This window comes from Paenibacillus daejeonensis DSM 15491 (genome assembly GCF_000378385.1).
In the GTDB taxonomy this organism is placed as follows: Bacteria; Bacillota; Bacilli; order Paenibacillales; family Paenibacillaceae; genus Paenibacillus_D; species Paenibacillus_D daejeonensis.
The window spans coordinates 115,343-346,028 of sequence record NZ_KB899660.1 but is presented as its reverse complement, the minus strand read 5'-3'; the positions used below and the strand labels follow the sequence as shown (position 1 = coordinate 346,028).

The following is a 230,686-nucleotide window of genomic DNA, read 5'->3' as shown; positions in this document are numbered from 1 at the left end:
AGCGGGACTGCTGGCACATGGTTGAGAGCTATACTCGTAGAGAGCCAACGTTGACACTTGCAGTGATGGAGCTGGATGCGGCTGCTCTGCTCATGGATTATGAAGGACGGGTCAAATTGTCAAAATACGATTCGGGCAGCGCGCCCCGTTATCCTGGGCGGTGCTCCTATCGGAAAAGCCCGGAGATGTTCGTCTCCCTGAGCTCCTTCGGTCAAATAGAGGGGCAAGGGAAACCCATGAAACCATCAGAGATCCGTGAGGTGCTGATCGAAGACAAGATAGAGCGGGTATCATCGTACATTAACGCATTTTACTGTGATGATATGGGGGCTATCCCGGGTGGCTGGGATGCGATCTACAGACCCATGTCTGCACTCAAGCCAGGAGCTATGGACAATTAATATCATAATGACAATTATTCCCCTATAAACCCGCAACAGGCTTGCTAACTCTGGCAGGTATGTTGCGGGTTTTCTGATTGAACCTCCCTCGTGGTGCGGGTAAAATAGATGGCAGATAGCTTGCCCGTAAGCGAGCCGCAGAGGAGGAAGATCATGATTAGTGAAGAGCTGGTAGCATGTTTGGCAAGCTGATTGAGGATTCGTTTTTTGAGTGGTAAAAGCCTTTAGTTTAGAATGAATGGCAGCGGTTTTGTATTCGTTTACATGCTTGTGGCTGTCTCCAGCCGGAAAGGAAGGGATAGCCTGTTGAGAAGAACCAAGGGCAACTTGTTACTCCAGTTTCTTTTGTCATACGCGTTGGTATTTATCCTGCCGGTTGCCAGCATCCTGCTCTATTACTACCCAAACTCGACGCAAGCGGCTAAGGAAAAAGAGATGGCTTGGAATACGCATGTGACGGAGCAATTCACCCATGCCATGGACATCTTCACGCGTTATGTCTATGATCTGCCGCACGAGCTGATGCGCAACCGGGATCTGAAGATGTATCTGGCACCGCATGATGATTATCACCGATATATTATCGCCAATGAGATGCGCAAATACAACGCAACGGACGGCTTCGTCTATAATACGCTGCTGTATCTCAAAGAAGTGGATTACATATTCTCCAAGACCGGTAACATGTACACGGTTGAGGACTTCAACCGGCGGGGGATCGGGTATTACTATGAAGCCTGGCCCCATGGAGACATGTTCGCCGAGCTCAATAAGCTCTCGGTGCCAGAGGTTCGAGGGGTAGAGGATGTTATTATTCCCGGCAATAACCGGGCCCGGCTGATGACCTTCCTGTTGCCAATGCCGCGAGGCGGTGAGCAGTCGCCTGGTGTTTTGCTCATTCAGGTGCTGGAGAGCACGATTATCCGGATGGTCAACTCGGTTTCGGATTCGTATAACGGTGCATTCTTTATTTTCGATGAGCAAGGGAGGCCTCTGGTATCAACCCATCAACCGGAATACAGTGAGACCTTGGAATTCGAGCAATTGGTGAACGGGCTGAAGGAGGAGCAGGGCGGTACGGCGATCCACCGGTTGGATGGCAAATCCTATATCGTGTCGCATAGCGCCTCGAATCTGAACGGCTGGCAATATATCAGTCTGCTGCCGCTTACCGAGTCACTGCAGAGCATTCGGACCATTCAGTGGAATTCGGTTATGATTTTCGTCCTGATCCTACTGGTCGAGGTTCTCGTTATCTATATCTCGCTCCAAAAAAATGTCCAGCCGATCAAGCGGCTTGTGAAAATGGCGACGGATGTCTTCCAGCATCGCAGTCTGCCGGCCATGCATGAGGTGGAAATGATCCGGTACACATTGGATCAGTTGTCCAGTGACAACACCCGGTTGGACGAAGAGGTGAAGCGAAGTCTGCCGATCGTTCGGGAATCCGTATTGTTTGATTTGGTCAGCGGGCATTTCACCACCTGGGAGGAATTCCAGACCCAAGGCTGCCTTCACGGAATGTCACCGCTGAGCAAGACCTGTGTGACCGCAGCTATTCTGAGCTTTGCAGGTGATCCGCCGGATCAGGAGGAGCTCGATGCTGCCATTCGGCAGGAGCAGCAGACCGTGGAATCCCAAGATACGCATCTATTCGCGAGTATTTATCCGCAGGAGTACGTCTATCTGTGTAACCATGAAGAAGGTGATCCGGTGCTCGACAGGATTGGGGAGTTACAGCAACGTCTGAATGGGGAGCTGGGTGTGGCGCCGCTGATTGGCGTCGGTCAACCGGAATCAGCAGCTTCGCCAAGCGGGGCTCATCATTCGTACCTGCAAGCGCTGCGCGCTGCGGAGCATCTGCGATTGCGCAAGACACCCGCGGTTCTGGCCTTTGCCGACATCCGGGAGCCGCAGAGCGGTTCGGTTTCGTATTCGGCGGAGCTGCTGCAATCGTTGGAGATGGCGATTATGAAGAATGAGCCGTTGATGGTGCGCTCGGTATTAGAGCGCTTGATCGATTACATGAGCGGTGAAGGCATGCCGCCTTACCGGGTGAGGAGTGTCTATGCCAATACGGTCAGCATTCTGCTCTCTGGCCTGCAGCGCTTCCGGCAGGATGATGCCAATCTGCTGCGCCTAACCGATGCGGTTCTGCAGCATACGTATACCATCAGCCAGATGGCCGATATCCTTCGGGATACGGCAGGCAAGCTATGCGACATTATTCAAGAAACACTGCCAACGCCCCGCAGTGCAGCACCGGAAGACATTTTGGACTTGCTGGAGAGCCGTGCATTTGATCCAGATTTCTCCTTGCAGTTCATGGCCGATCATTTTGGGATGTCTCTGTCAGGCTTCAGCTATCATTTCAAAAAAGCTGTGGGGCACAATTTCAAGGAGTCGGTTGACCGCATGCGGGTCAGCCGCTCACAGCAGCTGCTGCGAGAAACGGACGATACGCTTGTTGCAGTAGCGGAGCAAGTGGGGTATACCAACACCTCCAGCTTCATCCGTACCTTCAAAAAAATCGTCGGCATAACGCCGGGACAGTATCGTGATTCCCACAAATGAGTAGCGTGCAAGGAAGGCTGTCCGCCGCATTCGGTGGTTGACAGCCTTCTTGCTTTTTGGAACCTGGAATAGGCAAAATTTCAAAGGTGTCATTTTTTCAAAAGCCTTGGTATGACTGTTCTGAAAGCGTTTTACGACCTTTTTAATTAAACCGCTTTCAAAAAATGAAAGCGTTCAAAAACTGCCCGTTTACCTCAGCTGAAACGGCGGGGTACAGTAAGGTGGCCGCAAGAGCAGGACGCCTCACTGCAGCCAGATCGATAGTGCCTCACAGCTGCTCGCTTGGCACAAATCCAAATAGGTAGGGGGAAAATGAATGATGCGCAAAACATTAGGTATGACGCTCACGCTCGTCTTGGTCTCCACAACTGTCCTCGCTGCTTGCTCCAACTCGGACAATGCAGGGGAAGCAGGGGACGGCACCACACCGGTACGATTAAAAGGGATCGTCGTCAAGCATGCACTCACTAAGCCGGTTGCCGAGATGGAATGGCTGCAAGAGGTGGAAGCAGCTGCAGGCGTGAAGATCGACTGGCAGGAAATTTCTGCAGACTGGGATCAGATGAAGGGAACGATGCTCGCCAGTGGCGATGTCCCGGATTTGTTTGTTGGTGCCAATGTCATTACGGATTCGGACTTTGCCCAATTCCAGGGACTGTTCCAGGATTTGAATGAGTTCATGGAGCTGGCGCCTAATGTGCAGCGGATGTTCGAAGAAAAACCCGAAACTCTAAGTATAGCGACGCAGCGAGACGGTCAAATTTATGGTCTGCCTAAATACCAGCGATATTGGCCCGATTCGTCCACACGCCAATACATTAATCAGCAGTGGCTCGATAATCTAGGTCTGGATATGCCAACCACCTGGGATGAGCTCTATGATGTGCTCCTGGCATTCAAGAATGAGGATGCCAATGGGGACGGCAATCCGAACGATGAGATTCCAATGGACTGGCCGGGAGGGATCGGAGGGTATTTCAACCCAGCAGTGCTGCTCGGAAGCATGGGCATTACCATCTCCGCTGAAGTAAGCGGTCAAGGGTATTTTGTGGAGGACGGGGAAGTGAAGAACTTCCTGGTTGACGAGCGGTTCAAGGAAGTCATCGGTTTCCTCAACAAGCTGTATGCGGCAGGACTGATTAACCCAGAAGTGTTTACGAGTGATTATACGAAGTATCAGGCACTTGCCCGAGGTACGGGCGATACAGCAAAAGTCGGATTCACTTGGGGCTGGGTAGCCTCTGACCGCTTCGGGGAACAAGTAGCGTCCCAATACACCTCGATGCCTCCGTTGCAGGCAACACCAGGAGCAGAGGTATCCTGGAGTTATGATGCGTTTAACTTGAATTATGGCTCCAATCAAATTGTGATGTCGGCAACATCCAAAAATAAGGAAGCCGCCATGCGTTTTATTAACGAGCTGTATGATCCGGAGGTCGGCATCCAGGTACTCTTCGGCTCAATCGGACCCAATATTGAGGATCACGGCGACGGTACGTATAGCGTGTTGCCGCCGCAGGATACTCAGATGGATCCGGGCACCTGGAAGTGGACCTCCTCCTGGGCAGACAATGGTGCCTTCTATATTCCGGACGATATGGAGTTGACCTTGGGCAAGGACATGCAGGAGGTGCTGACGCAGTCTGAACCACTGGCCGATGCGCTCGCCGATGTCGATCCAATGCGAGATATTTACCCGGGCCTGTTCATCAAATATTCAACCCAGGACAATAACACGCTCAGCCTGAACAATACCAATGTGATGAACCTTGCGGATACTTCGTTTGCCAAGTGGGTGATCAACGGTGGGATTGATGGGGAGTGGGATCGGTATGTGAATGAGATGACTAAGGCAGGATTGGAGCGGAACCTGGAGATTATGCAGCAATATTATGACGAGCATTTGCAAGAGCAATAGTCATAACTACGAGGAGGGACGGCGATGCGAACCATTTTGAACAGCCTGAGACAGGATTATCAGCTATGGGTGATGATTCTGCCCGCGCTGGCAGTCATTATCATCTTCAACTACATTCCGATGTATGGCGCTCAGCTCGCCTTCCGTGATTTTGATTTCAGCAAAGGACTGACCGGCGGGGAGTGGCGGGGCTGGTTTTACTTCCAGCAGTTCATGGACAGTTATCTGTTCACAGACCTGATCCGTAATACGTTTCTAATCAGTTTGTCGACGCTGGTGGTCGGATTTCCGGCCCCCATTATCCTCGCGCTGGTCCTGAACCAGATTCAGAACCGCCGCTGGAAAAAGCTGATGCAGACAACGGTGTATGCGCCTCATTTCATCTCCGTTATTGTGCTCGTGGGCATGCTGCATGTGCTGTTGTCTCCAAGTACCGGAATCGTTGGCCATCTGATGCAATCCATCGGTCTGGGTCATATTCACTGGCTTGGTTCGACGACCACATTCATTCCGACCTATGTGCTCTCAGATATATGGCAGCATGCGGGCTGGAGCAGCATCATCTATCTGGCCGCACTCTCCGGTGTGGATCCGCAGCTGTATGATTCGGCCAAAATCGACGGTGCTAATCGTTGGCAGATGGTCCGTTTCATTGATGTGCCGACACTGGTGCCCACGATTATTATCCTGTTCATCCTGAGCATGGGGAATATTCTGAGCACCGGGTTCGAGAAAATCTTCCTGATGCAAAATTCGCTCAATCTGCCGGTCTCGGAGGTAATCTCCACGTATGTCTACAAGATTGGTATTGTCTCCAACCAGTTCAGTCTGGCCGCGGCGATTGGATTGTTTAACACGGTGATTAATTTTGCGTTTCTGATTACTATGAATCAGATTTCGAAGCGGGCATCGAATACGAGTTTGTTCTAGAGGAGTGCGTTGAAATCGTTTGATGGCCGCTATGAGGGAGAGGGGGCTTGGTGCGAAAGCCAGGCCCTCAAGAGGTAAGGAAACTACACAACCTTATTTTGCATAAAAGCAGAACAAAAAAACTCTAACGAAACTAAATCACCCTATTTGATCTAAAACCATCAAAAAAAACGCTTTGGAGGAATATAAGATTACCCAGTTTCGTTAACTGACTAAATGTATCGTTTTGTGGCATATAGCGATATCCAGTTTCGTTAGCGCGGTATCTCATGAGTGGGCAAGGCGTAAAAGAGTCGCATTACTTTACACTAGGAGGTGAGGCTATGGTCCGCTTGCGGCTGAGTGGCGGCGAGCTTGCGTTTCGCATCGCTTTGTTCATTTGCTGTTCGGTGATTTTTCTGATCATTGCCTATCCGCTGTATTTTATTATTATTGCTTCAATTAGTGATTCGACGCTTGTTTCTACAGGACAGGTGCTGTTGTTTCCGAAAGGGATCAGCTTCTTCGGCTACAGTCAGATCTTCCAGGATGAACGGATCTGGATGGGGTACCGGAACACGTTGTTCTACACCTCTGCTGGTACCCTCGTCAACCTGCTGGTTACACTGCCCGCAGCGTATGTACTGTCTCGTCAGCAGTTCAAACCAAGACGCGTGTTGATGTTTATCTTCGTCTTCACGATGTTCTTCAACGGCGGCTTGATACCCACCTATCTGATTATTCGCGACATGGGGATGATCAATACGCCTTGGGTGTTTATCATTCCGTTCAGTGTCAACGTGTTCTACCTAATTATTGCGCGTACGTTCTTTGAGAATACGCTGCCCAAGGAGCTCTACGAAGCGGCGGCGATCGATGGCTGCTCGCATTTCACCTACTTTACCAAGGTGGCGCTGCCGTTGTCCAAAGCAATGATTTCGGTGATCGGTCTCTATTACCTGGTCGGTCATTGGAACAATTTTTTCACAGCACTCATCTATATCCGCGATAACAATTTGCAGCCGCTGCAGATCATCTTGCGAGACATCTTGCTCTCGAATCAGGTGTTCTCGGATGGTGCGGGTGCGGGAGGCGCTTCGGGCGGTTATGCCCAGCGGTATGCTGACCAGATCAAGTATGGCGTAATTATCGTCTCAACGCTGCCGGTGTTGATTCTCTACCCGTTCCTGCAGAAGTATTTTGAGAAAGGGGTCATGATTGGCTCGGTTAAAGGGTAATGCACAGCAAGGCCATGTGCGGCTGCAACGTCTTGTGGGACACAATAGTATCCTCCTGGTAACTACGCCACTTTAAAGTGCGTACTTCCTAATCGGAAAGAGGGGCTCTACAATAGAGCCTGTACTCAATACCGACAAATAGGGAGCGATGAATAGATGAAACTGCAATTGGCATTGGACTTGGTGAATATTCCGGAAGCGATCAAATTGGTTAGCGAAGTTGAAGCCTATATCGACGTGGTAGAGATCGGCACGCCGGTTGTTATCAATGAGGGGCTGCACGCGGTGAAGGCAATCAAAGACCGGTTCCCTGCTCTGCAGGTATTGGCTGACCTGAAAATCATGGATGCAGGCGGATACGAAGTCATGAAGGCTTCTGAAGCTGGCGCAGACATCATTACTGTACTTGGAGTTTCGGATGATTCGACGATTTCTGGCGCAGTAGAAGAAGCGAAGAAACAAGGCAAGCAAGTGATGGTGGACATGATTAATGTGCCAAACCTGGAGAAGCGGGCACGGGAGATCGACGCGCTTGGCGTGGATTACATCTGTGTCCATGCTGGATACGATCATCAGGCGGCAGGCAAAAATTCGTTTGCCGAGCTGAAGACGATTAAAAGCGTCGTAAGCAAAGCGAAGACTGCGATTGCTGGCGGCATCAAGCTCGACACCATTGAAGAAGTTATCGCGGCTGAGCCCGATCTCGTGATTGTGGGCGGCGGAATTACCGGTGTTGAAGACAAACCGGCAGTCGCTGCGGCTATGCAGCGTCTGGTCCGCGGAGCGTAAGCTCATGTCGGCGGTTCAGAATTGGGCGGACCGGATTGCCCAGGAGCTTACGGCGCTCGCTTCGGCCATTCCGGCTAGCGAAGCGGATCGACTGGCGGAGGCGCTGCATGCAGCGCCTGCTGTCTTCGTCGCTGGAGCGGGGCGATCGGGACTGATGGGTCGAGCCTTTGCTATGCGTCTGATGCACTTGGGCGTGAAGGCGCATGTAGTCGGCGAGACGTCGACCCCTGGCATGCAAGCCGGTGATATGTTGGTGCTCGGATCGGGCTCCGGGGAGACCGCGAGTCTGGTGGCGATGACCGGCAAAGCGAAGCAATTAGGCGGTACAGTCGCGCTGGTGACGACCCAGCCGAAGTCGACGCTTGCGTCGCAAGCGGACTTGGTTATCGAGCTCGCGGCATCGCAGAAGACAGACGATGCGCCGGAGCGGTTATCGGTGCAGCCGATGGGTTCGCTTTTCGAACAGGGACTGCTGCTCTGCTATGATGCGGTAATCCTGCGGTTAATGGAACTGCGTGAGCTTGACGGCAAGACCATGTACGGCAGCCACGCCAATCTGGAGTAGTCTTTTCCCGCTCAGTAGTCATTGTCATCGATGAGCATACCTGTGGCGGAAGCGCCAGGGTTCAGGTATACTGGGGGAAAAGGGGGATGGAGCAGATGGCACAACTGCTGAAAGAACGGATCAACCTGCGGGAGATCAATTGTGAGAAAGAGCTGACGCTGGCTGTGATTGGCGGCAAGTGGAAGCTTATCATCCTGTGGCATCTGGGGCTCGAAGGGACCAAGCGGTTTAGCGAGCTGAAGAAGATGATCCCCCAGATTACCCAGAAGATGCTGACGAACCAACTGCGCGAGCTGGAAGAAGACCAACTGGTGGAGCGCAAGGTCTATGCCGAAGTACCGCCGCGTGTCGAGTATTCCCTCACGGCATACGGCCAGAGCCTGATGCCCGTGCTGCGCCTCATGTACGACTGGGGCAAGCAATATGGCGAGCAGGTCGTGTGGAAGTAACCTATATAGTAGTTGAAAAACGCTTGTCCTCCCCGATAGTCGGGGAGGACAGGCGTTTTGTTGTTTGGCCGGAGAAGTGGTGGGGGATGAGGTGGATTAGCGCAATATGATGTGAGGTGCAACTGTAAGGAAACTTGGCTTACAAACAGCTGCGACGGGGGCTGTAGGTATAGAAAGTTTACTTGGAGGTGGCTGAGCTGGGTGCGGCGGGGACTGTAAGTATGGAAAGTTTACTTGGAGTAGCTGAGACGGTTGCGGTGGGGGCTGTAAGTATAGAAAGTTTACTTGGAAATAGCTGAGATGGGTACGGCGGGGGCTGTAAGTATAGAAAGTTTACTTGGAGGTGGCTGAGATGGGTACGGCGGGGGCTGTAAGTAAAGAAACTTTCGTTGAAGGTGTGCGTGCGGCGGTTGGTGAGGCTGTAAGGCAAGAAACTTTCGTTAGAGGTGAGCGTGCGGCGGTTGGTGGAGCTGTAAGGCAAGAAACTTTCGTTGGAGGTGTGCGTGCGGCGGTTGGTGAGGCTGTAAGGCAAGAAACTTTCGTTGGAGGTGAGCATGCGGCTGTTGGTGGAGCTGTAAGGCAAGAAACTTTCGTTGGAGGTGAGCGTGCGGCGGTTGGTGGAGCTGTAAGGCAAGAAACTTTCGTTGGAAGGTGGTCGTGCGGCGGTTGGTGAGGCTGTAAGGCAAGAAACTTTCGTTGGAGGTGTGCGTGCGGCGGTTGGTGGGGCTGTAAGGCAAGAAACTTTCGTTGGAAGGTGGTCGTGCGGCAGTTGGTGGGGCTGTAAGGCAAGAAACTTTCGTTGGAGGTGAGCATGCGGCTGTTGGTGGGGCTGCAAGGCAAGAAACTTTCGTTGGAGGTGAGCGTGTGGCGGTTGGTGGGGCTGTAAGGCAAGAAACTTTCGTTGGAGGTGTACGTGTACAAAGGTTGTGTGCGTTGGTATAGGCTTGGATGACAAGAATATATAAAATTCAGATGAAAACAGCATCAAAGTGGGCAGAAATACACTCTGTAATCGTATACAGTTAACCCTAAGTATTCACTTAGGAGGGAACGATAATGACCAATCAATCGCAACATTACATAACGCCGGCCTGGGTTGCGGACCAGGGAGATGGCACGTTTCGCAACCCTGTGCTGCATGCAGATTACTCCGATCCGGATGTGATTCGGGTAGGCGAGGATTTCTATATGACCGCTTCAAGTTTCGGGCATCTGCCGGGGCTGCCGATTCTGCATTCGAAGGACCTTGTGAACTGGCGTCTGATTAACCACGCGATCCAAACCATGCCACTGGAGGGCTACGAGCGGCCTCAACATGGAAAAGGCGTATGGGCGCCTGCAATCCGGCACCATGACGGCAAGTTCTGGATCTACTATGGCGATCCGGATGTGGGCATCTTCATGACCCAGGCTGATGATCCGGCTGATGAGTGGAGCCCGCTGCATCTGGTTAAGGCTGGAAAAGGGCTGATCGATACTTGCCCATTCTGGGACGAGGATGGTCAGGCGTACCTGGTCCATGCCTATGCTCATAGCCGCAGCGGCATCAAGCACAAGCTGAATCTGTGCCGGATGACTCCAGATGGCAAGCAATTGCTCGATGAAGGCCAGATCGTGTTCGATGGGACCGAGTCGCACCCAACCATGGAAGGACCGAAGATGTATAAGCGAAATGGCTGGTATTACATTTTTGCACCGGCCGGTGGTGTGGCAACAGGCTGGCAAGTCGTTATGCGCTCTCAATCGGTGTTCGGTCCGTATGAGGATCGCATTGTTATGCATCAAGGGGAGTCAGAGGTCAACGGACCACACCAGGGCGGCTGGGTGGAGCTGGAATCAGGAGAGTCTTGGTTCATGCATTTCCAGGACAAGGATGCCTATGGCCGGATCGTTCACCTGCAGCCGGTTACATGGATTGATGATTGGCCAATTATCGGTAAAGCGAGGGGCACAAACGCGGAAATTGGAGAGCCTGTGGAGCGGTTGACCAAGCCGGACGTTGGCAAGGACTGGCCAATCGAGATACCGGAAACCACGGATGAATTTGACGCCGTCGACCTTGGCTTGCAATGGCAGTGGCAGGGCAATCTGCAGGAGGATTGGTACAGCTTGCAGGAACGGCCGGGTCATCTACGGTTATTCGCAGCGCCAGCTCTTGACGGAACGGAATTATATGATGCGCCGCAGCTGCTCATGCAGAAGTTCCCGGCACTGGCCTTTGCAGCCGAAACGAGGCTCGATTTCGCGCAACTGCGTCCTCAAGCACAAGCCGGGATGATTGTATTTGGCTTGCGTTATCTGTATCTTGCGATTCGTGGGTCAGAGGAAGGACAAGCCGGACAATTGGTTCTTGTACAAGGCACTGAGGAGCAGGAGCAGCAGCTGTGGAGTACAGTGTGTCAAGGTAATGTAGTGACGATTCGTCTAGTGGTTGAGGAAGGGGCAAAATGCTCCTTTACCTACAGCTGGGACGGCGAAAGGTTTCATTCCGTAGAAGCCCCGCTATTCCAAGCGGAGCCGGGCAAATGGGTTGGTGCAAAATGCGGGTTGTTCGCCCTGACATTGTCTGGTCAGGAGTCGGCTGGCTATGTAGATGCCGATTATTTCCGTATTGGTAAGGTACAAGCTAACGCTTAGGCGTTAGCTGAGACTTGGATCAAGCGGCGGGTGACTACTCACTTCAAGGTCACGTCCAGCCGGCTCTATAAGCTCGAAAAGAAAGGCAGCTCCCTCCACAAATTTGCGCAGATAAGCAAGCGCGGACGGTTGCTCTGATTGAAGCGACTCCGTTTCTGCTGGATTGGGTGCATGGTGACTGTAATTCTCGATCATGATCATGATGAAAAAGGTCTCCAAGAGATGGCTCGAATTCGGATTAGATCCGCGCAGTGCCTCGTAACGATCCAGCAACAGCCAGCGTTGGGTAGGATTTAGTCCCAACATAACCGAGGCAACATCATAGAGGTAGTAGCCGTATCCACATAGGCCAAAATCAATGGGGAAAGGCGCGCCGTCCCGAAACACGATATTGCCCAGATGTAAATCACCATGGATGAGGCCGTAATTCTCGCTTGTTGGCTTCATTTCGGAGAGATGCGATACTACCTTAGCAGCCGCCTCCTGGTATAACGCCCAGTCCGCATCCGATACAAACCGGTCCCTGTAGTTCGCAAGCTTGGCGAACTTACCCTTGAAGGAATCCGCGTCAAGTGAAGGTCTGGTAAAATTCTCGCCCGGGACAAATAACATGGATGCTGCGTGCAGTCGGGCAATCATCACGCCGACGGCCATTGCATGGTTGTCCATAACAGCGCCATGAACGGGCTCGCCATCCATCCATTTCATTACGGTCACAAGCAGTGGAGGCTCGTCATCGTGCTCCGCAGTAATCTCCAGTACCTCGCTTCCATCCAGACTGGCTATACCTGTAGGAACTTCAATGTCGCTGTGGTCGTTCAAGGCACGCAAAAAAGCCAACTCCGACGCGATCTCAGCCTGATTGGACTTTCCAATATGTATGCGCAGCAAATACTGGTGGTCCGGGTGGCTGGTAATTCGGTAGGTTACGGATTCCGACATCTGTATGTACGAAATGCCGGTCCATTCCAAATCATAGCGCTGCAAGGCGGTCAGACATACATGTCGGGACCGCTTGAGCAGCGCTATTCGTTGTTCTTCGTTATCAAATGCCACGAAAGATTGCACGTACATCATCCCTTTCCTGTTATTTCCTGCTATACTGAATTATAGCATAGACATGGTTCGAAATAGGAGCGGTTTTTATCAAGCAAAACGAATTGACATCTGCCTGTGATTCAAGCACAATAAGAGATGTTATGATGTAAAACTATTGGTTGTAGGGAGAATTGTACATGACAAATAAACCAGGTCGCCATTCTTTTCGGGAACGACTGGACTATATGATTGATAAATTACGGACGGATATTCTGAGTGGGGTGCTGCAGCCGGGCTCCTATTTGCCTGCCGAGAGCACGCTCGCCAAGCAATACCAGCTCAGTAATAAATCTGTGCGCAAGGGACTGGACGCGCTCGTCCAAGAATCGTTAATCGTCAAGATCGACCGCGTAGGAAGCATGGTACTGGACTCGACTCAGGAACGGATCCGCATTCATTTTGGCTGCAGCGCATCCTTGTCGCAAGATTTCCTGCTGGATGAATTAATTGCGGCTTTCCACCGTCAGCATCCAGGCATTCATGTGTTCCCGGTGACGCTCAATGATTTTAATCACGTAAACTCTGCAACAGAGATGATCAACAACGGGATGCTGGATGTAATTTCTCTGAATAGTGTGCAGTTTCAGGAACTGTCAGAGAACAAACAGACAGCGCTGCTTGATCCGTTGGAGCCGGATGCTGGGTTGTATCCAATCGCTACAGAAGCTTTTTGGGAGAACGATGAGCTATATGCGTATCCTATTTCCTTTTCTCCCGTCATCTTATGTTACAATCGTGCGCATTTCAGAGAGGCCGGCGTGCCAGAGCCGGATAGCTATTGGACCTGGGATGATCTGATCCGGGCGGCAGAGACGCTGTCGGAGCGGCTTGGCAAGCACGCGGTTTATTTCGTACCTGCATCTGAGAACCGTTACTCGGTTTTCCTCCTGCAGAGTGGACTGCACACGGTCACGGATTCGTCCGGAGCAAGCACGTTAAGTCCGGAGACAGTGAAGAGCTTAAGCATTTACAGTGGGCTGGTGAATAACCACCGGATCTTCCCCAAGTATCTGGCGGGGGATCATGAAGACGAAACGATCTCGCTCTTCGTGAATGGGCAGGTGTCCATGGTGCTGGCTACGTATTTCAATCTGAATGCCTTCAAGGACTTATCGCTCGATTATGATCTTGCGCCACTGCCGACACTGAAAGCCCGTGACCCCCAACGGATGCTGATGGTTACAATCGGGGCGGCAGTCGCCGCCAATTCGCGGCAGAAGGAAGCTGCCCGGCAATTCGTGCGTTTCCTCGCCTCGGAAGAGGCCCAGAGCCTAATCAGGGAGAAGACGGTCAGCATTCCAGCGCGCAAGCTGGTTGCAGAGACGGCGGCTACGAGCAACTTAAACAGGCCTTCACGTTATCTGATGTACAGAGAGCTGCTGCCGGCCTTCTTCTACCACAGCGAGCTCGGACTGCCCATTGCTGCATTGCGAAGCTTCCGCAAGCTGCTCAATGCCTACTGGTCCAATCTCATTGGGGAACAGGAGCTTCATGAAGAAATAACACAGTTGATTCAACAAGAACGATTAAAGTCCGGCGTGTAAGATTGCCTGGGATGAAGCGTTGACTACCGAGCCTGAACAAGGTCCGGTCGCCAACGCTTCTTTTTTATGTCAGATAACCTAACTCAATAAATGGATTTGATGACAAATTAGTTGACAAGGCCTGTTGGCAAAATTATAATAAAATACATCAGATGTACAACAGTTGGTGGAGGGTTACATCCTGATTGCTGCACTGTAAGGAGGCAGAAATGGCTCAAAAACCAAGATTATCCACCGTTTAAGGGCCGTTCGAGCAGAAAATTACGATGAAAGCGTTGACAAAAATCGTGAAATGCAGTTATCATGATGTACAACAGATGTATAACTGCATCTTTATCAAAACTGTCAACCCGATTCGCAATGGAGGTGAAGCTGCAACATCAGGTCGTAATGTACAGCAGATTCAATGTGAAAAGTGCCATGTTCGGTTCCAAAGTGTACTTAAATCTTTCATTCATATGAATGAGCCCCAGGGGGTTGACGACAAAAATGACGAAGCGTAAATGGTTGGTTCAAACGGCGGTTGTCTTGACGGCAAGTATGATGCTGGGAGCATGCAGCGGTAATAATGGTACAAATGGTGGGAACACCAATACACCTCCACCAGCAGCAGGAGAAGGCAATACATCCGAGAGTGGGGGAGAGGGAACGCGCTCGGTTGGCGGGTTAACCCTGCCGATTGCCCAAGATAAGCTGGAGCTGACGCTTTGGTCGCCGAGTGGCGGCAACTTCAGAGGCACGGACTTTAATGAAAAGCACTCCTTTCAGAAGATGGAAGAGAACACGAACATTCATATTGCGTTTCAGCATACGACAGAGGCAAGTGCGGAAGCCTTCAACCTCATGATGAGCTCGGGTCAGTTGACGGATATCATCTATTCGGACGTATGGGGAACGGAAGCGACCAAGTATGGGAATTGGGGCGCACTGCTCCCGTTAGAGGATCTGCTGGCAGAGCATGCCCCCAACTTCTCCAAAATTCTCGATGAGAACCCGGACATCCGGGGACAGATTACTTCTCCTGAAGGACATATCTATTACTTACCGAACCTGGCGCTTGCCTCGGAGGATCTGACGCAGATGTTCCCGCAGATTCGCCAGGACTGGCTGGATAAGCTGGAACTGCCGATGCCAGAAACGACAGATGACTGGTATGAGACGCTCAAGGCCTTCCGTGAGCAGGATCCCAACGGCAACGGCAGCCAGGATGAAATTCCCCTCGTTACGGTCAGTTTGGAAAATATCATGTTCCTGTTCGCTCCGGCCTTTGGTGTCGAATACGGATTTTTCGTCGACAATGGCGAAGTGAAGTACGGGCCTGCAGACCCGCGGTTCCAAGAGGTCGTATCCTACCTCCGCAAACTGTACGATGAACGGCTGCTTGACCCGAATTACCTGGTTGACAACACGTTCCAATCGCTGACGGAGAAGGTAACAACAGACAAAGCAGGAGCGTGGTTTGGCTGGTCAGGCTCTTACATGGGTAACTTCACCACATTGATGGAAGGCAAGCACGAGACCTTCAAAATCTCGCCTGTGCTGCCACCGAAAGGACCTAATGGCGACCAACGACATGCCTCCTTCCGTTGGCAGGCAGCCGCTCACGGGCTGGCAGTATCCTCGCAGACGCCAAATCCGGTGGAGGTCGTCAAATGGCTCGATTACCAATACTCGGAAGAAGGCATCCTGCTCAATAACTTCGGTGTAGAAGACATCTCATACGAACTGGTGGATGGCGAGCCGGTATATAAAGAGGAAGTCACTCATCCGAGTAACGGTCTGACGAACACACAGGAACTCTTGAATCACACCATCGGTGGTGGCAGCTGGGCTACCGTGGCTGATCCGAGATATGCTGAGCAAATTCGAATTGCCAACGGGCAGACGGAAAATCCACTTGAATTGTACAGTGATTTCCTCGACTTTGATGCCAAGATGCCACCGGTTCAATTTACGACAGAAGAATCCGATATTACCGTTCCGCTGATGGCGGATATTCAGACCTTCGTCGCTGAGACCGTCAACGCCATGATCATGGGTCGCGGGGCTGTCGAAGATTATGCATCAGTTATCACGCAGATGGAGCAAATGGGCATCAATCAGGTGCTGGAGCAATACCAAGCCGCTTACGAACGATTCAAGTCGCAATCCTAGCCGATTAAATGCATGGCTGTCGCTGAGCAGGGAATACAGGTAGCCAGTATCCCTGCTCCTGCGACAGAGCAGTGTCTATTCCGGGAAAGGAGGCCATTATGGCACTTCCATCTAAGACTGCCAGTCGCACGCGATCGGCTGGGAAATTTTCTCCTTTGTTAAGGCGTATGGTGGCCAACCGTTATTTGTATTTGATGCTGCTTCCTCCGATTTTGTTTTTTCTGATCTTTGAATACAAGCCCATGTACGGGGCCTTGATTGCCTTCAAGCAATTTAACCCGTACCTTGGGATTGAGAATAGTCCCTGGATCGGTTTCCGCAATTTCGAGAAGTTTTTTGAGAGCTATTATTTTTGGCGTCTGCTTAAAAACACCTTTCTGATGAGCTTTTACTCGCTCATTATTATTTTCCCGGCCTCTGTGGCGTTTGCGCTGCTGCTTAATGAACTCCGGGTCAAAAAATTCAAATCTGCCATCCAGACCATATCGTATCTGCCGCACTTCATCTCGCTGATTGTCATCTGCGGCATGATTATTGACTTTACCAAACCAGGTGGAATCATTAACTCCCTGCTGCTGTGGATCGGGATTGTGAACGAGCCTATTCAGTTTCTGATTCTGCCCGAATGGTTCCGGTCCATTTACGTAGGGTCCGGGTTGTGGCAGAGTCTCGGGTGGAACTCCATCATCTACCTGGCGGCACTATCCGGTATTAACCCCAGTCTCTATGAGGCGGCCGTCATCGACGGGGCGGGACGCTGGAAGCAGCTGCTCAATGTAACGCTCCCGGGCATTCTTCCCACGGTGCTGATCCTGCTGATCTTGAATGTAGGCACGCTGCTGAATGTCGGATGGGATAAGATCATTTTGCTGTACAATCCCAGCACTTATATTACCGCAGACGTCATCTCCACCTTCGTTTATCGGCGAGGAGTAATGGAGGCGGACTACAGCTTTACCGCAGCGGTCGGTTTGTTCAACTCGGTCATCAATTTCACGCTGCTTGTCATCGCTAATCGCATCAGCCGCAAGACGACCGACAGCAGTCTATGGTGATGGGGAGGAGAGAAGGCTCATGGTAGTCAAACGCAGTCTAGGCGAGAAAATATTCGACAGTCTAAATATCATTTTCCTGACGGTATGTTCGTTTCTATTTCTGTATCCCATGTGGTATGTGCTGGTGTCATCCTTCAGTGATGCCTATGCGATTGCCTCCAGCCGGGTTACGTTCTGGCCGGTGGGCTTCAACTTCAATGCATATAAGCTGGTCTTCGAAGATGCCCGCATCTGGGAGGCCTATGGCAACACCTTATTCTATGTAGGCGCTGGTACGGCAATTAATCTGGTGCTGACGACGCTCGGTGCGTACCCGCTCTCCAGGCGTAATCTGGATGGCAAAAGCTTTTTCATGGCTTTCATAGTATTCACCATGTTCTTCAGCGGCGGTCTGATTCCCGCGTATCTCAATGTCCGTGAACTCGGTCTGTTCGATACCCGCTGGGCGCTGCTGCTGCCTGGCGCAATCAGTGCCTTTAACCTCATCGTCATGCGGACCTTCTTCCAGGGTATCCCGGACAGCTTGATCGAGTCGGGCAAAATTGACGGTGCCAACGATATTAAAATTCTGCTGCGAATCGTGCTGCCGCTCTCCATGCCGGTCATCGCCGTCATGACGCTGTTCTACGCAGTCGGGCACTGGAACAGTTGGTTCGCTGCCATGATCTATCTACAGGATCGCAGCCTTTATCCGCTGCAATTGATCTTGCGCGAGATTCTGATTCAGTCTTCCGCTCAGAATATGCTCTCTGGCGCCACACAGGATGAGGTGTTCCGAATTAGTGAATCCATAAAATTCGCAACCATCATCGTCGCTACGTTGCCGATTCTGGTCATTTATCCTTTTTTGCAGCGTTACTTCGTCAAAGGCGTCATGATCGGCGCGATCAAAGAATAGCACACGGCACCGCAATCATGGGCATATAGCAAGGGCCGCAGCAGGTGGAAGGAGACATACAGATGAAGGCAATCATATCCCAGAAGGGATTAATACAGTGGGCTGAGGTGCCGCAGCCGACGCTCGAGGACGGGTTCGTGCTGGTGCAGACGGAATGCTCGGCGATCAGCCCGGGTACTGAGCTCATGATGAACGGGTTGTATCGGGAGGATCCGGTAGTGTTGGGCTACAGTGCGGCAGGTGTAATTCGCAAGATTGGCAAAGGCATGGAGGACTGGCAGGAGGGGCAGCGCGTGGCTTGTTATGGCGCGCCTTATGCTAGACATGCAGAATGGCTGCTCATGCCTCGTCACCTGCTCGTTCCCATCCCGGACCATGTCAGCAGTGTGGAAGCATCAACCGTCGGACTTGGGGCCATCGCAGTTCATGCGGTTCGTCAGGCGAACCTGCAGTTTGGTGAAACACTAATGTTAATCGGTGCTGGTATACTCGGTCAGTTAATCGCGCAGATTGCCCGCAGCGCAGGTCTCCGCGTAGTCGTCTATGATCTGCTGCCTGAACGCTGCGAGATGGCGCGTCAGCTCGGGATTCGGCATACCGCTTCGGATCCGGTGGAGGCTGGGCATAGGCTCTCTGAATTATCGGAAGGCAACGGCGCCGATGCCGTGATCATCTGCGCAAGCAGCAAGAATGGCGATCTGATCGACCAGTCCCTGCGGTGGTTGCGCGATTGTGGCAAGGTATTGCTGGTTGGGGATATCAAGCCGGAGTTCTCTCGAGACCTCATGTTCGCCAAGGAGGCCCAGGTGCTCATCTCAAGAGCAGGCGGGCCCGGACGGTATGACGAGGTTTATGAGCGCGAAGGGACGGATTATCCCTATGGTTACGTCCGTTGGACGGAAGGCCGCAATATGGGGGAATTCATTCGCTTAATTGCGGAAGGTGACCTCCGCGTAATGCCGCTGATCAGCGACGTGCTGCCCGCCGAACGCTGTGAGGAGGCCTTCCGCAAATATGCCGAGGCGCCGGCCGATCTATTGGGCACAGTGCTGCTCTATGGACAAGACGCAGAACCAGAGAAGGGTGCCCGCGAAGCCGCCGTCGGTTCGGCCGGGGGAGGAGAGTGCGATGGCCGGGATTAAGCTGGGCGAGCCACTGCGCGGACTTGCGATTTGGGCTTCAGCCTATACCGAGGGGCCGGAGGGGAGCCGCATCTACGCAGTGTCCTCCGGTTCGCCGTGTATGCTGCATATCATTGATCCGATAGCTGGCAGGAGTCTGGAAAGGCTACCGCTAGAAGGATCTGATCATTGCTGGGGCGTGGTGAGTGCGCCGAGCGGCATCTATGTCGGCGGCAGTGGCATCCTGTACCGATATACCGAGGCGCGGGGTGTAGAAAATCTGGGTGAGATCATTCCAGGCGAGTATTACACCTGGCGGCTGTGCGTCGATGCAGAGGGCATGATCTACGGCGGAATCTATCCGGGTGGCAAGGTGTTTCGTTATGACCCCGAACAGGGAGCTTATCACGACTATGGCGCCATCGTGGCAGGGGAGCAGTACGCCCGCTCGATGGTTGCGTATGAAGGCAAGCTGTATGTGGGAGCGGGGACACGTTCGCCGCATCTGGTCGAGCTGGACACACAGTCTGGGACCAAGCGGGAGATTATGCTGCCGCCAGACTGCGACGGGGACCAGCTTGTATATGATGTAGATATCGCTCGGGGTAAGCTATTTGCCCGGCTAACGCCATCCAACCGGCTGTTTATTTACGACTTGACTTCGCAGGCCTGGCAAGATGAAATGAACGGCTGCAGCGGCCTCAGTGTCTCGCAGCCCGACAGCCAGGGTCGGGTCTATTTCGTCAAGGACGAGCGGCTGCACCGATACGATCCAGACACGACTGAGTTACAGGCTACAGCACTGCCCATGCTGGAGCCAGCAGGAGACTACGGGTGGCTGAGGGGCCATCGCTTGAATCCATCAGGTATGGTGCTTGTTGGGGTGTACCGCAGCGGCAGCTACTGGGTGTATGACCCGGCGCAGAATGGTTACGAGACCTATGAATTGGAGCTGGCCGGGCAGCCGGTGATGCTTCAGTCCATGACAGAAGGCCCGGATGGGGCGATGTATATGGGCGGCTATTTTGCCGGGGGATTGGCACGCTACGATGTAGAGGCTGGTCAACTAGAGGCATGGCGAGGCATCGGCCAGATCGAGGGGATGATTGCTGGAGAAGACGTGGTGTATCTGGGGGTCTACCCCAAGGCCAACGTGTTCGCTTACGATCCCGCCGAGCCCTGGCGCCCCGGCTCCAACCCGAAGCTGTTGTTCTCCCTGCAGGGGGAGGAGCAGGACCGGCCATTTGTCATGGCCTGGAGTGGTGAACGGCTGGCGATTGGGACCGTCCCGTCCTATGGCAGGCTGGGTGGGGCAATTACGCTGTACGATCCGGCGACCGGTGATACTCAGGTGCACCGTCAGCTGCTCCGGGATCAAAGCATCGTTTCTCTGGTAAGCAGGGGTAGCCTTCTCTTTGCTGGTGGTTCGGTATGGGGCGGTCTTGGCATCGCTCCGGCCGTAGAGGAGGCAGAGCTGCTCTGTTGGGATGCTGCAGCTGGCGTTGAGGTATGGCGAACTATCCCGGTAGCGGGTGCCCGAGCGATCTCGGCACTTGCCTACGGTGCGGATGGCAAGCTGTGGGGACTGGCAGGCGGGTTGTTGTGTGAAGTGGACCCTGCGGACGGACAACCGCTACGGATTGTGGAAATTGAGAAGCGGGATTGGTCTTCGGTGCCGCACTTCTGGCGGGGCGGTGAGGAGTTAATCGCTCAAGCTGGCGAGTTGGTCGGCGTTTCGGCCGGTATTATGTTCCGTTATGAACTAGGCTCCGGCGAGCTGAGTGTTGTGGATAGAGGCACCAAGCTCCTGGCGGCCGATGCTCGAGGCGTGTTGTATACTGCCAAAGGCACGGAGTTATTTCAATACGCAAACGGTGATGAAGGCTGGTGAGCAGAAATGAAGCTTCTGTACCTCTACAAATATTGCATCCTTGGCGGGTGCACGACGCAATTGGCCAACCGGTTGAAATTCCTTCGTGGCAAGACGGAGCCCCACTTTGGCTTCATGGGGGATTATGGCGGACTTGGAGCTTTTGAAGGCTATCCGCATGCCGTAATCTTGCCTACCGTGGTTGACATTCGGGACTATATCGCCGCTGGCGCGTTTGATGCGGTTATTACGATTGATACGTATGAGCTGTATGAGGCTCTGGCGAGTTTAAACCCTGCCTACGCGGGGACCGTCATCCATGAGGTGCATACGACGTATGAAGAGCCACTACGCCACTTGCAGGCAGGGTGGGCAGACCTGCCAGCCCGTCATGTACTGACGCCTTCCTATTATATGAAGGAACTTCTGGAGGAGATGGGCATCCCTGATGTACAGCAGGTCAATAACTGTCTGGATACCTCATTATTCCGCTATGAACCATCAGCTGAACCCGTGGTAAATGTTGCGCCTGACAAGCGACTCATCCTGTGGGTCGGCAAGCTGGATGATCACAAGAACTGGCGGGGCTTCTTGCAGGTGGCCGCAAAGCTTCAAGCCGGGAGTGACGATCTCCAGTTTGTACTGGTGGGAGGCCATACGGCGTCTGATACGGTGAAGGAGAGACTACGTGTTACGCTTCGTGAGCTTGGGCTGGAGGATCTGATCTGGGTGCCGTCCCTCGCCTACGAAGAGATGTACCGTTTGTATTCCCAGACGGCCCGCAGCGGCGGGCTATACGTCAGTACAACAAGCAATGAGTCATTCGGGATGACATTATTGGAGGCCGTGGCTTGCAGGTGCCCGGTCGTCGCTCCCTCGGTAGGCGCGCTGCCGGAGCTAATGGGTGATGAGCGGGCCGCTGGTTTGTACGCAGCTGGCGATCTAGGTGCGGCAGAAGCGACGATTCTTCGTGTACTGGCGGATACTGAGCTGCGTAGCCGGATGGCAGATACCGGAGAGGCCATGGCCAGGGGGCGGTATGGCATCGAACAAGTCGGGCGTGATTATCTATCGTTGCTTGAGCGATTCGTTGCCGAATCAACGACAACCCACAAGTGTTCGTGATTGGATTATTGCCGGTTGGGCCATAAACAGTACTCTCGGTCGACGTGCACTATCTGGCCGACGATCCGTATGGCAAGCAAGATCCGTATGGCAAGGAGATTGAGGTAATGGACAACGTAAAACCGGGTGAAATTGTAATCATGAAGCGTGGCGCGTTTCCGCACTCATGAAGGAACTGGAGACGCTGCTGCACGAGACTGATGCTTAGAGAGACGACCTGCTGTTTCGGGTCGTCTCTTTGGGCTGCTTGCAGGCCAGATCGAGCAGAGGCTGCCGCGCTTGCAGGTAGTCGGGTTTGCAGGTAGTTGAGCTTGTAGGCAGTCAGGTTGCAGATAGTCGGGCTTGTGGGAATCTGAGCTGTCGGCGGGGCTGAGTTCGGCTAGCTCAACTAATTTGACTGGGCTAAGCGGCTTCAAGTCTGCGAGCCAACCGACGCTTCGGCTATTCCTGTTTTATGGCGCATATTTTCCGCTATGGCAGGCTTATTCGATGAATTACGAGCGAAGGGGAGCATATATTCCGTTATTTTAATAGTAACCGGTTAGTGGGGCTGAAATCGCAAATAACGGAACAAAAGCGACACATTCTCAGGATTATCCTGTTTTTTGGAGAAATAACGGAAAATATGCGTCGTATTGCTTATCCACTGAACCTGACAGTTTCAAAGAGAGACGAGTGCCACAAACTCCAAGTAACTGATACCCGATCAAATGAATTGGAGTTTTGAGCCAACTTTTCCAGATTAGATGTATAATAAAGGTGCGCGGGTTTATCGATATCATTTGCTTGGGGGAGGGAAGACAGCATGTTAACTCCGTTTTCCGACAAACGTCTATGGCTCGTGATCATCATTGTGAGTGTGATGCTTGTGGGCTGCAGCGGGCCGAATATTGAGAATCAGCTTTCTGCCAAACTCCTGAAAACAGAAAAGACACTACCAGAAGATATGTTTGGCTCCCTCATAGTAGAGGTGGCAACATCTGAAAAGCGTATGAATGATTTGTGGCAAAGATTTGGTCTGCGTGAGAGCATACCAGTGGTTAACTTTGCGGTGGATGATGTCTATTTTGTAGGGATGCTAGAGTCAGGAAGTTGTGAACTGAAGTATGCAGGAGTTGGAAAAGATGAGGTTAATCAGGAATTGGTTATACATGTTACAAATTCAAACCAGATGTGCACACTTGATGGGGTCCCTCGATCATATGTACTTGCGGTCGATAAAGAATCTTCTATAGCTAGTCAAAAAGCGAATCTCATTGAGTGGTATAACTCTAAGGCTGGTAAAAAAAGAGAATCGGTGCCTATCGTGCGGAATTAGGATACATAGTTAATTTACAAGTTTGTATAAAGAGTTGAATTATAGAACAGTGGGTGTATCCAATGTTTGAGGCCTATGATTTTGAACCAGGGGTTGTCACATACAATCCTTACAAGCTGAGTCCAGAAGACATGACAGATATAAAATTTCTAACGGAAGATATGCTGCAAGTTGAGTATCCGAATGGATATATAATTGATGTAGGATGGTATGGCGAGTCCTTCACGTTAAAGGGGGTGTTTCACATACTGATAATTAAAGATTTTAAATGGGAAAAACCAGTATTCAGAGAAGAATTCAGATCGGTTAGTGAACTGTACGAAGGAATGCATCTTGCGATTGAACGGGTGCAATTCTTACTTACAGCAAAAAGAATGGACTGAGAGGTGCCACATGCCACGTCAGATTACAATGGCTGATGGAAGAGTTGTTGAAGTTGAATGTCTCAGTTGCGCACTAACAAGTGGATTAATTGTTCCTGCTGGTGGTGTGATCTATGAATCTGGCAATTTTCATATTCATCAAGATGTTGCATACCCAATCACAGGTTTGGTTATTATCGCCTCTAAACGACATTTCTACTGCATGGATGAACTCACGCAAGAAGAACAATCAGAATATATTGCATTAATACATAAGGTTAGAAGTGAACAAAGAACCAGATTGGATATCGAGAAAGTCTATTATTTTTATAATGAAGATACAACTCATCATTTTCATCTGTGGATGGTTCCAAGATATGAATGGATGAATCAATTTGGATACTCTGTTGAATCCTTAAGGCCAGTATTGTTGCATGCTAGAAATCGAATGAACAACGAAGAGAACAATAGACAAGTAATAGAAGGAATAAGTAAATTAAAGAAGGGATTAAAAGGTTTTTTGAATAACTCAAAATAACCGGAGTTTTTAACATGCGGTAACACAGCTACTCTCATAATAAAAAAATAACGAAATGATCGTAATTAAATAAGCCGCCTTAACCATAACCGAATTGAAAAGAGGTTCATCATGTCCATTGGTACTTTGAAATCTGCAAGAGCCTATGCCGCTAATTATGATATTGAGACTTGGATTCATTTGTTTTTGCACGGCGAAGGGGACAATCTAGGATTATCAGAAGGATTACAATTGAGAAAAAGATATTGGTGCGGACCGGTAGAAATTAAAACCGATCTTCTCGAAAGGGTGGTTGGTCCAGAACCAGACATGGAATATGTGGAAAATGAAGACTGGTGGAACGCTAATATAGATCAAATATGTGAGCGACTAAAGAATGGTTGGGACATGCCCCCCCTGATTATTGAAAACCGTAGTGGACTGTTAAGTGTACGAGACGGGAATCATCGATTAGGTGCGTTACAAAAATTAAATCACGAGACATGCTTCGTCCTCATCTGGGACGACCATGGGGTGGAGCATATTTGGAAAGCAGTTCAAACGAGTATGAGGGCAGGAGAGACTATATAATGAACATTGGATTTAAGGAACAACTTAAAAACAGTTATGATGAGAATGCAAAACAAAGAGATAAAGCTAATTTAGATACATGGAAACAGGAGGAGTTACACCGTTTCTTATCTTATATACAGCCTGTAAAACAAATAAGAATAGTGGACCTCGGTTCAGGAACTGGCCAACAGAGTTTGTATATGAAAAAGCACGGACTGGATGTAACTTGTATTGATCTGAGTTCTGCTATGGTTCAAATATGTCTTCAAAAAGGCCTAACCGCCTATCAAATGGATTTTTATCAATTAGCATTCGAGGATGATAGTTTTGACGGAATATGGGCAATGAACACCCTATTACATGTTCCAAAAGGAGACTTTGTGAATGTATTACGAGAAATACAAAGAGTTATGAAATCAGGAAGTTTGTTTTATCTTGGAGTATACGGCGGATACAATAGCGAAGGAGTCTGGGAAGAAGATTCTTATTCACCTAAACGCTTCTTTTCATTTTACGATGAGATTTCTATGAAAGAGAAAGTCACCCAAGTGTTTGAACTTCTCGATTTTAGAACGATTCATCTTGAAGGAATGAAATTAAATTATCAAGGCATGATTCTAAAGAAAAATTGAATGTATGTTCCAAAGCAAGTGCTTACATTAGTTGATTATTAATATTACTTCTAATGAATCTGTTACTAACTGTTGGGAATGTAGCCAGCTTCATATTAGTAAGATTTTTCAAGGTTAAAACTGAATCAAGTGGTGTCTTGAATGGGATAAATCACTTTATTTCAGAAAGGGGATAGCATGAAGCGTCCTATATACTTAATTGCCCTAATCGCACTAATCTTAATTGCGGTGGTTGTATATCAGCTATATTATATTTACACGAAATCTTCCCCAACGCCTATGGCAGCTATTGGCGAGGTTAGACCAGATTTGGGACCTATCATTCACGAGGTGGAGACAGATCAGGGAAAAATCATATTCTTTGTTACGGGACCAAGCGACCAAGCTGCGATACAGGCTGAATATGTGAAGAAAACACTGTTTGGTTGGGAGTGGGGATTTGGCGGAGGGCATACCGTTCCCGATAAGATTATTGAATATAACGATTTAAGCGCATGGTCTCATCAGTATTTTCATAGTACAAGCGGCACACCTTTTGAGTCTCCGTTCCCCATGTTGTTTGGTATATTAAATGATGAGACGATTGATGGAGTACAAATAAAGAGTAAAACAACGGGTGATGTCTTTGACACGACGGTGATTACACCTGACCCGTACTCCAAAAGGCTTTGGTATCGATTATTGGATGATGAGCAGGGCGAGCAATTTACGATCACAGCTTATACAAAAGATACGATTTACAGCACGCGGGAAATTGATGAACAAATACCCTCATCGGCGGATGCGGGTACGAGTGAAAGATAAATCGGTGAGCAGGGCGGCCTTTATAAGAAAGAGCTTAACTAAACCCCAAATTGCTTTAAATGATGATCCAAATGTTTATAGATGCCAATTCCCCATTGCTCGGGGGTTAACGGTCCGAAGAAGGGATGGGGGTGGGGCGAGCACTTTTCGGGACCGTCACTTTGGAACTTTATAATCTTTTGTTTGAGTTTTTCCTTCTCGGCAACAAAATCTCTGTCATCCTTGATTTCAATGGTCGGGATGGTGGACATATTGTGCGGCAAGGGTTTCTCATTATAAAACACAGGTTTTACAAAGCCTCCGATAAGCTTACCCAACAAGCCCCGGCTTGGAAAGGCATCTCCCATGGGGATCTCCTGAAATGCTGAACAGTGAGCAAACATTTGAGCAGGCTGCATAGAACCCCATTGGGGTTTTGAATGTGGACTTAGCTTATCGATACGCTGTATGATCTCGTCCGCATGCAACCTCGTGTATATATTATTATTCATTGGGGACCTCCACGTTGTTTTTGTCAGTTAGATAGCTATTGATTTCTTCTTCTATTACTCGGCCAACTTTATTCAGAGCATCTGCTATTGTTTCTAATTGCTCCAGATTGAGCTTTGTCATGAGATGCTGGTTCCACTGCGCGTACTGAACATAGATAGCGTTTAATACTTCTGCTCCCTTAGACGTGATTGTGATTATTTTTGTGCGTCGATCTGCTGCATGGTCTTGATAGACCGCGAGGCCCTCTTTCGTTAAAGCATCTGCAATACGTTGGACGCTCTGGCGCGCCAGACCCATATCACGAGCGATATTGGCTACTGTTTGTGTGCCATGTCCTAGGCGACCAAGAACCTGCCACCTGGCGCTGCTCTGACCGATTGAACTCGTGATGATGTCACCGGACCGCATCAATAACCCATTCATATGAAAAACTTGCAGGGAAAAGTTACTTAAGGGGTCGTTTGGTTTTTGTAGAGGTTTCATATTTGCATCCTACCAGTTTGACAGCATGCTGTCAATATTTTTGGGGGGGTGGATTTTTTAGTAAACGGATAAAGGTGAGAACTCACAATGAAAGCAACTAAGATCTATTATGATGGAATGAAACTCTTTGTAACCCACAAAGATACGACTGAGGAAATGGAAGCAGTTATTATAATTAGCAACAAATATAATAGGATTGAAGCTCTTGGTGTGAGTGAAATAAACATGATCAAAGACCTTATCGTGTTTTATGGAGAATCGGATTTGGATTTCATTAATAAGGTTGAAGATGATCCAAACCAATCCATTTTCTTGAAGGAGTTAGCTTTAGAAGATTTAAAAAAAGGAACTTCTCGACTATGGAGCGAAATTCAAGGGAATTTTCGTATTTGTTATCCATTTCGTACAAATCAGTTTGATCCTATCAACAGTGCCATATTCATAAGATATCTTTGTACGAAGCAAGAATCTACAAAGATTGGAATACTTAAAGGAATCATTCAAGCGTTATTTCTTTCACATGATGTGGATTTGACTTTGTCTAATTTCAAAGCGTTAGATGAACATCAGCTTTCGGAGTTATCAAGGGAGCTTTTTGCTCATATGAAAATTAAAAGATTAACTATAAATAATAATCTGTATAGAAAGAAGTATTTTGCTCCTAAGAGAGTATTCCGCTCTAGTCAACCATAAGGAGTGTTGAAGATGCTCTAATGGGGGACGGCAGCAACCGTCCCCCTTTTTACTTACGCGCGCACAATAATCTGGTCCCGCCGTGGGCCGACGGAAATGTAGGCTACGTGGACACCGATAGCTGATTCGATAAACTCGACATACCGCTGCGCAGCTGCTGGGAGTTCGTCATAGGTTCGTGCCTCAGAGAGATCGGAGCGCCAGCCGTCGAGAAAAGAGAGGCGTGGCTTGGCTTCGTCCAGCTGTGCACCCACCGGGAACGCCTCCGTTACTGTACCATCCGCCAGCTCATAAGCTGTACATACTGGGATCTGGTCAAGATATCCCAGGACATCGAGATTGGTTAGCGCCACGCCGGTTGCGCCCTGGATGCTGCAGCCATAGCGGGTAGCCACGGCATCGAACCAGCCCACTCGGCGGGGTCTTCCGGTGACAGCGCCGAATTCTCCGGCATCCCCGCCGCGACGTCTGAGCTCATCCGCCTCTGTCCCTTCCAGCTCCATGACAAAAGGGCCTGCGCCTACACAGCTGGAATATGCTTTGGTCACAGCCAGGATGCCGGTCACAGCATAGGGTGGCAACCCGGCACCGACCGGCGCAAAGCCAGCCAGCGTAGATGACGAAGTGGAGTACGGATAGATGCCGTGATCCGGGTCGCGCAGCGCGCCCAGCTGGCTTTCCAGTAGGATGCGTTTTCCATCCGATTGGGCTTGTTGCAGGACAGCAGTCGTATCCCTCAGGTAAGGCTGCAGCCGCACTCCCCAGTCCATGAGCTGGGGAATCAAGGGTTCTACATCCAGCGGCGCATGGCCGTACAGATGCTGGAGCAGGACGTTTTTGCTCTCCAATGCCTGAGTCAAACGCGCCCGCAGTCTGTCTTCATTTGTTAAATCGCTTGTACGAATGCCGAGCTTGGCATATTTGTCGGCGTAGAACGGTGCGATACCGCGTCTTGTCGAGCCAAAGCTGCGGCTGCCCAGCCGTTCCTCCTCTAGTTGATCAAACAACTGATGATAGGGGAGCACCACCTGGACGCGGTCAGAAATGCACAGCTTGGGAGCGGGTACGCCTCGTGTCTCCAAACTGTTCAGCTCTCGAAATAACGTCTCCACATCCAAGGCAACTCCGGGTCCAATGACATTGATGACGCCTGCATGAAACACGCCTGAGGGCAGTGCCTGAAGTGCAAATTTTCCATATTCGTTGATGATCGTATGGCCGGCATTGCTGCCGCCTTGATACCTCACGACATAGTCGGATTGGGCCGAGAGCACATCAGTCATTTTTCCTTTGCCTTCGTCGCCCCAATTCGCGCCTACGATTGCTGTTACTGTCATATAAATCGCCTCCACTGCTACGAATTCTTTTCCACTACGATTATATTTTTGTTATAGTTATTAGTAAAATGATGAATAGTAATGCCGTTCATAAGGTGAGGTAATGATAACGATGCACAATTTGGAGTGGTACCGCGTATTTTACTGGGCGGCCAAGCTGGGGAGTCTGACACTGGCTGCTCGCCAACTGAACATAACCCAGCCTGCCGTTAGTCACACGTTGAAGCATCTGGAGGAGGCGCAAGGAACGAATCTGTTTGTCCGCACAACAAAAGGGGTAACTCTAACCAGCGATGGAGAGGTATTGTATCCTTTTGTAGAGCAAGCTCTGCAGTTTATTGAGTCCGGGGAACGGACGATTGCAGACCGTCAAGGTCTTCTCACGGGTGAGATTCGGATCGGGGCGAGCGACACCTTATCGAAGCACTACTTGCTGCCCTATTTGGAGCAGTTCCACCAGCAGTATCCAGGAATACGGATTCGCATGATCAACCGGACAACGCCAGAGACACTAGCGCTCTTAAAAGAAGGGGCCATCGATTTTGGCGTCGTTCATTTGCCAGCGGAGGATCCGCGGGTTCACGTGCGGAAGGCGGCCAGGCAGCAGGATATTCTGGTTGGCGGTCAAAAGTACAAAGCGCTGGCCGATCAGCCATTGTCGCTTCGCCAGATTGCGCAGTTTCCATTATTGCTGCTGGAGCAGGGCGTAAGCACCCGGGCATCACTGGATGCCTATGCTCGCTCGCAGGATATGATCTTCCACCCCGAGTTCGAGCTGGGGAGCGTGGATTTGTTGGTACGATTTGCACAGAGCGGATTTGGGCTGACGTTTGTCGTGCGGGATTATGTACGGGAGGAGTTGGCGAGCGGGGCGCTGGTCGAAATTCCGTTAGATCCCCCTGTACCCGAACGCCATATTGGCATTGCAACATTGGATTCTATGCCCCTGCCCGTAGCAGCCCGTCAATTGGTCGATATGATGGAAGGGCAGGCCGAAACCGAATAAGAAATGCATGAAGTAGATCGATGGAGAGGAGTGGGGCAAAATGAGTGATCAATGGCTACACTGGGTGCAGCGGCTGCAATCGTTGGCTCAAGCGGGTTTGGCTTACAGCAAGGATGTGTTCGATCAGGAGCGTTACGAAGAAATTCGCGCGATTGCCGCTGAGATTATGGCCAAGCATACGGATCTGGAGATGACGAGGATTCTGGACATTTTCGGCCAAGATACCGGGTATCAGACGCCGAAGTCAGATGTAAGAGGTGTGGTATTTCGAGAAAATAAGATTCTGCTGGTTCAAGAGACACACGACGATCGTTGGTCTCTGCCTGGCGGATTCTGTGATGTCGGACTATCTCCCTCGGAGAATGTAGTGAAAGAGATTCAAGAGGAATCTGGCTATGAGACGGTACCTGTGAAGCTGCTGGCTCTTCTGGACAAAAACAAGCACCCGCATCCTAAGCAGGCGTTTCACTACTACAAAATCTTCATTCGCTGTGAAATCGTCGGAGGCGAGCCAGAAACGGGGATTGAGACGCGAGGCGTACGTTTCTTTGCTGAGGACGAGCTGCCGATGCTGTCAACAGAACGTGTAACCGAATCGCAGATCCGACTGCTGTTTCAAGACCTGATAGACCCCAGTCGTCCAACGGTGTTGGACTAAGCAATTAGCATCTGATAAAGCCGGTGAGTGTCCGGCTTTTTTAGTTTATCGCAACTAAAAAATACCTAAAATAATGCTATGTTTTTAATTGACTAAACAACTAAACCGTGGTAATTTTAGGTCAAACGATAGAGGCTTAGGAAAAGGAGGCCATTATGACATCCAACATACATACTACCGTCGAACAATGGGATCTATTTGAGCTCACTATGGAAGGCCCGCAAGAAGGTAACCCCTTTCTGGATGTAACTTTGGAAGCGCTATTTTTGTCGCCGTCGGGCACTTCTTTTTGTGTCCGTGGATTTTATGACGGAGAAGGCAGGTACAGTGTGCGCTTCATGCCGGAGGAGACGGGGGAATGGAGCTACCGCACGGACAGTAGTACTGCTGCATTGAGCGGCAGAGAAGGCCATTTCACGTGTAAACCGACTACAGGCAATAACCATGGTCCGGTTCGGGTCCGGCACCAGTTTCATTTTGGCTATGCCGATGGTACGCCTTATCTTCCAATGGGTACGACCTGTTACGCTTGGACTCATCAGGACGAGGCACTACAGGAGGAGACGCTAGTTACGCTCAAGAATGGCCCGTTTAATAAAATGAGAATGTGTGTCTTTCCTAAATCCTATCAATACAATGAAAATGAGCCCCCTTATCATGCGTTTGAGGGCAGTCAGGAAACAGGATGGGACGAGAGGCGATTTAATCCGGCGTTCTTCCGTCATCTGGAGCAGCGGATTGCGGATCTGCGCGACCTGGGTATCGAGGCGGATTTGATTCTTTTTCATCCTTATGACCGTTGGGGTTATGCCAAGCTATCTCCAGAAACGGACGATCGCTACCTTCGATACATCACGGCACGGCTGTCAGCTTACCGCAATGTCTGGTGGTCGCTTGCGAATGAATATGATCTGATGAAGTCCAAAACGACAGAGGACTGGGAGAGATTCGCTACGATTGTAACCGACCACGACCCTTACAGCCATCTGATCTCGATTCACAACTGTGGACCGTTCTATGATTACACCCGTCCATGGATTACTCATTGCAGCATCCAACGAGTAGATGTCTACCGGACTGCAGAGAATACAAACCAATGGCGCCAGGACTGGCAGAAGCCCATCGTCATCGACGAGTGCGCGTATGAAGGCAATATCGATTGGGGTTGGGGGAATATTACGGGCCAAGAGATGGTTCGTCGGTTCTGGGAAGGGGCGGTGCGCGGCGGTTATGTCGGTCATGGCGAGACGTATGTGCATCCGGAGGAGATACTATGGTGGTCCAAGGGTGGTCAATTGCACGGTAGCAGTCCGCAGCGGATCGGCTTTTTGAAGCAAATACTGGAGGAAGGTCCGGAGGGGAGATTAGACCCGCTGCCTTCGGAATGGGATGTTCCACGCGCAGGCATTGCGAATCACTACTATCTTTACTACTTCGGCTTCAATCAGCCGAGCTATCGCCATTTCCGAATGGATCCCGGCACGAACTACCAGGTGGATGTTATTGATACTTGGGAGATGACGGTGCAGACGTTGGAGGGCATCTACGAAGGTGCGTTTCGGGTTGATTTGCCAGGGAAGCCCTATATTGCAGTCCGCTTGCGCAAAGCAGAATGATAATAAGCCGTTCTACCGTGCAGGTTGCGGAGGACGGATTTTTCTTGCAATTTAAGTTTACTCGTGTTAACTTATTAACTGGAGTTGATTAAAGTGATAAGTGAGTTATCCTTGCGAGAAATCAAAAAAGCCCGCACGAAGCTGGCCTTGTATGAAGCGGGGCTTGCCCTGATGCATGACAAGATGTTTCATGAAGTGATGCTGGAGGATATCTGTCGAAAAGCAGAAGTATCCAAGGTGACCTTCTTTAAGTTTTTCCCGCAAAAAGAAGATTTGCTGGTTTATTTTATGCGGATCTGGCTGTCAGAGCGAATTATTGAGATTGAGACCAATCAATTAAAGGGCTTCGGCGCGGTCCGGCATGTGTTGCGAAGCGTCGCTGTGCAGTCGAAGGAAACGCCTGGTATTCTATCCAGTTTGATTTCTTTCCTGGCCCAGATGAAGATGCATCCGCGGATGCCCGAGCTTAGTGAAGCCGAGGTCTCGCTGCTGTTCCCTGGTCAGGAGAAGCAAGGCGCGCGCTCACCCAATATGTTTGAGCTATTTCGCGTGACGATGCAGCAAGCATCCGAACAAGGGCAATTAAGACCTGATGTAACTGTAGAAGGCGCAGCCAGATTTTTATTCACGATTTTTTACGGGGCTCATCTGACCGCACAGCAGTTTCAGACAGAGGACCTCGAAGGCAATTATGAGCTGCATTTACGAGTATTGGAGCATTCACAGGGGAGTTGATGTCCATGGGGACCATTTATCCAGGAAGGTACACTGCGCAGATGGAAGGCACCATCGTGGTTTTCATTATCGGAGTCCGGGTTAACCGATTGTTATCGGTACACAAATGGTTACCAGTTGTGCGGGCAATGGGACCGATGCTGCAAGAGCTGTATAAGAACCCTGACCTTGGGTTCCTGCATTCAACCTATCATTTCAATTTGCGGGGCGTTACGCTGGTACAATACTGGCGGTCTGTTGAGCAGTTGGAGCATTATGCGCGGCATGGACAGCAGCATCTGACGGCTTGGCGGGATTTTCACCGTAAAGTTGGTTCCAACCCCACGGTAGGTGTTTTTCACGAAACCTACGTTGTTCCTGAGCGAGGGTACGAGTCGGTGTATAATAATATGCCGGTTTATGGTCTGGCCCAGGCAGGTGAACATGTGCCAGTGAGCGGGCGCACGGATACCGCCAGGCAGCGAATGGAAAGACTTTGAGATACAAGGGGGGTCACACAATGTCTCTGGAACAACTGAAGCTTGCTCTGCAACGAGATTCACAGGAAGCCACACCCGCATCTGTCGTACAAACGCTGCTAACGGAATTAAGCGTGACGGAAAAAATTGAACTTCACACGTATCTGACGGACGATGAAATGGCAAGACTCGTGCAAGTGCTCCCACAGTTAGAGCTTCCCAAGGGAATTGATTTGGATCATCTGCTCATTCGATATTTCAAAGATCTCCTGAACGAGGTTAGCGACAGTGTTCCGAATTCGATGTTTGATGAGATCATGCGAGTCTATGGTCTTTATCCCCATTCCTTATCAGCGGTCAGCATCTGTATCACCTTAATTCGAAGCCGTACCTTGAATGAGGAACAAGTGAACCGTCTAAAAGAACAGCCGGATGAAAAGCATATTCCAAAAGAGCTATTCATCCTGGAGATGGAGCAGCAAGCTCAACAAGGTCATCCATTGAATGGTGACCAAGTCTCAGAGCTGTTGCGTCTGAAAGCTTTTGATTTTTTGAAAACGGCATTAGAACATGACTGGATTGGCGCTGACGCTATGGCCCTATTTGTTAAACCAGCCGGACGTGAAGAAAATCGCAAGCACAAAGAAGCGCTCTATCAGCTGGCTCAGAAGCGGCTATAATCAAGTCGGGCTGGTCTTGGCTGACTTGCTGTATGCTGCAGGGGACTGTCCGACCACCGCTTTGAAGTCCTTGATGAAATGCGCCTGGTCGCTGTAACCCAGCATGACCGCCAGCTCTGCCCAAGAGACAGACGAATCCTGCTCCAATCGCTCTGCGGCTTCCTGCAGCCGGAAGCGCTTGATGACCCATTTGGGCGATACCCCTACATATCTGCGGAACAGCCGCTGCAATTGGCGAACGGACAGTTCGTAGCGCTCACTCATCTGCTCCACCGAGGTCAGTGATCGGTCGTTCATCGCCTCTATTGTGATCTGTCCGGCCAGCGTAGCCTGCTCGTCCTGCACTGGCAGCAGGGTGAGCAGCATTTGTTCCGCTTGCTCCGCCATAGCCGCTTCATCCTCCGCACTCAGAATTCGCCCCTTCCACTCCTCTACATCTGCACCGAAGATGCCGGTGGCTTGAACGGTAAGTCCGGTCAATTGATTCACATCCTGCTTCCAGAAAGGGTAGAAGCCGCCCGCGCGAAACTTCACGCCAAGGACATAACCCGTCCCGCTCAGCTGCCGTACAAAAGGGCGTAGTGGAACACCGTATACCAACGCACGCTGCTCTCCTTGCTCGGCTTCGAAAGCCAAATGGACATTGGGATAGGAGAGAACCGTCTGGGAAAACGGTGTCTGCGGATCAATTGTGTAACGGATGAACCAATAATGCTCCACGAATGGCAGCAGTTCAGGGCCCGGTTCAAAACGGGCAAGATGAAATTTCTCCCGTCCTGCAGCGGCGTGAACGATACCTCGTGTCGGCAGATGATCCTTTGACTTCATGGCGGATTCCCCTCGTGTTCATTGAATGTGTCGCGTTTTTACAATACGATGGGTGCTTGACCCTTTATACTTGAGCTTAGCAGAGTGCCCGCATCGACGTAAAGCGAACGTATAGGATCGACGGGTGCCTGAAGCCAGAGGAGGAATGATGATGGACACACAGGGACAAGCCCTTGGGGTGACCGGCAAGTATACAACAGGTGGGGTGCCACACGGCTATACCACATTGACGCCGTTTCTGGTGGTGCGTGAACCGGCAGCGGCCATTGCTTTCTACGAAGGGGTATTTGGTGCAAAAGCAAAAAATGTCACCACTGTCGATACGGAGGCGGGGCCGCTCGTTATCCATGCCGATCTTGATTTTGGCCAAGGCTACCTTCAATTAGGTGCTGCGAATCCGGATTACGGCCTGGTGCAGCCGCCCGCTGATGGGGCGTGTTATTCCATGGGTATTTATGTTTCGGATGTAGATTCGTTCTTCGAGCGGGCTGTCGCGCAAGGAGCAACGATTAGGGAGGCGCCTGGCACCTTCGTGTCGGGGGATCGCTATGGCAGTATTCTGGACCCCTTCGGCGTGCGTTGGTCGATTATGACGCGGATCGAGGACCTGTCCGAACAAGAGAGTGCCCGTCGCGTAGAGGAATGGAGCAAATCGTTGTAGTACGGAGCTGTACAATAAGTTCAAAAAAAAGGCTGGATGAGAAACCGTTAGGTTTTCTGTCCGGCCTCTATGTTGTAAAGTTTCGACGTAAGGACGTGCGCGGAGACCCTAACGGACGCCATGAGAGTGTCGATTAATACTGTATCGGTTATCGCGCATCACTCAGGATTCATTTTTTGCTGTAACGGACACCACAGCACCTATTAGGCTGCAAACATGCCATTTGCAATTCTAACGGACAGGAACGCCGTTATTGACGCGTTTTCAGCCGAAATGTCTAGTTTTAGAGCAAATAAGTGTGCCTGCGGCCGTTAGCTTTTTAAACGTCCATTTTCTTTACGATTAAGCGCTCTGGTGGCCGTTAGAGAACAAAGTGTTTTTTTGTGATACGTTCCATAGCATAGTAAGTGGCAGTTTTTGTTTTTACAATTCTCACTGACGTTCTGGACAGCCCGTTGTCGTTCATATCGTTGTTATCTCTTGATCCTGCTTTCATATTCTAGTAGAATTTGGGATGTTGTTCATTCGTAAATATGGTTGTTGGAGGGGAAACGGCAAGAAAGGGTGTGAGCCAGTTGAAATGGAAACTGAGGTATCCCCTTGTTTTTGCAGAGGAGAGCTTTATTCTTCGAAGTTTGCAATTTCTGGCTAGTGTGGGCTTGATCCTGTATGTGCTGGAAGTAACACGGATTAATATGAAGGAAGTCCGCCCAGTCATTGGATTGTTAATAATTGGTGCATCCGTGGTAATTCAGTTGCCATCGACAAGTGTTCTAATTGGGTGATTATATTAAGCGTTCTCGTACCTAGTGATGTAAAACTAGGAACGAGAACGTTTTTCATTTTAGGCTTTGCCTTCCGACTAACTCTAAGGATTGACATCTTTAATAGTAATCATTACTATTATTAAATAGAAACGATTACTATTAATGTGATATCAACGATCGGAAGGAGCCTGGACAATGGAGGAAGTATTGGAGAAAGAGTATTTGGAAAAGCTGCCGGTGACCGTCTTAAGTGGCTATCTTGGGGCAGGAAAAACCACGATTCTCAATCATGTCTTGCATAATCGGGAAGGGTTAAAGGCGGCCGTCATCGTTAACGACCTGAGCGAGGTCAATCTGGATGCGGAGATGGTACGCAGCGGTGGAGGACTAAGTCGGACAGAGGAGAAGCTGGTCGAGATGTCAAATGGCTGCATATGCTGCACCCTGCGGGACGACCTCCTGCAGGAAGTCGAACGATTAGCGCTGGAGAAGCGATTTGATTATATTCTCATCGAATCTACGGGAATCGGAGAGCCATTGCCGGTGGCGCAGACCTTCACTTATGTAGATGAGGAACAGGCAATTGATTTGTCCCGCTTGACCCGGCTAGATACGATGGTGACTGTGGTGGATGCGCAGAATTTTTGGCTGGATTACAATACCCGGGAGACCCTGCGCGATCGTCGACAGGAGGCGGGAGAAGAGGACCGCCGCGGCGTCGTACATCTGCTGATTGATCAGGTGGAATTCTGCGATGTGCTGATCATTAACAAGTGCGATCTTGTGAGTGAGGAAGAGTTAACACGGCTAGAACGCACGCTGCGGGGACTACAGCCACACGCAAAGATTATCCGCGCTTCCCAAGGACAGATCGATCCACGTGAAATATTGAATACCCACCGTTTCGACTTCAAGACGGCCAGCCAATCCGCGGGCTGGATGCAAGAGCTGCAGAAGCCCCAACACACTCCTGAAACTGAGGAGTACGGCATCACCTCATTTGTCTATACGCGCAAAGTACCTTTCCATCCGGAGCGTTTACTGCAACGGCTATCGAGCTGGCCGAAGTCTGTCGTTCGGTCCAAGGGCTTGCTTTGGGTGGCGACACGCAATAATTTGGCGCTGTCCTTCAGTCAGGCGGGCGTATCCCGCCAGTTATCTTCGGCAGGGCTGTGGGCGGCGGCACTCTCGGAAGAGGAGCGGGAAGCTTATTTTGGCGATGCCCATGATTTTCCCAAATCTGCGGATTGGGACGACACTTGGGGCGACCGTGTAACCAAGCTCGTCTTCATTGGTATTGATCTGGACCGGGAGCACATCGTCCATACGCTCGATCAGGCGTTACTTACACCATCTGAGATGGTAGAAGATTGGCGAACGTTTAACGATCCTCTGCCTGTATTCTAACCTAGGTCGGAAGAATGGTCTCTCTGAACTGACGAATATCTCGCATCGGCGGTTTGCCGAAGAAACGCGCGTATTCGCGGTTGAACTGCGTTGCGCTTTCGTACCCGACTTGGTAGGCTGCGCTTGTGGCATCCATGGCTTCGGACAGGAGCAAACGTCTGGCTTCCTGCAAGCGAAGCTGCTTTTGGTATTGAATCGGAGTCATGGCGGTTACCTCTTTGAAGCAGGCAAAAAAAGACGAAGGACTCATATGGGCCTCCTCAGCCAGCTCATCCACACGGATGGGCTGTTTGTAGTGCCGGGATAACCAGGCTAGCACATGCGCAATTCGTCCAGCTTGGCTGCCCATAAGAGCAAAATGACGGATGGCATTGCCTTGCTCGGACTGCAGCATCCGGTACAGAATCTCACGAATGATAAATGGCGCAAGCACAGGTAGATCCTCAGGGGTCTCGAGCAGGCGCACTAAACGCAGTACCGAGTCACCAAGCGGATCGATCATCGGACTGACGCCCAAACCGCGTGGGACCGCGGACTTGGTGATAGCCCGACTCGGAGCAGCCTGCATTACATCCAGAATCTGCTCCAGTTCGAATTGCAGCTGCAAGCTCAGATAGGGCGTCTCGGGGGAGGCTTCAATGACTTGGCCGGTGATTGGCAAATGAACCGAAGCGGCAAGAAAAGACCCAGGATGATAATAGAAATGCTCTGCGCCGAGCGTGACCTGTTTTCTCCCTTGGGCGACGATGCAGATGGATGGACGGTAAACCGTATGAACCGGAGCGGATATAGTAGATGAACGAATGAAGGAAAGATCGGGGCATGACGTCACATAGGTTCCATCTGCCTCGGTATGAGCCCCAATATGCCTTGCCAACTCTGAGGAGAAACCATCCTGCTGCCCGCTCATAAGCAAGCCTCCGTTTCGAATGAATTTACATCTACTATATGATATCTTGGAGGATTAGGCAATATAGCTGGATCATCTGGCTACCTCATCTAACGGTTACAAAGGCATAATGAAGGAGAAGCGAGCAAGCTTAACATACGATTAGGCACAATTGATGAATTATAATTCTAGGGACTAGGGAGCGATGCAGAATGTCAGAATTACAAGACAAAGTCGTTGTTATTACGGGAGCAAGCAGTGGAATTGGTGAAGCGACAGCCAGATGGCTCGCTGAGCGTGGGGCACAAGTGGTGCTCGGAGCGCGGCGGATCGACAAATTAGAGAGGCTGGCAGCCGAGATCCAGGAACAAGGGGGGAGAGTGGCCTACCAACAGCTGGATGTCACCGACCTGGGACAGGTGGAAGCGATTGTTCGGCTAGCCTGCGACACCTTCGGCCGTGTGGATGTGATCGTGAACAATGCAGGGGTGATGCCGTTGTCTGCGCTGGAGCTACTAAAGATCGAGGAGTGGAATCGCATGATTGATGTCAATATTCGCGGTGTGCTGCATGGGATTGCGGCCACGGTACCTGTGATGAAACAACAGGGCTTCGGACAGATCATCAATGTGGCTTCGATCGGCGCGTATTCTGTTACCCCGACAGCAGCTGTCTATTGTGCGACCAAATATGCAGTCCTTGCCATCACCGACGGCCTGCGACAAGAGTTGGGGGACGTGATCCGCACCACGCTCATCTCCCCGGGTGTAACCGAGTCCGAGCTGGCTGATACGATATCCGATGAGGCGGCACGGGAGTTCATGAAGGAATACCGCCGCAACGCCTTGCCGGCTTCCGCTATCGCTCGGGCCATCGCCTATGCGATTGAGCAGCCCGCTGGTGTAGATGTAAATGAAGTGGTTGTTCGGCCGAAGGCATAAAGAATAATTTGAGAATAGGAGACTTCGCTGCATGGGTGGCGAAGTCTTCTTTTTGTGGGAGAAATGTATTCAACAGCGGATAGAGTATAGTAGAATAAACTAGAGTCGTGGGAAATTATGTTACGGTCAAAGGAGTGTTCGTGGCATGAATAAGGATATTTTGCTTCGCTGGGATCGCGAACACCAGGCCATGGAGCGCACCTTGGAAGGATTCTGGGGCACATTCAATTGCTGGCGTAATAAGAACCGGGATGAGTCTCATGATCTGTTCGCAGGCAAGGTAATCGATGCATTTATTCGTCTGGAGGAACGTGCTATTTATTTGAAATACAAATATGATACAGGAGAAACAGGCGAAGCAGTAGTTGTATGCTCGACCAGGATTCTCTATGTGGACAAGCTAATTGGCACGTATGATATGGAGTTCTTCCTAAATGGTGAAGTCGCAGATGATTACTTGGACCTTGATGACGTAAAACACACGCTTATCCCGCTAAAACATAGCCTGCGCATTGCCCGTAATGCCTTGCAACTCGGTATGACCACAGATGAAGTATCTCGCTTGACCGAGCTGTCTGCCGAATACATAGAAGTGATAAAGGTGTCATCAGAGAACTAGCAAATGAGAGACAAAGAAAGGAACAGCAAAATCATGAATGAAAAGCAGCGTATGCGATGGGAAAAGCAACGGGCCAAAGGCAAAAAGAAGTTTATCTGGATGAATGGTGTGTTGGAATCTATCGTACATAGGAAATGGAGGAACTTATGATTAAATGGGGAAAAATAGCACTAGCAGCTCTACTAACGTTATCCATATGGACAGGAAACGGGGCGCCAGCCAAGGCGGCAGCACCGGAGATCAAGATCGTGCTCGACAATGTACCTCTGCCTTTTGCAACACCACCGCTCATTCATAACGGCGTCACCTTTTTGCCGTTCCGGACCTTGGCGCAGTCGCTCGGTGTAACGGTACAATGGGATAATGGAACGAAAACGGTACATGCTCAAGCCGAGGTGAATGGCACGCCGAAGCAGGTCGCTTTGACGCTAGGCCAATCCACCGCGCGAGTGAACAGTCAGGCGGTGCAGTTGCTCGAGGCGCCAATGATGAAAAACAACCAGGTGCTGATTCCGCTGAACTTCTTCAGCTCTCAATTCGGTGCGACGGTCAGCTGGACCCAATCGACGCGCACGGTTACCGTTGTATCACCGCAAAAGCAGATGCATCTGCGGACCTTCTACGCGCTCGGGTCATACGGGCAGCGAGCACACATGGCGGATATGAACTCCGTTGCCTTCGGTTGGAGCCGGATTAACGAACAGGGTGAGCTTGTACTCGACGGCGCGGATTATTTCTGGCCGCTACCCGCCGGAGAGGATACACCGGAATCGATCATTGCGGGTGTAGCTACGGAGGGGATCACCCCATATCTCATGGTATACTCTGTAGACGGTCGCGGCGAGCTGACGAAGATGCTGAGCGATCCGGTACTGCGCAACAAGGCATTGGACGGTATTGTGGAGTTGGCCGTAGAGAAAGGCTTCGAAGGCGTACAGCTCGACCTCGAAGGTCTGGGCCTTCATTTGGACCCTGTGGCACAGCAACGTCTGCTGAACCGTTTTGTGGAGGAGCTTCACACGCGGCTGACTCCACTTGGAATCGGAATTTCAATAGCGGTCCCGCCGCCCAACGGCTGGTACAAGGGATATGACTATGTGAAGCTGGCCTCTCTGTCCGAGGACCTCGTCCTCATGGCGTATGATTATCGCCCGGACCCCAATCAGACCCGAGCGCCGGAGCCAAATGCCAGTGTGGATCAAGCGATTCGACAGCTGCTCGAGATGGGTGTACCCAAGGAGAAAATTGTCCTCGGCATCCACCTCTGGAACGAGACGCCGGCGACCGTTGGCGACAAGCTTGGTCTGGCCAAGCGTTATGGACTAAAAGGTGCCGCGTTCTGGCGGTTGACCTTCCAAAACGATGCGTTTGCCGAGGCGATCGGACGAAGTGTTGTAAAATCACAACAATGGTAGAAGAAGGCCCGCACAGTGCATCTGTGCGGGCCTTTGCCGATGCTTAAGCACCTTAGTCACATGGATGATCACCATAGCTTCATCCGCGCTTCCAGGATTCTCGTCATCTGTTCGACCATCTCTTCCGGGGTGTATGGCATGGATTGGATGACCCACCATTCGATTAATCCTGTCACGGATACGGACAAGAATTGCGAGAGTACATCGCGATGGATTCCAGTGTCCAGCTTCATTTGATTGACGACGATGACCATATTCGTTTCGATCATTTGCGTCATGCGCTGCCTAAAGGTCGATATGTTTTTGTTCGTAATCAGAACGCTATAAATGGCTGCGTGCTCCTTCAGGTAGGAGAATGTACGGATCATCAAATCCCGCGACAGTTCCGCCGGTTCGCCATCCTCTGGAGGTGCGCAGCTGTCTGCAAGCATCATCAGGTACGTCTCCACGCTTTGCTCCAGCAGGTCATATTTGTCTGTAAAATGCAGATAGACGGTGCCCCGGTTTACATTGGCCCGGTCTGCAATTCCTTGAATAGTAACCCTCTCAAAATCCTGCTCTCCCAACAGCCCAATGAAGGCTTCCATGATCATCTGTCTTGAACGCTGTACCCGGCGATCCATGCTCTTCCCCCTCTTCAAATGAACACATGTGCTGTCCCTTGTTCATTAAACAACAAAAACGCACGCGATTAGCCATTGCACCTTCATCTGTTCCAATGATAATTTAATTGTAGTACACAGGTGTTAGATATTCAACAACTGTTAATTCGAGAAGAAGAGGTGTGACATTGAAAATCTTAGTGTATGGCGCAGGTGTACAGGGGACGTATCTAGCCCATGTCTTGGTCAGAGGTGGGCACGACGTAACTGTACTGGCAAGAGGGAAGCGAGCGGAGGAACTGGAGGAGAAGGGGCTTGTGATCCGGCATTACTTGCAGCGGAAGACGACTGTCGATCCGGTCGGTGTCATTCGCACATTGGAGACAGAAGATGCGTATGACTTAATTTTTGTCATGATGAAATACTCGGACTTTCAGGCTGTCCTTCCCATCCTTGCAGACAATGTGAGCCGACATATCATGCTGGTGGGTAACAATATGGATGCTTATGCTATGCAGGCCTATCTGAAGGAGCATGGGCAATCACCGAAGCAAGTGGCCTTCGGGTTTCAAACTACTGCCGGTACGCGAAAGAACGGGCAAGTGATTTGCATCCGCGGCGGCCACGGACAGATGGTGATTGGAAGCCTCGACGGTGTCATACCATTTCGCTCCCTGCTGGATCAGGCGTTTACACACACCAAGTATAAGCTAACAGATGAAAAACAGATGGATGCCTGGCTCAAGAATCACATGGTGTTGGTCGTGCCCATGAACATGGTGATCCTGCTCCACGGTTTTCAGATGAAAAAAGTTGCCCGCGATACCAAGCGCATCCGTCAATTTGTTGCGGCGATGGGAGAGGGCTTCCGAGTATTAGAATCATTGGGCTACCCACTGACACCTGCGGCTCAAGCGTCATGGATCCTTCGCCACCCTCGTCTGATGAGCGGGGCTTTGAAGCTTTTCTTCAAGTTGCCGGTGAGCGGGTTAATTGATGGGACGGACGTGGAGCTCAAGGCATTAAATGAGGCATTTGGCGAGTGGCGGGCACAGTCGGATGTGCCAACGCCGAACTGGGATGTGTTGGAGAAACAATGGTTAGCGGGATCATAGTCAGTGCTGCAAATCGTGTGCTATGATGGGAAGACGATCATCCGGACAAATAGGGCAGTGGTTGCGGAGACGTGACCGTTGGCCTTTTTTTTGGTGGTGAAGGGAGTCAAATCGATGCTGGTCGCACTTATAATTATATTGGCGGGAATCGTGGCGCTGCTCACAGGCTATATCCTGGTCTACCGACGGCAGATCCGGAGTATCGGGGAGCAGCTGGCCTTCATAGCCGAGCATGATTCGCTCAAATATGTGGAAATACAGCTTCATTCCCCGGAGATCCGGCAGGTGTCGGATACGTGCAATCAGCTGCTCGACAAGCAGCGTGAGATGAGCCGCCAAACGACCCTTCACAATGAAGAAATCAATGCGACGATTGTCAGTCTCTCCCATGATATCCGAACTCCACTAACCTCGTTGGACGGGTATTTGCAGCTAGCGGAGGTGAGCGAGGACGCTCAGCAGCGGGAGCGTTATGTAGGACTGGCCCAGTCGAGAACACGCCATATGATTGTACTGGTCGAGGAGTTATTCCTCTATACCAAGCTGCTGAATCCAGCCTACCGGATCGAGCTTGAGACGGTGGACGCAGCTGCAGAACTGATGAGCAGCTTGCTCGCCTTTCACGGCGATTTTAGTCAGCGTCAGATGGAGCCGATCTTGCATCTGCCTGAAACTGCCGTGCCGGTGCAGGCAAACCGGCATGCACTGGAGCGTATCTTCGGCAATTTGATTCGCAATTATTTGCTGCATGGCGCAGGTGAGCTGGAGATCGGCTGGGAGGCGCGAGATGAGCTGGTTACCCTTCGATTTCGCAACGCGCTGAAGCCGGGAGCTTCGCCGCAGATCGAACGAATCTTCGACCGTTTTTACAAGGGCGACACGTCTCGCTCTGTGAATTCAACGGGACTCGGCTTGTCAATTGTGCGTTCCCTTGTTCACAAGATGAATGGCACAGTCGAAGCGAAGCTGGAGGATGAACATTTCGTTCTATGCATTAAGTTGGAGCGAGCAGAGCAAGGACAACAACCGACAAAGGAGCATTCTTCATATGGAGCAGCACACCTTGCCGCATCTGCTGATTGTTGAGGATGACGAGCATATTAATACCATGATCTTCGAAGGCTTGACGGCTGCCCATTACCGCTGCTCCCAAGCGTTCTCGGGAAGTGAGGGCAAGCTGTATCTGGAGCGGGAAGCCGTGGACCTGGTCATTCTTGACTTGATGCTGCCTGGTCTGACCGGCGAGCAGCTGATCCGCGAAATTAAGGGCGCTTCAGGCACGTCGGTGCCGGTCATCGTGCTGTCGGCCAAGGATCAATTGGATCACAAGCTGGATTTGTTTCAACTCGGCGCGGATGACTATGTGACGAAGCCCTTTGCTTTGGCCGAGTTGATCGCCCGCATCGGCGTCCATCTCAAGCGCAGCGCAGCGGCGCCGCCGTTAGTAGGGATCAGTCGGTACAGAGGGCTAACCATCGACCCTGCAGCCTACATGGCCTCCGTAGATGGTCATCCGCTGCAGCTGACGAGGCGAGAATTTACAATCCTGGAGCTGCTCGTTAAGCATCCGACACGCGTCTTCAGCAAGCGGGATCTGTATGAGCTGGCGTGGGACGAAATCTATATGGGCGAGGACAAGACGGTTAATGTCCACATCAGCAATATCCGCGCCAAGCTGCGAACCTTCTCGGAAGAGGACTATATCGATACGGTGTGGGGCATCGGATTTCGCCTCCATCCTTAGAGCGCATGGCAGCCGCCGGCGCTTTTCTTTGTGAGGTGGTGAAGAATGAACTTTACGTTTTCTTTACCTTTTCTTTGCGATTAATTAGTTGGGGTGTCGTAAGCTGATGAGAGAGGAGGGGAGAGGAAATGGCACAGCTCTTGATAGAATTGAAGCAATTAACGAAACGTTACAAAAGCAAAACGGTATTGCGTGATATTAACCTTACAGTTGAAAAGGGTGACATCTTTGGTCTGATTGGCCACAATGGAGCGGGAAAGTCGACGCTGCTCAAGCTGATAGGAGGCCTGATTCACCCGACTGCGGGACAAGTAAAGTTATTCGGGCAAGCAACCAGTGTACATAATGGCATCCATGATCGAATGGGACTGTTGATTGAACAAGCTGGCTTGTACCCTTCATACACGGGAAGGGAGAATCTGCGTCTGCTCTCACTGGCCTACGGGCTGCGGGATGGCGGCGAACGCGCGGAACGATTGTTGGAACGGGTGGGTCTCCGAGATGAGCCCAAGACAAAGGTTAAGAACTATTCCATGGGCATGAAGCAACGCTTGGGAATCGCGATGGCATTGCTCGCCAGCCCCGATGTGCTGGTTTTGGATGAGCCGATCAATGGTCTGGACCCGCAGGGCATCGCAGATATCCGCGGTTTGTTGCTGGAACTGAACAAGCAGGGGTTAACCCTTCTCATCTCTAGCCATATCCTGGAGGAGTTATCCAAGGTGGCGACGCGGTATGCCATCATTGACAGGGGCGAAATTATTGAAACCCTGTCGAGGGAGGATTTGTTGTCCCGGTGCGGTGAGCGTATTGAGCTTGAGGTTGAGGCTGCCAGTGCAGCTGCTCCGATACTGGAGAGGGATCTGCAACTTACCAATTACCAAGTGATCGATCAACACACCTTGTACATTATGGATACCCGGGTGAAAAATCATGAGATTGTAGCTGCTCTGGTCGCAGGCGGCGTTGCCGTTCATTCGTTGAACACGCGCAAGCAGAGCCTGGAAGACTATTTTTTAGAACGGACGGGTAAAGGGGAGGGACACAATGCTTAATTTGTTACGTATGGATCTGCGTCGCCTCGTCGGCAACAAGCTGACAATTGCCCTCCTGTTCATCTATTGCCTGTTCCATCTATTCGCCATCTTTATGATGGCAGAGAATCCAACACCTCCAATGAACGGAATGACACTAGTCGAGATGGAAGAGTGGCAGTTTTTGCAGCATACGTCGTCCATCGCGTCGTCTTGGGTGCTGATTTACTTGAGTGTCTTCACCGTCTATTTCTACATGAGTGAGTATCAAGCGGGCTTCTACAAGAACTACCTCAGCATGAGACGTGCGCGCATCTATTCCGTACTCTCCAAACTGACGGTTCAGGGTGTATTTACACTGGCGCTGCTGGCGACCGTCGTATTGTGTGATGTCGTTGGAAGGTACTTCTTTCTAGACAATGGAACATTTGGCGATCCGGGTCTTTTCCTCCGTGTACTGGGCATTCAATTCCTGCTACATTGGGCCTTCTCGGCGCTCATATTGGTTGTGGTTATCATCACCCGCCAGCTGCTGACCGGGGTCATTGTTGGAATCGTATGTTCATTTAACCTGCCCGGCATGGCACTGACAGCACTGGAGTCGCTGATTGGCTTGCCGCCGATTTCTTCTTATTTTCTGGTCCACGAAATTGTGAATTATAAAGACTACGCAGATCTTGGGAATACGCTGCATGCCGTGCTCGTTGGCGCTGTTTCACTGTTGCTGTTTACGGCGATTGCCCTGTACATGAAAAGTAAAGAAGACTTGCGTTAAGCAGCCTGTACTGCAAGCACCTCCTGGGGAAGTTCAAGGGGTGTCATTCAAGAAGATGTACTTTCAGTGGGATCTTCATTTGCGGTCTGCACAAAACGGCGTCCCCAATCGCAGAGCGGATCCAGTACCATACGCAGAGAGCGTCCGTTGTCCGTTAACTCGTACTCGACCTTAGGCGGCACCTCTGGAAAAACGGTGCGCTGGATAAGGTCATTCGCCTCCAGTTCTTTCAGTTGCTGCGAAGTGGAACTTCCAGATTTTCATCAGGCGGTTCGGTTGCATCGGCTGATGGACGCCATCAGGGAAGCAGCGCATACAGGAACGCGGCAGATGGTTCAGTAAAATCAGAGTGACATTAAAATATGAGCATGCACCTTAAGATCTTGGTATGTTCCCTTTCCATCATGTGCTTTACAATGGAGTAAGAGTAAAACCATACCAATCGGAGGGGATAGCTTGCACACCATTACCCATCAGGTACCATCTCAGGCGTTTGCTGACTTCAGCCGTAAAGCGGCCACAGAGGGTGCCGTATTGCTCCAAAACCACGACCAGGTCCTGCCGATCCGACAAGGCGAGCGGGTCTCGCTCTTCGGGCGTTCGCAGATCGACTACTACCGCAGTGGTACTGGCTCCGGCGGCAGCGTTAATGTCGCATACACGACCAATTTATTGAACGGATTGCGCGGCAAAGCTCAGATTCAGGTCAATGAGCAGCTGGCAAGCATCTATGAGAGCTGGCTTGAAGAGCATCCATTTGACAACGGCGGTGGCGCTTGGGCTGCCGAGCCTTGGCATCAACAAGAAATGCCTCTTACGGAGGAGATCGTGAAGGAAGCCCGCAGCCAGTCGGATAAGGCAATCGTTGTAATTGGCCGGACCGCTGGTGAGGATCAGGACAATGCGCATGCTGCGGGCAGCTATTTGCTGACACCGGAGGAGCTGGCTATGCTTGGCGAAGTGACGTCTCAGTTTGAGCGTACGGTGGTTGTCCTGAACGTCCCCAACATTATTGATATGAGCTGGCTGAACGATAAGGCTCATGTCCACCCGATCCAGGGTGTTATCTACGCCTGGCAGGGCGGAATGGAGGGCGGCAATGCCATAGCAGATCTGTTGGTGGGTGATGCCGTACCGAGCGGCAAGCTGACCGACACAATCGCCTATACGATTGAGGACTACCCGGCGACAACCAACTACGGCAGCGACTCCAAGAATCTGTACCAGGAAGACATCTATGTCGGCTACCGGTATTTCGAGACCTTCTGTCCGGAGCGCGTGCAGTATCCGTTTGGCTATGGCTTGTCTTACACAACATTTGAGATTGGCTATGTGCTGGGAAGGGTCGTCACCAAGGACGGAGCAGACTGGATTGAGGTCGAAGTGTCCGTCAGCAATACCGGGCAGACGTTTGCTGGCAAAGAAGTCATCCAGGTATATGTGGAAGCGCCGCAGGGCAAGCTTGGCAAGCCCGCTCGTGTATTGGCGGGGTTTGGCAAGACGAGCGAGCTGCAGCCTGGCGCCTCAGAGCGGGTGACGGTACGTCTGAGTGTAGATGCCCTGGCGTCTTACGACGACAGCGGCATCACGGGTCATCGCTCGGCGTATGTACTCGAAGCCGGGACCTATCGTTTCTACGCGGGAACGAGTATCCGGGAAACGGAACTTGTGGAGCTGGACGGACAAGCGGGCTATGAGCTCGAGAGCCTGCGTGTAGTGGAGCAGTTGCAGGAGGCATTGGCTCCGACGGAGAGCTTCACTCGCATGGTACCAGGTGAGCGTAAATCAGACGGTACATATGAGCTGATCTATGCAGAGGTCTCTACGCGGCAGGTAGACATGGCGAAGCGCGTGGAGGCAGGCAGACCTGAGGAGCTGGAGCCGACAGGTGATCAGGGGTACAAGTTGAAAGATGTTCACGAGGGCAGCGTCTTATTGGAGACGTTCATTGCGCAGCTGGATGATGAGGACCTCGCTGCAATTGTTCGTGGCGAGGGCATGAGCAGTCCGCTCGTTACGCCGGGTACTGCCTCGGCCTTCGGCGGGGTGACGGAGCAATTACTCCATTACGGTGTGCCGATCGCCTGTACCGCTGATGGCCCGTCCGGGATCCGGATGGACAGCGGGCATCTGGCGACCCAGGTGCCAATTGGGACGCTGCTGGCTGCCAGTTGGAACACCCAACTGGTGGAGGAACTTTACGTGCTAGAAGGCCAGGAGATGCTGGATTACCGCATTGATACGCTGCTGGGTCCGGGCATGAATATCCGGCGGCATCCGCTGAATGGGCGTAACTTTGAATATTTCTCGGAGGATCCGCTCATGACCGGTGTCATGGCCAGTGCCATGGTACGCGGCATTAAGAAGGGCGGCGCTCATGCGACGCTCAAGCATTTTGCCTGCAACAACCAGGAGCATCAACGCCATTACGTGGACGCGGTCGTCTCGGAGCGGGCGATAAGGGAAATCTATCTCAAGGGCTTCGAGATTGCGGTCAAGGACGGCGGCGCCACGTGCATCATGACGGCCTACAATCCGATCAATGGTCATTGGTCTGCGTCCAACTACGATTTGAACACCACGATTCTGCGGGGCGAGTGGGGCTTCTCGGGAATCGTCATGACAGACTGGTGGGCCAAGATGAATGACCCAGTAATGGGCGGCCAGCATGATGAGAAGAACACCGCCGCGATGGTACGGGCGCAGAACGATCTGTATATGGTGGTTCAGAATTATGGCGCTCAATTCAATGTTATGGATGACAACACCATCCGCGGCTTGGCTAGCGGAAATGTTACTCGCGGCGAGCTGCAACGGGCGGCTATGAACATCTGCCGTTTCCTGATGGCTGCCCCCGTCTTCGCCCGCGAGCCTCAGGCCGAGCCACCGGTGACGAAGCTGGCAGCTGTTGCGGAAGCGTCTGGTGTGTCAGAGGTGCAGACAGTAGATCGTGTTGGGCAGGGGCAGATTACGCCGGATGGGGCGGAACCCGTCTCGATTCAGGTGAAGGAAGCGGGCGTGTACCGGATCGTCGTGAAGGTCAAATCCGATGGGCTGCGCTGGGCGCAATGTGCCTGCAACGTCTACCTCAACGACGAGCTACTGACCACCGTCCAGACCAGCGGCACGGAAGGTCGCTGGCTGCAGCAGCGCCTGGGCAAGGTCGAGCTCGAGCAGGGCCACTACGAGATGAAGCTGGACTTCGTCAAGCCTGGGCTGGAGCTGGAGTGGATTGCGTTTCGGAGGGAGTAGGAAGCGGGAGTGGGGCAGTGCAGGGGCGCTAACGCTCGCCACGAGAGCGTCGATTAATTAGCTGACCCCAAGGGAGAATGTGCTAACGGCCACCAGAGCGCTTAATCGTAAAGAAAATGGACGTTTAAAAAGCTAACGGCCACAGATGCACTTATTTGCTCTAAAACTAGACATTTCGACTGAAAACGCGTGAATAACGGCGTTCCTGTCCGTTAGAATTGCAAATGGCATGTTTAAAGCCTAATAGGTGCTGTGGTGTCCGTTACAGCAAAAAATGAATCCTGAGTGATGCGCGATAACGATACAGTATTAATCGAAGCTCTCGCTATCGAGCTTATTTGGTCAGATTTGAAGGGTTTTGAAACGTAACGCTTACCACGGAGCTTATTGCGGTCATTTGGACTGTAATAGGCTCCTTTTTCGCATCTAACGTCGCACCACAAGCGTTAGCGAGTGGGGTGAAATTAAAGAACCAAAAATATACAATTATGCTACAATAAATTAAGAATACTTTTTTGATTTCCACAGAATGAGGAGAGCTACGTTGCAATCATTGCTTGTTTTTATGTTTGTTTTCATACTACTAGGGGGCATTCTTATATCTCTATTCTATAGAAAACGTAAGAAGATTGTGGTCGCGAGTACTTTAATCATGATGGCAGTTAACATTCCTATTCTTCTAATCATGGCTTCTATGCATAATGACACCTTGAACAAAGAAATAGAGAATGTCATACGTGCAAGAAATGGTGAGATCATTGAAGTTGTTAAAATGAATGAAGACTCCGAACGCACCCCTTTTAAAGAACAGACTGGCCGCTCAAATATTATATTTAAAGTTACCTATAAAGTCAGAGACGAAGTATTTGTGGCTTGGTATAGAGCTGTTAAGACCCTAAATGATATCCACGACCAAAAAGATGAAAAACGTGTGCGCGGATATGGCGAAATGTGGATTTTTGAGAGTGATGAGATGAGCGAATGGAGTTCCGAAAAATAATGCGACCAGCAAAATGCTGAAGCAAGCTGTGAGTGCAAAGTCTAGAATGAGATTAAATGAACAAGGGAGAGATTAATTGTTTTTTTCAGTCTGAAAAGAACAAATGATTATACAAATTATGGAAATTTATATAGCCTCATTATGAGGTGGTTAATATGACGACGAATTTCGGTAAGGTTTCGAGTGATTATGCGAAATACAGAGATCGTTTGCCACAGGTGCTTTTTGAACAGCTAAAGGGGCATGGTATTCATCTACAAGGATCAACGATCATCGAGCTTGGTTCGGGCACAGGAATCTTCAGTAGAGATCTGGCTTTGCAAGGTGGCCATGTTATTGGAATCGAGCCTTCTCAGTCATTAATTGATGAGGCACTGAAAGGTGACAGTGAGAACTCGGAGTATACAATCGATTATATCAAAGGTAAAGCCGAGGAAGTCATACTTCAGCAACACTATCCCATCGTCATAGCGGTAAGAGCATGGCATTGGTTTGAGCGTGAAAAGGTCCTTCAGAATATCAGGAAGTATTTGAAACACTCAGGCTTGTTAATCATCATTCATTCCATTTTTCTCCCCAACTCCTCTGTCGCAAAAAAAACCTTTAGCGTGTTGCATAAGAATTTGGTCGAAATGAAACCAGCTGGATCTTTGGCTGACGCTAAAGAAAGGATAAATGGCATGCCAGCCCAGTGGTTCGAAGAATGGCGAGAACATTCTTTTGAGTTACTTCATGCGTGGCAGCATGATTATGAGCTTTCGTTTACACACGAGGCTTGGTGCGGAAAAATAAAATCCGTTTCCTGGATGACAAATACCGATGAAGCCACGAGAGCTAGAGTCACGAAGGAATTGCTTGAGGAACTCAAAAACTGCGAGAAGCTATTAAATGTCCCTCATCAGTATTCAGTCGTAATTCTCAAAAAGAATGCGTGAATGGAGAATGAATTTATTTGGAGGTCGTCTATTTGCAAGTAGTTCATTGGTCGCCCGTTAGTCATTCGAAAAATATCACGCGAAACGGCTACGGAAAAGTCGCAAAGGGGTGTGTTGTATATAAGTGTTGAAAACCAGAAAAGGAGACGCTATAGTGAATAAGATGAAGTGAGTCTTAAGACTCGGTTATGATGATAGGTTATGAATCATTAGAACTAGGTAGACTTCGCTATCTTAACTATATCCCAGGGGGAAAAGAAATGAGAAAGTTAACGTTTGTTACGGCATTCTTTATGGTGCTGATGCTCGCAAGTGCAGGAATGGCGACTGCAGACCAGCAAAAACCAATTCAGGTTTGGCTGGATGGGGAGGAGCTGGTATTTGAGGTACAGCCTGTACTACACAATAATATTACATATGTAGAGTTTCGTAGTTTGTTTACTGCACTTGATTTCAAAATTACCTATGAGGCAACAACGAAGCGGATCAGGGGGACTTCTATATATGACAATGTCACAATAGAAATGACAATTGGATCAGATAAAGCATTCATAAATGGTCAGCCTGCAAAGGGTAACGTTCAGCCCATTGTAAGGGACGGTCGTACCTTGGTCCCCCTTCGTTTTGTAGGAGAAGCGACAGAGCTGGATGTGCAGTGGGATGCTAAGGATCGCAGCATAACGTTGACCACTCCCGGACCCACCGCACAGGATTACGAGCAAATAATTTCATTCCTTACGAAGCTGGGAGAGGCCCAGTCCAATGGAAATGAAGCAGAAGTGAGGGCATTATTAAACAGCGGTTCCCCTCTGTATGAGTCTAATTACTCTGCATTAATGGAATTCTTGAATCAAGTGAAGATTAAATCGGAGTACGAACTCTCCTTTATTTCTAACATGACCAACACCTCAACTATGATTATGGTCAACAATGAATCTACAAAAATTAGCGATGGTTTCTATATCGATAATAAGTCCTTTCAAGCCCTTGCTCTTTCTCGTGATAACAAAGGAGGAGATTGGAAGCTTGATAGTTTGTTAGCCTTAATTACCGAATACACAAATGCAGAGGAAGTGTTGGCTTCAGAACCGACTGTCCCTGCGGAAGAGAAAGCAAAAATCATTGCATTGTTGGAGGAGCAGATTAATTCCAGCAATGACAACGATAATCAACGGTATGCAGCGACATTTGATCCCAATATACCTGGTCTAGAAGAAAGTCTGGCATTTTTAGATGTACTGATGGCAGAATATAACCTTCATTACGAACTAAACGACTGGAAAATTGTTTATTATGATGAGCTGCAAGCCTATGTATATTTTAGCCAAACCACCACCAGAATTGACGGTCCGGAGTATGCGGATAACCGGATGGAAGGTATTCTAAAAGTTATTAAACTAGAAGATGGGACTTGGCGTGTGACGAATACCAGTTTTACTTTGAGTATAGAAGAACTATAGAGAATAAATATGTTGATTAGCACAGTCTGCTTTAAAGGACTGTGCTTTTAACAATGGTGATCCAATTGTTTACTTTTATGGTATGATGGTGTGGTTGGAAGATTTTTGAGTTAGGGAGAGTATTATGGGTGCAAACAAAAGAAGTATCTTTAGAATAATAATAATGATGTTGATTGCCGTAATTACTTTAAGCAGTTATAAGATAAATGCGTATCCAAAACTAAAATCATATGATTTATCTCAACTCATAAAAAATGAAGATATGGATGATGTTCGTTTAACAATATACCATGCCAGCCTATTAATTCTAACGCCTTATCCTTGGAAAGTTGATGATTTAATTCGTGCAACTAGCGAAGATAAAATAGTCATTGAAGGTAAGGAATTAGAAGCGTACATACCCATATTAAATCAGATTAACAAAGATGTGTTGAACCCGGTTTGGTGGAAGAAATCTCCCTATCAAGATGTTAGATTGTATTATGTGTTTGAAAGTAAGAAAAATGGGAAGTTATTTGATGTTGGTTTGTGGGGGTTTGATAATAGCCATTACGTCAATGGAATTGAAGTCAAAGAGAACAGGCTTTTTTATGATGTTATTATGCCTTTTTTGCCTGATGGTGAAATGAAGCAATTCATAAAAAAGTGGAGTCTAGGCTAGGGGACTTTCATCTATACCAGGAGGTAACTACATGAAGAAACGATTATCCACAATATTAATAATGGTACTTATGCTAGCGTTTGCAGCAGGTGCATCAGCAGAGCAACAGAAACCCATACAGGTTTGGTTGGATGGCAAGGAGCTGGCATTTGAGGTGGAGCCTCTTGTGCAGAATAGTGTTACTTATGTAGAGTTCCGCAGCCTGTTTGAGGCGCTTAATTACAAAATAACCTACAATGCGGCAACGAAGCGCATTGGTGGGACCTCGGGTGATAGTGAACATACGATTGAAATGACAATCGGCTCGAGCAACACCATTGTTAATGGGCAACTTGTACCAGGACGAGTTCAGCCTTTGATTCAGGATGGCCGTACGCTTGTACCCCTGCGTTTTGTCGGAGAGGCTACAGGATTGGATGTGGTATGGGATGGCGTCGCACGTACCGTTTCGTTGACATCGCCTTGGCCAAACGCTAAGGATTACGAGCAACTTACTTCCTTCTTAAATCAATTAGGAACGGCACAATCAAGAGAAAATGAAAGTGGAATTCGAGCACTAATCAACTCTAACTCACCGCTCAATGATATAACTTATTCTGCATTAATGGAGCATGTTGGACGAGTGGAAATTGAATCGAAATATCGGTTTCAGCATATTTTGACTATGACTCCAACATCGACGACGATCTTAGCTACAAATGAATCTGTAAAGGTAAGTGGCGGATTCTACCTCAATCACGAGTCCAATCTGGTGCTTGACCTCTCCCGTGACAGCAGGGGAGCTGAATGGAAGCTCAATCAATTGACCGTTTTGGGATCTAATTATACTCATATCGAAGAGTTGTTAGCTGTAACACCGGCTGTATCGGCTGAAGAAAAAGCGGAAATTATTGGGGTACTCGAGGAACAAATCGCAGCCAGCAACGACGAGGACATCGAACGGTATGAAGCGACTTTTGCCCCGGATACCCCTGAACTGAAAGAAGCTATCGCCTTATCCAAAGCGGTATTTGAACAGTTTGATCTTCTTTTTGAACTGGCAGAAGTTCAGATCATCCATTATGACGGAGCTGAAGCCTATGTTTACTTTAGTCAAACGACGACCAAGCTTGAGGGTCCGGATTTTATAGACAATCGATTTGAAGGTATTGCGAAAATTATCAAGTTGGAGAACGGAACATGGCGTGCTACGAACGAAACGCTGGTTTTGGATATTAATGAGCTTGGTTGGGATACAGAGGAGTAATTAGATCCTAATCGGTGTGGAGGATTTCATGAGAAAAGGCATCGCCGTCTTCACTATACTTCTTGTCATTTTGGCTTTGTCTGGCACTGTGATGTTCTACTTTCCCAAAAGTGTTTCCTTGCATGCGGAGGGCATGAAATACAGACTGGGTCAAGAGCATGAAGCTTTTGAACAGCAAGTTCAGGTTCTTATTGAAGGTAAAGTTTATAAACGATTCCTAAATACGAAAAGGTTTGAAGGCTCCGTTGATATTCAAGGTCTAGAGAATGTTGCGGCACTGGAGATGAAGACAGTACAGTTTACATTGGATCATGATAATAGTGGTCTCTTGATTTATCGTTCTTTTGAAAATGGTATGCCTACAAATTATCTTTTAGGAGTTATCTATTTTAGTACAACGTATGATCAAGCGACGATTGCTCTCCAAAATCAGGGGAATTGGAATCCCGAGAATGGATTCATGCTCTCTGCACCAGCGTCCGATAGAACGGAGGCATTAGAAGTCTCAAATAAGCTGATGGCGACTTATTTAAAACATTTTATTTTGGATTAACTATACGTTTCAAGTGTAAAGGAAGTGGCATCCCGATGAGAAAACTAGAAAAAGCTTCATTGGATAAATCACTTTTCGGAGTATGCGGGGGCTTAGCAGCGTTCGCTGGAATATCCTCGTTTAGTGTGAGACTCATCTTTATCATCACGTGTCCCGTTTCGTTCTTTGTGTATATCATTCTGAACAATGCCATGCACGAACCAAATCATCTTAGAGGAATTTAGTAAATGTCTGTTCAATAATAAGTTACCTTGAGGAGCTAATCCTGCCAATGAATGAACACAACTACCAGATACTTTTGGCTCCCGTAACCGCGGCGGATCTAGATTTTATTGCGGCTGTGGAATGCAACGCTGAGATCTGGTGCTATGAAGAATCGGTTGAGACAGATGCTAACCAGGTGAAGGCTAAGTACTTAGAGCAAATTAGCTCTGAACATAACTTTGATTTTATAATTACAAGGACTACTTATGAAGGCGCGGAACCTATCGGACTAGCGAGCATTTGGAGTTATGTGGAGCACAGAAAGAGCTGGGAAATTGGCTTTGGCCTTCTTCCGTATCATCAAGGTTTTGGATATGGGTATAGTGCCACGAAGCAGCTAATTCACTATGCTTTTGAAAAGTTAAATGCCCATAAGGTCGTGGCAATGTGTAACAGTAACAATTTACATTCAGCTCGATTAATGAAGAACGTAGGCATGCGACGGGAAGGTATCTTTAGAGAAGAGTTAGAGTGGAAAGACGTCTGGGTGGACCAGTGGTTCTTTTCGATTCTAAAGCGTGAATGGAAGTCCTAATGAAAACCGACATCCAATCACCTTTTATCGACCCATGGCGGCACGGTTGAATTCGTATGGAGGAGGCGGTGCGCGAGTGGACTTATATCATTATTATGAAAAAGAACGTGGTCCCTTTAGAAATTTATCTACTTTGCCAGCCGATGAGGCACAGCTCATATTGGACCAATTGAAATTGCAACAGCAAGTGTTTGCTAGTAAGCGATCGGACGATTACTTAAGAACTCGCCAGACATTGGAGGCCAGGGCAAGATCCCTTTTTATTCAAAAAGGAGGGAAGCCGGCACAGCGGTACCCGCACTATATGACGTTAGGTCCGTGCAACTGGTTAAAGCAATGGTACAATGAGGGCGAAGTGGTCAGTATACCACTGGATGCCATTGATCCTCAAATCATAAGCTTTACCTATGGTGATTTATTTCCAACGATGCGTTATAAGGACGGAAAGCCATATCGAGAAAAGGTTTATACAAGAGAAGAAATCATGAACGTTGTTCAACTTTATGGTTGGCCCCAGGTTTGGAATCACGATGGCAGCAAAGGACCGGAGCGATATATAGAAGCCCAGTTATGGGATGACAGTTTCAAGAGATACTTATAAAAAAGGCGAAAATTGCTTGATAACCATTAAATCAGAGAAATCTTTTCTATTCTTAAGAGTGAATGGAAGTCCTAATGAAAATGCAAGAAGACAGGAGAGTCTAATGAAAATTCGTACAGTTGCCTTGGCGGTAATTAAGCGAAATGAAGATCAAATTTTAGTCCATGAGTTCCGTTTTCCAGGACATCCCATCACCTTTTATCGCCCTTTAGGAGGTACGGTTGAATTCGGAGAGAACAGCAAAAGCACTCTCATTCGCGAACTAAAAGAGGAATTAAATCAAGACGTCGAGGAACCCAATTTAATTGCGGTCATTGAAAATATCTTTGGTACAGAAAACGATATGGGCCATGAGATCGATTTTATCTATGAAGCCACATTTAAGGATCACAGTCAGTATCTATGGGAGGAAGTGCCAGCAATAGAGGGAGAGGAACGATTTGTAGCGAGGTGGGTGCCTATCCAGTTCTTTGTCGATGCAGACAAAGATGTGCGGTTGGTCCCGGACGGATTACTGGGATTATTGACCAACCAAGATCGGGAGAACCAGCAAGAAATCACTCATGTGAAGACAAGTAGTATACATAAATAGTCGATGCGTTGTACAAGTCTCCGAGCATTCGGAGGCTTTTTTGTTATCTGTAAGTGGAAATGATAATATCCAGTTGTTCCCTTTTATAGTATGATGGAACAAAGGTTATTAAAAGATAATTCTAATAACAATTAGGAGTGAAATATGAGTATAGAGCATTTGGATTCTTTCCTTCAAAACAATGAAATTAATGAAGCCTGTTTACTGATTGAGGAGCTAGCAGACAACAATGATGCAATGCTCACAGATTATTTAATAAAACAATTGGAACTTACAGAAGAACCTCTAATCAGAATTCAAATTGCGCTTACTCTCTCAGATATGGCTTGCCAAGATGCAGTTGAGCCGATTATAAAATTACTGCAAGATCCGAAGACACTAGGATATAGGGGTTCATTATTATATGCACTTGCACCCTTACATTACAGTGAACACATAGATTTATTATTTGAATTAATGATGACTGGAAACTTTGAAGTGAGTAGGCAGTCTTATTTATTACTTGAAAAAATAATCGATGACATACCTTTGAACAAAAGACAAGAATATAAGTTAAAGATTAAAAAGCACATTGAAGATATGGAAGATAAGATTGATTTTCTGACCGATGCAATAGATGAATTAAATTTATAAGGAAGGGCGGATCACTCATGATAACAATTAAAGCTGAAATCGAGATTTCTGCCCCCATCCAAATGTGTTTTGATCTTGCTAGAGATATCGAATTACATACAAAGACTGTGTGGCCTCACACCAAGGAACGGGCTGTTGGAGGTGTCACCACAGGAGGCATTGGTTTGGGCGAAACGGTTACGTTCGAAGCAACTCATTTTCTCATTCGCCAAAGATTGACCTCCATAATAACGGAATATGAATATCCATATGTGTTTACGGATCAAATGCAAATAGGAGCGTTCAAAAGTCTTACGCATAAACATGAATTCATGGAGCAAGAGGGAAAGACACTAATGACAGATACATTATGCTTTGAAGCTCCTATGGGTATTTTGGGGGTTGCTGTTGAGAAAATCGTGCTCAAAAGATATATGAAGAGGTTCATAGCATATAGGAATATAGAGCTCAAGAAAGTCATAGAGGAAAAGGTGAAAGCTGGTGATACGAAGTGGCTGAAGCCAGATTAGTTCATGTAAATGAATTAGAAGATCTTTTGTTACTCTATACGTTTCTTCAACCCAATGATCCAGAATTGACTAGGGGGCCAGAGCTGTCTAATCATTGGAATGATATGTTGAATGACAAGAACATGAGCATCATAGTTGTTGAACACGAGGGTGTTCTTGTTGCGTCCTGCGTACTGGTCATCATAAAGAATCTTACCAGGAGTGCAAGACCGTATGGCTTAATCGAGAATGTGGTCACACATATAGACTATAGAAGACAAGGGTTTGGTCAAATGGCAATAGAGAAGGCAAAAGAGATTAGTCGAAATCTAAATTGTTATAAGTTGATGTTAATGACAGGCTCGCAACGAGCAGAGGTGCATGACTTTTATGAGCGGGCGGGATTCATCAAGGGAAAGAAAACAGGCTTTATCTTAAACATGTAGATAAGTAAGGAGATTTAAATGAAACGAATAACTATGCTTTTCATCTTTGCTTTTGGTTTTGGCATAATCTTTCTCGTTAATGACTATAAACTCATAAGGATGAGTGATTACTGAAAATGAATAATTCGTACAATGTACAACTTGAAGAGTTGTGTAAAAAATTGGAACTTGGGGATTTAACAAAAACTCCTGTCGCTATATCAGGAGGTCATCTACATAGAATGTATGCTATAGAAACCACTAATGGGAACTATGCTGTTAAAGCACTAAACCCTTCTATTATGGAAAGGCCTACGGCTCTACATAATTACATTCAATCAGAAAGAATAGTTGATTTTTTGTCCAATCGCATTCCCGCTCAACCCGCAAAGAAATTTAAGGGTGATTTTTTGCAGAGTATTGATAATCAGTTTTACATGATATTCGATTGGATTGTAGGAGATTGTAAAGTAGCAACGGATATTACCGAAGCAGATTGCAAGAAAATAGGTTCCATTCTAGCAAACATCCATCAAACAGATTACTCCCAATTTGACATGAGTCATGCTTCTTCTAAAGAGGCTCGAGAAATAGTATGGGCTTTTTATTTGAATAAAGGAAAAGAAGAAAAGGCTGTTTGGATTAATGACTTATCTGATAGTGTGGAGAAACTATCGCTATGGAATGCTAAGTCAAACCGATCTAAAAAAATGTTGGAATCAGAGAAGGTGCTCAGTCATCGCGATTTGGAACCTAAGAATGTGATGTGGAAAAATGGTGAACCGATTATTATTGATTGGGAATCAGCTGGAGAGATAAATCCTAAACACGATTTGATTGAGACAGCAATTTATTGGTCCATTAATGAGCTAGGCAGTGTAGACAAAGACAAATTTTTAGCTTTTTTAAAAGGCCATCAAAATAGTTACGGAATGGTTCAAGTGGATTGGAGAGCTGTCTTAGATGCAGGTTATTTTAACAAACTGGAATGGCTAGAATACAGTCTGAAGCGTTCATTACAGATTGAATGCGCGGATAAAGTTGAGCAAGAAATGGGAACTAGACAAGTAATAGAAACTTTAAATGAACTCAAAGAATACGAAAAATTGTCTACTATCCTAGTAGAGTGGTTGAACGAGTGGAAGAAAAAATGAAGGTCAAAGAGTTAATTGTGATACGAAAGATAAGAATGGAGCGTGGCTCAGTTGGCATTCAATGATACGTTTCGATTCGGCGCGCATGCAATTATCTCAAATCTTGACGGTCAAATTCTTTTACTGAAACGAACTTACGGCAACAAGGGGTGGAGTTTACCGGGTGGAGCAGTAGATCCGGGGGAAACGATACATGAGGCGCTTTTTCGTGAGTGTAAAGAAGAATTGGGCGTGGAGGTATGTAATGTCGTTTTAACTGGCTTTAATTATCATAGTCATTTGAATGCTCAAGTTGGGATCTTCAGGTGTTCATTACCAGAGAGACAAATCATAAAGCTTAGTTCAGAAAATTCCGAGTATAGGTGGACGCCAATTTCTGAACTTGGTGACGTATAGCGAATAAGAGCAATGGACGCTTTAGAATATAGCGGTGTTGTCGTTAGTCGTTCATTTTAGACTTTCTCAATTATTGGAGGCATGCGATGCTATATTTGAAGACAGTTGACAAAACGAACTGGGAAGCCTGTGCCGCGCTTAAACCGAAACAGGAGCAAGAGCGACTCATAGCTTCCAATCTTTATTCAATTGCTGAGTCTCAGTTTCTGAGTGGGTTCTCGAGTATGGCCATTTACCGGGAAGAGAGCATGGTTGGTTATACCCTTTTTGGTGTGGATCCGGACGATCAGAATTACTGGATTTATCGGTTAATGATCGATCAACAATATCAAGGCAAAGGATACGGTGCCCAGGCTGTACAAATGATTTTAAACCAGATTCAAGGCCGAGCGGATTGTACAAGTGTCTGTCTCATTGGTTATCATCCTGATAATGGGGCAGCCAAGAGAGTATATGAAAAAGCCGGCTTTACAGAACAAGGATTAGCGCCATGGGGAGAGATGATTGCTAAGTATCGGTTTATTAGGAGCGAGAAGAATGAATAAGCCTCTCTTTTTGTATCATGGGTCGAGCAAATTAGTTGATTGTTTGTTTCCTTTCCAAGCATATGATTGGGTCTTTAAAGAAGGAAACCAACTTGCAGTTTATGCAACATCCGAGATGAATATTGCCCTAGCTTTTGCGTTAGGAGCAGTTCTGGATAATGAAGGAAAATGTGAACGTGTTATGGACCCCAAGTATGGTTTACCTATACAAATGATTTTCTTCAGTGGCCATCCTAACTATGGTGAGCGTGGCTATTTATATAAAGTTAGAAGCGATGGATTTACATATGCTGGAGGTACCCAGTGGGTAAATCCTAATCCCGTTAGTCCAATTGAAGTAAAGACGATTCAAGTTGATGATTATTTACATCTTTGTAGATACGCAACGAATGAGGAGAAAGAGGAATTAAAGCGAGAGAACTAATAGATCGTCACTTTCTTCATCTCACTCCACTATGTATTGAGGTAAGAATAAATGGAACTCTACTATTAATGAGAGGGCAATCGAAATGTTAATATTACCTAGAGGCATCACAGATTTTGGTGAACCTGAGGCGAATGAAAATGTTTCTGATCTTGAGTTCAAGCAGTTCTGTTACGACTTATTAGTAGTTTTTGATTACACGAAATTTGAAGAAATCGAAACTTATAGCGGAAATTATCACTTAGGTAAATTAAGCAACAAAAAGATTCAAACGTTAGTTTTGATGAATAAGCATTATCCAATCATAGGATTGGCTGATGAATATCGAGATGGAAATGCCAATTTCATAGATTCTCATGATGTTGCTTTGTACATAAACGCGAAACTTAGAACTGGAAATCAGAAAAGTAAATATAATTATTACCAGTGTCTTAATCTATCTGTATTGAATAAAGATATCACTGATAAAACTATAATGTTATTGGATCATTCAGAACTTGAACAATTAAAGTATTGGAATCCAATTAAGTATAAGGATGTAATCTTTAATTGCTGGGATTGAAGTGGGCTGATAAAGTTATCGAATAATAATGTTCAAGAAATTGCAAAGGAATGAGTAATATGAATGCTCAAGAGTTAGCGATTCTAGCGTGTGAGAAATCAAAAGAATTTTTGAAGCCAGGCATTTCGGAGAAAGCATTTGCGAATAAGTGCGAGGAGATCATGTTCTCATTGGGGGCAGAAGCACTTTGGTATCCGATGCTTGTTAATTTCAATACAAACTCGGTTTTTTGTACACGAGGAAACCATCTGCCTTCTGAAGAGGTTGTGCTACAAGAAACAGATATCGTGCTAGTTGACTATAGTCCGATGCGTCATGGTCAATGGGGAGATTACTCGGAAACCATCCTTATTGGTCATGATCTTGAATTCCAGCGACTGATTCAGGATGCGGAACACATCTTTAATAAGACCTATGCTTTTGCACAGCAAGCTAAAACGATTGGAGAGTTGTTTCGGTATTGTAGCGACTTAATTCATGCGAAGGGTTATGAATTGCTTGATCCCAATGGCAATATTGGTCATTCCATTGAAGACTACTCCAATCAATCGAAACGAGTATTCATCTATCCTGGCAATGCGGATACGCCTTTGCAAGGTAAGAGGTGGGCTATTGAACCACACATAGGGAAGAATGGGTTCGGCGCCAAGTTTGAAAATGTCATTGCCTTATAAAGTTGTGTTCCCCCCGCCTAGATAGCAATGGCCCGGCTCTTGGTAGAAGACAAGAAGCGGGCCATTGTTGTTAAGAGAGGGTGTGGCTCAGTCAGAATGAAGTTAGTTATTGTTACCCTAGATTAAAAGGGTGAAAGGCCCTCAATCCAATGCCACCATATTCCGATAAGCCCCAGGAAACGAATTCGGGATGACCGTCGCACCCACCGTACGTTGGTAGAAGGTCTGTGCGTCCTCGGCCCAGCCGATGATGGCGTAGGCGTAACCGTCTGAACGCATGGCGTGTAGGCACTCGAGCAGCAAGGCTTTGCCAACACCTAGCCCGCGGCACGCATCGGTGACGCCGGTTGGCCCGAAGAAGTTGCGAACGACGACGTCGTAGCAGGCGAAGCCGATGATTTGTTTGTCTCGCACCGCCAGGAAGATACCGGAGGGGAGGCGGGCAAAGGCATTCTGACACGAATTACGCCAGCTCGCATTGAAATGCTCCTCCACGAACGCTACGGCGCGGTGCATATCCCCGGACATCCCTCGCTTGATCATAATTCCCTGCTGCGCCAACTGCTGGACAAGCGTCTGCTTCTCCGGCAGGTCATACAGTTTGACCAACATATCAGGCATGATCATTCTCTCCTTCCTTGGTCCGCAAGACCGACTCAACCCCCTCAACAATCTCGGACAGGTGCCTCTCATACAGCTCAGGCCGGTAAAAGCGTGACATCAGATACACATCTCTCATCTCTGGAATGAGTAGTGCATCCAGCGCATCCTTCATGCGTATTCTTACCTGCTTCAGCTCGTTAAAACCGCTCCTGTGCCTGGCCTTCAGGCCGGTGGAAATTTCCTCACTTCCCCCATGTAGTACAGCGCGGAACAGCCAAGTGTGCAGCGGGAATTGACGGTGTGCCGGCAGCTCGAAGGCGATCATGGCCGAGATTAGCTCCGCGGTGTCACGGTTTTTGCGCACATAAGGCAATAGCCGAGGCATCAGCTGATAATAATCGGTGCTGGCGTAATCATCCCATGGTTCAGATACATCAGATGGTTGGAGACCGTGATGATGTAGGAGGAAACGCTGTAGATAACTGGTATCATCTGCGCGGCTGTTCCAACTGCGTTCGGCGGAGTAAAAGGCAGGGTAGCGCGACGTTTCGAATAGACCGTAAGGACTGCCCAGCGCAAAAGGACAGGCCCAATTCGTCGCAATCACGCCGTCCAGCTGCTCTGATTCGGCCATTTCACTCCAATCCTGAATATTCGCAATTCGGTTGTGGATGACCGGATAGTTCTGGTCGCCATTGTCGTCCCAGCAACGGACAGCGGATGCCCCAAGCACGGCAAGCCCAGTTTCGCGCAGGGAGCGGATCATCCGCCTGGCGTCGGCCTTCATTTGGTGTCCGCCATAGATCCAGACGACGATGGTTATCCCTTTATCAAGTCGCTTCAGTTCTTCTGATGAGGCATGTATCAGCATGTCATGCCAGATCATCGGTTTCTTGCCAAGGGAGCGGACGTGGTGGGCTAGCCGATTTACAAACGAGATAAACGAGGCTTCGCGGCTCATGCCGGAGCGCCTGCAGTCCTCGCAGGTGCCCAGACTCCACACCTCATCGCAGCCCAAATGCAGGTAGTCGCTGTCTGGATGCAAGTCGGCGACATTACTCAAAATACCGGCCATCAGTTCGTAAGCTCCTGGCCGGTGCGGACACAACTCACCGACGCTGTCGGGCGTTTCGCGCAAGCTCATGTTCGCAGGATGCTTGAGGATGTATTCAAGATGGCCAAATGACTGCTGCTTCGGAATAACAGAGATAAAATGTGCCCACGCAGTCTCCAGTAACTGTCGATGCTGCTCCTCGCTGAGACAGAGCCGGGGATGTCGCAGATACGTGTGGTCCCCGTGAAATGGCAGCTTGTCCTCGTATTCGATAACCAGTGTATTTAACTTGTAGTCGGCGAGTTCAGCGATATAGTTCAGCATATGGTCAAAGGTAGGGTAGAGGGTACGCAGATCCAGATAGTCGCTGCGCAGCGCGAGATCCGCCCAGTCCACAATAACTAGTGCAGGTACCAAGCCGTTATCCTCTGTGGCTTGTACTCGCTCTAGCGTCTTGAGGCCATAGAATAAGCCCGACGCAGAACAAGCATAGAGCTCTACCTGGCCTCCACCGGTCATCAAAACATACCCGTCATGCCGTCCCCGCACCCGCTCGGCTTGGGCAGGATTCAGCTCGGCGCCCCCAGCTGCTAATGCGAAGATATTTTTGTCCCAAGCAACTTCCTCTACGAGGTGGAATAACGATCCGGTTAGACTGCTCAATCTGGTGTCCGGTGCAGGAAGAACCAAGGTAGCATCCAGGTTGGACAGGTTCACCGCATCGCCCTCTCGTCCTTGCGCGTATTGGGGTTGTGGAATTAAGTTGAGCTTCATAACCATCTCTCCTACAACCATCGGACACGTCCCTTGAACCGATCAATAAACTGATTGTTCCATTCATCGCCCCCTGGCACATTGCCGCTGCGCCATACGGGTACCTCAATCCCTTTTTCAGCCAACACCGATGCCGTTGTCATCATCAGGGAGTTTAGTAGAAAGGCGTTAGCAAAGGTAGAGGTAGAGCCCATTTTGGGTTCAATCCCGTCAATCTGGATTGCGGCATCCCCTGGCTTTACCTTGGAATCGAGTACATAATCGCATACCTCATAGAGATTATGGCCAGAAGGGTGACGGGCATAATGGGATGGAGGGATGGCGTCTGCATGACCGACGGAGGTAACGGCGATAGTCGTTACCCCGCGGCGACGGGCTTCGAGTGCAGCATCCACACAGGCGGTGTTAATTCCATAAGCGTTGGCGATAATCAGAATATCTCCACTTGCCAGCCGATTATCTTCAATAACTAGTCTGCCATATCCCGGTGTGCGTTCGACCGCCATAGAACGCAGTGCGCCATTGGAGATCATCGTTCCTTCGTCCAGGATGGCGCTAATATGCATCAATCCGCCGGCCCGGAAGAACACCTCCGTTGCATTCATATTGGAATGACCGCCTGGCCCGTACAGATACACCAGCTGATCTGCGGCGATATGATCCGCGAGTAGTGAGGCTACCTCAATCAATGGCTCCTTCGGACTACTCTCAATTTCGTGCAACAATCCCGTAATGTGCATCAAATAACGCGTCATAATCGATTTGTGCTCTCTCATCATATACCTCCTATTTCTATAGCAAAGTTTCAGGCTGTTGAAAAGGAAAGCCTACGGTCACGGATCGATCTTACGATCGCTGTTGTCCCCAGATTTCTTGATTGTTAACCGCTCTAGCGGTTGAAATCCGGGGACAAAGGCGAACGCTCCGCTTCTCCAGATTCGATTCCGTGCCTCTCCGGCCGTTCTTCAAATGCCTGATAATTTTGTGGATGGTTTGAAATTATCAGAGTAGGCAGGCACTGTAAATCAACTATTTTGTGCATTTCAACGCTGATTTTTACTTCGGATGAAGGGAGTAAAAATAGTGTGCAAACAAGTCATGATATTGTCTTATGCGGGCCTTGGATGCTCCTTATAATAGGAGGTAATCTCACATCCGAAAGTGACAAGGAGGCGGATCCCGATTGGATTCCGTACATCATCAAGTTGAACGTTCAACGCGGCCTCCCCGAAGACGCAGCATAAGCAGATTGAGGCTAAGGGAAACCGCCATGGGATTGCTGTTCGTCGGCCCCATGCTGCTGGGCGTTATCGTATTTCTACTCATGCCGCTCATCTTTTCGTTCACGCTCAGCTTCAGTAACTGGTCGTTTATTACTGGATTCGATCGCATCGAATTCAACGGCCTGGACAATTATCGCAACCTGCTGCAAGACGATGTGTTCCTTAAATCGGTCGTCAACAACTTCGTGATGCTACTTGCCGTTCCGATTGGGATGGCGATTGCTCTGGTGCTGGCAATCATTATTAATAGCCGGGTGTATGCATCCGGTGCATTCAAAGTCATCTACTTCATGCCGCAAATCTCCAGTGTTGTAGCCGTTGCCGTCGTCTGGCAGGTGCTGTTCCATCCTTCTGTCGGGCCGGTCAATGCCTTCTTAATGAACCTTGGCATCGAGCATCCGCCACGGTGGCTAGCGGACACGACCTTTGCGCTCCCCTCGGTGATGATGTTGATGATCTGGATCGACCTGGGCGTCGCCCTCATTATTTACATCGCGGGTCTCAAGTATATCCCTGCCGACCTGTATGAAGCCGCCCGTATTGACGGGGCTTCGACCTTTGTTCAGTTTCGCTCCATAACGTTGCCGCTGCTTACCCCGACCACCTTTTTCCTCTTGATCACCGGGTTCATTGGCAATTTCAAGTCCTTCGCATTAATTAAGGTACTGACGGAGGGAGGGCCTGCCCATTCCACCTCTGTCATTGTATATGACATGTACCAGACCGCATTTGTTGAGCTGCAGACCGGGTATGCCTCATCTATGGTCATGGTGCTGTTCCTCATCTTGTTTGCCATCACTGCGTTACAGTGGTTCGGGCAGAAGTATTGGGTGAAATATTGAATCGGGGGAAAGGAGGGGCCAGCAGATGCTCCTGTTCAAACGTATCGATTGGCTCAAAGCCATCATCACGGCTGTGATGGCCATGGTTGGCATGATCTTCTTGCTGCCATTCGTGTGGATGGTATCTGCGTCATTAAAACCTGAGGCGGATGTCTTCAATTATCCCGTCGAATGGATACCCACGACCTGGCGGGCAGCGTTCAATTACAGTTCAGTCTGGCTTGGACAAGCCAACTTCGGCCTATACTACTGGAATTCAATGAAGGTTGCCCTATTAACCACCGTACTGTCGGTTCTGGTATCCAGCATGGCCGCTTATGGCTTCACCAAAATCCGCTTCAAAGGCCGCAGTGCCATGTTCCTTCTCATCCTGGCCACCTATATGATTCCTGTAGAAGCCACATTAGTGCCGCTATTTATTCTGTTTCGATCGGTGGGACTGTTCGACACGCATACAGGTCTAATTCTGCTGGGCGGCTTCAGCGTTTTGGGGACATTTCTACTCCGACAGTTTTTCGCATCCATCTCTGATGAATTTATCGAGTCGGCACAGATCGACGGGGCCGGTCATATTCGGATTTTTGTCTCCATTATGCTCCCGCTTGCGCGTCCGGCGATTGCAACGTATGGGATTCTGCGGTTCATCTGGACCTGGAACGATTTCCAGACGCCGTTTATTTTCTTGAGCGACAGAACGCTCTACACGATTCAACTGGGCATGAACGCCTTCGCCGATCGTAACGGTGCCTTTTATTCGCTGATTATGGCAGCCTCCGTATCGGCCATCGTCCCCCTGTTGATTGTCTTTATTATCGGCCAAAAGCATGTCATCGAAGGCATTTCTTTGGGGGGGGTGAAGGGCTAAACGAGACGCGAGCGGCAATGGGTGATGGATTACGTATCAAAATGAAGTACACTACGTTCAAGGGGTGGTTGAGGATGAGTAAGAAAAAGGTAACCGTATTGGCGGGCATGTCTCTTCTGGTTGGTCTGATGGCGGGATGCGGATCTAATTCGGATAATGGTCCCACTCCGTCTCCAGGCAATGGCAATGGGAATGGAAATGGAGAACCGCCCGTAGCAGAGGTCGTGCTGCGCGTGGCGCACTGGACGCCAACGAATCTGATGGCGCCGGTGATTGAGGCATATGAAGAAGCGAATGACGGCGTAACGATTGAATACGTCGAGCTATCCGACAACGGCGATTCCGTGGCTGGCATGCAACGGCTGGACTTGCTGATGGCATCGGGTGAAAATCTGGATGTCGTGTTCATGCCAGGCGCAACCGATTATTCGCAGCGTGCCGGACTGGGGTTGTTGGCGCCGCTTAACGAGCTCATGGCAACCGAGGGCATGGATTTAAACGAAACATACTTGCTCGATCCTTCCATTGACGGCACCGTTTTTGCATTGCCAGATACATTGGAGAATTATTTTGTCCTCTTAAATAAAGACATGCTGGATGCGGCGGGACTCGAGGTGCCTACCGAATGGTCATGGGATGAATATCTAGACTATGCGGAAAAGCTGACGAGCGGATCGGGTGCGTCTACTGTATACGGAACGTATTTCCACACCTGGCCCATGTACTGGCAACTGGCCCAGATCAACCAGATGAATGCCAACAATCTGTTTACAGACGGCCAACTCAATGTTGATTCACCCGAAATCCGCCAATCTCTTGAACTGAGGTCAAAAGCGGAGGAGGCAGGCATCGCCACGCCATACGCAGACACGATCTCGCAGAAGCTGGCGTACCGGTCGGAGTTCTTCTCAGAGCGCGCAGCCATGATCGTCACGGGCAATTGGATGATTGACGAATCCGGCGGCTCCGAACAATTCCCGGCTACGTTTACCACTGCCTTTGCTCCGATGCCATCCAACGACAAGGGTCAGCCAGCAGGGGTGAGCATTGCCAACGGGAATTTCGCAGCCATTCTGGATCGCTCCTCGAATAAGGAGGCGGCATATGATTTCATCCGCTGGCACTCGACAGAAGGCGGCGAGCTGAAGAATGTGTACTCTGCCTGGAGACAGCAGGATGCGAATCAATTCATCCGTGGTGTCAAAGAGCATGCGCTCAGTCCAGATTTCATTGACGAAGACTCCTTAACCTATGTTATGACTCACTTCCAGGCTGCTCCTCTCAATGTACCACCGTCCTATCAATCGCAGCTGGAACAGGCCTATACGACGCAGACGGAGCTGTTCATTCTGGGACAGCAGGACCTGGAGACGACGATCTCCAAGACAGAAGCCGAGGTGCGCGCCATCGTTGACGCCAACCAATAAAAGGGACTCCCAACAGCGGTTGAAACAGGTATAATAAGCTTACTAAGGCATGCAGGGGAGAGGGGATCAACGATGCCGAAACGCTGGCGGCTCGGCTTCCGCAACAAATTGCTTCTCGCTTCCCTGTTGTGCCTGTTCGTTCCTGCAGCCGTCACGTTGTACATCTCCAATTCCAACACCGAGCAGATCGTGCGCTCACAGGTTATCGACAACGAAAAGCGCTTGTTGGAGCGCGAGGGTAACTATGTGTCTAACCTGATCAACACGATGGTGCTGGTGGCGAACTATATTCAATTTGATCCGGGAATCAATCGCGTGTTGAACCAGAACTGGCAGCGGGGCAGGCTGGATCAGACAGATGTTGTTACCAACCTGCTGGACTTCAAAGAAATTACGGACAAGCTTCACAGCGTCACGACGATGATGCCCAAGACCTTCGTCACCATCCTGATGGAAGACGGTCAGTCCTTCACGAATTATGCCTACAATGGGTTTCAGGCAGAGAAGTTGTATGACAAGTCCTGGATGCGTGAGGTGTTGGAACAGCCGGCATTCGAATTATATTGGGCGGGCACGCTGGAGAACTACATTCCATCTCTTGCGTCGGGCAATCCTCAGGTCCTGACGATCGCCCGCAATCTGCGGACCTCCGCAGATATGTCTTACGCGGTCATCCTCGTCAGTATGGACGAGAATCAAATTAGCGAGAACTTTGGAGACGGCGATACCGGGCAGATGACGCTGCTGGTGTCGCCTGACGGGACGGTTGTGTCTGCTCGGGAGAAGGAGCAGATTGGCCAGACATTCGCTTTTACGGACCGTCTGGGAACCTCCGGGGAATCGGTCTTTATTGAGCATCAGGATAAGACCTATTTGTTGACCGCGCAAGATATCCCTTACGGCAAGTACCGACTTGTCAGTTTATCCCGTTACGATCAGGCTGTTGAGCAGGTGAGCAGCACGCATCGTTGGAGTACAGCGATTCAAATGTTAACCGCTCTCTTTTTTCTCCTGGTTATGGTTGTACTGGTGCGGCAAGTGACTAAACCCATCATTCATCTGGGCGGGGTTGCGGCTACTGTAGAGCGGGAGGAATTGGGCATCCGTTCCGGCATTCGAGGCTCTGACGAGATCGGCAAGCTGGGACGGTCATTTGATCATATGCTGGACCGTCTGGAGCAGACGATTAGTCAGATCAAGGAGGAGCAGGAGCTGAAGCGGCTGGCGGAGCTCGCTATGCTGCAGTCTCAGATCAACCCTCATTTTCTCTTCAATATTTTGAATTCGATTCGCTTGCGGGTGCTCATGAAGGGGGATGCGGAAAATGCGGAACTGCTCCAGACGCTCTCCGGACTGCTTCGCATGACGATCCAGCAAAGACAGGAAATGAATACGCTGCTGGATGAGCTTCATATGCTTCGCAGTTACGTGGAGCTGTTGAATTTTCGTCAGGGCGATCAGGTTCTCTTGCTTACGCATTGTGCCACCGAGGATCTGGATGCCTTACTCCCGCGGTTTATTCTGCAGCCGATCATCGAGAACGCCTATATTCACGGCCTTCGCCAAGAAGGCGGCACGATTGCGATACGTACCCAGCGTACAGACGGGCGGCTGCTCATTGAGATTGAGGATGATGGCGCGGGCATGACGGAGGAAGAATTGCAGCACTTACGTACCAGGCTGGGACGGGGCTCTGCAAAGAACCCCAATCCCCCGCACAGCGGCAGTCTGGCCTCTATCGGATTGTCCAACGTTTGCGAACGGCTGTACCTTACTTTTGGGATGAATGTTGAGCTGTCTGTGGAGAGCGTGCTCGGTGAAGGGACATTGTTCCGAATCAACCTCCCCGACAACGCAGGTTCCGCCAACGATGAAAGGGAGAGGTGACGTTCATGTATCGTGTCATGCTTGTCGACGATGATCTGCCAGTGCTTGAATTTCTGAGTCAAGCCATTCCTTGGGCTGAATTCGACATGGAGGTAAGGCATTGCTGCAAGAACGGAGCGCTTGCCTTGGAGAAGGCATCGGAAGAGATGCCTGATCTGGTCATCACCGATATCGGCATGCCAATCATGAACGGTATTGAATTGATACGCGAACTAAATGGCCGCAACGAACGCATTTGTACGGTGATTCTGTCCTGCATGAATGAATTTGCATATGCCCAGCAGGCCATCAAGCTGAATGTGATCGATTATATATTGAAGGAAACCATGACCGTACCTGTCATCGTTGAGATCATTCGTCGAGTATCGGCTGATCTGGCTAAGCAACAAAAAGAAGCCGTTCAAATGGCGTCGTGGGTTAGCTTAAATGGGCTGAGTGCCTTCATGAGTAAGCGGAATCTACTGGAGAGCTCAGCGCGACCTGCGCGAATCGAGGATGGATGGGAGCAGGAAGCTGAAGCGCTTGGATTACCGAAGCAAGGCAAGCTCACGCTTGCGTTGTGTCAGCTTGGTCTACAGGAGCTCGCGGTGGGTGATCGAATGCAAGTGGTGGAGGCCGCAGCAATGGAGGCCAGTTTGTTCTGTCTACCGCGCAGTGAAGACGAATGCATCCTCGTTGCCGGCGAGGCGGTAAAAGACGCGCTGTCGATGGATCGTATTCAAGGCACGTTGGAGCTACTGGAGGATGCGGCGGATGGTCCCGTGACGTTGGTGTGTGTCGATGAGGTCAGTGGCATCGGACAGTTGCGTAGCGCGCTTGTCAAGCTGCTTGCTAACGGTTCAGATTATGTCTTCTATCTTCCAGAGCGTTCGGCCGTTGACCTGAGGACGTTCCCCTCCTTCGCAAGCGATGACGTAGTGCCGCTATGTACCGAGTTGGCACGCCAGATGAGGGAAGCCTTCCTCGAGGAGGACGAGGCGCGTGTCTCGGCACTGTTGCTGGAGTGGATAGCGCTGGCGCGTCATCATCACATCTTGCCAGCCGTGGTGAGGGAATGGACCTTCAAGATGCTGTACGATAACCAGGCCACGCTGCTGGCTCGCGCGCCGTTTCCATCCCGATTCTCCCTGGAAATGCTGTATGCATCGTTGTCTGAAATCAGGCGGATCGATGAACTCGCAGCTTGGGTGCAGCTACGTTTTCTGGAGCGGCTGGATGCTGTGCGCGGTCTCTCGAGCGGATCGGGTCGCGAAGAAATCTTCAAGGCCAAGCGTTACATCGATCGTCATGTGCACAGTAAGATCACCTTGGAAGAGGTGGCGGGGCATATTCCGCTCAATCCCAGCTACTTCAGCCGCTTGTTCAAAAAAGAGACCGGCATGAGCTTCGTCCACTATGTGACGCTAATCAAGATGGAACGGGCCAAAGAGATGCTGAACGAATCCGCAGATAGCGTGGAGCGGGTATCGGAGCAGTTAGGGTATGAGAATAAGAGCTATTTCGCCAAGGTATTTAAAATGCATACGGGGAAGGCGCCGGGGGAATATCGGCGGGCGTAAGGTTAGATTAAAAGAAGGCTGATTGAAAGAGGAGGCCTAAAGTCACGGATCGATCTTCCGATCGCTGTTGTCCCCAGATTTCTTGATTTGTTAACCGCTTTAGCGGTTGAAATCCGGGGACAAAGGCGAACGCTTCGCTTCTCCAGATTCGATTCCGTGCTCGTCGGCACTTTTCAACAGCCTGAAAATTAATACTACGTTTCCCGCTAGGCAGGGAAAATAAAGGTTAGAAAAGCCTCCGAGTAGTCGGAGGCTTTTTGCTGTTCATGAATATCCAATTGTTCCCTCATATAGTATGATGGAGGTATATGGAACAGTCCGACAACTATTGAGGTATGTTAGCAATTTTTGTTCTTAATCTGCAGATATAAATTCAAACAGTGATATAATAACACCAAAACGTTTGGAGGGATGATACGTGAAATGGAATGAAGTTCAAAACATTTATCCAGACCAGTTTGTAAAGTTCGAGATCTTACATTCGTTCGAAAAAGATGATAAAGAAATAGTTGAAGAAGTTGCTTTAATTGGTCCGGTCAAGGAAGAAGATGCAACACGAGAGTTATTGAATTGTAAAAATCGGACTTTAGTTTACCACACATCCAAAGAAAAGGTAGAAGTTATAATTAGAAAAAATATAGGCTTGAGGAGATATCTATAAATGCAAATTGAATATAGAGATGGGCTCCTTTTTACAGAATTAACAATACAATATAAAGGGCAAAGCAAATTTATAAAGGATATTGTCATTGATACAGGCGCAAGTCACACATTAATTTCGCAAGATGCTGTAGATGAAATTGACATCCGAGCCACTAAAGAAGATCATTTTATAACAAACTATGGTATTGGTGGAGAAGAACACGCATTTATTAAGAGAATCGATTTAATTGAAATCGGGGGCTACACGTTAAAGGATGTCGAAATCGATTTCACTGCTTTTAGGTATAACATCAATGGCTTATTAGGCTTAGATATTTTACTTAAAGGTAATTTTAATATAGATTTACTCAACTTAGAGTTAAAACGTCTGCAATGAGATTGCAGATTTTTTTATAGCAATTTGTTAACAGCTACCATTTGGGTATCGGTCAAGAAAAGGGAGGCACGGGACTCTTAGTGAATTTGATTGACGGCCACTATGGCTATACGATTAACGAAGCAATGGCAGACCAATTAAGTGATTTAATCTATGAATCAGAGTAAGATTAGTAGAAGATACGAAAGAAGTGAAAACATGATTATAAGAACTGAGGATATCAGGGACCATGAGGAAGTCTATACATTGAATTATCATGCGTTTGAGAATCGGGAGGACGAATCTAAATTAATAGAGCGCATCCGATCATCTTCTTCGTTTATCCCGGAATTATCATTGATTGCAGAATTTGATCAAAAGGTTGTAGGTCACGCCTTGTTCAGCAAAGCCGAAGTTGTTGGAGAAAATGGAAGTCATGACGTGATTGTTCTGGCTCCGATTGCCGTTCATCCTGATTATCAAAAGCAAGGCATAGGGACAAAATTAATAAAGGAAGGGTTACTTCGGTGTACGCAGCTCGGATATCCTGTTGTGCTGCTAATTGGTCACCCTGCCTATTATCCGCAATTAGGCTTCAAACCTGCCAGTCACTATGGCTTCACATTAACGCAGTTTGAGGTTTCAGACGATGTGTTTATGGCCTATGAATTGATTAACGATGCAACCCACGCGATTCGCGGGGAATTGAGGTATCCCAAGGCATTTTTTTGAGAGGACTGATCGTATATGAGCCGTTCTTGGTCTGTTTGTATAGCAGGAGAATATGACTTGAATTTCCTCATGTATGTGGGTAGCGCATATGGACTTTTGTCCGAGGCGTTCGCTGAAGAAGCTTGGCCTAAATTACGAAATCCGGAACAAGTTGAGGACTATGCTCAATTAAGAAACCAATGGGAAGAGTTCTGGGAACAGAGCACTTATGTAAAAGCAAACGCCAAGAGAGAAAATCGGGATGAATTGATTATCGATCCTCCTGAGTTTTCCAGAATCACACAGCCCGACCTGAAGGCTGCGCTGATTACTTTATGGCCCTCATTTAGTGCATGGTGGAACATGCCGGCGGGTGGTCAGGTTGCCATGCAATACTGGGATAACCAAATGGATGTTTTGACAATTGCGCAGCAATATGAAGCTCAAGTGGGTAGGCCAATGAAACCGTTCCAGTTACATATTGATCTTGTATATACGGGGCTAAGAGAACCTCTCGAAGTGAACGAACAATTCGTCATCATGCCACTCGGTACGAGATTTATAATGAATAATGAATGGTGGATGCAGAAGTTTATTGAGCTAGGCTAAGACTGAATGAATACCAATAGAATGATTGGAGATGTAATATGAATATACAAGTAAAGCCTTATGAGTCAACCTGGCATGAACAACTCGTGGAGATCTGGGAGCGTGCCGTGCGTGCTACCCATCATTTTCTATCGGAGGACGATATCGTATTCTATCGCACTGCGGTCCGTGATCAGGCTCTAACTTCTTACGAGGTCCGAGTTGCTGTGAATGAGGAGAGTCACCCGGTCGGATTTATTGGCACGGAAGGAAGCCATGTCGAGATGCTATTCGTGGATCCGCTTGTCCATGGGCAAGGAGTGGGAAGAGAGTTGATACAAGATGCCATGAAGCAGGCGGGGCCTGATCTAAGTGTGGATGTCAATGAACAGAACGAACAAGCGGCCTTATTCTACCAGAGGTTAGGATTCCATCAAGTGGGTCGCTCAGAACTGGACAGCTCAGGGCGGCCGTTTCCTATTTTGCATTTGAAATTCATTAATGGATCGGAATAACACAATCAAGGAGCTCAACTATCAAAAAACTTATCTTTTGGGACGCAACGAAGACGATGAGAGGTATCAAAACGGCTACATGCACACCTAAGGTTTGGTACTATAATTGATACGGATACAGACAGGCTTTATAAGCCAAGGGGAAATGCCAGAATCGTTAGATCATCAGGTCTTGCTATCTCAAATCATTCATACGGAAGCGGCATACTCCAAGTTGTTTTGCAAAAGTTGGGAGACAGAAGGGCTCATGAGATTTTGGGATGATCAAATTCAAGACATGTATACTCATAATTATACGCTAATTAAGCATAACGACGAGTGTTTGGTTGATCTAATAATCAAGGAATTAGCTCTATGCCAGAAACATAACAAGAATTTCCTGAGAGTGGAATCCAACTTTCCAATGGAAACAAAGGATTTACTTCAATTGAATGGCCTTCCCATAAAACCTGATATCACGCAATATGATTACATGCTCATCAATGTTGACAATTTTAAATCAATTAAGGGAAATCTAGATTGTCACATTACAAAAGCAACCCAGCCGAAAGAAATTTCAGATGGAATTCAGGTTGATGTGCAAGCGAATACGAAATCCATGGGATTAGACTTTGCGCAAAGAAGAATTGCAAGAAAAGCTAGACTATATCCGTCATCACTCCCACTAGATTTTTATGTTTGCTATCATCAAGATTTACCGATTGGGAAATGTGAATTGATGATCTCAAAGCACATCGCAAAAATTGAAGATTTCGATATACTACCTGACTATCAAAGAAAAGGATTCGGGAGCTCGATGCTCAAACATTTACTACGGGTTTCCAATGAACATGGTGTACCCTATACCTATTTAATTACGGATCACGCAGACACCGCCAAAGAGATGTATCAGAAATGTGGATTTGAAAAAATTGGAACGAAAACAGAATTATTCTTTGACCTTACACTGCACTTGAAATGAGAAGCATCAAGAATCAATTAAGGGGGTTGCCATGTCGGACAAGCACAGTATACATGAAACCAACAGCGCTTACTGGAATACAAGGGGCAATGAGGTGTTAAAAGCCATTGTTCTTCCGCAGTACGGCGCTTTTATCTCGGAAGAGCATCATCGGTTATTTGGTGATGTGTCGGGTAAAAAGTTGTTGGAAATCGGCTGTGGGAATGGTGAATCCCTGCAATATCATGCACAGCGTAATGCGTCTGAGCTCTGGGGTATCGATTTGTCTTCCCAACAAATTAAAAGAGCAGAGCAACACTTGAAGGCCCAGGGATTGTTTGCGAAATTGATTTGTTCGCCTATGGAAGAGGAGTGTGGTCTGCCTGAGGCATATTTTGATTTCGTCTACTCGATCTATGCGATTGGCTGGACAACCGATCTTGAAGGCACTTTTCGTCGGGTCGCTTCCTATTTGAAAAAAGATGGTGTTTTTATCTTCAGCTGGTCTCACCCGATTCACCGCTGTGTGGCAGAGGAGAACAACCAATTCGTTTGGAAAAAATCCTACTTCGACGACACTTGGCACCCGGTATTTCCCGATGCTGTGCAAGGTGAGCTTACTCTCGCTGACCGTACCCTCTCCACATACATTAATACTTTAGCTCGAGCAGGGTTTATCATTGAGCAGATGATTGAGGAGAATGATGAGGATCTACTTCCAGCGGATGGGGGAGCTAGTGATCTAGCCAAGCGTGCGAAGATGTTCCCGGTGACTTTTGTACTAAAAGCCAGAAAGCTGTAACGAATAAGTCGTAAAACAACATTGATGAAGGTGACTCAATATGGAGTATACTTGGATGGGTAGCGATAGGCCGTCGTTGGACGAGGTTGCAGTAACCTCCTTGGGACGTGTCGCCGTTGGATGTTTTGGAGGGAGTACGAGTAATAAAGCTTATAAGAACGAAGATGCCCTGTATTGTATGCAGGCACCGGACCAAACGTGGGTCTTATCTGTTTTATTGGACGCACATCATAGTTCGCAAAGTGCTCAACTTCTCATTAATCATTTGAAGTCCAAAAGAGAAGAATTGACACAGATTTGTAGTTCAACAACGGTATTTACAGAACTGGAGCCTTACATCATCAAGCTTCTATCGGAAGAGTCATTTAGGGAGGCATGTCGTTCCATTCAAGGAGAAACATCCTGTTTGCTTTGTTATCAATCCGGGGCTTATTTGTGGTGGCTGTCCATAGGAGACTGTATGGCTTTTTTGTTTCATCCGGAATTGGCCGCAATGGGCCAGTATGCTCTGAATCAACGACAATTCTATGAGTGGGTTGGTCAGGTAAATACGTTTGATCTGCCAGTTCCTTGTTACTCATCGGGTCGCCGGCAATTAAGACCAGGAACGAATACGATCGTGTTGGTCACAGATGGATTACTGGAGTGCGAAGGTGGCTTTTACGAATCCCCTCAACATCTGTATCATCATTTCAAGAATGATAAGCCTATTGTACATAATCTAAACGTATTGCTGCAGCGCTTGGAAGCGGGGCAAGTGAGAGATAGCACGTCGGTCATTTGCTGGGAAGCAATGAACGCCATAGGTGCCCATTATCCTTCAGAATAACCTGCAGGTTTCATCTACCCTATACGGAAAGAAGGTCATCGGATGTCTACCATTGAAAAGCGATTAGCAGCCCTTGGCATTGTCTTACCTCAGGCCAGTAACCCTGCGGCTAGCTACACTAACTTTGTCATAGCGGGCGGACTCTTATTTGTTTCGGGCAAAGGACCGCATGGCAATCCAAAAGGGAAACTGGGTAGTCAGTATACAACCGAGGAAGGCTATCAGTTTGCGCGGCAAGCGGGTATTGAGGTCCTGGCGGTGTTGAAAGAGGGTCTTGGCTCATTGGATCGAATTCAGCGAGTGGTTAAGGTTCAGGGCTTTGTGAATGCCGAGCCTCATTATGAGGAGCATCATAAGGTGCTAAACGGATTTTCTGAGTTGATGTTTGACGTGTTCGGAGAACAGGGCGTGCATGCAAGATCGGTGTTTGGTGCTGTTTCCGTTCGGGACAACCTGCCCATTATTGTGGACTCCATTTATGAAGTTAAAGTAGAACGAAAACGAGTCGCCCCATCATCGCCGAATATCCAATTTCTATGATGAAATGATTAGCAAGAGAGGAAGTCATACATGAAAAAATGTATCGTCATCGGAGGAGGGATCCTGGGCGCATCTACCGCTTATCAGCTGGCTAAATTCGGTGCGGAAGTGGTGATTGTAGACAGGCAGGACACTGGTCAGGCAACGCAGGCTGCAGCAGGAATTATCTGTCCTTGGATTTCGCAGCGGCGCAATCAGAACTGGTACCGGCTGGCGACCGCAGGGGCAAGGTTCTACCCCGAGCTCATCAGTGAGCTGGAGGCAGAAGGGGAGACGAGAACCGGTTACGCCCGTGTCGGCGCACTCAGTATCCATACCGACTTGGCTAAACTGGATAAGCTGGAGGAGCGGGCAAGGCTGCGTCAGCCCGATGCTCCGGAGATGGGAACTATCACTAGACTGGACCAGCAGACCGTACGGGAACGTTTCCCGCTGCTGAACGAAGGCTACGAAGCTGTAGAGATCAGTGGTGCCGCCAGGGTAGACGGTCGCGAGCTGCGCGATGCGCTGCTGAGATCCGCAATTCGGCATGGGGCGGAGTGGGTAGAAGGGGACGCTGTATTACAATGGGATGGTACCTGTGTGACTGGCGTTAAAGTAGACGACAACAGTTATGATGCGGATGAAGTGATTGTGTGTGCAGGAGCTTGGGGGGTGTCCGTGTTCGAGCCACTCGGTATTCGATTCGAGATGCATTACCAAAAAGCGCAAATCGTTCACCTGCAGGTGCCTAAGAAGGAGGATACCGTAGAATGGCCTGTTGTCATGCCGCCATCCACGCAATATGTGCTGGCCTTTGAGGATGGCCGGATTGTTATCGGTGCAACACATGAGAACGACCCCGATGGCTATGACACCCGCGTCACGGCGGGGGGCGTCCAGGAAGTTTTGGCGAAAGGCTTGGAAGTAGCCGGCGCACTACAAGAGGCAGAACTCCTGGAGGTCCGCGTGGGATTCCGGCCGTTCACACCTGGATTCCTGCCGGTACTGGGCCGCGTGCCAGACTGGGACGGCTTGCTCGCAGCCAATGGACTTGGGGCATCTGGCCTCACAATGGGACCTTGGATTGGGACTCAGCTAGCTAAGCTCGCGCTTGATCTCGAGCCTGACATGTCCTTGGAGGACTACTCGGTGAGTCAGGTCATTCATCCAGTGGAGGCACAATAACTGCTGAAAAGTCTGACCTTGCCTAGAGGTAACGGTCAGACTTTTTGTATTTGCGAAACGGTTATAGGTGGAGGTCTCCAGTAAGTCGAGGTGCCCCGACCGGGTGCCGCCAATCATTTTCCATCTCCTAGCAGAAATTTTCAAATGGTGTTGCAATCCAGAGTGTTTACCGTACTTGCTCCTAGAACCAACTATTAACAAGTGACGAAGTCAGGTAAAGTATCCAACAATTTCTGTTGATGATATTATGATGACATACAATCCTGAATCTACAGAATATCCAATATATTATTGGTATGATGTTACAAACGAGTAACTGAAGATTTGAGGTGAGCCATGGGTGTAAGTAGCAAGGGTAGACGTGAAATCTCACATAGGAATAGATTGTATTATTGGTACGTTGAACCTGATTATGATGACGAAGGAATAATTAAAGTCCATATTATTTCTGAAGATAAGAAGTTTATCGTTTCCTACGAGGTGGGTCAGTATAGCGTTAAAAATCAGTCTCCTTACATAGTAATCATTGGCCAAGAATTTGAAGGGTTGCCAAAGAATTATACAGGGTACCGAAGAGTATTAACGCCGAATTGGATTGATGCAATCATTACTCCCAAATTAGTTAGTGAAATTATTGATTGGTGTCTTCTAAAAGAAAAAGATATAAAGGTCGTAAATTGGAAAGGCGAAATCATCGAATAAGAGTTTATTTGACCATTTATCCCTCTACCTCAAGGATGTATTTTAGATATTCATCCTCAACTCCAACATAAAGAAAGTCAACCGTATGATCTGTAGTCGATTCGTAAATTTACGTACCTCCAGGGAGCTTAGTTGCCATGCCGCTATTGAATTGGTTGCCGCCGTTGTAAACTTCCAAAATCTCAGCTACAGACTTCAATTCATGATTTTCAAATAAGTACTTTTCTTTGTTTTCATCTATTTTATAAACCCGATCTTCAATCATAAATATATCTTCATTGGAATCCTTCTTTATGATATCCAGAGCAATAAGTTCATACGACGAAGAACCACTAGAACATGCAGTTAACAATATGGATAATAGGAATATTTTTAATGCTAGTTTTATCATTTTTATCTTATCCTTTCTGTAAGTAATGAGTGTGTTCAAACAAAGTGATTCATCTGTTTTTCTCAAATCATACCACATTATGCTTAATCTAAAAGTTGGGCTTGAATTCCAAATAACCTACGAAAACGAAAAAGAGGTGCTAATGGATGCCAATCGATTTCCATGATCCCCACAACCAAAATACATATACGACCCGAGAAGCTGATATCCGTTGGATGTATACACTCAGGCCATACCTTCCTGAAAATTCTTTTACTGCCCTTGATCTTGGTTGTGGAGGCGGGATTTACTCAAAAGCGTTAACGCTACTTGGAGCATCCAAGGTAATAGGGATGGATTACTCAGCATCCAACTTAGTCGGTGCGGAAATGAATTGTAAGGAATATCCGGAAATCGAATTTATATTAGGTGATGCCTTAAGGACTGGTTTACGAGACCAATCGGTGGATGTCATTTTGGAAAGAGCGCTTATTCATCATATAAAGGATCTCGATAACTGTTTTGCCGAAGCGAAGAAAATTCTATCATTAAATGGTTTGCTGGTTGTACAAGATCGAACACCAGAAGACTGCTTGATTCCGGGTGATAGGCACCATATTAGAGGTTTCTTTTTCGAGAAATATCCAAGACTAATCCAACAAGAAATATCAAGAAGATATACCAGTGAACAAGTTAAGGAAACCTTGGCGCACAACAATTTTGAATTATTGAAAGAACTAGAGTTTTGGGAGACGCGGGAAGTCTACTCAAATGCGGAAGCCCTATATCAAGATATAAGAGGCAGGACAGGTAGATCCATCCTTCATGAGCTGTCAGATGAAGAGATTGAACAATTGATTGTTTACATTGATGACCAATTCAAGAACAACCCAATGCATAATATTGTCGAACGCGATCGTTGGACCATTTGGATCGCAAGGTCGAAATTGTCACAGGAATTTAGCACGAAAGATTAAGGGGTTTTACATGAAAATTAATGAGCGTGACTATGAAGTTAAGGGACTAAATTACTCTATAAGGTCGGCAGTTGCGATTGATGCGCTTCCATTATCCAAAGTAAGGTTACAAATAGATGGTGAAACTGAAAATATGGATAGAGAGAGTGGAGAAGCTTATTTAGATGAGGAAGCATTTGCACACATCATCAAAGCCGATGATGAACACTCAAGAAAACTCTTTTTAGTGGCTGAAGCCGAGGGCTCAATTATCGGATTTGCAAGGTGTGAAGGAAATGATTTAAAAAGAACGATGCATAAAGTGGAATTTGGGGTATGCCTATTAAAAAACTTTTGGGGACATGGAATTGGTACAAATTTTTTAAAAGAATCGATAGCCTGGTCTGATTCCATCGGCATCAAGAAAATACAGCTCAATGTACTGGAAACAAACACAAAGGCGATTGGTTTATATAAGTCCTTTGGTTTTGAGATTGAAGGAATATTGAAGCATGATAAATTACTTTCAGACGGGAATTTTTATGACACCATTGTTATGGGGAGATTAAAGCACTGACGTAAGACTGATTGGCTTTTACTTGGATATGCATATGAAAGGCTGAAGACAAAGATGGAGAAGTTGGGCTTCGAGGATTACTTGGTGATTATTATCTGCTTTATGATCTTTGCCTTTTTGCACCACTTAACTTCTATCTTATTTGAAAAGAAAGGACATGTAGAAAGATCCTTTCGATGTACAGTTATAGCCAAACATGATGAAGGAGTACCTTTTGGAAAAGTAGTTATTGTGAACTACATAATCGAATTAGAAAGTGATTTTAATGTTAAGAAGGAATTCAGAGCAATTGGGAAATTTAAGTATTTCCAATATGATAAACTTGAGATTGGTACAAGGGGAACAGCATTTGTAAGAGATGATGTGATTTATAAATTTAAGGTGTAGGAGTCTTCGTGAATTACGTCTATATATTTCAGCAGGAGCTATTTTGCCTATAGTTATAATAAACCGAAAGGAGGTGAAAATTAAAAAATGGATATTACATCACTTATCAATGATCTGGAAAGGCTTGGATACTATAAATATACGGCTGATGAAAAAATTAATGTTTTAAAAAAAGAATGCCTAGAAGGGGGATATGCATTCGGGTGGGAAGAGACCTGCCGTGATTTTCATGCGGATGCGGAGGATTTGGCCGAAGGCGGCATAAGTTTATTTTTAACTGAAATAGAACCTTTTCTATCTAAACAAGGAATACGACTAGCTGATATTAAAGAATCGTTTGATGAACGAGGTTCTACAATTGAGATTAATGGGAAACGATCTGTTATCTATGATCAACAAGAGTTGAAGCATAAAGATATTTGGTCATTAGCAACTAGTCGAACCATTGAAATCATTAACGAATTATTGGCTTCCACGAATGAAAGAGCCTACATCTTATATGGAGGAAATGACCAACGAGTTATCTTTCTGACGTCGGCCATGTTTGAACTTATACAAGTTACAACACTTATAGAAGAAATAGAAAAACCACTTAGCCTGGAACAATTCAACGCGACGCTGAGTTAGGCTAAATCATTCAAACTCAATACTTACGCAGGTGGAGGGGGAAGTTTCATTTGTACAGAAGATCCCATAATTAACTGGTTTTTATCACAGGTCTTGGATTTGAAATGATGATCAAGCAAGTGGCAAAACATAGATTATCTCTTACTCAAGCAGCGCCACTCTTATTTGTACTACAGGTATCCAATCTTTGTTTGCCCTTGGTGCGGTGATGAAGAGTGCGGGTATATTTCCGTGCTTATCGAAAGGGAAGATGACGTTGTCATCTGACTTATCGCATACATAAATTTTGAGAATGAGGAGCATTATGTTGACGTTAAAAAGGTTGTTGTGGATATCACTAATAGTTGGTGTTTTAATTATCATTTTTAGTTTCGTTAAGCATCCTGGGATTCCATTTCAAGACCCAACTGTGGAAATGTTATTAGAGTATAATAAAGAGGCAAATTTAGCTGATGATCTGCAGTATTACGGGTTACTTATAGCTATAGGAAGTATATGTGCAATAGGTATAATGAATATTATCATTAAATTTAAAAGTATCACTCGTAGAAGTTAATAAGGGAGTCGTCTATGCCATATACCAAAGCCGTAATTATTGACCCTTACTTCGACAAACCAAGTTGGATAGTCAACGATGTTTTCACGACAGAATATATGATCTTGTCTTCCGCATCCAGTAGTCATGAGGTTGAACTTTTTTTGACGCATCTGTTTGGTTACAACCATATTAATGTGGAGCAGTCATTAAGTGAATCGTATAATGAGTTGTTCGAGCAAGAGCAGGTTGCTCTCTCGGGAGGAATCGCATTCTTTGATGATGAACATCGAGTTATCCTACCCAGTTGCTGCTGCGGGTTGGAGGATTTGATAGATGTCAAAGACTCGGTTACTAACAGACAAAGCCCTTGGTTGGGACACGATCCCTCGCCAGGCATAACCTATGCCAGTGATCAAGCTCTGGTGTGGCCGGATGATCCGGAATCCTATATCAAAAGTGATGTAATAACTTTCCTATACGCAGAACTTATAGATCAGCTGGAACTCACAAAAATAGAATTACAGGCTTTTATCGACGGACCTCTATATAACTGGATTGATAAAGAGAACCGAGAGGTCGCACATATGATGAAAGATAAAATGAAGATATGGTTTTTGGAATGAACGTCCCCATGGGGAGGTCTATTGTATTTGGATACGGAATGTATTGAATTGAAGATCACGGAGATTACAAGGAAATCATGACTCACTTGATTCGTATGTCCAGGCTAGAGTTAGAAAATCTCAGGGACTATGTGGATATAGAAAAAGGTCAAGCTTGGATAGCATTTAGCCATAATAAGAAGTCTTACAAATGGAAAATGAACATTAATTATGATTGGCTGGATACGGAAATCTTTTTTTAATTTAATTATCGCTTCAAAACCAACACGAAAAAAGAATGTCAATGGCCTAACTGGACCAGCATGTTTTGATAGGTTGCATTGATAAGAATCAATAGAGATAAGAACACATCGTGAGGTAACAGGCCAGATTGCAAGCTGCGAACTGGCCTTACGTTTTAATCTTTCAATCCTTTGCCGTCCATAATATGTGGGAGATACTTCTCAATTCTGGCATCACGTGTTTTGGATTGTTTGGGTTGCGAAAAATAAAAGATGTACGCTCGTTGTCGTCCCGGCGTCAACGCTTCGAAAGCCGTTTTCAGGTCCGGCAATTCCACGAACTTGTTGGACAACTCTTCCGGAATTTCATACTCGCTGTGCTGCTTGTACGCTACCTGCAGACCGGCTTTTTCGACCTCAATGGCTTCATCGATATAGTCTTTAATAATCAGCTGCAATTCGTCGATCTGCTGCAGACTCGTGAACCGTAGCTGGCGGGCGGCCTGAACATTCTCCGTTTGCTGGATGAGGAGTCCGTGGGGTCCTTGAGCAGAGCACCTTTGTGAAACAGGAGGGCGCAATATTCTTTGAAACCGTGAATCAATACGACATTCTTCTCCTCATGCATATAACAAGGATGCATCCACTTCATATCCTCGGTTAAGTCGCAATCCAGTGCAATCTCGCGCAAGGCTTCGAATTCTTCTTTCCACGCTTTAGCTTTTCTCATGAATCCGTCCACTTTGGGATTACGCTTAGTTTCTGTCATGAAGGTACACTCCCGATAAGATCAGAATCGATTCTTAGTATATCCAAACTGGCTAGCGTTATAGATAGCTATAGCCCCCTAGCCGCAACGAAATAATGAGCCTAATCTGACAGTGCCCGCATGATGTTGGATTTCGCCTCTGCCGCAATTGCTTCATTCCCGTCATCGATCGCTTGCATTAAGATCAATATGGGGATGTATACCGCGATCAGCCGCGCCAGCAGCTTCGTTTCCTCGTTCACTCCTCCGTACGTTTCGAAAAACACGCTGCGAGCGTAAGGTGGTAAAAAGCTATAAGCAACGCTCAAATCACAAGCCGGATGGCCTACGTTCAGATCGCCCCAATCAATGATGCCGGACACGATCCCGTTCTCATTCACAAGCATATTTTTGAAATGAAGATCGCCATGTAGCAGTGCATTCACCGCCTCGACACGGTCCTTTTGCAGACTGCTAATGTACGCTTCGATCACACCGGACTCCTCCGGCGACAAGTGTTCAACCACCTTCGATAGAAAGCCCTCCAATTTCACTTTGCGCGATGCGATGTCCGTCAAGTTTCGGTGATCATGCTGAACGCCGCACTTCAGCGCTGCCTGCACCGGAAACTCATGCAATCTCCGCAGAAATTTAGCCAGCGTCTCTGCCGATAAAGCCCGGTGATCTTCCGTCAAACCGATTGGGAAATCTCCTGGCACGTGGGCATAGCCAAGAAATGGTGCCGAGTATTCCTCACTGGCTTCACCATAAAACAACGGTCTCGGATAGGGGATGGTCAAATATGCCTCCAGCTGCGGCAGCAGCTTTCCTTCCATACGAATCGCGGCAACTGCAAACGTTCTTCTTGGAAACCGGAACACGTACTCGTCACCGACGAGAAAAACCGTATTGTCCCAGCCCCAGCCCAATCGCTTCACTTGCTTCGATGACAGCTGAGGGAATTGTCTGCCGATCAGCGTCTGCGCCTGCTCTTCGTTAACCTCCCACTCTGCATCCCATACATTCGTTCCTCCCATGAATTGTCTGCCTCCTCGTTCCTTACGATATTTAGATGTTTACATTCTCTAGTGGAGTGGTTAGTCCCAAACGGCTCAAACTGTCCACTTTCCACCTGCTGACATAGCTTGTCCAGAGCGGAGATACTTCTAATCTGCAAGCGATTCATGATATCCAGTTGCTGTCGGACCTTCTCCAGGAACGCCTTGATCTCTTTATGGTTCGAGAAATCAAATGCTTGATAGGTCTCCTGCATGGTCTGGAAAAAATGCTTCAATCGGTGGGTCCGCACTGAGAGCTTGATGGCGTTCAAGGTCAAAAGCTGGCGGATATGCGCTCCGGTATAGATCCGATAGCCGTTATTCCTATTTCTCTCAGGCGTAAGTAAGCCCGCCTTTTCCCAATATCGAATGGTGGTTACCGGGATGCCAGTTTCGCTGCTGATTTCCCCGATGCTCATCATGCTTGAGGACTCTGGAGGCCCAGACTGGTGAAGCAGAACATCCACTGTTTTAAGATAGCTCTGCCGCTCATGCCACAGATCGGTTTGGGCTTTGTTGGCAATCCATAGCGCATCATCGATGTGGGCTGCTTGGACTTTTCCTAATACAGCAGTGATGAAGGTTAAGTCAAAAGCTGGCAGCAACGCCCGAATGCATAGGAAGTACGCCACATGCTGATCATCGTAATACCTGTATCCCGCAGGAGAACGGGGGACGCGCGGCACCAAGCCACGTTCTTCATACCCTCTTAATGTAGTTGTGCTAATGCCCAAGTGTCTCGCCAAATCAATGGGACGAATGCTCATCTCTTGATCTCCCTTTCTGCATCCAGAACATTATACTATAGGTGTAAGGTTTGATCGAGTTCGGGTCTGAGAACTAAGGATTGCGATGAAGATAAGTTTACTCGTTGCACCTATGTTATACAATGAAACTGTATGGAAGGGGAGGTCATGAGAAGGATGGAACAATTGTCAAAGCAGGAGTTGGAGGAGGCGTTACCCCCAATTACGTCGATCATTAGCAAATGTGAAAAAGCACAAGTCAAGCTGATGGAAGGTACCGCGCAGCATTCACTTCTGAGAAATCGGATCAAGGCCTTGCGTGTGGCAGAGAATTTAATTCATCAAGCCTTGAAAAATCTCAATCCGCAAGATAACCGAGGCACTACCTAATGAATAAGTGCATCCAAGACACTACTGCGATCCTGGCAGCGGGCCGGGGTCATAGCGTGGGTATCAAGCGGGATGGCACGGTGGTCGCAGTAGGGGATAATACATACGGTCGATGTGAAGTCGCGAGCTGGAACAATATCCAGGCAATCGCAGCTGGCAATGTTCACATGGCAACGAACACGGGGAACACACATACGCTTGGTCTCCATACTGATGGTACGGTGATTGCCGTGGGCTGGAACAAAAATCAACAATGCGAGGTAGCGGATTGGCGCGAGGTCATAGCGGTTGCGGCAGGCTGGCGCCATTCCGTTGGTCTGAGAATTGATGGAACTGCCATGGCTGTCGGACGTAATAAGGAAGGCCAATGTGATGTGCTAGATTGGTCTACTATGGTGGTGATCGCGGCTGGGGATTGGCATACGGTGGGTGTAGCAGCGGATGGGACAGTCAGGGCTGCAGGGAATAATCGCTACGGACAGGGCCGTGTAAAGGATTGGACCCGTGTAGTCACTGTTGGTGCAGGATATCTGCATACCGTTGGCCTTCGAGCAGATGGTACAGTGCTTGCTGTTGGAAGGAATCATGAAGGACAATGTGATGTAGGGACCTGGCACGATATTGTTGCTGTGTCCGCAGGAAGTAACCATACGGTCGGCCTTCGATCGGATGGCACAGTAGTGGCTGTGGGACTGAATGACTACGGTCAATGCAACGTGACTAGCTGGAAAGATATTGTAGCGGTTTCCGCAGGTTGTGCTCATACGTTGGGGCTTCAATCGAACGGCACAGTGATGGCTGTGGGGGACAACCGCTTTGGACAATGTGATGTTGGTGATTGGAGTCTTTGGTAAGGAGGTAACAAATGAGAACAAAACACCGGTTAATACTCATTGAAGGTCTATGCGGGACGGGAAAAACTACCTTGGCAGAACGGCTGAACGATTATCTCATGCAACAAGGCCAACGATCGCGCTTATATGATGAAGGAGCAGAGCAGCATCCTGTGAGCTTGAATGGTCATGCGTTTTATAGAGAAGCGGCTTATCTGAACTTGTTGTCACGTTTTTCAAGCCTTTCGCCTGTTATCCATTCCCTTGCTATGGAGGATAACCAAAAGTATTTAATTCCTTATCGTGGTATCACTGAATTTCGTGAGGTCAACGAATTGTACGAGGAACTAAGCTCAAACGAACTGTGCTGGACCAATACTCCTCGAGCTACGTTTGCAGAATTCACCTCTCTTATCCAACGACACTGGGGTAGGTTTGCCGATGCATCGATGGATTCAGAGGACATATATGTCCTGGAAGCAGTGTTCTTACAACATCAAATTCATGATCTATTAAAGCACTATCAAGCGGACAGTCAGCAGATTCAAGCGCATATCCAAGCGATTGCATCGCAGCTAACGGGATTAAATCCTATCTTGATCTATTTAAGTCAGCCTGACGTTCGGAAGCAGCAGCTATGGATTTCAGACATTCGCGACAAGCCTCATTTTGCGACTGAGGCAAACATTGCTTTTATGGAGAGACGCAAAGCGCTTGAATCAACAATCATAGCAAGCCTGCCTTTTCCCGCGTTCATCATTGAGAATACTGCGCTGGAGTGGGACAGCGTTTTACATGAAATGATTGATCTAGTCAGATGAGGAGCGATTCAGAGCTTCTAATTAACGTATTGACAACTACTCAATTAATCCTTATGATTATAAAATATTGATACTTACTTTTTTAATGTGTCCAATACAGTTGTGAGAAACATCATAGCAGTGTTATGGGACGCCAGGTATAGTAGCATTAATACATGATACGCATAGAGATCTTCGGGGCAGGTGAAATTCCTGACCGGCGGTGATGCTGCAAAGCGAGCCCGCGACTCCCCCAAGCCGATCACGGCAGGGGACTGACCTGGTGAGAATCCAGGGCCGACGGTAAAGTCCGGATGGGAGAAGATCGCCATGTTAAAATGAGCCTGCGGCTTGTTTTATTTGGCTAGCCCCGTTTTGCGCATTTTGGCGGAATGGGGCTTTTGCAACTCCATAGCAAGGGAACACCCTGAAGGTTGATGCGAGATGAGGAGCAATCAACCATGAGTAACCTGATGTCATCGTCCCTGTTAAAAAAACCGGCCGTCAAGCCTGCTTTTTGGTTTGTCGTCCTCGGCTCCGCTCTCTGGGGCGTCGATCCGCTGTTCCGGATGATGCTGCTCAAGCATCTGACCTCGACCCAGATCACGCTGCTGGAGCACGTCATTCTGGTATTATTTATGTCGCCTGTCCTGTGGAAACATCGTCAGCAGTTGAAGCTTCTCAAGCTGCGTCATGTAGGCGCACTGTTGTTTGTCTCGTGGGGAGGCTCTGCACTGGCCACGGTGCTATTCACTCAAGGGCTGGCGTCGGGCGACTTAAACTCGGTGCTATTGCTGCAGAAGCTTCAACCGCTGTTCGTGATTTTGATGGCGAGATGGCTGTTGAAGGAGCATCTACCCAGGTCGTTCGGGGGCTTGTTCATCCTGGCGATTATCGGCACGTATTTGCTAACTTTCGGATGGCAGCTACCTTTCTCGAATGTGAGCGACGTGCTCCAGGCTGGCAGTCTGATGTCGATCGGCGCAGCGATCCTATGGGGCGGCTCCACGGTGATGGGACGTTACCTGCTGGGTACGGTCAACTATGAGACGGTCACGTCCTTGCGATTTATGCTCGCGTTGCCGCTGCTGATGGCGATGACCCTGGCCGAGCGCCAAATCTGGTCGTTGCCCGGCGAAGCGGGAGGCATGGCCCTGATGGGTGTTAATCTGTTGCTGCATGCGCTGTTGCCAGGCTTGCTAAGCCTGTTGCTGTATTACAAAGGACTCAGCCGCATCAAAGCCTCTTATGCGACTTTGGCAGAGCTTAGTTTCCCGATGGTCGGCGTGCTCATCAACATTGCCGTATTCCAAGAGGTTATTACGATTCCCCAGATTGTTGGCTTTATCCTGATCTGGGCCGCGCTACTGATAATCTCGCGTCAGCAAGAGCAGAAGGCCGGAGCGGCTGCTGATCTGCCGCAGGGCGTCTCTCTGAGCGTCGTGGACGGTGGTCAGCCTTCCAGACGAGTCGTCTAAACCACAATCCTTCCCGACAACAAGCAACATTGTTGAGGGAAGGTTTTTTTGTTTTTGTACTTTAGAGTAACGGATACGTCATCGTTAATAGAGGATTATACCTGGATGGAGGGGAGTTAAGTGCTAAAGGTGGCTTTTTTACATAATGTTTGCTATGTGAAACCGATTGTCTGATTGGGACGTAAAGGATAAACAAAGAAAGGATGAGCGCGTATTTCTAACCTAACAACAATAATCCAAAAAATAAAGAAGCCTACTTTTATTTTCTTCTTTGTCCTTATCTTAGTGTCTATCTGGGTGGGTGTTTTGTCAAAGCCGTATTTCACGGACCGTGTCTTCTCCCTGAACCAAAATATCTACAAATTCGCTGCTGAGGAAGATCAAGTCGTCACATACCATAGTAGTACGGATGCTCCCATCCAGGTAAGTACGGACGACGAGCAGCATCGTACAGTGACCATAGACGGACAATCCTATGTCATTGCGGACAAAAGTGTCCCTTATATGCCCCAGTTCCAAGTGACCTATCCGAATGGAAATATCTACAGTGTCGAAGATCAAAATGGCATGCTCTTAAGCTACGATGACGAAGGCAATTTCTTTATGTTTGTTCAAGTCTACGCCAACGGTGAGCGGATTACCGAGGAAGGGGATGAAGATGTTCAGCCATCGGCGCTTGTTACCGCGGCCTACCCTGAATACCATGACAAACGAGGCATGCCGGGATTTCTGTTTCTGGCCCTCGGGCTGATGATCTTGGGTTGGTGTAACTTTCGCTACCGTGCCTTCCAAGATGTATTGTTCCATCTATCTCCGCAGCGGTTAAATTACGAAAACCCCGAGCCAAGTGATTTCTATTATATCGGCTGCAAGATTAGTGGCATTGCCATTATGATTGGTTCAATCGTTGTCGCTTTTCAAGCTTATTAAGTGCATATGTATTCTACCCATGGAGACCATCAGTCGTTGATTTACCGGGGCAGTATACTGCAACAAACCTCTCCATACAGTCGTCAACAGTATTACTGGGGGGATTAGTATGAAGAGGGTGCTTTTGGGTATTTCTGTTTTACTGTTAGCTCTTTCTGGGTGTAGCTATGATTCGTTTTTAAGTCAGAAAATCCAAATGCCTGAAGAGAAACCGAACGATTTTAATTTCTTTGTTAGTTATGGATATGGCGATTTAAATAAAAATGAAATCAATACCTACGAAAACTCTGTTACTAAGGACTTGATCATGCATGGTAAAGCAACGGCAGAATTGTCATTTAGCCCAGATGAAATGCAAAAGATTTATGACAAAATGAAAGAAATAAACATGATGCAAATAGACGAAATTAAACAGCAACGGGGCTGCTCTAAGGTTCCGAGTACTACAGACAGCTGGAAAATTACAATTAACGGTGAAACAAAAACACTGTCATGGACGGATGAGGATTGTAAAGTGAACAGTGTCGAGCAACAATTGCTGGACTTAAGAACATATATTCAACAGATCGTGAGTACAAAAGATACTTATAAAGCATTACCTGAAGCAGTGGGTGGCTACGATTAAATCCAGCAAATAATATCTCAGAAACACATTTCAGTGAATTATGAGTTTGCTATTTCCTTATTATGGTCCGTGTGGTATAGTTGATTTAAATTTGGTGAAGGAGGCTGATGTATATGTGCGAAATGAAATGGAACCTGTCGGTTGTCGTGAATAACATCGGTCTCTTCGGGAACGTCTAAGATTTAATTGTTTTTGGTGAATTAGCCAAAGCCAGTTAACAACCCCGTGAGAGACCGTATTCGGATCTTGCGGTTTTTTTATGGCCGCAGAATCATTGCGGTCTTTTTGCTGTGCAAATTTTCTTTGAAAAAGGGGTTAATCCGTTATCAACCAACTAAATCATGAATCCACTATTACAGCTTACGGCTGGAGTCGTCATTGGGAAGATAGTTTTGCAGCAACAATCGCTTCCTTATCGAGTAACAAAGAGCTTGTGCCTGGGAGAATCATCGCTCAATATTCCCATGTGTATCGGGTCATCTCGTCAGACGGCGATAAGATCGCCAAGGTTAGCGGGAAGTTCGAATATGATGCTGAAGCAAGAGGTGATTTTCCGGCAGTCGGTGATTGGGTGCTCATAGAATTGCTGAAAGGCGACCCAAATGTGATCATTCACGCTGTGCTTCCTCGCCATTCTGCTATGACACGGAAGCAAGCAGGGAGCACCATTGAAGAGCAAATTATAGGAGCGAATATCGATAAGATCTTTCTTGCTACTGCGCTTAATCAGGATTATAACGCTCGCAAGCTTGAACGTTTCTTAATTGCTGCATGGGAGAGTGGTGCTTCACCTGTCGTGTTGCTAACTAAAGCAGATCTCTGCGATGACACCGAAGCTATTCTACAAGAGGTCCAATCCATAGCACTGGGTGTCCCCGTTCACTGTATTAGTGTCCAGGACCGGTTAGGCTTAGAGCAGCTTGATGACTATCTGACGCCAGGGACAACCATCGCCGTAACGGGATCTTCCGGTGTTGGGAAGTCCACATTATTGAATTGGCTAGCTGGACATAACGTCCAGGAAGTTCAGGATATTCGTAATCAAGATTCCCGCGGACGCCATACAACAACGCACCGTGAGTTATTTTTGCTTCCCTCTGGTGCTCTGCTGATGGATACTCCGGGCATGCGTGAACTACAGCTCTGGGATACCGTAGAAGGATGGCAGCATACCTTTGCGGATATCGAACAGTTGGCCGAGCAGTGTCGATTTCGCGACTGCCGCCATGAAACTGAAGTGGATTGCGCGGTTCAAACAGCTCTTTTGGACGGTAGCCTCGAGCCGCTGCGTTTGGCAAACTACCGTAAAACGGAGAAGGAGCTGGCTCACTTGGCCCGCAAGGAGCGAAATGTAAATCGCAAGCGCAAAAAGGAAGCTGTGCGTAGTCCGGGCAGCAAACCAAAGCATAGAAAGGAATTCCAAGGGGAAATCGATTAATAAACGACGTCTTAAAGCCTGCAAAGGAGTTTTGTATGACTATTATCAGTATCGAAGGTGCGAGCGCTGTCGGTAAGACAACAACATCAAGTACATTAGCAGCAAGGTACGGGGGGTGTCACATACCAGAGGTTAATACCTGGTGGAAACGTCCAGAACCTGGGTATCCAGAATGGTTCTTTGAACGTCAAGTTGACCGGTGGAGAATAGCCAATGAAAAGCTGAGTGAGCATCGCTTTGTTGTGATAGACATTGATCTATTTCAGCCTTTCTGGTATAACTGGGCTTTTGATTTTACGCTCTTCGATGGGCAGTCTCTTGATTTTGTGGCAGACTTCTATCGCAAACAACTTCTTGAACAAAAGATTGGTTTTCCAGATCACTATTTTTTGTTAAGCACAAATGAAATTGAACTGCGTAAACGGAAGAACGGTGATACAACAAGAGGCCGTCGAGGATTCGAGATGAATGTAAAGTTTATTGAACCGCAGAGGCATTACTTTAAAGCCTTGAATTCATTTATTCCTAACCTGGTTCATTTTATTGAATCCGTTTCAATCGAAAACAATGTGAAGCAAATTGCAGAGATCATTCCTTCTCGATCTAAGGATCATACGTATTCAATCGAGTTGCTTGATTTTATGAAGAACTGGCTTGGAACCAATAAAGCATCAGATTATTCTTTGAAATAAAATCTGGATATCCATATTTGATTTAACAAACGATACAAAAAAACCTTCGGCAACGAGCGGCGTTTCCGAAGGTTTTTGTATGATGATTTTTTCCAAGACCTTATTCAACATCATATCAGAGCTTGCAGAAACAGTCTATACTTTGCACCAGAATTTGTATACAGTTAGGTTGCTGGCCGGCAAATACCTATCCATAGGAGTGCTGTACATGGTTATAAATGACCATCTCAAACTTTCTGACTTAGAAGAGTATCTACGACGTGTTTTTGGTTCCGACTATAAGTTGTCAACTGTATCGAACATGCATGGCGGAGCGCAAAAAGTCGTCTACAAAGTAAAATGTACAAATGGATTCTCCTGTGTGCTGTATGTATGGGATGCTTCAAGGAGCTATTTCCAAGAGGACATGGCGAATCAGTTGAATGAGGAGCGATCCTATGGGAGCGATTTATTTCAGGCAAACAACACCTATCTGACTCAGCAGGGGATTCAAACGCCGGCGATTTACGATCTGAATACGGATCGGGACCAATACCCTTTTGACTATGCGCTTGTCGAGTATGTATCTGGACCTAACTTGGAAGTGTTATTACGAGAGTCCGACCCCAAGATGCATAATCTCTTGCTTGAACGAGTCGGAGAACTGTTGGCCAATATGCACGGTATTAGACGAGAGGTGTATGGCAAACTCAATGCACCATTGTTTCGCTTCCCAGAATGTCACTTGTTGCAAGTCAAGAATGCCGAAATACAGTTGGCCTATGCCGCACAATTTATCGAAGAAATTAGGAATTATAAGTCAATGCTACTCGATACCTTGTATCGATTGGAGGCGAACCTTAGGCCTAGAACGGACTACGGATGGATTCATGGCGAACTGGGGCCTGACCATATCTTAATCAATGAGAAATTGGAGCCTTACTTGATAGATATTGAAGGTGCCATGTTTTTTGATCTTGAGCATGAACATAGCTTTCTTGAGATGAGGTTTGGGGAAGATTACAGGTATCTGAAGAGGGAAGATCTTGATGCAGCAAGAATGCACTTCTACCGGTTTCACCATCATATCTCATTACTATCAGGTGGTTTGAAGCTGCTTCATCGAGGTTTTCCAGATCAACAATTTGCCAAAGGTCTAGCCGATTATCACTGCGATTGTGTGTTGCGATATATTGTGCAATGAATTATGTGGAATTTGTTTATGTTTTTACCTCATATCACTGCAACTTCCATTTTAGCAAATTCGTCTTATAAACTGAGGTGATGGGGGAATGCAGCGGTATACACGTGGGGGACAGATGTGTCTTTTACTGCTTATGGTGATCGTAGTGACCAGCTGTAGTATGGGGTTGAAAACTACAAAGCATTGCATGGCAATAATCGAATGGGTCGATTTTTTGATGATTAACAACATTAATTATTCTCATAACTATGATGGGGCTATAGCAATAACGGCGGATCAACTTGGAGACAAGGTAGGTGAGGTCTCCTACATGCTTAATGGGCATGCATGTACGGATCACGTATCGAAGAACGGAGATGCGGCATTTCTTCCAATTGGTACCGAAGTTTATGGATTAAAAGGTTACAACTCGGAATATCGTGTTGTAGCTAATAACAAGCTTTATGAAGTAAAGGAAAATCCGAATGCGGAAACGATGGGAGAACTCATGGACATAGAAGGCAAGGTGGAAAAAGTCAGCCTGGAAAGCGGTATAGACGGCAGTCCAATCGGGGACTTCAGCGAGGAAGCGTCATCGGAATTCATTGCTGAGCTTCTTCCTTTGCCATATGTCGGTTTCAATAAGGTCTATGAGAAAATAAAACATCAGTATGGTATATTCCTGCGTGTGCACCTTCAAGATGGTACATCATTTCGGATGGTCTACTACTCCGAAGCTAACGCTTTTTCTGCAGGGGCCTTTGGTACAGAGAAGTTGAAATTATTAATCATGTCCCAGAGAGAACAAATTAAATCAGCGGCAGGGTTATAAACATAAGCAGATCCAGAATTAATTTTAACGAATAAAGGGAGCAGAACGCCTCACGACGCTGCTCCCTTTTTTATTCAAGTAAAGCCCAAAATATAACCTTAAAAAAAGGCACTAATAAATAATAGTATATAAATAAACTCAGTATAAGTCTATTCATTTTTTGGTTAACACGGTATGTTATAGATGCGACCGCGGCGCAAACTGATATGGGATGAAGGGAGAGGACTTGAATGATTACGCTTCGAAAAATAACGCTGGAAAACCGACGTGCAATATTTAACTTGGACGTATCAGAAGAGCAACGGAAATATGTTGCGTCCAACCTGTCAAGCGTAGCTTCGTGTTATGTCCTTGAAACCAATGGGGGACATCCATTCCCGTTTGCCATTTACGCGGGGGAACAACCGGTTGGTTTCGTTATGTTGGCTTATGGAATAACGGGTTATGAAGAGCCATCCTTTGCCAATGAAAATTATTGCATTATGAGATTAATGGTTGACAAGGAGTATCAGAACCTGGGCTATGGACGGGAAGCCATGAATGAAATCTTGGCATTTATCCGGACCTATCCGGCGGGGCCAGCTCACTGCTGTTGGATCCCTTATAAGCCGGAGAACGCTGTTGCCAAAAAACTATATGAACGATTTGGCTTCCGTGACAACGGGGAAATGTTTAACAATGAATCAATAACAGTATTGCCTCTATAATTTGCGAGATATGTCCGGGAGGTTGTTATGATTACTAAACATATCGACGGGGTGTTGTTTGAACTTAAAGAGGATTTCGATTTTGATTTTTTATCAGAGTACGGTGAAGTTTTTGCTGTATTCGACAAGCAAGATTCTGGCTACTTATGTTTCGGTGTCTCAAATGAAAACAAAAAGCTTTTCTTAAAGTTGGCTGGTCCATCTACTGTGAGGAGCAATGTAACTACCGCTGATGCAATAGCTAGGCTCAAATCGACCGTTTCGACTTACCAGGATCTCTGTCACCCCACACTCATCGATATGATCGAACACAAACATATCAAAGACGGCTTTCTAACGGTATTTGAGTGGTTTGATGGAGAGTGTATGGGTAAACAATATCATTCGTTTGACAAATTCTTAGCTCTGCCAATAGAAAAGAAGTTCAATATTTACAACGAAATAGTAAGGTTTCATATCCATGCAAACAAGTGTGGTTATATCGCAATCGATTTTTACGATGGCTGTATCATGTATGATTTTGTATCAGAGGAAACTAGAATTTGTGATGTAGAACTGTACACGAGAAAACCAGTGATCAACACAATGGGACGGATGTGGGGTTCAAGCCGTTACATGTCTCCTGAAGAGTATCAGTTTGGCGCAGAGATTGACGAAAGGTCCAATGTTTTTTTGATGGGAGCAACAGCCTTCCAGTTGTTTGGTGGCGGAAAAGAACGTGATCTCAGTAAATGGCAAGCTAATGAAAACCTATTTGAGATTGCATTGAATGCCGTCAACACAAATAAAGAAGATCGCTATTCAACAATATATGAATATTTCGAAGCTTGGGCGAAAGCAATATCATAAGAAACTAGAAAGCTAAGTCCAGCAATCATCGCGGCAGTCGTTCTTGGGCATGCGATAATTCAGCCAAATATTTGCAACCTAATCCTACATCATACGTTTTAGTAGTAAAAGGAATCTAAACAACTCATTACAGTTCTAAAAGAAGGATGGTTTTGCATAATGGCAGTAAAGGTATGTAACAAATGTGGGGAATCAAACGCCGAAGGCTCATTAATATGTGTTGTGTGTGGTAGTTCGCTTAAAGATGCGATTATGGAAGGAACCCCAAACGAAGATAAAGATTATTCAGGCAGATCAAGGCCCGTCATCTGCGAGCATTGTAATGAACCTTTGGCCCAAGGATCATTATCATGTAAACGTTGTGGATCTGTTGCATCTAAGACGTTAAAAGGTTCTCATTATTATAGTGATCATAATTCCTCGGGAGGAAGCGGTAGATCCACACCTATGGAGACTTTTGGAAGAGGCTGCTTATGGCTCATTCTGGGTACATTAGGTTTGTTATTCATCGCTTTCATTACCCAGAGTACAATTAATATTCCGTGGCTCATTTTTATCCCCGTCGTAATTCTAGTCTTCTGGTTGGCTTCGAAGAAAGGGAAATAATTTTATCCTGTTCGTTTATCTTTGCTTATGAAGAAAAAAGTACAGTAAGTCATCGCAGCAGTCGTTACAAAACGGCTGCTCTTTTTATTTGTAGGATCGAGTATTTTTGCAACAACTAAACTGTGGTTATCGTCTAATGAAGTGTATAATTCATCCAATCTTTCCAATGAGGTGATGAAATGTGGAAGAGAATAGCAATCGCCCTACTGAGCTTTTTCATCTTATTAGGTATATTTGGGCTTAAGTCTCCAGTTGCTTACGCATGCTCATGTGCTGAAATCCCAGGCATGGAAGCACAGCTGGAAAGGAAAACCGCCATCTTTACAGGCAAGGTAGTGGGGATGAGACAAGAGATTGAAGGGGTACTGACGTCTTCCGCCGATCCAATCATCTTTAAATTCGAAGTTCAAGAAGTTTGGAAAGGAGATCTTAGTAAGCATACTAATGTATACTCAGCTGTAAGTTCAGATAGTTGTGGCTATACGTTTGACGCAAAAAAAGAATATCTCGTCTTTGCAGAGGGTGAGCCCGATCGATTGATAACAGGATTGTGTGAGGGCAATAAAAGGCTTGAATTTGCACAAGAGGAACTTATAGCATTGGGGACGGGGTATGATCCAACCCCACCTACAGCTTCTAATAAGCTGCCACTAACTCTTCCATTTACAGATAATGATTCAGAAAAAGGCTACGCCTCAATCGTTATAGTTGCGATAATTTCTATAACCATGATCTTCTTGCTTGGTATCTTTTTAACAAAACGTCGCAGAGGATAAGTTATACAACAGGGAGCATGCTGCCGCGGCGCTGCTTCCTGTTCTATTGAGACGGAAAGGAGTAAATCAGTGAAATGGCCATCCATAAGAGATTTTCTACAGGTTCCATCACACCTTACGGGAACAAACATCGCTATAGCGGTTGTAGACGGATATTTCCCGCCTCATCCGGATATTACGACAAATGATAACCGCAACGTTTATCTTATAAAGACTTCAGAAACTGATCCAAAGCCAAATTTGTTCCAAAGAAGTGCACATTCCTGGAGAAATAGCCATGGACTATCGACAGCCGCTGCAGCGGCGGGGTCTGGATCGCTCGCTAATGGATACTATTCCGGTGCTGCACCAGAGGCTGATCTATATTTGGTAGAGACAGGGGCTTTTCAAACTGTAGAAGAGACAGAGAAGAAGTTTGTCTTAGCCATACATTGGCTACTTAACAACTTTCGGAAATATAGTATTCGTGGAATTGTTTTGACGCTTGCTGCAACTAGGGATACTGGGCTTCTTCCTTGGCAAGCCGATCCCATTCGAGTCTGTTGCGAAAAATTAGCTAATGAGGGACTATTCGTTGTTGTGGCATCAGGGAATACAAAAGAGCTCACCTGCAGCGGCCCGGCATCGTCGCCGTCGGTTTTGTCTGTTGGCGGGGTAATTGTTCCTCAAGATCAAGAAGTGGTGATTGAATACCACGGATGTCGTGGCATGACGTTTGAAGGAAAACAAATACCGGAAATCCTTGCACCGGCCGAAAATGTAGTTCTTCCTTACCCTTTTCAGACGAGGGAAGGGTATGAAGATCACTATACTGCGTCCTTGGATAACCTGCCTGATGGGTACGCCCGAACGGAAGGGACTTCTTACGCCGCTCCCATTATCTTGGGTTGTGCAGCATGTATTTGGCAAGCCAATCCCCAGTGGACAGCCAATCAGATGGAATCAGCAATGAGGATGACGGCGGCATATAAAGAGGGATGGTACAGCGGAGTAGCCGGATTAGTCCAGGTACAAGAAGCAGCATCCTATCCCGCGAAGCATTTTAACAAACAGTATAATGGAAATAACCATGATGCAGATGTATGGGCTAAAGTCCAAACTGCTACAATCAGCCAATTCAATCCTTCGTCAGCAATTACATATGATCTAATCGAAGGTATGCTCACTGATTCTAATCGATATGTCAAAATGGCAGCCTTATTCGTCCTTCAAAATAGAGAAGACATGAGACTGAAATTCTTAAATCATGTGATGACTTTATTAAATGATCCAGACATCAACATCCGATACTCTGCCATTAAATTAGCATCATCTATTGGAGATCCATGCTTTATCAAACCACTTATATCAGGATTACTAGATGATGCTCTACAGCAGCGAGTCTCTACGTTTGGGGCCAGGTGTGAGGGGCTTCAACTTCTAACTGGTATCCAATATGAACCAGAGCCAAAGTTTCGTGATGGTCAATGCTTTTATTCAGAATTGAGCACCGAATCGCGGATTTCTGTAGCTTTACAATGGCAGCAGTATATTTCTTCGTACTGAGTGCAAAATGCAAAAGGAGAGTCCTCCCCCATGGATAAAACAATAGACGACATCTTAATAGAGGCAGATATTGAATCTTTACAATCAGCCCTTGAATCTGGAATGGTAACATCGGTAGCTTGTGTGCGTTGGTATCTGGAGAGGATTGAACGCATAAACCCAACATTAAATGCCGTGCTGGAAGTCAATCCAGATGCAATTCCGATTGCTGAGGCACTGGATGCAGAGCGGCAGGACTATGGAACTCGCGGGCCACTTCATGGCATTCCAATCTTACTCAAAGACAACATTGATACAGGGGATCGCATGCATACGAGTGCTGGTTCGGTTGCGCTTGCGGAACATTTTGCTCCCAAGGATTCATTGGTTGCATCGCAGTTACGGGCTGCGGGTGCAATATTGCTTGGCAAAGCAAACATGACGGAATGGGCGAATTTCATGTCGAGTACGATGTGGGCAGGGTACAGTTCAAGGGGAGGGTTAACGCTTAATCCGTACGGCCCCGGTGAACTTTTTGTGGGAGGGTCGAGCTCGGGCTCAGCAGTAGCTGTTGCCGCAAATCTATGCGTAGCTGCTATTGGTACAGAAACATCGGGATCCATTATTGGCCCGTCTTCGCAAAACAACATTGTCGGCTTGAAGCCAACGGTCGGCCTCGTGAGTCGAAAAGGCATCATTCCAATTTCACAAAGTCAAGATTCAGCCGGTCCAATGACACGTACGGTCAGGGATGCAGCGATATTGCTCAGCGCTATGACTGAAGCGGATCCAGAAGATCCCGCCATGCAAGAGGAGGGACGACAGGCACATAAGGATTATACGGCTTTCTTGGAACCCAAAGGATTACAAGGGGCGAGAATAGGCATCCCGAGATTTTATTATCAAGGGCTCGAAGAAGCTCGGTTGGACATTATCGAGAGGGCGATCCGTTTGTGTAAGGACCAGGGGGCTATTATTGTCGATCCGGTATCGCTGCCTTGCGAGAGTGAGAAGTGGGACTGGGGTGTAATGCAATTCGAGTTTAAAAAGGGACTAAACGATTATCTAGCAAAATCAGGTCGTGGTGCCTTTGTTCGGACAATAGATGAACTTATTGCATATAACGAAGCGAATGCCGATGTAGCACTTAAATATGGACAAGACATCCTCATCTGGTCAAATAAGACAAGTGGTACGTTATCTGAACCATCCTACTCGGACAATTTGTTAAAGAATCGCGAGTTATCTCGTAAACAAGGCATCGACCACGCGATGCACCACTATCAGCTGGACGCGTTACTGTTTCTAGGCAATGAAGAGGGTCTCGATTTGTCTGCGCGTGCAGGTTATCCTGTGATTACTGTACCAGCCGGTTACACAGAGACGGGCATAATTGCCGAGGATGGCTATACGAACAAAGGTCCGCAAGGCATCACTTTCGTTGGAACGGCCTTTAGTGAGCCTGTGCTGTTCCGAATAGCGTATGCTTACGAACAAGCGAGCAACTACCGTTTTGCACCGTCTGATCCGGTCTAATATCATATTCAGGAGGAAATGAATGGGCTATATTTCTGAATTACGCGAATTGGTTGGAACAAGACCTCTCATTATGGCTGGTTCTTGCGTACTCATTTTTAATGAGCAACGGGAGCTGCTGCTGCAGCGGAGGACAGATACCAACGACTGGGGCACAATTGGAGGCGCGCTGGAATTAGGTGAATCATTGGAAGAAGCCGCGGCGAGGGAGCTTTTTGAAGAGACGGGGCTGCGGGCTGCGTCCTTTACGTTTGTTACTGTCCTGTCCGGTAAAGATATGTACTTCAAATACCCGCATGGCGATGAGATCTACAATGTAATGGCTGTCTATGAAGCGCAGGAGGTAGAGGGGGAACCAGAGGTGAATGATGATGAGAGTCATGAACTGAAGTTTTTTTCGCTGAAGAATCCAATTGATAACCTTAATCCATTCACGGCACACTACCTCAGAAAAATGGGGTATATCACGTGGTAAAATAATGGAAACTTTCTCCCTTCTCGACGCGTCTATAGGTTAAAATAGGGGAGGTGCGTTTCATGCGCAAAAAACACGTTTTATGGGTGGCTAGTATATTGCTAGTCCTTATACTCGCCGCCTGCGGGACAGCAAGTGCTCCAGAGCCGGAAGAGGAGCCCGTTCAGGGCGGCGAGGACCATCCATATAAAGCGGGCATGATTGTCAGCAAAGAAACCAATGACATTGGGCAACGGCTCTTGGTGTATCCATCGGAAGAACCTGTGGCTTGGGAAGATCAGTCGGTTGAGGAATGGATCTCTAAAGCGCAGGAAGAGAATGCGGATATCTCGTGGTATACGGTAGAGGGTGACCATTATGATCAGCTGGAAGTTGGCCAACACGTCCGCATGACGATCAAGCCAGAACAGATGGAATCTTATCCGCCAATTCGCTTTGTTATCGATCTGGAAGTGACGCCGTCTACCTAATAGAGGAAGATGATCCAGGGGAGGGGAGAGCACGTTGCTTCTCCCTGGCTCAGTCCAGAAGGGAATAAACATGAAACGATTCTCTCAATCCAGGTTTAGCCTCATGGGTATTGTTCTCTTCCTATGATTAACCCAGCATGAGTCGACCAGCTTCAAAATAAACTTTAGTATCATTACGATCTACTTGAGTCTTTTCCTTTGTCAGTTGGGATATGTAATTATGTTCTATGAGAAAATCGCTGTGTAATACAGCGTCTCCAGAAAAGTGCAGAGGGGTTAACGTATGCAAAAGCTCATAAAACCTCTTCTTATTGCATTCATTTCTCTGGTTATACTCGCCTCGATATTCGCCTACAACAATTGGGAGATGTGGCAATACAAATATGGCTACCGGCCTGTCGTTCTAAATTTGGTTGAACCTGATGAATCAGACGAGCAAGGGGAGACCATTGTTCTTAAGAATCCATCAAAATGGATCTCGGAAATGAAAGTGGGCATCACGGATTATTACTGGGTGGAAGGCATCAATAGCTTACGCTTTGGGCTATGGTACCGGGACTGGGATTACAGAGATTACGAAACGTATGAAGAGATTTTTGATGTGCGAATCCGGGATAACCAGGGTCAGGTGTATAAGCCTTATGTTGCACTGATGCCCAATCTTGGCATGTATGAGAGCTTCCAAATTCGTGATTTCCGAGGGATAGACCTTAATAACGTCGAACAGTTGTTTTTAGATATTAATCTGGCGCAGGATACTGGCAAGCTACACTCTGTCGAAATCTTTAGTAAGTCAGGAAGGAATATTGGAGACTAAGTCCAGAAAGTGGTTGAACATCATGAAGGTTATGCTCTTTCAACTGTTACAAGAAGTGAATGACGAAAAGTCTTTTCTGAAGTTTGTTGAGGCATTAGGAAGAGACTATGTAGACCATCCCAACGAATGGGCTAATGGGACGATCGCATCCTTTGCGGATGCAGCTGCTAGTTGGGGAGAAGAGTCTATAGAGAGTTTGGTTGCTTACGTTAAGCCATCCAATCCATGGAAACGATGTGCAGACATTCTGTACATGGGCAAAATTTATGAATAATCGGTATCCGGAGGCGATACAAGCTGTACTGATGAGTCTTATAGCATTTAACCGAGCTTAAAGATCAGGCAAGTCTAGCGCGGGGGCTCACGTCCGGTTCCGGCGTGAATAATTTGTGGGGCACCTTGTTCGTAGGTTACGAGCTTAAGGTGCCCTACGTTGTGTTTATAAGGTAAGATGCCCCCTTATCCGGTATCTGCACTAAAATGATATAATTTAATATTATTGGGAGAAGCAAGCAGTGCATTCAATTGGAGGTCAAAAGAGATGCAGGCGTTCTTATCCACGTTTCATCCTCGCATCATCCAAGTCTATCATCGTGATCACTCCTTCTGGCAGCCCGGAGCTATGAGAGTTGAGACGAGCTGTACGCGAATGGTCAGTTTTCTGTACGTCTACGCTGGACAAGGAGAGCTGCACATCGACCACGATTGCCATTCACTAAGCTCGGGGGATATTTTTCAGATTCCATTCGGCCGGAGGCTGTCTTTGCGCACGACACCCTCATCTCCATTATGCTATTACACCATTCAATATGAATTTGCCCGTGTGGGCTGGGACAACGGACAGCCGTTCAGTTACAAGCCAGAAATTCAGGAGCTGCCACTCCCACTGGTCGTTCATGTGCCGGAGCGGGCTGGTATGCGCGAGACGATGGAGGAGTTGTACACTGTCTGGCAGACCAAACAGCAGGGGTATGCAGATAAAGCGCAGGTGGCTTTTTTCTCCATTATACATCAGGTGATGGTTCATCTTGGAGCACACCGCGAAGAGACGCCCAATGAGCGGGCCGTTCGCGAAAGCGCAGCTTATATAAAGTCCCATTATAATGAAGACCTCGACCGTGACAGGTTGGCCGCGCGGGCGGCGATGTCTGGAAGCTACTACTCGGTGGTGTTCAAGCGGTTCATGGGCTGTTCTCCTATCCAGTATATGACCAAGGTGCGGATGGAGAAGGCGATGAAACTCTTGAAAGAGACGCACAAGACAGTCGCTGAGGTGGGACATGCAGTAGGATATGAGGATGCGCTTTATTTCACGCGCGTATTTACACGTTATGCCCAAATGACACCTAGCGACTATCGGCATAGTTGATGGGTGCGTCCGAAGCTCGTTTTCAAACAAAAGTCCATGCTCTCCAACCAATTGTACATTTACGCAGATGCCAGTCATCAGCAATACTTAATTGTGTAAGTGCTTACATTTCGGGCAGAATACTTAACATTGGAAGGAGAGAAGGTATGAAGCATTCATCGGACGTGGACCAGGGCTCCAAGCGGTTGCACAGCACTGCGGTCAGGAGGGCAAGCCGGAAGCGAGTCTGGATTGCCACCTTATTAGCCTTGCTGCTGATGCTACCTGTGATTCATGCAGCGCCTCCGACGGTATCGGGAGAGGAGAGTGACTGGCCGTATAGCTTATTCTCCCATGATTTTGAAAACGAAGCGGTTGGAGGGCTTCCCCATGTAGGCGGAGCCGGGTGGACGAAGGCTGTCCACAGCGCCGAATCGACCCTTCAGGTGGTAGCTGACGGCAGTAATCAAGTGCTGGAATTTGAACGGGTGCCCACTGCCGCCGGCTTTGGAGGCCCCCGGGTGGAGAAGCACCTGAGCGAGGTGACCGGGAATTTGCGGTTGGATTTCCGGGTGAAAACATTCGGTCACCGCTTCGAGTTGTTTCTGCGCCATCCGGTTCAGTCTGCCCCGGCCGAAACCCGTCTGCTGCGCTTGAACGGAGCGGGTCTGGTGTCCGGTGCTCCTGCTGGCAGCGCGTTTAGCGGCAGTCAGTTTGCAGATGTGTCGGCAGAGATCAATCTGGCGGCACTTACCTATTCGGTGTCTATCGACGGATTGGCGATCTTCACGGACGAGCCGCTGCATTCTGACTTCGATAGAGAGGGGACCATCGAGCTGCGACTCTCTGGCATTCTGGAGCCTGGGCAGCAGTTGCAGCTTGACAATGTACGAATCCGTACCGACCATCAATTCGTGCCGTGGCCTTACTCGCTATTCTCGTACAACTTCGAAGAAGATCAGCCAGGTGAAATCCCGGCAGTCGGCCCGGCTGGCTGGACAAATGTTGTGCGCAGCACAACATCAACGGTTACCGTCGTGCCTGACGGGGACGGACAAGCCCTTGCGTTTGCTCGGGATGCTGCCGCAACCGGGAATGGTGGACCTCGTGTGGAGAAGCACCTGGGGAATGTAACGGGGAATCTGCGACTGGACTTCAAGGTTCAGACCTTCGGTCGGCCCTTCGACTTGGAGCTGCGTCATCCGGTTGCCGCCGCCCCCGCCACGACCTCGCTGCTGCAGCTGCGGAATCTGGGTCTGGTGACATCTCCACCTCCGGGGAGCGCATTTAACGGGAACAACTATGTGGACGTTGCGGCCGAGCTGAATTTCTCATCGATGACGTATTCTGTCTGGATCAATGATATTGCCATCAAAACCAATGCAGCCATTAACCCTGCGCTGGACAAGAACAAGCTGTTGGAAATCCGCTATTCGACCGTGTTGGCGCCAGGGCAGACGGTCAGGCTGGATGACGTGAGCATTCGGACGGATGTGGATCCTGACGCGGATTTGCCTTGGAACCCGGATGAGAATTCCGTCATTGCCAATCTGTTGGATGAGCATCCCCGTCTGATGGCAACGGATGATGACTTTGATGCGATGCGCCTGCGTGTACAGAACGATCCCCAGTCCCAGCAATGGTACACGTCGATGGTAACATCAGCGAATCGTATGCTGACCCTGCCGGTGTCACAATATGGGTTTCCTGATGGCAGAACACTGCTGCAGATTAGCCGCCAAGTGCTGGATCGCGCGTACATGCTGTCTTTGGTGTACCAGATGAGCGGCGACGACCGCTATGCGGAGCGGCTGTGGGACGAGCTTGAGGCTGCTGCTGCATTCCCGGATTGGAACCCGGTCAGCTTCCTGAGCACGGCGGAGATGACCCATGCTTTTGCAATCGGCTATGATTGGCTCTACCACTACTGGTCGGAGGAACAGCGCGACGTATTAAGCGACGCGATTGTTAACCTGGGGCTGCGACCGGGGCTGTACGGCTATAACCAAGGGGAATGGTGGGTAACCACGACCAACAACTGGAATATCGTGACCCATGGCGGACTTGGGATGGGCGCGCTGGCCGTTGGCGACCTGATGCCGGGGCTGGCAGACAATCTCATTACGCGTGGGTTGACCCACCTGCCCGCAGCAATTGCGGAGTTTGCGCCGGATGGAGGATATCCTGAAGGAGTGGGGTATTGGGCGTACGCCATTCGCTATCTCGTCCCTTATATGGCCGCTCTGAATACAGCTACCGGCAGTGATTATGGCTTGTCAGAGCTGCCGGGCTTGGCAGAGACGCCGCTATTCCCGCTCTATATGGGTGGACCGAGCAATCAGGCGTTTCACTTCTCCGATGTCGGTTCCGGCGTCCAGCAAAATCCGGACCTGTTCTGGATGGCCGCTCAGTATGATCTGCCGGAAGCGGGATGGTGGGCGCTTCAAAGCAATAGCGCATCGCCGCGCCATCTGTTGTGGTACGACCCCGACCATATCGAGAACCCAAGGGACACGCAATTGCCGCTGGACGCCAAGTTCCGTGGACCGGAAGCGGTGAGCATGCGCAGTGCCTGGGATGACGCCAATGCTTCGTTCGTCGGCTTCAAGGGCGGAACGAATGGTGCGAATCACGGTGACCTGGATCTGGGCACCTTTGTATTTGATGCGCTTGGCCAGCGTTGGGCAGAGGAGCTGGGCACGGAGAGCTACAGCGCCCCGGGGATCTTCAGTGACGGGCCGACGGGCCAGCGCTGGACCTATTACCGCAAGCGGGCGGAGGGACAGAACACGCTGGTGGTCAATCCAGGGCTTGGTCCGGATCAGAACGCTACTGCAGCCGGTGAGGTCGTTTCATTCGAAAGCGGGGAACGCGAGGCCTTCGCCATAGCGGATCTGGATGAAGCCTTCGCAGATCGCGGGGTGTCGTCCTGGCAGCGCGGCGTACGGTTGTTCGATCACCGCCGGCAATTGCTGATCCAGGATGAGCTGACGACCATTGACCCTGCAGATGTCTGGTGGTTCATGCACACGCGCGCCAATATAGAGGTGGCGCCCGATGGCAAGTCGGCCATTCTGACGTTGAATGATGAGCAGGTGCTGGCGCGTATCGCTTCCCCGGGACCGGCGGAGTTTGTGGCGATGGAAGCAGAGCCGCTGTGGAGCTCGCCGGTGACGAGTTGGAACTCAAGCAACGTTGGGATGCGCAAGTTAAGTGTATTCCTGGAAGGCGCTGTTGATCCGCAGCTGGCGATTGTACTGACGCCGATCCGCTCGGGTGCAGCAATCCCGGCCTTGCCGGCGCTCACGCCGCTCAGTGGATGGACCCTGAATGAGACGCCTGTAGCACAGCTGGGTGGCGTGCAGTTAGACGGCGTAGCACTGGATGATTTTGATCCGAATGTGTATACCTATGATGTTCGGGGCTATGATGTGGCAGATCCTGTGCCTCTCGTTACTGCGCTAACCACGGAGCCCGGGGTCACAGCGGTTGTCGATCAGGCCAGCGCACTTCCTGGTGTGGCTGTCGTCACAGTAACAGGACCCGGCAATGCAGTGGCAAGCTATGAGATCTATTTCCGCACCGGGTCACAGACCCCAAGTGTCGTGACCGCCAGCATTGAGGGGACGTTCCCGCCCAGTCACACGATCGATAACGATTTGGGAACCTTCTTCTCTGCTGATGGGATTGGCCAGTGGGTTCAGTATGATCTGGGTGAGACCCGGTCTGTGGATGGAGTTTCGCTTGCTTGGTACTTGGGCAATACCCGTGCCTTCTCCTTTGAAGTCCAAGGCTCGCAGGATGGGGATGTCTGGACAAGCTTAACAACTGGTACAAGCAGTGGTACGACTGTGGAGCTAGAGGATTATACATTTACAGAAACGGACGCCCGTTACATCCGGATTGTCGGCCAAGGGAATACGACCAACAATTGGATGAGCATCACCGAGGCGAGAATCATCGTGGATGGCGAGGCTTGGCCGGAATTCGCGGATACCGAGCCGCAGCTGACACAGCTGACTGCACCAGAGACATTAGCCGTTAACGTAGGCAACAGCGCCCCTATCGCATTAGCCGGTGTGCGCAGTGATGGTAGTGCCGCTGATCTGGATGATCTCACGATCAGGTACATTGTCGCTGATTCCTCCGTCGTTCAGATCGACGCGGCGGGTGTGGCAACGGGATTGACGGCGGGGGAAACGAACGTTGGCATCTACACGGTGACGGCAGAGCGCAAGTTGATCTTCACGTCGCTTCAGATCATCGTGACGGAACCATAATCAGGTAACACCAAGCCCCCATGACCACATCCCGTGGGACTGGGGGCTTGTGTGCACCAGGCCATACGGGGCGCGGGATGTGCATCTGATAATCCCCAATGTGCATTTGATGACGTAGTTAGCAACTGCCGCTTCAGATCATCACTTGCCAATTGTCACTTCGCTTCCTGGCCATCTATACTAGGGGTACTCGAACGAGGCGGGACCGCTGAAATGTAAACGCATACGAAATCAGACGGACCCCATAATCGAGATGTATAGAGGAGGTCAACCCATGCCACACGTACAAAGAAAAGGCTGGAATGCAGCTATTGCCACAGTCCTCGGTGTCAGCCTGCTGGCCGCAGGCTGCAGCACACCGCAGAACAACGAAACACCCAATGCTCCGGTTACCAATACTCAGGGGAATGAGAACCCAAGTGCTCCGCTGAAGCTATCCTACTGGGCGGCCATGCCGGGGGATGCGGCACGTTTAATGAAGAACTACAATGAGTCCCTCTTCTATCAGGAGCTGGAGAAGAAGACCGGTGTCTCCGTCGAATTCCAGCATCCGGCCGTCGGGAGTCAGGCGGAGCAATTCAATCTGCTGGTCGCTTCCGGTAATTTGCCGGATGTCATCGAGTACAACTTCACGCATTATCCTGGTGGTCCCGAGAAGGCCATCTCGGATCGAGTGATCCTGCCGCTTAATGATCTCATTGAATCGCATGCACCGAATTTCAAAAAGTACTTGGATGATAATCCCGCAATAAAAAAAGAGGTTATCACCGACTCAGGCACCATCTATTCCTTCCCAGCCATCGGCGTTGGCAATTCAAATGTGAGCAGCGGCATGATGCTGCGCCAAGACTGGCTGGAGGAGCTTGGGCTGGAGACGCCGGAGACGATTGAAGAGTGGACCACCGTGCTGCGGGCATTCAAGGAACAAAAAGGGGCAACCAGCCCGCTTACGATGACCCTGGGCGAAATGACGGGCGATCGTTTCGTGGGTGCCTGGAATATTGGGGGCTCGTTTTATCTGGACAATGGCGAGGTGAAGTACGGCCCTTACGAAGCAGCCTACAAAGAGTTTTTGACACAGATGAATGCGTGGTACGAAGAAGGTTTGCTGGATCAAGACTTTTCTACCCAGGATAACAATGCAAAAGACGGCAAAGTCGTGAACAGCCACTCCGGTGCTTTCATTTCTTCAATTGGCAGCGGAATGGGACGTTTTCTGAATGCCATCCCGGAAAGTGCACCGACCTTCGACCTGGTGGCAGCCCAGCATCCGGTGCTTGAGAAGGGGACTGAACCAACTGTATTCGTGGCTGCGTATGACTTCCGCGGAGATGGGAGTGCGGTCATAACGCCAGCCAACCAAAATCCAGAAGCAACGGCAGAGTGGCTCGATTATCTGTTCTCGGAGGAAGGCAATAACCTGAAGACCTTCGGCGTCGAAGGGCTAACGTATGAGATGGTGGACGGTTCTCCTATCTATACCGATCTGATTACGAACAATCCGGATGGCCTGACGGTCGGTGAAGCCATGTCCATGTATATGCGTGTGGCTACCCCTGCGCCTGGTTATGTAGGGGACGATCGCTACAACCAGCAATACTACAAATTTGAGCAGCAAAAAGAAGCCATGACCATCTTCAATCAGTATTATAGCAATCTTGAAAACACCCGACTGCCTCGCGTGACTCAGACGGCTGATGAGGCCCAGGAGCTCTCGTCCATTATGGCTGAGATTGAAACGTACAAGGATGAAATGCTGCTGCGCTTCGTGATGGGACTGGAGCCCATTGAGAACTTCGACAAATACGTGGCCCAATTGCAATCGATGGGCATTGAACGGGCCTTGGAGCTCAGGCAGGCTGCCCTGGAGCGTTACAAAAACCGATAATCTGACTTGAGGAGCAGCCGCGAGGCGATTCTCCTCCCGGTCGGTATCAGAGAGGAGAGCGGCGTATGAACGGACTGCTCAAGGACTACAGGAAGCACAAATATCTATATTTTATGATTTTACCGGTCGTGCTCTACTATTTTATTTTTCACTATGTACCCATGTATGGCGCGCTTATTGCCTTCAAGGACTTTCGGATCGCCGAGGGTTTTCTCGCGAGCCCCTGGGTCGGCTTTCAGCACTTTATCTCTTTCTTCGATAGTTACTATTTCTGGCGGCTATTGAAAAACACGCTGATTCTGAATTTGTATATGCTGGTCTTTTCGTTTCCTGCACCCATCATCTTCGCGCTGCTCATCAATGAGATTGTCGGTTCACGGTTCAAGCGCGTGGTGCAGACAGTTACGTATCTGCCTCACTTCATCTCGTTGATTGTCGTGTGCGGCATGATTACCCAGTTTCTTGCTCGTGACGGAATCATTACGGACCTGTTGGTCTGGTTAGGGATGGAGAGGCAGGTACTGCTCGCGCATCCTCAATATTTCCGGGCCATCTACGTCATCTCGGATATTTGGCAGGGAGTAGGCTGGGGCTCGATCATCTACCTGGCCGCCATCATGGGCATCAACCCGGAGCTCTACGAGGCATCGCGCATGGATGGCGCCAACCGGTGGCGGCAGATTTTCCATATTACACTGCCCGGGATTACGCCGATCATTGTCATCCTATTCATTCTGAAGATCGGCAATATGCTGGACGTGGGTTTTGAGAAAATTATTCTGCTGTACAATCCGAACACTTATGTCACAGCGGACGTGATCAGCACCTTCGTTTACCGTAAGGGTCTGCAGTCCTTTGAGTTCAGCTATGCGACAGCCATCGGGGTATTCCAGGCCGTCATTAACTTCATCCTGCTAATCGCAGCCAACCGATTCAGCAAGAAGATCAGTGAGAACAGTCTATGGTAATGCCAGCTGTCTGTCAGGAGGAATGAACCATGTCATCAACGCAACCCATACGTAAAAGCAAGGGCGAGCACATCTTTCATGGGCTGAATACGTTATTTATGCTCGTAATGATTGTCGTTACGTTGTATCCCTTCATTTATGTTGTCTTCTCATCCGTTAGCGACTCACGTCTGCTGCTTGCCCAGACCGGAATCCTGTTGGCGCCACTGGGCTTCACGCTGGATGCCTATACGATGGTGTTCAAGAACCCGAATATCCTCAGCGGGTATCTCAATACGCTGTTCATTGTGGGGATAGGCACGATCCTTAATCTGGTCATGACAAGCCTGGGAGCCTATGTGCTGTCTCGCAAAGGCGTGGTCTGGACACGGCATATTATGCTCTGGATTATCTTCACCATGTTTTTCTCAGGCGGTCTGATTCCGATGTATCTGCTGGTCAACAACTGGCTGCATTTGGGCAATAGCTTATTCGCACTTATTGTGCCTGGACTGATTTCCACCTGGAATCTCATCATCCTCCGGACGTCCTTCGCGACGATTCCTGAGAGCCTGATCGAGTCGGCACGGATCGACGGGGCACAGGATCTGACGATCTTGATGAGGGTGGTCATCCCGCTGTCGTTACCGGTTATGGCAGTGATGGTACTGTTCTATGGGGTCGGCCATTGGAACTCATGGTTCGGAGCGATGATCTATCTGCGTGACCGGGAGTTGTTCCCGTTGCAGCTCATTTTGCGCGAGATTCTGATTCAGAATAATACCAACTACATGGCGGGCAATGCCTCTACGGAGGATGTCGAAGCTGTGGGCGAGAGCATCAAATACGCCACGATTATGGTTGCTACCTTGCCGATCCTGTTCGTCTACCCCTTTTTGCAGAAATATTTTGTTAAAGGTGTTATGATAGGGTCGATTAAGGAGTAGGGATTCCGTACTCGTAGGAGCGTGAACTGTGAGTGATCGTAACCGCTTTCGCTGGAGGGGCATCTGGGGCAAATGGCTGGCCTCCTATGCCATCGTACTTTTCATTCCAATTTTGATCATGGCTGCGACCCATACGCAGACGCGCAAGGTGATGGAGGAGGAGATCTCCAAGGCTAATGCGGCGCTATTGACCCAGCTGCAGCAGGAAATTGACAATTACGTCGATTTTACGTACCGGCTCTCGGAGGTCCTTGCGTTCAGTCCCAAGATTAATGCTCTGATTCGCGGCCAGCAGGGAGTAACAGCCAGTGAACGGTTCGCTATTACCGAGCTGATTGCAGAATTGAAAGCGTATAACATTTCCAAACGATATGTGGATCATTTCTATATTTACTTCCGTGACCGTGACTTTGTGTTGACCGACAGCTCGTACTATAGGTCAGATCTCTTCTTCCAGCAACATGTTCTCTCACGCGGCATCTCCCTGGAGTCGTGGCAGCGGTTCGTCCTGCAGCCGCAGCGCGGCTCGTTCTGGAGTCTGCGCGAGCTGGGAGTGGAATCCGATCGGCAGGGTATTGTCTATGCGCAGACGCTGCCACTTACGCAGAATAGCGTATCCTCGGCAACAATGGTCATTGAACTGAACGAAGCGCAGCTGCTCGCCTCCCTGCGAACCATTCAATCCTATAACCAGGGGCATGTCTACATTTTGGGTGCAGACAACCAGGTTCTCACGTCCTCGGAAGGAACGGCAGCAATGGAGCGCAGCTTCGACCTGCCTGCTACGGATGGAGACACGGTCTATACCACCTCTGACTTGTGGGATGGCGAAGAAGTGACATTGTCCTATGTAGAATCCGAGCGCAACAGCTGGAAGTATGTCTATGCCCTTCCCGAGCGGCTCTATAGCGAGAAGGCCGAGCATGTGCGAAACATGACGTTTCTGATGCTGCTCGTGGCACTGGTGATCGGTGCGATCATTGCCGTACTCTTCGCGAGAAGCAACTATACTCCGCTGCAAAAGCTCGTGCGCAGTGTTGTGGCCCGGAGCGATGCCGGTCTGCATACGAGAGGGGATAAGGACGAATACGCGTACCTGGAAGAAGCCATGGATCACGCGCTCGACCGCTACCAGCTGATGAACCGGACGATTCAGAAGCAGAATACGACGCTGCGTTCCCACTTGTTGGCCCGCTTCCTGAAGGGCCGGATCGCTGCGGGCTTCCCGGCAGCCGAGGTGTTATCTGACTATGGCATCAGGCCGCGTTCGGACGTCTATGCTGTCATCCTGTTCTATCTGGAGGATTATAGCGGCTTCTTCCGGCAGGGCGAGCAAGATCCCGAGGAGCGTCGGGAAATGGTTCACTTGATCATGACCAATATCGTCGAAGAGCTGGCTTCGGAGTGTCAGCAGGGTTGGATGACAGAGGTGGATGATATGCTGGCTTGTATTGTGAATTTCCAGCCGGATGCCTCACCCGAATCGGCCATCGAGGAACTAAGGCGTATCACCCAGGAGGCGCAGCGCTTCATCGGCAGCCGGTTCCATATCCAGTTTACGGTATCTGTAAGTGCTCTACATGAGTCCATGACTGAGCTGCATACCGCCTATCAGGAAGCCATGGAGGCGATGGCTCTCCGCATTCTTCAGGGGGAGCAGACGATTATCTGGCATGAGCAGGTGCGTGAGACTAAGCTGTCGTATGACTACTCGCTGGCCAAGGAGCAGCAGCTGATTAACTATGTCGGGGCAGGCGATTATGAAGGAGCCAGCCAGGTGCTGGATGAGGTCATCGATCACAACCTGGCCGAGGAGAATCTGTCGGTGGATATGATCCGCTGCCTGCTGCTCGATATGTGCAGCACCATGATGAAGGCAGCAATGGAGTCTAACCCCGAGCGTACGGAACTGTATGACGATAATCTGGAGGCGATCCGGGAGCTGATGAACGGCAGTACCGTGGCCGCGATGCGCGAGCGGATGAAGCAATTTCTGCGCAAGGTGTGCGCACTGGCGGAGGAGCGTGTCCGCGCCATTCGCAATAACCGGCTCAAGGAGCAAGTGCTGTCCTATATTGCCGAGCATTATCGCGACCATGAGCTCAATATTGGAGCCATTGCAGAAGCGTTCGACATCCACCCTTCATATCTGTCGCGTTATTTCAAGGAACAGGTCGGAGACAATCTCACGGAATACCTCAATAAATACCGCATTGAGCATTCCAAGACCCTGCTGCTCGAGGATGAGCGGTATGTCAAAGATATTGCCGAAGCAGTCGGGTTCTACAGCATCAGCACGTATATAAGGCTTTTCAAAAAATACGAAGGTGTCACGCCCAGTGCCTATCGGGACAGTAAGCGCTTCTGATGAGGCTGGCGCGGGCACGAGGGCAAGAGGAGTGGTCTTATGCACAATCCGATACCGTATTACCCCCTGGTCGTTCTGGGCGCGACCTTCGCCGGACTGGGGGCGGCTTACAGCCGTATAGACGAGACACTCGTTCTGGAGCGCAGCGCCCTGGTGGGCTACGAATATATTAACAGCTATCGACCCGGCGATGGGTGGCACGAGACCAAGCTGAGCGAGAGAGGAGAGGATCTGAAGGCTGAACTGGTGCGCCGCCAGATTCTGGGCGAGGACGGACGTGTCCACATCCCTGCCGTCGCGCCAGTGATGTACAACCGGATCACCCATGATAAGCTGCAGCTCCAGTTTCATACAGAGGTTACAGCCATCGATGAGCATGAGCAGGGATGGGAGATCACCATATACAGCCCTTCGGGTTTCAGCCGGATGTTGGCCGGTGCCATCCTGGACACACGTCCGGAGCATGCGCCAGAGGGGGCAATAACAGGCAAACGGCTCGGGGCGATGCTGAACTGTGGCACAGATGAGCCTGAGCTGCCTGGCGAGGAGCAGCTTGGCGTGCAATTTGTCAGGGGCAAGCTGGCAGGGGAGGTCATGGCCCAATTGCGAATAGACACGGGGGACGACTGGCCGTCGGCTAGACACAAGCTGCATGAGCTCTGGACCAATCGGCCCGAGGCATGGCAAGCCTGGACTCTCTCCGCCGTTGCCGGCTATTTCAACTATGAGGGAAGGCCGAAGGTGCCAACCTGGACTGAACGGCGGGCGGACCTGCTGTCCTATGCCTATCCCAATCCACTGGCGGCCCTCGAGGCGGGAATACGGACGGGAAGGGAGCTGACAATATGATCTTCTCAACAAGAGATAACGGTGAGCTGCACCAGAGCGAGGTGGGTTCTCCGGTATTTGATGCGCAATATGATGTCATCGTCGCTGGACTGGGCACCGCCGGCTCGATCGCCTTAGTCACCTCTGCCCGCCTGGGCTTGAAGGCGCTCGGCATTGACCGGATGCACTGCATGGGCGGTATGGGCACAGCCGGTTCAGTGAACGGCTATTATTTTGGCACCAAGGGGGGCATCTATGAGGAAGTAGATGCTCAAGTGGCGGAGCTGATCGGCACCGTTTATACCCGATCCAGTGCTTACAATGTCGATGCCAAGAAATACAAGCTGGAGCAAATGGCGACGGCGGACGGCGCAGCGCTTGCCTACGAATCGACGGTTACCGCCGTTTATCTGGAAGGCAAGCAAGTTGTTGGCTTGCAATGGATTGGGCCGGAGGGGCTGCAGTCTGCCAGCTGCAAGGTGGTCATCGACTGTACCGGGGATGCAGAGGTATGCGCGCTGGCTGGCTGTGACACGAGCTTCGGCCGGGCGCTGGACGGTCGCGCTCAGCCCTTCACCAGCGTTAAGGTATTCGCGGCTGGGGACAAGGTCAGCTGGCGCAACTTCGACTCGGGCTGCACGGATCAGACAGATAGCCGGACACTGACGGAGTCGATCCTGCATTCACATTCGCAGCACTTGGAGGAAACATATGGGGAAGGGCAGCGCCTGCTGCACCTGGCCCCGCTGCTTGGCATCCGCGAGGGCAGACTCATTCATGGCGAAGATACGTTGTCGCTGGCTGCCTACTTCGAGGATGCGCTTCCCGAGGAGCCTCTGTTCTATGCGTATGCGGATGTCGACAAGCATGGACGTGACCACGCCTTTGAGAGTCAGGCGCTGCAGGACTGGTTCGTAGCTAGCAATCTGGGTGCCGTCAATATATCGGTGCCAGTCTCGCTGGGCATGATGACCCCCAGGGGGTATGAAGGACTGCTAGCGGCTGGCCGTTGCCTTGCCGTCGACCATGATTTATCCACCTGTGTACGGATGAACCGGGATATGCAGAAATCTGGAGAGGCCGCTGCGACTGCCACCTGGCTCGCTATTGACGAGGGAGTGTCTTTGCAGGAGGTTCCTTATGAACAGCTACGGGACATTCTGCAGGAGACGGGTTGTTACAATCCCGAGCAGGACCGCGGCTACCAATTCTCGTATCCGGGCGACCGCAAGCCGGCGGAGGTCATCCATTGGCTGTCGGAGCCATCGGCGATCCGTGAGGGTCTGGCCAGTGACCGGCCCGGGGTAGCCATCTGGTCGTGCCGCCGGCTTGGCCAAGACGTGCGCGAGCATCTGCTGCAATGGCTAGAGGGACTGGATGATCAGCTGCGCCGACATAGTGCACTCGCGCTGGGACTGATCGGCGAGCGCGCTGCACTGCCGCTGCTGCGTCAGATGATCCGGGAGCGTGACCATTATGCCCTCAAAGACTGTCGCAAAAACAATCAGATGCGCGGCTACATGGCCATCTATCTGGCTGCCCGACTGCAGGATGCAGAGGTGGTGGAGGATTTAATCCAACTGGTCACAGATCCAAGCGAGATTGATCGCCCGCTCTACCAGCCAGAAGAATCAGGCAGCCGCGGCAAAACCCAGAAGTACAATGACGTCTACTATCAATTCTTCTCCCATGCTACGATCGGACTGCTGCGCATTGGCGAAGCTCATCCTCATCTGAGAGAGCCAATTGGGCAAGCCCTGCGGCAAGCGGTAGGGGACATGGGATACATCCAGCGGATTACCCAGTTGCCCTTCGGTACCTATGAGTATTCAATCGCAGACAATATCCAGTCTGTAATCGAGCAGGAGCTTGTCCGCTGGGAGGCGTCATGAGAATAACGGATTTGCGCACCTTTGTGATGGATGGCTATCGCACGAATTTCGTTTTCTTGAAGCTCTATACAGATGAAGGCATCGACGGTGTCGGGGAAGCGACACTGGAGTACAAAGAAATGGCCGTCTTGGGGGCTATTGAGGACCTGCGCAGATATCTCATTGGCAAGGACCCCCGGGACATTGAGAAGCACTACAGTACCATCTACCGAGACGCCTATTGGCGGGGCGGCGCCGTCCTGATGTCCGCGCTTAGTGCAGTCGAGATGGCGATGTGGGATATTAGCGGCAAGGCGCTGGGCGTACCTGTCTACCGCCTGCTGGGCGGCAAGGTTCGAGACCATGTGAACCTGTACGCCAATGGCTGGTTCGCAGGGGCGAAGCAGCCGGAGGCCTTCGCGGAGAAGGCCAAGGAGGCAGTCGGGCGCGGGTTCAAGGGACTCAAATGGGATCCCTTCGGCAGCGCCTATATGACCATCGGACGTACCGAGCTGGAGTACGCGCTGCAATGCATCGAGGCCGTCCGCGCGGCGGTGGGCTCGTCCATCGAGCTGTATATCGAGGGGCACGGCCGTTTCAATGTGCCTACAGCGCTGACGATCGCGCAGGAGATTGCGTGCTTCAAGCCCGGCTGGTTCGAAGAGCCGATCCCGCCGGACAATGCAGACGCCCTGGCTGAGGTACGCAGGAAGTCGTCGGTACCCATCGCTGGAGGCGAGCGGATCTATACCCGGTTCGGGTTCCGCGAGCTGTTCGAGAAGCACGTCGTCGACTATGTGCAGCCGGATGTAAGTCATGCGGGCGGGATCGCCGAATCCCGCAAGATCGCCGCGATGGCAGAGGCGTACCATATTCCGTTCGCCCCTCACAATCCGAGCGGACCTGTCGCCAATGCGGCGACGCTGCAGCTGGCTGCCTGCACACCCAATTTCCACATCCTTGAGATTATGGCGACCGATGTGGCGTGGCGGGCGGAAATCACCAATGAACGTCTCGAGTTCCGGGATGGCGAGCTTCGAATACCCGATGCTCCGGGCCTCGGAATCGAGTTAAAAGAAGACGCGTCCTTGAAATATCCTTATACGCCGCATGATTTGCGTCACTACAGCGGGAATCTGACGGCTATCCGGCCGCCAGATAGTAAGCCCTATTTTTGATCAAAAATGAACAGGTGTTAATTTTTGGAGAGGGTGGTACTTCGCTATGGTTGATGTTTTACTAAGATGACAGGTGAGAAAGGGGACGCGAGGGTGTACAATTTCAGCGGCAAGACCGTGCTGATCACAGGGGCCTCGCAAGGGCTGGGCCGGGCGATGGCGACTTCATTTGCTGAAGCCGGGGCAACGGTCATCCTGAACGCCATCGATCCACCGGATGTTATGCAGGCCATTGCCCAGGAGATTAAGGAAACGGGTGCAGCCTGCGAAGCCATCCAGGCGGACGTCAGTTGCGAGCAGGACGTGCGCGAGATGTTCGCCGAGGTGGAGCGGACGTTCGGTAGCCTGGATGTGCTCGTCAACAATGCGGGCATCAGCCGATCCGAGGACATCGAAGAGATCACGTTGGAGAGCTGGCAGCAGGTGATAGACACCAACCTGACGGGTACCTTCCTCTGCTGTAAGTACGCGCTCGGCCTTATGAAGCGTCAACGATCAGGACGCCTGATCCAGATCGCCTCCGTCGTGGCACAGCAAGGTGCGCTCTACGGTCATGTGCACTATGCCTCCAGCAAGGCAGGTCAAATCGCCTTCACCAAGACGCTCGCGCGGACGGCAGCACCATATGGCATCACCGTCAACGCAATTGCCCCTGGCATCATCGATACTGAGCTGCTGCGTCGAACGCTGGGGCAGGCCAAGATTGACCAACTATCCGCCTCCATTCCGCTAGGTCTAGGCAGTCCCGAGGATGTAGCCGCAGCGGCTCTATTCCTGGCCAGCGATCACGCCAGATACATCACGGGCGCAACACTGGACGTGAATGGCGGATTGTATATGCGATGAACGAACAGCAGCAAGCCTTGTCCTTGGGGGACGGGGCTTGTTGCTTTTTTTAATGGTGGGGACATCCCTTAGGTAGAGAAAATCATCCGACAAATTATGAAAAACTGATGTTTGATGCGGGCATCATAAAAATTTATGATTATATCATACAACATGTTGTTGGACTTTACGAAGATTAATTGGGGGGAAGCTAATGACAGTTAAACAACATCGAATTTTAATTTTTGGCGCAGGTGTGATCGGTAGCATATATGCCATTAAATTTATGGAGGCGGGGTTTGACGTGACTATGCTGGCACGTTCGGATCGATTCCATGCCTTGAAGGAAAATGGCTTAAAATATAATATTAAAGGTGAGATCAAAACGATAAATGTCAAGGTCATCGATAAGCTTGAAAATGATGATCGGTATGATTTTATTTTCGTTACCGTTCGTTACGACCGATCGGAATCCGCGTTATTGGCGCTTAAGGATAACCAAAGTAAGATTATTGTTACTATGATTAGTAACTCCATTGGATTTTCTTCATGGCTGGATATTGTAGGGGATCGACTTTTACCAGCTGCTCCAGGCGTTGGTGGACAAATAAAAGATGGAATATTGTACCCCCGATTTTTACCAAAGCTATTGGCGGCTACGAACATCGGAGAAATTAATGGCTCAGTGACTGTACGTATTAAAATGCTCGCAGAACTATTAAAAGCAGCTAAGCTTCCTTACGCAGTAAATAATGATATGCGTGCGTTTTTAATCACTCATGCTGTAACGGATATTGCCATGCTTGGCTTTTTGAATCGTGATCTTGATAAGGTTAACCACGATACAATTAACATCAGAAAAACGGCTCGTCAAATAACAATTACAATTAAGAAGAATGTAGGGGTTATTCAACAAGCTGGCGTTACGATTAATCCGACCAATCTAAAACTGTTGCTTAACTGTCCGAATTGGGTGTTGAGCTTTTTCTTTAGGCTATGGTTACGAACGAACATGGTGAAGGATATGATGTTGCCGGACTATGCGTTTCATGCAAACAATGAGATGGTACAGTTAAATAACGATTTAAAAACGTTTGTAAGTCAAAAGGGTTTCACACTATATGAAGGACAACAAGATGGGATATACCACTAAACCCGCGTGCGATGAACGAACAGCAGCAAGCCATGTCTTAGGGGGACGAGGCTTGCTGCTTTTGTTGGTATCTAGGATCATCGTTAAACACGTAATGCCCTCATTTGTGCTAACGGCCATATAGATGCTTATTTTGGTTTTTTTGAGGAGGTTGCGGTTCTAACGGCCACAGGCGCAGTTATTTGCCTAAATACACAGGGAAAGTAGCACCACCACGCACAATAGCTGCATATATGGCCGTTAGAATTCCAGTCCATCGATTTTGGGCGAAATAGCGGCTGTGGTGGCCGTTAGAGTCTGGACATCCCCTATAACCGTCTACAAAGCATATTTAACGATATTCTTGTAATACCGAATCGTAACCAAAGCAAACATTAGATAGATGATAATATACGCTGCCATACTTAGGATGATTGGGGTCAGCATACTTGCCGCCATGAGAATAGAACTTACGTTCAGGGCAAACGCTGCGTGCGTTAATCCAATTCCTAGAGGAATTAAGAAAACGAAGAGCTGTTTTCGGATGATGCCTTTCATAATATCATTGACTTCGAACCCGAGCTGCCGCAGCGTGCGATAATGACTTTTTTCTTGTTCCGCCTCCGTCATTTGCTTAAAGTACAAGATACTTCCCGTTGAGAGGAGGAAGACCAAGCCTAGAAAACCGGCAATGAAAATGAGCAGTCCGAAGTTTTGACGCGATCCCTCGTAGGTAGAGTGAAAGTCCCTAAGAAAGAGATCACTGTCCACGCTCGATTGGAAGATGTCCGAGGCGATATCGGATTTCTCAACATCCAAAACGTTGAACACCTCATAACTCAAAACCTGGTATTCATCCTCTTGCATGCTGTCTCTCATACTCTCGAACGTAGCTTCAGACACAAGTAATTGATAGCCATAGTTAATATAATTCATCATGTTATTCAGTTTAGAGGTAGTGACCGTAATTTGATTGAATGCATCGGTTGATGCAAACTGCACTTCTTTTGGAGATCCAACTTCCATGCTTTCTATCACGGCTCGCGAACTATGATAGATGGCTTTACCCTCTTCGGGGCTCTCAACATCTAGTCCAGCCTGCGCCATTTGCTCAGTTGAGAATAGCAAAAACGGACTATTTAGCGTAGCATGTGAACCCTGCTCCATCCATGCGCCATGAAATCGAATGGCATCGATTTGGTAATAATCGAATGCGATTTCTGCCTCTTCTAACTTACTCGTGATCGTAGCTGCTTCCGCTGGCATATTTTCCACTGCAAAATCAAAAGGCATCGACAATCTCACATCGTTTTCAGTTGAATAATACAAGGAATAGGATAGGGAAATCATCGAAATCGCCATAGCGGACAAGATGGTGATGATGGTTAATGAATTGGCGTGACCTTTCATTCGATGCATTAATGGTGCGACGGAAAGACTGTTATACAAGCCGAGATTCCCATTTTTCCTTTTACGAAAAACATATAATATCCAGCTTATCGTCGTATGGAACACTAGATAGGTTCCGAGTATGGTGCTGACGAGCACGATTAACATTAGAAAAAGCAGCGCATCTGCATTGTAGGCAATAAAGGTCGATACATAGTAGCCAAACCCGATTAGACTAATCCCCGTTACTCCCAGAATGCCTGAAATCATGCTTGGACGTTTGGTGATGGGATCATGTTGATGACTGGCCTGAAACAATTGGAGTAAAGTGCTGCGATAGACCGTCACTATAATCTGTAACGATGTGACCGCAAGCAAGCATAGGAACACAGCTATCGTCTGCATGAGCGCTTGAACGGAAAAGCTCAAGCCGAACACAACCTCAAGACCAATCAGGTTCAAAAACAGCAGAAGGAAGAGCCGGGAAAGCAAAGCTCCCACTAACGTTCCAACTAGTAGAGCGCCTAGACCAAGAATCGTGTATTCGGAAATCAGTACCCGGGCAACCCATGCTTTAGACAAGCCGATTAACTGAAACAGCCCAATTTCTTGACTGCGTCTGCGAATAAAAATGTTCGTCGCATAGAGTGTAAACACAATAGTAATAAGAATGAGCAAGATACCAGCGATTTGCAGGGCCGTTGAAAAATTTACGCTAACTTGAACCATTTCACTAACGGTTTGGTCATGCTGTAGGGTGGAGAAGATAAAATACAAACTGATACTTAAAATCATCGCAAAAAAATAGAGGTAATACATTTTGATGTTCTTCCGCATGCTGCGGAACACTAATTTTGTTGTAGTCATTACTAGATGCCTCCTTCAAGATCCGCTTGCCTATCGATATCCTCAGTGTAGTGCTTTTATTTCCCCTGGTCGTTCGTATTAGGTGATAATTGCCGGACCCAATGTGATAATTTTGTCATGTTGCACAAGAAAAGCAGTCAGGCTTAGATATATCATCCCACTGCCGTAACCAATATTCTATTAAAATTAAAAAGATCGTCTTATACATTCAAATGCATTATTATAAAAGGGGGTTAGGAATAAATGTAAAGTGAGGGTTTTGTATGAAATTCTATTTATCATCTTTCAGGATCGGAAACCAAAAAGAGAAATTAGTGCAAATGACAAAGGGTGGAAATAGGAAAATTGCTTTTATAAATAATGCTTTAGATTTTGCAACCGACTTAAATAGAAAGAACATGAGTGACTTGTTTGACATTAATGATCTCACAAGTCTTGGATTTTACGTTGATATCCTTGATTTAAAAAATTACTTTAATAAACAGGAAAAGCTTGAAGAAACGCTGGAACAATTTGATGTAATCTGGGCTAGAGGAGGTAATACTTTTGTTCTAGCACAAGCAATGAAGTTAAGTGGTTTTGATGAGATTCTAAAGAAATACCACATTAACAACAAGAATATTGTTTATGGCGGGTATAGTGCTGGTGTGTGTATCCTAGGACCAACATTAAAGGGAATACACTTAGTTGATGACCCCAGTCAAAAACCATATGGTATGCACTATCATACAATTTGGGAAGGAATAAACATTATAGATTACGTAATTGCCCCTCATTATAAATCCGATCATCCAGAATCAAAAGATATAGAAAAAGTTGTAGATTATTTAATAGAGACTAGAACCCCATATAAAACTCTCAGAGATGGAGAAGTAATTGTTATTGAATAACAAATCAGTAGATACATATTTTGAGAATAATTAAAGGAGGCTTTACGAAAGTGACGGCATTTCAATTGGTGCTTTATTATTTCATATTGCATCAGGGGAATATGCTTATAGAACTTGGACTGATCGGTGGCTTGATATAGAAAGACCTTTTAGCAACAGAACATCAAATAATTATTTTAGATGGTTTCATGTGTTTGAAGATGAATAGAGGTCAAATAAGAGTGATAGTAAAGAAATTAAGGAATTCCAATGTGTTTCAATGATCATTAATTACTACATTAAGCATTGACCAGAAGCCATATTTCGACAGAAACGAAGAAGCCAAGTCCAGCATGAATTTAAAGGAGTTAAGGAATGGATAAAACCAAAGTGAAAGTCGAATTCGGCTTATACGGAAAATCATTTAACACTCAAGAGATAACTAGAATACTTGGCCTTACACCAAGTAGATATTGGAACAAAGGAGATCACATTCGTGGAAATATCCATAATAAAGAAACCTATTGGGAAATTAGTACGGACTATGAAGAGTCATATGATATCAATGACCAGATGCATAAAATCGTTTCTCAACTTATTGGGAAAGAAGATCAGATTAACTCTATTCAAAGAAACTACAATGTTGAATGTAAATTTGACGTTGTTATTCACATCGAAAATAATGAAAAACCAGCCATGTATCTTGAAAGAGATCGAATTAAGTTCTTGAACGAAATCAATGCCACAATTGATTTTGATTTGTATATTTATAGTTGAAAGAATTCATGAAAAATGGTTCATCCTAGATGAAATTGTAATTAGAAAAGAGGTTAAAGAGCATATGAAATATCCTACTAAGGATGAATGGATTAAAATTCAGGAGAACTCGAATATAGATAAGCTAAAACTTACTGTTGCCATCCCTCAAAGTACCGATATTTTTACTTTCGCAATCAATCAAGAACTAAGGAGTTGGATAAGACTTTTTAATAATAGACTCGGTGAGACAAGAATGAGTTATGTATTGTTTATGAGTAACTTTAATGAAGGGATTCCAGATGAACAATGGTATATTTCACCAGGTTTTAATGGGGAGTCGATTCAATATTTCCCTCACTTTGAAGAAAAAAATTTTCATTTTAAGTCTATGTTTGATTACTATGTTGACATATTCTATTATAAATTCTTTTCTGCATGGGATACCATGTTTCATATACTAAATACACATCAACAATTTGATGTTAATTCAGGTATTGGATTTAATAATAAGGTTTTAAACAAGCTAAAGGTTACGAATCAGGAATTACATAACATTATCAAAGAGACTGATAACTCAGCTTCTTTCATTAAATCTAGAGACTTAAGAAATAATATAACTCACAATTTTGCACCAAATGAAGTAAGTTCAGGTTTAACTAAACTGAAACGAAATGGAGAATTGAAAAGAATAGACGTGGGTATTGGAAGCTATACACCCTCATCTATTTTTGTAGAGAACATAAATGGAGTTATTGAAGAATTCTCAAATTTATTAAAAGTTATTGAAAAAAATCTTGAAGGTCCTAGGAGTTGAACCATGAGCGAATTCAGTGCAAGCTATCACTTGCGAACTAGCGATCGACAGAGGGCCATCGATCTTATTCGCAATTCAGATCACAACGGCTTTGTTTTCCCGGAGATGAATGGCTGGGTGACGTTTATTATTGAAGGGCCAGCGTTTGAGATTTGTGAGTCCGTTGTTTCTGAGAATCCAGGCTTACTTGTTCATTACTCTTATACGCAGGACCATGGATGGGGCCTAACGATTTTTGACAAGGATGAAATCATATCTGCTTATTCGTGCGATTGGACGGATGCACTTTCAATTGAGAAAGACGAGCTTGATCTGTATTTGTTGAGGGAATTGATCATAAAGCAAGGGAATTCAGCTGAAGATTTGGAAGCCGTGTTTGATTTAGTTGGATATCGTGGAGAAGAGCCTCCAGCTTATTACATCGCCAAGAAGCTAGGTTTACCCTATTTTCAGTGGCTATCCGCTGACGATATCGGTGATGGCTCCCGTTATGAGAATGTAGTCATTGTGAATGAATGATAATCATCCTAGTTTTGTGATTAAACCCATGCCGTGATGAGATGAGGTGTCGGTATGCAGATAGAAACAAGCGGTTCCAGAAGGGGACCGCTTGTTATCTACTATTGAAACTGTTTTCGGGGCGCAAAACAGGACGATTACTTATGCTCTGCAAATCGCCACCAAGCGACGGTTCCGGCGAACCCTGCTAGCCCCGTAGCAGCGAGTATGATCATGCTCATATAGCTGAGCTCTTCTCCAGTGAGCATTAGAACGGGAATCGTCCAAGGAAAATAAGGACCGAAGCCTAACTGCACGACCACATTCGAGACGATGACGATGAGAAAGGTGACGCCGATTGGAGCAAGGTAGCCTCGGGTGAGATTGGCGATTAAAGCGCTCGTCGTGCTGACGAGTATAATCATCAGGGAGGCGCCCATGAATGTCCAGAACACGTGCAGGATTGAGAACATGGAGCCTCCGCTGACGCCAATCAGTGAACCTGCAACTGCGATGACTGCAAAAGTAAAAACAGCCAAGCCTATATTCCACAAAACGACGGCCATAAATTTAGCCAATACGGTATAGGTCTTGGGCACCGGCTTAACAAGGATGTCCTTGATGGTGTTGTTGGTGTATTCCACGCCAAACACCCAGGCGGAGGTGAATGCGAATCCTACGACTAGCAAAGAGGCTATGGATCCAAGCAGATCTGCGAAGTAGGCTCCCCAATGGGCTGCAGAACTGTTGAACATCGCAATCATCAAAGGCAATGCCGTAAAGGCCCCAAGCATGACCCAAAAGACGACAGACCGCCAGATCTTGCGTGCTTCGTTGTGAAGGAGAGATAAGAGCTTCATGCGTGCTTCCTCCCTTCAGTACGGATCATCCGTAAGAAATATCCCTCCAGATCCTCCGTAACGACGCTCAGGTGAGTCGGCGGCTGACCGGTCCGCACCAATATTTCTGCGATTTTCTCTGGCTGCGTTATCGCGCGGTCTTCTGCCAAGACCAAGCGTCCGTCAGCGTCTTCTTCATAGCTGTACCCATGTTCTGTAAGGATACGCATCAGGGCAATACGATTGCGACCGTCCAGGAGTACACTTTTTTGCAGCGATTGCTCCAGCTGGTTCACCTTCATATCCTGGATGAGCTGTCCTTTGTGCATGATACTGATGCGGTCTACCAGCTTGGATAATTCTTCTAGCATGTGGCTGGAGATGAGGATGGTGACGCCGCGATTACACGACAAGTCGAGCAGCAGCTCACGGATTTCGACGACACTTGCCGGGTCAAGCCCGTTGATCGGCTCGTCCAATATCAATACCTCCGGGTCGTGAAGCATAGCCTTTGCCAATCCAAGCCGTTGTTTATTCCCCAGGGAAAGCGCTTTGGCAGGCTTGTCCTGATGGGCACCAAGATCAAGCTGCTGGATGACGCGAGCAACAGCGCCGCGGTCTGCGAGCAGGTGCATTCTGCGGGCGATCTCCAGATTTTCGGTGACTGTAAGATCAGGATAAAAGGTTGCCTCCTCCAGATAGCCAACCTTTTCCCACAGCTTGTAATTGCCAGTGTCTACTTTACTCCCTAGTAGGTGAATGGTACCGGAGGAGGGCTTCAGTAACGACAGGAGCATTTTAATCGTCGTGGTCTTGCCAGCGCCATTCAACCCCAGGAAACCTATCACCTCTCCTCGTTTCACGTCCAACGAAAGATTGCGTACGGCCTGGTAATTGCCAAAGCTTTTGCTGACATGTTCCAGTTGGATCGCGCTGGTGCTGCCAGTGTTGTCTGTTCTGCTTGTTCTCATGACATAACCTCTCTCTGTGATGGGATAATTAGAACTGTAATCGTCCAATATCAACTGAACCTCAAGCGAATCGGGTTGATGTTCGGTTTACGTTGGAGCAGTATAATAAGGATAGAGTAGAGGGAGGAGTGCACCGTGTTCAATATCCTTGTGGTCGAAGATGATGCCAATACGCAAAAACTGATATGTGCTGTGCTGAAGCATGGAGGCTTCACCGCCTATCCGGTTAATAATGGGCTCGAAGCGCTGAGCAGGATGGAGGAGCAACGCTTCGACTTGATCGTGCTGGACCTGATGATGCCTGAGATGGACGGTTATCAACTGTGCGAGGAATTGCGCAGCGTCGGGGACAATATCCCGATTCTGATGGTCACTGCGATGCATGACATCACAGATAAGCATCAAGGTTTCCTTGCGGGTACGGATGATTATTTGACGAAGCCATTCGACGAGCAGGAGCTGCTGCTCCGCATCAAGGCGCTGTTGCGCAGGGCACAGGCAGCCAGCGAGCACAAGCTTGTGTTGGGTGAGACCACCTTGGATTACAATACGCTGACGGTTACAAGCGGCGATCAGCGAACCTCTCTGCCGCAAAAGGAGTTTCACTTGCTGTTCAAGCTGATGAGCTATCCCGACAAAATCTTTACCCGCCTACATTTGTTGGAGGAAATCTGGGGGCTGGAAACCGAGATGGACAGCCATACCCTGAATGTGCATATTAACCGATTACGCGACAAATTCAGGGGTAATCCCGATTTTGAGATCGTGACGGTTCGTGGACTGGGATACAAGATGGTGAAGCGACAATGAAAGGAATGAGCAGAGTGCCAAGAAGGCAAAGGATTGCTCCGAACAAAATTAGTCTCGCGTTTTCCTTGGTGGCGTTGGTGTTTGTGGTTATGGTGTTGTCGATTGGTTCTGCGGGGTTGCTCGCGTTTCTGCTCTATCAGGCAGGAATACTGGACATGAATCAGCCGGAGCCCCTGCGCGGGGTGTATGTTCTGATCTATATCAGCCTGTTTATGGGGGTGGTGATAGCCGCACTTCTGAGCAGACGTTCGGTTCGACCTATCCGTGACATGATGGAAGCCACCAGCAAAGTGTCGAAGGGGGATTTCTCCGCTGAGGTGAGCGTGAAGGGCAGCATTGTCTTTGAACTGGATGCATTGGCGGGGAGCTTCAACACAATGGTGCGTGAACTAAAGGGGATCGAGACGTTGCGCAGCGATTTCGTGCGGAATTTCTCCCATGAATTCAAGACTCCGATAGCCTCGATCAGTGGGTTTGCCAAATTGCTGAAGAAGGGGAATCTCAGTGAGGTAGAAAAGCAGGAATACCTGGATAGTATTATTCAGGAATCTGAACGCTTGGTAGGCTTATCTACCAGTATTCTCAATCTCTCGAAGGTAGAGACGATTGAGATTGTGAGTGAGAAGTCCTTCTATCGCCTGGATGAGCAAGTCAGGCTGGCGATTCTCATGCTGGAGCCGCAGTGGAGTGCCCGCAGCCTCCAGTTGGAGCTTGCTTTGGAGGAAGAGATCGAAATTTGGAGCAACCAACATCTGATTCAACAGGTGTGGATCAATCTGTTGGAGAATGCGATCAAGCATTCGAACAGCGGCGGAACGCTAAAGGTCGGCTTATGGCAACGCGGAGAGGAAGTGGTGTTTCGGCTGGAGGATCAGGGATGCGGAATGAGCAACGAGACGATGCGGCGGATGTTTGACAAATTTTATCAAGGCGATGCTTCTCGCGCAGCGGCGGGGAACGGACTCGGATTGACATTGGTCAAGCGCATTGTCGCCTTGTGCGAAGGAGCAATAGAGGTAGAGAGCGAGCTTAATCGAGGGACTGTTTTTACGATTCGGTTGCCTCTGGGGCAGCCGGATAGCCAATCGCTTCAACCGACCTCATGAGAAAGAGTAAGCGAGGCGACTTGGGAACGGCCATCCAGCATATTTGTTTGCGTCCATCCGGCAAGGTTGTGCGTTTGTTGATCGATTGGCCGAGCTTGGCCCCCATAGCCCAGCCCTTCCTCGCGGCTCATATGCGGAGGTGACGATTCCCAGCAGCCAGTCGGAAACGTCAAGCCTCGAGATACGGCGCCATCCACACCATGCTTTGATCATGCAATTCGTTTTGCTTGTCGACATCCATTGTAACCGGCACGGTGGGGGCTGTCTGCATGGCCTTGAAAAACTGCCCCGTTGTTGCGGCCACCTCTTCGGAGGTCGCGAGATAGATCGAGGTGCGCGAGCCTTGCTGCGGAGATTGCATGAATAACTTCAACAGCGGTCTTGCAAATGCAGGTACGGATCGTGCGGATTGCGGCGTGTAGATGACTCCGGGGTGAAGGGCATTGACAGTCACACCGCTCCCGGACCATTCCTTCGCCATACGGTAAGTCATCATCAAAACTGCCGTTTTGGCAAGCTTATACGCCTTCATGCCCCGGTAGGAAGATTCGAGGGGGTGGGCGGCTTCGTCGGCTTCAAACTGCTTGGCTTGCATGATGGAGGCTACATTGATGATTCGCCCAGCTCCGGATGCCTGCAACTGTGGCAGCAATAGTCGCGTCAGTAAAAAAGGAGCCAGGTAATTCACGGCAAAGGTCTGCTCAAAGCCATCGTCATTGGTCTGATAGCTGCTGAATACACCGCCCGCATTGTTAATTAGCACATCCAGTTTGTTGTGGCGTTCCTTAACCTGCTGCGCCAGACGTACGATATCCTTGGCAGAGGACAAGTCCGCTACCAGCAGATCCACCTTTGCGCCTTGTATTTGCTGAAGAATGGCTTGCTTGGCTGCGGTTCCCCGTTGTTGATCACGGCACACCATAATGATGTGGTATCCTTGGCTTGCCAGCCCCTCCGCTGTTGCATAACCTATTCCCGAGTTCGCGCCGGTTATCAAACATATTTTCGCAGACATCGATTAGTTCCTTTCGGGGTTAATTTTATGCAAAATAATCCATTTTCCTCGTCCATCTTATAGTACAAGAATCAATTGAAACGGTCAAAGTGTTATTTGGACAAAACCGCCTCGGCTCGTACCGCCTCGGCTCGTACCGCTAACGGCCATATAACCTCTTATTTGCATCCAAAAAGGGCTAAATATTTTCTAACGGCCACATATGCGCCTATTGTGCGGAAACAGAGCTGTAATGCCTCAAAAGCCCTCGAATAACTGCGCTGGTGGCCGTTAGAATGAAAAGTGTGATGATTAGGATGAAATAGCAGCTGTGGTGGCCGTTAGGTTTTGAGAGACGATCACTCTTTCGGCTCGGCGTGGTCCAACGTTTGATGGCGGCGATCGGTATGGTAAAATTGCAGATAAGCAGTGATCGTTCTGTGAAACGCCCCAGGGTCCCAGGGTTCAAACGAAAAAAGTGACTCGTACGGCTGCTGTCATGCACGTGACCTATGAGCGACCTGTATCCATGCGTTGAGTATGGCCATAACGCTGTAAGACGCGCATTAATCTACGAAAAGTAGGAGCTATTCACAATGGAAAATCAGCAAGGTGGCTTAAAGCCGTTTATTCATCTCATCCTATCCACGAGGCTTCCCAAGTTTCCCTTAGTTTTCGGCTTAACAGCCAGTGTGCTGACAACTCTCGCCGGCCTGGTCGTACCGTTGCTCACACGCAATCTGGTCGACGGATTTTCGGTAGAGTCCTTGAGCTGGCCACTCATTTTTGCAATTGGCGGGGCTTTTATTGTACAGGCTGTAATCAGCGGGTTTTCTATCTATCTGCTCAGTTTGGTAGGTCATACCATAGTAGCTCGGCTGCGCGACAAGATGTGGGTGAAGCTGATCCGACTGCCTGTCTCTTATTTCGACAAGCAATCCAGCGGCCAGAGTGTAAGCCGGATTGTCAACGATACCAGTGTCGTGAAGGATTTGATATCCAATCATTTTCCGCAATTTGTTACGGGCATCATCTCTATTATAGGTGCCATTATCATTCTGCTCCTCATGGACTGGAAGATGACGCTGCTCATGCTCGTCTCGGTGCCGATTACGTTGGCAATTATGATCCCTTTGGGCCGCCGCATGGCCAAGATCTCTCGAGGTCTGCAGGATGAGACAGCTGTCTTCACAGGTCATGTGCAACAAACCATGGGGGAGATCCGCCTGATGAAATCCTCCAACGCAGAGGGCTATGAGGAGTCCAAGGGCTTGGCCGGCGTAGAAAGGCTGCGTGGCTTCGGGTTGAAGGAAGCACGGATTTTTGCCTTTATCGGGCCGGTGATGTATCTCGTCGTGATGGTTGTTATTGTAATGATTATCGGATATGGCGGGATGAGGGTAGCGAGCGGGACAATGTCCACAGGCTCGTTAATAGCCTTCCTGCTCTATCTCTTCCAGATTATTATGCCGATTACCTCCTTCGCGATGTTCTTCACCCAATTGCAGAAGGCGAAGGGGGCGACGGAGCGGATTATTGAGATTCTGGAGCTCCCGCTGGAGGAGGATCGGGAGGGGATGGCCATGGATATTACGGACCAACCGATTCAGGTTTCAGAGGTTTCCTTTGCCTACAGTGAAGAGGAGCCGGTGCTGGAGCGCATTTCCTTCCAAGCCCAGCCTGGAGAGATGATCGCCTTTGCCGGGCCGAGCGGAGGCGGCAAGACCACGATGTTCGGTCTGCTGGAGCGGTTCTATGAGCCTACAGCAGGCGAGATTCGGATCGGCGGCACGCCGATCAACGAGCTGTCGATGTCTTCCTGGCGCGGACAGATCGGCTATGTCTCACAAGAGAGCGCCATGATGGCGGGCACCATCCGCGAGAATCTGTGCTACGGCCTCGAGGATAAGGATCAGATTACAGATGAGCAATTATGGGAGGTGGCCGCGATGGCGTATGCGGACCAGTTCATCCGAGAATTCGCCAAGGGATTGGATACCGAAGTAGGAGAGCGCGGCGTCAAGCTGTCAGGCGGCCAACGCCAGCGAATTGCGATCGCCCGCGCCTTCCTCCGCGATCCGAAGATTCTGATGATGGATGAGGCAACCGCTAGCCTGGACAGCCAGTCCGAGGGCATCGTGCAGCAGGCGCTGTCCCGCTTGATGGAGGGGCGGACGACATTTGTCATTGCCCATCGTCTCTCCACCATTGTGGAGGCGGACAAGATCATCTTCATCGAGAAAGGGCAGGTAACAGGCATCGGCACCCATCAGGAGCTGACCCAATCCCATGCCCTCTATCGTGAATTCGCCACGCAGCAGCTCACCCAGCATTAAGATGCAGCACGCGTAAAAACCGTTTGATTGGGTCTGCATCTGTCATTTGACGAGGAGAAACCCTGGAGGCACGAACGTAAGGGGGGCGGGTTTGCAGTTGCCGTAATCTCTCTGCAGGGTTATCTCTATCTTGAATAAAGGAGATCTATTATGTCAGTTCAGATTGTAGACAAGATTTCATTTACGGTAATCGGTAAACTAGGGCAAGGGTTAGCGGCCGAAGGACCCAAATGGATACCAACTCTTTGGCAAGAGGCTGAGCATAAATTTGAGGAAATTCAAAATCTAGTGAAGTTAGATGAGGAAGGAAATCCAGTTGGTCTCTGGGGGGCAATGAGCGATATTGCAGAAAGATTTGATCGTTGGACTAACCAAGGGAAATACTTAGCAGGCTGTGAGGCATTAGATCATTGTGTCGCTCCCCCTGGATGGGCTAGATGGATAATCCCTTCTTACAAATATGCAGTTATTCCATGTAATCAAGATACATATCAAAGGCAATTCAACTATATGATTAATGAGTATCTTCCCAGCAATGGTTATTCGATCGTCGGGGCAGTGCATGAGCATTATAAATCAAATGAGACAAATGGGAATCTGTATTTATATTTTCCGATACATAAATTATAAGAATAACTAGCGCATATTGGGAAGAGTTTGAGAGATAGAGCCTACAGAACAGACCGAACAGATGGGCAGGGAGAATAAAATGGAATCTAATAAGATCGTTATAGCTCAGGGTCTCGCTGATGTACTTCAACGCGGCCAGGTACGTCAGATAGCACAAGGTAGAATGACCGAGGCTGAACGTGGATGGTCAGGGGCAGAAGTGCGCAGGATGGAGGTCACTTACACGAGTGGCCGGCAGGAGAGCATGATTTTTAAAGAAGCCCTTTTAAAAGAACGCATGGTTATGAAAAGGTTAACGGATCAGGGCCATCAGAACACACCCGCCGCCTTTTCACTGGATACGGAGTCAGACGAGCCTAGATGGATGGCGCTTGAAGATGTGGGGAGTATCAAAACACCTCCGCAAGGCCAAGAGTGGTCGCCGAAGGTTGCGGAGGCGCTAGCGCGGATCCATACCCGTAACTTGCGTAAGGGCTCTGAGATGCCGTGGCTTCCCCATGCTGATCGTGTGTATTGGGAACGTTATCTTGTTACAAAAGTGTCTGTAGACCACTTTGAAAAGCTTACGGAGCAAAACCCGAATTTTGGGCGGGAATTTGGTGCGTATCTGCCAACATTGCGTGAGAAAGCCAACGTTTTTGCGCGTGATATGGCCGCCTTGTACGATGAGAAGGATAGTCTGACTCTTACGCATGGTGATTTGCAATCCATAGATGGTTCCCACGTACACTATTTAAATGACAAGCCATATCTAATTGATTTTGGGTGGTGCTATTATGCCCCTTTCTATATTGATTTGGTGAGTTATTTTACCATTGAGGAGGCCAAAGTATATTACAATCATTTCATCAATAGTGGCGTTTCCCTCAGTTATGATGATTTCTATGAACGATTACGGGCCACTTTTTGCTACAGTGGGTTGATCTACTTATACCCCAGTATGATGCAATGGTCTACCGGGCCTACCGAACAAACGGGTAAGCGACTCCTTCACATTTTGAAAATCATACTCACAGGTGAATTTCCTGAGCGTAGGATAGACTACTCGAACGAGCTTTTCTCAAAGTTGCTTACAGAGCATAATAGCGGAACTCTTGATATACGCAAGAATTAATATTTTCACCCATGAGATGAATCCAGCTTGCGTCTATGGATGATAACTAAAAATAATGCCGCGACCAGCGCGCCATATAGGAAAGAGGATCCTGCCACCACAAGCTTTGTGAACAGCGTCGCTGTCTCATAATTCATGTAGGTTTCAATAGTCGTATGAAGAGGCGGTAGCAATAGGACCGCTTTTTTTACTCCGTCCGGCAAACTATTCTGGATCGCCTGTACAGAGATCGTCGTAACAATAAGGACACTCAATACTATAAAGGAGATGACCCGAGAACGAATAAATTTTGACCCAAACCAACAAGCCAGGGCGACACCCAACCAAGATGAAGCGATATGATAGAGAAAGGCCACGCTCAGTTCTTCGAGACTGGGGCTTCGATCAAACCTATGTAATACTGCTGGATACAGCACAGCATATAAAGCCAGTGGGAAGGTAAATATCCAACTATAGAGCAGCTTGCCAAGGTACAGTTTGACGATGCTGCCGCTGTGCAGCAGGGTTATAGATTCTTGATTCGGCGTTTCTATCTCAATAATCATATAACAAAGGGCTGTTGACACGATAAATAAAAAGATCGTGGAAAATGCGTAGCTGTCCATGACTGGATTGGGTACGACGCTATATACAAAAATGATACCCAAGATGTAAATAAAGGTAGGCGGGCCATACCGGTAAGAGCGCATGAAGCAGGTATGTAAAAAAGATATCAAGGATATCATGAACGCGATTCCTTTCTTTGCAAGCTGATGATTTCTCCTCCACTCTGAAGGCACTCCATTAGAAAATCCCGATAATCTCTTTCCGATAGAGTAAACCGAATGGATCCGCCTGACACACGCTGCCAAGTCATATCCTTGAACAAGCTCGTTAGACGATCAAGCGTTTCCTGCTTCATATGACAGACGATCTCGTAACTATACATGGAGTCTTTTAAGAGGCTTTCCCCACGTTCCGACACTAATATTCCCTGACGAAGCCAGTAGGTCTGACTCTGTAGTTGGCTCGCCAACAAAGGTTCATGAACAGCCGCCAATATTGCCGTCCCGCTTGCTTTTATTTGCTGCAGCGAATGCAGCAAGTGTTCCGTAGATTCCTTATCCAGTCCGGAGAAGGGCTCGTCCAGAATAAGCAAATCTGGCATGTTCAACGTAGCTTGCATGAGATTGACCTTTTGCAGCATCCCTTTTGAGAAGTGAATCATCTTCAAGCTAGCGTGTTGTTCAAGATTAAACATACCATGCAGTTCTATTATCCGCTCCCGGAGTGCCTTTCTAGGCACGTTCGAGATCCTGCCCATATGAATGAGGTACTCGGTGGATGTCATCCTTAATGGGGGAAGCCGGTCAGGGGTGTACCCAATCACAATGTTTGGGTGCCCAAGTATCCTTTGACCTGAAGTGAACGGGATCAAGCCGCTGACGATTCGAAGCAACGTGCTTTTGCCCGAGCCATTGCTGCCTCTGATGATGAAGCAGTCCCCGTGATTCATCGTAATTGTGATATCTGTTAATACTTTTCGGTCACCATACTGTTTCGTAACTTCTGTTAAAGTGACCAGAGCTTGATTGTTCAATGTCCCACCTCGTGATGATCCATAATCTGATGTATGCTTAGCGTAATGAAGTAAATATAACACAAATTTGAAGATCTTAGATAATAGGAGGGGTTACGTGGCATACGATTTCAACCGGCAATGGCTCACGAAGAAATTTGGTGAAATTAGAAAACGGTTGTTAAAAGCGATAGAACAATTGAGCGAGGAGCAGTTAAACTGGTCACCAGACGACAGTAGTCACACGATTGCTGACCTGCTTAGACATATCGAGGGCAATGTGAACGAACGGATCCGAAAAGGCATCCAGCATGAAAAAGTAGGCGAACGGGATCAAGAGTTTACCAAGGCACTGATGTCCAAGTCAGAGGCAGAAGCATTAATTAGCCGTACCATGGATTACATCTTAGAGCTGCTGGATGAAATTACAGATGAGAAGCTGGAAGAAGTACAACAGGTTAGAGGCAAAGCACGAACGAACCTGGATATGCTGCATCAATGCGCTGCTCATTACTCTGAGCACATGGGGCAGATTTTTTACATAGCGAAGCTATGCCTGAAGGATGGGTATGTCTCAACTTCTGTATGAATAAATCAGTATGAATAAATCACGTTGATAGGAATTTAATGTTTAACGAACGTAAAGAAGACGTTATAAATTCAAATACACAATCCTTTATGATCATCTTGTTGAAAGTGAGGTAATCAACTATGAAAAAGAAATGGGAATTAACTCACAAAGGGCTCACCATTCGAGTCGAAAATTCTTGGTGGCTTGGAGAAAAACTCTATGTTGATAATGAACTGCAAGACGAAAATGTAGGTTTAAGTTTAAGAGGACGATTGATTGGAAATGTAAATCTTGGTGAAGGTCAAAAAGAAATGATTAAGGTGTCTTTAGGTGGCTGGTTCAGTATAAAAATCAGAATGTTTATTGAGGATAGACAGGTTTTCCCGATGAGGGCTTGAAGGGTAAATCATGGTTATAATAGATTACCAGTTGTTGAGAGGATGCATACTATGAATGTAACCAGCGCTGATGCAGGGAGACATTCTATAGAATGCATCCTATTTTAGTTCATGTTTAGTTCATGCTAGATACCAATCATCAAAATATACGAGTGTAAATTCAGTGGATAATTTGGGAAAAGTAGAGACAACTAATCTAAATAAGTGCTATAGTAGATATAAAGGCCTACTAAAATAGTTCTTTAGATGCTAATAGTGGTCCTCAAAGTTCTCATTACATATGTATTCAAAATAAGGGAGAGGTCATTTTGAAAAAGAAAATTTTGTTTTCTGTTGTAGTACTCCTCGCTTTTTTAGGCGGAGTAGTAAGCGCGTCCAGTACATGGGGAACATATAGGGGCTTTGATATCGTAAAGGTATTCATAAATGAAAAACCTGCCGTTATTTCTGATTCTCCTGCAATAAACTTTAATAACAGGACTTACGTTCCCTTGTATCTTTTGAACCAAATGGGAATTAATATCGAATGGGATAACCATACAAAAAGTGTTAATATCCAAGGTAGAAGCGCTGCTCCGACACCCCCTTCACCAGTTGTTCCGGTTGTTCCGGTAAGTCCGGTTACCACAAGTTATCCTTCGCTCTATTCAAATGATGGTAAGGTATACCTCGGAAAGCTGACAACTAACGAGTTTGATTCAGAATCCATTTATAATCAGTTCGGAAAGTATGGAAGTCAGTATCAATCGTTAAGCATTTGGAATGAGTTTGGTAAGTATGGTAGCAATTATAGTTCTGAGAGTGCGTTTAATGATTTGGCTTCTAAACCACCGAAAATAATTGAAAATGGAAAGTTCGTGGCCTACCTAACTACTAACACAACTATACGTGATCGAATTTCACCCTATGATTTGTATGCTCTTCTTTTAGAGATTGGATATTGATATCACTATGTTGCGTTTAAGACAAAAGAGCCACCCCTCATTCCAAAGGGTGGCTCTTCAACGTTCTAATGATCCGCAATCTCCGCATAAATCTCATCATCGAGATCCAAGGTGATGGCGGAGCGGAAGACGCGGCGGTTGTGGTGGTTGTACATGTATTGCTCAATGGCTTCTAGCAGGTTGGCTTCGATCAGGTACTGGGAGCGACCCTGTACCCAAGCCTCTGCGGTAAAACCAGTTTCTTCATCCCAAGCCAGCTGAACCTCGACATCAGTCGGTTCGACCCGACGACGGTCGGCGAGGTGGTAGCAGACGGCGTTGATCACTTCATCCATCGAGAGACGAACCATACTTAGTACGGTCTCCGCTGGTCATCCATTCTTCTGCGGTTGTTGCGGAAGTAGTGGATGATGCCGCGTACGGCAACAATCAGTAAGAAGATCGCGAATACGTTAACAAGCAGACCCAGCATTTCACCCATGAAGCCCAGACCGCCGAACATGCCGCCAAACAGCATACCCGCCAGACCACCAATCATCAGACCTTTCATGAGGCTGCCGCCGCTGAAAAATCCAGGTTTCGCTGCTGCTGCACCTGTACCTGTGTTGGAGGTATTGCGCGTGTTGGCTGCTGCACCGGAGTCGCTACGTGTCTCGGACTGCTTAGGCGTCTTGGTCACACTCTGCTTCGGGGACTTGAATCCGCCTCCGCGTTTCGCATCGGCGATGTCGGCTCCACCGAACGCCAGGAAAAACGTAAAGACCATCATAACTAACAAACTTCTTTTCATGTACTGGTTCTCCTCCTGATCTATATTCGCAAGGACGTTGCCTTCTTCATCAATTACGTCTAAGATAGATGAAAGTTTCACTTTTTTTGAACTTTTTTTTGGGCTCTTCCCCAGGTTGAAAGGAGCGCACCATGACTACGACGTATACCGGCTCGTACCCGGTTCATTATATCCAATTTCTTATTGAATTCCACGTCACCCGCGATTACTTCGAATGCCACGAACTGCTAGAGGAATATTGGAAAGAACAGCCCGGCGACGATCCCTTATATGACACGTGGGTCGGCCTCATCCAGATGGCGGTCAGCCAGTATCATCTGCGGCGCGCCAACCGCCGCGGTGCCCGGCTCATGCTGGAGCAGGCACTTGAACGGCTAACACCTGGCCACCTGGAGACACTCGGATTAGATGGGCCAGCCTTGCTTCAATTGCTACAGCAACGGCTTCGTCAAATTCAGGATCTCAGCCAATCCGTACCTTATACGGATTATGAGCTTCCGTTCGTCGATCATGAATTGCTCGCTGCTTGCCATGAACGGAGCGATGGGGCGGCAGAGCTCTGGGGCACGCCGAGTAACCTGGGCAATGATCAACTGATTCACCGTCACATTCTGCGTGACCGCAGCGATGTCATTGCTGCCCGCGAAGAAGCTCTGTACCGGCGCCAACAGCGCCGGGCTGCTGCTGCCCGCTCGGGGCAGCACGGTTAACCCGCAGGTGATTCCGAGACTTCCTGCTGTTCGTAACCGTCCACGACCACATCCAGCTTTCCAGTCTGCGGGTCAATAATGAGACCATGCACTCTAACGTTAGCAGGCTTGAGCGGATGGTTGCGGACGATGCGGACACTGTTGGCTACGCTGTCCCAGACGGAATCGAAGCCCGTCAGCCACCGCTTCAGGTCCATTCCCGAGTTCAACAGCGTCGTGAGCGTATTCTCGCTAATTCCGCGATCACGCATATGCGACATCACCAACTCCGGATCAAGTCCCGTCATGCCACACTCGTGATGGCCAATGACGAACACCTCGTCTGCTCCGAGTTCATAGAGCGCCACCAGGATACTGCGCATAATGTTGCCGAACGGCTGCGTGACGATGCCGCCTGCGTTTTTAATAATCTTGGCATCTCCGCCCTGTAGATTCATCGCCTTGGGCAACATCTCACTCAGTCTGGCATCCATGCAGGTGACGATGACCATGCGCTTGGCCGGATAGCGGCTGTACTGGTATTGCTCGAACGTCCGCTCCGTCACGAATTCCTCATTATAAGCCAGTATCATCTCCAAATTGTTCTCCGATATCATGAACCTCTCCCTTGTATCGCTTCATTTAACTAGCTTATGTCCATGAACCCGTTGTTAGACAGCTTGTCCCCGAACCAGTTGGAGCTGATTTGTGTAGATCTGGCTGTCGCTTTTCAGAGCAAATTGGCCGCGATTCGTGTCATAGTCGACCTTAAGCTGTGGTTCAAAAAACACATCAAAGCGCGGTTCATGCAGGAAGGGCAGCGGATCTCCCTCACCCTGAACATCATGCTCGCCCGGCTTATCCAGCAATTGCAGCGCAGGCACACCGCTAACGACACAGCCGCAGCCTTCGGTATCATAGAGCAGCTTCAGCAGCTTGCCGGCATCCAACTCAGGCTGGAGCTTGGCTACCGCCGATGCTGTAAACTGAATACGCATATTCATTCCCCCTTCAATTGAAACAACAGCGGTCGTAAGCCCAATCCACTCCTAACGCCCATCGGAACGTTATTGAAGGAGCGTGCTACTAGTTGATTATATAGATTGTAAAAAGTATGATCAAGAGGAGCAAATCTACATACAAAGGTGGTAGGTGCGATAATGACAGTGGAGAAAAGCCGGGAGCGGTTCCGCGAGCTGGACCGCACGATCAAGAGCTATAGCGAAGCGTTGGGTGTCCTCTATTGGGATCTGCGCACAGGGGCGCCAGCCAAAGGCGTGGAGAGCCGTTCGGAAGCGATTGGTGTGTTATCCGCAGAAATGTTTCGCCTCTCGACCTCAGAAGAATATGGCGAGCTGCTGCAACGGCTGAGTCAGCCCGACGCCCAGGCTGAACTGGGTGAGATCGATCTCGCCCTCGTTCGTGAATCGACCAAGGACTTCGAGCGTAACCGCAAGATTCCAGCCAAGCTACATCAGGAGTATGTCGTGTTGACCTCGCAGGCCGAATCATTCTGGGAAGTGGCCAAAGAGAAAAACGACTATGCAGGCTTTCAACCGTATCTGGAGCGCATCATTACAATGACCGATGATTTCATTGATCGTTGGGGTGTGCAGGGCACGCGCTACGATACCTTGCTGGATCAATATGAGCCAGGGATGACGACGGAGGAGCTGGACCGCGTATTCGGCGGGCTGCGTGAGGAGCTGGTGCCGCTGGCTTCTGCGATCGCCGCATCGCCGCATCAGCCGGAGACAGGCTTCTTGCGTCAGAGCTTTGCCAAGGACGCACAGAAAGACTTCAGTCTCTTCATCCTCAATCAGATGGGCTACGACTTCGAAGCGGGGCGTCTGGATGAGAGTGTGCATCCGTTCGCGACGGGCCTTAGTCCGGGTGATGTGCGGATTACGACACGATACCTGCCGGAGGACGTGACGAGCGCGCTGTTCGGTACGATTCATGAGGGCGGGCATGCCCTGTATGAGCAAAATATTCGCAAGGAGCTGATCGGCACCTCCCTCTCTGAAGGAACGTCGATGGGCATTCACGAGTCGCAGTCCCGCTTCTGGGAGAATATGATCGGCCGCAGCCGACCGTTCTGGGAGCGTTACTACCATGAGCTGCAAGCCCGCTTCCCGGGCCAGTTGAATGTGCCGGTCGAGGACTTTTATCGGGCGACCAACGTTGTGCAGCCGTCGCTCATTCGGATCGAAGCCGACGAGCTGACGTACAACCTCCATATTATTATCCGCTACGAGATGGAGAAAGCGATCTTCAATGACGGCGTCCGCGCTGCCGAGCTGCCAGAGCTGTGGAATGCCAAGTACAAGGAATACCTGGGTATCACCCCGCCGGATAACCGCGAAGGTGTGCTTCAGGATGTGCATTGGTCGGGCGGAGCTTTTGGCTATTTCCCTTCGTACGCACTGGGCAACATGTATGCTGCTCAATTCGCAGATACGATGCAGCATCATTTGCCAATTCAGGAGCTGGTGACCAAGGGTGATCTGCTGCCAATCAAAGAATGGCTAACCGAGCAGATTTACCAATACGGTAAACAGCAATCGCCATCGGAGATCATCCAACGTGTCACAGGAAAACCACTGGATTCGTCTCACCTTGTCGCATACTTAAAGAGCAAGTATGCAGACATTTACCGCCTGTAGGGTGATGCATTCAGAGTCTTCACCGGAATGAATATGAAAATTCATATACATTTGGGCCTTCCACAAGAAAAATTGGGAAATAAGCATGAAATTTCAGTCTTAATCGACGAAAATCACGTTCTGAAGCCAAATAGATATGAAAAATCATGTTTATTGGTCGCTGGACCATCGTTCTGCCGCCTGCCCCCGCGCGCTGGGAGCCGCGCCCGGAAGGAAAACCAAACCCTAGACCCATTTAAGTCAAAGCCGTCCTTGCGACGGCTTTTTGGCGTTCCGCCTCGAACGGCACCTAATTCCAAGGTTTCATAGGAAAACTTTTTTGCCAACCATCGAACGATATGAGACGCTTATGCGAATAGAGGGTGTAAGGGGGAGGGGAGATGACGCATGAGCGGGGGGAACGACCTAGAGCGGCTAGCGAAGCTGGTGTTGGCCGGACAGGATGAGGCGTATGGGCAGATTTACGAGCGCACGGTCAAGGATGTGTACCGGACTGTGTACTATCTGGTGGGCAACCGCGCGGATACCGAGGACATTGTGCAGGATAGCTATTTACAGTTTCATCGCTCGCTTCGCTTGTATGACCCATCACGCCCCTTGCGACCGTGGCTGATGGGCGTGGTGATGCGGCAGGTGCGGAGCTATCGGCGGGGGCGATGGATGCAGTTCCGATTCTCAGGGCGGTCGGAGCGGCTTCATGACCGGCGCGAGGAGGATTTTTCCGGTGAGGTGGTTGACCACCTGACGAATCGCGCGCTGCTCGAAGGCGTCAGTAGGCTGTCGTTCAAGCTGCAGCAGGTGATCACTCTGCACTATTTGAGCGAGTACACTCAGGAAGAAATTGCAGAGATCCTGGACATTCCGGTGGGTACCGTGAAATCCCGGATTCATGCGGGCTTGTCCAAGCTCCGCAAGCAGTACAAGACACATGAAATGAACGGAAAGGTGGGGGAGCTCCATGAAATTTGAAGACCGGCTGCGCAAAGCCTATCGCGAAGAGTCTGCAGGGGTGACGCCCCCGCCGGAGATGAAGGACAGTCTGATGGACCAGATCAAAGGAAGAGGTGGGCGAATGAAAGGACGCAAGTGGTTAATGGTGACGATCATCGCAGCGGCGGTCATCTTACCGACTGGCGCATATGCGGGGTACACGTATTTGGCGGATTCCATTTACGGTTCAAAGCAGCAACTCATAGAGATGGGCGGGACTGCTGAAGGCTATGAGCGCCTGGAGGCGAAGCTGCAGGAATCCCGGGATCATTTTACGGAGGAAGAGTTCGATGCTTTCTTGGCCGTGCTACAGCAAGTAGGCCAATTCGCCACGTTACATGCAGACAGCCAGGGGAACTTGAACCCGGAGAATTGGAGTGCGGACATCCAGGAACAGTATGCGGCCTATCTTGAGCAATTGGAGCCTTTCGTGACCCAGCTGGAGGCGTCCCAGAACAGCGATGTGCCACCTGACCTGGATGATCGGAACGCTCACTGGGAGGCGCAGCTAGCAAAAGCAGAAGAATTGTTGACGGCTGAAGATTATGAACGATTTACACTGTTGTATGATCAAATCCGGGTCTATCAGGACATGCTCACTAGAAATGAGCCACTGACTGATGAACAGTTTGAGGATGTGAAAGGCTTGAGAGAAGCTACTGAGCCTTATCTGAATAAGCTTGGCCTGAGCTGGTCACTAGGCGCGAGCTAGACTACTGTCCACACCTCCGCATTGGCTGAATCATATGCTGCCGTGGGGAGGTGTGGCCGGGTAGTGAGCAAATAAGGAAACTCCGTTTGTCGGAAAAGGCATCCAGAATTCGAAAATCCCAACGTTCGTGCAAAGACATCAAGCGTCCAAAAAAATCTGCCGCAAAACCAAAGACTTCATGGATTTGTACACCAGGGACAACGGAGGTTGCCTGCAGATCCTGTAAACGGGGAAGACCAGGGAGAAGAGGCATGCCCGGCGAGCCTGGTCCGAGAGGCCCAGCAGGTCCGCCAGGCGTGGCGGGGGCCACGGGAGCAAACGGTCCCCAAGGTTTGTCCGGTGCCACAGGTGCGCAGGGTCTGAATGGCCAGCCTGGTATTCAGGGCCCTCAAGGTCCCATGGGTCCCCAGGGGCCTGCTGGACTAAGGGGAGAAGAAGGACCACAAGGTCCGTCAGGTGTACCGGGTGCAGCCGGAATTCCGGGGCCTTCCGGTCCCCAAGGGGAGCCCGGCACAGCGGGAGCAGTAGGAGCAGCAGGAGTGACTGGTCCACCGGGACCGACTGGAGCCACCGGAATCGGAGTGACAGGAGCACAAGGCGTAGTTGGCGCCACGGGCCCAAGCGGCGCACCTGGCACAGCAGGCGCTGCAGGAGCGACTGGTCCACCAGGTCCGACCGGAGCGACGGGGATCGGATTAATGGGTGCAACTGGAGTGACAGGAGCACCCGGCTTAGCTGGCGCAACGGGTGCTACAGGAGCAACGGGCCTCATCGGATTGCCAGGCGTAACAGGAGTAACGGGTCCTACAGGGGCAACAGGCATCGGCATAACAGGCCCAACCGGTGTGACCGGCACTGCTGGTGTGACAGGAGCGACGGGTTCCACAGGAGTACCCGGTGCGACAGGCCCCATCGGACTGGCGGGGGTTACTGGTGCAACAGGACCTGCAGGTCTCACAGGAGCCACGGGCGTTGGTGTGTCCGGCCCAACAGGCCCAACAGGCCCAACAGGCGCAACAGGAGCAACGGGTTCCACAGGAGCACCAGGTGCGACAGGTCCCATCGGACTGGCGGGGGTTACCGGTGCAACAGGCCCTGCAGGTCTCATAGGCGCAACAGGAGCAGCTGGTGTTACAGGCCCAACAGGTGCAACAGGCGCCACTGGCGTAACCGGTGCGGTGGGCTTGAATGGCTCGACGGGGCCGACTGGCGCGACCGGAGTGACGGGTGCCACAGGACCTTCAGGCAGTACCATGGTAGAGACCGTGAGATTGGGCGATATCAATGCGGCCATCGCGTTCAATGAGGGAGCTGGTAATAATCAGGCTACAGGAGCCCTGGTCTTTCACGGACAAGAGGTGACGATCTCGACGCTTGCCGCCTATGTTGTCCAAGATGGCAACATTACCGGTACCTTTCAGATGGCGGTGCTTCTGCCCACCTCACCGGACATCTCAGTGGTTATCGGTGTAACAGAGCAGGTAGACGAAATCACAGGCGGCGTGTTTGCTTTGCCTCTGCTGGCGCCAGTGACGCTGTTAGCCAATACGGTCTATCATCTTGCGGTCTATAACCAGGTTAATGGCTCAGAGCTGGGCGGGCGTACGACTGGACTAGTGACCACAATCGACGCCGCACCGATCAATTTCAGAAGTCAGAACCTGACGGGATTTACAGTCGGGGATTCCGTCAATACGAGTGATGAGAGTCTGGAGCTGTCTCCATGGCTCGCTGGATATTAATCAATCCGGAGCGCCCCAGGGGGTGCTCCTTCATTCTGTTCAGAAACCTTTACAGGTTCTTTTTCATGCTTCCACTAACCCAGATTCACTCTACGAATTTGAAATTTCGACCTTATTTCAGAAAAAATCAAGAAAATCACATCATAAGCTTGATATTTCAAACTTATTTGAACTCTAAGCTTCCTAGAGGGTCAAATGTATATGAAAAATCATGTTTATTGGCAGTGCGAGGACTACAGGCTACTACAATTACTAGGCCCCCATCCACTCACCAACCCTCATTCGCCCGCATAGGCTGAGAGTATCTAAATGAACAAGGTGGAGGGATTCGGGTGCGCATGCGGATAGGAGCGGCATTGGTCGTTGTGGTGTTCATGATCGGTGCGCTGGTGGTTAGCTGCGGGGAGAAGGAAGGGCAAGATACGGTAAAAATCAGTTTGGGTGAAGTGACCCGATCCTTGTTCTATGCCCCGCAGTATGTAGCCATCAGCGAAGGTTTTTTTGAGGAGGAGGGGCTGGAGGTCGAGCTGACCACCACCTTCGGGGGCGATAAGACGATGACGGCGCTGCTCTCAGACGGCATCGATATCGCACTGGTTGGCTCGGAGACGTCGATCTATGTGGCACAGCAAGGTGCAACGGACCCCGTCATTAACTTTGCTCAGCTAACGCAAACGGACGGCACGTTCCTTGTTGCTCGCGAAGCAGATGACGCATTTGACTGGCAGTCACTGGTTGGAACCACGTTCCTCGGCCAAAGAAAAGGCGGCATGCCCCAAATGGCTGGCGAATTCACACTGAAGAAACATGGCATTGACCCGCAAGCTGATCTGGAGCTCATTCAGAACATTGACTTCGCCAACATTCCTGCGGCGTTCGCCTCGGGTACAGGCGAGTATGTGCAGCTGTTCGAGCCTCAGGCTTCGATCTTCGAGCAAGAGGGCCGTGGGCATGTGGTTGCCTCCTTCGGTGAGGAGAGCGGAAATCTTCCTTATACCGTATTTATGGCGAAGTCGAGCTATCTGAAGGATAACGGCGAGGCGATAGCAGCCTTTACCCGTGCCATTCACAAGGCCCAGCTGTGGGTGATGGAGCAGGACAGCGGCGTCATCGCAGATAGCGTGCTGCCGTTCTTTGACGATACCGACCGCGAGCTTGTCATTATGGTCATCGACCGGTACAAAAATCAGGGCTCGTACGCCAGCGATCCGATCGTCGATGAAGCAGAGTGGAACAATCTGCTGGATGTGATGGAATCGGCCAGAGAGCTGCAGGAGCGTGTCGCGCACGAAACACTGGTGGATACCAGCTTCGCCGAGCAGGCGATTCAAGAGGTGGCAGGGCCTTAATCCTATCCGCGAATCTGTCCAGGCCAACAGCCTCAAGTACGCTGTGGCCTGGCAGAAGCATGTTTGAACCGCAATGGAAGGGAGGAGCTGCAGATGAAGCCAATGCTTGAACTGCGCAATGTATCGCATGTGTATGTCAACGATAAAGGCGCCTCCCTCGCGGTTGAAGGGATGGAGCTGATGGTGGGCAAAGGCGAGTTCGTCAGCCTGGTCGGCCCAAGCGGCTGCGGCAAGACGACTGTGCTGAGTTTGCTGGCTGGCTTGTTCTTACCCGCCCGGGGGGAGATTCTGCTGGCGGGTCAGCCGGTGCACGGACCGTCCCCCAAGGTAGGATACATGCTCCAGCAGGATTATCTGTTCCCATGGCGCACGATTCTGGACAACGCGCTGTTGGGATTGGAAGTACGAGGCGAACTGACAGCTGAGCGGAAAGCTGGTGTTCGGCGTCTGCTGGAGGAGATGGAGCTTGGGGGGACGGAGGAGCGTTATCCGCATGAGCTGTCCGGCGGCATGCGCCAACGGGTGGCACTTGTCCGCACCCTGGCGACGGAGCCCGAGGTGCTGCTGCTGGATGAGCCGTTCTCGGCGCTCGATATGCAGATCAAGCTGCAGTTGGAGGATCTGGTCCAACGTACACTGCGGCGGCTGGGCAAGACGGCAGTGCTGGTTACGCATGATCTGGCTGAAGCCGCGGCGATGAGCGATCGTGTGATCGTCCTCGGCAGCCGTCCGGGACGGATCCGGCAGATCTTCCACATCCCTCGTGAGCTGAAGCAGCAGCTGCCAACCGCTGCCCGCAGGCACCCGAGCTTCCAGGATGTCTTCGATGCCATCTGGGAAGAGCTGGACGCCGGAGAGGAAGGAGTGGAGCGTAGTGAAGAGTCAACGGCTGAATAAATCGGCGCAGCAAGCGAACCAAGTGGATGCTGAGCAGGCCGGCTGGCTGCGGCAGCTGCATCTGGACTTCCGGCGCCGAGCAAGACGACGGACAGCTGCCGTACATGCGGTACAGTTGGCTCTCTTGGCCATGTTCCTGGGCTGGTGGGAGGCAGCTGGCCGATTGGGCTGGATTGACGTCTTGCTGTTCAGTTATCCCAGCCGGATTGGCCAGCATCTCTGGACAACGCTCGCCGACGGCACGCTGCCGCCACATATTGCGGTCACCGTAACCGAGACGGTTGTAGGTTTCCTACTAGGAACGATTGGCGGGGCGATGCTGGCCGCCTTGCTCTGGTGGTTTCCGTTTGTCTCACGCGTTGCTGATCCGTATCTGGTCGTGCTCAATAGCATGCCTAAGGTCGCGCTAGGGCCTATTTTTATCGTAAGCCTGGGGCCGGGGTTCTTGTCGATCGTTGCGACGACCTTGTCTATTACCGTGATTATTACCACGCTGGTTATCTACAACCGGTTCCGTGAGGTCGACCCGAACTATATCAAGGTGATGCAGCTGTTCGGCGCCAAGCGCAGCCAGGTATTCCGCGAGGCCGTGCTCCCGGATTCCTATCCGGTTATTATCTCGACACTCAAGGTGAATGTCGGGCTGGCCTGGATTGGGGTCATTGTCGGCGAGTTCCTGGTTGCCAAGTCAGGGCTGGGCTATCTGATCATCTATGGTTTCCAGGTGTTCAACTTCACCCTTGTGCTCTCGTCACTGATCGTCATCGCCATTGTGGCGGCCATGATGTATCAGCTGGTGGCGAAGGTGGAGCGCAAGCTGATGGCTGGCTGGAAAGATCGCTAAGCGACAAAAGCCAGATCTCCGCTCGTTTTGAATATCTTCTTTGCGGTCAGCCCCGTTAACCGATATAATCTATAGGTATCAACGATACGGGTGTGAGTACTGTGATTGGAATACGCGTGATTAAAACCGCCATTGCTGGCTTGGCGGCCATTTACACGGCAATCTATCTGGGCCTGGAGCCGGCATTGTCGGCCGGCCTGCTGGCAATCCTCGGCGTTGAAGTTACCCGGATGCGCGGCATACGCAATGTCGCGAGTCGGATGATGGCTTCAGTGCTGGGGTTGTTTTTTGCCTCGCTGATCTTTACGTTGTTCGGCTTCGAGATCTGGTCGCTGTCGATCTTCATTCTGATTGCCTTCCCAATTCTGACCCGCCTGAAGCTCAAAGAGGGCATCGTGACAAGCTCGGTTATCGTCTTCCACGTCTTCGAGCGCCAGGAAGTGACGATGTCGCTGATCGGCAATGAAATTATGCTGCTAATCACGGGACTTGGCTGGGCCACGGTCCTCAATATGCTCTATATGCCACGCGAGGATCATAAGCTGAAGGAGCTGCGTCATCAGATTGAAGCGACATTCAGTACGATTTTCAAGGAATTGGCGCAGACGCTGCAGAATCCGCGACATGTGTGGAACGGGGAAGAGCTGCTGCAGGCAGGGGACCTGATCAAGCAGGGGCTCGATCGTTCGTCCACGTATCAGGAGAACCGGTTGTGGCGGTACGAAACCTATTGGCGTACATACTTTGACATGCGCAGCCAGCAGCTGGAGTCGATTCAGCAGATGTTGACACTGATTGCGTTTGTCTACGAGAAGGTCCCGCAAGGACTGCTGCTGGCCGATGTGCTGCTTAAGCTCACCGAGGAAGTGAAGTCGGATGTGTATGAGGGTGCCGTTGAACGGGAGTTGGATGAGCTGGAGGAGCGCTATCGTCTCATGCCGCTGCCGCAGACGCGGGAAGAGTTCGAGGTGCGGGCGGCAGTATTGCAGCTCTGTCATGAATTGGAGCGGTATCTGTCCATCGCCAAGCGCTGGAAAAAACGCAGAAAAGGCAAGACCTCCGTCGCATGATGCGACGGCAGGCCTTGCCTTTTTTATTGAGCTGCGCCTCCGTGTTTGTTCTCCGCGAACAGACGCCCAGCTCCCAGAGGGCGGGGGTCACCGATGTTTTTACTGGCTTTTCTCCACATACCGCCGCTCAGTACAGTTACAATTTGGTGATCCTCTATTGTGGCCTATGTTCTAGATGGTTCACTAGTATTTGACACACTCACGGGCAGTCGGTTATGCCAAGATTGTGAGTGCTATCGACAAGGTTGCGAATGGTTTCTGTCTGGCTCGTGATACTCTATTACCTAACGACAACAATGCAATTAATCCTTGTGCTTTTGTGGATGTTGGAGCTCGTAAGGACATAAGTACATTTAAAAGTTTTGGATTACCCATTTGTTTCCATGAACGCGCGAAATAATTGTACTTTTGGCTTTAGCAGTTGCATTTCATCGGGATCGCGGGTTATTAGTTGTACTTTTGTCGTTAAGGTGCAGTTTAGGGTGCGGTCGCAGAAACAGTTGCATATGAAGTCACGGATGTGACGCAGATGAAGCCGCGGATGTGATACAGCTAAGCCACGGATGCACACTTAGAGACAAAAGCTAAAGCAGCTTCATACGAACCCTACGCAGAAATTTTGCAGTCGCTGCTCCACCCGCGTCTATTGCACCAGTCCCATCTCACGCAGCCGCTCCTTAATGGTGTGAAGCTTCTGCTCGCGTTCCGCTTTTGTCTCATCTATCAGCAGCTCCGGTTCTTCGACAATACGCTCCAGAAGATCGGCGAGCAGTTTGCGGCTCGTGGCGCCCAGCTGTCTTAACTTGCTCAGCTCCGACCAGTTAGACGCCAGCACATCCTGGATCGTCATCATTTGGTGGGCCCGGAGGATCGTCAGCAGCCGTCGCAAGGTTTGCTCATTGTCGGCTTCGTGCAAGACGGCGTGCAGATAGGAGAGATCAAGTCGCTGGACCGCTTCTTTGACGGGGTAGATAGATTTGAGCGGAAGCGACAGCTTCTCGTGGTTTCGCATAGCATTCACCTCTAGTATGTAATGCCTCTATCTAACCACAGTCGACTATACAAATTCTTATCAAGGCTTATCCATCCCGCACCGCGCCCTGTTTTTTCAAAAGGTTCTCTTTTCTAGCGCCCAGATTTATCAACATTTGCCCATGTCCTGCATACACTTTAATTGAATGATTGTATGGAGGAGGTTAAGTCGATGGCATTGGCAGATAAACAGCTTCAGTGCAGAGAGATTATAACGAAAGCTGTCTGCGGCAAGGGTCGTAAGTTTTCCACTGTTACCCATAATGTATCACCGCCCCAGCATCCGACGAGTATCCTGGGTGCCTGGATCATTAACCATCAGTATGAGGCGGTGCGGTCGGGAGACGGAATCGAGGTCATCGGTACTTACGATATCAACATCTGGTATTCCTATGACAAGAACTCGCAAACCGATGTTGCAAAAGAATCGATTTCCTATGTAGAAACTGTCCCGCTCTCGTACCTCGACGCCAAGCACCGCAGCTCAACGGAAGAAGTATCGGCTGAAGCGACGCAGGATCCGAACTGCATCGAGGCCAATATTTCGTCAAGCGGCACATCCGTCATTCTGAGGGTGGAGCGGGAGTTCGCCGTTGAGATGGTAGCAGAGACCAAGGTCTGTGTAGCGGTCTGCCCTGGCGGCTGCGATGGTCATGAAGGCAAAGGCCTGGATTATGGCTTTGACGGCGAAGGCGATTATGAGGATCTGGATCCGGAGCTGTTGGACGACGAGCTGTAAGCCGGACCCTGGGGTGACACGCTGCTTGCATGGACGATGTGAGCAGCGTTATTTTTTTTCTGGTTATGATGCATTGTATGCAGCATTATGCAGTCTCGTTGAGGGCGGAAGCCCTCTTTTTCTAAATTTATAAGAATATATAAGTTTTCACATATAAATAGATGCGCTTATAAATCTCCGACAAAGCTCTTCGCACGTCCTAAAAATTTTGCGAAGCAAAACTCTTAGGCATAGCCGTTTCACCTTGTTAATTGTGGTTTGCGATTGGTCGCTGCTGTGAAGCGTCATCGCAGAGGGGGGAGTCATTGAATGGCGGGGAGCGTATGGATCTGGATGGAGGGCGGGTGGAAAAGGTTGAACCGCGTCTCGGCGTCGATTGCTGGCGGTCAAGCGGATATTGGCCCGGCATCCGGCGATGCCGGGTTCGTCATGCCCGGCGGCCGTATGGGAGACAGCAGGCGCGGACAGCGGAACCCGGATCGCCCGCCGATTGCCAGTCATACCAGCGGAGGGAGAGCCTCTAGGCCAGCGGATTTCTGGTTATTGCGTGGCGCGGCGCAGTTAGCAGAGGAGGAGCCCTCATCCCGGGCTGTGGCGGGCAAGCAGCGTACCACTCCGTCACGCGACGGAGAACTGCCCCCTGTGATCCGTGAGCGACTGACGCAGGCGGGATTATTCGTCTGGAATCCAGAAACCCCGCTATGGTCGCTGAGGGAGTATGCTGTCCCTGTCTTCCATCTGGAGGCGCTGGCTGTTGAGCGAGTCTACCGTTCATCAGACAGACGCTCCAAGCTGAAGGATCAAGAAGAGGAAGGCTTACACGCAGAGCACGATCGTGTAATACAATCAACCCGAAGCTCCCGTTCGGAAGTATCCGAAGAAGGTGGACTGTCCTCGCTTGCAAGAGATCCGCAGGAGAGAGGGGCCGGAGGAAAGGTCACGCCTCGCACGAGCGAATCGCGTATACATTCGCCGCAGCGAAGAGCTTCGCTGCCGACAGGTTTTCATATTGATCTGGATGGAACGGGGGCAGCGGGTCGGGAGGCGGGGCGGAATAGCTCCTCTCAGCAGCGCATGTCCCCTGAGGCACTAGACTCTCCTGAGCGCATAGACGGTCCCGACGTGCTGCTGAATCAGAGCCGGGACCCGCTCGTGCGAAGGGCGGCCAAGACAGCCGTCAGGGCGCTCTATGCCCTGGGGCTCGACTACGGCGAGATTCGGGTCGTTCTGGACGGAGAGGGGCGCGCGGCTGTCCGAACCATTATGCCGATGCCACCGCATCGACTAGATAGCCCAGTTGGCAAAGCAGCCTTGCAGCGCTTCGTTGATGGCTATGCGATAGCGAGGGAGACTGGTGGCAGAGAACGGCTGCAGATCGGGGCCGATCCGGAGTTTGTCCTGCTGCGGAGTGATGGCCGGATCGTCTCACCCACACGATTCCTCGAGCCGCACGGCGCGGCCGGATGCGATACGGTAGTCGTCGGGCGGACCGTCCGTCACCCTGTGGCAGAGCTGCGACCAGATCCTGCGTCGAATCCGGCCGAGCTGGCAACACACGTAAGAAGGCTTCTGCAGCAGGCCGCAGCCAAGATTACGGAGCGTGACCTGCGCTGGCTCGCCGGCGGGATGCCCGTTCCAGGTCTTGGGTTGGGCGGGCATATCCACTTCAGCGGCACTTGGCTGAGCAATCGGCTCTTGCGAATGCTCGACAGCTGCGTGGCATTTCCGCTGGCGCTGGTCGAGGACCCCGCCGGCCGTAAACGGCGTCCGCGCTATGGCATGCTCGGCGACTACCGATTGCAGCCGCACGGCTTCGAGTACCGGACGCCGCCGAGTTGGCTCGTGTCGCCGATGGCGGCGCAGGCTGCCTTTGCGCTGGGGATGCTCAGTGTCCGTGAGCTATGGACACTTTCCGCTGCCTACGGCACTCTGCCTGCTGAGCAGCCGGAGCTGGTTGCCGCCTATTACGAGGGCGACCGCGAATTGCTCCATGAGGGAATGCGGAGCTTCCTTGAGCTCATCACCCGCACAGACGCCTACAGCGAGCTGGGGCGCTTCATATCGCCGCTGCTGTCAGCGATTCGCAGCGGTGCGACCTGGGATGAGCAAGCGGATCTGCGCCGCAAATGGAAGCTGCCTACCGGTGTTGATCACGAGGCTATTTCAAGGAGATGATTCGACATCGAATCTTGAAGGCATGCGAAACTTCCGGTGCTCACGTAGGTATTGCTTACGAGGTCGTTTTCTTCGAAAACGTTGACCGCTCCTCATTTTCACCTGCCTTCAACCTTCTCGGTGCTGAACACCGGTCACTGCGTTGATCATCAATGGATTCCCGTGAGATAGTTCGACATCGAATTAAAAGTGAACGCTCCTTTTCACGCTCGCGCGGATTTCTGTTATAATGAAGCTTGCAAATCAACCCCATAGGAGGGGCGCAAGCGATGATAATTAGCGATAAACCGGCGTACACGCCGATGATCATGCAGTACTTATCCATCAAAGAACAAGCGCAAGATGCGTTTTTATTTTTTCGCCTGGGCGATTTCTACGAGATGTTCTTCGACGATGCCATTAACGCTTCGCGCGAGCTCGATATCACGTTGACCGGACGCGAAGGCGGCAGCAAGGAAAAGATCCCGATGTGCGGCGTGCCGTATCATTCGGCAGAGGGTTACATCTCCCGGCTGATCGAGAAGGGGTTCAAAGTCGCGATCTGCGAGCAGGTTGAAGACCCGGCAGCAGCCAAAGGTGTTGTCCGGCGGGAGATTGTCCGGGTCGTCACACCAGGAACGGTCATGGAGACCAAAGCGCTAGAGGGCAAGAGCAACAACTTCATGGTTGCCGTCGCCGAAGCGAATGAAGGGTATGCAATTTCGGCCTGCGACCTCTCAACCGGCGAACTGTATGTGACGTCCTTCACGGGCTCGCTTACATTACTGCTGGACGAAATCAACGTCTACCTGCCGTCAGAGATTGTAGGCGACGAGCGCGTCATCGCCGAGCTGCAGAAGCAGCCGAACCAGTGGAACCGGCCAATCGTCTACACGCACCGTATGCCGATGGCCCAGGAGCGGCTCATGGAGCAGTACGGCGAGGCGGCATTGCAGGCGCTGCCAGCCGCCCGGCAGCGGGCAGTCAGCCTGCTGACCGGTTACCTCGATGATACACAGAAGCGGTCGCTCGGTCATGTACGGACCATCCGATCGTATGAGCCGAACCAATATATGATTGTCGACCAATTCACGCGCCGCAATCTGGAGCTGGTCGAGACGGTTCAGGAGCGCAGCAAGAAAGGATCGCTGCTGTGGCTGCTGGATCAGACCGAGACCGCCATGGGCGGACGGCTCCTGCGGCGCTGGATCGATAAGCCGCTGCTGAGCCTGGCACAGATTGAAGAGCGGCTAGAAGCCGTGGACAAGCTGTACAATGATTATATCCTTCGTGAGGATCTGCGAGCGGATCTCAAGGAAATCTATGACTTGGAGCGGTTGGTGGGCCGAGTCGCCTATGGCAATGCGAATGGACGTGATCTGATTGCGCTCAAGACGTCGCTGCAGTGTGTGCCTGCGTTGACAGAGCGCTGCGCCAGCTCGGAGTCCGACACGCTGCGCAGCCTGGTGCGGGAACTCGACGCCTGTGCCGACCTGGCGGAGCTGATCGAGACGGTGCTGGTGGACGAGCCACCGGTTTCGATTCGCGAGGGAAGTCTGATCCGCGCAGGCTATGACAGCTACTTGGATCAACTGCGCGAGGCGAGCACAGGCGGCAAGCAGTGGCTGGCCGAGCTCGAGCGCAGAGAGCGCGAAGCGACCGGCATCCGCACCTTGAAGATCGGTTATAACAAAGTGTTTGGCTACTATCTGGAAGTGACCAAGGCGAATCTGCCGCAGCTGCCCGAAGGCCGGTATGAGCGCAAGCAGACCCTGGCCAACGCGGAACGCTTCGTGACGCCGGAGCTCAAGGAGAAGGAGCGTCTCATTCTGGAGGCCGAAGACAAGATGGTCGATCTGGAGTATCAGCGGTTCATCGAGCTCCGCGACCATCTGGCCGAGCATCTGCATCGACTGCAGCGGTTGGCCGAAGTGATCGCTACCATCGACGTCTACCAGTCACTGGCCTCGGTAAGTGCCGAGCATCGTTTCTCTCGTCCTGAAGTGACGGAAGGCTACGACCTTATCATTCGAGAAGGACGGCATCCGGTCGTGGAGGCTGTGCTTAATGGACGAGCGTTTATTGCCAATGGGACGGAGCTGCAGCGGGACGAAGCGGCGATGCTGCTCATCACTGGTCCGAACATGGCGGGCAAGAGTACGTATATGCGGCAAGTAGCGCTCATCTGTATTCTGGCGCAGATCGGCTGTTTCGTGCCTGCTCGCTCAGCCACAGTGCCGCTTACTGACCGGATCTTCACGCGCATTGGCGCGGCGGACGATCTGATTGGCGGACAGAGCACGTTCATGGTAGAGATGAAGGATATCCAGGTGATGACAGAAAAAGCTACGGCCCGCAGTCTCATTATTATCGATGAGCTGGGCCGCGGGACGTCTACAGCGGAAGGGATGGCGATTGCCCAGGCGGTGATTGAGTTTGTTCATCGCGAGATCGGCTGCAAGGCGCTCGTCTCGACGCATTTCCACGAGCTGGCGCATCTGTCGGAATCTCTTCCTTCCCTGGCAAATGCAAGTATGGCAGTGAAGGAAAGCGGCGAGGATGTCACCTTCCTCCGCAAGCTGGTGCCCGGCGCGGCATCGTCGAGCTACGGTATCTATTGCGCCAGACTCGCTGGCTTGCCTGAGCAGATTATTGGCCGAGCCTACGAGCTGCTGCATGCATCCAGCGTAGAGCTGGGTGAGGCGGGTGGAATTGGCATCCCGCAGACGACTGCCCACGATGAGGCTGCGGCAGCAAGCGAGCGGCAGACCGGCTCCCAGACAAGCCAAGTGTGGGAGTCCGCTCCTGTACCAGCGTCGCAGACGGAGCCAGTTGCTGACGTGATGCAGCTATCCATGTTCGGTACTGAAATCATGGCTCCAGCACCGAAGAGTAAGAAAACAGCACAGGCCGAGCAGCTCGCGGAGCAGCTGAAGCAGTTGGATTTATTCAACATGACACCGATGCAGGCCATGCAGTGGCTCAATGAAATGAAGCAAAAGCTGGGTAACACGGCAAACTGATCGCAGTCGGTAGCGGCAACACGGAAGGAGGCAACCGCAGATGGGAAAAATTCAAGTGATGGGCGAACAATTGGCAAACCAGATCGCTGCAGGCGAAGTCGTGGAGCGGCCCTCGTCTGTCGTCAAGGAGCTGGTTGAGAATGCTGTTGATGCTGGCAGCACGCAGATCGACGTGACCATCGAAGAGGGCGGGCTGCAGCTGATCCGGATTACCGATAACGGCAGCGGCATCGAGGAAGATGATATGGAGACGGCCTTTCAGCGGCATGCGACGAGCAAGCTGCTGACGGGCAAAGACCTGTTCCGAATCGCCAGCCTGGGCTTCCGCGGCGAGGCGCTTCCGAGTATTGCGGCTGTGGCCCGTGTGGAATGCATCTCATCGACGGAAACGAACGGATTGGGCCGGCGTTATGTCATCGAGGGAGGCAAGCAGCAGGTATCCGAGCCCTACAATTGTGAGCAGGGGACTGATATGGTCATCCGCGATTTGTTTTACAACACGCCAGCAAGGTTAAAATATATGAAATCTGTCCAAACCGAGCTGGGTCATATTTCTGACTATGTGTACCGACTATCCTTGGCGCATCCCGGTATTGCCTTCACCCTCAAGCATAACGGCAACACGCTGCTGAGAACGCTGGGCAACGGCGATCGTCTTCAAGTCATTGCAGCGGTCTATGGCAGATCGCTCGCCAAGGCCATGCTGCCAGTGCAAGGCGATCATCCGGATTACATAATGAGTGGCTACATATCCAGACCCGAGCAGACCCGGGCCAACCGGGGCGGCTTGACGATGGTCGTCAATGGCCGGTATATCCGAAGCTTCATCCTGAATCAGGCGATCCAGCAAGCCTATCATACCCTGCTGCCGATTAACCGGTTCCCGGTGGCGGTTCTGGAGATTGGCATGCACCCGACGCTGGTTGATGTCAATGTTCATCCATCCAAGATGGAAGTACGATTCAGCAAGGAGCCCGAGCTGCGTGAATTTGTGCAAAAGGCTGTGCGCGGGGCACTCGCTGGAGAAGCTCACATTCCTGGGCCGTCATCGGCATCGGGCGCGCGGGGAAAGCCGCTCTACACCCAAGGTGTGATGTCCTTCCACCGGGAGGCAGCAGCGACAGACCAGCAAGCACCTCCTGTCCCGCAACCGAGCAGCGAGGGAAGCCGGAGCATTCAGATGCCGGAGCGCCAACAGGCCTATATTCCGCGTCAGGCAGCCGAACGCTTGTACAGGCCTGGTAATCAGGGCGGCGGCGCTTCTGTCGCGAGGGAACGGTGGGAAATCCCTGTTCAAGAGAATCCGAAGGCGGACGGAAACAGAAACGAGCAATACCAAATTCCTGTTAGTCAGCCTGATGCTGCGCCGCTGCCAGAACCGTCTGAATTGACCTCATCCCACGGAGAGTCTGACGCTACACGCTTGGAGCAAGGGAGATCCCCGGATAACCAAACTGCATCTGTACCAACGGATGAGGTGTCCTTACCGGACCAAGTCGCTAGCTCCGAGATCGCGGAGGGTCAAGCAGAATCTGTACCCAGTCAGCAAGAAGTACCAGTTCACCAGACAGATTCTCATCTTACAGTAAGCGTCCCAGTTGATCAGGACACGCCGCCAAGACCTAGCGCTGAATCCAACAAGGCATCGCACGCACAGACTGGACAGGCTGCACAAGACGCCGAGGACGCTGATAACGCCAATGCTTCAGCTTTTCCCGAGCTAAGCTGGGTCGGGCAGCTGCATGGCACCTATCTGATTGCCCAGAATGAAGATGGCATGTACCTGATTGACCAGCATGCGGCGCATGAGCGGATTCATTACGAATATTATGCGGCCAAGTTCGGTCAGCCAGAGCAGGCAAGCCAGCAGCTGCTGGTGCCGATGACACTGGAATATACAAGTGCCGAGGCGCAGGCGCTTACTGAACGCATGGGCTGGTTCGAGGAGGCGGGAGTCGAGCTGGAGCCATTTGGTCCGCAGACCTTCCTGGTCCGCTCCCATCCAGCCTGGCTGCCCAAGGGCGAGGAGCAGCAGATTATCGAGGAGATGGCGGAGTGGATTCTGACGGAGAAAAAAGCCGTCGATATCGGCAAGCTGCGCGAAAAATCAGCGATTCTCTGCTCCTGTAAAGCATCGATCAAGGCTAACCAACGGCTCTCGCGTGAGGAAGGCGAGGTACTGCTGCAGCGGCTTGCCGCCTGCCGGCAGCCATATACCTGTCCGCACGGCCGACCGATCCTGGTTCATATCTCGGTATATCAGCTGGAGAAAATGTTCAAGCGGGTGATGTCATGATCGTTACGACCTCCGGCCGGGCGGGAGCCGACGTGCTGGTCCGGGCTCGGGCGCTGTCATCCGAGCTTGGAGGCCGCTTCATTGAGCGCGGACAGCATTCGCTGCAGCGGATGCGCCGCCGTTTTGGCGAGCAGGGCATCCTGGTTGTCTCTGAGCGGGAGCTGCGTTATGAAGACGGGGAAGAGGCTTTGTATTTTCATCCAAGCATGGCGAATATCCGGGTAAAGCGATTGATGAAGGGTGAGAGCGATCCGATGATCGCTGCATCCGGGTGCCGTCCGGGGGATAAGGTTCTGGATTGTACTGCGGGGCTTGCATCTGATAGCATCGTCTTCGCTTATGCGGTGGGCGAGCATGGTTCAGTAACCGCTCTGGAGAGCCAGCCGCTGCTGTGCGCCATTATCCAGGATGGATTGGCACGCTACGAGTCCGGGCTGCCGGATCTCGACCGCGCGTTGCGACGCATCGAGGCCCGCTGCGCGCATCATCTGGAGACGTTGGCTTCCCTGCCAGACAATAGTTACGACATGGTTTATTTTGATCCCATGTTCCGCCGTCCCGTTCATCAGTCGAGTGCGATCGGCCCGCTGCGACAGTTGGCCAATCACGATGCGATCCTGCCCGAGGCGATCGCCCATGCCCGCCGTGTGGCACGGCGCAGTGTGATACTCAAGGAGCATGAACGCAGCGGCGAATTCGAACGGCTGGGTTTTGAGCATAAGCTTGTCCAAGCCTCTAATCTTGCATATGGAGTGATACACCCTTGAGTAACCAAGAACGTCCCCGACTGCTCGTCCTTGTCGGTCCTACAGCGGTCGGCAAGACCGGCTACAGCCTCGAAATCGCCAAGCACTGGAACGCAGAGATCATCTCGGGCGATTCGATGCAGGTGTACCGGGGAATGGATATCGGGACTGCCAAGCTGCCGATCGAAGAGCAACAAGGCATTCCGCATCATCTGATTGATATCTGCGAGCCCGATCACCCGTTCTCGGTCGCAGAGTTCCAGGAGCGCTGCGCTACATTGATTGACGAGATTACGGCCCGTGGCCGGGTGCCGTTCATTGTCGGCGGCACGGGCCTGTATGTCGAGTCAGTCTGTTACAATTATCAGTTCTCCGAGACAGGCTCGGACGAAGCGTACCGCAACGAGATGGAAGCTTATGCGGAAGCACAGGGCAATGAAGCGCTGCATGAGCGGTTGCGTCAGGTCGATCCGGTATCGGCAGAGCGTCTTCATCCCAATGACCGTCGCCGCGTCATCCGGGCGTTGGAGGTACATCATGTGACGGGTCAGACCTTGGCGGAGCAGCAGGCAGGGCAGCAGAAGATCTCCCCCTACGAGCTGTGCATCGTTGGTTTGACTAGACCAAGGGAAGAACTGTACAATCGGGTAGAGCAGCGCATCGATGAGATGCTGGCGCTCGGCCTGGTGGAGGAGGTGGAGCGGCTGGTTCGTGCCGGGGTTCCGAGACGCGCGATCTCCATGCAGGGGCTTGGCTACAAGGAGATCATCCCTTACCTGGAAGGGGAAATGCCGCTGGATACCGCTGTAACTCTGCTCAAGCGGGATACGCGCCACTTTGCCAAGCGGCAATTGTCATGGTTCCGCCACATGAAGGATATCCAATGGGTGGACGTGGGCGGCGAAGAAAATTTTTATGAAAACCTGCAGTCAATCCATGCTATAATAGCAGGAAAGTTTCAGAACGATCTTGAATATAATTCTAACCAATCTTGTAATGGGGGTAACGGCAAATGAATAAATCTATCAATATCCAGGATACGTTCTTAAACCAGCTGCGCAAGGACAGCGTTCCGGTCACCGTCTATTTGACGAACGGATTCCAGATTCGGGGCGTAATCAAGGCGTTTGACAATTTCACCATTGTCATCGACAGCGAAGGACGTCAACAGATGGTTTACAAGCATGCCATCTCTACCTTTACCCCACAACGCAATGTCTCGCTCATGCAGCAGCAGGACCAGAATTCCGATTCATAATTCTACCGGCATACGGGGGGATGAATTGAAGAACGGCACGATCCAGATCAACGCTGGAGCCAACATCATGAAACCTTTTCATGGCGAAAAACGTTTAAATGAATAACGGACTTGCAAGAGCAACCCCGTTCCGATCCTGTGCAGCGGTCATCCTTCAGTCGAGGGAAGACCCAGACCCGGGACGGGGTTGCTCTTTTTGGTCCGGGGGTATAATGAGAGCATTGTAAAAATTTATTTTGTTGACTAGACAGAGATTGTTAGAGCTATATCGAGGAGGGAGTCACCATGACTGATCAACGGTATCCCAGCCGCAACCGTACACCAGCCGGACGCAGCAGCCAGGCAGGCGCGCGAGCAGCAGCAGCTGGGGCGGGAGGCACGACTTCAGGCAAGACAGGCAAATCGGGCAAGCCAGGCAAGGAGAAAACCAAGGGGAAACGCAGGATTACCGGCCGCAAAGTATTCATGTTCCTATTCTTCGGAGCGGCATTCACTGTGGTCTGTGGTATCATCGGCTATCTGGTGATTATATTGAACGGCGAGAATATTCTCGCAGAGAACAAGGACAAACTTGCGTTGTCCGAGGCTTCGGTTATCTATGATGCACAAGGCAACGAGATCGACATGCTCTACGTCGAGAATCGTGAGCTTGTCGAGTATTCCGAGATTCCCGAGCTGATGCGGCAAGCCTTCATAGCTACTGAGGATAGACGCTTCGAGAATCATTCGGGTATCGACTTCTGGGCGATTGGCCGGGCCGTCGTCAAGGACGTTATTGCACGCAGCGCCGTCGAGGGCGGCAGTACGATTACGCAACAGCTAGCCAAGAATATGTTCCTTAACCATGACAAGACGCTGCTCCGCAAAGCGACCGAAGCATCCATTGCGGTAGCACTGGAGAATAATTTTACCAAGGATGAAATCCTGACGATGTATCTGAACCGGATTTTCTTCGGCCAGCGCTCGTTCGGGGTCAAGGCAGCTTCGATCCGTTATTTTGGCAAGGAAGATCTGAATGAACTGGAATTATGGGAGATCGCAACGCTGGCGGGCATGCCCAAGGCGCCAAGTATCTACAATCCGATCAGCAATCCTGAGGAGTCCAAGAAACGCCGGGCCGTCGTCCTGCAGCTCATGTACAACCAAGGTATTATTACCGAGCAGCAGATGAATGAAGCCAAGGCAGAGGATTATGATCCGGATAAGCAAAAAGAGCCGGTCGGCAGCAGCAAGTATCTGACATTCATTGATTATGCCATTAATGAAGCGACTCGCGTCACCGGCAAGACGGAGGAAGAGCTCCGATTGGGTGGCTTCCGGATCCATACCACGCTGAACAGCAATGCACAGAGTATTATGGAAACCGAATTTGCCGACGCCTCGAATTTCGAGGAGAGCACGGGGGACCAGATCGTGCAAGGCTCCATGATCATCATCGATCACCGCAATGGCGAGATTGAAGCGATGGTCGGGGGCCGCGACTATGAGAAAAAAGGGCTGAGCCGCGTAACGCTGCCGCGTCAACCCGGTTCATCCTTCAAGCCGGTCACGTCCTATGGTCCTGCGCTTGAGACTGGCGATTGGCTGCCAACCTCAACCCTGCGCGATGATGAGATCTGCTATGATAACGGCAAGTATTGTCCGAAGGATTCGAACCGTGTCAAGTACATCGGTCCAGTCAGCATGAAGGATGCCATCAAGGAATCCCGTAACCAGCCTGCGGTATGGCTGCTCAACGAGATTGGCGTACAGAAGGGTGTCGACTTCGCCAACAATCTCGGGTTCAACCTGGATGTGCAAAATGACCGCAACCTGGCGATAGCACTCGGTGGTCTGACCAACGGCGTCTCGCCGATGCAGATGGCCACAGCCTATAGCGTATTCGCTAATGGTGGTCAATCGGTAGATCCACACAGCATCACGCGTATTACGGACAGCTCGGATAAAATCGTGTATGAGTACAACCCGCCGAAGCCACAGCAGCTGATCAAGCCGGAAACCGCTTGGTATCTGACTGAAATTATGCTTGGCGTCACGGAGCCTGGTGGTACCGGTACAAGGGCCAAGCTCGATCGTCCAATGGCAGGCAAGACCGGGACAACGCAGCATGGTATTCCCGGCCTGCGTTCAAGCGCGAACCGCGACGTCTGGTTCGTCGGCTATACACCGGAGTGGACGGCTGCCGTCTGGATGGGGTATGACCGCACGGACGAGAATCACGTGCTCAAGAATAGCAGCGGCATCTCGGCAGCGTTGTTCGCCAAGATCATGTCCGGCGCGCTCAAGGATGCGCCTGTGAGCCAGTTTGTTCGCCCTGGCAGCGTGCAGGAAATCAAGCCGCCGTCTGGCGTGTCGAACTTCTCGGCTGTATATGTGCCTGAGCGCGGTGATGTACAGCTCTCCTGGAGTGCGGTATCGGGTAATAATGTTACCTACCGTCTCTATCGCAAGGAGGCCAACGAAGCACAATTCACCAGACTGAGGGACGGCATTGATGCGATTGCTGCGGAGGACGCCAGCGTCCAGCCGGGCTACACGTATGAATATTACGTCACCGCCTACGACTTCGTCACGCGCATGGAGGGCGGATCCTCGGGACGTGTGAGTGTAGCTGTACCGGAGATCGAACTGGATCCATTCCCAGACAGCGAGAATGGGAACGAAGAACCGGAAGTTCCGGATCCGGATCAACCGGATAACACAGAGCAGCCGGAACAACCAGGCAATGGCTCCACACCAGGCAATGAGGGTGGCAACGGAACGCCTCCGGGCAACGGCAGTAATGGGAATCCTGGCAATTCCGGGAATCCAGGCAACTCAGGTAATCCAGGCAACCCTGGAACTGAGCCACCGATAACCGATCCAGGTTCGACGGATAATCCGACGGACACGGAAGTCCCGCCAGCCGAGGAGAACGTCCCGACAGGTGACGACCCCGCTGCGCTGCAAGCGCCGGCTGCCTGATCGTTTCGGATGTAGCTAATTGATGGGTTCATTTGAAGTGAACTGAAATAGGGTACTTACTCGTTGAACGGAGTAAGTGCTCTTTTTTTTGGCCTTAACGAAACGTGGCAAGCGTTAGAGCGGTGAGAGTGGCGTATACTTAGGACAACAAAGTTGCATTTCTAAGCGTTCAGATGCCTGTTTTCTGGCCAATAAGCCACGACTGGACGACGTTTGCTTGGTTTATTTTGTGCAGTCGCTGGAGATAGACGTTAACTTATGGTAAGCTTTTTTTGTAGATGTTGACAAAAGAGTGGAAGGTGTGCAGGCGTCTGCCTTCTGCATCCTAACGGAGGGGAATGGTCCGTATGAAACGTAAATTCTCAGATCGTGCGAACTGGCGCAGAATTCTTCGGAAAAGCTATTCCTGTCTGTCGATGGACAGTGACGAGTTCAGAGGATTGGTTACCTTTTACCGCATTCATGAATTGAGGGAACCGCTCTGGAAAGAATACAACGGACGCCGTCTGTGCCTTGCTGATAAAGGCTACTTGTGGATGCAGCATTTTCCCAAGGGCGAGCAGTTTGTCGTCACGACGATGTTCAATGACAAAGGCAAAGTCGTACAGTGGTATATCGATATCTGCAAAACGCAGGGCTTGACCGACCAACAAGTGCCCTGGTTTGACGATATGTATCTGGACGTGGTCGTCCTGCCCACTGGCGAGGTATTCTTGATGGATGAGGACGAGCTGGAGGAAGCGGTACGCACTGGCGATGTTTCGCCGCGCGATGCGGCTTCGGCCAGGAAGACAGCGGGGAGACTGCTCTCGGCAATCCGCGGCGGCCGTTTCCGTTATTTTACGCTGAGTCTCAAGCACCGCAAGACGCTGGCTGAAGCGGTGAAGGGCAAGAGCGAAGCATGAGTGAAGGGAAGGCGGCGAAATCTGCCGGTAAGTCCACAAGAGCTGGCGTAAAACCTGCCGCCGCAAAGGCAAAGGGAACGCCTGCGAAGACGGGCACCAGCAGCAATGCTGCTGCTCCGGGGGCGGTCGTTAGTAAGCGCCCGCCCGCCAAGCGGCCGGCTCCCCGCAAGAAGCCGGCGAAGCGCAAGGCCAAGAGTACCGGTAACGGAACCGGTAAGCGCGTGCTGTTCAAGCTGCTTCGGGTAGGTGCTTTTGCGGCAGCCCTGCTTGTATTCTGGTGTGGATATGTTCTCTGGCATATTAATCAATATGAGCAGCCGCGTCAGGTTGAACAAGCGGAAGTAGGCATCGTGCTCGGAGCTGCACTGTGGAATAATGAGCCAAGCCCCGGGCTGCAGGAGCGGCTGGATTATGCCCTCCGTCTGTATGAGGAAGAGCGCTTCAGTACGCTGATTGTGAGCGGTGGTCTCGATAATAATGGTTCCACCATTACGGAAGCGCAAGGCATGCGCAACTACCTGGTCGATCAAGGTGTACCGCCTGGTGCCATTGTGATGGAGCCTGAAGCCACCAGTACCTATGAGAATCTGCTTTACAGCAAGACTATTATGCAAGACAAAGGGTGGCGCAGCTCGGTCATTATTTCGCATGACTATCATGCTGCCCGCTCTCACAACATTGCTGGATACTTGCGGATGGAGCCTTTCCAGGTGACGGGCACCAAAAGCCGCTATATGTCCTACGCTAAGAGTGAATTGCGGGAAGTGCTCGCTTACACCAAGTGGCAAATAGACAAGATGGCGATGCTGGTGGGCATTCGCGACTAGGCTTGTAATGAGACCAGTGGGGGCATTCTACAAATAGGGACAGGCTTAGTCAATCATTCTGTCCTATCTTCTAATATGCGCACAACCGCTAGCATACATTGGTAATGCGGCAGCAGGCTGACCCTCCATTAGGAAATAGGGCCAGCAACCTGTGCCGACGACGGCCAAGGATGGGGATGCCCGTATGCTAGGAAATGCGGTTCAGGAAGAACAGAAGAAAAATGCCAGACCTTCCCGGCAGATTAATGTCGTCCTGCGCAGTCAGGAGACGTCGCTATCGGTATCTGCTGCTTCACCTGCTGCTGGAGAGGCAGCGGAGGCAGCGCAAGCCGCGTCCAAGACTTCCCCCGTGCCGGAGACGTATGCGGAGATTCAGAAGGAAATGGAACCCATGGTCGGTCTCGATCATGTGAAATCGCTGATTTTTGAGATTTACGCTTTGCTTCATATTGCCAAGATGCGCTCGGAGGTGGGGCTGCAGGCGGGCTCACATGTCTATCATATGATATTCAAGGGCAATCCCGGCACCGGCAAGACCTCGATTGCGCGAATTGTCGCACGTCTGCTGAACAAGATGGGCGTGCTCAGCAAGGGGCATTTGATTGAAGTGGAGCGGGCTGATCTCGTCGGTGAATATATTGGCCATACGGCTAACAAGACACGGGATCTCGTGAAGAAGGCGATGGGCGGCGTGCTGTTTGTGGATGAGGCCTACAGTCTCGCTCGTGGCGGCGAAAAGGATTTTGGTAAAGAGGCTATTGATACCCTTGTGAAAGCGATGGAAGATCATAAAAATCAATTTGTGTTGATTTTGGCTGGTTATCCGCTGGAGATAGACGATTTCCTGATGACCAATCCGGGATTGCCATCGCGGTTTCCGATCCAGATCGATTTCCCCGACTACACGGTAGATCAATTAATTCAAATCTCGGAGCTCATGGCCAAGGAGCGGGATTACAGCCTGCTGCCTCAAGCGGTATTCAAGCTGCGCCAGCACCTGGTAGAGGAGCGCGCCTCCAGTCTGTTCTCGTTCAGCAATGCACGCTATGTGCGTAACGTGATCGAGCGGGCGATTCGTTACCAGGCTGTAAGACTGCTGGGACAATATCCCGGCGGCGTGCCCGGCAGGCAGGAGCTCATGTCTATTCGCCCGGAAGACCTGAAGTGGGATAAGAGTAATTAAGTGACGTTGAAAGCAGGAGGATAATGGATGCGAGAGACGACCTATGCAACCGAACATGAAATCAAGGACCGTGCCCTGCTAATCAGTCTGGTCACCCCGCAGTTAAAGAGAGAGGCTATCCAGCCCGAGCATTCCATGGCGGAGCTGGAGCGCCTGGCGGAAACGGCAGGCGTTGAAGTTTTATCGACGATGACACAGAATCGGGATACGCCCGATACCAAGTGGTTTATCGGTAAAGGCAAGGTGGAGGAGGTACGGGCGGTTGCTGAAGAATTGCAGGCGACCACCGTTATCTTCGACCAGGAGTTGTCCGGTGCCCAGGTTCGCAACCTGGAGGAAGCGCTGGATCTCAAGATTATCGACCGGACGCAGCTCATCCTGGATATCTTCGCTCAACGTGCGCACACCCGTGAGGGGATTATTCAAGTTGAGCTGGCTCAGCTGAGCTATCTGCTGCCGCGGCTCTCGGGCCACGGCAAGAATCTGTCGCGTCTTGGCGGCGGTATTGGCACGAGGGGTCCCGGTGAGTCCAAGCTTGAGATGGACCGCCGGCATATCCGTGACCGGATCTCCGATCTGAAGTCGGCGCTGTCAGAGGTTGTACGCCATCGGGGTCTGCACCGGGAACGCCGCCGGAAGAGCGGCGTCATCCAGGTTGCGCTGGTCGGCTATACCAACGCCGGCAAATCCACGCTTATGCGGCAGCTTACCCAGGCGGATGTACTGGTAGAGAATCAGCTGTTCGCAACGCTGGACCCGACCTCAAGGACGCTGGAGCTTCCCAATGGGCGGGAGGTTGTATTGACTGACACCGTTGGATTCATTCAGAACCTGCCGACCGATCTGGTAGCCGCCTTCCGCGCTACGCTGGAGGAGGTCAATGAGGCGGATTTGATTCTCCATGTCGTGGATAGTTCATCGCCAGTTAGGGAGGAACAGATGCGGGTCGTCCAACACATTCTTGGGGAGCTGAAGGCATCGGACAAGCCTCAACTGCTGGTATTTAACAAGAAGGATCTGTGCGAGGACGAGCAGCGAGAACGCGTGCCTGCTGGGGACGATGCGATGTGGATTAGCGCCCTGGACGAGGGTGATCTGAGTATACTGCTGGAGCGGATCCAGGATCGCCTGACAGGTCAGACGCTGACCTTTGCCGTACCGGCAGAGCAAGGAGAAATCATCTCGCTTGTCTACCGCGTTGGCGAGGTTGTCCACCAAGAGGTGGATGAAGAGTTGATCCATTTGACGGTGGAAGTAGACAAACAGAGCTATGAGGTGCACGGGTACAAGCTGGAGCCGTATCTGGCATCTACACAATAGGATATAGGTTGGTTAAAGGGGAATCAGTTTACAACATGACAACAGAAGTATGGGATCGCCTGGAACAATTGGCTCAAGAAACGGAAGCGCGGGTTGCGCCGCAATTTGCAGCGATTGATGGGATCGCAGAGCGGAACCAATGGCGGGTCATCCGGGCGTTTCAGAAGCACAAAGTAAGTGATTATCATTTTGCCGGATCTACGGGCTACGGGTATAATGACAGGGGCAGGGAAGTACTGGATCTGGTCTATGCGGATGTGTTTGAGGCGGAGGCCGCGCTGGTGCGTCCTCATTTTGCTTCGGGAACGCATACGATCAGCTGCGCCCTGTTCGGCGTGTTGCGTCCCGGGGACGAGCTGTTGTATATTACGGGGAAGCCTTATGATACATTACATAAGGTTATCGGCAAGCCCGGAGATGGGACAGGCTCATTGCAGGATTGGGGCGTAACCTACCGGGAAGTGGATCTGACAGCAGAAGGCGCTGTCGATGAGGACGCGGTCCGGGCAGCGATTACGCCTGCCACGCGTGTTATCGGCATCCAGCGCTCACGCGGTTATGCATGGCGCCCATCGTTCACGATTGACGAAATTGCCCGTATGGTGAAGCTGGTCAAGTCCGTTAAGCCTGACGTCCTGGTATTCGTGGACAATTGCTATGGTGAATTTACGGAAGAGCTCGAGCCGACGTCGGTTGGTGTCGACCTAATGGCAGGTTCTCTTATCAAGAACCCCGGCGGCGGCCTTGCTGCCACGGGAGGATACATCTGCGGCACGACTGCTGCCGTGGAGGCGGCATCCTATCGGTTGACGGCCCCCGGCATTGGTGGCGAGGTAGGAGCAATGCTGGGGACGACCCGCAGCATCTACCAGGGCTTGTTTCTGGCGCCGCATCTGGTGGGACAAGCCTTGCGCGGGAGTGTATTCGCTGCAGCTCTGTTCGATCATTTGGGCTTCGAAACGTCACCTGCATGGGATGCGAAGCGGACGGATCTGATTCAGGCAATCCGGTTCCGCGACGAGAAGCTGCTGATCTCGTTTGTTCAAGGGATCCAAAGGGCTGCGGCTGTTGACGCGCATGTGACACCGGAGCCATGGGACATGCCGGGCTACACGCATCCGGTTATCATGGCCGCCGGAACTTTCATGCAGGGCGGCAGCCTGGAGCTGTCAGCTGACGCGCCAATCCGTGAGCCTTACATTGCCTATATGCAAGGTGGATTAACGTATAGCCATGTCAAATTCGGTGTGTTGACCGCATTGACTCGCATGGAAATTATGAATAAACTGTAATTAAACCTCACACAACTTGACACTTTTCCGGCAGGAAGGTACAATGAGTGTATATCAAGGATTGAGAGGTTGATGCGACATGGCTGACGAAATTCGCCGAAATATGGCCTTGTTTCCCATCGGGATCGTTATGAAGCTTACCGATCTGACTGCCCGTCAGATCCGGTACTACGAGCAGCATGAGCTGATCGTCCCGGCCAGAACCAATGGCAATCAGCGTCTGTTCTCGTTTAACGACGTAGAGCGTCTGCTGGAGATCAAGTCCCTCATCGAGAAGGGCGTCAATATTGCTGGGATCAAGCAAGTGATGCATCCGGTCTCCAAGGAGTCCGAGGAAGCCACTGTCATCACCGAACAGACGGAGACCCGTCGTCGCGAGATGAGCGAGACTCAGTTGCACCGCCTGCTGAAGCAGCAGCTGATGGAGAAGAGACCGGGCAAGGCCTCGATTATCCAAGGCCAGCTGTCCCGTTTCTATAGCAATAGACCCTAATTATATGCAGCTAAAGGAGAGGATTCTGTGAGTTTTACTAGAGAAGACATCTTACGCAGCGCTAAAGAACAAAATGTACGTTTCATTCGTTTGCAATTTACCGACCTACTGGGCACGATCAAGAATGTAGAAATTCCGATCAGCCAGCTCGAGAAGGCGTTAGATAACAAAATGATGTTCGATGGCTCGTCCATTGAAGGATATGTACGTATTGAGGAATCGGATATGTATCTGTTCCCTGATCTTGATACTTGGATGATATTCCCTTGGATTACCGAGAATCGTGTTGCACGTCTCATTTGCGACATCTACATGCCGGACGGCACGCCGTTCGCAGGTGACCCACGCGGCATTCTCAAGCGTTGTCTGAAGGAAGCCGAGGAAATGGGCTTTACCGCGATGAACGTGGGTCCAGAACCGGAATTCTTCCTCTTCAAGACCGATGAGAAGGGCGAAGCTACGATGGAGCTGAATGACCAAGGCGGGTACTTTGACTTGGCACCTACAGACCTGGGCGAGAACTGCCGTCGTGAAATCGTCTTGACGCTTGAAGAAATGGGCTTCGAGATTGAGGCGTCCCACCACGAAGTAGCACCGGGACAGCATGAGATCGACTTCAAATACGCCAATGCCATCAAAGCTGCTGACCAGATTCAAACGTTCAAGCTGGTCGTTAAAACGGTAGCTCGTCAGCATGGTTTGCATGCTTCCTTCATGCCTAAGCCGCTATTCGGCGTCAATGGCTCCGGAATGCACTGTCACCAATCGTTGTTCCAAGGCAAGACCAATGCCTTCTATGATGAGAGCGACAAGCTGGGCCTGAGCACGACAGCCCGTCACTATATGGCTGGTCTGCTGCGCCATGCACGTGCTTATGCCGTTATTACGAATCCTACCGTTAACTCGTACAAGCGTCTGGTTCCTGGCTATGAGGCACCGGTATACGTGGCTTGGTCGGCGAGTAACCGCAGCCCAATGATTCGGATTCCGGCCTCGCGTGGTCTCAGTACACGTGTCGAAGTGCGTAACCCGGATCCGGCAGCCAACCCGTATCTCGCACTGGCTGTTATGCTGATGGCTGGTCTGGACGGCATCAAGAACAAAACCCAGCTGCCTGCACCAACAGACCGCAACATCTATGTGATGACCGAGGAAGAGCGTCTGGACGAGGGTATCCCAAGTCTGCCGGCTAACCTCAAGGAAGGTCTGAATGAGCTGCTCCGCAACGAAGTTATCTGCGATGCGCTCGGTGATCATGCCCTGGCTCACTTCTATGAGCTCAAAGAAATTGAATGGGACATGTACCGCACCCAGGTCCATCAGTGGGAGAGAGATCAGTATCTGACACTGTATTAATACCTATTCTGTTTAAGGATAGAGACGCTTTTCATCCAATTATGAGACTGATCGTTGTTCCTGACGATTGGTCTTTTTTTATGTTTTTTAAATTGTTCATAAAGTTATAACTGGCACTTCTGCTAAGCAAACTATAAAATGATGGAATGGACAACTATTTTTTGATTTATAGAGGGGCGGGGCAAATGTAATGCAAGGGGAACAAGTAATCCCATCAGCAAAAAAGAATTGGATTGACATATTAGCAAAAACCGTAAAAACGGGCATTATCAAATCGAATCTGCTCACCATGTTTGCAGGTCTGACACTTGCGCTGTACAAGTACAACCTGAACCTGTGGGACAAGCTGCCGGAGATTCTGCTTGCGCTGGTCGGTTCCATTCTGGTGATTGGAGCTGCTGGTACCTTTAACAACCTCTATGACCGGGACATTGACGCGATTATGGTGCGTACCAAAACCAGACCAACAGTGACGGGAGAGATTGACGCCAGGATGGCATTGTGGCTAGCCATTATTATGTCGCTCTTGGGATTGACAGCTCTTACACTGACAACCTGGCTGGCTGGATTGCTCGGTTTCTTGGGTCTGTTCTTTTATGTGGTTCCCTATACGATGTGGAGTAAAAGAAGGACCATTTACAACACCGAGATCGGCAGCATATCCGGAGCGATGCCACTGCTGATTGGTTGGGCAGCCATGTATCCAGACGTGACGCATCCTGCCATTTTGGGACTGTTTCTCATCATGATCATCTGGCAAATGCCGCATTTCTATGCGATTGCTATTCGCAAGCACGACGAATACAAAGCCGCCAATGTACCTATGCTGCCGGTCGTCAAAGGAATCCGCCGGACGTACATTCAGACCAATGTGTATTTGGTTTTGCTGATTGCCAGCAGCTTTCTGCTCGGTACGTTAAGCACGGGCTTGATGCTGGTTGCTATCTTGTTGAGCGTAGGGTGGCTAATTATCAGTCTGTACGGGTATCGGAGGATGGATTCGGAACGATGGGCCAAATCCTTGTTTCTGTACTCGCTCTTGCATATGACGATCCTGTTCACAACGGTCATTATCTACTCGATGATGGGGATTATCTTCAAGCTGTAATGAGAATAGAGGGAGGCTTATGTATTCGTGCATAAGCCTTTTTTTCATAGGAAGATCTATTGTTCCAGCGACAAGACACTATCCAGTTTGCTCAATAACAGCCATTCTTTTTTTGTTAGTTCCCGAATGGTTTCCCTGACGCTCGCATTAATGGAAAGGATATCGCTGATGGAAGCCGGTGGTCCTGTCAGACCCGGGAGTGTACCCAGAACATATTGAAGCTTTTCTCCTTCGGCATTAATGATATGACTGAGTCCCAACTCCTCCAATGCAATAGACGATAATAGCAAATTGATGGCATCATCCCGCGTAATCGAAATCGTTGGCGTAATATTTGGAATGTTCGATTGCGACATTGAAGTCACCTCCTCTGAAAAATTCTCTTTCATTTATATGCGATACACCGTGTCCAACAACAACAAAATATTTAGGATTACAAAACAAAAAAATACAGCCTGTCGACTTGATGTCGACAAGCTGTATCTCACGCTGGAGATGTGTCAAACGCCCCTTCGTCCGCGCACGAGATTAAAGATTAGTGCGATAAGGGCAAACACGAGTAGGATGTGGATGAGACCACCGGCCAAATCAATGGCAAAGCCGATCCCCCAGAAGATAAGTATGATGACAAATATTGCCCATAACATAGTAACACTCCCCTTCATCTCTTGATAGTTTCAATTAAACATTCCATGTGAGCTCTAATCACTTGGTTCATCTAATTTGTGCTGACAAATATATGCAACTCCTGATTGAGGAATGCCGTCTATTAGGTAACAGACAACTCGAAAGGGGTCTAAACATGAGATTCTGGTGGAGGGTCATTACGTTAGCAGGAGTATCTACACTCGCAGTTACACTGATGGGCTGCAAGGAAGAGGTGGGCGCTCCGTTGTCATATTCAGCTCGGGATCAAATAGCAACACAGTCTGCCGGGCTCGTATCTTCCGCTCAGTTGCTAGGAACCGTGGAGGGGCACCTTCATCCCGATGTCACGCCTGAACGCGTTAGAGAGGCATTGGGAGCTCCTGTACATGTCATTGATGGACCTATCCTGGTGAACAATGGTGACTGGCTGGACGGAGAGATCTGGCGTTACGATACAGCTCTGCCCGAATACACGTATACGAGTGCGGAGCCTTCAGCTCGTGCAGACCTTGTTGGACTTGCAGAAGGGGAAGTACAGGAGCAGCTGCTGCTCACTTGGGCACTTGACGGCACGCTTCTGGAAGCAGTCCTGTACTATGTCGATGAAGAGGGACATATTCAGACGAATTGGCTAGTCCTTGGCTCCAACCCAGGATCGTCCTCGATCGATAATCAGATTGCCATGACCCATGAACTCCGTATTGGTGAGACCGTCAATGTCCAGACAAGAGCTGAGGCTTACTCGGAGCCAGGTGGGGAACGGGCGGTCGTTTCTTTTTATGCTGAGAAGGACCTGGACTATGTCTTGACGGGCTTAACGGACCGGTTCGCGAGGTTGGATAGCGACGAGCACCGTGGATGGGTGCCTGTCTGGCAATTGACGCCCGAAGCTGCCTCCCTGAGGAGTGTTACACCTGAGCGAAGAACCCTGCTGTCCGATGCGCCTGCTTACTGGTATCCGGGACAATCTCATTCCGCCTCGGAGCTGTATCGTGGGGAGCGCATGCTCGTCATTGCTGAGACGGAGAACTGGGTGTCATTGTTGCCGGTCGAACGAGGGAACGGAGGCCCTGTAAGCGCCCTGTGGGTTAGCCGTAGCGAGTTGCATGACCGATCAGAGGGTACCTTGGCTGCGCTTAATGAAGACGAGCGTACGACCTATGCGGAAGCGGGTGCAGCCCTTCAACGCTCCCTGCCAGCTGTTGTCACCCAGGAAGCTGTTCGCCATTTGTTTGGGGAGCCGCAGTTTGTAGAGCAGCTTCATGGTGGTCAGGATGAGACAATTGATCATAGCCGCTGGAGATACGAGCACGGCAATTTTGAACTGATAGTGGATTGGAATGACGATGGCTCGTTAAGTGTTTCTAAGCTGAACAGGCGTTCGTCAGATGCACCTTCTACTGTGGAACAGCCATTCAAATGGCGCACAAAATTGGAGTTGGCCCATAGTTTTCTGCTCGGGACAGCGGGCGACACGCTGTTATTGTTCGGTGACGATGGGTATATCAGCGGCTTGCATGAACGATCCAATGTTGTGGCATTGAGTGCTGCTGATGGTGAAAAACGATGGCAGCGGAGCTTCGGGTATGAGGATGTTCAGCACAGCCAGTCTGCAGATAAAGGCGAGATTTTATTGGGAGGCGTGGTCACCGGGGCGACGACTGATACGGAATACACACATCGGATGGAGGCGCTGGAAGCCTCGACGGGGCGGACTCGCTGGGAACTGGAGCGGCAGCTGCCGCTGCCGCAGTCCGGCATTGACCTTCGCCATACGATTGCTCAAGGTGTAGCCGCAGTCTCCTATACGACGAATGAACGGGAGGCGTCAGATCGCCAGCAATCCATCATTGAAGGTTACAAGCTTAAGGATGGCAAACTGCTCTGGCGCAAAGAGCTGGAACGGCCTGGTCAACTTGTACATCGTTTGACGGAAGGCGGAAGGCTGCTTGTTCATTATGGAGGAGAAACGGCTGCTGACAGCGTCGTGGCAGGGCTGGACGCCGTCACAGGGAAAGAAGTGTGGCGGGCTGAAGGGCATGCGGTCGACATGTATTTCTACACAATTCAAGAAGATCAACGTACCCCTAGCGACACCATCTGGACGTATACCGAATCGGAGTGGAGGCTACTGGACCAGGAAAAGGGTGACGTGGTAACGATCCTGGAGCGCTCTCCTCAATTGAGATATGAAATTTTGACCGATGGGCTAATCATGCAGGTAAGGACAACAGATGAAGCTACTGTCACGTCACTACTTGAGGCGGATACCAGGTCGGTGCGGTGGTCGGTTCCAGGCAAACTGGAGCGGACGGTGACAGACGAGACGAAATTGTACGGTCTGCTGGATGGTGAACTGAAGGCGTATCAGCTCTCGGACGGCAAGCTGCTATGGTCAACGCCTATTGGGCTCTCCATACAAGTGGCGAAGTTTCAAGACAAGCTGGTTGTAGAATCACAAGGCAGTATCTTGGTCGTCGATCCTACACAGGGGCAGATACTGTACCGGATGGCCAATGTCGTGGCCGCGGGCATTAATGAAGCTGCCGATTTATGGCAGTATCATGCGATCTTAAATACGGAAGAGGGCACGGAGCTCTATATTGGCGGAGGCAACGGGTACTTTAGCCGAGTGGACAGCTTATCAGATGAGTAGCATAGCTGCAGTGAAGAAACCGTCTAAGGGGGATGACAATGAATACAATGACACGTCATTATTGGCTGGTGTTCATTTTTGCTGTACTAGCCGCTGGCGCAATCTACTTGTTAGAGAAGGCAGGTCTTGGACAGGAGATGAACTCCATGCAGATGGGGATGACGATGTATGTGGTGTTTTTATTCGGCGGTCTGGCTATACCGTTCTATGGTTTAACTATTATGCCAGTGAGCTTGCTGCTCGACAAACTGCCGCGCGGCCAGAGACTGTGGAAGCTACTTCTGCCAACACTGTTGATGATGGGAATGGGCTATTGGCTCGGTACCAATTACATCCAGGACCCAGCTATGCCATTAGTTACACAACCTCTGATTGGTCTGATACTGTTCGGAGCTGTAGGATTGTTGATTCAATTGTTGGATTGGTTTCTGGTGTACCGCTATCCCGTTGAAGGAAGTCTGAGTTAGTAGTGAGAGAGGAGCGGATGGGAGACTTCATTTAGGTTGTTCAACGCATCCGTCCCAAACCAAAAAAAACCACCCAAACGGGTGGAAGGTATCAATCGTCTTGTCAGAGCCTCGGCATAGCCGCAGGCTCTTCTTATGTATCTGGATGCAACTAGGTAATGTCGCGAAACACGCCGATGACTCGTCCGAGAATGGTCACGCGCTTCAAGAGGAGCGGAGACATGGTAGCATTCTCAGGCTGCAAGCGGATGTGATCCTTCTCCTTATAGAAGGTCTTCACTGTCGCTTCGTCGTCCTCCGTCATTGCGACGACGATCTCGCCGTTGTTGGCAGTCTGCTGCTGGCGGACAATGACGTAGTCGCCGTTGTGGATGCCTGCTTCAATCATACTCTCGCCGACAACATTCAGCATGAACACTTGATTGTCGCCTACAAAGTGGGTAGGGAGCGGGAAGTATTCTTCAATGTTCTCCGTAGCTGTAATCGGAATGCCTGCAGTTACTTTGCCGACAACAGGGACTTTGGAAATGGACAAGGGGAATTGTAGCTCGCCCTGTTCCTGGTCCAGAATCTCGATAGCACGAGGTTTGGTCGGGTCGCGGCGGATTAGCCCTTTCTTCTCCAGACGGTCCAGGTGACCATGGACAGTGGAGCTCGATGCAAGACCTACAGCTTCTCCGATCTCTCGGACGGATGGTGGATAGCCTTTCTCCTTGACTTCGGTCTTTATAAATTCAAGTATAGATTGCTGGCGATTCGAAATCTTAGACACAGAAATCACTCCATCTGTTCGGTTAGTTGTGTAAAATTATAGCACAGAACCGGAGTTCGTACAAACATAAGTTCCGAAAAACATCTGTTCGCAGATATTTATGGAGAAAGAACAAATGTTCTTAAAAATGCTTGACTCCAAACAAGTGTTCGTGATAACCTCGTAACAGAACAAATGTTTGGAGTGATGAGAAATGATCATGCAGACAACTTCGTACCGGAGCATACACGTATCCAATAGAAATCAGAGACAGTCGAACCCTTCACGTTGGCGCAGGCTCTCTGTCAGTATACTGCCTAAGGTTGCAGTCATCGCTGTAGTGATCGCTATACTGATGTCTGGCGTTCTGCTAGTTGATTCTTACGCGAATCCTGCTACGTATGAGCCGTTGGCGCATGAGACGATGGTGATTGTATCCTCGGGGGATACCCTCTGGTCAATCGCCAAGACTCACATGCCGGAGAATATGGACGTTCGTGAAGCGATCTATTTGTTACAGTCACGTAACGGGATTTCCAACTCATCTCTGGTCTCTGGACAGAGCCTAATCATACCTTTCTAAACGAATGTCATCCTAACAATACTAGGATTTCTCCTTATCTATATTTTAAGCTGACCAGCACCTCTATTCATTCATGGATAGATGGTGCTCTTCGGCTTGTTTTCGTTATCTTGACAATACACGTTGCCTAATGTCAAAGTAGAGAGTGGAATTGAAACGTGTGACCACGTAGGAGGCAAGCGAAGCATGGAAATGGAACAACTGATTGCCCGTATTAATGAACTATCCCGCAAACATAAGCAAATCGGGTTGACCGAGGAAGAGACCGCGGAACGGGCGAAGTTAAGACAGCAGTACCTGGAGATTTTCAAGCGCAATTTCCGCAACCAATTGGATGCAATCGAGATCGTGGATGGGGACGAAGAAACGAACCCCGAGGATCCCGAGCAAGGCAACGGAAAGCTGCGTCACTGAAGGCTTGCCTTCAGTCTTACATACGGGGAGGAGACTGAGGATGAACATGCGGCTATTGGGAAGAAGCGGACTGGCGGTATCGGAGCTTTGTCTGGGCACGATGACCTTCGGCAATACCACATCGGAGGCGGACTCCATCCGAATGATTCACCGTTTCCTGGACAAAGGCGGTAACTTCTTGGATACGGCGAATGTCTATGTAGACGGCCGTTCGGAAGAAATCGTAGGCAAGGCGATTCAGGATCGTCGTTCTGAAGTGGTGCTCGCTACCAAGGTAAGAATGAAAACATCTGACGATGTAAATGGAGCAGGTCTCTCACGCAAGCATATTCTGGACGGGGTCCATGACAGTTTGAGACGGCTGAACACCGATTATATCGATCTGTACCAGGTTCATACATGGGACCATGCAACACCGATCGAGGAAACGCTGCGCACCCTGGACGATCTGGTCACTTCCGGCAAGGTGAGGTATATCGGCTGCTCCAACTTCTTTGCCTGGCAGCTTATGAAATCGCTGGCAGTTAGTGAGAAGAACCAGTATGTACGGTTCGTATCGATTCAGCCGCAGTATAGTCTCGTCAGTCGCGAGATGGACCGAGAGATGATCTCGCTCTGTCTGGAAGAGAATGTCGGGATTATTCCTTGGGCACCGGTAGGCGGGGGATTCCTGACGGGGCGGTACACGCGTGAGGAACCTACCTCTGGCCGCTTGACTGCCAAGGCTGGCGAGAGCTCCTGGGAGCTGCGCGCGACCGATAAGAACTTTGCGATTCTCGATCTCGTGCGGAATGCGGCAGACGAGCTGGGGCGCACGCCGGCCCAGATTTCTCTGAACTGGCTGCTGCAGCGGGAGGGCATTACTTCACCGATCTTTGGTGCCAGCACACTGGAGCAGTTCGAGGACAATATGGGGGCAATCGGCTGGACCATGCCGGAGGCGATCTGGGACAAGCTCAACGAGGCGAGCAAGCTGCCTTCGGAATATCCGAATCGCTTTATTGCCAAGTTTCGTCGGCCGATTTAACTATTTGAGGGAGGAACAGGCATGTCCCGATCATGGGAAAGGCAGGTTCGCAAGAACACATCTGCCGTAACGAAGTACAACAAAAAACGTGGGGTAGGCAGCTACGTACCGAAGGAAACCCGGGTGGACCGATTCCGCGGACGCAACTATATATTGCCGATAGCTATCCTGCTGTTCATTGCGTTTTACACGTATCTTGGTACATTGCCCGGAAGCGAGGCTGCAGGCGGCCAAACGATGTCCGGATTATTCTGGGTGACGATCGTCTGTTATATTATTCTGGCGATGCTGTTTTTCTTCCGGCGTCCGTATCTGGCGGTTGCCCATAACTATGTGCAGACACGCAAGATGACGGGTGACAAGCGAATTGCTTCAGAAGGCATCAAGCGCATCCAGATCTTCAAGGGCCACATCATTATCGAGCAGCATAAAGGGGCAAACTGGATGTTCTCGAAAACACTGAATCGCTTCCCGATTCATGAAATGGCAGATCGTCTACGCGAATTCGCCAAGGACCATCAAATTGCCATTCAGGAAAACGATTAAATCGCACCATATGATAAAAGGGGATTTAAGAAATCATGAACAAAACGGCAGTATTATTTGATCTGGATGACACGTTGCTCTGGGATGACCGGAGTGTCAAGGAAGCGTTCGAAGCAACCTGTGAAGCAGCCGCTGAGCGCACAGGCGTGAATAGCGAAGAGTTGGAGACTGCGGTACGGCGCGAGGCTCGTGCACTGTATGAGTCTTACGACACCTACGCCTTTACCTCCATGATCGGCATCAACCCGTTCGAAGGTCTATGGGCAGACTTCCGTGAAGGCGAGCAAGCAGAATTTCGTCAGCTGGAGCAGCTGGCGCCAGGCTATCGCAAGGCCGCTTGGACGGCAGGACTGCTTGCGCTTGGCGTCGACGATGCAGAGCTGGGTGCTGAGCTGGCAGAGAGATTCCCAGCGGAACGCCGCAAGCGTCCGTACATCTACGACGAGACATTCGAAGTGCTGGATGCGCTACAGGGCAAGTACAAGCTGCTGCTTCTGACCAATGGCTCTCCTGATCTCCAGCGCGAGAAGCTGGCCGGTGTACCGAAGATTGCACCGTACTTCGACCACATTATCATCTCGGGTGAATTCGGACAGGGCAAGCCTGCTGGAGCCATCTTCCTGCATGCGCTCGAACGGCTCGGTATCGACCCTGAATCGGGTATCATGGTTGGCGACAAGCTGACGACTGATATCAAAGGGGCGAACAGCATCGGCATGACAAGCGTGTGGGTGAATCGGCATGGCATGCAGCGCTCAGACGAAATCGTACCCGATCATGAAGTAACGAATTTGAAAGAGCTGCTGGAGCTGCTGGAGCCGGCAGTCAATAGCCAGGCCTAGTACCCTGGCAAGTCACGGGGTACAAGAGTTCCTGGAATACCTGTAATGACGCAGGGAGCGCAGTCTGCTCCGCGACTTCATGACAAAAGAGCGACCCGGCAGGTTCCGGAATCGCTCTTTTGTTGTCTTTAAGCACAAAGGTACGCTAATGGCCACAGAGGCGCTTATTTTGGCTTTTTTGAGGGTCTTGCATATCTAACGGCCACAGGCGCAGTTATTGGCATCAAAACATAGGGAAAGCGGCGTTTTGACGCAAGATAGGTGCTTATATGGCCGTTACAATTTTGTAGGCTCAATTTTAGGCAAAATAGCTGCGGTGGTGGCCGTTAGAGTCTGAACATACTGTTTGAGGAATGCGCTAGTAGCGGTAGCGACCATAAGACGGTGCGTCTGGTCTACAGTGATGTGCGAGCCATGTTGTCTTCGTCTCTATATACGGGATACGGGATCTCGCTCGCGCAGCAAGCCCCGGCACGAGGCGTGCCGGGGCTAGATTGAATAATGCGAGTATTAGGCCTTCTGGAATGCCGGATCATCGTATGCATGAGCAATCCAGCCTTCAGTTTCAATGAACAAACGTACAGCTACGATCTGACGGTTGTCCATCAGGGTGAAGAAGTGCGGCTTGTGCTCCGGTACGGAGATGACATCGCCAGCTTCCAGTTCAACATCAAAGTAGCCGACATCGTCCGTTCCTTTGATGATGAAGATTCCGCGTCCAGCTGTGATTGCACGAACTTCGTCTTCGGTATGGGTGTGCACCTGTTCGAATTTCTTGAGCAACGTGTCGAGGTCAGGTGTCGCATCGGATAGTGCGATGATGTCCCAAGTCAGATAGCCACGACGAGAAGCCAAATCCTTAATATCTGCATCAAATGTAGAGAGGATTTGTTGTTTTTCTTCGTCAGTCAATACAAATTTATCTTTCAATTCGGCCGGCAGCTTGCCTGCATCCCAATGCTCGTACAAGACTTCCTGGCTGGTCAGGAACTCGCGCACCTGATCCTCACCTTTAATGCGTTCCTGTGTGTTGCGAATAACTATTTCAGCCATTCTAATCCCTCTTTTCCAATCGAAATTAAAATCGAATGCTCTTATTATAGACCAAATGTAACGTGCTGTCGACTGGATTAGCCTTTTCATGCGTTGTCGATTCTGGTAGACTATTGCTTAACTGATTTTGGCGAATGGAGCTATGCGAACTAATGACAAAACCGAACTTAAAAGACCTCATGAAAGAGCGCATCCTGATTCTGGACGGTGCGATGGGAACGATGATACAGCAGGCGGACCTGCAAGCCGACGATTTCGGCGGTGAAGAGCTGGATGGCTGTAATGAGATGCTGGTACTGACACGTCCAGATCTAATTCAGGATATCCATGAGGCTTACCTCGAAGCAGGCGCAGATATTCTCGAAACCAACACATTTGGCGCGACCAGTGTCGTGCTCTTGGAGTATGACATTCCCGAGAAAGCCAGAGAGATTAATCTGGCAGCAGCGGCGCTGGCCAAGGCGGCAGCTGATAAATATTCGACCCCGGAGCGGCCGCGCTATGTCGCTGGAGCCCTGGGACCTACAACGAAGACCTTGTCTGTTACGGGCGGGGTTACGTTCGACGAGCTGGTGGACAGCTACTACGAGCAGACGCTGGCTCTGATCGAGGGCGGCGTCGATGCCATCCTCTTGGAGACTTCACAGGATACGCTGAACGTTAAGGCTGGCAGCATTGGTATTCGCAAGGCGTTCGAGACATTGGGCACAGAGCTGCCTATTATGATCTCCGGTACCATTGAACCGATGGGTACGACGCTTGCCGGTCAGAATATCGAGGCGTTCTATGTCTCGCTGGAGCATCTGCAGCCGGTCTCGATTGGTCTGAACTGTGCGACCGGTCCGGAATTCATGCGTGACCATATCCGGACACTTTCAGGCATTGCACGCACCGCAGTCAGCTGTTATCCCAATGCAGGTCTGCCCGACGAGAACGGACAGTATCATGAATCGCCGGAATCGCTGGCGCGCAAGCTTGCCGGGTTTGCTGAGCAGGGCTGGCTGAACATTGCCGGTGGTTGCTGTGGCACGACGCCGGACCACATCCGTGCTATGAAGGAGACGCTGGATGCTTTCGTACCGCGTGCCATTGCGGGCGATCACCCGCCGGCAGTGTCCGGTATTGATCCCGTATTCATTGAAGCGGATAATCGTCCAATTATGGTCGGTGAGCGTACGAATATTTCCGGATCGCGCAAGTTCAAGCGACTGATCAAGGAAGGCAAGTTTGAGGAAGCCTCCGAGGTGGCCAGAGCCCAGGTGAAGAACGGCGCACATGTTATTGATATCAATCTGCAGGATACGGATGTAGATGAAGCTTATGCGATGGAGACCTTCCTGCAGGAAGTGGTCAAAAAAGTCAAAGTCCCACTCGTTATTGACTCGACATACGACCACATTATCGAGCTGGGCCTCAAATATTCGCAGGGCAAGGCGATTATTAACTCCATTAACCTAGAGGATGGGGAATCCAAATTCGAGGCCATTGTGCCGCTCATTCATAAGTATGGCGCTTCTGTTGTCTGTATCCTGATTGACGAGCGGGGCCAGGCTGTCTCTCGCGAGGCGAAGATGGAGGTAGCGGAACGTTCCTACAACCTGCTGGTGCACAAGTATGGGATTGCGGAAGAGGATATTATCTTCGACCCCAACATGTTCCCGGTTGGTTCCGGTGACCCGCAATACATCGGCTCTGCGGTAGAGACGATCGAAGGCATCCGGATGATTAAGGAAAAGTATCCGAAGGTCATGACGATTCTCGGCCTCAGTAACATTTCTTTTGGTCTGCCTGATGCGGGCCGTGAGGTACTGAACTCTGTCTACCTTTACCATTGCACCAAAGCCGGGCTGGATTATGCCATCGTCAACACGGAGAAGCTGGAGCGTTATGCCTCGATTTCCGAAGAGGAGCGCCGACTCGCTGAGGAGCTCATTTTCAATACCAATGATGAGACGCTGGCGGCTTTTGTTGCCTTTTTCCGCGAGAAGAAGGTTGACAAAAAAGAGAAAATCTCTACGCTGACGCTGGAAGAACGTCTGGGCTCTTATGTCGTTGAAGGAACAAAAGAGGGGCTCATTCCTGACCTGACTGAAGCGTTGAACAAATATGCGCCATTGGACATTATCAACGGACCGCTTATGAAAGGTATGGAAGAGGTCGGCCGTTTGTTCAACAACAACGAGCTGATCGTTGCTGAAGTGCTGCAAAGCGCTGAAGTTATGAAGGCCTCGGTAGCCTTCCTGGAGCAATATATGGAGAAGAACGAATCGTCTGTCAAAGGCAAGATTATCTTGGCAACAGTAAAAGGTGACGTTCACGATATCGGCAAGAACCTTGTCGAAATCATTCTCTCCAACAACGGCTACAAAATTATTAACCTTGGCATCAAGGTGCCGCCGGAGCAATTGATTGAAGCATACCGCAAGGAGCCTGCTGATGCGATCGGTCTCTCCGGTCTGCTCGTCAAGTCGGCTCAGCAAATGGTTATTACGGCTCAGGATATGCGGAATGCTGGCATTGCTGCTCCGATTCTCGTTGGCGGCGCGGCACTGACCCGCAAGTTCACGAAGAACCGCATCGGTCCGGAATACGATGGCCTGGTGCTGTATGCCAAGGATGCGATGGACGGTCTGGATATTGCCAACAAGCTGATGAACCCGGAGCATCGCCGGGGGATGGAGGAAGAACTTGCGGCCTTCAAGGCATCGGGCGGCGTAGAGGTGGAGGAGAAGAAGGAGCTGCCGAAGCTGACGCGCGCCGTCCGCTCGAAGATTTCTCCGGACGCTCCAATCTTCACACCACCGGATCTGGAGCGGCATGTGCTGCGTGAGATTCCAATTAATCAGATCATTCCGTACGTGAATATGCAGATGCTGCTGGGGCATCATCTGGGTGTCAGAGGCAATGTTGATCAGTTAATTGCCAAGGGTGACCAGAAAGTGATTCAGCTCAAGGAAACAGTGGATGAGCTGCTGAAGGAAGCAGCCACTGAAGGGACATTGCATGCTAATGCCATGTATCGCTTCTTCCCGGCTCAGGGGTCAGGCAACGACATCATCATCTACGATCCGGCTGATCCTTCCAAGGAGATCAAGCGGTTCTCGTTCCCTCGCCAGCAGGTCGAGCCGCATCTCTGTCTGGCTGACTTCTTGAAGTCAGTGGACAGTGGACAGATGGATTATGTAGGCTTCCTCGTCGTTACGGCCGGTCAAGGCGTAAGGGAGCGGGCCACGATTCTCAAGGACAATGGCGACTACTTGCGGTCGCATGCCTTGCAGGCTGTTGCTCTGGAAGTGGCGGAAGGTCTGGCCGAGCGCGTCCACCATATGATGCGGGATGTATGGGGCTATCCAGATCCACCAGAGATGACTATGAAGCAGCGGCTTGGTGCTCGTTATCAGGGCATCCGCGTATCATTTGGCTATCCGGCCTGCCCGGATTTGGAAGATCAGCAGCCACTGTTCGAATTGATGCAGCCGGAGGATATCGGGATCGAGTTGACCGAGGGCTTTATGATGGAGCCAGAGGCCTCAGTATCGGCAATGGTATTTGCACATCCGGAGGCACAATATTTCAACGTCGAAAAAGTGTAGCGGCCTGGCTTTATCCGGGTTGCTCCCAACAAGCCGTCTAGCCCGTCCATGCATTGCACGGACCTAGGGCTATGACCGGCAGACCCCGCCGGGCGCAACAGCCCGGCGGGGTCTTGTTGTCGGAGCGACGGATGCCATACATGATTGGAAATATTCGCGGTTATGTCCTGGGCAATGAAGGCTGGGCAATATAAATTATTTTCCGGGAAAGCGCAGGAGTCGACAAGTTCGGACGTGAACGACCGAAATGCGGCCTTCTGCAAACGACCGTTCGCGGCTGTTCGACAAGAACGGGATTGCGGAGCGAACATGCATTCTGTAGAATAATAGATAACAAGAAATAAACGAAAGGGGAGAACGAGCGATGAACCGATGGACAGGCAAGGCATCCAGTCTGGAGGATTGGCTGGATCATGTGCGTACGCAGCGGGAAATCATGGAAAACGTGACGCACTGGCATACGATACCGCCCCGCGACGCGCGGACGGCACCGCTGCCCGCCGATCTGGATCCTCGTCTGGCGGCTGCGCTGCAGAAGCGCGGCATCGGGGAGCTGTTCACCCATCAGCGGGATGCTTACGCTGCAGTGCGTGCAGGCTCCCATGTCGTAGCGGTCACGCCAACGGCATCGGGCAAGACCATGTGTTACAATCTGCCGGTGCTGCAATCCCTGCTGGAGCGGGATAGCGGCCGGGCACTCTACTTATTTCCCACCAAGGCATTGGCCCAGGACCAGGTAGCTGAGCTGCAGGAGCTGGCCGACGTGATGGAGGTGGATATTAAAACCCACACGTATGACGGTGACACTCCGCCGACCGTCCGGACCGCGATTCGCAATGCAGGGCACATCGTCGTTACCAATCCGGATATGCTGCATTCCGCGATTCTGCCGCATCACACCAAATGGGTCAAGCTATTTGAAAACGTGAGGTATATTGTGATCGACGAGCTGCATGCCTACCGGGGCGTCTTCGGAAGCCATGTAGCCAATGTCATTCGCCGTCTGAAGCGAATCTGCACGTTCTATGGCTCCTCACCGCAATTCATATGCGCGTCTGCTACGATTGATAATCCTGGCGAGCATGCGGAGCGACTGATCGGCGAGCAAGTGACGCTGGTGGACAACAACGGCGCCCCTGCGGGGGAAAAGCATTTTGTGTTCTACAATCCGCCGGTGGTCAATAAGCAGCTCGGCATCCGGCGCAGCAGCGTGCTGGAAACGCAGCGGCTGGCAGCCTTGCTGCTCAAGCAGGGTGTTCAGACGATCGTATTTGCTCGCAGCCGCGTTCGTGTTGAGATTTTGCTCACGTATCTGCAGGAGCTGGTCCGCCGCGAGTTCGGCACGAAGACGATTCGCGGCTACCGTGGCGGGTATTTGCCCAAGCTGCGCCGGGAGATTGAGAAGGGCTTGCGCAGCGGGGAGATCCGCGGTGTGGTGAGTACAAATGCACTGGAGCTGGGGATCGACATCGGCCAGCTGCAGGCATGCGTGCTTAACGGGTATCCCGGAACCATCGCCAGCACCTGGCAACAATCGGGTCGTGCCGGTCGGCGCCAGGGTAGTGCCGTGACGTTCATGGTCGCCAGCAGCAACCCGCTGGATCAATATATTATTCAGCACCCGGACTTTTTCTTTAACCGGCCACCGGAGCGTGCACTCATTCATCCCGATAATCTACTCATTCTGATTGACCATATTAAATGTGCGGCGTACGAGCTGCCCTTCGAGGAAGGCGATACCTTCGGAGGCGAATCGCTGCGCGATATGCTGGAATACCTGACAGAGGCCCAAGTGCTGACGCAGTCAGGCAGCCGCTGGTACTGGATGGAGCAGTCCTTCCCGGCCCACGGCATCTCGCTGCGCTCTGCGGCACAGGAAAATGTGGTCATTATCGATATGACGCTGCCCGAGCATCGCGTACTGGGTGAGGTCGACCGGTTCAGTGCGCCGACACTGGTGCACGAGGAAGCCATTTACTTGCATGAAGGTGTGCAGTACCAGGTGGAGAAGCTCGATTATCACGAGAAAAAAGCGTACGTCCGCGAGGTAGATGTCGATTATTTTACCGACGCTAACATGGCGGTCGAGCTCAAGGTGCTGCATGTAGATAAGGAGTCCAGGTTCGGCGAGCTGCTGCGGCAGTTCGGGGATGTCACGGTCAATGCCAAGGCGACGATCTTCAAAAAGATTCGGATGCGGACGCACGAGAATATCGGCTCCGGACCGATTCATCTGCCGGAGGAGGAGCTGCACACGAGCTCCTACTGGTTCTCCTTCAATGAAGAGGCCGCCGCCCGCAAGACTACAGATGAGATGCAATCGGCTTTGCTGGGTCTCGCCAATGTGCTCGTTCACATCGCGCCGCTCTATCTGATGTGCGATCCGTTGGATATTCGCGTGGTCCCGCAGGTCAAGGCCGTGCACTCCAAGCTGCCGACAATTTTCTTCTATGATCGCTACCCCGGTGGCATTGGGCTCAGTGAACGGCTCTACGACGTCCATGACGAGCTGATGCGCCAGGCTCGCGATCATATTACCTCCTGCACCTGTCTAAGTGGCTGTCCTGCCTGTGTTGGCCCAATCGAGGAGGTCGGCTTGCTAGGCAAGCAGCAGGCGCTGGAACTTCTCGGAGAGGCAGGTGAGGGGCAATGAGCGGTTTACGAGACCGGATGAACCGGCTCTTGGGTGCTGCGTCACCAGAGCCGAAGACTCAGGATAACAGACCCGAAGATGAGTCAGCTGATAGCGCTGGCTCAACTACAGAAGGCCTTGCTGGAGCCGAACGGGAGTCGGCTGCAACTGTAGAGGTCATACAGGAACCGGCCGTAGCACCGACCGCAGATGCTTCAGCTCCCAACGAACATCCGCTGGAGCCAGGCTGGGAAGCGCTTGGCGTCGAGATGCTCGCACATGAGGGTGAGTTTTTCTTGCGGCGGCGCCTGCGTTATCCGCTGCATTACGCACACGGCGATCAGCAATTATCGGAGCTGCATAGCAGCGTGCCTGAACTAGCAGCGTTTCACCCTGGCCTACCCGCCCCAAGGCCGGAGGATCTCTTATTCCTGGACCTCGAGACCACAGGCTTGGGAGCTGGAACCGGTACGATTCCGTTTATGGTAGGTATGGGTTATATGGAGGAGTCGTGCTTCGTCATTGAGCAGCTCTTCATCCGTCATCCCGCAGAGGAGCGGGCCATGCTGGGATATCTGCACGGCTGGCTGCAGAACAGGCGATATCTGGCTACCTATAATGGCAAAACCTTCGACTGGCCAGCCCTCTCCGGCCGTTATGTCATGCATGGGTATCGCGAGGGGCTGCCTGTGCCATTGCATTTTGACTTTCTGCATCCCTCACGCAGCTTATGGCGTCAGACCCTGGATTCCTGCAAGCTTAGCCGCGTGGAGGAAGCGCGACTCGGCATCCGGCGAGAGGACGATGTACCAGGATCTATGGCACCGGCACTCTACTATCAGTACCTGGCGGACCGCGATCCGCAGCCGCTCGAGGCTGTCTTCCGGCATAACGAGATCGACATGCTCTCCCTGGCGGCACTGGCCATCCGTTATGGCAAGCTGCTGAGCGGTGCGCTCGGTGGGGAGCTTCCTTACCCGCAGCAGCCAGAGGAGCTGCTGCGTACCGGATTATGGCTGGAGAAGATGGGCAGAACGGAAGATGCAGAGATTCTCTACACACGTCTGATGGACCCTGCAGTCCTGCCAGGAGACTGGTGCCTGCCGCTCGCTGCCAGAGACAAGAAGGTTGGTAATTGGGAGCGTGCTGTGGTATTGTGGCAGAAGGCCGCCGAGGCAGCGGAGCAGTCCGCCAGCGCGGTTACAGAAGCGCATATTGAGCTGGCTATGTACCATGAGCATCGGAGCAAGGATTTGCCGATGGCGCTGTATTATGCCAAGCTTGCTTTTGCCATGTCGGGAGCCCGCGAGGAGTCCCGCAAAGGCCGTAAGCAGCAGGATCGCGAAGTAATACGCAAACGCTTAGAACGGCTGCTCACCAAAGTGGAAAGGAACAAACAACGATGACTACCATTCAATTTGCCTTCACAGGCTTTGGCAATATTGCAAAAACCCATATGACCGCTCTGCGGACGATGCCCATTATTAAACCGTTGCCGCTGCTGCCGGTACTGGACACACTGGTCACGCGCCAGCCGGATCGGCATCGCGCCCAGGCAGAAGCGATTGGATTTCGCCGGGTGACAGATTCGGTTCAAGAAGCAGTGGCAGACGATCAAGTCCACGTGCTGGATATCTGTACACCCAACAGCCGTCATTATGAGGACGTTATGGCGGCACTGCCGCAAGGGAAGGGCATCTACTGCGAGAAACCGATTACGGATACGTACGCGAATTCGGCACAGCTGTTGGAGGAAGCCAAGCGATATCCCGGACTCGCGGAGCAGCTGGCCTTCACCTTCCGGTACCATCCGGCTGTGATGCGCATTCGCTCCATCCTGGCCGAAGGCATGGTGGGCGATATTCTACAATGCAGTATCTCGTACCGGCGTTCCGGATATCTTGATCCGCAGCGGCCGATGAGCTGGCGCTTGCAAGGCGGGCTGTCAGGCGGCGGTGCAACGAGTGATCTTGCCGTGCATGCCCTGGATATGATTCGGCACTGGTTTGGTGATTACCAGCAAGTAACCGGACAAGCTCGTGCTCACGTCAAAACAAGGCCCGAATCTGCAGGCTCCACGATACATGTACCATCTGAAGTGGATGATTGGGCGATGATGCAGTACACGACAGAATCCGGTGTCAGCGGCACGGTCGAAGTATCGCGAATTGCACTAGGCTCCGAGGCTTTTGAGATTCGTATCGTCGGAACGCATGGCAGCATGACAGCCGACCTGGAACGCGATCAAATGCCGACGGTTCATCTCGTGAGAGGCTCCGTTCCTATTCTGCCTGTTCCCGATTCGCTGGAGCTGTTGCCAGGCGACAAGGCAACGATGGGCATTGCGGTCGATACACATTTTGCTGCGCTATATCATTACATACAACGTTATGCCGGGGAGGACCGTTATCCCGAGCTTGCGCCGCGTCTGGCTGACGGACTTCATGTGGAATATTGGATTGACCGTGTCTTGCGCAGCAGTGCCGAGGAGCAGACACGATGACATCGACGGCACAGCTGCCTAGCCCGGCCGGTCTGCTCATCGATCTTGACGGAACCATCTATCATGGCGGTCGCATGATTGAAGGGGCGGATGAATGGATCGCGTCCTTGATTGCGAGAGGGGTTCCTCATCTGTTTGTTACCAACAACTCGACGGTTAACCCTCAGACCTTTGCGGCGAGGCTTCAAGCCATGGGTATCCCGGCTGAACCGGAGCAAGTGTGCACCTCAGCGCAAGCGGCGGCATCGTATATAGCGTTGGAGCAGCCAGGAGCAGCCGTATTCGTCATTGGCGAAGACGGTCTTCGCGAGGCAGTGACAACTGCAGGACTACGAGTGGTTGAATCAGATGCAGATGTCGTGCTGCAGGGACTGGACCGGAATCTGAGCTACGAGAGTCTGACGCGAGCCGTGCGATTGATTCATAGCGGTGCGCGTTATGTGCTAACCAATCCGGATTTGCTGCTTCCTGTGGAAGACGGCGTGATTCCGGGGTCAGGTTCGATCTCGGCTCTCCTGCAAGCGGCTGGCGGACAGAAGCCGGTTGTGATCGGCAAGCCATCCGGCATTCTGGTGAACTATGCTCTGGATCGCATGGGGACCACGGCCGAACAGACCTGGATGGTGGGCGATAACCTGTTGACGGATATCGCAGCCGGCGTGGGAGCAGGCTGTCCGACGGCGCTGGTGCTGACGGGCATTACGAATCAAGACAATTTGGCGTCCTATGTAGAGCAAGCGGGCGTACGGCCCGATGTCATATTTGAGAATCTTCACGAGCTGCAGACGTATATTTCGGAGCGGCTCGGGAGATAAGAGAAGCTAACGACGAGGACAGGAAGGAAGATGAACCATGCCGGAATGGCCGGAAATGGAACGATACCGCACCCTGCTGGGGGAGCGGATAGCAGGAGCGCGGCTGCAGGATGTTGAGGTAACGCGCGAGAAGTCGGTGAATATGCCGGTCGATCAATTCAAGGCGGAGCTGATCGACAGATCCGTATGGTTCATTGAACGCAGGGGCAAGCATCTCATCTTCCACCTGGACAATGGCAAACGGCTGCTGCTGCATCTGATGCTGGGCGGTTGGCTGTTCTACGGTTCCGATGAGGAGAAACCGGACCGGACGATCCAGGTGACGTTGACATTCCCGCAGGGCAAGCTTTATTTTATTGGCTTGCGCCTCGGTTATTTGCATCTGCTCTCCGTCAAGGAGCTTGACGAGCGGCTCAAGGATTTGGGGCCGGAGCCCTTTGACAGCCGCCTCACCGAAGCCCGCTTCCGTGCACTTTTCAAGGGCAAAAGAGGTGTGCTTAAGAGTGCACTGGTCGACCAGAAGGTAATCGCCGGCATTGGTAACTGCTATGCTGACGAGATCGCTTTTGCAGCTGGCGTACGTCCAGGTACTCGAATTCCGGCACTCTCGGATGAGTCATGGAGTCGATTGTATGCCAGCATGCACGCCAAGCTGCAGCAAGCTGCATCTCTGGGTGGCTATATGGAGGATGCATTCACGGCAGATGATCTCCTGACGGGGGGCTACAATGATCATTGTCAAGTCTATGATCGTGGTGGGGAGCCCTGTGTACGCTGCGGCAGCGAGATTGTTCGCGAAGAAATCAACTCACGCAAGGTATTCTATTGTCCTAGCTGTCAGCAGGAGGGATAGTCGTGCCGTATCCGGGTTGTCATGTCAGTATCGGCAAGGGGTATTATGAAGCGGCCCGTGCGGCACATCGGCAAGGGGCCAGCGCCTTTCAGTACTTTCCGAAAAATCCGCGCAGTCTCACTGTGAAATCGTGGGATGCGACGGACACGGCACGTTGTGCGCGCTACTGCGGAGAGCACGGGCTGCAGTCGATTGCCCACTCTTCCTATCCAGCCAACCTGGCTGCTGACGAACCGGAACAAATGACGCGGGTTGTAGACTCGCTGCGCAACGATCTGGAGATTGCCGAGGCGTGCGGCTCTCTGGGCGTAGTCGTCCACTTCGGGATTTACAAAGGCGACGACCTGCTCCAGGGCTACCGCAATATTATAAGGTCGCTGGATCGCACGCTGGAGGGCTGGCAGGGCAGGGCCAAGCTGCTCATTGAGAACCAATCGGGCGAGCATGCGAGAATGGGGATGACCGTTGAAGAGCTGGCGCAGGTTCGCCAGCTGTCCAGACAGCCAGAGGGGATCGGTTATTGTCTGGATACCTGCCATCTGTATGCGAGCGGGCAATGGAACGGTCAGGATGAAGCGTCCTGGCTGCGCCGGGCCCAGGATACCGGGGTTCTAGCTGAGCTGGTTGCCGTCCATCTCAATGACTCGCTGCATCCCAGCGGGTCATACCGGGACAGGCATGCCGGACTGGGTGAAGGCTGTATTGGCACCGATGCGCTGCGGCGGCTGGTGACGGCAGAGGGTCTGCGCCATCTGCCACTGGTGCTGGAGACGCCCAAGGAGGCAGATGGTACGCATCGCGAGCAGCTGAGACTGGTACGCAGCTGGCTCGACTAGCCTATATGAAAGCGGGGATGTTCGATGATTCATGTCTATCTGGATGACTACCGGCCGACACCAACGGGGTTCACTGCCGCCCTGGACGCTGCTTCTTGCATCACTCTAATCAACGAACAAGAGATTGATGTGCTGTCCCTCGATTATGATCTGGGATGGGGACAACCGACGGGGCTTGAGGTCGTGAACCATCTGGTGGAGAGCGGACGCTATCCACGGAAGATCTATCTGCACACCTCCTCACCGTCTGGAAGAGACCAGATGCATCATCTGCTGTCCCAGCATGCCCCTGCGCATGTAGTGATTCACGGACGCGCCATGCCGGATGAATTGCTGGCAAGAATCGCTTCGGAGCAAGCTTAACATAACGATACAGATCGGGAGAGAGCGTATGATACGATTAGAGCAATTGACCTTGCGCCGCGACGAACGCAATATTCTGAGCGGTGTGGACCTGGAAATGAAGGACGGCGAGCATTGGGTTATCCTGGGCAAGAATGGCTCAGGCAAAACAACGCTGCTGGAGATGATGACCGGTTATATGTTCCCGACCTCGGGCACGGTGGAGGTACTGGGCAATCGGTACGGACAGTGCGATGTTCGCGAAGTGCGCAAACGGATCGGCTATATCAGCCAATCGCTGATTGAGAAGCTGACCTTGACGGATACGGTCTGGGAGGTTGTCGCAACAGGGGCGTACGCGTTTTTGCGTTTCTATCAGACGATTCCGGATGACATCAAGCAGCAGTCTCTTGATCTTCTGGATTCCATGGGGATCGGCCGACTGGCCTATCAACAGCTGGGTACCATCTCGCAAGGCGAGCGCAAAAAGGTACTCCTGGCCCGAGCGCTTATGGGCAAGCCCGAGCTGCTCGTACTGGACGAGCCATGTGCGGGTCTGGATCTGTACGAGCGTGAGAAGTTTCTGACGGAGCTGAACCGTCTGAGTGCGGATAAGCTGATGGCTATTTATGTAACCCATCATATTGAAGAAATTACCCCATTATTCACGCATGTGGCACTTATCCATGACGGCAAGGTTGCTGCGAGCGGACCAAAGGAAGAGGTGCTGCGCGGTGACGTGCTGAGCGCTGCCTACGATCTGCCGATTGAAGTGGATTGGGCGCATGGTCGGCCGTGGATTCGGGTAGCCGCGCAGGAGCAGCGACCGTGAGCCGCTGGATTGGCACGGCTAACCGGGGATTCGCTTCCTATGCTATGGAAGAGCTGCGGAGGCTGCTTCCTGGCGTGCGATTCACCCAGCTGGCAGCGGGCGAGGTTTTCCTAATGGAGGTGCCAGGCTATCAAGAGACGGTACAGGAGACGCTGCTGGCCTCTGAGCCGATCTTCCTGCGCCATGTGCAGCCGGTTGTCCGGGAACTGCCGCTGAGTGGCAATGCGGATGACCTCCAGGAGCTCAGTCACGTGGTGCGGCTGGCAGAGTCCCAGTTCGAGGGCAAACGGACAGCCGTCCATGTCAGACGGGCTGTTGGCACAGCGTTCCCTTATTCGGCTGCCGACACCAAGGCACTGATCGATGCCGTGCTGCTGGAGCTCGATAGTGAGCCTTCCCTGCAGGCGCCTGAGATGATTCTCTCCTTATATGCTGCAGCTGACAGCCTGCTGGTGGGCTGGGGCACGCCGCGCGAGCTTCTGTCCGATTGGCCTGGCGGTGCAGTACGGTTTCAAAAGGAGGAAGGCCAGGTCTCTCGGGCCAAGTTCAAATTGCTCGAGGCCGAGCGCGCATTCGGGCTGACGTATGCGAATTACCGCAATGCGGTGGATATCGGTGCAGCCCCGGGAGGATGGACATCCTTGCTGCTCGAGCGCGGCCTCGCTGTTACCGCTATCGATCCGGCGGAGCTGCATCCATCGCTTCACGGGTATCCCAGACTGACGTATCTGAAGAAAAATGCTTCCGAAGCGAAGCTGATTCCCGGCAGCTATGACCTGCTGGTGTGTGATATGAGCTGGAGTCCTATGCAGATGTGTCGTCTGGTGCTTGACCTGCAGGCGGCGCTGGCACCCGGGGCGACGGCCATTATTACAGTCAAGCTGATGCACCGCAAGCCGCTGCAGACGATCCGTGAAGTCAAAGAACGGCTCCAAACCGCCTTTCACATCCGTAAAGCAAAACAATTGTTTCACAATCGTGACGAAATTACGTTATACTTGGAATATAAATCATAATCTGCCACGGGAAAGCATCCCGATGATTCGCCGGTTTTCGGCGTTTGATCGGGGTGCTTTTTTTTGCGTGGAAAGGAGCGATACGAAGTTGGACAATCCATACAACAATCCTCTGCAGCCGGGGGTTATCCTCTCCGAGCGATACCGGATGCTGAGCCTACTGGGCAAGGGCGGCATGGGAGAGGTATACGCGGCAGAGGATCTGCGACTGAATGGAAAATTATGTGCAGTTAAACTCTCGCGGCCTCCACTGGATGAGCGGGAGACAGAACTGGCGGAAGCCAAGGTTCTCATGAGGCTCAGTCACCCCAATCTGCCGGTGATTACCGATTACTATCCCCCTGCTGCCGATGGCTGCGCCATCCTGGTGATGGACTATGTAGAGGGCGAGACGCTGGCGGCTTGGCGGATGCAGCATAGCACACATCCGCCGCTTGCGCAGCTGCTGCCTATCGTGCTGCAATTATGTGATGCGTTGTGTTATCTTCATGAGCAGCGACCTGCGATTATTCATCGCGATCTGAAGCCCGCCAATGTCATGATCAATGCAGGCGGCCACGTCAAGCTGATTGACTTTGGCATAGCGAGGAGCTACAAGACGGGTCAACTGCAGGATACCATATTGCTGGGAACACCGGGCTTCGCCGCACCAGAGCAGACAGGAATGGGGCAGAGCGACGGACGGTCGGACGTATATGGCCTAGGCGCGTTAATCTTTTATCTGGCTGCAGGAAGCCTGTATCCCGGTCCCGCATCGGATGGAGCGGATGCTCTGACCCAGCTGGAGGTGCCGCCGAGCTTCCGTGCCATTCTCGCGCAGATGCTGGAGCGTCAGCCGGAACGGCGCTTTGCTTCCATCAGCCAGGTGAGACAAGCTTGGCGTTCCTACGCAGCGGATGCAGCGCCACTCTCCGTGGAGCGCATCGGGCTCGACGGAGAGGGAGACGCGCGGAGAGCAAGTTATCGGCGTCCTGGCGGCATCACGATCGCGCTTGCGTCTCTAGCGCCCGGGGCAGGAGCGACCTTCCTGACGCTTACGCTCGCGCGTCTGCTGGCGTCAGAGGGTGCAGCATGCGCTGCAGTAGAAGCGCCAGGAACCCATGCCGAATGGCATGGCCTGTTGCATCTAGGCGGCCGCAGCGGTCCCCAGCTGCAGCCCGGGATATTGCCTGAGCAGCGTTATGCATGCTGGCGTGAACGCGACCTCATGTGGTATGCGCTACGACCGGACACCGGCTCCGATGTTCCGCCTGCAGGGGGACAACGGTTTGATCTGATGATTAGAGGGATTCGCGAGCCAATCACCCTGCTTGATCTATCCAATATATGGAGTGATCCTGAACGCTCCGCCTTGGCCCATGGAGCAGACCTCTGTCTGATCGCAGTTGATCCCTGGCCTGCCAAGTGGCCCTCGCATCGACTGGAGGAAGTTCAGCAGCTGCTGGGAAGCCGCCGGAGCTCCGGCCGGGGAGCCATGCTGATAGCGAACAAGGATCTCGCGTTCGCTGGCCGACGGGAGTGGTTGGCCATGCTTCCCGAACCGCCGGCGGTGTTGGTGCCTCAGCTGCCCATCGAGCAGTGGGCTGACACCTTGTGGCGCGGCCGCTGGGCGACGGATCAGCGGAGCTGGGAGAGACAGCTGCGCCAAGCGCTGCAGCCAGTGCTGTCCCGCGTGGCCGAGGCCAGGCTTCCCCGACGTTCCTCTGGCTGATTTCTCCACCTGTCAGTCTGCTTGACAAGCGGTCAGTGGGGCTTGACTTGCTTTTCGGGACAGGGTTCATTATCATAAAAATCATGCAGAAGCATCTTGGCACGCTGGCAAGAGCTGCTTCTCCATAATCCATGACCGTAATCAGGTCTCTCGAAATCAGGTGATCATAACGTGGAACAACAAGAACGAATCCTTGTTATAGAAGATGAAGACAGTATAGCTCGTATTCTGGAACTGGAGCTGGAGCATGAAGGCTACACAGCCGGACGTGCCGAAGACGGCCGTAAGGGACTGGAGATGGCGATGTCCGGCGAGTGGGACCTCCTGCTGCTGGATGTGATGCTTCCCGAGCTCAACGGCATTGAGGTGCTGCGCCGCCTCCGCAACTCGGGCAACCCGATTCCCATTATTCTGCTCACGGCCAGAGATACAGTGCCGGATAAGGTCAGCGGCTTCGAGCATGGGGCCAATGACTATATTACCAAGCCGTTCGCGATGGAAGAGCTGCTGGCTCGGGTCCGTAACCTGCTGCGGATTTTCCATCAGCAGAACAAGGAAGCCGAAGGCGCGGACATGATCCGGGTTGCAGATCTATCCATCGAGCTGCGCACCCGCAAGGTGTTCCGCAAAGAGCTGGCCATCGATCTCACGCCTCGTGAATTCGAGCTGCTGGTATTCCTGGCAGAGAACAAAAATCACGAAAAATCAAGAGAGGAGATCCTCTCCGAGGTATGGGGCTATGACTTTATCGGCGAAACCAACCTAGTCGACGTCTACATTCGGTACCTGCGTCAGAAGATTGACAAAGGCTTCCGCTACAAGCTCATCCATACCGTTCGCGGAGTGGGGTATGTGCTGAAGGAGCCCGAATGATGACGCTTCGCAGGAGATTTACTTTATTCACCATCTTTTGGTTAATTTTCATCCTTATTTTATTCAACATTTTCGTCTACTTCTTCGTCATTAAGATAACGACTCGGAGCGAGGAGACGGTCCTGGACAATAAGCTGGCTATTATCCTGGATAATAAGCGTATGCAGGAGATCAATAGTCTGGACGATCCGGATCTGCTCACCGAGTTCTATAACATTAACGAGATGATCCGCATCATCACGCCGAACGGACAGGTCATCAACCAGCTCGGAGGTGACGAGGAGCTGCTGGCGCTGCCGACTGATTACCGGCTCACTCACAACACCGGTGTCAATTCTTATGCCGGCAAGCGGGTGCTCTATCTGAAGGAGCCGATCTATGACGAGATGAAAGTGGTCGCGATGATCGAGATCGTGCGCAAGCTCAATGTGCTGGACAGCTACCTGCAGGTGCTTGTCGGCGCTCTGGCCGTGACAAGTATGGGGGCCGTGCTGTTCGCGATCTTCGGTACCTTCTGGTTCACCTCCAGGCTGACGGCGCCAATCCAGCACATGGTCCAGACGATGCGGGAGATCGACAGGAGCGGCAAGCTGAGGCAGATTGACCTGGGAGGCAGGGAGGAGTCGGCCGAGCTTCAGCAGCTCGTCCGTGCCTTTAACCAGATGATCGACCGGCTGGATCGTACCTTTGAGAAGCAGAAGCGGTTTGTCGCGGATGCCTCACATGAGCTCAAGACGCCGCTGACGGTTATTAGCAGTTACGCCAACATGCTCAAGCGTTGGGGGCGCGACGACGAGAAGGTGCGCGACGAGGCGGTGCTCGCGATCTCCAATGAAGCGATTCGCTTGCAGAACCTGACCAAGTCGATGCTGATGCTGGCAGAGGCCGAGCAGGAGGACTGGCTCAAGCTGGAGCGCTTCGACATCGTCAAGATGATCGATGAACTTGCCCGCATGATGCACACGACCTTCCACCGGACCATCCGGGTCCACTCGGAGCCGGTCGGGGTCATGATGAATGCGGACAAGGACAAGATTCGACAGCTGATGGTAATCCTGCTGGACAATGCCATCAAGTATAGCAAGGAATCTATTGATATTCATATTACAACGACCAAGAATGCCATCCGCATTGATGTTGAGGATAAAGGCATTGGCATTCCGGAGCAGGAAATCCCACACTTGTTCGAACGCTTCTATCGTGTCGATGGTGCCCGTGCCCGGACCACTGGCGGCGTTGGCCTGGGATTATCCATTGCCAAGCGGATTGTGGAGCTGCATGATGGCAACATTGATGTCTTCAGCAAGCCCAACCAAGGAACGGCGATTGCCCTGCAATTCCCCAAAAAAAACCATTGACTGGCGTGAAGCCAGTCAATGGTTCAGGGGGCTGATTGGAAACAGCCAACTCGTGCAACACTAGCGAATGACGCGGCGTGCGGTGACGTAGTTTTTCTTCCAGTGGCTGGAGTTCAGGCTGGAATAGCGGACACCGCCTGAGCCGTAGGTGTGCAGAATCTTGCTGGCACCTGCATAGACAGCGACATGACCGATACGTTTGCTGCCGACTTTAAAGAATACAAGATCGCCTTTCTTCAAGTTGCCTTTGCTGACGAATGTACCTTTTTGGGCTTGTGCAGCCGAGGTGCGTGGCAAAGAGATGCCATTTTTCTTAAAGATATATTGAGTAAACGAGGAACAATCAAATGCGTAAGTTACGCCAGACGGTGCCCCGAAACGGTATTTGACGCCTAAGTATTTGTTGCCGGTGCTGATGACCCGGTCAGCCTTGGAAGTTGCTGCCTCGGCTGTTTTCGGTTGACTCAGTCCGATGGCGGTAAAGCTAATTGTTGCGCACAGTGTAACGCTGATGACTCGTTTGATTAGTGTTCTGGTTTTTTGCACTGCATAATCCCTCCGTCTATGAATAATGGCATTAAATGTGGAGTGAAACGAGCTCTCGCCAGTAAGACGCTTGCTGTTTACCCTTGTCCTGTAAAAAACTATAACAGATTTCATCTTTCCTAAAACTTAACAAAGAGAGATGAGCCCTAGTCCTGCGTACGTTTGGACAGGGTTTATTAGATATGTATGAGAATTCTTTCATTTTTAGATGGAGGTGTTTCAAACATGAAATATCGTGTAGCGGCTGTCCAATATCAGCTCCAGGATATCTCGGAGTGGGAGCAGTTTGCCGATCAAGTCACCCACTATGTCAAAAATGCAACGGAATACGGGGTGCAATTTCTGTTGTTCCCTGAGTTCATGACAACGCAGCTGTTGTCTATTGGTGATGAGCACGGCGCTCCGCTGCCAATCACGCGTTTGCCTGAATTTACAGTGGCCTATGAAGAGCTGTTCCGCAAACTGGCAGCCGAGTATGACTTACATATTGCCGCAGGTACCCATATTGTTGAAGTGGGCGGCACGTTGCGCAATACGGCGCATTTGTTTCACCCGGACGGGCGCATCGACCGCCAGCCGAAGCTTCATCTGACACCTACCGAAGTGACGGAATGGCAGATGTCGCCGGGTGAGGGACTGGAAGTGTTCGATACGCCGTATGGCACGATCGCTCTTTTGACCTGCTACGATATTGAATTTCCTGAGATTGTCCGGATGGCCAGAGCCAAGGGTGCAGACGTCATTTTTTGTCCGTCCTGTACAGATGATCGACATGGCTTCTATCGTGTGAGATATTGTGCTCATGCCCGTGCTGTCGAGAACCAGGTGTATATCGTGACCACTGGCACTGTTGGCTCACTGCGCCGCGTTGATTTCATGCGCGCGAATGTCGGACAAGCCGCCATCATCACGCCGAACGATATCCCGTTCCCGCCAGCTGGTATCATGGCACAAGGTGAACTGAACAATGATATGCTAGTCGTCGCTGATCTTGATCTGGATCTGCTTGAAGATGTTAGGCAAAGCGGGTCGGTGACAACTTGGCGGGATCGCAGGACGGATCTGTATCCGGACTGGCGCTAACCGGCATCATAAGTAAAGCGAGTCATTAGGAGGCTGATCTCATGCACAAGGAACTGTTGCTGTTCTCCGATGGCAAGCCGCTGCCGGTTGTCATTCGGAATTACAGCCTGGAGGATACGGAGCAGCTGATTGATATTCAGCGCCGCAGCTTCCCGCCGCCTTTTCCCGAGGACTTGTGGTGGAAACCGGAGCAGCTGGCCGAACACGTCACCCGCTTCCCCGCGGGAGCGCTCTGCGCGGAGGTGGACGGGCAGCTCATCGGATCAATGACTGGCCTCTTGGTATCTGAAGATCGGGTCGAGCACGGGGACCATGCATGGGCTGCGATGACGGACGAGGGATATATCCGTACGCATGATCCTGCCGGGAAGACGCTGTACGTCGTCGATATTTGCGTTGCACCGGGCTATCGCGGCGCAGGGATTGGTCATTGGCTGATGCAGTCGATGTATGAGACCACGGTTCAGCTCGGGTTGAACCGGCTGCTGGGCGGTGGTCGGATGCCGGGTTATCACCGACACGCCGATACGCTGACCGCAGAGCAATATCTCCAGCAGGTCATGTCTGGCACACTGCGAGATCCGGTGATCAGTTTTCTGCTGCGCTGCGGCCGCATGCCTGTTGGTGTCGTCTCCAACTATCTGGAGGATGAAGAGTCTTGCAACTACGCCGCGCTCATGGAATGGCGCAACCCATTCGTGAAAAAAATATAGCTAGTAGAGAGAGCCGGAAATAACCGGATGATGAGTCGTGTAGAGGAGAGGGAGGCTGGAAGCGAAGCGTTCGCCTTTGTCTCCGGATTTCAACCGCTTATGCGGTTATGAATCAAGAAATCTGGAGACAACAGCGATCGTAAGCCCCCTCTTCCTCGAAACGACCATAGGAACGTTATTTCAGGAGCGAACTACTAGACAAAATAAACAGGAGGCAAGAGGAACATGGAGTATTACCGTATTCAATCCATCGATGATCCAAGATTTGCACAAATGTACAAACTGATGCAGGAGGTTTTCCCTCCCGAAGAGGTGTTGGCATTCGATCTGTGGAAGGAGCCGCTGCTTGACGAAGGCATCCATGTCTATGTAGCGATTCACGATAACCAAGTCGTAGGCGCCACAGAATACCGGTATTATTCCGATTTCCGAGTGGCCATGACCGACTTCACCATTGTCGGGCAGCCTGGGCTTGGTGTTGGCCGCTTCCTGCTGAAGCACCGTGAACGGGATATCCAGGCTCTGGCGGAGGCTTCAGGCACCAAGCCGATCGGCATGTTCGCAGAAATCTACGATCCCTACCAGACCATGCATGACTTTGGCGGTGTCACACCGATGAATCCTTATGTGCGCCGGGAAGTGCTGTCTCATATCGGATACCGCAAGCTGGATTTCCCTTATGTGCATCCATCCTGGGATCATGAAGGACAGGCAGTGACCGGTCTGGATTTGTGCTTTATGTCCGCGTACGACGAGTTGGGCGAGCTGCCGTCCACTCTTATTCATGATTTCCTGACACGGTACTATAGTGCTTTGCCTAACAAACCAGAGGCTTGGAATCAGATGATGCAAGGTCTGTCCCAAAAACCATCCGTCAAGCTCCTACCGCTATAGGTACGCTTTTGATCACGGAGTATTTCATTGAAGCGGATTCGACATCGAATCTTGAATGCAGGTCGGAAAGAGTTTCCGAAGGAAACTAGCTTCGTAAGCTTCCACTTAGGTGCTCACGTAGCCATGCTTCCGAGGTCGTTTTCTACGAAAACGTGGACCGCTCCTCATTTCCTCCTGCCTTCAACCTTCTCGGTGCTGAAAACCGAACTTTTTGAACTTTTTATGTAAGGGGGGTATTCGTGAACCATTTGACGTTTCTCGGCACCTCTGATGCGATGGGGGTGCCGCGCATCTATTGTGAGTGCAGCGTGTGTCAGGAAGCGCGAAGCGGGGGCGTGAACCGCCGCTTTCGTTCTTCCGTGATGATTGAAGGGGAGGACTGGGGCCATACCATCATCGATTGTGGCCCGGATTGGGGCAGGCAGATGCTGGACGCCGGACTGCGTGGCATGGACCGGCTGCTGCTGACGCATGCCCATTTTGACCATTGCGGCGGTCTGCCGGAGTGGGCAGACGCCTGCCGTTGGACAGGTGTCAAAGGGGTAGCGTACGCCCCAGAGATTGTGATTGGCGAGGTACTGCAGCGTTTTCCCTGGCTGAATCGCCAGATTGATTTTCGTCCAATGGATGAAGGCCTGACGATCGGTCAGTGGGATATTGTGACTTGGCGGGTCAACCACGGTAAAAATGGTTATTCTTACGCTTACCGTTTTCACCACCGTCCAAGCGGGTATGCCTGGGCCTATTGCTCAGATGCGATCGCATTGAGCGAGCAGGAACTCGCCCCACTGCATCATTTGAATCTGCTTGTGCTCGGAACGAGTTTTTTCCAAGAGCCGTTTGCTTTCGATACGCGGTCTGTCTACGACGTCATGGAAGGGCTTGCCCTGGTGAACGAGTTGAAGCCGGCAAGGACGCTGTTCACCCATCTCTCGCATGATATTGATCTTCCCTTGCGTTCACGGGAGCTGCCTGAAGGCTGCGCGTTTGCCACAACAGGTCTCCGTATCGAATTGCCTGGCAAGTAAAAATCCTGCCTTCATTCGGCTTGACCTTGACCCTGGGTCAGGGTATAGGCTGATGAGGAAAGGGAGGATGAACAAGAATGAGCAATCATGATGAGATTTATCGGAATGAAGCGGGGCAGTACGATGCGATGGTAGCCCGGCAGCCCCAGCTGGACCAAGTGTTGGCAGGGATACGCGGGATAAACGGCTTGGATGTAGTAGACCTGGGAGCGGGGACTGGACGGTTAAGCCGATACTTGGCCTCTGCCTCGAGCAGTTATACGGCAACGGATCTCTCGCCGGCCATGCTTGAGGTGCTGGCAGCCAAAGCGGCTGCGGACGGCTATGGAGCGCGTATCAAGACGGTAGTTGCCGATCACCGGGAGCTGCCGCTGCCGGATGCCTCTGCCGACCTGGTGGTTTCGGGCTGGAGTCTTGGTTACCTGATGAACGCGGAGCTGCCGGAGTGGCAAGATAATCTGGATCAAGTTCTGGCAGAGATCCAGCGAATTCTGCGGCCTGGCGGCTCTGTGATCATACTGGAGACACTCGGGACCGGTGTTCTGGAGCCGGTTAGACTGGATTTCCTTGCGCCATATTATGAAGCGTTGGAGACCCGCTTCGGATTCTCCCACCAGGCCATCCGTCTGGATTACACCTTTGACCGTGTAGCTGAGGCTGAGCAGGCCTGCGGTTTCTTCTTCGGCGATTGGCTGGCTGAACGGATTGTCCATCATCAATGGTCTGTTGTACCGGAGTATTGCGGAATCTGGTGGAAGCACGATAGGAAGTAATCTTATTGCATGACAGCACAACCCCCGTTACCATACGCTTGATCAGCGTGTGACAACGGGGGTTGTTTGTTGCGTGTGGGATAAGAGGTTCCGCCTTGGTCAGGAGTCTGTCTCTTGCGGAATAGCCACAGATCCATCCCGTTCACGGCGCCGCAGCGATAGCCAGTTCGACAGGGATTCGGCGCTCTGCTGGGGCGCATGGCGAATGGAAAAGCTGGCCGCAGCCGCACCGGAAGCCAGGGAAAGCGTAAGATGGGCAAGCGAGCGTCGACGTTGAAAGATGCTTTGGGATACACGGTGCCACTGGACACGGCGTTTGGGCACCAGGCCCTGGTGCTTGTTGAAGCTGCCGTACTGGATGGAAATCTGATCGTCGCTCAATGCCCAGCCTGTCTGACGATAGCCCAGCAGACATCCAATGAGTGTGATAACCGGCAGAATGAGCGAGAGCCAGCCATAGTTTTCCGGGATCCAGATGATCGCAGGGATACACACGAGGATGGTGAAAACCATCGGCAGCAGCAAGTAATGACGAAGAGCTCGCCGCTCCAGCCGCTCCCACTGATCAGGCATCTGGAATTGCGGGGCGAACTGCTCCAGGAAGCCAGGTAGCTCTTTTTTGCGAATAAAAGGGAACAGCAGGGCGGATTGACCTTCCTTGCCCGCGTACCCTGCAGTTACAATATGAACGGTCACCCAGCCGAAGGGGCGCCGCAGCAGCGGTTCAATCAGATGAACAGCCTGAATCCGTCGCAGCGGAACCGTAATCTGGTTACGTTCCAGCAGTCCCCGCTCGATCACCAGCTTGTCTTCGCGCAGCTGAAGAGTGAATCCATACTCTTTAACGAATGACCCGATAAAAGCAAGCAGCCAAGCAAATGTGAGCAAAAGCAGCACAAGCAGTACAACCCATCTCGAGCCAGACCACTCGGAAATAAATCCCCATACATCAAAGGTTTGTGCGAGCCAATCGCTGAGTTGGGAAAAAGCCGCTGCAGCAACAGCGAGTACGACACCGATCTTACCCGAGGTAGCGCTGTACATTGCCAGGTCGCCGATCCCCAGTTTGCGGACAGCGAGGGTTGTGGCAGGTAAAGCTGTAGTTGTCCGTTGGCTGTGAACAGATTCATTTGCCTCTGACGGATGCTCGGGTGCAGCTTCCCGGTTGTCTCCGTCAGCCACTGCCACACGTTCTGCTTCACTCATCCCGAGCCCGCGGCTAATGCGCAAGCCTTCTTGCCAAGTAATCCCATTTAGCTCAGCTTCCGGTTTTTTGCCGCCAGCTGTTTCCACTTGCAGCTTCTTCAGTCCAAACAGACGATGAAGGATGCCTGCCGTAGTATCTACGGATTGAACACGCTCTTTGCCAATCCACAGTTTCTTCCGGACGAATACCCCATGCTCCACTCGCAAGCCTCCGGGTTCAATCGCATAAGTGAACCGCAGCCATGTCAGAACGCTGATGACGATAAGGAGAACAAGGAACAAGGAGGCCCCGCCAAACAGCCAGTGATAATTAACATTTTCTCGAAAAATCGTCGTTAGAAAAAATACGATCAATGGATAAAGCAGATCCTTGATCGTCTTCCCGATAAAGAAAATGACTGATAAGGGATGCAGGCGTTTCATATCTTCAGATTTCTTCATCGGATAACCTCGCCAGGTTGGCAATCTGACGCCTTACCTGTTCGGCAGAGCCTTCGCTCAGTGCCGGAATCTCATGGCTGCCTGCCGCCGTTGAGAAGGTCACCGTAGCCAGTCCGAACTTACGCAGGATCGGACCTTGCTTGGTATCGACATGCTGCACGCGCACCATAGGGATCAGTGTCCGGTGACGGAACAGAATGCCGTACTGCAATTGAATTTCCTCATCCAGTATTTCATACCGCCATTGCCTGTACTTCAGTCTCGGCCAGATGAGAATTTCCAGAACGGACTGTGCCACTGCGAGCAGCGTCACCACCACGGCAACCCAGACCGGCCAGTCGAAGCGCAAGCCAAGATAGATGACACCTGCCACGATGGCTGCATAAAAAACGGTGGAAATCCAGCCGGAGAGCATCCACGCCTTGAGCGCACTGGCATCGATTCTCTGCTTGGGTTCATTGTACATCAAGACGACCTGCCTTCCTCTTCTGCTTACCATTAATTACCTTACTATAGCACATTCGGGTACGGACCCAAAATGAGCGGGCGGCGGAATGTTAAAGTTGACAATCCCTCATTATCTGTCATAAGATATGGTTATCAAGCCAAAAGGGGAAATTTTGATGCGGGTCGTTGTTCTTAACTCTTAATGGAATAAGGTGACAGTCAGTTCATACCTGTTTCGTCTTGCCTGATAGGCAGGTCTGTTCGTGTATGGTTAACTGATTTGTCCCCTCCACGAGTTAAGAACATGAAGATACCGCCTGTGCGTTTCCCGGCAGCGGATCACCGTGCTCTTGCAGCACGGTGATTTTGCGTTTTCAACACGGGAATAGGGCAGGAGCGGGACGTTCATCGTTCTGTTCCTGTTTTTTTGTGTCCCCATAACCCGATTCAACACCACACCCTGGAGGCTGATAAATATGTTCCATCCTACAAACCTTGACCCATCCCATATCAAACTTGAATATCATACCATTCTGGATATGCTGGCTGAGGAGACTGTCTCTCCACGTGGCCGAGCATTGGCCCAGTCGCTTCGTCCATCTGCCGAGATCAGACGCGTACGGGCACTGCTGGAGGAAACCGAGGAGGCCTGCACGCTGGTACGAAGCGGCGCCAGTGTTCCCTTATCTGCGATGGAAGGCATCGATTCCCTGCTGCTCCTATTAGGTAAGGGAGCCATCTATACCAAGCAGGACATGGAGCAACTGTTAGTCTGGCTGCACGCGATCAAACAAATGAAACGATATCTCACGGCCAAAGCTTCGGTGGTGCCCCGGATTAGCAGCTACGCGGGATCGATGGAGGAATGCACCGAGCTGAGGGAAACGTTGGAGCGCAGTATCCGATACGGCGAGCTGACCGATGAAGCCAGCTCCGAGCTCGGACAGATCCGGCGCTATATGCGCTTGGCAGAAGAGCAAGTGAAACGAAGAATCGACCAGGTGATGCACAAGCATCGCGACGCCTTGCAGGAGCTTGTCGTAAGTCAGCGCGCCGGACACTACGTATTGGCTGTCAAACGATCGGCCCGTAAACTGGTGAAGGGTACCGTCTTGGATGAATCGGCTAGCGGACAGACACTGTTTATTGAACCGCTAGAGGTATCATCCACCCATGCGGAGTGGGAAGCTTGGAAGTCGGAGGAAGGTCTGGAGGAGACGCGTATCCTTGCCGTGTTATCGGGACTTGCGGAGAGCTATAAGCACGAGCTGGAGCAAAATGCAGAAGCGATGGCCGCCTTCGATTTTATCTTCGCCAGGGGGAAGCTTGCCGCTATCCAGCACGGATGCCGCATTCAGATTACAGAATCACCTCTCATTCGTCTGCAGTCTGCCCGGCATCCTCTGCTTGGCTCCCAAGCCGTGCCGCTCGATGTACAACTGGAGGGGGTAACACGACAGCTCATTATCACTGGTCCCAACACAGGAGGCAAGACGATTGCACTCAAGACAATCGGCTTGCTGTCGCTCATGGTCCAGTCCGGGCTGCTGGTGCATGCGGATCCGCAAAGTGAACTAGGAATATTTGAATCGGTCTTTGCAGATGTTGGCGACGGCCAAAGTCTCTCTCAATCGCTGAGCACCTTCTCCGCGCATATTTCTGCTGTCTCGGTTATGTTGAAGCAAGCAGGCCGCAAATCGCTGGTATTGTTAGACGAGTTGGCCGCGGGTACTGACCCGGCGGAGGGAATTGCGCTCTCCATCGGGATATTAGAGGAATTTCTGCAACGGGGAACACTTGTAGTGGCGACTACGCATTTCAATGAGATCAAGCTGTTCGCTTCGGCGACTGTCGGCTGCCGCAATGCCCGCATGGCATTTGATGCCCAATCGCTGCAGCCGCTTTACCGACTGGAGATGGGAGCTGCTGGCGACAGTCATGCTTTTGCGATTGCAGCTCGTTATGGGCTCCCCGACCTGGTGATTCGTCGTGCCCGGGCACGAATGGAGCAGCGTGAAAGTGGGACAGATGACGCGACTTCATTTCGTTCCATAGAGATAGAGGATGAATTAGCTAAGCCCATCACTGAACACCCTCGCGAAGAAACCAAGAGTCATTCGTCTGCACATGTGCCGCTGCAGCGGGGCGACAGTGTATGGGTACATCCGCTCGGCAGTACAGGAATTGTCTATCGCGAGCCGAATGAGCGAGGGGAAGTCATCGTGCAAGTAAAGGGCAGAAAGCATGCGATCAATCACAAGCGGCTGACGCTGCAGATTCCGGCAGCTGAGTTGTATCCCGACGACTATGATTTGTCAATCATCTTCGATTCAAAGGAAACACGCAAGCTCCGGAATCAGATGGCCCGCAAGTATGTGGAGGGTGCCTCCATTAGTACGCCTGAGGAAGACTAGGCTCTGGATCTAGCGGCTGAAGAAGTGCCGAGCGGGGCATCGCTGGATTGAATGACGAGCAGCCAGCCCTCACCGACTTCAATTTCGCCATGAGGTGAGATGAGCTGATTACTAATGCCTAGTGACTGACCCATCGTGAGGACGGCATCCGAGAGCGGATATTCAAACCCGTGCAGATGGATGCCCCTCACCTCTGGAGTCAGTGGGAGCAAGGAGACATAGCTGTATTGGTCGGCAGTGATTTCAGCATGATCCGTAACGAGTTGAATACGCTGATACTCATCCGCGATGGCGGCAGGGATACCGTTATGGTGAGCCTGTACGAGCAGATGGAGGTTGGCAAGCGTATGATCCAAGCGTCCGCCTAGCGCACCAAGAAGCAGGATTTCGGTAGGTTCCATTTCAATCGCCCGGAGGAATGCCAATTCGGTATCGGTATGATTTTTGTCGATGGGATCAACAGCAACGGTCTGATGACTGCCCTCTCGGATGTATGTAAGTTCGGTGTTGCTGACAGAATCGAAATCGCCGATGGCCAGATTAGGACGATGGTTGTTGCGGATCAGATACAGGGCGCCGCTGTCTGCGCCAATCAGGAAGTCATCCTGCCGCAGCAATTTGAGAGCCCAATATCCCAATTCACCGCCTGTAAAAATGACTGCACGTCGATTCAAGGGCACGAATGATCATCCTCTCTATAAGTAATTGTTTCTATAAGTATAATGGCTGGACATAGGATTTGACCAGACAGCTGTGCAACATCAAGTCTTGCACTGCAGGGGACTTATCACTACAATGGGAAATGACAGAATTGGACAGCATGCGCGCAAGATTAGGGCGTGCAGCCCTACCAGAGGAAGCGGGGCAATACGAGGGATGGATTTGGATATTTTCAGTTGGTTCAGTATTATTGGAACGATAGCATTTGCTGTCAGTGGCGCATTTGTTGCCATGGAAGAGGAGTATGACATTTTGGGCGTCTTCGTGCTCGGATATGTCACCGCTTTCGGCGGAGGTGTTGTTCGCAACCTGCTGATCGGCGTGCCGATCACCAGCCTTTGGAATCAGGGATTGTTTCTCAAAACAGCGATCATCGCCATGACGTTGTTCTTTCTCATGCCAGCCAAATGGATTCTCAAATGGAAACGCGGAGAAGTATTCTTCGATGCGATCGGACTGTCTGCGTTCGCCATTCAGGGCGCGTTGGCTGCAGTCCGTATGGATGTGCCTCTTAGTGCGGTCATGGTTGCTGCGATGCTCACAGGTATCGGCGGGGGGATGATTCGCGATCTGCTGGCCGGGCGCAAACCGCTGGTGCTGCGTGAAGAAATCTATGCGGTTTGGGCGATGCTAGGTGGATTAGGAATAGGACTCGGATGGTTCGAGACTCCTGTGCAGCTGCTTATTCTGTTCATGTTTATTATTACAATGCGCATGCTCTCGGTATACTACAAGTGGAAGCTGCCGAAGCGGTCGCTCCGGCTTGAGGCAGGCATTCCCGAGCCGAAGCGGGCTGTAATCAGGCGCAGCAAGAAGGAGAAAAACCGATGATTCACGTATTATTCGTTTGCCTTGGCAATATCTGCCGTTCTCCAATGGCGGAAGCGGTATTCCGGGACAAGATTAACAAAGCCGGATTGGAACGAGAGGTTGTCTCCGACTCCGCAGGTACAGGCGACTGGCATTTGGGCAAGCCGCCCCACGCTGGTACGCAAACGCTGCTTCAACAGCACGGAATCGGCTGGGACGGCATGCTCGCCAGACAGTTCCGCGAGTCGGATTACAGCGACTATGATTACATCGTATGTATGGACAACCGCAACAAGGCCGACATCGCGCAGTGGCTGCCGGCAGGCGACCCGCCCGGACGCCCCCAGGTGCTGACGTTCATGGAGCTGCTCCCGGAGCGGGGCGTGCCGGATGTGCCGGACCCCTATTATAGCGGCAATTTTGAGGAAGTGTACGAAATGGTGGAGGCGGGCTGTGACATTCTGCTTGAGCGGATCAAGTCAACGCTTGTTCGTTGAACCAGGTCAGAGCGGCAGGGACCTCCTGCTGCCAGAATCCCCAGACATGCTTGCCGTCCTTCTCATGGTAGACAAGCTCTGCTCCCCTATCCGTAAGCAATTGCTTCATGGATCGGTTCAGCGCAACGAAATCGTAAATGCCGCGGTCGGTCTCGAAGGCATCCTCCTGCAGGCCGACCAGCATGTAGGCATTCAGCCACTCCAGTGAACCTGGCGGCATGGCAGCAACGATATTGCGCGAGGCCGGGTAGAATGCGCCGGATAGAGAGAGCAGATACTTGAACTTGCCAGGATAGCTAAGCGCAATATGAAGGCTTGCTGTTCCTCCGAGTGAATCACCGGCAAGCAGCATCTGATCAGCTTCAGAGCGTACCGCATATTTGGAAGCGACGTAGGGGATCATCTCCTCCACAAAAAACCGTACATAAGCCTCATGGCGCTCACCATCTGGCGCATACTCGTCTGTTCGAACCGATTTGTCCACGTCGACGCCGACGATGATTAGCGGCTCCAGATCACCATCCAGGATCATGGCATGTGCCTGGGTAGCGATCCGGCCAAAATTGAAAAAGTCTTCGCCGTCCTGACAATAGATGACCGGGTAACTAAGAATCTCATTATAGCCGGGCGGTAGATACAGACGAAGTCCTCTTTCTCCTTCTATAAGATGGGTAGAGGTTACTGCATCTTTAAGGATGGTGCGTTTTACTGGATTCTCACTCATTCGTAATCTCCCTTTCCTATGAATGGTTTGCATGGGCGATGGGTAAACAATAGGGAGGAAACATGCGCCATTCGTGAATTTTTAGTGAAGTTGTACCAATCTGTTATACATGTTTCGTGAAGCTGTATTATAAACATTGTTGACCTCAAATTCGTCAAAAGTTTAGAAAAAACAACGGTTTTTTCGAATTTTGCTTTGACCATTTTCGGTAAACAGGGTTATAATAATTCTATAACAGCGGAATTAGATATTCAAATATCTTATCGAGGTGAACGTGAAAATGAGCAAACTTCCTTATGAAGTTCAGGTGGAGCCGGTAACCCCGCTTTCCATACTGTCTCCTGAAGGCGAAGTCGTTAATCCGGATCTGATGCCGGAGCTGACAGACGAGCAATTGAAAGAAATGATGTACCGCATGGTATTCACACGTACTTGGGATGAGCGCGCTGTCAATCTGGGCCGTCAAGGACGCCTTGGATTCTATGCGCCAGTATCCGGACAAGAAGCATCGATGGTCGGCAGCGAATATGCGCTGAACAAAGATGACTTTGTCTGCCCAGGCTATCGCGATATGCCACAGATCGTATGGCACGGCTTGCCGCTGTATCAGGCGTTCCTGTACTCCCGTGGTCATCAGCATGGCGGCCAGATTCCTGAGGATGTACATGTTCTCATGCCTCAGATCATCATTGGTGCTCAGATCCTGCATGCTACAGGCGTGGCTATGGCATTCAAGAAGAAGGGCGAGAAGCGTGTTGCCATTACGTATACTGGTGACGGCGGTTCGTCCGAGGGTGATTTCTACGAAGGGTTGAACTTTGCTGGCGTCTTCAAGCTGCCTGTCATCTATGCTGTACAGAACAACGGTTATGCCATCACCACCCCGTTCTCCAAGCAGACAGCAGCCGAGTCGATCGCTCACAAAGCGGTAGCTGCCGGTATCAAAGGCGTTCAAGTTGACGGCATGGACATTCTGGCTGTTTACAAAGCTGTTAAAGACGCTGCTGAGCGCGGACGCAACGGCGAAGGTGCAACACTGATTGAGATTCTGACGTATCGTTTCCGTCCACACTCGATGGCGGACGATACCTCCAAATACCGTACCAAAGAAGAAGAGCAGGAATGGAGCCTGAAGGATCCTCTCGTTCGTTTCGGCAAGTTCCTGGAAGGCAAAGGTCTCTGGTCCGATGAAGACACTGCGCGTGTGAAGGAAGAGGCAAAGGCAACTGTCAATGAACAAATCAAGAAGGCTGAAGCTACGGAAAAGATGACAGTAGGCGGTCTGATCGATTCGATGTTCGAGACCACTCCACAGCATCTGGAAGAGCAAAAAGCCGATTTTGAATAGGAGGAACCAGCGATCATGGCTCAAATGAATATGAAAGAAGCGATCCGCGACGCAATGCGCGTCGAGCTCAAAAAGGATCCTAACGTTTTGGTATTCGGCGAAGACGTAGGCAAGGTCGGCGGCGTATTCCGCGCTACCGAAGGACTGCAGGCAGAGTTTGGCGAAGAGCGCGTATTCGATACGCCGCTGGCTGAATCCGCAATCGGCGGTCTGGCTGTAGGCATGGGTATCCAGGGCTTCCGCCCGGTTGCCGAGATTCAATTTGTCGGCTTCATCTATGAAGCACTGGACCAAATGTTCGTCCAAGCTGCTCGTATGCGGTTCCGCTCTGGCGGCCGTTACAATGCACCGATCGTATTCCGCACACCGTTCGGCGGTGGCGTTAAAGCAGCTGAGCTGCATACCGATTCCCTGGAAGGTCTGGCTGTACAGACGCCAGGTATCAAAGTCGTCATTCCATCCAATCCTTATGACGCCAAAGGTCTCCTGATCTCCGCGATCCGCGACAATGATCCGGTATTCTTCATGGAGCATCTTAACTTGTACCATGCGTTCCGTGCCGACGTGCCGGAAGAAGATTACACCGTTGAAATCGGCAAGGCCAATGTCGTTCGCGAAGGCAGCGACATCACCATTCTGGCTTACGGCATGATGGTTCACACAGCAGTCAAGGCTGCAGAAGAGCTCGAAAAATCCGGCGTCAAAGCCGAGGTTATCGACCTGCGCACCCTGATGCCGCTGGACATCGACACCATCATTGCTTCCATCCAGAAAACAAACCGTGCCATCGTTGTACAGGAAGCCCAGAAGACTTCCGGCATCGCTGCCGAAGTTATCGCCCAGATCAATGAGAAGGCGATCCTGCACCTCGAAGCACCCGTACTCCGCGTTGCCGGACCAGACACTGTCTATCCGTTCGCCCAGATCGAAGACGCCTGGCTCCCATCGCCAAAGCGTATCATCGCTGCGGTTAACAAAACGTTGGAATTCTAGAAAATGAAAATGGTTTGATATTGCTATCATAGTGAGTGGAGCCGAAGAGGGCGGAGCGTCCCGGAGAAGCGCAGCGCTCGCCTTTGTCCCCGGATTTACCCCTATATAGGGGTTATCTATTCGATAAATCTGGGGACAACAGCGATCGGAGGGACGATCCGGCCCGCGCAGGCGGTTATCTCACTATGCGAGCAAATGCTTGCACAATTTAGTAAGGAGGTAATCCAGGTGGCCAAATTCGAATACCGGTTCCCAGAACTCGGAGAAGGCCTGCATGAAGGTGAGATCGTCAAGATCCACATCAAGCCAGGCGATACAGTTACCGATGAAGATATTATTATGGACGTCCAGAACGATAAAGCGATCGTTGAAGTTCCGTGTCCTGTAGAGGGCAAGGTGCTGGAGGTTCTTGTGAAGGACGGCCAGGTCTGCCATGTTGGCGACGTAGTAGCGATCATCGACGCAGAAGGCGACGTGCCGGATCAGACACCTGCATCCGAATCCGATTCTGCGCCAGACGAAGCGAAGAAGCCGGAAGAAACCGAGCTGCCTGACGCTGAAGGGTCCAAGACTGCCTCTGCTGACAAAGTAGACGGTTCCTCTGACAAGAGCGAATCTGACGATGCTGGTGACAAAGCACTTGTACTGGCTACGCCTAGCGTACGCAAGTATGGCCGCGAGAAGGGCGTCGAGCTCTCCAAAGTAAAAGGCACCGGCAAAAACGGTCGTATCACTCGTGAGGATATCGATCAGTTCTCCGAGGGTGGAGCAGCTGAAGAGAAAGCACCAGAAGCTGCTGCGGCAAGCAAAGGTGAGTCCAAGCCGGCTGCAGTTGCTGTTCAAGGCGACCGTCCAGAAGAGCGCGTACCGTTCAAAGGCATCCGCAAAGTCATCGCTAGCGCGATGTCCAAATCGGTCTACACGGCACCGCACGTTACCATCATGGACGAAGTCGATGTCAGCGCACTGGTTGAGCTGCGTACCAAAGGCAAACCGCTGGCTGAGAAAAAAGGCGTTAAGCTGACGTACCTGCCTTTCATCGTGAAGGCACTCGTGGCTGCGCTGCGTGAATACCCAATCATGAACTCCACGCTCGACGAAGCGAATCAGGAGATCGTGTACAAGAAGTACTACAACATTGGTATTGCTGCAGATACCGACAATGGCCTGGTTGTACCGGTTGTTCATGATGCCGATCGTAAGAGCATCTGGATGATTGCAGCCGACATTATGGATCTGGCAGTGAAAGCACGTGATGGCAAGCTGGCCCCTAATGAAATGAAGGGCGGCACCATGACGATTTCCAATATCGGTTCCGCTGGCGGTATGTTCTTCACGCCGGTCATCAACTTCCCTGAGGTTGCAATTCTGGGTACAGGCCGCATTTCCGAGAAGCCAGTCGTGAAAAACGGCGAGATCGTTGCGGCTCCGGTTATGGCGCTGTCGCTCAGCTTCGACCACCGTCTCATCGATGGTGCTACAGCTCAAAACTGCATGAACTATATCAAACGACTGCTCGCTGATCCCGAGCTGCTCGTAATGGAGGTGTAATACCATGGTAGTAGGTGATGCTTCCCTGGATATTGACACATTAGTAATCGGGGCCGGTCCTGGCGGATATACCGCTGCTATCCGTGCTTCGCAGCTTGGACAAAAAGTACTTGTGGTTGACAAAGAAAAAGTGGGCGGCGTTTGTCTGAACGTTGGCTGTATCCCGTCCAAAGCCCTGATCTCCGCTGCTCACCAGTACGAATCGATCTCTCATGCATCCGAGATCGGTATCGATGCGGGCAAGGTTAAAGTCGACTTTGGTAAAGTACAGGACTTCAAAAACGGCGTCGTGAAGAAATTGACTGGCGGCGTAGCTTCCTTGCTGAAAGCCAACAAAATCGATTATTTCAACGGTGAAGTGATGTTCATCAACGAAAACGAAGCGCGTGTATTTAATGACCAAGAGTCGCCGCGTTATCGCTTCAAGAACTGCATCATCGCAACCGGTTCGCGTCCAATCGAGCTGAAGCCGTTCCCGTTTGGCGGACGGATCATCTCCTCGACCGAAGCGTTGTCCCTGCCTGAAGTTCCGAAGAGCATGATCGTCGTTGGCGGCGGTTATATCGGCATCGAGCTGGGTCAAATGTACTCCAAGTTCGGCACCAAGGTGACTGTCATTGAAGGTCTGGATAGCATTCTGGCTGGTTTTGACGGCGAGATGTCCAAACTGGTTGAGAAGAAGCTCAAAGGCCAAGGCGTTGAGATTGTTACAGGCGCCAAAGCCAACAGCGCAGAGCAATCCGACAAGGAAGTGACGCTGAGCTACACCGTTGGTGAGGAAGAGAAACAGGTGACTGCAGACTACTTGCTGGTTACTGTAGGCCGTCGCCCGAATACAGATGGCGAGCTGGGTCTGGACCTGATCAACATCAAAATGAACGAGCGCGGCTTCATTGAAGTCGACGATCAAGGCCGCACGAACATCCCGCATATCTATGCGATCGGTGATATCGTGGCTGGACCTGCGCTTGCTCACAAATCTTCTTATGAAGCTAAGGTAGCCGCTGAGTCAATCGCTGGCCTGCCTAGCAAAATCGATTATAAATGCATTCCGCTGGTTGTATTCTCGGATCCAGAGTGTGCCAGCGTAGGCTACAGCGAGAAGGAAGCCAAGGAAAAAGGCCACAATGTGAAGATCGGCCGCTTCCCGTTCAACATCAACGGCCGTGCATTGTCGCTTAATGCTACGGATGGCTTCGTGAAAATCGTCTCCGATGCCGACAATGGTTTGGTGCTCGGTGCACAAATTGCCGGTATCGAAGCCTCCAATCTGATCGCTGAGCTGGGTCTGGCGATCGAAATGGGTGCTACCGTCGAAGATATCGCGCTGACGATCCATGCACATCCAACCCTCGGCGAGATTTCTATGGAAGCTGCTGAGGTAGCGCTTGGACATCCAATTCATACCTTCGTTAAGAAGTAATAATTGTTTCGTGTCGCTTGTGACATGAACAGGATCCCCAAGAGGTGCGGACAGGCTCATTGAGCGGTCTCTCCTGCTTGGGGATTGTTGTATACAGGGCGAAAGTTGTCGCCTGGAACAAACCATCTATGATATGATAAAAAGAGTATGAAGATAGAGAGGTGTCCGTGTGAGATCGTATCTTGATTTGCTCCACGATATATTGGAGAACGGCGAAGAGCGAGGCGACCGCACCGGCACAGGGACGATTTCCGTATTTGGCCGTCAATTGCGGTATGACTTGTCGGAAGGGTTCCCGATTGTCACGACCAAACGCGTGCATATGAAATCGATTGTTCACGAGCTGCTGTGGTTTCTGAGCGGCGATACGAATGTGCGCTATTTGCAGGAAAATGGCGTTCGGATCTGGAACGAGTGGGCGGATGAGAACGGTGATCTCGGCCCCGTCTATGGTTCGCAGTGGCGTGCCTGGGAAACGCCAGACGGCAAACGGATCGATCAGATTGCAGATGTGGTCGAGAGTATTCGGAACAACCCTAACTCGCGCCGACACCTGGTCAGTGCCTGGAATGTTTCCGAGATTGAGGGTATGAAGCTGCCTCCGTGCCACTATACCTTCCAGTTCTATGTGTCTAAGGGCAAGCTGTCGTGCATGTTTAATATGCGGTCATCTGACACGTTCCTCGGGCTGCCGTTCAATCTGGCACAGTATGCCTTATTGACCCATATGCTTGCCCAGCAATGCGATCTGGAGCCGGGAGAGCTGATCTATTCCGGTGCAGATGTTCATATCTACCAGAATCACTTGGAGCAAGTGAAGCTGCAGTTGACTCGTGAACCCATGCCGCTGCCGCGTCTGGTCATTAAGCGCAAGCCGGATTCAATATTTGATTATCGTTACGAGGATTTTGAGCTGATTGGCTATGAGCATCATCCCACAATAAAAGCAGCTGTATCTGTTTAACAGCTTAGGAGGGGGTCGACATGACTATATCTATGATTGCAGCCATGGCCCGGAACCGCACGATCGGTGTCGACAACGATTTGCCGTGGCGGATCCCGGACGATATGGCTTATTTCAAGCGCATGACGACCGGAACGACGGTGGTGATGGGGCGCAAAACGCTGGAATCGTTTGGCGGCCCGCTCAAGAATCGCCGGAATATCGTGCTCACACGCAGCGATGACTTCAGCCGCGAAGGCTGCGAGGTGGTGCATACCGTGGAAGAGGTTCTGGAGAAATATGGCGAACAGGATCTGATGATTATTGGCGGGGAGCAGATTTACCGTTTGTTTCTTCCGCATGCGGACCGGCTGCTGCTGACCGAGATTGAAGAGGATTTCGAGGGCGATACCCGTTTCCCGGAGTTTGATTCTAACGAGTGGGAGCAGGCGCTGCGCGAGAAGGGGATTCGCGATGAGAAGAATCCCTATGATTACTATTATACAACGTACGTCAGACGGCCAGCTGCCTCGCTGTGATCCGAACAATGGCAGCACAGTGCAAATGATTGTGCGGATAATCCATTCTTTTTATAAGGACAATCATGCTAGGATATTGTATTATAGTGTAAACCGGCAGGTTCGGTAAGGCCTCATGGCCCGCATTAACGGATGGAGGAAAGCGATCATGTCTACACCAACTGGATTTATGGAATATAAACGCGAGCTCGCCGTGGACCGCGACCCGCTGGAGCGGATCAAGGACTGGGAAGAGTTCCATCTTCATATGTCGGAAGAACAGCTGCGCACGCAAGGCGCACGCTGTATGGACTGCGGTACCCCATACTGTCACACTGGCATCGAGCTGGCTGGTTCGGTATCCGGCTGTCCTGTCAATAACCTGATTCCCGAGTGGAACAACCTGATCTACCGCGGCCGCTGGAAGGAAGCGCTGGACCGTCTGCACAAGACGAACAACTTCCCCGAGTTCACTGGCCGTGTATGTCCGGCGCCTTGTGAAGGCTCTTGTACGGTAGGCCTGATCGGCGATCCGGTCACCATCAAGTCCATTGAGCAAGCCATTATCGACAAAGGCTTTGAAGAAGGCTGGGTTGTTCCTAACCCGCCGCAGATGCGTACAGGCAAGCGTGTTGCTGTTGTTGGCTCAGGTCCTGCAGGACTGGCTGCTGCCGCTCAGCTGAACAAAGCAGGTCACACCGTAACGGTCTATGAGCGTGCGGACCGCATCGGTGGATTGCTGACTTACGGTATCCCGACCATGAAGCTGGACAAGGGCATCGTACAACGCCGCGTCGATATCCTGGAAGCTGAGGGCATTGAGTTTGTGACGAACACAGAGATTGGCAAAGATATCGAAGGACCACAGCTGGTCGCAGATTTCGATGCTGTCGTTCTGTGCGGCGGCGCAACCAAGCCTCGTGAAGTAGCAATTGAGGGACGTGAGCTGAACGGCGTGCATCTGGCGATGGACTACCTGAACGGCACAATTAAGAGCTATCTCGACTCCAATCTGGAGGACGGCAATTATATCTCTGCTAAAGATAAGAATGTTATTGTTATCGGTGGTGGCGATACGGGTACAGACTGCGTGGCGACGGCATTGCGCCATGGCTGCAAATCTGTCACTCAATTCGGTACGGTAGCCAAGGCTCCACTGGAGCGCGACGCCATCAACAATCCTTGGCCGCAATTCCCGCATGTCTATACACTGGATTATGCGCAGGAAGAAGCCAAAGCTCTGTACGGTGAAGACCCGCGTGCATTCTCTGTCCTGACCAAGAAATTCGTCGGCGACGAGAACGGCAACCTCAAAGAGCTGCACACGGTACAAATCGAGCGTTACATCGATGAGTCTGGCCGCAAGATCTACAAAGAAATCCCGGGCACGGAGAAAGTATGGCCTGCGGATATCGTCCTGATCGCAATCGGCTTCGAAGGTCCAGAGTCGACACTGATCGATCAGTTCGGTCTGGAGCAAGACCGTCGTACTAACATCAAAGCCGCTTACGGCAAATACACGACCAATGTGGACAAAGTATTTGCTGCTGGCGATATTCGCCGCGGGCAAAGCTTGATCGTCTGGGCGATCAATGAAGGCCGCGAAGCAGCAAGGGAAGTAGACAAATACTTGATGGGCTCTAGCGTATTGCCTTAAGCGGCGCAGCCTTCAGATCTAAAGTGAGACACGAAGCGCCTTCGGGCGCTTTATTTTTTCTTTCAGGAGGGAATCCCATGATCAAATACGGGGCAGACCGTGTGACAGAGCTGAAATTTGCTGCCTTCTACCCAAAGCTGGAGCGCCGGGATGACCAGTGGGTGGATATCGTCCTGAGCTTCGACCTCCAAGCAGAGTCTGACGAACGACCTGCGGACCTGATTGATCTGACGGCACTGATCATCTGTACGCACGGCGGACAAGTGGCTCAGATTATCCCTCAGGATGAGGGCTGCGACTGCGAGTATCAGTTCACGACAGAGGAGAAAGCACAGATTGCCGCATTTATTGAAGAACAGGACATGCAGTCCCGAATTCACCAGGTAGCTGGCTAGCTGTATCCGTTCGATGTAGGTGAAGAGAGGTGTTGGCGCTTGTGAAAAGCGAAGCATGGATCTTGACTCCTAGAGAGCTGCAGACGATAAGAACGTATGTACAGCATAAATATGCCTCGACACCCGACCGTCAACCTGAAGTGTTCGCGGATGCGATCCGGCAGGTCCTGTTACGGCAAATGCCAGAGCTCGGGTGGGCGCTGCGGCAGTCCGTGGCTGCGAACCTGATCCGAACGCGTGTGCTCGGTTCGGGGCGGACCGTACGGACAGAGGACATCTGGCGAGCCTGCCTGGACGAGCTGCCTCACCCTGAGCCTGCTGAGCTCCAGGCGCTTCTGCACTGGGCGCAGAAGCATGTACAAGGCACGCTAACCGAGGAACAGCTACGGGCGCTCATCGCTAGTGCTTCAGATCACAGTTGGGCGGCTGTAGTAAGCGCGGCAGGAGCCTCGTCAACGACTGCGGAGGCGCAACGCTCCGTGTGGGCAGGTACCGGAGCCGGATGGCTGTCTCGATGGCCCAAGCTCACCTATGGCTTACTGAGCCTGCTGGTTGTCGCAGGAGCTGCGCTCTATTCGCAGGCATGGATACCAGCCGCGCCTGCAGCGCCAGTGCTGCCTGATGTCCTCAAGCTAAGGGCGCCGCTGGTCTACAGCTACCAGCCTCCCTTGCCGGACGGTGTAGTAAATGAACTGCCGCCGGACTTGCGTTATAGCAAGGTTGACGAAACAAGTCTGCGGGATTACCTGGAGAGGCGGGGATCACTGCTGACCGATGAGCCCTATTACGGTACGCTCATGGAGACGGCCTGGCGATATGATATCCATCCGCTGCTGCTCTTCGCCATCACCGGTCAGGAGCAGGGGTTCGTCCCTCGGGATCAGCCAGATGCGGCCCGGATTGCCAACAATCCGTTCAATGTATATCATAGCTGGCAGATCTACAACACCACCATTGCCGACTCGGCCGATATCGCCGCCCGAACGGTGCTCCGGTGGGCACGTGAGCGCCCGCCGGAGATAGACGCGCTCACGTGGGTCAATCGCAAATATGCGGAAGATCCGAAATGGGCAGCCGGTGTACGCCGGTTGTTCGATACGATGCGCGGTTACGGAAAGCCATAATCATGACTGCCAGCGGGGAGAGTGGGGAATGAAGACACTGATCATAGCCGAGAAACCGGATATGGGGCGGACGATTGCTGCGGTGCTGGAGCCTAAGGCACGCAACAAGCGAACCCATCTGGAAGGCGAGAAGTATGTCATTACGTGGGCGATTGGTCATCTGGTCACGCTCGCGGAGCCGGATCGCTACGATGCCCGGTACAAGAAATGGAAAGCCGAGGATCTGCCGATCATCCCTGACAAATTCAAGCTGTGGCCGAATCCACGGACCAAAGACCAATTGAAGGTGATCGGGGAGTTGGCGAAAGACTGCAGCGAGCTTGTCAATGCTTGCGATGCCGGGCGAGAAGGACAGCTGATCTTTCATCTCATTCGTCAGCACCTGAAGCTGCGTCAGCCTGTTCATCGGCTCTGGATCTCGGATCTGACGCCCGAGACGATCCGCCGCGGCTTCGATAATCTGCGCAGCGACACCGAATATGATCCGCTCACCCGTGCAGCCAGAGCGCGTAGTGAAGCCGACTGGCTGATTGGGATGAATGCCTCGCGCGCTTTTACCATCCGTCATCGGGCGCTATTATCTGTTGGACGGGTGCAGACACCGGTGCTGGCGCTCCTCTATGATCGGCACAAAGAAATTCAGGCCTTCCAGTCGGAGACGTTCTATACCGTGCATGCAGTATTCAAGCAGGACAAGCTGAAGTACAACGGTACATGGCAAGGCGAGCGAATCACCTCCAAGGAACAGGCTGAAGCGCTCACAGCCAAGGTCGAGGGCAAGCCAGGCGAGATCCTCTCTTATGAGGTGACGGAGAGCAAGGAGTACCCGTTCCGGCTCCACGACCTGACACTGCTGCAGCGTGAAGCGAATGGACGCTATGGCTTCTCTGCGAAGAAGACGCTGGATATCGCGCAAGGACTGTATGAGAAACATAAAGTCATTACGTATCCGCGGACCAACTCCAATTATGTAACCGAAGAGAATCTGCCGGTCATGGGTAATGTGCTGAGTATGCTCGGGAAGACATCGGATTATGGCGAGCTTGCTGCCGGGGCTGACCGCAGCAGGGTGCACAAAGGCAACCGTGCGGTCTGCAACCCGTCCAAGGTCGAGGATCACCATGCCATCCTGCCCACACCGAAGAAGCCCGGCACGCTTAGCGCTGATGAGCAGAAGATCTATGATCTGATCGTACGCCGTTTTCTCTCTCATTACTATCCGCCTGCGGTCTACAGCAATCATGAGGTTATGACCAAGGTAGAAGAGGAGCTGTTCCGCACGAAGGTGAAGCAACAGCTGGAGGCAGGCTGGAAGGTGGTCCAGCAAAATCAAGAGAACGGTGATGCGAAGGGAAAGGGCCGACGCAAGAAGCCGGGCAAAGAGGATGACGATCAGGAAGAAGAGCTGGTAACCGAAGAGTTCAAGGTGGATCCGGCCAAGCCGGTCCAATGTGCAGTGGCTGAAGCTCGCGAGAAGGCTACGCAGCCGCCCAAGTCGTATACGGAGGGTACGCTGCTCAAAGCGATGGAGACGGCCGGCAAGGCGATGGAGGATGAGGAGCTCAAGGAAGCGATGAAGGATACCGGGCTGGGCACCCCCGCGACTCGTGCGGCTACCATAGAGCGACTCAAGCAGGTCGGATATATTACACTGAGCGGCAAGAAGCTGGATATTACTGTGAAAGGCTGCTCCGCCATCGAACTGATTCGTGGCGCCGGTGTCGAGCTGCTGGCTTCGCCCGAGATGACGGGCCGGTGGGAGCAGCGACTCCACCAAATCTCCAAAGGCGAAGCGTCAGATGCACAATTCATGGAGAAGGTGAAGCAATTCGCTGCCATGATTGTGTCCAAGGTGCGCACCCAGCAGCCTGCCCCGGCATCCATGTTCGAGGGTGACGAGAGCGGCAGCGGCGGCCGCGGCAAGCGGGGCCAGACCCGGACGAGAGGTGCGGCATCCAAAGGCCGGTCGGGGAGCAGGACGGCAGGCTCAGCCGCAGGCGGGAGCCCATCAAGCAGCCGGTCTGGTGCCAGCACCCGCTCGCAAACGGATACAGTGGTCAAAGCCTCTGCGGCTTCCTCAACAGCCAAGTCTTCAGGTGGGCTTACCGCACTGGCTCCCTGCCCCCGCCGGGGCTGCAAGGGTCAGCTAATCGAAGGCAAACGCGGATTCGGCTGTACCCAGTACCGTGAAGGCTGCACCTTCGTCATCTGGAAGGAACAGCAAGGCAAGAAGATCTCGCAGTCAATGGTGAAGTCGCTTGTCAGCAAGGGCGAAACCGGCAAGCTGTCGTTCAAGCAAACAAACGGGGAAAGCCGCAAGGGCAAGCTGGTGCTGACGAACCGGGAAAGCGGCTCTGTGAGCGTGCACATGGACTAGTCGCTGGCCGTGCGGCGAGTGGTCCCGCCGGCTACATGCTGGGGGACCAGCATGTAGTGTGGCGAGTCGTGCGACCAACATCATGCTGCTGGACCCGTATGCCGTGCGGCGAGTGGTGCGACTAACATCATGCTGCTGGACCCGTATGCCCGTGGGCGAGTGGTCCGATCGTCGGGTGCTACCATGCGAGTTGGGAGCTGTGCGAGGACCAATCTAACGGCCATATATGCGCCTATTTGTTGTTTTTTGCACCCCGTGTGCTTCTAACGGCCACAGGAGCACTTATTGCCAAGAAAACCAGCCAGAACAGGGACAATTCGCTACAATAAGCGCTTATATGGCCGTTACAAATTTAAATCCCCCTTTTTTCACTCAATAGCGGCTATGGTGTCCGTTAGAGCGGAGATGGGGCCAATTGGTCAAATGAGCCCAACGAGCCCAACGAGCCCAATGAGCCCAATGAGCCTAATGAGCCTAATGAGTCCAATAATCCTAATGAGCCCAATGGGTCCGATGGGTCGAGATATAGAGGTGAGAATATGACTGTGCAGATTCGGCTGCTTGATCATCATGAACCGGTTCCGATGGAGCTCTTGCTCTTGGCAGATCCTTCGGAGCGACTGGTCACGAATTATATAGACAGAGGCAGATGTTACATTGCCGAGACGCTGGGGGCAGTAATCGGCGTGTATGTTCTGCTGCCTACTCGTCCGGACACTGTGGAGCTGGTCAACGTCGCAGTGGACGAGTCGTATCAGGGCAAGGGCGTTGGCAAGCAGCTTGTCCAGCATGCGGTTCAAGAAGCCCGTAACCAAGGGTACGCCACCATCGAAGTGGGAACAGGCAACTCCGGGTTGGGTCAGTTTGCGCTCTATCAGAAATGTGGCTTCCGAATGGTCAGTATCGACCGGGATTTCTTCCTGAGACATTATGAGGAGCCAATCTATGAGAATGGCTTACAAGTCATGGACATGGTTCGGTTCTCGCAGGATCTTTGAACACTGTAAAAAAGGTCTTGCACCTCCAGTTACGTGAGGCGTTATGCTTGAGCTAGAAGACAGCAGCGCACGCTCGGCTCTGCACTTCTATTTCACATGAGGGGGCCAGAGGAATGGACAATCCAAACCGTACCTATACTGTGGGTGAATTCGCTGCCTTAAGCAAGAGTTCAGTCCGCACCTTGCATTATTATGATGACATTGGCTTGCTGCGAGCGCAGCGGGACGCGAGCAGCGGGCATCGGGTGTACCGATCACAAGACATCTTCAAGCTGCAGCAGATCATCAGCCTGAAGTTTCTGGGCTATCGTCTTGAAGAAATCGAGGAGCTGATGGCACGCTCGACAGTGGGTACATCCTTGACGGAGGGGCTGCGCCGTCAACAGGAGGCCATCGAAGCGAAGCAGCGGCAGCTGGAGCAGGTGCATACCGCCATTGGACGCACCGTCCAGCTGATAGAGCAGCAGGGTGAGCTCGATCGCGATGTTCTGTTCAGTCTGATCCACACTATGCAGTCCGAGGAGGAGCAGCGGCAGTGGCTGCAGGAGCGAACCTCGCCTGAATTGGTGGACCGGCTATTCAATCAGAGTGCAGAGGAAAAAGCGGAGGCGGATCGGGAGTTTATTGAGTTCACTCGCGAGGTTAGAAGGCTTAAGGGTAATCCTGTTGATCACCCCGAGGTCCAAGCGCTTGTGGCAGGACTTATGGATAAGACCATGGCGCGCGTAGGCGAAGAAAATATGGCGTCCGTCTCAACGCTGAGTGAGACAGACCTTGATAGTATCCAGTTTATGACGAGCAGTCCCTTCACGGCGGAAGAGGAAGCTTGGATGAACGAAGCGATGGCCTATCTCATGACTCAGCAGCTCGGTGAGGAGAACCTCAAGCCTTGAATCACACACCTTGCATCAACAAAGAGGACGAACATGCAGCACATGCTGCCCGTTCGTCCTCTTTGTTATTCCTGCTCAACTTACTCCATGGGCCGATTCACATACCCGTAGATGGTATCGGGCACTTCAATCAATTGATTCAGTGTAAAGAACGCGCCTCGGGGCTGCACTTGAATCTCAATCACATTGTAGAGCCATTCGCTTTCTGTCTTCATGTGAATGGCATGCAATCCTGCAGTTAGCGCGGGAACCACATCGGTGCGAATGGAGTTACCAATCATCCAGGTATGGTCACGATCAAATGGACCGCCGCTAATGATTTCCTCCAGCGCCTCGACGTTCTTGTGCCGGCGAACATAGATTCGCTTGTCGAAGTAACGTTGCAATTGCAGCCGTTCAATCTTGCGGTTCTGAATCAGCAGTTCGCCGCCAGTGTACAAGTGAAGCTCGTGGCCCGTAGAGGCCAACGCATCAAGCGTCTCCTGCATGTTCGGATACGGCTCCGCTTCCAGGTCATACACACTACGCCCCAGCTTCCATAGCCAGTTCTCTTCCGAAGTGTCGAGACGTCTGCCGGTCAAATCAGCGAAATGACGGTACGTTTCAAGAAAAGACTGCGGAAAATGGTCGCTCTTGAAGCCAAGGATGTCAATGCCTGCAATATCGATCTCGGTCTGCTTGTCGCGGATCGCCTCCGTCGTCACGCCGTAAGGCCCGAACCAGGAAAGCATAGATTCCACGAATTGATCAATGACCTGGTAGAAGTATTTATTGCAATGTATTAATGTATCGTCTAGATCGAATAGGATCGTTTGTTTCATATCGGGTGCTCCTTATGCCAGGTTTGTGTCTCTCCCACCAATGTACCCTAACAAGCGGCGGGCAGTCAAACCGGCATTGCAAAACTCACGCGTGCTTGAGCTTCTGGGCGACCAAGTTGTTCTTGATGAAGATAATGCGTCTGCGGACATAGAAGTCGTGACTGGATCCCTTCAGCTCGCGTGGCGTGACCATGCCGCCGTTGTCATTATCGATAATGGTTAGCGTGCCGTCCGAATAAAACTTAAACGTTAAATCCCGAAATGGTCGATGCTTCTCAATAAACCGAAAGTTCTCGCAACTGCGCATGGTGATCAGCCTCCTTCAAAATTCCAGTATAAGAACGCCTGTTCTGTTTTTATTATAGCAAACATTTGTTCGTGTGGAAAGAATTATTTGTATGGTCTAAACTAGATGAGGACAAGGATTTCGAAAGCGGTTTTACATAGGGGATAATAAGGAGAAATTATAATCAAATGACTGGCAAAGGAGCACCGGAGATGATCAAGGTAAAGCGAATGACAAAGAAAATACCAGGCGGACCCAAGGTGCTGTCGGATATCAGCTTTGAGGCGTTCAACGGCGAATTCATCGCGATTACCGGCGCAAGCGGCAGCGGCAAATCTATGCTGCTGAAATGTCTGGCCATGCGGGAACAATGGACAGGCGAATACGTGGTGGACGGCGTCGACATTATGGGCAATAAATTTACGGGAACCCAAAAGGTGCGGCGGGAGTTCGCCTATCTTGAAGAGAAGCCCTCGCTGAACCCGAACAAGACAGCTCTCAAGAACGTGTTAATCGGCTCGCGCTATCAGACGCCGCTGTGGCGGATGGTAACGGGTATGGTCCGCAATGACGATTATATGGGCGCCATGGATATGATCGAAAAGGTTGGGTTGCTGGACAAAGCCAAGCAAAAGACAGATAAGATGAGCGGCGGCGAGAAGCAGCGGGTTGCGATTGCAAGAGCGCTGGTGCACGGAGCCAAGGTGCTGCTGGCAGACGAACCGGTATCGGGACTGGACCCGCATGCTGCGGAAGAAATCCTGAAGGATCTCAAGGCCCTCTGCAAACAGCAAAGGATAATCGTCATCTGCGTACTGCATCAGGCCGATTGGGCGGAACGGTTCGCTGACCGGATCTGGGGATTAAGCGGCGGCGAGCTGGTCATCGATGTGCGGGGACGCAGACTGACACAGCGCGAAAAGCTGATGCTCTAACAAAATGGAGATCCTTTCTCTGAACAAACGGAAGGATGGAGGCATAGGATAGATCATCTAACTGTATAGGCAGGTGTCTATCGTATGGCCTTTATCCAACCCGCGGTGGTCGTCCCATCGCATGTGACGTATCCCAAGATTGAAATTTGGCTGCCCGTGGTACAGGGGGTGGCTGATCACGGTGTCCGCAATCGCATTAACGAAGCGATCCGGAAGGCTGCGAATCGGCTGGCTGCTGACCAAGGGAGTCTGGAAGACAAAAACGCGGAGATGATCGGCTGGTTTGAAGTAAAGACAAATGAGAAGGGCGTACTCAGCCTTTCCCTCTTCAATTATGCCTACACGGGCGGAGCGCATGGCATAACGCTGCAGAAATCACTAACCTTCCTCTTGCGGACCGGAGAACTATACACACTGCCACAATTATTCAAAACAGGCAGTGATTATATT

Annotated in this window: 227 protein-coding genes, 2 pseudogenes and 1 riboswitch (2 of these 230 cut by a window edge); of the genes and pseudogenes, 192 read left to right on the top strand and 37 right to left on the bottom strand. The window is 50.6% G+C overall.

Features of this window, described 5'->3' with window-relative positions; translation table 11 throughout:
- The 9 genes from F556_RS0108500 to F556_RS0108455 all read left to right on the top strand — a co-directional run.
- On the top strand, positions 1-401 hold the 3' portion of the coding sequence (locus F556_RS0108500; protein WP_020616507.1) for a DUF7002 family protein. 304 nt of this gene lie to the left of the window's left edge; 401 of the gene's 705 nt are visible here — the last part of the coding sequence; the start codon falls outside the window, past its left edge; it ends in the stop codon at positions 399-401.
- A gap of 306 nt (positions 402-707) precedes the next feature.
- Positions 708-2,975 (top strand): helix-turn-helix domain-containing protein, encoded by a 2,268-nt coding sequence (locus F556_RS0108495; protein WP_026297179.1) that lies wholly within the window; start codon positions 708-710, stop codon positions 2,973-2,975.
- 319 nt (positions 2,976-3,294) lie between these two features.
- Entirely contained in the window at positions 3,295-4,893 is a 1,599-nt protein-coding gene (locus tag F556_RS0108490; protein WP_026297178.1) for an extracellular solute-binding protein, read from the top strand.
- A gap of 24 nt (positions 4,894-4,917) precedes the next feature.
- The gene (locus tag F556_RS0108485; protein ID WP_020616504.1) at positions 4,918-5,823 is read left to right on the top strand and encodes an ABC transporter permease; all 906 of its coding nucleotides are present in this window, start codon (positions 4,918-4,920) and stop codon (positions 5,821-5,823) included.
- 323 nt (positions 5,824-6,146) lie between these two features.
- On the top strand, positions 6,147-7,040 hold the full coding sequence (locus tag F556_RS0108480) for a carbohydrate ABC transporter permease (RefSeq protein ID WP_020616503.1): 894 nt from the start codon (positions 6,147-6,149) through the stop codon (positions 7,038-7,040).
- Positions 7,041-7,196: 156 nt separating this feature from the next.
- Positions 7,197-7,829 carry a 3-hexulose-6-phosphate synthase gene (hxlA, locus tag F556_RS0108475; protein ID WP_020616502.1) on the top strand — a complete coding sequence of 211 codons (633 nt, stop codon included), beginning with the start codon at positions 7,197-7,199 and terminating at the stop codon, positions 7,827-7,829.
- 4 nt (positions 7,830-7,833) lie between these two features.
- Positions 7,834-8,394 carry a 6-phospho-3-hexuloisomerase gene (gene hxlB / locus F556_RS0108470; RefSeq protein WP_020616501.1) on the top strand — a complete coding sequence of 187 codons (561 nt, stop codon included), beginning with the start codon at positions 7,834-7,836 and terminating at the stop codon, positions 8,392-8,394.
- A gap of 95 nt (positions 8,395-8,489) precedes the next feature.
- Positions 8,490-8,843 carry a winged helix-turn-helix transcriptional regulator gene (locus tag F556_RS0108465; protein ID WP_026297177.1) on the top strand — a complete coding sequence of 118 codons (354 nt, stop codon included), beginning with the start codon at positions 8,490-8,492 and terminating at the stop codon, positions 8,841-8,843.
- A 1,056-nt stretch (positions 8,844-9,899) separates the two neighbouring features.
- Complete coding sequence (locus F556_RS0108455) at positions 9,900-11,480, top strand: glycoside hydrolase family 43 protein (protein ID WP_020616498.1); 1,581 nt, start codon at positions 9,900-9,902, stop codon at positions 11,478-11,480.
- 3 nt (positions 11,481-11,483) lie between these two features.
- Here the strand turns inward: F556_RS0108455 and F556_RS0108450 are convergent, their stop codons facing one another.
- Positions 11,484-12,536: a phosphotransferase enzyme family protein gene (locus tag F556_RS0108450; RefSeq protein WP_245583036.1), complete on the bottom strand. Its 1,053-nt coding sequence runs from the start codon at positions 12,534-12,536 to the stop codon at positions 11,484-11,486.
- Between the two features lie 179 nt (positions 12,537-12,715).
- On the opposite strand from F556_RS0108450, the gene F556_RS0108445 reads away from it, so the two are divergent.
- The 14 genes from F556_RS0108445 (at position 12,716) to F556_RS33570 (ending at position 26,551) form a co-directional block, all read left to right on the top strand.
- Positions 12,716-14,122, top strand: coding sequence for an extracellular solute-binding protein (locus F556_RS0108445; protein WP_020616496.1), 1,407 nt, complete (start codon positions 12,716-12,718; stop codon positions 14,120-14,122).
- Between the two features lie 489 nt (positions 14,123-14,611).
- Positions 14,612-16,276, top strand: coding sequence for an extracellular solute-binding protein (locus F556_RS0108435; protein WP_020616494.1), 1,665 nt, complete (start codon positions 14,612-14,614; stop codon positions 16,274-16,276).
- A 98-nt stretch (positions 16,277-16,374) separates the two neighbouring features.
- Complete coding sequence (locus tag F556_RS0108430; RefSeq protein WP_026297175.1) at positions 16,375-17,331, top strand: ABC transporter permease; 957 nt, start codon at positions 16,375-16,377, stop codon at positions 17,329-17,331.
- 19 nt (positions 17,332-17,350) lie between these two features.
- On the top strand, positions 17,351-18,229 hold the full coding sequence (locus F556_RS0108425) for a carbohydrate ABC transporter permease (protein WP_020616492.1): 879 nt from the start codon (positions 17,351-17,353) through the stop codon (positions 18,227-18,229).
- A 62-nt stretch (positions 18,230-18,291) separates the two neighbouring features.
- Positions 18,292-19,371, top strand: a complete 1,080-nt coding sequence (locus F556_RS0108420; protein ID WP_020616491.1) for a zinc-dependent alcohol dehydrogenase — start codon at positions 18,292-18,294, stop codon at positions 19,369-19,371.
- Positions 19,358-21,241: an NHL repeat-containing protein gene (locus F556_RS0108415; protein ID WP_020616490.1), complete on the top strand. Its 1,884-nt coding sequence runs from the start codon at positions 19,358-19,360 to the stop codon at positions 21,239-21,241. Before F556_RS0108420 ends, F556_RS0108415 begins: the two co-directional genes overlap by 14 nt.
- Positions 21,242-21,247: 6 nt before the next feature.
- Entirely contained in the window at positions 21,248-22,345 is a 1,098-nt protein-coding gene (locus tag F556_RS0108410) for a glycosyltransferase family 4 protein (protein WP_020616489.1), read from the top strand.
- Positions 22,346-22,389: 44 nt separating this feature from the next.
- Positions 22,390-22,515 (top strand): hypothetical protein, encoded by a 126-nt coding sequence (locus F556_RS39055; protein ID WP_281167891.1) that lies wholly within the window; start codon positions 22,390-22,392, stop codon positions 22,513-22,515.
- Between the two features lie 635 nt (positions 22,516-23,150).
- Positions 23,151-23,663: a hypothetical protein gene (locus tag F556_RS0108405; protein WP_020616488.1), complete on the top strand. Its 513-nt coding sequence runs from the start codon at positions 23,151-23,153 to the stop codon at positions 23,661-23,663.
- A 62-nt stretch (positions 23,664-23,725) separates the two neighbouring features.
- Positions 23,726-24,046, top strand: a complete 321-nt coding sequence (locus tag F556_RS33580) for a hypothetical protein (RefSeq protein WP_020616487.1) — start codon at positions 23,726-23,728, stop codon at positions 24,044-24,046.
- Positions 24,047-24,056: 10 nt separating this feature from the next.
- Complete coding sequence (locus F556_RS0108395; protein WP_020616486.1) at positions 24,057-24,563, top strand: HIT family protein; 507 nt, start codon at positions 24,057-24,059, stop codon at positions 24,561-24,563.
- 111 nt (positions 24,564-24,674) lie between these two features.
- Complete coding sequence (locus F556_RS38305; protein WP_020616485.1) at positions 24,675-25,133, top strand: hypothetical protein; 459 nt, start codon at positions 24,675-24,677, stop codon at positions 25,131-25,133.
- On the top strand, positions 25,133-25,747 hold the full coding sequence (locus tag F556_RS0108385; protein WP_020616484.1) for a class I SAM-dependent methyltransferase: 615 nt from the start codon (positions 25,133-25,135) through the stop codon (positions 25,745-25,747). Before F556_RS38305 ends, F556_RS0108385 begins: the two co-directional genes overlap by 1 nt.
- 177 nt (positions 25,748-25,924) lie before the next feature.
- Entirely contained in the window at positions 25,925-26,551 is a 627-nt protein-coding gene (locus F556_RS33570) for a hypothetical protein (protein WP_020616483.1), read from the top strand.
- A 38-nt stretch (positions 26,552-26,589) separates the two neighbouring features.
- Here F556_RS33570 and F556_RS0108375 read toward each other — a convergent pair whose 3' ends face one another.
- Together F556_RS0108375 and F556_RS0108370 are read right to left on the bottom strand one after the other, a co-directional pair.
- Positions 26,590-27,042, bottom strand: coding sequence for a DUF1569 domain-containing protein (locus F556_RS0108375; protein WP_020616482.1), 453 nt, complete (start codon positions 27,040-27,042; stop codon positions 26,590-26,592).
- Entirely contained in the window at positions 27,035-27,526 is a 492-nt protein-coding gene (locus F556_RS0108370; RefSeq protein ID WP_020616481.1) for a MarR family winged helix-turn-helix transcriptional regulator, read from the bottom strand. Before F556_RS0108370 ends, F556_RS0108375 begins: the two co-directional genes overlap by 8 nt.
- 87 nt (positions 27,527-27,613) lie before the next feature.
- Here F556_RS0108370 and F556_RS0108365 point away from each other — a divergent pair, with 87 nt between their 5' ends.
- On the top strand, positions 27,614-28,219 hold the full coding sequence (locus F556_RS0108365; protein WP_020616480.1) for a hypothetical protein: 606 nt from the start codon (positions 27,614-27,616) through the stop codon (positions 28,217-28,219).
- A gap of 53 nt (positions 28,220-28,272) precedes the next feature.
- Here the strand turns inward: F556_RS0108365 and F556_RS0108360 are convergent, their stop codons facing one another.
- A complete protein-coding gene (locus F556_RS0108360; protein ID WP_020616479.1) occupies positions 28,273-29,556 on the bottom strand; it encodes an adenylosuccinate synthase in 1,284 nt (427 codons plus the stop codon).
- A gap of 112 nt (positions 29,557-29,668) precedes the next feature.
- Between F556_RS0108360 and F556_RS0108355 the strand changes: the two genes are divergently transcribed.
- The 6 genes from F556_RS0108355 (at position 29,669) to F556_RS0108330 (ending at position 34,709) form a co-directional block, all read left to right on the top strand.
- Positions 29,669-30,562 carry a LysR family transcriptional regulator gene (locus F556_RS0108355; RefSeq protein WP_020616478.1) on the top strand — a complete coding sequence of 298 codons (894 nt, stop codon included), beginning with the start codon at positions 29,669-29,671 and terminating at the stop codon, positions 30,560-30,562.
- 40 nt (positions 30,563-30,602) lie between these two features.
- Positions 30,603-31,220: an NUDIX hydrolase gene (locus F556_RS0108350; protein ID WP_020616477.1), complete on the top strand. Its 618-nt coding sequence runs from the start codon at positions 30,603-30,605 to the stop codon at positions 31,218-31,220.
- Between the two features lie 155 nt (positions 31,221-31,375).
- Positions 31,376-32,836 (top strand): DUF5605 domain-containing protein, encoded by a 1,461-nt coding sequence (locus tag F556_RS0108345; RefSeq protein WP_020616476.1) that lies wholly within the window; start codon positions 31,376-31,378, stop codon positions 32,834-32,836.
- 93 nt (positions 32,837-32,929) lie between these two features.
- Positions 32,930-33,571: a TetR/AcrR family transcriptional regulator gene (locus F556_RS0108340; RefSeq protein WP_020616475.1), complete on the top strand. Its 642-nt coding sequence runs from the start codon at positions 32,930-32,932 to the stop codon at positions 33,569-33,571.
- 5 nt (positions 33,572-33,576) lie between these two features.
- Positions 33,577-34,050, top strand: coding sequence for a DUF4188 domain-containing protein (locus tag F556_RS0108335; RefSeq protein WP_020616474.1), 474 nt, complete (start codon positions 33,577-33,579; stop codon positions 34,048-34,050).
- A 20-nt stretch (positions 34,051-34,070) separates the two neighbouring features.
- Complete coding sequence (locus tag F556_RS0108330; protein WP_020616473.1) at positions 34,071-34,709, top strand: hypothetical protein; 639 nt, start codon at positions 34,071-34,073, stop codon at positions 34,707-34,709.
- On the opposite strand, the gene F556_RS0108325 is transcribed toward F556_RS0108330, so the two are convergent.
- Complete coding sequence (locus F556_RS0108325) at positions 34,710-35,537, bottom strand: helix-turn-helix domain-containing protein (protein WP_020616472.1); 828 nt, start codon at positions 35,535-35,537, stop codon at positions 34,710-34,712.
- A gap of 151 nt (positions 35,538-35,688) precedes the next feature.
- Between F556_RS0108325 and F556_RS0108320 the strand changes: the two genes are divergently transcribed.
- Together F556_RS0108320 and F556_RS0108310 are read left to right on the top strand one after the other, a co-directional pair.
- Positions 35,689-36,198 carry a VOC family protein gene (locus F556_RS0108320; protein ID WP_020616471.1) on the top strand — a complete coding sequence of 170 codons (510 nt, stop codon included), beginning with the start codon at positions 35,689-35,691 and terminating at the stop codon, positions 36,196-36,198.
- Between the two features lie 962 nt (positions 36,199-37,160).
- Positions 37,161-38,372, top strand: coding sequence for a GTP-binding protein (locus F556_RS0108310; RefSeq protein WP_020616469.1), 1,212 nt, complete (start codon positions 37,161-37,163; stop codon positions 38,370-38,372).
- 1 nt (position 38,373) lies between these two features.
- On the opposite strand, the gene F556_RS0108305 is transcribed toward F556_RS0108310, so the two are convergent.
- Entirely contained in the window at positions 38,374-39,282 is a 909-nt protein-coding gene (locus F556_RS0108305) for an AraC family transcriptional regulator (protein WP_020616468.1), read from the bottom strand.
- A 191-nt stretch (positions 39,283-39,473) separates the two neighbouring features.
- On the opposite strand from F556_RS0108305, the gene F556_RS0108300 reads away from it, so the two are divergent.
- The 3 genes from F556_RS0108300 (at position 39,474) to F556_RS0108285 (ending at position 42,236) form a co-directional block, all read left to right on the top strand.
- A complete protein-coding gene (locus F556_RS0108300; RefSeq protein ID WP_020616467.1) occupies positions 39,474-40,202 on the top strand; it encodes an SDR family oxidoreductase in 729 nt (242 codons plus the stop codon).
- A 145-nt stretch (positions 40,203-40,347) separates the two neighbouring features.
- Positions 40,348-40,821, top strand: a complete 474-nt coding sequence (locus tag F556_RS0108295; protein ID WP_020616466.1) for a hypothetical protein — start codon at positions 40,348-40,350, stop codon at positions 40,819-40,821.
- A 146-nt stretch (positions 40,822-40,967) separates the two neighbouring features.
- Positions 40,968-42,236 (top strand): stalk domain-containing protein, encoded by a 1,269-nt coding sequence (locus tag F556_RS0108285; RefSeq protein ID WP_020616464.1) that lies wholly within the window; start codon positions 40,968-40,970, stop codon positions 42,234-42,236.
- A gap of 68 nt (positions 42,237-42,304) precedes the next feature.
- Here the strand turns inward: F556_RS0108285 and F556_RS0108280 are convergent, their stop codons facing one another.
- On the bottom strand, positions 42,305-42,859 hold the full coding sequence (locus F556_RS0108280) for a TetR/AcrR family transcriptional regulator (RefSeq protein WP_020616463.1): 555 nt from the start codon (positions 42,857-42,859) through the stop codon (positions 42,305-42,307).
- 167 nt (positions 42,860-43,026) lie between these two features.
- Here F556_RS0108280 and F556_RS0108275 point away from each other — a divergent pair, with 167 nt between their 5' ends.
- The 5 genes from F556_RS0108275 to F556_RS0108255 all read left to right on the top strand — a co-directional run bounded on the left by F556_RS0108275 (position 43,027) and on the right by F556_RS0108255 (position 47,506).
- A complete protein-coding gene (locus F556_RS0108275) occupies positions 43,027-43,953 on the top strand; it encodes a ketopantoate reductase family protein (RefSeq protein WP_020616462.1) in 927 nt (308 codons plus the stop codon).
- 114 nt (positions 43,954-44,067) lie between these two features.
- Positions 44,068-45,039, top strand: a complete 972-nt coding sequence (locus F556_RS0108270) for a sensor histidine kinase (protein ID WP_020616461.1) — start codon at positions 44,068-44,070, stop codon at positions 45,037-45,039.
- Positions 45,002-45,697: a response regulator transcription factor gene (locus F556_RS0108265; RefSeq protein ID WP_020616460.1), complete on the top strand. Its 696-nt coding sequence runs from the start codon at positions 45,002-45,004 to the stop codon at positions 45,695-45,697. The genes F556_RS0108270 and F556_RS0108265 overlap by 38 nt, the downstream gene beginning before the upstream one ends.
- Positions 45,698-45,825: 128 nt before the next feature.
- Entirely contained in the window at positions 45,826-46,752 is a 927-nt protein-coding gene (locus tag F556_RS0108260; RefSeq protein WP_020616459.1) for an ABC transporter ATP-binding protein, read from the top strand.
- Entirely contained in the window at positions 46,745-47,506 is a 762-nt protein-coding gene (locus F556_RS0108255) for an ABC transporter permease (RefSeq protein WP_020616458.1), read from the top strand. The genes F556_RS0108260 and F556_RS0108255 overlap by 8 nt, the downstream gene beginning before the upstream one ends.
- 47 nt (positions 47,507-47,553) lie before the next feature.
- On the opposite strand, the gene F556_RS37050 is transcribed toward F556_RS0108255, so the two are convergent.
- Entirely contained in the window at positions 47,554-47,739 is a 186-nt protein-coding gene (locus F556_RS37050; protein WP_083937930.1) for a winged helix-turn-helix transcriptional regulator, read from the bottom strand.
- Between the two features lie 223 nt (positions 47,740-47,962).
- Here F556_RS37050 and F556_RS0108250 point away from each other — a divergent pair, with 223 nt between their 5' ends.
- From F556_RS0108250 to F556_RS0108160, 20 genes are all read left to right on the top strand, one after another.
- Complete coding sequence (locus F556_RS0108250; protein WP_020616457.1) at positions 47,963-50,758, top strand: glycoside hydrolase family 3 C-terminal domain-containing protein; 2,796 nt, start codon at positions 47,963-47,965, stop codon at positions 50,756-50,758.
- A gap of 652 nt (positions 50,759-51,410) precedes the next feature.
- Positions 51,411-51,758, top strand: a complete 348-nt coding sequence (locus tag F556_RS33565; RefSeq protein ID WP_157272680.1) for a hypothetical protein — start codon at positions 51,411-51,413, stop codon at positions 51,756-51,758.
- Positions 51,759-51,913: 155 nt separating this feature from the next.
- Complete coding sequence (locus tag F556_RS0108240) at positions 51,914-52,693, top strand: class I SAM-dependent methyltransferase (protein WP_020616455.1); 780 nt, start codon at positions 51,914-51,916, stop codon at positions 52,691-52,693.
- Between the two features lie 188 nt (positions 52,694-52,881).
- Positions 52,882-54,153, top strand: coding sequence for a copper amine oxidase N-terminal domain-containing protein (locus F556_RS36150; protein ID WP_245583034.1), 1,272 nt, complete (start codon positions 52,882-52,884; stop codon positions 54,151-54,153).
- A gap of 124 nt (positions 54,154-54,277) precedes the next feature.
- Complete coding sequence (locus tag F556_RS0108230) at positions 54,278-54,814, top strand: hypothetical protein (RefSeq protein ID WP_020616453.1); 537 nt, start codon at positions 54,278-54,280, stop codon at positions 54,812-54,814.
- 31 nt (positions 54,815-54,845) lie between these two features.
- The gene (locus F556_RS0108225; RefSeq protein WP_020616452.1) at positions 54,846-56,060 is read left to right on the top strand and encodes a copper amine oxidase N-terminal domain-containing protein; all 1,215 of its coding nucleotides are present in this window, start codon (positions 54,846-54,848) and stop codon (positions 56,058-56,060) included.
- A 28-nt stretch (positions 56,061-56,088) separates the two neighbouring features.
- The gene (locus F556_RS0108220) at positions 56,089-56,613 is read left to right on the top strand and encodes a hypothetical protein (RefSeq protein ID WP_020616451.1); all 525 of its coding nucleotides are present in this window, start codon (positions 56,089-56,091) and stop codon (positions 56,611-56,613) included.
- A 35-nt stretch (positions 56,614-56,648) separates the two neighbouring features.
- The gene (locus F556_RS33555) at positions 56,649-56,837 is read left to right on the top strand and encodes a PspC domain-containing protein (RefSeq protein WP_020616450.1); all 189 of its coding nucleotides are present in this window, start codon (positions 56,649-56,651) and stop codon (positions 56,835-56,837) included.
- Positions 56,838-56,884: 47 nt separating this feature from the next.
- A complete protein-coding gene (locus F556_RS0108215) occupies positions 56,885-57,412 on the top strand; it encodes a GNAT family N-acetyltransferase (protein ID WP_020616449.1) in 528 nt (175 codons plus the stop codon).
- 76 nt (positions 57,413-57,488) lie between these two features.
- Positions 57,489-58,013, top strand: coding sequence for a hypothetical protein (locus F556_RS0108210; protein ID WP_020616448.1), 525 nt, complete (start codon positions 57,489-57,491; stop codon positions 58,011-58,013).
- Positions 58,014-58,116: 103 nt separating this feature from the next.
- Positions 58,117-58,605 carry an NUDIX hydrolase gene (locus F556_RS33550; RefSeq protein WP_020616447.1) on the top strand — a complete coding sequence of 163 codons (489 nt, stop codon included), beginning with the start codon at positions 58,117-58,119 and terminating at the stop codon, positions 58,603-58,605.
- A gap of 144 nt (positions 58,606-58,749) precedes the next feature.
- Positions 58,750-59,238 carry a HEAT repeat domain-containing protein gene (locus F556_RS0108200; protein WP_020616446.1) on the top strand — a complete coding sequence of 163 codons (489 nt, stop codon included), beginning with the start codon at positions 58,750-58,752 and terminating at the stop codon, positions 59,236-59,238.
- A 17-nt stretch (positions 59,239-59,255) separates the two neighbouring features.
- Complete coding sequence (locus F556_RS0108195) at positions 59,256-59,747, top strand: SRPBCC family protein (protein ID WP_020616445.1); 492 nt, start codon at positions 59,256-59,258, stop codon at positions 59,745-59,747.
- Complete coding sequence (locus F556_RS0108190; protein ID WP_026297174.1) at positions 59,729-60,172, top strand: GNAT family N-acetyltransferase; 444 nt, start codon at positions 59,729-59,731, stop codon at positions 60,170-60,172. Before F556_RS0108195 ends, F556_RS0108190 begins: the two co-directional genes overlap by 19 nt.
- Before the next feature lie 116 nt (positions 60,173-60,288).
- On the top strand, positions 60,289-61,305 hold the full coding sequence (locus F556_RS0108180; RefSeq protein ID WP_026297173.1) for a phosphotransferase: 1,017 nt from the start codon (positions 60,289-60,291) through the stop codon (positions 61,303-61,305).
- A 42-nt stretch (positions 61,306-61,347) separates the two neighbouring features.
- On the top strand, positions 61,348-61,701 hold the full coding sequence (locus F556_RS37045; RefSeq protein ID WP_245583033.1) for an NUDIX hydrolase: 354 nt from the start codon (positions 61,348-61,350) through the stop codon (positions 61,699-61,701).
- 86 nt (positions 61,702-61,787) lie between these two features.
- The gene (locus tag F556_RS0108175; protein ID WP_020616441.1) at positions 61,788-62,246 is read left to right on the top strand and encodes a GNAT family N-acetyltransferase; all 459 of its coding nucleotides are present in this window, start codon (positions 61,788-61,790) and stop codon (positions 62,244-62,246) included.
- On the top strand, positions 62,239-62,670 hold the full coding sequence (locus tag F556_RS0108170; RefSeq protein WP_020616440.1) for a hypothetical protein: 432 nt from the start codon (positions 62,239-62,241) through the stop codon (positions 62,668-62,670). Before F556_RS0108175 ends, F556_RS0108170 begins: the two co-directional genes overlap by 8 nt.
- An 85-nt stretch (positions 62,671-62,755) precedes the next feature.
- Entirely contained in the window at positions 62,756-63,232 is a 477-nt protein-coding gene (locus tag F556_RS0108165) for a hypothetical protein (RefSeq protein ID WP_020616439.1), read from the top strand.
- 59 nt (positions 63,233-63,291) lie between these two features.
- The gene (locus F556_RS0108160) at positions 63,292-63,906 is read left to right on the top strand and encodes a M24 family metallopeptidase (RefSeq protein ID WP_020616438.1); all 615 of its coding nucleotides are present in this window, start codon (positions 63,292-63,294) and stop codon (positions 63,904-63,906) included.
- 141 nt (positions 63,907-64,047) lie between these two features.
- Here the strand turns inward: F556_RS0108160 and F556_RS0108155 are convergent, their stop codons facing one another.
- From F556_RS0108155 to F556_RS0108145, 3 genes are read right to left on the bottom strand one after another with little or no spacing between them, the layout of a single operon-like run.
- Positions 64,048-64,527 carry a GNAT family N-acetyltransferase gene (locus F556_RS0108155; protein WP_020616437.1) on the bottom strand — a complete coding sequence of 160 codons (480 nt, stop codon included), beginning with the start codon at positions 64,525-64,527 and terminating at the stop codon, positions 64,048-64,050.
- On the bottom strand, positions 64,520-66,337 hold the full coding sequence (locus tag F556_RS33540; RefSeq protein WP_020616436.1) for a family 20 glycosylhydrolase: 1,818 nt from the start codon (positions 66,335-66,337) through the stop codon (positions 64,520-64,522). The genes F556_RS0108155 and F556_RS33540 overlap by 8 nt, the downstream gene beginning before the upstream one ends.
- A gap of 11 nt (positions 66,338-66,348) precedes the next feature.
- The gene (locus F556_RS0108145; RefSeq protein ID WP_020616435.1) at positions 66,349-67,113 is read right to left on the bottom strand and encodes a sugar isomerase domain-containing protein; all 765 of its coding nucleotides are present in this window, start codon (positions 67,111-67,113) and stop codon (positions 66,349-66,351) included.
- A gap of 494 nt (positions 67,114-67,607) precedes the next feature.
- Here F556_RS0108145 and F556_RS0108140 point away from each other — a divergent pair, with 494 nt between their 5' ends.
- From F556_RS0108140 to F556_RS0108065, 16 genes are all read left to right on the top strand, one after another.
- Positions 67,608-68,462 carry a carbohydrate ABC transporter permease gene (locus F556_RS0108140; RefSeq protein ID WP_020616433.1) on the top strand — a complete coding sequence of 285 codons (855 nt, stop codon included), beginning with the start codon at positions 67,608-67,610 and terminating at the stop codon, positions 68,460-68,462.
- A 25-nt stretch (positions 68,463-68,487) separates the two neighbouring features.
- Positions 68,488-69,327 carry a carbohydrate ABC transporter permease gene (locus F556_RS0108135; protein ID WP_020616432.1) on the top strand — a complete coding sequence of 280 codons (840 nt, stop codon included), beginning with the start codon at positions 68,488-68,490 and terminating at the stop codon, positions 69,325-69,327.
- 74 nt (positions 69,328-69,401) lie between these two features.
- Positions 69,402-70,754 (top strand): ABC transporter substrate-binding protein, encoded by a 1,353-nt coding sequence (locus F556_RS0108130; RefSeq protein WP_020616431.1) that lies wholly within the window; start codon positions 69,402-69,404, stop codon positions 70,752-70,754.
- A gap of 72 nt (positions 70,755-70,826) precedes the next feature.
- Entirely contained in the window at positions 70,827-72,641 is a 1,815-nt protein-coding gene (locus F556_RS0108125; RefSeq protein ID WP_020616430.1) for a sensor histidine kinase, read from the top strand.
- Between the two features lie 5 nt (positions 72,642-72,646).
- The gene (locus F556_RS0108120) at positions 72,647-74,200 is read left to right on the top strand and encodes a helix-turn-helix domain-containing protein (protein ID WP_020616429.1); all 1,554 of its coding nucleotides are present in this window, start codon (positions 72,647-72,649) and stop codon (positions 74,198-74,200) included.
- A 418-nt stretch (positions 74,201-74,618) separates the two neighbouring features.
- Complete coding sequence (locus tag F556_RS0108115; RefSeq protein WP_020616428.1) at positions 74,619-74,861, top strand: hypothetical protein; 243 nt, start codon at positions 74,619-74,621, stop codon at positions 74,859-74,861.
- Positions 74,862-75,239, top strand: coding sequence for a retropepsin-like aspartic protease (locus F556_RS0108110; RefSeq protein WP_020616427.1), 378 nt, complete (start codon positions 74,862-74,864; stop codon positions 75,237-75,239).
- A gap of 153 nt (positions 75,240-75,392) precedes the next feature.
- On the top strand, positions 75,393-75,950 hold the full coding sequence (locus F556_RS0108105; protein ID WP_245583032.1) for a GNAT family N-acetyltransferase: 558 nt from the start codon (positions 75,393-75,395) through the stop codon (positions 75,948-75,950).
- Between the two features lie 57 nt (positions 75,951-76,007).
- On the top strand, positions 76,008-76,538 hold the full coding sequence (locus F556_RS0108100) for a hypothetical protein (protein ID WP_020616425.1): 531 nt from the start codon (positions 76,008-76,010) through the stop codon (positions 76,536-76,538).
- 38 nt (positions 76,539-76,576) lie between these two features.
- Positions 76,577-77,032, top strand: a complete 456-nt coding sequence (locus F556_RS0108095) for an acetyltransferase (RefSeq protein ID WP_020616424.1) — start codon at positions 76,577-76,579, stop codon at positions 77,030-77,032.
- Between the two features lie 145 nt (positions 77,033-77,177).
- On the top strand, positions 77,178-77,993 hold the full coding sequence (locus F556_RS0108090) for a GNAT family N-acetyltransferase (protein ID WP_020616423.1): 816 nt from the start codon (positions 77,178-77,180) through the stop codon (positions 77,991-77,993).
- Between the two features lie 31 nt (positions 77,994-78,024).
- Positions 78,025-78,774: a class I SAM-dependent methyltransferase gene (locus F556_RS0108085; protein ID WP_020616422.1), complete on the top strand. Its 750-nt coding sequence runs from the start codon at positions 78,025-78,027 to the stop codon at positions 78,772-78,774.
- A 55-nt stretch (positions 78,775-78,829) separates the two neighbouring features.
- Positions 78,830-79,603: a PP2C family serine/threonine-protein phosphatase gene (locus F556_RS0108080; RefSeq protein WP_040716088.1), complete on the top strand. Its 774-nt coding sequence runs from the start codon at positions 78,830-78,832 to the stop codon at positions 79,601-79,603.
- 42 nt (positions 79,604-79,645) lie between these two features.
- Entirely contained in the window at positions 79,646-80,143 is a 498-nt protein-coding gene (locus tag F556_RS0108075) for a RidA family protein (protein ID WP_020616420.1), read from the top strand.
- A gap of 30 nt (positions 80,144-80,173) precedes the next feature.
- Entirely contained in the window at positions 80,174-81,310 is a 1,137-nt protein-coding gene (locus F556_RS0108070) for an NAD(P)/FAD-dependent oxidoreductase (RefSeq protein ID WP_020616419.1), read from the top strand.
- Positions 81,311-81,646: 336 nt separating this feature from the next.
- Positions 81,647-82,012 (top strand): hypothetical protein, encoded by a 366-nt coding sequence (locus F556_RS0108065; RefSeq protein WP_020616418.1) that lies wholly within the window; start codon positions 81,647-81,649, stop codon positions 82,010-82,012.
- 109 nt (positions 82,013-82,121) lie between these two features.
- Here the strand turns inward: F556_RS0108065 and F556_RS0108060 are convergent, their stop codons facing one another.
- Positions 82,122-82,403, bottom strand: coding sequence for a hypothetical protein (locus F556_RS0108060; RefSeq protein WP_020616417.1), 282 nt, complete (start codon positions 82,401-82,403; stop codon positions 82,122-82,124).
- Positions 82,404-82,549: 146 nt separating this feature from the next.
- Here F556_RS0108060 and F556_RS0108055 point away from each other — a divergent pair, with 146 nt between their 5' ends.
- From F556_RS0108055 to F556_RS0108030, 6 genes are all read left to right on the top strand, one after another.
- On the top strand, positions 82,550-83,359 hold the full coding sequence (locus F556_RS0108055) for a class I SAM-dependent methyltransferase (protein ID WP_020616416.1): 810 nt from the start codon (positions 82,550-82,552) through the stop codon (positions 83,357-83,359).
- Between the two features lie 10 nt (positions 83,360-83,369).
- Positions 83,370-83,915 carry a GNAT family N-acetyltransferase gene (locus tag F556_RS0108050; RefSeq protein WP_020616415.1) on the top strand — a complete coding sequence of 182 codons (546 nt, stop codon included), beginning with the start codon at positions 83,370-83,372 and terminating at the stop codon, positions 83,913-83,915.
- A gap of 54 nt (positions 83,916-83,969) precedes the next feature.
- Positions 83,970-84,302 (top strand): hypothetical protein, encoded by a 333-nt coding sequence (locus F556_RS0108045; RefSeq protein WP_020616414.1) that lies wholly within the window; start codon positions 83,970-83,972, stop codon positions 84,300-84,302.
- Positions 84,303-84,389: 87 nt separating this feature from the next.
- On the top strand, positions 84,390-84,929 hold the full coding sequence (locus F556_RS0108040) for a hypothetical protein (protein ID WP_020616413.1): 540 nt from the start codon (positions 84,390-84,392) through the stop codon (positions 84,927-84,929).
- Between the two features lie 304 nt (positions 84,930-85,233).
- Complete coding sequence (locus F556_RS37035; protein WP_083937925.1) at positions 85,234-85,485, top strand: hypothetical protein; 252 nt, start codon at positions 85,234-85,236, stop codon at positions 85,483-85,485.
- A 14-nt stretch (positions 85,486-85,499) separates the two neighbouring features.
- Positions 85,500-86,090 carry a hypothetical protein gene (locus tag F556_RS0108030; protein WP_020616411.1) on the top strand — a complete coding sequence of 197 codons (591 nt, stop codon included), beginning with the start codon at positions 85,500-85,502 and terminating at the stop codon, positions 86,088-86,090.
- A gap of 397 nt (positions 86,091-86,487) precedes the next feature.
- Here the strand turns inward: F556_RS0108030 and F556_RS33535 are convergent.
- From F556_RS33535 to F556_RS33530, 3 genes and pseudogenes are all read right to left on the bottom strand, one after another.
- Positions 86,488-87,080: pseudogene (locus F556_RS33535) on the bottom strand (YdeI/OmpD-associated family protein).
- Positions 87,081-87,181: 101 nt separating this feature from the next.
- The gene (locus F556_RS0108015) at positions 87,182-88,096 is read right to left on the bottom strand and encodes a phosphotransferase (protein ID WP_020616409.1); all 915 of its coding nucleotides are present in this window, start codon (positions 88,094-88,096) and stop codon (positions 87,182-87,184) included.
- Positions 88,033-88,884, bottom strand: a complete 852-nt coding sequence (locus F556_RS33530; RefSeq protein WP_020616408.1) for a MerR family transcriptional regulator — start codon at positions 88,882-88,884, stop codon at positions 88,033-88,035. Before F556_RS33530 ends, F556_RS0108015 begins: the two co-directional genes overlap by 64 nt.
- A gap of 156 nt (positions 88,885-89,040) precedes the next feature.
- Here F556_RS33530 and F556_RS0108005 point away from each other — a divergent pair, with 156 nt between their 5' ends.
- The 31 genes and pseudogenes from F556_RS0108005 (at position 89,041) to F556_RS0107850 (ending at position 123,436) form a co-directional block, all read left to right on the top strand.
- Positions 89,041-89,253: a hypothetical protein gene (locus F556_RS0108005; protein ID WP_020616407.1), complete on the top strand. Its 213-nt coding sequence runs from the start codon at positions 89,041-89,043 to the stop codon at positions 89,251-89,253.
- The gene (locus F556_RS0108000) at positions 89,253-90,107 is read left to right on the top strand and encodes an RCC1 domain-containing protein (protein WP_020616406.1); all 855 of its coding nucleotides are present in this window, start codon (positions 89,253-89,255) and stop codon (positions 90,105-90,107) included. The genes F556_RS0108005 and F556_RS0108000 overlap by 1 nt, the downstream gene beginning before the upstream one ends.
- A gap of 11 nt (positions 90,108-90,118) precedes the next feature.
- A complete protein-coding gene (locus F556_RS0107995) occupies positions 90,119-90,907 on the top strand; it encodes a P-loop NTPase family protein (RefSeq protein ID WP_020616405.1) in 789 nt (262 codons plus the stop codon).
- Between the two features lie 166 nt (positions 90,908-91,073).
- Positions 91,074-91,216, top strand: a riboswitch (FMN riboswitch).
- 131 nt (positions 91,217-91,347) lie between these two features.
- A complete protein-coding gene (locus tag F556_RS0107990; RefSeq protein WP_020616404.1) occupies positions 91,348-92,364 on the top strand; it encodes a DMT family transporter in 1,017 nt (338 codons plus the stop codon).
- A 306-nt stretch (positions 92,365-92,670) separates the two neighbouring features.
- On the top strand, positions 92,671-93,294 hold the full coding sequence (locus F556_RS0107985; protein WP_020616403.1) for a DUF6199 family natural product biosynthesis protein: 624 nt from the start codon (positions 92,671-92,673) through the stop codon (positions 93,292-93,294).
- 109 nt (positions 93,295-93,403) lie between these two features.
- Positions 93,404-93,919 carry a hypothetical protein gene (locus F556_RS0107980; protein ID WP_020616402.1) on the top strand — a complete coding sequence of 172 codons (516 nt, stop codon included), beginning with the start codon at positions 93,404-93,406 and terminating at the stop codon, positions 93,917-93,919.
- 325 nt (positions 93,920-94,244) lie between these two features.
- A complete protein-coding gene (gene rsgA / locus F556_RS0107975) occupies positions 94,245-95,357 on the top strand; it encodes a ribosome small subunit-dependent GTPase A (protein ID WP_026297169.1) in 1,113 nt (370 codons plus the stop codon).
- Between the two features lie 35 nt (positions 95,358-95,392).
- Complete coding sequence (locus tag F556_RS0107970) at positions 95,393-96,049, top strand: ATP-binding protein (protein ID WP_020616400.1); 657 nt, start codon at positions 95,393-95,395, stop codon at positions 96,047-96,049.
- Between the two features lie 208 nt (positions 96,050-96,257).
- Positions 96,258-97,232 carry an aminoglycoside phosphotransferase family protein gene (locus tag F556_RS0107965; RefSeq protein WP_051108697.1) on the top strand — a complete coding sequence of 325 codons (975 nt, stop codon included), beginning with the start codon at positions 96,258-96,260 and terminating at the stop codon, positions 97,230-97,232.
- A gap of 187 nt (positions 97,233-97,419) precedes the next feature.
- Complete coding sequence (locus F556_RS0107960) at positions 97,420-98,043, top strand: hypothetical protein (RefSeq protein ID WP_211222553.1); 624 nt, start codon at positions 97,420-97,422, stop codon at positions 98,041-98,043.
- Between the two features lie 230 nt (positions 98,044-98,273).
- Positions 98,274-98,750, top strand: a complete 477-nt coding sequence (locus tag F556_RS0107955; protein ID WP_020616397.1) for a GNAT family N-acetyltransferase — start codon at positions 98,274-98,276, stop codon at positions 98,748-98,750.
- Between the two features lie 27 nt (positions 98,751-98,777).
- The gene (locus F556_RS0107950; protein ID WP_020616396.1) at positions 98,778-99,599 is read left to right on the top strand and encodes a protein kinase family protein; all 822 of its coding nucleotides are present in this window, start codon (positions 98,778-98,780) and stop codon (positions 99,597-99,599) included.
- A gap of 159 nt (positions 99,600-99,758) precedes the next feature.
- A pseudogene (locus F556_RS39230) lies at positions 99,759-99,953 on the top strand (double zinc ribbon domain-containing protein); the annotation flags it as partial.
- Positions 99,954-100,384: 431 nt separating this feature from the next.
- A complete protein-coding gene (locus F556_RS33525) occupies positions 100,385-100,981 on the top strand; it encodes a hypothetical protein (protein WP_020616394.1) in 597 nt (198 codons plus the stop codon).
- Positions 100,982-101,050: 69 nt separating this feature from the next.
- Positions 101,051-102,526 (top strand): S8 family serine peptidase, encoded by a 1,476-nt coding sequence (locus tag F556_RS0107930; RefSeq protein ID WP_157272677.1) that lies wholly within the window; start codon positions 101,051-101,053, stop codon positions 102,524-102,526.
- Positions 102,527-102,556: 30 nt separating this feature from the next.
- A complete protein-coding gene (locus F556_RS0107925; protein WP_020616391.1) occupies positions 102,557-104,041 on the top strand; it encodes an amidase family protein in 1,485 nt (494 codons plus the stop codon).
- A gap of 22 nt (positions 104,042-104,063) precedes the next feature.
- Positions 104,064-104,516: an NUDIX hydrolase gene (locus F556_RS0107920; protein WP_020616390.1), complete on the top strand. Its 453-nt coding sequence runs from the start codon at positions 104,064-104,066 to the stop codon at positions 104,514-104,516.
- A gap of 62 nt (positions 104,517-104,578) precedes the next feature.
- Entirely contained in the window at positions 104,579-104,986 is a 408-nt protein-coding gene (locus F556_RS0107915; RefSeq protein ID WP_020616389.1) for a DUF3221 domain-containing protein, read from the top strand.
- A 283-nt stretch (positions 104,987-105,269) separates the two neighbouring features.
- Positions 105,270-105,803: a hypothetical protein gene (locus F556_RS0107910; protein WP_020616388.1), complete on the top strand. Its 534-nt coding sequence runs from the start codon at positions 105,270-105,272 to the stop codon at positions 105,801-105,803.
- Positions 105,804-105,825: 22 nt separating this feature from the next.
- Positions 105,826-106,077, top strand: a complete 252-nt coding sequence (locus F556_RS0107905; RefSeq protein ID WP_026297167.1) for a DUF7660 family protein — start codon at positions 105,826-105,828, stop codon at positions 106,075-106,077.
- 267 nt (positions 106,078-106,344) lie between these two features.
- A complete protein-coding gene (locus F556_RS0107900) occupies positions 106,345-107,172 on the top strand; it encodes an AraC family transcriptional regulator (protein ID WP_020616386.1) in 828 nt (275 codons plus the stop codon).
- A 146-nt stretch (positions 107,173-107,318) separates the two neighbouring features.
- On the top strand, positions 107,319-111,431 hold the full coding sequence (locus F556_RS36145) for a discoidin domain-containing protein (RefSeq protein ID WP_020616385.1): 4,113 nt from the start codon (positions 107,319-107,321) through the stop codon (positions 111,429-111,431).
- 274 nt (positions 111,432-111,705) lie between these two features.
- Complete coding sequence (locus F556_RS0107890; protein ID WP_020616384.1) at positions 111,706-113,319, top strand: extracellular solute-binding protein; 1,614 nt, start codon at positions 111,706-111,708, stop codon at positions 113,317-113,319.
- Between the two features lie 65 nt (positions 113,320-113,384).
- Complete coding sequence (locus F556_RS0107885; protein ID WP_020616383.1) at positions 113,385-114,287, top strand: ABC transporter permease; 903 nt, start codon at positions 113,385-113,387, stop codon at positions 114,285-114,287.
- Positions 114,288-114,316: 29 nt separating this feature from the next.
- Complete coding sequence (locus F556_RS0107880) at positions 114,317-115,213, top strand: carbohydrate ABC transporter permease (protein WP_020616382.1); 897 nt, start codon at positions 114,317-114,319, stop codon at positions 115,211-115,213.
- A 28-nt stretch (positions 115,214-115,241) separates the two neighbouring features.
- Positions 115,242-117,581, top strand: coding sequence for a helix-turn-helix domain-containing protein (locus F556_RS0107875; protein WP_020616381.1), 2,340 nt, complete (start codon positions 115,242-115,244; stop codon positions 117,579-117,581).
- 39 nt (positions 117,582-117,620) lie between these two features.
- The gene (locus tag F556_RS0107870) at positions 117,621-118,430 is read left to right on the top strand and encodes a hypothetical protein (protein WP_020616380.1); all 810 of its coding nucleotides are present in this window, start codon (positions 117,621-117,623) and stop codon (positions 118,428-118,430) included.
- Positions 118,427-120,301 (top strand): FAD-dependent oxidoreductase, encoded by a 1,875-nt coding sequence (locus F556_RS33515; RefSeq protein WP_020616379.1) that lies wholly within the window; start codon positions 118,427-118,429, stop codon positions 120,299-120,301. The genes F556_RS0107870 and F556_RS33515 overlap by 4 nt, the downstream gene beginning before the upstream one ends.
- On the top strand, positions 120,298-121,458 hold the full coding sequence (gene dgoD / locus F556_RS0107860; RefSeq protein WP_020616378.1) for a galactonate dehydratase: 1,161 nt from the start codon (positions 120,298-120,300) through the stop codon (positions 121,456-121,458). Before F556_RS33515 ends, dgoD begins: the two co-directional genes overlap by 4 nt.
- A 66-nt stretch (positions 121,459-121,524) precedes the next feature.
- On the top strand, positions 121,525-122,304 hold the full coding sequence (locus tag F556_RS0107855) for an SDR family NAD(P)-dependent oxidoreductase (RefSeq protein ID WP_063824359.1): 780 nt from the start codon (positions 121,525-121,527) through the stop codon (positions 122,302-122,304).
- A gap of 193 nt (positions 122,305-122,497) precedes the next feature.
- Complete coding sequence (locus F556_RS0107850) at positions 122,498-123,436, top strand: ketopantoate reductase family protein (protein WP_020616376.1); 939 nt, start codon at positions 122,498-122,500, stop codon at positions 123,434-123,436.
- Between the two features lie 318 nt (positions 123,437-123,754).
- Here the strand turns inward: F556_RS0107850 and F556_RS0107845 are convergent, their stop codons facing one another.
- Complete coding sequence (locus tag F556_RS0107845) at positions 123,755-125,671, bottom strand: FtsX-like permease family protein (protein ID WP_020616375.1); 1,917 nt, start codon at positions 125,669-125,671, stop codon at positions 123,755-123,757.
- Between the two features lie 263 nt (positions 125,672-125,934).
- Between F556_RS0107845 and F556_RS0107840 the strand changes: the two genes are divergently transcribed.
- From F556_RS0107840 to F556_RS0107820, 4 genes are all read left to right on the top strand, one after another.
- A complete protein-coding gene (locus F556_RS0107840) occupies positions 125,935-126,561 on the top strand; it encodes a Type 1 glutamine amidotransferase-like domain-containing protein (RefSeq protein ID WP_020616374.1) in 627 nt (208 codons plus the stop codon).
- Between the two features lie 354 nt (positions 126,562-126,915).
- Entirely contained in the window at positions 126,916-127,317 is a 402-nt protein-coding gene (locus F556_RS0107830; protein WP_020616372.1) for a DUF4279 domain-containing protein, read from the top strand.
- On the top strand, positions 127,280-128,113 hold the full coding sequence (locus F556_RS0107825) for a Cthe_2314 family HEPN domain-containing protein (RefSeq protein ID WP_157272676.1): 834 nt from the start codon (positions 127,280-127,282) through the stop codon (positions 128,111-128,113). Before F556_RS0107830 ends, F556_RS0107825 begins: the two co-directional genes overlap by 38 nt.
- A 3-nt stretch (positions 128,114-128,116) precedes the next feature.
- Positions 128,117-128,632 (top strand): hypothetical protein, encoded by a 516-nt coding sequence (locus F556_RS0107820; RefSeq protein ID WP_020616370.1) that lies wholly within the window; start codon positions 128,117-128,119, stop codon positions 128,630-128,632.
- 137 nt (positions 128,633-128,769) lie between these two features.
- Here the strand turns inward: F556_RS0107820 and F556_RS0107815 are convergent, their stop codons facing one another.
- Positions 128,770-129,471, bottom strand: a complete 702-nt coding sequence (locus tag F556_RS0107815; protein ID WP_020616369.1) for an ABC transporter permease — start codon at positions 129,469-129,471, stop codon at positions 128,770-128,772.
- Positions 129,468-130,421, bottom strand: coding sequence for an ABC transporter ATP-binding protein (locus tag F556_RS0107810; protein WP_020616368.1), 954 nt, complete (start codon positions 130,419-130,421; stop codon positions 129,468-129,470). The genes F556_RS0107815 and F556_RS0107810 overlap by 4 nt, the downstream gene beginning before the upstream one ends.
- A 135-nt stretch (positions 130,422-130,556) precedes the next feature.
- Between F556_RS0107810 and F556_RS0107805 the strand changes: the two genes are divergently transcribed.
- The gene (locus tag F556_RS0107805; RefSeq protein WP_020616367.1) at positions 130,557-131,231 is read left to right on the top strand and encodes a response regulator transcription factor; all 675 of its coding nucleotides are present in this window, start codon (positions 130,557-130,559) and stop codon (positions 131,229-131,231) included.
- 68 nt (positions 131,232-131,299) lie between these two features.
- Positions 131,300-132,337: a HAMP domain-containing sensor histidine kinase gene (locus tag F556_RS0107800; protein ID WP_245583049.1), complete on the top strand. Its 1,038-nt coding sequence runs from the start codon at positions 131,300-131,302 to the stop codon at positions 132,335-132,337.
- Between the two features lie 169 nt (positions 132,338-132,506).
- On the opposite strand, the gene F556_RS33510 is transcribed toward F556_RS0107800, so the two are convergent.
- Positions 132,507-133,352, bottom strand: a complete 846-nt coding sequence (locus F556_RS33510) for an SDR family NAD(P)-dependent oxidoreductase (protein ID WP_083937920.1) — start codon at positions 133,350-133,352, stop codon at positions 132,507-132,509.
- Positions 133,353-133,927: 575 nt separating this feature from the next.
- Here F556_RS33510 and F556_RS0107790 point away from each other — a divergent pair.
- From F556_RS0107790 to F556_RS33505, 3 genes are all read left to right on the top strand, one after another.
- A complete protein-coding gene (locus tag F556_RS0107790; RefSeq protein WP_020616364.1) occupies positions 133,928-135,667 on the top strand; it encodes an ABC transporter ATP-binding protein in 1,740 nt (579 codons plus the stop codon).
- 150 nt (positions 135,668-135,817) lie between these two features.
- Complete coding sequence (locus F556_RS0107785; RefSeq protein WP_020616363.1) at positions 135,818-136,297, top strand: GyrI-like domain-containing protein; 480 nt, start codon at positions 135,818-135,820, stop codon at positions 136,295-136,297.
- Between the two features lie 79 nt (positions 136,298-136,376).
- A complete protein-coding gene (locus tag F556_RS33505; RefSeq protein ID WP_020616362.1) occupies positions 136,377-137,411 on the top strand; it encodes a phosphotransferase in 1,035 nt (344 codons plus the stop codon).
- Between the two features lie 5 nt (positions 137,412-137,416).
- Here F556_RS33505 and F556_RS0107775 read toward each other — a convergent pair whose 3' ends face one another.
- Positions 137,417-138,058 (bottom strand): hypothetical protein, encoded by a 642-nt coding sequence (locus tag F556_RS0107775; RefSeq protein WP_211222552.1) that lies wholly within the window; start codon positions 138,056-138,058, stop codon positions 137,417-137,419.
- A gap of 74 nt (positions 138,059-138,132) precedes the next feature.
- Positions 138,133-138,990: an ATP-binding cassette domain-containing protein gene (locus F556_RS0107770; protein WP_020616360.1), complete on the bottom strand. Its 858-nt coding sequence runs from the start codon at positions 138,988-138,990 to the stop codon at positions 138,133-138,135.
- A 97-nt stretch (positions 138,991-139,087) separates the two neighbouring features.
- Here F556_RS0107770 and F556_RS0107765 point away from each other — a divergent pair, with 97 nt between their 5' ends.
- From F556_RS0107765 to F556_RS36140, 3 genes are all read left to right on the top strand, one after another.
- Positions 139,088-139,558, top strand: a complete 471-nt coding sequence (locus F556_RS0107765; RefSeq protein ID WP_020616359.1) for a DinB family protein — start codon at positions 139,088-139,090, stop codon at positions 139,556-139,558.
- Between the two features lie 122 nt (positions 139,559-139,680).
- Complete coding sequence (locus F556_RS0107760) at positions 139,681-139,938, top strand: hypothetical protein (RefSeq protein WP_020616358.1); 258 nt, start codon at positions 139,681-139,683, stop codon at positions 139,936-139,938.
- 308 nt (positions 139,939-140,246) lie between these two features.
- Entirely contained in the window at positions 140,247-140,882 is a 636-nt protein-coding gene (locus F556_RS36140; protein ID WP_020616357.1) for a stalk domain-containing protein, read from the top strand.
- A gap of 65 nt (positions 140,883-140,947) precedes the next feature.
- Here the strand turns inward: F556_RS36140 and F556_RS0107750 are convergent, their stop codons facing one another.
- Together F556_RS0107750 and F556_RS0107745 are read right to left on the bottom strand one after the other, a co-directional pair.
- Complete coding sequence (locus tag F556_RS0107750) at positions 140,948-141,232, bottom strand: YxcD family protein (protein ID WP_020616356.1); 285 nt, start codon at positions 141,230-141,232, stop codon at positions 140,948-140,950.
- A gap of 2 nt (positions 141,233-141,234) precedes the next feature.
- Positions 141,235-141,672: a hypothetical protein gene (locus F556_RS0107745; protein WP_026297165.1), complete on the bottom strand. Its 438-nt coding sequence runs from the start codon at positions 141,670-141,672 to the stop codon at positions 141,235-141,237.
- 131 nt (positions 141,673-141,803) lie between these two features.
- On the opposite strand from F556_RS0107745, the gene F556_RS0107740 reads away from it, so the two are divergent.
- The gene (locus F556_RS0107740) at positions 141,804-142,382 is read left to right on the top strand and encodes a DUF309 domain-containing protein (RefSeq protein ID WP_020616354.1); all 579 of its coding nucleotides are present in this window, start codon (positions 141,804-141,806) and stop codon (positions 142,380-142,382) included.
- Here the strand turns inward: F556_RS0107740 and F556_RS0107735 are convergent.
- Positions 142,379-142,954, bottom strand: a complete 576-nt coding sequence (locus F556_RS0107735) for a beta-class carbonic anhydrase (protein ID WP_245583048.1) — start codon at positions 142,952-142,954, stop codon at positions 142,379-142,381. The genes F556_RS0107740 and F556_RS0107735 overlap by 4 nt on opposite strands.
- A 78-nt stretch (positions 142,955-143,032) precedes the next feature.
- A complete protein-coding gene (locus tag F556_RS0107730; protein ID WP_020616352.1) occupies positions 143,033-143,359 on the bottom strand; it encodes an iron-sulfur cluster biosynthesis family protein in 327 nt (108 codons plus the stop codon).
- 162 nt (positions 143,360-143,521) lie between these two features.
- Here F556_RS0107730 and F556_RS0107725 point away from each other — a divergent pair, with 162 nt between their 5' ends.
- The 8 genes from F556_RS0107725 to F556_RS0107690 all read left to right on the top strand — a co-directional run bounded on the left by F556_RS0107725 (position 143,522) and on the right by F556_RS0107690 (position 152,631).
- Entirely contained in the window at positions 143,522-145,027 is a 1,506-nt protein-coding gene (locus F556_RS0107725; protein ID WP_020616351.1) for a carboxypeptidase M32, read from the top strand.
- Between the two features lie 387 nt (positions 145,028-145,414).
- On the top strand, positions 145,415-145,996 hold the full coding sequence (locus F556_RS0107720; protein ID WP_020616350.1) for a sigma-70 family RNA polymerase sigma factor: 582 nt from the start codon (positions 145,415-145,417) through the stop codon (positions 145,994-145,996).
- Positions 145,986-146,729, top strand: coding sequence for a DUF3600 domain-containing protein (locus F556_RS0107715; RefSeq protein ID WP_020616349.1), 744 nt, complete (start codon positions 145,986-145,988; stop codon positions 146,727-146,729). Before F556_RS0107720 ends, F556_RS0107715 begins: the two co-directional genes overlap by 11 nt.
- Positions 146,730-146,980: 251 nt before the next feature.
- The gene (locus tag F556_RS39050) at positions 146,981-148,471 is read left to right on the top strand and encodes a collagen-like domain-containing protein (protein WP_083937918.1); all 1,491 of its coding nucleotides are present in this window, start codon (positions 146,981-146,983) and stop codon (positions 148,469-148,471) included.
- Between the two features lie 338 nt (positions 148,472-148,809).
- Entirely contained in the window at positions 148,810-149,820 is a 1,011-nt protein-coding gene (locus F556_RS0107705; RefSeq protein ID WP_040716205.1) for an ABC transporter substrate-binding protein, read from the top strand.
- Between the two features lie 93 nt (positions 149,821-149,913).
- On the top strand, positions 149,914-150,717 hold the full coding sequence (locus F556_RS0107700; protein WP_020616344.1) for an ABC transporter ATP-binding protein: 804 nt from the start codon (positions 149,914-149,916) through the stop codon (positions 150,715-150,717).
- The gene (locus F556_RS0107695; protein ID WP_020616343.1) at positions 150,695-151,561 is read left to right on the top strand and encodes an ABC transporter permease; all 867 of its coding nucleotides are present in this window, start codon (positions 150,695-150,697) and stop codon (positions 151,559-151,561) included. Before F556_RS0107700 ends, F556_RS0107695 begins: the two co-directional genes overlap by 23 nt.
- 101 nt (positions 151,562-151,662) lie before the next feature.
- Positions 151,663-152,631, top strand: coding sequence for an aromatic acid exporter family protein (locus tag F556_RS0107690; RefSeq protein WP_020616342.1), 969 nt, complete (start codon positions 151,663-151,665; stop codon positions 152,629-152,631).
- Positions 152,632-153,274: 643 nt separating this feature from the next.
- On the opposite strand, the gene F556_RS0107685 is transcribed toward F556_RS0107690, so the two are convergent.
- Complete coding sequence (locus F556_RS0107685) at positions 153,275-153,643, bottom strand: hypothetical protein (RefSeq protein ID WP_020616341.1); 369 nt, start codon at positions 153,641-153,643, stop codon at positions 153,275-153,277.
- 192 nt (positions 153,644-153,835) lie between these two features.
- Between F556_RS0107685 and F556_RS0107680 the strand changes: the two genes are divergently transcribed.
- The 16 genes from F556_RS0107680 (at position 153,836) to cyoE (ending at position 175,327) form a co-directional block, all read left to right on the top strand.
- Positions 153,836-154,402, top strand: coding sequence for an outer spore coat protein CotE (locus F556_RS0107680; protein WP_020616340.1), 567 nt, complete (start codon positions 153,836-153,838; stop codon positions 154,400-154,402).
- A 309-nt stretch (positions 154,403-154,711) separates the two neighbouring features.
- Complete coding sequence (locus F556_RS36125) at positions 154,712-156,577, top strand: putative amidoligase domain-containing protein (RefSeq protein ID WP_020616339.1); 1,866 nt, start codon at positions 154,712-154,714, stop codon at positions 156,575-156,577.
- A 269-nt stretch (positions 156,578-156,846) separates the two neighbouring features.
- A complete protein-coding gene (gene mutS, locus F556_RS0107670) occupies positions 156,847-159,579 on the top strand; it encodes a DNA mismatch repair protein MutS (protein WP_020616338.1) in 2,733 nt (910 codons plus the stop codon).
- A 40-nt stretch (positions 159,580-159,619) separates the two neighbouring features.
- Complete coding sequence (gene mutL / locus F556_RS0107665) at positions 159,620-161,875, top strand: DNA mismatch repair endonuclease MutL (protein ID WP_020616337.1); 2,256 nt, start codon at positions 159,620-159,622, stop codon at positions 161,873-161,875.
- On the top strand, positions 161,872-162,642 hold the full coding sequence (locus tag F556_RS0107660) for a class I SAM-dependent methyltransferase (protein WP_020616336.1): 771 nt from the start codon (positions 161,872-161,874) through the stop codon (positions 162,640-162,642). The genes mutL and F556_RS0107660 overlap by 4 nt, the downstream gene beginning before the upstream one ends.
- Positions 162,639-163,637, top strand: a complete 999-nt coding sequence (gene miaA, locus F556_RS0107655) for a tRNA (adenosine(37)-N6)-dimethylallyltransferase MiaA (protein ID WP_020616335.1) — start codon at positions 162,639-162,641, stop codon at positions 163,635-163,637. Before F556_RS0107660 ends, miaA begins: the two co-directional genes overlap by 4 nt.
- Positions 163,634-163,879: an RNA chaperone Hfq gene (gene hfq / locus F556_RS0107650; protein WP_020616334.1), complete on the top strand. Its 246-nt coding sequence runs from the start codon at positions 163,634-163,636 to the stop codon at positions 163,877-163,879. Before miaA ends, hfq begins: the two co-directional genes overlap by 4 nt.
- 285 nt (positions 163,880-164,164) lie before the next feature.
- Positions 164,165-166,843 carry a PBP1A family penicillin-binding protein gene (locus tag F556_RS0107645; protein ID WP_020616333.1) on the top strand — a complete coding sequence of 893 codons (2,679 nt, stop codon included), beginning with the start codon at positions 164,165-164,167 and terminating at the stop codon, positions 166,841-166,843.
- A gap of 347 nt (positions 166,844-167,190) precedes the next feature.
- Entirely contained in the window at positions 167,191-167,748 is a 558-nt protein-coding gene (locus tag F556_RS0107640; protein ID WP_020616332.1) for a ribonuclease FAU-1 family protein, read from the top strand.
- A complete protein-coding gene (locus tag F556_RS33485; RefSeq protein ID WP_020616331.1) occupies positions 167,745-168,575 on the top strand; it encodes a YdcF family protein in 831 nt (276 codons plus the stop codon). Before F556_RS0107640 ends, F556_RS33485 begins: the two co-directional genes overlap by 4 nt.
- A gap of 184 nt (positions 168,576-168,759) precedes the next feature.
- Positions 168,760-169,758: an AAA family ATPase gene (locus F556_RS0107630; RefSeq protein WP_026297161.1), complete on the top strand. Its 999-nt coding sequence runs from the start codon at positions 168,760-168,762 to the stop codon at positions 169,756-169,758.
- A 27-nt stretch (positions 169,759-169,785) separates the two neighbouring features.
- On the top strand, positions 169,786-171,078 hold the full coding sequence (hflX, locus tag F556_RS0107625) for a GTPase HflX (RefSeq protein ID WP_020616329.1): 1,293 nt from the start codon (positions 169,786-169,788) through the stop codon (positions 171,076-171,078).
- 35 nt (positions 171,079-171,113) lie between these two features.
- On the top strand, positions 171,114-172,370 hold the full coding sequence (locus tag F556_RS0107620; protein WP_020616328.1) for a methionine gamma-lyase family protein: 1,257 nt from the start codon (positions 171,114-171,116) through the stop codon (positions 172,368-172,370).
- 79 nt (positions 172,371-172,449) lie between these two features.
- Positions 172,450-172,863: a MerR family transcriptional regulator gene (locus tag F556_RS0107615; protein WP_020616327.1), complete on the top strand. Its 414-nt coding sequence runs from the start codon at positions 172,450-172,452 to the stop codon at positions 172,861-172,863.
- Positions 172,864-172,890: 27 nt separating this feature from the next.
- A complete protein-coding gene (glnA, locus tag F556_RS0107610) occupies positions 172,891-174,219 on the top strand; it encodes a type I glutamate--ammonia ligase (protein ID WP_020616326.1) in 1,329 nt (442 codons plus the stop codon).
- A gap of 190 nt (positions 174,220-174,409) precedes the next feature.
- On the top strand, positions 174,410-175,327 hold the full coding sequence (gene cyoE / locus F556_RS0107605; RefSeq protein ID WP_020616325.1) for a heme o synthase: 918 nt from the start codon (positions 174,410-174,412) through the stop codon (positions 175,325-175,327).
- A 56-nt stretch (positions 175,328-175,383) separates the two neighbouring features.
- Here the strand turns inward: cyoE and F556_RS0107600 are convergent, their stop codons facing one another.
- Together F556_RS0107600 and F556_RS37690 are read right to left on the bottom strand one after the other, a co-directional pair.
- On the bottom strand, positions 175,384-175,683 hold the full coding sequence (locus F556_RS0107600; RefSeq protein WP_020616324.1) for an alpha-helical endospore appendage domain-containing protein: 300 nt from the start codon (positions 175,681-175,683) through the stop codon (positions 175,384-175,386).
- Positions 175,684-175,827: 144 nt separating this feature from the next.
- Positions 175,828-175,974: a lmo0937 family membrane protein gene (locus F556_RS37690; protein WP_020616323.1), complete on the bottom strand. Its 147-nt coding sequence runs from the start codon at positions 175,972-175,974 to the stop codon at positions 175,828-175,830.
- A gap of 155 nt (positions 175,975-176,129) precedes the next feature.
- On the opposite strand from F556_RS37690, the gene F556_RS0107590 reads away from it, so the two are divergent.
- Both F556_RS0107590 and F556_RS0107585 read left to right on the top strand, forming a co-directional pair.
- On the top strand, positions 176,130-178,631 hold the full coding sequence (locus tag F556_RS0107590; protein ID WP_169447556.1) for an outer membrane protein assembly factor BamB family protein: 2,502 nt from the start codon (positions 176,130-176,132) through the stop codon (positions 178,629-178,631).
- A 38-nt stretch (positions 178,632-178,669) separates the two neighbouring features.
- A complete protein-coding gene (locus F556_RS0107585) occupies positions 178,670-179,098 on the top strand; it encodes a hypothetical protein (protein WP_020616321.1) in 429 nt (142 codons plus the stop codon).
- A 151-nt stretch (positions 179,099-179,249) separates the two neighbouring features.
- On the opposite strand, the gene lexA is transcribed toward F556_RS0107585, so the two are convergent.
- On the bottom strand, positions 179,250-179,870 hold the full coding sequence (lexA, locus tag F556_RS0107580; protein WP_020616320.1) for a transcriptional repressor LexA: 621 nt from the start codon (positions 179,868-179,870) through the stop codon (positions 179,250-179,252).
- A gap of 193 nt (positions 179,871-180,063) precedes the next feature.
- Between lexA and F556_RS38535 the strand changes: the two genes are divergently transcribed.
- The 5 genes from F556_RS38535 (at position 180,064) to F556_RS0107555 (ending at position 183,261) form a co-directional block, all read left to right on the top strand.
- Positions 180,064-180,432 carry a LysM peptidoglycan-binding domain-containing protein gene (locus F556_RS38535; protein ID WP_020616319.1) on the top strand — a complete coding sequence of 123 codons (369 nt, stop codon included), beginning with the start codon at positions 180,064-180,066 and terminating at the stop codon, positions 180,430-180,432.
- Between the two features lie 186 nt (positions 180,433-180,618).
- On the top strand, positions 180,619-180,846 hold the full coding sequence (locus F556_RS0107570) for a DUF896 domain-containing protein (RefSeq protein WP_020616318.1): 228 nt from the start codon (positions 180,619-180,621) through the stop codon (positions 180,844-180,846).
- A 40-nt stretch (positions 180,847-180,886) separates the two neighbouring features.
- Positions 180,887-181,873, top strand: a complete 987-nt coding sequence (locus F556_RS0107565) for an aldo/keto reductase (protein ID WP_020616317.1) — start codon at positions 180,887-180,889, stop codon at positions 181,871-181,873.
- Positions 181,874-181,894: 21 nt separating this feature from the next.
- Positions 181,895-182,419: a hypothetical protein gene (locus tag F556_RS0107560; RefSeq protein ID WP_020616316.1), complete on the top strand. Its 525-nt coding sequence runs from the start codon at positions 181,895-181,897 to the stop codon at positions 182,417-182,419.
- A gap of 35 nt (positions 182,420-182,454) precedes the next feature.
- Complete coding sequence (locus F556_RS0107555) at positions 182,455-183,261, top strand: HAD family hydrolase (RefSeq protein WP_020616315.1); 807 nt, start codon at positions 182,455-182,457, stop codon at positions 183,259-183,261.
- A 510-nt stretch (positions 183,262-183,771) separates the two neighbouring features.
- On the opposite strand, the gene F556_RS0107550 is transcribed toward F556_RS0107555, so the two are convergent.
- Entirely contained in the window at positions 183,772-184,314 is a 543-nt protein-coding gene (locus tag F556_RS0107550; protein WP_020616314.1) for a 1,2-dihydroxy-3-keto-5-methylthiopentene dioxygenase, read from the bottom strand.
- A 152-nt stretch (positions 184,315-184,466) separates the two neighbouring features.
- Here F556_RS0107550 and metH point away from each other — a divergent pair, with 152 nt between their 5' ends.
- The 13 genes from metH to F556_RS0107485 all read left to right on the top strand — a co-directional run bounded on the left by metH (position 184,467) and on the right by F556_RS0107485 (position 201,678).
- On the top strand, positions 184,467-187,907 hold the full coding sequence (gene metH / locus F556_RS0107545; RefSeq protein WP_020616313.1) for a methionine synthase: 3,441 nt from the start codon (positions 184,467-184,469) through the stop codon (positions 187,905-187,907).
- A gap of 364 nt (positions 187,908-188,271) precedes the next feature.
- The gene (locus F556_RS0107540) at positions 188,272-190,560 is read left to right on the top strand and encodes a DEAD/DEAH box helicase (protein ID WP_020616312.1); all 2,289 of its coding nucleotides are present in this window, start codon (positions 188,272-188,274) and stop codon (positions 190,558-190,560) included.
- Positions 190,557-191,945 carry a ribonuclease H-like domain-containing protein gene (locus F556_RS33475; RefSeq protein ID WP_020616311.1) on the top strand — a complete coding sequence of 463 codons (1,389 nt, stop codon included), beginning with the start codon at positions 190,557-190,559 and terminating at the stop codon, positions 191,943-191,945. Before F556_RS0107540 ends, F556_RS33475 begins: the two co-directional genes overlap by 4 nt.
- Positions 191,942-193,042 carry a Gfo/Idh/MocA family protein gene (locus tag F556_RS0107530; RefSeq protein WP_020616310.1) on the top strand — a complete coding sequence of 367 codons (1,101 nt, stop codon included), beginning with the start codon at positions 191,942-191,944 and terminating at the stop codon, positions 193,040-193,042. Before F556_RS33475 ends, F556_RS0107530 begins: the two co-directional genes overlap by 4 nt.
- Positions 193,039-193,857, top strand: coding sequence for a TIGR01457 family HAD-type hydrolase (locus tag F556_RS0107525; protein WP_020616309.1), 819 nt, complete (start codon positions 193,039-193,041; stop codon positions 193,855-193,857). The genes F556_RS0107530 and F556_RS0107525 overlap by 4 nt, the downstream gene beginning before the upstream one ends.
- 37 nt (positions 193,858-193,894) lie before the next feature.
- Positions 193,895-194,710, top strand: coding sequence for an Fpg/Nei family DNA glycosylase (locus F556_RS0107520; protein WP_020616308.1), 816 nt, complete (start codon positions 193,895-193,897; stop codon positions 194,708-194,710).
- Between the two features lie 2 nt (positions 194,711-194,712).
- Complete coding sequence (locus F556_RS0107515) at positions 194,713-195,546, top strand: deoxyribonuclease IV (protein ID WP_020616307.1); 834 nt, start codon at positions 194,713-194,715, stop codon at positions 195,544-195,546.
- A 24-nt stretch (positions 195,547-195,570) separates the two neighbouring features.
- Positions 195,571-195,909, top strand: coding sequence for a cyclic-phosphate processing receiver domain-containing protein (locus tag F556_RS0107510; protein ID WP_020616306.1), 339 nt, complete (start codon positions 195,571-195,573; stop codon positions 195,907-195,909).
- A 28-nt stretch (positions 195,910-195,937) separates the two neighbouring features.
- Complete coding sequence (locus tag F556_RS0107505) at positions 195,938-196,720, top strand: ABC transporter ATP-binding protein (protein WP_020616305.1); 783 nt, start codon at positions 195,938-195,940, stop codon at positions 196,718-196,720.
- Positions 196,717-197,736 (top strand): SAM-dependent methyltransferase, encoded by a 1,020-nt coding sequence (locus F556_RS0107500; RefSeq protein WP_020616304.1) that lies wholly within the window; start codon positions 196,717-196,719, stop codon positions 197,734-197,736. Before F556_RS0107505 ends, F556_RS0107500 begins: the two co-directional genes overlap by 4 nt.
- Before the next feature lie 88 nt (positions 197,737-197,824).
- On the top strand, positions 197,825-199,447 hold the full coding sequence (locus tag F556_RS36120) for a serine/threonine protein kinase (RefSeq protein ID WP_020616303.1): 1,623 nt from the start codon (positions 197,825-197,827) through the stop codon (positions 199,445-199,447).
- A gap of 171 nt (positions 199,448-199,618) precedes the next feature.
- On the top strand, positions 199,619-200,320 hold the full coding sequence (locus F556_RS0107490) for a response regulator transcription factor (protein WP_020616302.1): 702 nt from the start codon (positions 199,619-199,621) through the stop codon (positions 200,318-200,320).
- Positions 200,320-201,678, top strand: coding sequence for a HAMP domain-containing sensor histidine kinase (locus F556_RS0107485; protein ID WP_020616301.1), 1,359 nt, complete (start codon positions 200,320-200,322; stop codon positions 201,676-201,678). The genes F556_RS0107490 and F556_RS0107485 overlap by 1 nt, the downstream gene beginning before the upstream one ends.
- A gap of 60 nt (positions 201,679-201,738) precedes the next feature.
- Here F556_RS0107485 and F556_RS0107480 read toward each other — a convergent pair whose 3' ends face one another.
- A complete protein-coding gene (locus F556_RS0107480; protein ID WP_020616300.1) occupies positions 201,739-202,224 on the bottom strand; it encodes a C40 family peptidase in 486 nt (161 codons plus the stop codon).
- Between the two features lie 225 nt (positions 202,225-202,449).
- On the opposite strand from F556_RS0107480, the gene F556_RS0107475 reads away from it, so the two are divergent.
- The 5 genes from F556_RS0107475 to F556_RS0107455 all read left to right on the top strand — a co-directional run bounded on the left by F556_RS0107475 (position 202,450) and on the right by F556_RS0107455 (position 206,715).
- Positions 202,450-203,307, top strand: a complete 858-nt coding sequence (locus F556_RS0107475; RefSeq protein ID WP_020616299.1) for a carbon-nitrogen hydrolase family protein — start codon at positions 202,450-202,452, stop codon at positions 203,305-203,307.
- Positions 203,308-203,348: 41 nt separating this feature from the next.
- Complete coding sequence (locus F556_RS0107470) at positions 203,349-204,020, top strand: GNAT family N-acetyltransferase (protein ID WP_020616298.1); 672 nt, start codon at positions 203,349-203,351, stop codon at positions 204,018-204,020.
- A 225-nt stretch (positions 204,021-204,245) separates the two neighbouring features.
- Positions 204,246-204,914, top strand: coding sequence for a GNAT family N-acetyltransferase (locus F556_RS0107465; protein ID WP_020616297.1), 669 nt, complete (start codon positions 204,246-204,248; stop codon positions 204,912-204,914).
- Between the two features lie 239 nt (positions 204,915-205,153).
- Positions 205,154-205,942, top strand: coding sequence for an MBL fold metallo-hydrolase (locus tag F556_RS0107460; RefSeq protein WP_020616296.1), 789 nt, complete (start codon positions 205,154-205,156; stop codon positions 205,940-205,942).
- Positions 205,943-206,019: 77 nt separating this feature from the next.
- Entirely contained in the window at positions 206,020-206,715 is a 696-nt protein-coding gene (locus tag F556_RS0107455) for a class I SAM-dependent methyltransferase (RefSeq protein WP_020616295.1), read from the top strand.
- 99 nt (positions 206,716-206,814) lie between these two features.
- Here F556_RS0107455 and F556_RS0107450 read toward each other — a convergent pair whose 3' ends face one another.
- Entirely contained in the window at positions 206,815-208,362 is a 1,548-nt protein-coding gene (locus F556_RS0107450) for a PH domain-containing protein (RefSeq protein WP_020616294.1), read from the bottom strand.
- Positions 208,349-208,828, bottom strand: a complete 480-nt coding sequence (locus tag F556_RS0107445) for a PH domain-containing protein (RefSeq protein WP_020616293.1) — start codon at positions 208,826-208,828, stop codon at positions 208,349-208,351. The genes F556_RS0107450 and F556_RS0107445 overlap by 14 nt, the downstream gene beginning before the upstream one ends.
- Positions 208,829-209,285: 457 nt before the next feature.
- Between F556_RS0107445 and F556_RS0107440 the strand changes: the two genes are divergently transcribed.
- Positions 209,286-211,223 carry an endonuclease MutS2 gene (locus F556_RS0107440; RefSeq protein WP_020616292.1) on the top strand — a complete coding sequence of 646 codons (1,938 nt, stop codon included), beginning with the start codon at positions 209,286-209,288 and terminating at the stop codon, positions 211,221-211,223.
- On the opposite strand, the gene F556_RS0107435 is transcribed toward F556_RS0107440, so the two are convergent.
- Positions 211,220-211,903, bottom strand: a complete 684-nt coding sequence (locus F556_RS0107435; RefSeq protein WP_020616291.1) for a thiamine diphosphokinase — start codon at positions 211,901-211,903, stop codon at positions 211,220-211,222. The genes F556_RS0107440 and F556_RS0107435 overlap by 4 nt on opposite strands.
- A 196-nt stretch (positions 211,904-212,099) precedes the next feature.
- On the opposite strand from F556_RS0107435, the gene F556_RS0107430 reads away from it, so the two are divergent.
- Both F556_RS0107430 and F556_RS0107425 read left to right on the top strand, forming a co-directional pair.
- A complete protein-coding gene (locus tag F556_RS0107430) occupies positions 212,100-212,774 on the top strand; it encodes a trimeric intracellular cation channel family protein (RefSeq protein WP_020616290.1) in 675 nt (224 codons plus the stop codon).
- The gene (locus tag F556_RS0107425) at positions 212,771-213,250 is read left to right on the top strand and encodes a low molecular weight protein-tyrosine-phosphatase (RefSeq protein WP_020616289.1); all 480 of its coding nucleotides are present in this window, start codon (positions 212,771-212,773) and stop codon (positions 213,248-213,250) included. The genes F556_RS0107430 and F556_RS0107425 overlap by 4 nt, the downstream gene beginning before the upstream one ends.
- Here the strand turns inward: F556_RS0107425 and F556_RS0107420 are convergent.
- The gene (locus F556_RS0107420; RefSeq protein ID WP_020616288.1) at positions 213,228-213,974 is read right to left on the bottom strand and encodes an alpha/beta hydrolase; all 747 of its coding nucleotides are present in this window, start codon (positions 213,972-213,974) and stop codon (positions 213,228-213,230) included. The genes F556_RS0107425 and F556_RS0107420 overlap by 23 nt on opposite strands.
- A gap of 280 nt (positions 213,975-214,254) precedes the next feature.
- Here F556_RS0107420 and pdhA point away from each other — a divergent pair, with 280 nt between their 5' ends.
- The 12 genes from pdhA to F556_RS0107360 all read left to right on the top strand — a co-directional run bounded on the left by pdhA (position 214,255) and on the right by F556_RS0107360 (position 228,194).
- On the top strand, positions 214,255-215,322 hold the full coding sequence (gene pdhA, locus F556_RS0107415) for a pyruvate dehydrogenase (acetyl-transferring) E1 component subunit alpha (RefSeq protein ID WP_020616287.1): 1,068 nt from the start codon (positions 214,255-214,257) through the stop codon (positions 215,320-215,322).
- Between the two features lie 15 nt (positions 215,323-215,337).
- Entirely contained in the window at positions 215,338-216,315 is a 978-nt protein-coding gene (locus tag F556_RS0107410; protein WP_020616286.1) for an alpha-ketoacid dehydrogenase subunit beta, read from the top strand.
- A 228-nt stretch (positions 216,316-216,543) separates the two neighbouring features.
- Positions 216,544-217,866 carry a dihydrolipoamide acetyltransferase family protein gene (locus F556_RS0107405; protein WP_020616285.1) on the top strand — a complete coding sequence of 441 codons (1,323 nt, stop codon included), beginning with the start codon at positions 216,544-216,546 and terminating at the stop codon, positions 217,864-217,866.
- A 4-nt stretch (positions 217,867-217,870) separates the two neighbouring features.
- Positions 217,871-219,289: a dihydrolipoyl dehydrogenase gene (gene lpdA / locus F556_RS0107400; RefSeq protein WP_020616284.1), complete on the top strand. Its 1,419-nt coding sequence runs from the start codon at positions 217,871-217,873 to the stop codon at positions 219,287-219,289.
- Positions 219,290-219,458: 169 nt separating this feature from the next.
- Entirely contained in the window at positions 219,459-220,253 is a 795-nt protein-coding gene (locus F556_RS0107395; protein WP_020616283.1) for a thymidylate synthase, read from the top strand.
- Positions 220,254-220,273: 20 nt separating this feature from the next.
- Positions 220,274-220,771: a dihydrofolate reductase gene (locus F556_RS0107390; protein WP_020616282.1), complete on the top strand. Its 498-nt coding sequence runs from the start codon at positions 220,274-220,276 to the stop codon at positions 220,769-220,771.
- A gap of 148 nt (positions 220,772-220,919) precedes the next feature.
- A complete protein-coding gene (locus tag F556_RS0107385) occupies positions 220,920-222,407 on the top strand; it encodes a glutamate synthase subunit beta (RefSeq protein ID WP_020616281.1) in 1,488 nt (495 codons plus the stop codon).
- Between the two features lie 77 nt (positions 222,408-222,484).
- Entirely contained in the window at positions 222,485-222,802 is a 318-nt protein-coding gene (locus tag F556_RS0107380; RefSeq protein ID WP_020616280.1) for a hypothetical protein, read from the top strand.
- Between the two features lie 41 nt (positions 222,803-222,843).
- Complete coding sequence (locus F556_RS36115; protein ID WP_169447554.1) at positions 222,844-223,926, top strand: glucosaminidase domain-containing protein; 1,083 nt, start codon at positions 222,844-222,846, stop codon at positions 223,924-223,926.
- A 28-nt stretch (positions 223,927-223,954) separates the two neighbouring features.
- Positions 223,955-226,303, top strand: a complete 2,349-nt coding sequence (locus F556_RS0107370) for a type IA DNA topoisomerase (protein WP_020616278.1) — start codon at positions 223,955-223,957, stop codon at positions 226,301-226,303.
- Positions 226,304-226,842: 539 nt separating this feature from the next.
- Positions 226,843-227,301: a GNAT family N-acetyltransferase gene (locus F556_RS0107365; RefSeq protein WP_020616277.1), complete on the top strand. Its 459-nt coding sequence runs from the start codon at positions 226,843-226,845 to the stop codon at positions 227,299-227,301.
- A 113-nt stretch (positions 227,302-227,414) separates the two neighbouring features.
- On the top strand, positions 227,415-228,194 hold the full coding sequence (locus F556_RS0107360; RefSeq protein ID WP_020616276.1) for a MerR family transcriptional regulator: 780 nt from the start codon (positions 227,415-227,417) through the stop codon (positions 228,192-228,194).
- Between the two features lie 80 nt (positions 228,195-228,274).
- On the opposite strand, the gene F556_RS0107355 is transcribed toward F556_RS0107360, so the two are convergent.
- Together F556_RS0107355 and F556_RS0107350 are read right to left on the bottom strand one after the other, a co-directional pair.
- The gene (locus F556_RS0107355) at positions 228,275-229,015 is read right to left on the bottom strand and encodes an HAD family hydrolase (protein WP_020616275.1); all 741 of its coding nucleotides are present in this window, start codon (positions 229,013-229,015) and stop codon (positions 228,275-228,277) included.
- An 85-nt stretch (positions 229,016-229,100) separates the two neighbouring features.
- On the bottom strand, positions 229,101-229,322 hold the full coding sequence (locus F556_RS0107350) for a hypothetical protein (RefSeq protein ID WP_020616274.1): 222 nt from the start codon (positions 229,320-229,322) through the stop codon (positions 229,101-229,103).
- 191 nt (positions 229,323-229,513) lie between these two features.
- Between F556_RS0107350 and F556_RS0107345 the strand changes: the two genes are divergently transcribed.
- Together F556_RS0107345 and F556_RS0107340 are read left to right on the top strand one after the other, a co-directional pair.
- Positions 229,514-230,236 carry a phosphonate ABC transporter ATP-binding protein gene (locus tag F556_RS0107345; RefSeq protein ID WP_026297158.1) on the top strand — a complete coding sequence of 241 codons (723 nt, stop codon included), beginning with the start codon at positions 229,514-229,516 and terminating at the stop codon, positions 230,234-230,236.
- An 84-nt stretch (positions 230,237-230,320) separates the two neighbouring features.
- Positions 230,321-230,686 carry the 5' portion of a DUF3298 and DUF4163 domain-containing protein gene (locus tag F556_RS0107340; RefSeq protein WP_020616272.1) on the top strand. It continues 246 nt past the right edge of the window, so 366 of the gene's 612 nt are visible here — the first part of the coding sequence; its start codon is at positions 230,321-230,323; its stop codon lies beyond the right edge, outside the window.

Bases quoted from the DNA above. Each gene is read 5' to 3' on its own strand.
- F556_RS0107960 (WP_211222553.1), top strand. From the start codon at position 97,420: ATGGCAATAATCGAATGGGTCGATTTTTTGATGATTAACAACATTAAT.
- F556_RS33530 (WP_020616408.1), bottom strand. From the start codon at position 88,884: ATGAGCATTCGTCCCATTGATTTGGCGAGACACTTGGGCATTAGCACA.
- F556_RS0108110 (WP_020616427.1), top strand. From the start codon at position 74,862: ATGCAAATTGAATATAGAGATGGGCTCCTTTTTACAGAATTAACAATA.
- F556_RS0107645 (WP_020616333.1), top strand. From the start codon at position 164,165: ATGACTGATCAACGGTATCCCAGCCGCAACCGTACACCAGCCGGACGC.
- F556_RS0108485 (WP_020616504.1), top strand. From the start codon at position 4,918: ATGCGAACCATTTTGAACAGCCTGAGACAGGATTATCAGCTATGGGTG.
- F556_RS0107425 (WP_020616289.1), top strand. From the start codon at position 212,771: ATGATTCACGTATTATTCGTTTGCCTTGGCAATATCTGCCGTTCTCCA.
- F556_RS0108455 (WP_020616498.1), top strand. From the start codon at position 9,900: ATGACCAATCAATCGCAACATTACATAACGCCGGCCTGGGTTGCGGAC.
- F556_RS0107825 (WP_157272676.1), top strand. From the start codon at position 127,280: ATGCCACAATTGATTTTGATTTGTATATTTATAGTTGAAAGAATTCAT.
- F556_RS0107725 (WP_020616351.1), top strand. From the start codon at position 143,522: ATGACAGTGGAGAAAAGCCGGGAGCGGTTCCGCGAGCTGGACCGCACG.
- F556_RS0107355 (WP_020616275.1), bottom strand. From the start codon at position 229,015: ATGAAACAAACGATCCTATTCGATCTAGACGATACATTAATACATTGC.
- F556_RS0108015 (WP_020616409.1), bottom strand. From the start codon at position 88,096: ATGGGAGGAACGAATGTATGGGATGCAGAGTGGGAGGTTAACGAAGAG.
- F556_RS0108080 (WP_040716088.1), top strand. From the start codon at position 78,830: ATGGGTAGCGATAGGCCGTCGTTGGACGAGGTTGCAGTAACCTCCTTG.
- mutS (WP_020616338.1), top strand. From the start codon at position 156,847: ATGATAATTAGCGATAAACCGGCGTACACGCCGATGATCATGCAGTAC.
- F556_RS0107520 (WP_020616308.1), top strand. From the start codon at position 193,895: ATGCCGGAATGGCCGGAAATGGAACGATACCGCACCCTGCTGGGGGAG.
- F556_RS0108325 (WP_020616472.1), bottom strand. From the start codon at position 35,537: ATGAAGTCAAAGGATCATCTGCCGACACGAGGTATCGTTCACGCCGCT.
- F556_RS0107720 (WP_020616350.1), top strand. From the start codon at position 145,415: ATGAGCGGGGGGAACGACCTAGAGCGGCTAGCGAAGCTGGTGTTGGCC.
- F556_RS0107510 (WP_020616306.1), top strand. From the start codon at position 195,571: ATGATTCATGTCTATCTGGATGACTACCGGCCGACACCAACGGGGTTC.
- F556_RS0108270 (WP_020616461.1), top strand. From the start codon at position 44,068: ATGCTGGTCGCACTTATAATTATATTGGCGGGAATCGTGGCGCTGCTC.
- F556_RS0107815 (WP_020616369.1), bottom strand. From the start codon at position 129,471: ATGAAGCTCTTATCTCTCCTTCACAACGAAGCACGCAAGATCTGGCGG.
- F556_RS0107380 (WP_020616280.1), top strand. From the start codon at position 222,485: ATGATCAAATACGGGGCAGACCGTGTGACAGAGCTGAAATTTGCTGCC.
- F556_RS0107560 (WP_020616316.1), top strand. From the start codon at position 181,895: ATGTCCCGATCATGGGAAAGGCAGGTTCGCAAGAACACATCTGCCGTA.
- F556_RS0107890 (WP_020616384.1), top strand. From the start codon at position 111,706: ATGCCACACGTACAAAGAAAAGGCTGGAATGCAGCTATTGCCACAGTC.
- F556_RS0108330 (WP_020616473.1), top strand. From the start codon at position 34,071: ATGTCTCTGGAACAACTGAAGCTTGCTCTGCAACGAGATTCACAGGAA.
- F556_RS0108360 (WP_020616479.1), bottom strand. From the start codon at position 29,556: ATGACAGTAACAGCAATCGTAGGCGCGAATTGGGGCGACGAAGGCAAA.
- F556_RS33525 (WP_020616394.1), top strand. From the start codon at position 100,385: ATGTGGAAGAGAATAGCAATCGCCCTACTGAGCTTTTTCATCTTATTA.
- F556_RS0108320 (WP_020616471.1), top strand. From the start codon at position 35,689: ATGGACACACAGGGACAAGCCCTTGGGGTGACCGGCAAGTATACAACA.
- F556_RS0107590 (WP_169447556.1), top strand. From the start codon at position 176,130: ATGAGATTCTGGTGGAGGGTCATTACGTTAGCAGGAGTATCTACACTC.
- F556_RS0107810 (WP_020616368.1), bottom strand. From the start codon at position 130,421: ATGAGAACAAGCAGAACAGACAACACTGGCAGCACCAGCGCGATCCAA.
- F556_RS0107550 (WP_020616314.1), bottom strand. From the start codon at position 184,314: ATGGCTGAAATAGTTATTCGCAACACACAGGAACGCATTAAAGGTGAG.
- F556_RS0107730 (WP_020616352.1), bottom strand. From the start codon at position 143,359: ATGCGTATTCAGTTTACAGCATCGGCGGTAGCCAAGCTCCAGCCTGAG.
- F556_RS0107735 (WP_245583048.1), bottom strand. From the start codon at position 142,954: ATGATACTGGCTTATAATGAGGAATTCGTGACGGAGCGGACGTTCGAG.
- F556_RS0107350 (WP_020616274.1), bottom strand. From the start codon at position 229,322: ATGCGCAGTTGCGAGAACTTTCGGTTTATTGAGAAGCATCGACCATTT.
- F556_RS0108345 (WP_020616476.1), top strand. From the start codon at position 31,376: ATGACATCCAACATACATACTACCGTCGAACAATGGGATCTATTTGAG.
- F556_RS38305 (WP_020616485.1), top strand. From the start codon at position 24,675: ATGTCCATTGGTACTTTGAAATCTGCAAGAGCCTATGCCGCTAATTAT.
- F556_RS0108120 (WP_020616429.1), top strand. From the start codon at position 72,647: ATGTATCGTGTCATGCTTGTCGACGATGATCTGCCAGTGCTTGAATTT.
- F556_RS0107555 (WP_020616315.1), top strand. From the start codon at position 182,455: ATGAACAAAACGGCAGTATTATTTGATCTGGATGACACGTTGCTCTGG.
- F556_RS0107565 (WP_020616317.1), top strand. From the start codon at position 180,887: ATGAACATGCGGCTATTGGGAAGAAGCGGACTGGCGGTATCGGAGCTT.
- dgoD (WP_020616378.1), top strand. From the start codon at position 120,298: ATGAGAATAACGGATTTGCGCACCTTTGTGATGGATGGCTATCGCACG.
- F556_RS0107370 (WP_020616278.1), top strand. From the start codon at position 223,955: ATGAAGACACTGATCATAGCCGAGAAACCGGATATGGGGCGGACGATT.
- F556_RS0108430 (WP_026297175.1), top strand. From the start codon at position 16,375: ATGGCACTTCCATCTAAGACTGCCAGTCGCACGCGATCGGCTGGGAAA.
- F556_RS0108305 (WP_020616468.1), bottom strand. From the start codon at position 39,282: ATGAGCGGGCAGCAGGATGGTTTCTCCTCAGAGTTGGCAAGGCATATT.
- F556_RS0107525 (WP_020616309.1), top strand. From the start codon at position 193,039: ATGACATCGACGGCACAGCTGCCTAGCCCGGCCGGTCTGCTCATCGAT.
- F556_RS0107680 (WP_020616340.1), top strand. From the start codon at position 153,836: ATGGCATTGGCAGATAAACAGCTTCAGTGCAGAGAGATTATAACGAAA.
- F556_RS0107750 (WP_020616356.1), bottom strand. From the start codon at position 141,232: ATGGTTCGTCTCTCGATGGATGAAGTGATCAACGCCGTCTGCTACCAC.
- F556_RS0107630 (WP_026297161.1), top strand. From the start codon at position 168,760: ATGCTAGGAAATGCGGTTCAGGAAGAACAGAAGAAAAATGCCAGACCT.
- F556_RS0108175 (WP_020616441.1), top strand. From the start codon at position 61,788: ATGCTATATTTGAAGACAGTTGACAAAACGAACTGGGAAGCCTGTGCC.
- F556_RS0107980 (WP_020616402.1), top strand. From the start codon at position 93,404: ATGAAGAGGGTGCTTTTGGGTATTTCTGTTTTACTGTTAGCTCTTTCT.
- F556_RS0107585 (WP_020616321.1), top strand. From the start codon at position 178,670: ATGAATACAATGACACGTCATTATTGGCTGGTGTTCATTTTTGCTGTA.
- F556_RS0107745 (WP_026297165.1), bottom strand. From the start codon at position 141,672: ATGAAAAGAAGTTTGTTAGTTATGATGGTCTTTACGTTTTTCCTGGCG.
- F556_RS0107700 (WP_020616344.1), top strand. From the start codon at position 149,914: ATGAAGCCAATGCTTGAACTGCGCAATGTATCGCATGTGTATGTCAAC.
- F556_RS0107540 (WP_020616312.1), top strand. From the start codon at position 188,272: ATGAACCGATGGACAGGCAAGGCATCCAGTCTGGAGGATTGGCTGGAT.
- F556_RS0108395 (WP_020616486.1), top strand. From the start codon at position 24,057: ATGCCACGTCAGATTACAATGGCTGATGGAAGAGTTGTTGAAGTTGAA.
- F556_RS0107925 (WP_020616391.1), top strand. From the start codon at position 102,557: ATGGATAAAACAATAGACGACATCTTAATAGAGGCAGATATTGAATCT.
- metH (WP_020616313.1), top strand. From the start codon at position 184,467: ATGACAAAACCGAACTTAAAAGACCTCATGAAAGAGCGCATCCTGATT.
- F556_RS0107615 (WP_020616327.1), top strand. From the start codon at position 172,450: ATGGCTGACGAAATTCGCCGAAATATGGCCTTGTTTCCCATCGGGATC.
- F556_RS0107420 (WP_020616288.1), bottom strand. From the start codon at position 213,974: ATGAGTGAGAATCCAGTAAAACGCACCATCCTTAAAGATGCAGTAACC.
- F556_RS0108425 (WP_020616492.1), top strand. From the start codon at position 17,351: ATGGTAGTCAAACGCAGTCTAGGCGAGAAAATATTCGACAGTCTAAAT.
- F556_RS0107950 (WP_020616396.1), top strand. From the start codon at position 98,778: ATGATTACTAAACATATCGACGGGGTGTTGTTTGAACTTAAAGAGGAT.
- F556_RS33540 (WP_020616436.1), bottom strand. From the start codon at position 66,337: ATGAAGCTCAACTTAATTCCACAACCCCAATACGCGCAAGGACGAGAG.
- F556_RS0108005 (WP_020616407.1), top strand. From the start codon at position 89,041: ATGGAACAATTGTCAAAGCAGGAGTTGGAGGAGGCGTTACCCCCAATT.
- F556_RS0107570 (WP_020616318.1), top strand. From the start codon at position 180,619: ATGGAAATGGAACAACTGATTGCCCGTATTAATGAACTATCCCGCAAA.
- pdhA (WP_020616287.1), top strand. From the start codon at position 214,255: ATGAGCAAACTTCCTTATGAAGTTCAGGTGGAGCCGGTAACCCCGCTT.
- F556_RS33510 (WP_083937920.1), bottom strand. From the start codon at position 133,352: ATGTCTGCGAAAATATGTTTGATAACCGGCGCGAACTCGGGAATAGGT.
- lpdA (WP_020616284.1), top strand. From the start codon at position 217,871: ATGGTAGTAGGTGATGCTTCCCTGGATATTGACACATTAGTAATCGGG.
- F556_RS0107445 (WP_020616293.1), bottom strand. From the start codon at position 208,828: ATGTACAATGAACCCAAGCAGAGAATCGATGCCAGTGCGCTCAAGGCG.
- F556_RS0108385 (WP_020616484.1), top strand. From the start codon at position 25,133: ATGAACATTGGATTTAAGGAACAACTTAAAAACAGTTATGATGAGAAT.
- F556_RS33485 (WP_020616331.1), top strand. From the start codon at position 167,745: ATGAGTGAAGGGAAGGCGGCGAAATCTGCCGGTAAGTCCACAAGAGCT.
- F556_RS0107475 (WP_020616299.1), top strand. From the start codon at position 202,450: ATGAAATATCGTGTAGCGGCTGTCCAATATCAGCTCCAGGATATCTCG.
- F556_RS0107855 (WP_063824359.1), top strand. From the start codon at position 121,525: ATGACAGGTGAGAAAGGGGACGCGAGGGTGTACAATTTCAGCGGCAAG.
- F556_RS0107470 (WP_020616298.1), top strand. From the start codon at position 203,349: ATGCACAAGGAACTGTTGCTGTTCTCCGATGGCAAGCCGCTGCCGGTT.
- F556_RS0108145 (WP_020616435.1), bottom strand. From the start codon at position 67,113: ATGAGAGAGCACAAATCGATTATGACGCGTTATTTGATGCACATTACG.
- F556_RS0108105 (WP_245583032.1), top strand. From the start codon at position 75,393: ATGAATCAGAGTAAGATTAGTAGAAGATACGAAAGAAGTGAAAACATG.
- F556_RS0107715 (WP_020616349.1), top strand. From the start codon at position 145,986: ATGAAATTTGAAGACCGGCTGCGCAAAGCCTATCGCGAAGAGTCTGCA.
- F556_RS0108445 (WP_020616496.1), top strand. From the start codon at position 12,716: ATGACAAATAAACCAGGTCGCCATTCTTTTCGGGAACGACTGGACTAT.
- F556_RS0107485 (WP_020616301.1), top strand. From the start codon at position 200,320: ATGACGCTTCGCAGGAGATTTACTTTATTCACCATCTTTTGGTTAATT.
- mutL (WP_020616337.1), top strand. From the start codon at position 159,620: ATGGGAAAAATTCAAGTGATGGGCGAACAATTGGCAAACCAGATCGCT.
- F556_RS0107900 (WP_020616386.1), top strand. From the start codon at position 106,345: ATGCAGGCGTTCTTATCCACGTTTCATCCTCGCATCATCCAAGTCTAT.
- F556_RS0108225 (WP_020616452.1), top strand. From the start codon at position 54,846: ATGAAGAAACGATTATCCACAATATTAATAATGGTACTTATGCTAGCG.
- F556_RS0107955 (WP_020616397.1), top strand. From the start codon at position 98,274: ATGATTACGCTTCGAAAAATAACGCTGGAAAACCGACGTGCAATATTT.
- F556_RS39050 (WP_083937918.1), top strand. From the start codon at position 146,981: ATGCCCGGCGAGCCTGGTCCGAGAGGCCCAGCAGGTCCGCCAGGCGTG.
- F556_RS0108195 (WP_020616445.1), top strand. From the start codon at position 59,256: ATGATAACAATTAAAGCTGAAATCGAGATTTCTGCCCCCATCCAAATG.
- F556_RS0108160 (WP_020616438.1), top strand. From the start codon at position 63,292: ATGAATGCTCAAGAGTTAGCGATTCTAGCGTGTGAGAAATCAAAAGAA.
- F556_RS33565 (WP_157272680.1), top strand. From the start codon at position 51,411: ATGATGGCAGTTAACATTCCTATTCTTCTAATCATGGCTTCTATGCAT.
- F556_RS0107705 (WP_040716205.1), top strand. From the start codon at position 148,810: ATGCGGATAGGAGCGGCATTGGTCGTTGTGGTGTTCATGATCGGTGCG.
- F556_RS0108135 (WP_020616432.1), top strand. From the start codon at position 68,488: ATGCTCCTGTTCAAACGTATCGATTGGCTCAAAGCCATCATCACGGCT.
- F556_RS0107965 (WP_051108697.1), top strand. From the start codon at position 96,258: ATGGTTATAAATGACCATCTCAAACTTTCTGACTTAGAAGAGTATCTA.
- F556_RS0107465 (WP_020616297.1), top strand. From the start codon at position 204,246: ATGGAGTATTACCGTATTCAATCCATCGATGATCCAAGATTTGCACAA.
- F556_RS0108000 (WP_020616406.1), top strand. From the start codon at position 89,253: ATGAATAAGTGCATCCAAGACACTACTGCGATCCTGGCAGCGGGCCGG.
- F556_RS0107620 (WP_020616328.1), top strand. From the start codon at position 171,114: ATGACAACAGAAGTATGGGATCGCCTGGAACAATTGGCTCAAGAAACG.
- F556_RS36150 (WP_245583034.1), top strand. From the start codon at position 52,882: ATGATGATAGGTTATGAATCATTAGAACTAGGTAGACTTCGCTATCTT.
- hxlB (WP_020616501.1), top strand. From the start codon at position 7,834: ATGTCGGCGGTTCAGAATTGGGCGGACCGGATTGCCCAGGAGCTTACG.
- F556_RS0107990 (WP_020616404.1), top strand. From the start codon at position 91,348: ATGAGTAACCTGATGTCATCGTCCCTGTTAAAAAAACCGGCCGTCAAG.
- hflX (WP_020616329.1), top strand. From the start codon at position 169,786: ATGCGAGAGACGACCTATGCAACCGAACATGAAATCAAGGACCGTGCC.
- F556_RS0108050 (WP_020616415.1), top strand. From the start codon at position 83,370: ATGAAAATTAATGAGCGTGACTATGAAGTTAAGGGACTAAATTACTCT.
- F556_RS0107880 (WP_020616382.1), top strand. From the start codon at position 114,317: ATGTCATCAACGCAACCCATACGTAAAAGCAAGGGCGAGCACATCTTT.
- F556_RS0107360 (WP_020616276.1), top strand. From the start codon at position 227,415: ATGGACAATCCAAACCGTACCTATACTGTGGGTGAATTCGCTGCCTTA.
- F556_RS33555 (WP_020616450.1), top strand. From the start codon at position 56,649: ATGAGAAAACTAGAAAAAGCTTCATTGGATAAATCACTTTTCGGAGTA.
- F556_RS0107430 (WP_020616290.1), top strand. From the start codon at position 212,100: ATGGATTTGGATATTTTCAGTTGGTTCAGTATTATTGGAACGATAGCA.
- F556_RS0107920 (WP_020616390.1), top strand. From the start codon at position 104,064: ATGGGCTATATTTCTGAATTACGCGAATTGGTTGGAACAAGACCTCTC.
- F556_RS0108055 (WP_020616416.1), top strand. From the start codon at position 82,550: ATGCCAATCGATTTCCATGATCCCCACAACCAAAATACATATACGACC.
- F556_RS0107760 (WP_020616358.1), top strand. From the start codon at position 139,681: ATGAAAAAGAAATGGGAATTAACTCACAAAGGGCTCACCATTCGAGTC.
- F556_RS0108375 (WP_020616482.1), bottom strand. From the start codon at position 27,042: ATGAATAATAATATATACACGAGGTTGCATGCGGACGAGATCATACAG.
- F556_RS0107995 (WP_020616405.1), top strand. From the start codon at position 90,119: ATGAGAACAAAACACCGGTTAATACTCATTGAAGGTCTATGCGGGACG.
- F556_RS0108140 (WP_020616433.1), top strand. From the start codon at position 67,608: ATGGGATTGCTGTTCGTCGGCCCCATGCTGCTGGGCGTTATCGTATTT.
- F556_RS0108285 (WP_020616464.1), top strand. From the start codon at position 40,968: ATGATTAAATGGGGAAAAATAGCACTAGCAGCTCTACTAACGTTATCC.
- F556_RS0108230 (WP_020616453.1), top strand. From the start codon at position 54,278: ATGGGTGCAAACAAAAGAAGTATCTTTAGAATAATAATAATGATGTTG.
- F556_RS0108070 (WP_020616419.1), top strand. From the start codon at position 80,174: ATGAAAAAATGTATCGTCATCGGAGGAGGGATCCTGGGCGCATCTACC.
- hxlA (WP_020616502.1), top strand. From the start codon at position 7,197: ATGAAACTGCAATTGGCATTGGACTTGGTGAATATTCCGGAAGCGATC.
- F556_RS0108090 (WP_020616423.1), top strand. From the start codon at position 77,178: ATGCCAGAATCGTTAGATCATCAGGTCTTGCTATCTCAAATCATTCAT.
- F556_RS0108265 (WP_020616460.1), top strand. From the start codon at position 45,002: ATGGAGCAGCACACCTTGCCGCATCTGCTGATTGTTGAGGATGACGAG.
- F556_RS0108065 (WP_020616418.1), top strand. From the start codon at position 81,647: ATGGGTGTAAGTAGCAAGGGTAGACGTGAAATCTCACATAGGAATAGA.
- F556_RS33570 (WP_020616483.1), top strand. From the start codon at position 25,925: ATGAAGCGTCCTATATACTTAATTGCCCTAATCGCACTAATCTTAATT.
- F556_RS0107505 (WP_020616305.1), top strand. From the start codon at position 195,938: ATGATACGATTAGAGCAATTGACCTTGCGCCGCGACGAACGCAATATT.
- F556_RS33505 (WP_020616362.1), top strand. From the start codon at position 136,377: ATGGAATCTAATAAGATCGTTATAGCTCAGGGTCTCGCTGATGTACTT.
- F556_RS0108200 (WP_020616446.1), top strand. From the start codon at position 58,750: ATGAGTATAGAGCATTTGGATTCTTTCCTTCAAAACAATGAAATTAAT.
- F556_RS38535 (WP_020616319.1), top strand. From the start codon at position 180,064: ATGATCATGCAGACAACTTCGTACCGGAGCATACACGTATCCAATAGA.
- F556_RS0108215 (WP_020616449.1), top strand. From the start codon at position 56,885: ATGAATGAACACAACTACCAGATACTTTTGGCTCCCGTAACCGCGGCG.
- F556_RS0107910 (WP_020616388.1), top strand. From the start codon at position 105,270: ATGCAAAAGCTCATAAAACCTCTTCTTATTGCATTCATTTCTCTGGTT.
- F556_RS0107450 (WP_020616294.1), bottom strand. From the start codon at position 208,362: ATGAAGAAATCTGAAGATATGAAACGCCTGCATCCCTTATCAGTCATT.
- F556_RS33515 (WP_020616379.1), top strand. From the start codon at position 118,427: ATGATCTTCTCAACAAGAGATAACGGTGAGCTGCACCAGAGCGAGGTG.
- cyoE (WP_020616325.1), top strand. From the start codon at position 174,410: ATGCAAGGGGAACAAGTAATCCCATCAGCAAAAAAGAATTGGATTGAC.
- F556_RS0108220 (WP_020616451.1), top strand. From the start codon at position 56,089: ATGAGAAAAGGCATCGCCGTCTTCACTATACTTCTTGTCATTTTGGCT.
- F556_RS33580 (WP_020616487.1), top strand. From the start codon at position 23,726: ATGTTTGAGGCCTATGATTTTGAACCAGGGGTTGTCACATACAATCCT.
- F556_RS0107845 (WP_020616375.1), bottom strand. From the start codon at position 125,671: ATGACTACAACAAAATTAGTGTTCCGCAGCATGCGGAAGAACATCAAA.
- F556_RS0107365 (WP_020616277.1), top strand. From the start codon at position 226,843: ATGACTGTGCAGATTCGGCTGCTTGATCATCATGAACCGGTTCCGATG.
- F556_RS0107600 (WP_020616324.1), bottom strand. From the start codon at position 175,683: ATGTCGCAATCGAACATTCCAAATATTACGCCAACGATTTCGATTACG.
- F556_RS0107915 (WP_020616389.1), top strand. From the start codon at position 104,579: ATGCGCAAAAAACACGTTTTATGGGTGGCTAGTATATTGCTAGTCCTT.
- F556_RS0107840 (WP_020616374.1), top strand. From the start codon at position 125,935: ATGAAATTCTATTTATCATCTTTCAGGATCGGAAACCAAAAAGAGAAA.
- F556_RS36125 (WP_020616339.1), top strand. From the start codon at position 154,712: ATGGCGGGGAGCGTATGGATCTGGATGGAGGGCGGGTGGAAAAGGTTG.
- F556_RS0107905 (WP_026297167.1), top strand. From the start codon at position 105,826: ATGAAGGTTATGCTCTTTCAACTGTTACAAGAAGTGAATGACGAAAAG.
- F556_RS0108300 (WP_020616467.1), top strand. From the start codon at position 39,474: ATGTCAGAATTACAAGACAAAGTCGTTGTTATTACGGGAGCAAGCAGT.
- F556_RS0108350 (WP_020616477.1), top strand. From the start codon at position 30,603: ATGAGTGATCAATGGCTACACTGGGTGCAGCGGCTGCAATCGTTGGCT.
- F556_RS0107870 (WP_020616380.1), top strand. From the start codon at position 117,621: ATGCACAATCCGATACCGTATTACCCCCTGGTCGTTCTGGGCGCGACC.
- F556_RS0107530 (WP_020616310.1), top strand. From the start codon at position 191,942: ATGACTACCATTCAATTTGCCTTCACAGGCTTTGGCAATATTGCAAAA.
- F556_RS0107660 (WP_020616336.1), top strand. From the start codon at position 161,872: ATGATCGTTACGACCTCCGGCCGGGCGGGAGCCGACGTGCTGGTCCGG.
- F556_RS0108075 (WP_020616420.1), top strand. From the start codon at position 79,646: ATGTCTACCATTGAAAAGCGATTAGCAGCCCTTGGCATTGTCTTACCT.
- F556_RS0108490 (WP_026297178.1), top strand. From the start codon at position 3,295: ATGCGCAAAACATTAGGTATGACGCTCACGCTCGTCTTGGTCTCCACA.
- F556_RS37690 (WP_020616323.1), bottom strand. From the start codon at position 175,974: ATGTTATGGGCAATATTTGTCATCATACTTATCTTCTGGGGGATCGGC.
- F556_RS0108335 (WP_020616474.1), top strand. From the start codon at position 33,577: ATGGGGACCATTTATCCAGGAAGGTACACTGCGCAGATGGAAGGCACC.
- F556_RS0108240 (WP_020616455.1), top strand. From the start codon at position 51,914: ATGACGACGAATTTCGGTAAGGTTTCGAGTGATTATGCGAAATACAGA.
- F556_RS0108255 (WP_020616458.1), top strand. From the start codon at position 46,745: ATGCTTAATTTGTTACGTATGGATCTGCGTCGCCTCGTCGGCAACAAG.
- F556_RS0108480 (WP_020616503.1), top strand. From the start codon at position 6,147: ATGGTCCGCTTGCGGCTGAGTGGCGGCGAGCTTGCGTTTCGCATCGCT.
- F556_RS37035 (WP_083937925.1), top strand. From the start codon at position 85,234: ATGTTGACGTTAAAAAGGTTGTTGTGGATATCACTAATAGTTGGTGTT.
- F556_RS0108365 (WP_020616480.1), top strand. From the start codon at position 27,614: ATGAAAGCAACTAAGATCTATTATGATGGAATGAAACTCTTTGTAACC.
- F556_RS0107740 (WP_020616354.1), top strand. From the start codon at position 141,804: ATGACTACGACGTATACCGGCTCGTACCCGGTTCATTATATCCAATTT.
- F556_RS0108355 (WP_020616478.1), top strand. From the start codon at position 29,669: ATGCACAATTTGGAGTGGTACCGCGTATTTTACTGGGCGGCCAAGCTG.
- F556_RS0108435 (WP_020616494.1), top strand. From the start codon at position 14,612: ATGACGAAGCGTAAATGGTTGGTTCAAACGGCGGTTGTCTTGACGGCA.
- F556_RS0107790 (WP_020616364.1), top strand. From the start codon at position 133,928: ATGGAAAATCAGCAAGGTGGCTTAAAGCCGTTTATTCATCTCATCCTA.
- F556_RS36145 (WP_020616385.1), top strand. From the start codon at position 107,319: ATGAAGCATTCATCGGACGTGGACCAGGGCTCCAAGCGGTTGCACAGC.
- F556_RS0108165 (WP_020616439.1), top strand. From the start codon at position 62,756: ATGTTAATATTACCTAGAGGCATCACAGATTTTGGTGAACCTGAGGCG.
- F556_RS0108030 (WP_020616411.1), top strand. From the start codon at position 85,500: ATGCCATATACCAAAGCCGTAATTATTGACCCTTACTTCGACAAACCA.
- F556_RS0108045 (WP_020616414.1), top strand. From the start codon at position 83,970: ATGGAGAAGTTGGGCTTCGAGGATTACTTGGTGATTATTATCTGCTTT.
- F556_RS0108415 (WP_020616490.1), top strand. From the start codon at position 19,358: ATGGCCGGGATTAAGCTGGGCGAGCCACTGCGCGGACTTGCGATTTGG.
- F556_RS0108095 (WP_020616424.1), top strand. From the start codon at position 76,577: ATGAATATACAAGTAAAGCCTTATGAGTCAACCTGGCATGAACAACTC.
- F556_RS0107345 (WP_026297158.1), top strand. From the start codon at position 229,514: ATGATCAAGGTAAAGCGAATGACAAAGAAAATACCAGGCGGACCCAAG.
- F556_RS0107440 (WP_020616292.1), top strand. From the start codon at position 209,286: ATGTTCCATCCTACAAACCTTGACCCATCCCATATCAAACTTGAATAT.
- F556_RS0108155 (WP_020616437.1), bottom strand. From the start codon at position 64,527: ATGCCTGATATGTTGGTCAAACTGTATGACCTGCCGGAGAAGCAGACG.
- F556_RS0108085 (WP_020616422.1), top strand. From the start codon at position 78,025: ATGTCGGACAAGCACAGTATACATGAAACCAACAGCGCTTACTGGAAT.
- F556_RS0107390 (WP_020616282.1), top strand. From the start codon at position 220,274: ATGACTATATCTATGATTGCAGCCATGGCCCGGAACCGCACGATCGGT.
- F556_RS0107820 (WP_020616370.1), top strand. From the start codon at position 128,117: ATGAGCGAATTCAGTGCAAGCTATCACTTGCGAACTAGCGATCGACAG.
- F556_RS0108260 (WP_020616459.1), top strand. From the start codon at position 45,826: ATGGCACAGCTCTTGATAGAATTGAAGCAATTAACGAAACGTTACAAA.
- F556_RS0108180 (WP_026297173.1), top strand. From the start codon at position 60,289: ATGAATAATTCGTACAATGTACAACTTGAAGAGTTGTGTAAAAAATTG.
- F556_RS0108465 (WP_026297177.1), top strand. From the start codon at position 8,490: ATGGCACAACTGCTGAAAGAACGGATCAACCTGCGGGAGATCAATTGT.
- F556_RS0107385 (WP_020616281.1), top strand. From the start codon at position 220,920: ATGTCTACACCAACTGGATTTATGGAATATAAACGCGAGCTCGCCGTG.
- hfq (WP_020616334.1), top strand. From the start codon at position 163,634: ATGAATAAATCTATCAATATCCAGGATACGTTCTTAAACCAGCTGCGC.
- F556_RS0108125 (WP_020616430.1), top strand. From the start codon at position 70,827: ATGCCGAAACGCTGGCGGCTCGGCTTCCGCAACAAATTGCTTCTCGCT.
- F556_RS0108040 (WP_020616413.1), top strand. From the start codon at position 84,390: ATGGATATTACATCACTTATCAATGATCTGGAAAGGCTTGGATACTAT.
- F556_RS0108420 (WP_020616491.1), top strand. From the start codon at position 18,292: ATGAAGGCAATCATATCCCAGAAGGGATTAATACAGTGGGCTGAGGTG.
- F556_RS0107785 (WP_020616363.1), top strand. From the start codon at position 135,818: ATGTCAGTTCAGATTGTAGACAAGATTTCATTTACGGTAATCGGTAAA.
- F556_RS0107640 (WP_020616332.1), top strand. From the start codon at position 167,191: ATGAAACGTAAATTCTCAGATCGTGCGAACTGGCGCAGAATTCTTCGG.
- F556_RS0107410 (WP_020616286.1), top strand. From the start codon at position 215,338: ATGGCTCAAATGAATATGAAAGAAGCGATCCGCGACGCAATGCGCGTC.
- F556_RS0108295 (WP_020616466.1), top strand. From the start codon at position 40,348: ATGAATAAGGATATTTTGCTTCGCTGGGATCGCGAACACCAGGCCATG.
- F556_RS0107830 (WP_020616372.1), top strand. From the start codon at position 126,916: ATGGATAAAACCAAAGTGAAAGTCGAATTCGGCTTATACGGAAAATCA.
- F556_RS0108410 (WP_020616489.1), top strand. From the start codon at position 21,248: ATGAAGCTTCTGTACCTCTACAAATATTGCATCCTTGGCGGGTGCACG.
- F556_RS0108060 (WP_020616417.1), bottom strand. From the start codon at position 82,403: ATGATAAAACTAGCATTAAAAATATTCCTATTATCCATATTGTTAACT.
- F556_RS0107970 (WP_020616400.1), top strand. From the start codon at position 95,393: ATGACTATTATCAGTATCGAAGGTGCGAGCGCTGTCGGTAAGACAACA.
- F556_RS0107885 (WP_020616383.1), top strand. From the start codon at position 113,385: ATGAACGGACTGCTCAAGGACTACAGGAAGCACAAATATCTATATTTT.
- F556_RS33550 (WP_020616447.1), top strand. From the start codon at position 58,117: ATGAAAATTCGTACAGTTGCCTTGGCGGTAATTAAGCGAAATGAAGAT.
- F556_RS0108405 (WP_020616488.1), top strand. From the start codon at position 23,151: ATGTTAACTCCGTTTTCCGACAAACGTCTATGGCTCGTGATCATCATT.
- F556_RS33475 (WP_020616311.1), top strand. From the start codon at position 190,557: ATGAGCGGTTTACGAGACCGGATGAACCGGCTCTTGGGTGCTGCGTCA.
- F556_RS0108370 (WP_020616481.1), bottom strand. From the start codon at position 27,526: ATGAAACCTCTACAAAAACCAAACGACCCCTTAAGTAACTTTTCCCTG.
- F556_RS0108280 (WP_020616463.1), bottom strand. From the start codon at position 42,859: ATGGATCGCCGGGTACAGCGTTCAAGACAGATGATCATGGAAGCCTTC.
- F556_RS0108170 (WP_020616440.1), top strand. From the start codon at position 62,239: ATGAATAAGCCTCTCTTTTTGTATCATGGGTCGAGCAAATTAGTTGAT.
- F556_RS0108130 (WP_020616431.1), top strand. From the start codon at position 69,402: ATGAGTAAGAAAAAGGTAACCGTATTGGCGGGCATGTCTCTTCTGGTT.
- F556_RS0108310 (WP_020616469.1), top strand. From the start codon at position 37,161: ATGGAGGAAGTATTGGAGAAAGAGTATTTGGAAAAGCTGCCGGTGACC.
- F556_RS0107685 (WP_020616341.1), bottom strand. From the start codon at position 153,643: ATGCGAAACCACGAGAAGCTGTCGCTTCCGCTCAAATCTATCTACCCC.
- F556_RS0107850 (WP_020616376.1), top strand. From the start codon at position 122,498: ATGACAGTTAAACAACATCGAATTTTAATTTTTGGCGCAGGTGTGATC.
- F556_RS0107455 (WP_020616295.1), top strand. From the start codon at position 206,020: ATGAGCAATCATGATGAGATTTATCGGAATGAAGCGGGGCAGTACGAT.